Origin of the sequence: Maricaulis maris (assembly GCF_036322705.1) — a bacterium.
GTDB lineage: Bacteria > Pseudomonadota > Alphaproteobacteria > Caulobacterales > Maricaulaceae > Maricaulis > Maricaulis maris_B.
Window position 1 is genome coordinate 918,601 of the sequence record NZ_AP027270.1, and the last position, 193,900, is coordinate 1,112,500.

The following is a 193,900-nucleotide window of genomic DNA, read 5'->3' on the forward strand; positions in this document are numbered from 1 at the left end:
ACGCAGCAGGAACGCAGGGCCGCTCGGGCTCTGCACGCAGGAGGACTTAAATGGCGAAAACTTCCGCAGTCGAGCGCAATTTGAAGCGTGTGCGTCTGGTCAAGCGTTATGCGGCCAAGCGCGAACAGCTCAAGGCGATCGCACGCAACAAGGACCTGCCGGTCGAGGAGCGTTTTGCTGCTCAGCTGAAGCTGGCCGAAATGCCGCGCAACTCGGCAGTATCCCGCATCCGGAACCGGTGCGAGATCACTGGCCGTCCGCGTGCTTTCTATCGCAAATTCCGCATGTCGCGTATTGCGATGCGCGACTACGCCAGCCAGGGCATGATCCCGGGCATGGTCAAGTCGAGCTGGTAAGAGAGGAGACGAGAACATGTCTGTGAATGATCCTCTCGGCGATATGCTGACCCGTATCCGCAATGCGCTGATGCGCAGCAAGCGGTCCGTCAACACGCCGGCCTCGGCCCTGCGCCGCCGCGTGCTCGACGTTCTAAAGTCGGAAGGCTACATCCGTGACTATGCGGAAGTAGAGCATGCCTCCGGCATGAAAGAGTTCGAGATCGAACTGAAGTATTTCGAAGGTGACTCGGTCATTTCGGAGATCAAGCGTATCTCCAAGCCGGGCCGCCGCGTTTATTCCGGCGTCAAAGATCTGCCGCTTGTCCAGAATGGCCTCGGCATCGCAATCCTCTCCACGCCCAAGGGCGTGATGTCGGATTCGGTGGCTCGTGAGTCCAATGTGGGCGGCGAGATCCTCTGTCACGTCAGCTAAGGGAGCGAACCAATGTCACGTATCGGTAAACTCCCGGTCGCCATCCCCGGCGGGGTCACGGCGACGCTCACGGAGACGTCGCTGACCGTCAAGGGTCCCAAGGGCGAACTGTCCATGACCTTTGTTGAGGAAGTGAATGTCGAGCAGGGCGAAGATGGCATTGTCATCAAGCCGCGCGACGAGACCAAGAAGGCCCGCGCGATGTGGGGCATGCAACGTGCCCTGGTCGCCAACCTGGTTCAGGGGGTCACGGCCGGCTACGAGAAGGATCTCGAGCTGGTTGGCGTTGGTTATCGTGCGCAGATGCAGGGCACGTCCCTGAAGCTGTCGCTCGGCCTGTCGCATGACGTCGTCTACGACGCCCCGGAAGGCATCACCATCAGTGTCGGCAAGCCGACCGAAGTGAAGATCGTGGGCGCTGATAAGCAGCGCGTCGGCCAGACAGCCGCCGAGATCCGTCGCTTCCGTCCGCCGGAGCCTTACAAGGGCAAGGGCATCAAATATGTCGGCGAGTATATCCGCCGCAAAGAAGGCAAGAAGAAGTAGGGCGAGCGATGAAAACTCAACGCGAAAAATCGGTCCGTCGCGCCCAGCGCAACCGGATCCGTCTGCGCAAGTTCGCCAATGGCCGTCCGCGGCTGTCGGTCTACCGGTCTTCGAAGAACATCTATGCCCAGATCATCGACGATGTGTCGGGCAAGACGGTCGTCGCTGCCTCTTCCCTCGAGGAAGCCGCTCAAAAAGAGCATGGCAAGGGTTGCGACACGAAGGCTGCCGAGATCGTCGGCAAGCTGATCGCCGAGCGCGCAGTCAAGGAAGGCGTCAAGGACGTCGTCTTCGACCGTGGCGGTTACATCTTTCACGGGCGTGTCAAAGCGCTCGCAGAGGCGGCCCGCGAGGGCGGCCTGAACTTCTAAGGGAGCGGACGTATGGCTCATCAGAACGAGCAACGTGGTGACCGCGGTGACCGTGGCCGAGGCCGTGGCCGTGGCCGGGACCGCGACCAGGAACGCGATGACGAACTTGTAGACAAGCTCGTCCACATCAACCGCGTCGCCAAGACCGTGAAGGGCGGCCGGAACTTCCAGTTCGCAGCCCTCGTCGTGGTCGGTGACCAGAAAGGCCGCGTCGGCTTCGGACAGGGCAAGGCGCGCGAAGTGCCGGAAGCCATCCGCAAGGCCACCGACGAAGCCAAGAAGAACATGGTTCGCGTCCCGCTGCGCGAAGGCCGTACCCTGCACCATGACGGCAAAGGCCGTCACGGCGCCGGCAAGGTCGTCCTGCGGGCAGCGCCTCCGGGTACCGGCGTCATCGCCGGTGGGCCGATGCGCGCTGTGCTGGAAACCCTCGGGGTCCAGGACGTGGTTGCCAAGTCGGTTGGCACGTCCAACCCGTACAACATGATCCGCGCCACCATGGACGCGCTGAAGGCGCAGTCGAGCCCGCGCTCGGTTGCAGCCAAGCGTGGTCTTAAGGTTGGCGATCTGGTGAACCGCCGCGATGACGGCGCGTCCTCACCGGAAGCGATCGAAGCGTAAGGACCGGACACAATGGCCAAAAAGACCATCCGCGTACGCCAGACGGGCAGCGCCATCCGCCGCCCGCAAGATCAGCGTGCCACGCTTATCGGCCTCGGTCTCAACAAGATCGGTCGTGAGCGCGAGCTGGAAGATACACCGTCTGTCCGTGGCATGATTGCCAAGGTCAGCCATATGGTGGAAATCGTCGAGGAGTAGGTCCCTGCTGGGGAAACCGCTCCATCGAATGGAGAACGACATGCGTCTCAATGAATTGCGCGACAATGACGGTGCTACCAAGATCCGCACCCGCGTCGGCCGTGGTATCGGTTCCGGCAAGGGCAAAACGGGTGGCCGCGGCGTCAAGGGCCAGAAATCCCGTTCGGGTGTGGCTATCAAGGGCTTCGAGGGCGGCCAGATGCCGCTTCATATGCGCCTGCCGAAGCGGGGCTTCAACAAGCCGAACCGCAAGGCTTGGGCAGAAGTGAATCTCGGCCGTATCGAGAAGGCAATTGCCGAAGGCAAGATCGACGCGAAAAAGCCGATCGACGCTGAAGTCCTGATGGCTGCGGGCCTGGTCCGTCGTCAGCTGGATGGCATCCGCCTCCTTGCGAAGGGCGAGCTGAAGTCCAAAGTAGAGATCACCCTTGCCGGTGCCTCCAAGGCAGCGGTTGCCGCGGTCGAGAAGGCCGGCGGCAAGGTGACCCTCACCGCCGTGGCAAAAGACGCCGCGGAATAAGCGACTTAACGCCGACCTTTTAAGGACGTCTTCATGGCTTCAGCTGCCGAACAGCTTGCTGCGAACATGAACTTTAGCTCCTTCGCGAAAGCGAAGGAGCTGCAGCAACGCATCCTGTTCACGATCGGGATCCTGATCGTTTACCGGATTGGTACTTTCGTGCCGATTCCCGGGATCGATCCGGAGCAATACGCACGCGTCTTCGATTCGCTGGGCGGGCAGGGGCAGGGCATCCTGTCCATGTTCAACATGCTTGGCGGCGGTGCCGTCGAGCGCATGGCGATCTTCGTGCTCAACGTGATGCCGTATATTTCGGCCTCGATCATCATGCAGCTGATGTCAGCCACCATTCCCAGCCTTGAAAAGCTGAAGAAGGAAGGTGGCGAGCAGGGCCGGCAGCAGATCAACCAGTACACCCGGTATCTGACTGTTTTCCTGGCCACGGGCCAGGCCTTCGCTATCGCCATGGGCATGAATACGCCCAATAGCGACGGTGTCGCGCTGGCGCTCAATCCCGGGCCCTTCTTTATTGCCTCGACCGTGATCACGCTGGTCGGTGCCACCATGCTGCTGTTGTGGCTGGGTGAGCAGATCACCGCGCGCGGTGTTGGTAATGGTGTGTCCCTGATCATTTTCGCGGGTATCATCTCGGCTGTGCCGGGTGTGATCGGTGGCGCGCTGTCGCAAGCCTCCTCGACCGGCGACGGCACGGTCCTTCTGGTCGGCACGGCGCTGATCCTGATCGGCCTGACCCTGGTCGTCTTCATGGAGCGCTCGCAGCGCCGGCTTCTGGTCCAGTACCCCAAGCGCCAGCAGGGAAATCGCATGGTCGGAGGCGACACCTCCTTCCTGCCGCTCAAGCTGAATACCGCAGGCGTCATTCCGCCGATCTTCGCCTCGTCCCTGTTGCTGCTGCCGGCAACGGCGGCCAGCTTCCAGGCCCAGTCTGGTGCCGGATGGCTGCAGACGATGGTGGCCTATCTCGGACCGGGGGCGCCGCTCTTCATGGTGCTCTATGCCGCCATGATCGTGTTCTTCTGCTTCTTCTACACCTCGGTCGTCTTCAACCCTGAGGACACCGCCGAGAATCTGAGGAAGTATGGCGGGTTCCTGCCGGGCATTCGGCCAGGTAAACGGACCGCCGAGTATATCGACTACGTCCTCTCCCGCCTGACCCTGGTTGGAGCCCTGTACCTGGTCCTGATCTGTATGGTGCCCATGATGCTCAATCCGCAGACGGCGCTGGGCGGTACGTCCCTGCTCATCATCGTTTCGGTGACGCTGGATACGGTTTCGCAGATCCAGTCCCATTTGCTGGCGCACCAGTACGAGGGTCTGATCAAGAAATCGAAGCTGCGGGGACGCAAGCGATGAACATTATCCTGTTCGGACCGCCGGGCTGTGGCAAAGGCACCCAGTCTAAGCGTCTCGTCACCGAGCGCGGCTGGGTGCAGCTCTCCACCGGAGACATGCTGCGCGAAGCAAAGGCGGCCGGGACAGAGTTGGGTCTGCGCGTGTCTGCGATCATGGATGCCGGAAATCTGGTGTCCGACGAGATCGTGATCGAGTTGATCGAGGAATGTCTGCCGGAGGCCGAGGCCGCCGGTGGCGCCATCTTCGACGGCTTCCCGCGCACGGTTGCCCAGGCAGAGGCGCTTGATGCAGCGCTGGCCAAGCGTGGCACCCAGGTTGATGCCGTTGTCCGCCTGCTGGTGGATGACAATGAATTGGTCGCCCGTATGGAAAAGCGGGCGGCGGAAGAGGGACGGGCCGATGATAATATCGACGCGTTCAAGGTACGTTTGAAGAACTACCAGGATCAGACAGCGCCGCTCATCCCGTTCTATGCCCAATCGGGCAAGTTGCGGGAAGTCCCCGGCATGGGATCCATGGACGAGGTCGCAGCGGGAATTGCTGCGGCTCTCGAAGAGAAGTGACACACACCTGTTGCAACCCCATTGACGGGGTGGCAACGCTGACTGTAGATAGCGCCCTTCGCGAAACGGGCGAGCTGATGCGGTGACCGAAAGGTCGCCCCATGGTTCGTCCGTGTATGGCGTTCAGAATTTGGGAGATGGAAAGTGGCCCGTATAGCCGGCGTCAATATTCCGACGAATAAGCGCGTAGAGATCGCGCTTCGCTACATCCACGGCATTGGCCCGGCCAAGGCGAAGGAGATCTGCGAGCAGGTTTCCATCATGCCCGAGCGCCGCGTCAGTGAACTGACGGATGCAGAAGTCCTGCAAATCCGCGAAGTGATCGATCGTGATCACATGGTGGAAGGGGACCTGCGCCGTGAGGTGGCTGTGAACATCAAGCGTCTCATGGACCTGGGTAACTACCGTGGCCTGCGCCACCGTCGTGGCCTGCCTGTCCGTGGTCAGCGCACTCACACCAATGCGCGTACGCGCAAAGGTCCGGCCAAGCCGATTGCCGGCAAGAAGAAGTAGGGCCCTGAGCAATGGCTAAGGAAACTGGCCGCGTTAAGCGGCGCGAACGCAAGAACATCACGTCGGGTGTTGCCCACGTGAGTGCTAGCTTCAACAACACCATGGTGACCATTACGGACGCCCAGGGAAATGCAATTTCCTGGTCGTCGGCCGGTCACATGGGCTTCAAGGGTTCGCGCAAGTCGACCCCGTATGCAGCCCAGATGGCCGCTGAAGACGCTGGCAAGAAGGCGATTGAACACGGCATGAAGACCATCGAAGTGAAGGTCTCCGGTCCGGGTTCGGGGCGCGAGAGCGCGCTGCGTGCGTTGCAGTCGGTGGGTTTCACCATCACCACCATCCAGGACGTCACGCCGATCCCGCACAACGGTTGCCGTCCGCCGAAGCGCCGTCGCGTCTAGTACGCTGCGCGCATTTCGCCTGTTGAACGCGCCGGCGGCTCAAACCGTACGGCTGATGAAGGGGCAGTAAGAACGTGATCGAGAAGAACTGGCAAGAACTCATCCGCCCGATGAAGCCGGAAATCGAGCCGGGGCATGATCCCGCGCGCCAAGCCAAGATTGTCGCCGAGCCGCTGGAGCGTGGCTTCGGCATGACGCTTGGCAATGCGCTTCGTCGTGTGCTCCTGTCTTCGCTTCAGGGCGCAGCAGTGACGAATGTCCACATTGACGGCGTCGTCCACGAGTTTTCGTCGATCGACGGCGTTCGTGAAGACGTCACCGACATCGTGCTGAATATCAAGCAGATCGCCCTGCGCATGCATGGGGAAGGCCCCAAGCGTGTCGTGCTCAAGAAGTCCGGCCCTGGTATCGTCACCGCTGGTGATATCGAGGAAACCGCAGACGTCGAGATCGTCAATAAGGATCTCGCCCTGTGTACGCTGGACGAGGGTGCGGAGATCCGCATGGAGTTCACCATCAACACCGGCAAGGGCTATGTCCCGTCCGAGCGTAACCGCCCGGAAGATGCCCCGATCGGCCTGATCGGCGTTGATGCGCTGTACAGCCCGGTCAAGCGCGTGTCGTACAAGGTCGAGAACACCCGTGAGGGACAGGTTCTCGATTATGACAAGCTGACGCTTGAAGTTGAGACAGACGGAACCGTCACCCCGGAAGATTCCGTGGCTTTCGCCGCGCGTATCCTCCAGGATCAGTTCCAGATCTTCATCAACTTCGAGGAAGCTGTCGAGGCGCGTCCGGCCGAGGACGACAAGCCCGAGCTCGACTTCAACCCGGCGCTGCTGCGCAAGGTCGACGAGCTGGAGCTGTCCGTGCGTTCGGCAAACTGCCTGAAGAACGACAACATCGTCTACATCGGCGACCTGATCCAGAAGTCCGAGGCGGAAATGCTCCGTACCCCGAACTTCGGCCGCAAGTCGCTTAATGAGATCAAGGAAGTTCTCGCCCAGATGGGTCTCCATCTTGGCATGGAAGCGCCGAATTGGCCGCCGGAGAACATCGAAGATCTCGCCAAACGTTTCGAGGATCACGTCTAGGCAGCCGCCGGGAGGCGCCTGAACCGGACCTGAGGAGATAAAGTCATGCGTCACGGCATCGCACACCGCAAGCTTAACCGCACTCATTCGCACCGCAAGGCGATGCTGGCCAATATGGCCGCTTCGCTGATCGAGCACGAGCAGATCGTCACTACCTTGCCGAAAGCCAAGGAACTGGCCCCGTTCGTCGACAAGCTCATCACGCTCGCCAAGCGCGGCGATGTGCATGGTCGTCGTCAAGCCATGTCCAAGGTCCGTAATGAGGGCCAGGTCAAGAAGCTGTTCGACACGCTCGGTGGCCGCTACGCCGAACGGGACGGGGGTTATACCCGCGTTCTCAAGGCCGGCTTCCGTCACGGCGACAACGCCCCGATGGCTGTCATCGAACTCGTTGACCGCGATCCGGCCGCCAAGGGCGCCGGTGATCGGGCCCGGGTCGAAGCAGAGACGGGCATGACGGAGGAGTAATCCTCTCGTCAGTGAATAGTCATGAAAAGGCGGCTTTGCTTCGGCAGGGCCGCCTTTTTCATGCCCGCAATCCAGTCTATATGGGTCCCATGATCAAACATCTTCTCCTCGCCTGCCTCCTCGCGACTGCGCCAGCGGCCGCCCAGGAGATCGATCTCGCCGGCGCTGCCGACGACCGGATCATTCCCGAGAGCCGCATGGACATGCAGATGTCCTTTGCGCCGGTTGTCCGGGAGGTCACCCCGGCTGTGGTCAATGTGTTTTCGCGCCGCGTGGTCGAGAATCAGCACCCGTTCGCCAATGATCCTTTCTTCTCGCGCATGTTCCGCAGCCAGCCGCGGGAGCAGAACTCGCTCGGGTCCGGCGTCATCGTCGACGCATCCGGGGTCATTGTGACCAATAACCACGTCGTCGCGGGCGCCACCGAGCTGCGGGTTGTGCTGGCGGATCGCCGTGAGTTCGACGCCGTGATCCTCCTGACCGACGAGGCGACCGACCTTGCGGTACTGCGCGTGGAAACGGATGAGCCGCTGCCGGTCCTGCCGTTCGACCGGTCGGGCGATATCGAGGTCGGCGATCTGGTACTCGCCATCGGTAATCCTTTCGGCGTCGGTCAGACCGTCACCTCCGGCATTGTCTCGGCATTGGCGCGCACCGATGTCGGGCAGACCGATTTCGGCTCCTTCATCCAGACCGATGCGGCGATCAATCCGGGTAATTCCGGTGGCGCGCTGGTCGACATGGACGGCGAGCTGGTCGGCGTCAACACGATGATTTTCTCGCGCTCGGGCGGCTCGAACGGGATCGGCTTTGCCATTCCCGTCGAGATGGTCGCTCGGGTGGTCGATACAGCGATGAATGAGGGTGAGCTGATCCGGCCCTGGCTGGGCGCGCGCCTGCAGCCGGTCGACAGCGATATTGCCGACGCCTTTGGCCTCAACCGGCCGCGCGGGGCGCTGGTCAATGAGATCTACCCGCTGGCGGCTGCCGATGAGGGTGGCCTGATGCAGGGTGATATCGTCCTCTCGATTGATGGCCAGCCGGTCAATAACGAGGCCGGGGCCCGTTTCCGCCTCGCCACCCGTGCCGCCGGTGATGATGCTGTCTTCACTGTGCTGCGGGATGGCGAGGAGCTGGCGCTCAATGTCGCGGTTCAACCCGCGCCCGGCATTGCCGATCCGGATCCGTTCGCGGTCGGCGGCCGTAATCCCCTGTCCGGTGCCAACCTGGTGACCCTGTCGCCGGCCTTCAACGAGCGTGTCGGCCTCGACCCCTTCCAGGGCGGCGTCGTGGTCAGCGCGGTCGGACGCCGCTCGGTCGCCGGACGTTTCGGTTTCCGGCCCGGCGACAAGCTGGTCGAGCTGATGGGTCAGCCAGTTTATTCGCTCGACGATGTTGCCGACATCCTGACCAGCCATGATGGTGAACAGCTCTGGCCGCTCGTGGTCGAGCGCCGCGGTCAGCGCTTCGAGACGTCGGTCCGGCTGTACTGAGACCGGTCCATGAGTGTCGCAGGCCTGGCAGACGCGCCGCCATTGATGTGGCGGCTGGTCTTCTGCGAGGCCGCGAACACGCCTAGGGTCGCGCCATGACAAGCTTGTTTGAAGCCGCCGGCCTTGATGCCGAAGCCCCGCGACCACTCGCCGACCGCTTGCGACCGCAAACGCTGGCGGACGTCGTCGGGCAGGATCATCTCCTGGCCGGCAAGGGGCCGATTGCCCGCATGCGCGCCCAGGGCCGTCTGGCTTCACTGATCCTGTGGGGGCCGCCCGGCGTCGGCAAGACCACGATTGCGCGTCTGCTGGCCGAGGATAGCGGGCTCGAGTTCGAGCCGCTTTCGGCTGTGTTCTCGGGCGTTGCCGATCTCAAGAAGGCATTCGAGCGGGCCCGGGCGCGGCGCCAGCAGGGACGCGGCACACTGCTTTTCGTCGACGAGATCCACCGTTTCAACCGGGCCCAGCAGGACGGCTTCCTGCCCGTGGTGGAGGAGGGCACCGTGACCCTCGTCGGGGCGACGACCGAGAATCCATCTTTCGAGCTCAATGCCGCGCTCCTGTCGCGTTGCCAGGTCCTGGTCCTCAAACGGCTCGATGACGAGGGGCTTGAACTCCTGATGCAGCGGGCCGAGGCCGAGGTCGGCCGCGCCTTGCCGCTCGATGCCGGCGGACGCACGGCCCTGTGCTCGATGGCCGACGGCGACGGCCGCTACATGCTCAACCTGGTCGAGGAAGTCTTCACCTTCGATCCCGGGACGCAAGTCTCGGCGGATGATCTCGCTGTGCTGCTGAACAAGCGCGCCACCGCCTACGACAGGGACCGGGAGGAGCACTACAATCTCATCTCGGCTCTGCACAAGTCGATCCGCGGGTCCGATCCGGATGCCGCACTTTACTGGTTCGCCCGCATGCTCGAAGGCGGCGAGGATCCGCTCTTTCTCGCCCGGCGGCTGGTCCGGATGGCATCCGAGGATATCGGTCTCGCCGATCCCACCGGGCTGATGATCGCCAATGAGGCGGCGCGCACCTATGAGCGCCTGGGCTCACCCGAAGGCGAGCTGGCCCTGGCCCATGCCGTGGTCCATCTTGCGACCGCCGCCAAGTCCAATGCCGTCTACGTCGCCTTCAAGCGGGCCCAGAAGGCCGCGAAAGCAACCGGATCCCTGATGCCGCCAGCGCACATCCTCAACGCTCCGACCGCCCTCATGAAGGACCAGGGCTATGGCAAGGGCTATCAGTACGATCACGATGTCGCCGGCGGGGTCTCCGGGCAGGATTATTTCCCCGATGACATGCCTGACCGACCGGTCTTCTACGAGCCACGCGACAGTGGCCGTGAGGCCGCCATCGGCGAGCGCCTGGCGCGCTGGCGCAAGCTGCGTGACAGCCGTCGCTCATAAGCGCGTTCTTGCCAGACGGGACTCGATTGGAAATCCTGCGGTTTCAATAACTCTGGGGGGAGTTCACATGAAACCGGAACGCATTCACCTGATCCTTGGCCTCGTCTGGCTGATCGCCGGCATGCTGCTGGGCGAGCATATGGGCCGCTCGGGCGATCACACGCAGATGCCGACCCATGCCCACATCATGCTGCTGGGCGGTGTCCTGCCGATCCTCTGGGCCATCCTCTATCGCGTCTTCAAGCTCGGCAGTGGCCTTCTGGCCTGGGCACAGCTGGTGGTCCATCACCTCGCCGCGCTGATCATGATCCCGGCGCTCTACATGCTGTTCGGACAGATCGCCGAAGAGGCCATGCTGGGGCCGTTGCTGGGTGTCAGTGCGATTCTCGCCATCGTCTCGGTGGCGCTGATGCTGGTGCTGTGCCTGCGGGCGAAAGACTGAGCCGGCTTGCCTACGGGGCGGTGGTGTCCGGGCTGTCACACGCCTCGCCGCCGACCGCATCGACGTCGAGTGGGTCCAGTCCCAGCGCCGCCCGGCTGTCCGTGAGGGTTTCTGCGCTCTCGAGCGGCCAGAGTTCGGTCTGGCCGTCCACGCAATGCACCGCGGTCCCGTAGGGCTGCGGCCGGTTCTCCGACAGCGCCAGCGCGTCAGCGCGCTCGGCATACACAGCCCCATCATAGGTACCGCTCAGGGCAATCGGCTCGAGTGCGGCGACCAGGCGGCGTTCGCTGTCCGGATCGCGCTCGGCCATGCGCAGCAGTTCTTCGCCCAGACGGCGATTCTCTGTCCACAGGATGACAAAGCCCTCCGGATCGATCTGGTCGACCGCCCAGCGCGTGTTGCCGGCTTCGGTCTCGCGGATATCATCGGCCAGTGCGGCAAGGATCTCGCCCTGGGCGCCGTCATCAAGGTCATCGCGCGAGATCACCGGCAGGAGAAGTTCGGACAGGTAGCGCTCGCGTGCCTTGCGGGCCGCCAGCTGGGCGACGGTATCGCCATAGGCAGCCAGACGCCCCTCTATCAGGGCGACCAGGCTGGGGGCATCGGTGACGGGGGCGGGCTCGACCGTCTGGTCTTCGATTTGAGCGGCCGCGTCGTCCATCCGAAGCGGCAGGTTTGCATCCTGTGCGATCAGCAGGCTGACCAAAATCAATACGGACATCACGCGACTCCCGAGGCTGGGGTCAGTCTAACGCGCGATGCGGCGTATCCAAGGCATGCAGACAAAACAAAAGCGGCAGCCCTTGGGGGAGGCTGCCGCTTTCGTTGGGGCGGGGACGATCGGGACGGGGGACTGTGAGGCGCGTCGCCGGTCCGGATCGGATGCCGTAGGGAAAAGCCTTGGGGGGAAGACTTGTCCTAGGCGAAAGAGCCGTTGAGCGCGATCGTCATGGCACCAAACACACCGGCCACGAGCAGCACGTTGACGAGTGCCGAGAGGGAGGAGGAAATACGGTTGGTCATTGATCTTGTCCTTGTCATCTTGGCGAACCGGGCCTTCCCTGTTCGCACGTTGCTAAATAAGGACTTAGCGCCGTCACACAATCGTCATTGCACCAAGGCTCCCTTGCATAAATGCATGGCTATGGCTTTATGAAATGAATTTAAGGATTGGTTAGTGAGGCGTTAATGAACCGGGCCGGAATGCGGGAATGCTTGCCAAGCCAGTCCGGGGACCCTATCGAGCCGGAATGATCAATTATCTACTCGTTGGCGCCGGTGGGGCGCTCGGAGCCATCTCGCGCTACCAGGTTGGCCGGCTGACCTTTCGCTGGTTCGGTCCGGAACAGGTCTGGGGCACGTTCGCGGTCAATCTGGCGGGCGGCCTTCTGATGGGACTTCTGATCGGCTGGCTGGCAGCCACGGACCGGGCGGACCAGCAGTATGTCCGCCTGTTTGGCGCGGTCGGCTTCCTCGGCGGTTTCACGACCTTCTCCGCCTTCTCGCTGGAGATGGCCAACATGGTCGAGCGCAAGGCCATGCTGCATGCCTTCGGCTATGCGGCCAGCTCGGTTGTCCTTGCCCTGGCCGCCGTGTTTCTCGGATTGTGGATCATGCGGAGGGCCTTCGCATGAGCGGTGTCCAGACGATCAAGGTCGAAGCCAGCGAAGACGGCTCCCGTGTCGATCGCTGGTTCAAGCGGCGGTTCCCGCATGTCTCGGCCATCATGGTCCAGAAGCTGTGCCGCAAGGGACAGATCCGGGTCGATGGCGGCCGGGTGAAGGGCGATAGCCGGGTCCTCGAGGGCCAGGAAATCCGTATCCCGCCGCTGCCCGAGCCAGGCGAGCGCCCGCCCGCCAACCGCCTGTCCGACGCCGATATCGAGTATGTGAAGTCGCTGGTTATCTATGAGGACAATGAGCTGATCGCCTTCAACAAGCCCGCTGGCCTGGCGGTACAGGGTGGCTCGAAGACGACACGCCACCTCGATGGCTTGCTGGATGCTTTCGGCGAGGGCCTCGACCGGCCACGCCTGGTGCACCGGCTGGACAAGGACACCTCCGGTATCCTGATCGTCGGCAAGGGACCCAAGGCGACCGCGCGGCTCGCCAAGGCCTTCCAGTCTCACAAGACCCGCAAGACCTATTGGGCGATCGCCATCGGTGTTCCCAAGCCCAAGAAGGGCGAGATCAAGGGTTTCATGCGCAAGGCCGCCTCGGTCGGCGTCGACAGTGAGCGCGAGACCATGGTCGCCGCCGGTCATGGCGATGACGGTGCCGTGCATGCGCTGACCCGCTACGTGGTCATTGGCGAGGCGGGGCAGAAGGCGTCCTGGGTGGCGCTGCGTCCGGTCACCGGCCGTACCCACCAGCTGCGCGTCCATCTGGCGGCGATGGGCACCGCCATTCTCGGCGACAAGAAATACACCTGTCACCGTCCGGCACCGGAAGATCTCGGCCGTCGCCTCTGCCTGCATGCCCGCCGTCTGGAAATTCCGCGCCCGGGCGGCAAGCCGCTCGTCCTCAAGGCCGATCTGCCACCGGCGCTGAAGAAGATCTACGACACGCTCGGCTTTTCCATCAAGGAAATCGACGAGACGGATATCGAGGAGGATCTGGCCTGATCCGACGGTGTCAGCTGTCAGTCCCGGCGGCCTGTTTCGCCTTGAACGCGGCGATCTGTTCGGGTGTAGCCTCGCCCTGATATCGGGCTTTCCATTCCGCCGGCGGCATGCCGTAGATGCGTTCGCGGGCCTGGTCCCGGGTGACCTCGATGCCGCGTTCCGAGGCCGCTTCCCGCCACCAGTCGCCGAGGCAGTTGCGGCAAAAGTCCGCGAGCAACATCAGCTCGATATTCTGCACTTCCTTGTGCGCATCAAGATGGGCGACAAGGCGACGGAAGGCCGCGGCATCGAGGGCGGTCCGTTCGGTCTCGGTGATGTTCTCGGGCAGGGTCATGGCTGAGGCGCTCCGGCGTGTCTGTGACGCATAGCTAGCATGAGGCGGGACGCGCTTGCCAAGCCTGACGCAGCCGCCTATGTCGCGGCCAAGCAGATCGGAGCCTGTCGGCGTGACCACCCCACTCAAACTTGCCATCTGGGATGTCGACGGCACGATCGTCGACAGTCGCCAGGTCATCCAGAAAGCCATGGACCGCGCCTTCAAGCGGGCCGGTCTGTGTGGCATTGATTACGACCGCACCCGGACCATCGTCGGCCTGGAGCTGGGCGAGGCCGTGGCCCGATTGGCACCACCGGACTATCCGGCCGAGAAGGCGGTCCAGCTTGCAACTTTCTACAAGGAAGCCTTCGTCGAACAGCGCGCCGAGCCCGGTTTCGAGGAGCCGCTTTATGATGGCGTCCGGGACACGATCGAGCGTCTGGTGGAACAGGGCTGGCTGATGGGCGTGGCAACCGGCAAGGCTCGCCGCGGGCTCGATATCGTTTTCGACCACCATGACATGCACCGCTATTTTGATACCTTCCAGACCGTCGATGGCGGCGCCGGAAAACCCCATCCCCGCATGGTGCTCGACGCGATGCGTGAGACCGGGACGGATGCCTTCCAGGCGGTGATGATCGGCGATACCAAATTCGACATGGAAATGGGCCGCAATGCCGGCGTCCATACGCTCGGGGTCAGCTGGGGTTTCCATACGCTCGACGAGATCGCCGAGGGCGGGGCGCACAGCATCCATCACGACTTCGCCGAACTCGATGCGGCGCTGGATGACTTCGCTGTCCAGGTTGACGAACAGGCGGCCTAGGAAACCGGGCGCGGGCGCCTGATTGCGCCTTGCTCCTGCTACCCCCGGTTGGTAGCTTTGCGACAAGTCGCGAGTCGGGGGTATTTCACGCGTGGGTACCAGCTCTGTCAGTGCTGAAACCCGATCCGCAGCGACCGGAAGCGTGTCCCAGGCGGCCCGTTTCAACGCGCTCAAGGAGCAGCTCGATCAAGCCGTCCAGACCCGCCTGGCCAAGGGTTATTGGGACCCCGGCCGGGACGTCGACGTGTCGGCTCATGACGAATTCCTGGCGATTTCCTGGCGCGGCAAGGCGTCCTACTGGGCAGCCCGCGCCTGGGACCGCAAGCTCAAACAACTCGACAAGGTCAGATCGTCTCTCCCCGAGGGAGCGCGCGTCGATCGCGAGAAGCAGCTGGACGATGCGGCGAAGGATATTCGCGACCGCTTCCAGCATCGGCATGACGGCCCTTATGCGCTGGAAAGCTTCGTCTTCTTCAAAACCTCCAACATCGCTCCACCGAGCTTGGTTCACATGGCCTCACACTGCGTGGAGGCGTTCCAGCAGGCCCCGCTCCACACGCATTTCGTGATCCATCGTTTCCAGGGAGTGGTGGACAAGGGCGAGGCCCTGCGGTTTTGCGCGTTTGAAGCCGAGCGCAAGACCCACCGCGATCCCACCGACCTTTGCAAAGGCCTGATCGAGCAGATTTTTCCCAAGGAGGCCCGCGTGTACAAGGACCCACCACCGCCGGGCTGTCCGCTCTGTGTCTTCCTCGCGGCGCTCGGCATATTGCTGACCCTGATCCTGGTCGGTGTGTTCGCCTATCCCGATAGCCGAAGTGCCGCGCTGGACTGGCTGGGTATTGCCAAGACCGATGAGCTGGACGGGGTTTCCGACCGGCTCGATGCACTCGAAGCCCGCTATCAGGCGCTGGAGCTGGAAGCGCAGCGGCCCGGATTGGTCGCGTCTTCGGACCCCGATGTGACATCCGGCACGGCCCTCGATCAGCCCCGTCCCGAGAGTGGCGATAGTGCCGAGGCCCGCGCACAGATCCTCGCCGAGCTGGCCGAGCTGCGCCAGGCCCTCGCCGACGCTGGTCGGCCGGTGCCGGATCGGGACCTGCCGCTGGGCCTGCCGCCCTGCCTGCCGGTCGTTGCCACAGGATCCCCGCATGGCGGCGCGCCCGGCTATCTCTATGCGATCTCGCTGGGCCGCGCCGGGATAACGCTTTCAGAGCCGACCGGCGTGCATGCGCTCTCGGCCGAGGACCGCGCTGATCCTGATTTCCCGACGACGTTGCCGCAGGCGTCATCGCCGCTTCCGATCCCGGTCTTCGAGGCGCTGGTGGCCCCGGTCTCTGCCCGGGCTGCCGCCGCCGGCTGTGCGCATTACGTGCTGCTGAGTGAGGATGAGACCGGCGGCTGGGCAGGCTATATCGCCCAGCGAGAGGCGGTCGAGCGGCATTTCTATGTCTATCGGCCGCGCCCCTAGCGACCGAGGCCTGATGTGACCTATGAAACCAAGCCCGGGGTGAAAATCCCGACGCGCGAGAACGCCCTGCCCAAACGCTTCTACGAGGCGGTGGATGTGGTGGAGCTCGAGGCCGGCTTCGCGGTTCACCTCGATGGACGCCCGGTCAAGTCGCCGGCGCGCCGGGCCCTGACCCTGCCAACCCGGAATCTGGCCGAGCTTGTCGCTTCCGAGTGGGCGGCCCAGGGCGAGCGCATCGACGCCCCGGCCATGCCGGCCACCCGGCTGTGCTTTGTCGCGATCGATCTGATCCCGGATGCCCGCGACGCGACCATCGCCGAGGTCACCAAGTATGCAACCACAGACCTGCTCTGCTTCCGGGCTCCCGAGCCGCCTGAACTGACCATGTCCCAGGCCGCGGCCTGGGATCCGATCCTGGCCTGGGCGGAGGAGACGCTCGGCGTCCATTTTGCTCCGGCGACTGGTCTGATGCCGATCGACCAGGATCCGGTCGCGCTGCAGCGCGTGATGCACCATGCCTCCGGGCTGGACACCTGGCGGCTGACCACACTGGCCCATGTTACCGCGGTGTGCGGGTCGGCGCTGCTGGGGCTGAGCCTGATCCATGGCCGGATCGATGGCGAGCAGGCCTTTGTGCTCGCGCACATCGATGAGCACTTCCAGATCAGCCAGTGGGGCGAGGATCATGAGGCCTCCGAGCGTCTGGCCCGGCTGCGCACCGAGCTCCGGACGATGGGTGAAGTCCTGCGTGCATTGGACGCGGCGCCGGACGCTTGATGACCGGTGTGATGGGTTTATCGTGCCATAACTTGATTTTCGGGAGACTGGACCATGGCTGACACCGCTCCGACCCAGGCTGGCAAGACCGGTCCCGGTGGCCTGCTGGACTTTGACGCCTTGCGTCATGCCAATTTGCGCACCGATCCCTACAGCTATTTCGTCGCCGAGGGGGCGCTGACGTCGTCCGAAGCGGCTGAGGTCCGGCGTGATTACCCGGCGATTGACAAGCCCGGCTATCTGCCATTGTCCAAGCTGGAAGCCAGTGGCGAGTTCCAGCGGCTGATGGAAGACCTCAACTCGGCCGAGCTGGCCCGGGTCCTGTCTGACAAGTTTGGCGTCGATTTCACCGAAAAGCCGCGCATGATCACCGTGCGCAAGGTGTCCCAGCTCTCCGATGGTCCGATCCACAATGACTCGAAGTCGAAGATCCTGACCATGCTGACCTATCTCAATGCCGAGTGGGATGGCACCGGGGCGGGCTGTATCCGGGTCCTCAACGGTCCCAAGGATTTCGAGGACTTCACCGAGGAAGTGCCGCCGTTGGCCGGCTATGTCTTTGCCTTTCTGCGGTCGGACAATTCCTGGCATGGCCATCTGCCCTTCGAGGGCGAGCGCTATGTCGTGCAGACGACCTTCCTGACCTCCCAGGAGGAGCTGGACCGCAAGGAAAATCGCGGCGGGCTGCAGTATTTCCTCAAGAAGCTGAACCCTTTCCAGTAGGGTGAGACTTGCCCATAATCGGGCGATTGATCATCCGGGGGGATAAGATGCGGTTTGGACTTTTGTTGGCGGCAGGACTTTCTGCGCTTGGAGTACTGGTCTCGGCGCCGGCGTCCGGGCAGGCCTATCAGGCCGGGCTCTATGACGGCCGCGACATTGCGGGATGGGCGTATTCGGAGAACGCTGCCGGCAATGCGGGCCTGCCGACCTGGCAGGCGGTGATCAATGGTCAGCCCCAATCCATCAATTGCAATATCAGCTTCCTGCCGCTCGAAGGAACGCGGGCCGAGTGGTCCGCCTATTTCGATAGCGCGACGCCCGCCAGTTTCGCGGCAGAGGTCCGGACGGGGGGCACCGATGTCACGGCGGTCTATCTGACCGAGTCGATCCTGTGGCAAGGCCGGCCGGCGCTGCGCAACCTGATGTCGGCCCGTCAGGACGGGACGATTTTCGAATTTCTGATGCTGTCGATCAGTGGCGCGGAACAGCTGACCACGATCACCTGCACCGCCGCCCAGGGCGAGTTATTGCCCAATCTGGATCGTTTTTACCGCTTCACCAATGCCATCACGGTCTACACGCGGGCTCCGGAATAGGGCGGCGTCGACCGTCGCCCGGCGGCACTAGATCGCGTGGACGGCCGCCCACTTGTCGAGGCGCCGCATGGCCTTTCCGGGCCAGTTGGACATGCGTCCGAGCGGGAGCGCCTGTGCATAGCCGTCGATGACCTGGCCCGTCTTGACCATGGCGTGAGCGATGGAGGGGCGCTCCAAATAGCCTGAGACGACGCCGAACCCGGCATTGGACAGGCGGCGCTTGAAGTCATAATCGCCCGACCCGAGATGGATCTGGTCGACACCGCGGGCCTCCAGGTAGCGGGCGATTTCCAGATAAAGGGTCAGGCCCGGTCCGAGCTTGGAAAATTCCGGCCAGTAGACCGGGAACCAATAGTGCAGCACGCGCTCCGAGCGCATGCCGAAATGGGCCGCCGCGAGCTCGCCATTGATCTCGATGGTCGACAGCATGCCGGCCAGCTCGGGGGTGTCGGTATCGAACAGGTCCTCGATCAGCTCGCGGACCCAGCTGGCGACGAAGACATCAAGCGCGCCGGTGCGGCGATACTGCTCGCGCTTGGTTTCGATCACGGCGCGGAAGGCTTCCGGGCGACGGTCATCGATCCGGAACACGACCTCATCGCCCATCTCGGCCAGCTTGCGCTGGCGGGCGCGGATATTGCGCATCGCCTTGGCATCGTCGCGGGCGCAGTCCTCAAGAAAGCTGTCATAGCCGCCTGACAGGTCGGAGACCCAGGACATCTCCGGCGCCGCGGCTGCGCGGCGCGCGAAGCTGGCCTGATCGGCGAGGGCGCCATGATAGCTGAAGACCCCGAAACCTGATCCGGCGAGCGCCGCCTCGATGTCGAGATCGGGCGTTGCGGTGATCAGCCCGTGATGGTCGCACAGCGGGCCGCCGATCGGGCGGGCCACGCCGGTCCGGGACATCTGGAGCGGCAGAAAGCCGGCGATTGTGCCGTTTCGGTGCAGGATGGCGATGCGGGTATCGTTGCGACGACGGGCGACGGCCTCGGTGAAGGCCAGGCTGAAATAGGGCGAGGCCAGTGACGGGTTCTGCGCACGAAAGTCCTGCCAGGCTTGGCGCTCAGACGCACCAATCCCGTCGATCGTCACAATATCCGTCCGCACTGCGTCACTGCTCATGCGCCATTCCCCGAGCCGTTTATCGCCCGGTCCGTGCAAGCGGCGCGCCGCTGCGGCCCTGTGACTGGCGCACCGGCTTGATTGCGCAAGCATTCGCGGGTCTGCTATCTGGCGAATAACAAGAATCCCGACGGGGGAAGGACCTGCGATGAAAGACGTGATCGAGCAGCTTGAAGCCAAGCGGTCAGCGGCCCGGATGGGCGGCGGTGAGGCGCGCATTGCGGCGCAGCACGGCAAGGGCAAGCTCTCGGCGCGGGAACGCATCGAACTCCTGCTCGACGACGGCTCCTTCGAAGAGTGGGATATGTTCGTCGAGCATCGCTGCGTCGATTTCGGGATGGCCGACAAGAAGATCCCGGGCGATGGCGTGGTCACCGGACACGGTACGATCAATGGCCGGCTGGTCTATCTCTTCTCCAAGGATTTCACGGTGTTCGGCGGCTCGCTGTCGGAGACCCACGCCCAGAAGATCGTCAAGATCCAGAAGGCGGCGCTGCAGAATGGTGCCCCGGTGATCGGCATTTTTGATGCCGGCGGGGCCCGCATCCAGGAAGGCGTCGCCTCGCTCGGGGGTTATGCTGACATCTTCCTGCAGAACACGCTGGCCTCCGGCGTGGTGCCGCAAATCTCTATGATCATGGGGCCGTGCGCCGGCGGCGATGTCTATTCGCCGGCCATCACCGACTTCATCTTCATGGTGAAGGACACCTCCTACATGTATGTGACCGGACCGGACGTGGTGAAGACCGTGACCAACGAGACCGTCACCCATGAAGAGCTCGGCGGCGCCTCCATCCATGCCAAGAAGTCCGGCGTCGCCGATGGCGCCTTCGAGAATGACATCGAGGCGCTGGTCCAGCTGCGCCGTCTGGTCGACTTCCTGCCGCTGTCCAATCGCGAGACCCCGCCCAAGCGCCCGACCCATGACGATCCGGATCGCCAGGAGCCCAGCCTCGACACGCTGGTCCCGTCCAACCCGAACAAGCCTTACGACATCAAGGAGCTGATCGAGAAAATCGCGGACGAGGGTGATTTCTTCGAGATCGCGCCGGACTATGCCGCCAATATCGTCACTGGTTTCGGCCGTCTCGACGGTCAGCCTGTCGGCTTCGTTGCCAACCAGCCGATGTCGCTGGCCGGCGTGCTCGACAGTGATGCCAGCCGCAAGGCCGGCCGCTTCGTGCGCTTCTGCGATGCCTTCAACATCCCGATCGTGACCTTCGTCGACGTGCCCGGCTTCCTGCCCGGCACCCGTCAGGAATATGGCGGGCTGATCAAGCACGGCGCCAAGCTCCTCTTCGCCTATGCCGAAGCCACCGTGCCCAAGCTCACCGTGATCACCCGCAAGGCCTATGGCGGCGCCTATGACGTGATGAGCTCCAAGCATCTGCGCGGCGACGTCAATTATGCCTGGCCGTCAGCCGAGATCGCCGTGATGGGGGCCAAGGGCGCGGCCGAGATCATCCATCGCAAGGATGCCGATGATCCCGACAAGATGGCCGCCCACGCGAAGGAATACGAAGACCGCTTCGCCAACCCCTTCGTCGCCGCCGGCCGCGGCTATATCGACGACGTGATCATGCCCCACAACACCCGCAAACGCCTGATCTCGGCGCTACGAACGCTGAAGAACAAGAAGGCGGAGAACCCGTGGAAGAAGCACGATAATATTCCGCTTTAGGGGGGCGGTGATACGAGGGCACACCGCATCTGCAGCAAGCGAATTCTTTTCCGGCCTCTCTGGCGTTTTCGACCGCAGCGCGATGACGTCCATAATTTGCCGCTGCTCCGGTTGGTCACCAGCTTGTCACCATAATTCGCTTGCCGGGCGTTCGCCGTATCCGCTTCTTGGCTGACAAGCGATCCATGGATCAAACGGCGCCTGCGCGACGATCAAACTCAAATCATTTCTCCCGGGCGAAGACCCGGGACCAACCGAACCCGCCCTGAAGCGCTGAGCCGCCTGTTGGTCCCGGATAGCGCTGGCGCGCTTCCGGGAAAAATGAGTGGAGTGCGAGGATAGGAGGGCTGTCGGTACATGCAGCGCAGCTGCGGGTGGATGGGGGAGCCGCAGACCATCTGACCTCAATGCCCCGCCGGCACTGAACCATCTCAACGCGCCGCCCATCCCCATTTCCGACAACCCGATAGACCAGCCGGTGCCTGCGATCGATCCGTCGTGACCACCAGGCTGTCCAGCAGGTAGTTGGTCTTCTGGATGGCCTCCCGTCCCGGAAACCGCAGGCAGTGTTCCATGGTGCGAAGGGGGGATACGTTTTTGTCGGCGAGATGCTTTCCCTCTCCCTTGGGAGAGGGGCAGGGTGAGGGGTAAATCCCGGTATTTCAGGGAGAACCCCCCTCATCCGCCCCTTCGGGACACCGTCTCCCGAGGGAGACGGAAGGGCTGCGCAAACGGGATAAAGTGCTCTTTCTTCCCCGCAGGGCGGGACGGTGGCCCGAGGCGCCGCCTCGGCTCGATGGGGCCGAGCGCAGCGAGGAACACCCGCTGCCGCCTGCGGCGTCACCCCTCCGTCTCGCTGCTCATACGGCGATCCACCTCCCCATGCTGTGGGGAGGAAACGCGCAGCGCGCCGCGCCTTGCCGTCATCTTCCCGGTCACGCGGTCCCGTGTACCCCCAGCATCATCGCCTTGATGTCGCCGCCGGTCCGGACGCTGAGATAGAGCAGGTAGCCGGACAGAAAGAGGATGCCGCCGAAAAAGGCGACCAGGCCCAGGGCCAGGCCGGGCCCGGTAAAGCCGTGGCGCCAGGCGGTCCACAGGCCGGACAGGATCAGAAAGCCGAGAAAGTCGAGATTGAACTGGCCGGGCCAGGCCATCGCGGCGATGTCGCCAAAGAAGACCGGCAGGAGATTGAGGCCGTGCTGGCTGATGGTGATCGCCGTGTAGACCGTGAGGGCAATCAGGAGACCGGCCAGCAGGCCGCGAAAGGCTGTCATGGGATCACTCCGTTCCGGGTTGGCTGGTCGGGCTGCGCCGTCGCCGGCCGCCACAGCGGACCCACGGCGACCAGCAGGACGAGGATGTTGAAGAGCGCGTTGGACGCATTGCCCGAGGCGATCGAACCGGCGCTGTCGAGGGCGAACCAGGCGATGAGGCCGGTCAGCACGGTCTTGCGCACGCCGTCCGGCGCGGCGTCATGCACCCAGACAGACAGGCACCAGATCATCACGCCCCAGCCGATCAGGAAGCCGCCGGTCAGGGCCGAGAGGAAATGGGTGTCGGCGTCGGCAAGGCGCGTTGCCCCATCGAGCGGCCAGCTGAGCAGGTCGAGGGTGAAACGCGCCGGTTCGCGTGTCGCGGTCATGCTGCCGAGAAAGAAAACCGGTCCGAAGGCCCCGACCACAACGGCGGTGATCTTCAGCCAGAATTTGTGAAAGGCCTGCGTCATGGTGCTCCCCGAAGCGCTGGTCCGAAACCGGGTTGTCCCCAGTATGGCGGCGACGGGGTGCCAGGCAATTACCTCCGGGATAGGGGGAGGGGGCTTGGTCTGGCGGGTGCCCCCGTCTCAGCGAGACTGGACGGCCTTGCCCAGCATCGCCGGATAGCCGCGGGTGACGCAGGCATAGCCCTCGTAATAGCCGCGCTCGCTCAACAGGCGGTGCAGACGCGGCAGGTTGTAGGGCGGGACGGCCGCGAACATGTGGTGTTCGAGGTGGAAGTTCACATTGTTCGGCGCGACCAGGAGGCGCTCGAGCACGCTTGCCAGCGTGGTGTGGGTGTTGAGGCGCGGCTCGGTGTCATGTCGGTTCGCCGCGACGCCGTGCTCGCCGATATTCCGCAGCCGCATGATCGCCGGATAGACGAAGATCCGCGCCGCCCACCACAGCGCATAGGCCCAAACCGCGCCGACCGCCGCGAGGGCGAGGACCAGCACCAGCTGGAAGACAAGGAAGGGGCGCTTCTGGCCCCAGTCCGGCTTGCGCCAGGCCATGATGAGGTCTCGGACCGCGGTCTGGCCGGTCAGGTCGCGCACGAATTTGCGGCGCAGGCTGTCACGGGTCACCGGATAGGCCTTGACGAGACCCTGATCAGGGTCCTGGTCGGTGCCGGCATGACGGTGATGGTTGAGGTGGTAGTCACGGTAGAGATCGAGCGGCACATCAACCGCCGCGCCACCAATCCAGCGACCGACAAATTCATTGAGAGCAGGGGTGCGGAACAGCGATTTGTGGGCGCAGTCATGCAGGACGATGGAGAGGGCGAGCTGGCGTCCGGCGATCAGCAGGATGGCGGCCAGCACGGTCAGCGGATTGGTCCACACGATGGCCAGGGCGAAGGCACCAGTGAGTAGCGCGAGATCGCCGCCCAGCATCAGCGCGCCCTGCCAGTTCGTGGTCCGCGACAGCTCCCGCAACGCGTCGCGGCTGACACAATCTGACAGCTTGCGCCCTGCGCCCCCGGGGCGCTCGGTCTGCGGGATGGTGGTGCCGCTTTTGGTCGGTGTCGTCATCATGATTGCCTCGGGCGGATCACCCGCCGGTTTGCTGTGCCCGCCTTCATCGTCGCGCAAAGACCTCGCTGGGGGAAGGGGCCAGGGTGGGGGAAGGGGCTAGCTCGCCGCCTTGCCCCGACCGGCAAAGATCAGTCCGACCACGAAGGTGACCAGCAGGACGCAGCCCAGCGGGTAAAGCGAATGAGCGAGGGCATTGCCCTCGGCCATACCGGCCAGCAGGGTCAGGGTGATGACCAGGCGCCCGCCGCGGATGCGGGCCCGGCTGAGCGGTTCCCCGCGGGCATCGCAGACGCTGGTCGGCGAGGGGCAGAGCAGTGTGGTCAACAGGCCGATGGCGACCAGGCCGCCAATGATGGCCATCAGCGCAGTCGAGGACCCCGGCGTCCACAGCAGCGCTGCGAAATCGCCTTCCAGCACGATCAACTGCCAGACCGTAAAGGACAGCGCGACGAGCGCCGCGATCAGGGTCAGCGTGCGTGAGCGGTCGAGCTGGACATCAATGGCAATGGCGACCGCAGCGACGACGCCGACCAACGCATAGCCCTCCGAGAAGACTGACAGCCCGGCGAGGATCAGTACCATCACCAGGTCGAGCGGCTTGGCCGGTTGTCCGACCGTGCGGTTGACCGTGCGCGCGGCCATCAGCGCAAAGGCGAGCGTCCAGACGGAGACGGGTAGCCCCATCACCAGCGCATAGAGGATGAGCGCACCCGAGGCGAAAGCGGTGAGATTGCGATCCGGGTCAGCTTCCCGACCCAGCGCCCAGACCAGGAAGGCGATGACCATGCCGTCAAGCCCGGTCAGGATGGCGTTCACAGTGCCGCCTCCCGCCGAGAGCCAGGCATGGATGCCCAGCCCGATACCGATCAGGGGCAGGGCAATCAGGACCGCGAGATTGGTCGGGTATTTCGCTTCCAGCGGTCTGGCGATCGAGGACAGGCGGTAGACGGCTTTGCTCATTGATCGATTCCTCTTTGCACCGGACACTAAGCCGAATCGCGGATATCGCCAGCCTTGGGGAAGAGTGGATGACCGTAGCCCTGCTTGTTTCGACCGGGATGGCCGTCTGGACCGTGCTGGTTCACATGATCGGTCTCGGCACCCTGCTGGCCTTGGCGCGACTGCGGACCTCGCGCATCGACCCGCACGGATCAATCCCGCGCCAGGCGCTCTTCATCCTGCTGATCGTACTGGGCCTGTTCGTTGTGCACGCGATCGAGATCTGGAGCTTTGCCCTGCTTTATCTTGGCGTCGGCGCCTTTTCGGATCTCGAGACCGCGCTCTATTTCTCGACCTCGACCTTCACCACGCTGGGCTATGGCGATGTGGTGATTGCCAGCGAATGGCGCCTGGTCTCGGCGATGGAGGGCTTCACCGGCTTTCTGATGATTGGCTGGTCGACCGCTTTCCTGGTCTCGATTGTCGGCAAGCTGCGCGCCCTTGAAGCCGACTGGCTGGACCGTCCCCGGGCCGATGACAGGGCTGGCGACAGGGCTGGCGACTGGGCCGGGGACAAAGTCGACGGGCGGGGCGACGACTGAGGCGAGCCGCCGCGGCCGCTTGCCGCCTGCGCACAAGCCACGCTAAACCCGTGACAACCGTGCGGTATCCACCCGCACCCGGATCAAGGGGCCAGCATGTTCAAGAAGATCCTGATCGCCAATCGCGGCGAGATCGCGGTACGCGTCATCAAGACCTGCCGCCGTCTCGGCATCGCCACTGTCGCGGTCTACTCCGAGGCTGACGCCGACAGTCTTGCCGTCGAAATGGCGGACGAGGCCGTCTTCATCGGGCCGCCGGCGCCGGGCGAGAGCTATCTCGTGCTCGACAAGATCCTCGACGCGGTCAAGCAGACCGGTGCCGATGCGGTGCATCCCGGCTTCGGCTTCCTGTCGGAAAATCCGGCCCTGCCCAAGGCGCTCGAGAAGGCGGGGGTCGGCTGGATCGGCCCGAATATCCACGCCATCGACGCGATGGGCGACAAGATCCGCTCCAAGCAGCTTGCCGCCAAGGCCGGTGTCTCCACCATCCCCGGTGCCGACGGCGAGATCGCCGATGCCGATACCGCGCTCGCAGCTGCCAAGGCGATCGGCTACCCGGTCATGCTCAAGGCCTCGGCCGGTGGTGGCGGCAAGGGCATGCGGATCGCGCGCAATGATGGCGAGGTCAAGGAAGGCTTCAAGGCGGCCCGCAACGAGGCCAAGTCGTCCTTCGGCGATGACCGGATCCTGATCGAGAAATTCATCGAGGAGCCGCGTCATATCGAGATCCAGGTGATGGGCGACAAGCACGGCCACGTCATCCATCTCAATGAACGCGAATGCTCGATCCAGCGCCGCAACCAGAAAGTCCTGGAAGAGGCTCCGTCGCCCTTCCTCGACAAGAAGACCCGTGAGGCGATGGGCGCGCAGGCCGTGTCGCTGGCCGCTGCGGTCGACTATGACAGCGCCGGCACGGTCGAGTTCATCGTCGACAAGGACAAGAATTTCTACTTCCTCGAGATGAATACCCGCCTGCAGGTCGAACATCCGGTCACCGAGCTGACTACCGATGTCGACCTTGTCGAGCTGATGATCCGCTCCGCCTTCGGCGAGAAGCTGGGCATCAGCCAGCGCGATGTGCCGATCAAGGGCTGGGCGGTCGAGGCACGGCTTTACGCCGAGGATCCTTATCGTGGCTTCCTGCCTTCGATCGGTCGTCTCAAGCGCTTCCAGGAACCGGCCGAGGGCAAGCTCGGCCAGGGTACGCTGCGCATTGATGCCGGTGTTCGCGAAGGCGACGAGATCTCGCTCTTCTATGATCCGATGATCGCCAAGGTAATCGGCTACGGCAAGGATCGCGAGACCGCGATCGACACGCTCGCCGCGGCGCTGGACCGGCTCCATGTCGAAGGCCTGCAGTCCAACGCGCCCTTCCTATCGGCCGTGCTCGACGAGGCCGATTTCCGGGCCGGTCGCATTCATACCGGCTATATTGCCGAGCATTATCCCGAGGGCTTCCACGGCACGGCGCCGCGCGAGGAACAGCTGGTCGCGATGACCTGCGCTGCCGCTTTTGTGCACGAGACCTTCGTGCGCCGCGCGGCGCAGATCGAGGGCCGCATGCGCCCGGCCAGCGAGCCGGATATCCGCGAATGGGTGGTTCTGCTCGACAAGCGCCGCATCCCGGTCGAGATCGAGATGACCGGTCCCGGTCGCGCCTCACTCTGGGCCCCGTCGCTGGCCTCGGAAAGGCTCGAGATCGAAACCGCCTGGCGCGCCGGGCAGCACCTGTTCGAAGCGACCATCAATGGCGACACCATTGCCCTTGAGTTCGCGGACCGCACCGAAGGCTACCAGCTGCGCCATCGCGGTTTCTCGGCGACGGCCCTGGTCTGCACGGCCCGCGCCGCCGAGCTGCATGCCCTTCTCCCGGAGAAGGAAAAGCCGGACATGGCCAAGCTGGTCGTATCGCCGATGCCGGGCCTTGTGGTCTCGCTCGAGGTCGAGGTTGGCCAAACCGTCAAGACCGGCGAGCCGTTGGTGATCGTCGAGGCGATGAAAATGGAAAACGTGCTGCGCGCAGAGACCGACGGAACGATCAAGACCATCACGGTCGAACCCGGCGCCTCGGTTGCGGCCGATGAGCTCCTGGTGGAGTTCGAATAGCGCGAGACCGTTTGACCCTTGAAAGGGGACCCCGGATGGACTGGCAGTTTCTCCTGTTCAACCCCAACGGCCGGATCGGACCGCGGGATTACTGGATTGGTGTCGCGATCATCATCGGCGGGAATTTGCTGGCCGACGTTCTTCCCGTTCTTGGCGGGCTGCTCTGGCTGCTGCTGATCTGGGTCGGACTGTGTGTCTATGGCAAGCGCCTGCACGACGCCGGCCGCAGCGCAGCGCTGCATGCGATCCCGTGGGCCGTCAATTTCGTCATCATGGTGCTGGCCCTGATGATGCTCGGTGGCGCCATTCTGACCGCCATCATGAATGGCCGCGAGATCGGCCTTGGTCTGCTCCTGTCGGCCGGCGGCGGCCTGCTCTCGCTGGGGGCGCTGAGTGTGTTGGTGTGGGCCGGCTATACACTCTGGCTTGGCCTAGCGCTGGGCGATGCGGGTGACAATGCCTACGGACCGGGGCCCGCCCTCGACGGCGCGGCTGTGGTCCACGATCCGGATCCGCATGGCGTATCAGACGCGCCGGCGAATCCGCCGGCCGACCCGACAAATCCCGTCAACACGGATACGGCTACAGACACGGATACGGGCACGGCCCGTTAGGCCTGTTTCGTGTATGGGGCGAAATCCACATGGTGAATTCGCGGAATCCGCGTACCCTGTCAGCGCACATGACAGGGAGGGCCAACGCTATGTCGCTCAATGATTTCATTCTGCAACCCGCTGATGCCCAGCGGGTCCTGTTCGGATCCGCCGGAAAACTGGGGCCGAAGGCCTTCGCCCAGGGTCTGATCGCCATTGTTGTGGTCAATCTGCTGATCCAGTTCCTGACCCTTGTTCCGGGGCTTGGCCTGATTTTCGGGCTGATCGGGATCGTGGTCGGTCTGGCCTCGATCTACGCCTGGGTCTGTATTTATTCCAAGCGCTTCCATGATGCCGGCAAGTCCGGCTGGATGACGGTTGCCGCCATTTTCGGGGTGATTGTTGTCGCGCTCATCGTCAGCGCTGTCCTGATGCCGGTTTTCGGGGTCAGCCTGACCGCCAATGCCGGAATGATTGGCGGCACACCGGGCAGTGTGATGGCATCCAATCTCTCAAGCCTGATCGCCAATGCGGCGATCGGCTATTTCGTCTACCGGCTCTAGGCCAGCTGATGCCACAACACGCCGGACGCGGGACACGTTCGGTTCGAATCCTGCTTGAATGTGGCCGGTTCCCGGGTAGATACGGGGGCCGGCCCGTTTATGCCCGCTGTTTGTGCCTGCTTTTTGTAACCGCCGCTTGATCCAAGACCATCCCCTTGCCGACAGGAAGATTTTGATGAATCCGCTTGCCTTGCTCCTCCCGAACCACCGCGCGTCCGTCTCCGCTTTCGTGCTCGGGATTGTCATCCTGTTGGTGGTGGACGCTGTCCGGCTGTCCGTCGGGACCGGACCGGTACCGGGCCTGATTCCGCTGTTCGCGGTCTGGTTTGTCTGCTTCTCGCTGTTCGCCAACCGCCGCCGCCATGCCGGTCGCAGCATCGGTCTCGCTTTCCTGCCGGTGGTTCTGGCCATCGTGGCCAAGGGGATTGGCGCCATGGTGGGAGCGGGGATCGGCACCTATGAAGCCATGCTGACCTACGCGACCGAGCAGGGCGTGGCCGTTGATGACCAGGCCGAGATGACGGCAGCGCTGCAGGACCCTGGCTTTCAGACAGCCTTCCAGGACTGGCTGCAGGGCGATCTGGCCCGTACCCAGGCGCTGATTGACGCAACGACCTGGCCGTCCTTCATCGCCTTCTGGGTTGTCCTTGGTGTTTTCGCGATCTGGTTTTCGACCATGCACCGCAATGGCTCGGCCGCGCCTCAGTCCTGAGGCGGCCCCGCGTCCAGGACCGGTGCGTCGGCCCGGCTGACCGGTCCGAAGGCGTCGGTCCAGGCGATGTGCAGGGCGGTGTCGAAATCGTCCATGCTGACCGTGTGGCCCAGATCCGCCAGTGAGGTGACACCGTAGAGCGGGTTGGAAATCCCGCATGGCGTTATGCCGCTGAAATGGCTCAGATCCGGATCGACATTGAAGGCGATGCCGTGAAAGGACACCCAGCGTCGCAGGCGCACGCCGATGGCGGCGATCTTGTCCTCATGGCCGTTGGCGCGATTGACCCAGACCCCGACCCGCCCGTCGCGAATGCCGGCCTCGATGCCGAATTGCGCCGCGGCACCGATCAGCCAGGCCTCCAGTGACTGGATGAATTTGCGCACATCGCGACCACGCCGGGTCAGGTCGAGCATGACATACGCCACGCGCTGTCCCGGCCCGTGATAGGTGTATTCGCCGCCGCGACCGGTCTCGTAGACCGGAAAGCGGTCCGGCGCCAAAAGATCATCCGGCTTGGCGCTGGTGCCGGCCGTGTAGAGCGGCGGGTGCTCCAGCAGCCAGACCAGCTCGTCGGCCTCGCCGGCGGCAATCGCGGCTGCCCGGGCTTCCATGAAGGCGAGGGCGGGCGCGTAGGGCGTCAGACCGGGCGAAACCGCCCATTCGATGTTTTGCGATGTCATATCTTCAGGTCTTAACGCTGCGGAAACCGTATTGGCCAAACATCAGGCTCGCGGTGATGTTCCGCAAGTCCTGGAGTGCGACGTGAGTCAGATCAGTTCGGTGGAAGTGGAAATCTCTGTCCTGTTGGGCCGGTCGAAGATGCCGATCCAGCAATTCCTCCGCATGGGACGCGGGGCGGTGATCCCGCTCGATTCGGGCGAGGACGACCAGGTGTGGATCCTCGCCAACAATCATCCCATCGCCCGCGGCGACGTCGTCATACAGGGCGACCGCATTGCCGTGTCCATTACCGGACCCGCCGACGCCAACGAATTCTTCGCAGCTGCATAAAGGGTTGCATAAACCTCTTCACAAGGTGCGGGGATGTTGCTATCTCCCGCGCCTCCATGACGTGCGGTCGTGGCGGAATTGGTAGACGCGCAGCGTTGAGGTCGCTGTGGGGTAAAACCCGTGGAAGTTCGAGTCTTCTCGACCGCACCATGTCTCTCCTCAAGAGACACAATCCCCCGGAAATGATTGTCAGCCTGACACAGGGCTTAGCTGTCGTCGGCCTCGGAAGCTGGCGCGAGCACAGTGACCCTGTAGGCCGCTGACACGCAGGCAATGCTGACCAGCGAATAGGCGACCAGCAACAGGTTCACCGGCACCTCCTCCAGCGCGATACCCAGCCAGAACAGTGACGTGCCGATATCGTCAGGCAGGTCTGCAGGCGTGGTCGGAAGTTCGGCGGCAAGCCTCAGCATCAGCGCGTCGGCTCCGATCACCAGCGGAATGATCAGGGCGATCGAGGCCAGCGCGACCAGCCACAGGCTCACACTCAGTCCCAGCGAGACCGGAGCGGCGCGTCGCAAGGCGGTGCCGAACCAGTCCCGTCCGCCCAGCACGCTGGAGGGATAGATGAAGGACAAGCGGGCATACAGCGTGCTCAGCCAGATCGCCGCGACCCCGGACGCCAGCCCGGCCATCAGTCTCGGCGCCGCGCCGGTCAGCCCGGCGAGGTTTGCCAGCGCGATGCCGAGGGCGGCAAGGACGAAGACGGTCCCGACGGTGACGATCAGGCTCAGGCCAAGCGCGAGCGAGCGCACCAGGATGCGCCAGAAGCCGGTTTCCGGCATGTCAATTCCGACGGCCCGGGCGGGACGCTCCAGCATGATCCTGTGGCCGATGAAGATCAGGGCCGCGGCCATCCCCGTCTCAAGGAAACGGGTGGCGCTACCGGTCAGGGCATAAAACACGGTCATGCTGGTATAGGCGAGGGCAAAGCCGAGCCAGAGCAGGCTCAAGGCGCCGGCGCGCCGGGCCAGGGTGTCGACGGCAAGGCGCAGCACGGCGCCGCAGGTGATGCGGGGCTCGCGCGCGCCCAGCTGCGTGCTGCCCAGTATGAGGAGGACGAGCAGTGCGAGGGCACCGCCGATCGCGAGACCGATCAGAACCGGCAGGTTTTCTTCGCCTGTGATCGAGAACATGCCAGCCCCCACTTCCCCTGATAACCGTCTTAAAGCGTCGCTGATTCAGGTCAATGCGATTGAGGTTGTCCGGCGTCACGGGTAAGACTGGGGCAACAGGGTGTTCGCGTTTCCGGCCAGCGTCGCTCTTGATCACACCCCCAGGGAGGCATGGATGGGCGAAGCCGCTTTCGAAGACGACGTCCAACTCGATTCGCCCTCCCGGGCGGATACCGATGCGGGGTTCGTGACCAGTCTGCGGCAGGCGATCGCCGACGGTGATGGTGACCTGGTCCGGCGCATGGTGGCGCCGCTGCACGAGGCCGATATCGCCGACGTGCTGGAGCAGTTGTCCGCCAACCAGCAGGGCTTCCTCGCCGAACTGGCGCCCGACATCTTCACCGGTGAGGTCCTCGCCGAGCTGGAGCCGGACGCCCGCGAAGTCGTCATGGAGTATCTGGATACCGCGCATCTGGCTGCGGCGATTCAGGAACTTGATTCGGACGATGCGACGGAAGTCGTCGAGGAGATGGACGAGGAGACGCGCGCCGCCGTCCTCGCCGAGATTTCCGACAGTGAGCGCGAGGCGGTCGAGCAGAGCCTTGCCTTCGAGGACGAGACCGCCGGTCGTCTTATGCAGCGCGAATTCGTTGCGGCGCCGGAATTCTGGTCAGTCGGTCACGCGCTCGACCATATGCGCTCCACGGGCGAGGACCTGCCCGACAAGTTCCACGATCTCTTTGTCATCGACACCGGCTTTCGGCCGGTCGGCGAAATACCGGTCTGCCGTCTCTTGAGCGCACGCCGCGATGTTGCCCTGACCGATCTCATGGAGCCGCCGCGTATTCTCGTGGAACCGGAGACCGACCAGGAGGAGGTCGCCTACCTCTTCCGGAAGTATCACCTGGTCTCCGCGCCTGTGGTTGATTCGGCCGGTCGTCTGACCGGTATGCTGACGCTGGATGACATCGTCCACGTCATCCAGGACGAGAACAAGGAAGACATGCTCGCGCTCGCCGGCGTCAACGATGCCGGCCTGGCCGATACGGTCTATCGCTCGGTGCGCTCGCGGGCGCCCTGGCTGCTGGTCAATCTGGGCACCGCGATCCTCGCCTCCGGCGTGATTGCCCTGTTCGAGGGCGCGATCTCGCAGATCGTGGCGCTCGCCGTACTGATGCCGATCGTGGCCTCGATGGGCGGCAATGCCGGCACCCAGTCGCTCGCCGTTGCGGTCCGTTCGATCGCCGAGCGTGACCTGACCGCCGCCAATACCGTGCGGGTGGTCTGGCGCGAACTCGCGACCGGCATGGTCAACGGCCTTATCTTTGCCGTGGTCATGGCCTTGGTTACACTGGCCTGGTTCCAGGACTGGCGGCTCGCCGCCGTGATTGCGCTCGCCATGGTGCTGAACCTCGCCTGTGCGGGCTTGTCGGGTATCCTGATCCCGCTGGGCATGGTGCGGGCCGGGGCGGACCCGGCGGTGGCGTCGTCGGTCTTTGTGACCACGGTGACCGATGTCGTCGGATTCCTGGCTTTCCTGGGACTGGCGACACTCGTCCTGTTGTGATGATATCCGCGCCGGGGTCGCCAATCCCCGGCTAGTGAATGGTGAAGCTGTGCGTTTTTCTGTCCTGTTCCTGAGCCTGCTGGCTTTCCTGGGCTCACCGGCCGCCGGTCAGGGGGTCTGGGAGGCGGCGGCCCGTCTCGACGCGTCGCGGGCCGGCCTCGGCGTCGTCATCCATGATGGGCGTATCTATGCAGCCGGCGGTTCCGGTCTGACCGATCCGCGCGATGAATTCGAAAGCTATGACGCCGCGCTTGACCGCTGGTTCCCGGAAACCCCGCTGCCGCGCGGTCTGGAACGCTTTGGCATGACGGCGATCAATGACCGCATCTATGCCGCCGGCGGCTATGCCCGTGGCGAGGACGGTGTCGCCCCAAGTGCCGCTGTCTGGTCCTGGTCCTTCGCCGGCAATATCTGGCAGAGCGAAGCGGCCATGCCGGCGGCAAAGGCCGACCTCGCCCTGGTGGCGGTCGGCTCCTCACTCTACGCCTTTGGCGGCCTGACCGATGATGCCAGCGTGTTCGTGTTCGATCCCGAGGCACGCAGTTGGGAGACCATCGAGGCGCCGGCCGGCGTAACCCGGCGCGGCATGTCCGCGGCCGAGCTCGACGGCGTGGTCTATCTCGCCGGAGGCCGGCTGGACACAGAGACCGTGATCCGGGTCGATATCTATGATCCCGAGACGGACGCCTGGTCACGTGGGCCCGATCTGCCGGCGCCGCGGTCCGGCGCCGCCATTGCCGTCCTGGACGGGCGTATCCATCTGCTCGGCGGCCGTGGCGCCGATGCCCGCGAAACCCTGCAAACGCATCTGTCCTGGCAGCCGGGCGAAGCGGCCTGGCGCGAGGAGGCGATGTTGCCGGCCCCGCGCACCGGCGGCGGCGCGGCGGTCTTGAACCAGCAAATCTATCTGATCGGTGGCGGTTCCGGCGGCGGTTTTCTGGCCCCGTTCACGGCGCTCGACACGACGGATGTTTTTGATCCGGCGAGCGAATAGGGTCCCGGCGTCAGGCTTGCAGGGGGGAGGGCACGAACTGGCACGCCGTCCCGAAACGGAACACGCATGAAATCGCGAATGAACACTTCTCCGGCTGCCCGCGACCTGATCAAGCGGTTTGAGCCCTTCAGAGCGGACGCCCAGCAGGACGAGACGGGCCGCTGGGTCGTCGGCTATGGTCACCGAGCTGCCGCCAAGGCCGGTGTCCGTGTCACCGAGGACGAAGCGGCGTTGCTGCTCATCTATGATGTGATGCGCGCCGAGGAAGTGGTCGATGACAGCATTACCGGACCCCTGTCCCGCGGGCAGCGCGATGCCCTGACCTCCTTTGTCCACGATATCGGCGTTGACCGCTTCCGCGGCTCCGACGTGGCCCGCTACCTGTTCGAGGGCCGTGCCCGCGCCGCCGGCGAGGCGCTCGCGGCTTATGGCGACGGAATATCCGCGCGGCGCGAGGCCGAAAGCCGGCTCTTTCTCGACGCCCTTATGCCCGCCGAGCCCGGCAAGGCCCACAAGTCCGAACCGGTCGAGCTGGTCATCAAGATCGAACACCCGAGTGAGGAACGTATCCTGGAAGGCGCAGTCGCCGGTGAGGACGCGCCGTCGCCGCAAGCCTATTCCGACGATCTGCCGCCACCGCCGCCGCCGCCCGATGCCAGCCTGGCGCGTCGCCGCGAGGCGGAAGACGAGATTGCCCGCATCCTGGCTGCCGTCGAGGCCCTGCCTCCGGAAGTCCGTCAGGAGATTGGTGATGCCGGAATGGCACCGGTTGCCGATGCGGTTTCCGACATGCGCGGTGATCCGATCGAGGGGGCCTGGCAGGCCGTCGACGAGGACGTGCTGCAGCCCGAGACCCCCGCCGAAGAACCCGCCGACCCGGCCGTCGAAACCGTGGCTGCGGACGATCTTGAAGACGGTGTTGAGGCCGCTGCCGACGAGGCCGCCGCTGCCGATGCCGCTGCCGATGCCGATGCCGATCCGGACGCCGCCGCCGACCGCGTGATCGCGCGCATGGCAGAGCAGATCGAGGCCGGGCAGATCGAAGCCGATCAGGGCGAGGCCGTGGCGGAGGTGGTTGCCGTTGATCCGGCCCTGGTCGCCCCGGCGCCGCTTGAAGTCCCGGCTGAACCAACGCCGCGTACCGCTCCACCAGCGATCGGCGCCTTTGACCTGCCGGACGGCATGGGGCTCGGCTTTGTTCTTACCGGCGGCGCGCCGGCGCCGGTGGCCGAGCCGGCCCCACGCCCCGAGCTGCCCGAACACTATTCCCTTGCCCTGCCGACCGGTATGGGGCTTGGCTATGCCCTGACCCGGGTCATGGAAGGCAGTTTCCGCGTCGCACCGGAACCGGTCGAGCCGGAACAGGTCGCGGCCGATGACGTGGCCGCGCCGGAAATCGAGCCCGCGCCCCGGACCGAACCGGACGCCGAGGTGATCGAGCCGGAAGCGCAGCCCGACCCGGAGGCTCTGATCGCAGACGCCGAGGTTGAGACTGAAGCTGAAGCCGCTACCGATGCGCCCGCGGACCCGATTAATGACGGCATGCCGCCGCACCCCGCAGAAACGCCGGCCGAAGCCAGTGGCGCTGTGGGCGAGGTGGCCGGAGAGCCGGTCGTCGGCGAGCACGCGGCCGAGCATGTCGCTCTCGACGATCTCGAAGATGATCCGATGATGGCCGGTCATGACCCGATGGCCGATGAGGACGATGAATTCTCACCCCGTGACCTCGCCGCGGACGTGCACGAGATCGATGACCGCAATGTCTCGAAATCCGATGATGGACTGTGGACGTTCACGGCGGTCCTGGTCGCGGGCCTGTTCCTGGCCGGCTTTGGCAGCGTGCTCGCTGCGTCGGAGTGGGACTACATCATGGCCCAGCGCGAAATGACGCTGAACTTCGGCATGGCGCTCGCTGGATTTTTCCTCGTCATCGTTGCCGGATGGCAGCTGGCTTCGATTTGGCTGTCCAAGTTGAAACAAAAGGCCGGCAACTAGCTGTTTTGGCGCCAATCTGTTCCACGGCCCGCACGCGTCTCTCTTGACCCGGTCGCGGGCCGTGTTACATCGCGCGGCATGATACCGAACCAATATCCCTCGCTTGATTTCAACCTCGGTGACACGGCCGAAATGATCCGTGACACCGTCCGTTCCTTTGCCGCTGACGAGATCGCGCCGCGTGCCGCCGAGATCGACAAGAGCGACGTCTTCCCTGCCGACCTGTGGCAGAAGATGGGCGAGCTCGGTCTGCTGGGCATCACGGTCGGCGAAGAGGATGGCGGCACCGGGCTGGGCTATCTCGAGCATGTCATCGCGATGGAGGAAATCTCCCGCGCCTCGGCATCGGTCGGCCTGTCCTACGGCGCCCACTCCAACCTCTGCGTCAACCAGCTGCGCCGCTGGGGCAATGCCGAGCAGAAGTCGAAATACCTGCCCAAGCTGATCTCCGGCGAGCATGTCGGTTCGTTGGCCATGTCCGAGCCGGGCGCCGGGTCGGACGTCGTGTCGATGAAGCTCAAGGCCGAGCGCAAAGGCGACCATTTCGTCCTCAACGGTTCGAAAATGTGGATCACCAATGCGCCCGCCGCCAACACGCTGATCGTCTACGCCAAGACCGATACCAGTGCCGGATCGCGCGGGATTTCCGCCTTCCTGATCGAGCGCGGCATGAAAGGCTTCTCGGTTGCCCAGAAGCTCGACAAGCTCGGCATGCGCGGTTCGGAGACCGGTGAACTCGTCTTCGAGGACTGCGAAGTCCCGGTCGAGAACATGATGGGTGAGGAGGGCAAGGGCGTCGAGATCCTGATGTCCGGCCTCGACTATGAGCGCGCTGTTCTGGCCTCCGGGCCGGTCGGTATCATGCAGGCCTGCATGGACGTCGTGATGCCTTATATCCGCGAGCGCAAGCAGTTCGGCAAATCGATCGGCGAGTTCCAGCTGGTCCAGGGCAAGCTGGCCGACATGTATGTTCGCATGAATGCCACCCGCGCCTATGTCTATGCCGTGGCCCAGGCCTGCGACCGTGGCCAGACCACCCGCAAGGATGCCGCCGGCGCCATTCTCTACGCCGCCGAGGGCGCGACGCAGATGGCGCTGGATGCGATCCAGCTGCTGGGCGGCAATGGCTATATCAATGAATATCCGACAGGGCGCTTGCTGCGCGATGCCAAGCTCTACGAGATCGGGGCCGGCACGAGCGAGATCCGCCGCTGGCTGATTGGCCGCGAACTGTTCGACGAGACGAATTGATCTGCCCTCAGCCGGCATGACATACATAAGGCCCTGCCTCTGACCGAGACAGGGCCTTTTTCATGACGACAGGCAGGCAAGCTGCTAGCGTGTCAGCTAGGAGGTACGGTCCGTGAAGTCCGTCTCAGCACTAACAGTTGGCGCGATTTTGTTGCTCGGATGCTCGTCGGAGCCATCAAGCGCCCAGCCCGGCGCGATGGACCGCTTGTCGGCCTACGATACGATTGATGTCTGCCTCTATCGCGAGACGACACCAACCGGTCGCCAAACCTGTATCGGTGAATACCAGGCGGCCTGTGAGCGCTTGTCGCCGAACGGCGATACGACGGCCGGCTTGCTGCAATGTGCGGCGGAAGAATACGAAGCCTGGGATCGTTGGCTCAGTGACGCCTATCGCGATCTGCGCGAGGGCCTGCCCGAGCCGTCTGTGGCGCAACTGCGTGAGGCCCAGCGCAGCTGGATGGCGCATCGCGATCTCGACTGCGAGTTTATGGCCGGCCTTTACGCCGGTGGATCGCTGGAAAACGTCGAGCGTGCCACCTGCCAGGTCCGAAAGACCGCCGAGCGAGCAATCGAATTCATGCGCTGGGAAACGGCCTATCCAACCGACTGAGATCGCCCGTCTCTGTCAGAGGGGCGGAGGCAGGATAAGACCGCCAGCCCGCCACAGGGCGCTCGGGCCGCGATCAATTGGCAAGCTGCTGGTCGGTCCGAATGACCGGTCGTAAATCTCGGCAAGGTTTCCTGCAGCCTGTATTGCGCGAACCGCCCAATCTGACTCCAGTCCTAGCGAAGCGCCAGAAGAGTTCAAACGTTCCAATTGAGACTGCCAGGCGGCTCCGCCGGCCGTTCTCATTTCTGCTGCCGTCACGCCGAGATCCTCTGCCGTGGCCAGGACGTAGAAGGTCCAGCGAACGATGTCTGTCCAGTGGTCATCACCTTGTCGGGTCCCGATCGACAGAGGCGAATAGGCCAAGCGTCCTCCGATGAGGCGATGTTCGCCCGGTTCCGGCAGCGAGATCTGGAGTGCGCGCAAGGCGGCCTGGCCATCGGCGATCCCGACGCAGCGGCCTTCGAGATAGGCCTGGCGATATTGTTCGGCACTCCCGAGAGGCAGAGTATTGATGATCGCGTTTGAGGCGGTCGCTAGGTCGTTGATGATTACTTCCGACGGTCCGCCCGCGATGACGCACACAGTGCGATCATTGAGCATGGCCAGGTCAGTTATCCCGCTGTCGGACGGGACCATCACCATTTCCTCGTCAACGAAGAAAGGTCCGACGAACTGAACAGCTTCCGCCGTGTCACGTGTGAACGTCCATGTCGTATTGCGCAGAATGACATCGATCGTGCCGGAACGCAGGGCGGTGAAGCGATTGCCTGCGGTCACCGGGACAAACTCCGTCGCGGTCGGATCGCCGAGCGTTGCCGCTGCAATGGCGCGACAGAGGTCCGCGGTCATTCCGACCCACTCACCCGACGCATCGGCCATCGACATGCCCAGTTGCCCCGGATTTACGCCACACCGCAGATAGCCGCGCTCCTGGACGGCGGACAGCGTGTCGCGCTGGGCAGCCGCGTTGCCGGACAGGCCAGCCGCAGTCAGGATTGCGGATACGAGCGCCAAGGCGAGCAGGCGAACAGTAGAGTGCATGGCCGGGATCCTCATTCGAACGGGGCTGAAAAAATCATGCCGCCATTCTGCCAAAGGGCGCTACGCCCTCGTTCGATCGGCAACGCGCTTTCGGGGCCAAAGGAGCGCTCGTAGATCTCGCCGAGATTTCCGACAGCCTGGATGGCGCGAAGGGCCCAGTTCGCCTCAAGACCCAGCAAGGCCCCGGAGCCACCTTCGGGACTGATCATGCGTCGGATAATGGGGTGCCGGGACTCAACGGAGAGACGCTGCGCATTGGTCTGTGTGACATTGAGGAGTTCGGCGGTTGCAAGCGCGTTGAATGTCCATTGAACGATGTCGTCCCACCGGTCATCGCCGTGACGGACTGCCAGCGAAAGGGGCGACAAGGCCAGTTGTTCGTCCAGGATGCGGTGGCTGTCCGGGTCTATCTGTGCGGCGCGCAAGGCTTCCAGGCCTGCCTTGCCATCGGTCACGCCAATGCAGCGACCCGATTCATAGGCACGCGCATAGTCTTCGGTCCCGGTGACCGGGACGAACTCGATCTCAATGCCGAGCTGTGCCTGATAATTGCGCAGGACTGTTTCGGTCAAACTTCCGGTCACGGCGCAGATGGGTTGTCCGTCCAGTTCGGCGACTGTTGTGAAGCCGGTGCTAGCGCGGACGAGCAGGCTTTCTACCTCAATAAAATAGGGGCCGATAAAATCGACGCCTTGCGTGGTGTCGCGCGAAAAGGTCCAGGTTGTTGTGCGGCTGAGCACGTCGATTTCACCGGACTGCAAGGCGGTGAAGCGGGTCCGCGCTGTTACCGGCACAAACTCGATGGCGTTCGGATCGCCCAAGGTTGCCGCCGCAATGGCACGACAAAGATCAATGCCCATCCCTTCCCAGAGGCCTCGCGCATTCTGGCGGGCCATCCCTGTCTGCGACGGGTTGACGCCGCAGCGCAAAGTGCCGCGCTCATGCACCACGGCCAGCGTCTCGGACTGGATGGCTGAGGTATCCTGGGCATAGCTCGCCGCTGAAAGGCTGCAAGCCAGCGTGATGAGAATCGAGCGTCCGATATCGGTGAGGCTGAACCGGGTCATGATCTGAATCCCATGGTGAACAGTGCGGCGGCACTGGCGCGAATTTCGCTCAGGTTTTCAAGGCGCTGCCCTGCCATCCCGGTTTGGCTTTCATCCCAATAGCCGATTGCTGCCAGCGCGGCCTGGGTGTTGCCCTGATTGACATAGGTCATGACGGGCGTACGTGCGAAGCGCTGTTCGCCCATCGTATAAGCCAGAATGGTCAAAGCCTCGATCTGGAGCGGTTCCAGCGGCTGGGAGAGTTGATTGCTGACCCGGGCCCTGACATTCGCGAGGTCGGCCTGAAGCTGTTCCCGTGCAGCCTCCTCGTCCATGCGGTTGGGCGTGCCGTTCAACGGCATGACTGAGCCATATCCGATCATGCCCCGGTCCTCGTCGATCTCCACACGCTGGGTCAAAAGTGGAACGTTGGCCGCAATCACGCTTTCCGCAATATCGGTGTCCGGAGAGAGGTTGAACAGGGCGCGTTCGGCGTGGCGCCGACGATCCAAACCGCGCACGATGGTCAACTCACCATTGATGCGGGCCTGGTTCCAGGCCAGGAATTGGTCGGCCGCGCCCGCCATGTCTCCCTCATTGAGCGCACTGACAAGTGTGCTCTCGGCGACGCGATTGCGCCCTACATTGTAGGACAGAGAGAGTATGGCCGCTTGCTGATTGGGTGAGAGCTCCGCTTCAATAGCCGGTTCCAGCTCGCGCCAGTCAGTTTCGACATAGTCCTCAAGATACCTCATTGCCTGATCAGTCGTGATGTGCAGGCCCGGGCCAATGTCCGGACCGGTCGTGCCAAATCCGATCGTCCAGACGCCGACAATGTCCTGGTAGGCGTCCAGTTCAAGGCCTTCAAACATTCGAATGAAGTAGGCGGCATTTCGTAATCCGCTCGCTGCCGAGAATGCTTGGGCGACCTCGGCGCTTGGCGCGGCGACAGATTCGGCCTGCGGACGCGAGGCGGCAACAAGTTCGGCAACTGTCGCATCGGGCGCAATCTCAATGCCCTGCTCCTCCAGCGCGCGAGAAAGCCGGATCTCATGGAGACGGTCTCGCGCGGCGCCCTGCGTGACCGCAAGGAAAAGGGCTGTTTCATAAGCGCGCCGACGGAGCAGCTGCTCGTCATGGATAATGCGTCCGGCTTCTATGCGGAATGACGAGAAGGCGAGTTCGCGAGCCACGGCGTAGACATTACCATCACCAAGGCGTCGACAAATCGCCGATCTGGAAAATGTTTCAACGGATATCGAGACCGCGAAGGAGGCCAGCGCTTCCATCTGGTTTGCGTTGAGAGGTGTAGGCGAGCAATCCGCCACGGCGGAGCGCGCTCGGTTGAGGGCGGTGTCCAGCTGAACGCCAGGTTCAAGGTCTGCGTCCACGCCGGTCCGGGGGAAGGCCGCGACAATTGCGCCTGCGCCATGGCCGCGTGTGGGCAATTCAAACAAGGCTCGCTCGATGATGCGGCGTCGCATTATCGAGAGGCTGTCATGGCGTTGACCGGCCGATGCGTCCGCAAGTCGCTCGATGGCATCCGGCAAATCAGCGAACTCGCCGGTTTCCAGAGCCTGGTCAATGCCGGCGGCGTGCAGTCGATTGCTTGAGGTCGAGCTAGTCACAGACAGGATGGCGGCCTTCTGCCAGTCGTCGAGTGTCGACGCGCGTGATTGCTCAAGCACGCGACGCCAGGCCTCAAGCCGTTCGACTTCAAGCGCATTATCCGTGAGGAGAACGCGGCCTGCCCGCGACGCAGGAAATGTATCGTCGATATTCAGGACCGTGAGGGTTGCGACTGTGTCACTCACTGCACGCACGCTGCGTGTTTCTGACCCGACAAGTGAGGAAACAGAGGCGCGTGTCGCCACCCGACGCGAGTTCTCGCGTGTCAAAAGACTCCGTTCCGCTTCGTCGAGCCGAGAAAGGAGGCTGTTCGAACCGAGTGTTCCAACAAGCGGACCCGCGCTATCAATGTCTTGCCCGAAGCGAATGGACAAATGCTGACGGTCATTGGTTTCTTCGGCGACAATAACACTCGCTTGGTAGGCAACCCGGATAATGTCGGAATAGGGCGTGCGTAGCGTGTCGGCAAAGGCCTGCGCGAGCGCGGAAATGTGCGGGCCGTCACCGGTCGGGCTTGTTTCCCCCAGAATATTGCCGGCATCCGGAATCAGGCTTCCCGGAGTCGCAGCGAAGATCTGCATCTCGTTGTGGTCGAGGACCTCGTCTGCGAGCGCCATGTCCAGAACGGGGGTCGGGCCTTCGAGCAAAGGTCCGGGCAAAGTCCGATCAAGCATGATGAGTTTGATCCGGGGCTCTCTGTCGGCAGGCGGGCGAAAACTCCCGGCCAGTCGTACCAATTGGCTATCGACGGCGTCCGGGCCCCATGCTTCTGCGTCAACGGGAATGAGGAAATTCTCGCCATTGACCTGTGCCACATGCCCTGAGTGATAGAACACGGCAACGCCGCCTGCATTCATCTGGGCTTCAAATACACGCATATACTGGACGGTTTGCGCCCAGTTCAGATTGTGCAGCGCGCCGCCGCCAATAAGCGTGAAGCCCTGTCTGCGCAAGGCATCGGCCACAAGTTCCGCATCTTCTTCAGCACCCTCGAGGCGCGTGAAGTTCCTGTAGGCGGCATTTCCGATGACGAGCGCGACACGTTCTTCGACAGCGGGTGGATAGACGTCGGCCGTCTGCCCGCCGGGTTGGCAAGCCGAGAGGGCGGTCAGAATCGCCGCCAAGAAAATGAGCCGAAGCAGGCCCGTCATCTTGCACCTCAAAATCACTGTCCAGAACGCAACATCAGTTTCGAAAACGCAATTATCGTGCCAAGCCATGAGAATGACATTAGATTCCCCGTACACGGGATTGGAAACCTGTCCGCTTGAGGCGGAGCAGCGTGCATGCCCGGTGGCTGAGTGCTAGCCTGATGTTGAAATAGCCGGAGCGAAGGCAATGAAATTTTTGGCAGACCTGTTCAAACCATTGTTGACCCTTCTGGTGACAATCGTCGGGCTTGGTTTCGTTGCGTCCGTTTTGTCGCCGCAAGTGGATGCGCTCATCGAGTCCTGGGTGCCTGCCTGGGCAGCGGTCGATCCCGCCGAGCAGGTCGTGCGGGGCTGGTTGGGTCTGGACGAAGCGGCGGAACCGTCCTGGTGGCATTTCTGGGGGCGTGACTAGCCGGCCGCTTTCAGGCCCAGCGTGACCCGCATCTCGTCGTCTATGCCGGCCAGCATGCCCTGGGCAGCTTCATAACCGGCGTCGCGCACTTCCTCGAAACGGTCCCAGGACCGGATATCGACCGAGGTTTCTGGCAGGATCAGCAGATCGGCCGCCTCGCGCCCGATATCGCGGTGATCGGCGACCCCGATCGTGGCCGCCCGCATCAGGAGCGAGGCGATCGGGGGCGGTGATTTCAGGCCGTGCTTGCGGACCCACTCGATAAAGCCCGGGGGGTTTTCGAAATCGGCGGGATTGAGGCCCTGGGCCCGCGTCACATCGACGCCAACCACAGCACCACGATGAAAGGCGCGCATCTCGCGGGCCGGGAAATTGGTGAAGACGGCCCCGTCGACCAGGATCTGGCCATTGACCACCACCGGCGGCAACAGGCCGGGAATGGCGATCGAGGCGCGCAGGGCATGGCGCAGCGTGCCGGAGCGATGGACTTGCGGCCGACCACTGGCGAGGTTTGAGGACAGGCAGAAATAGGGGCGCACCATCTCCGCGATCTCGACATCGCCGAAATGTTCTTCGAGGCGCGCATCGACCTTCTCACCCTTGGCTAGGGAGACCACCGGCAGGGTCCAGTCATCAAGCGGGTTGGACTCGACAAAGGCCTTGCGAATGCGCCGTTCCAGCTCGTCATCGGACCAGTCGAGCGCGACCCCGGCCGCAATGATGGCGCCCATCGAGGCGCCGCCGACGAAATCAAACGGCACGCCCGCTTCGCGCAAGGCCCGGATGGCGCCCATATGGGCATAGGCCCGGGCGCCACCGCCCGACACAACGAGCCCCACCGAACGCCCCGACAGCGTGCGTGCGAGCCGGGCGGTGTCGGCGACATGATGATCCTGCCGCCAGTGAAAGACGCGGGCCGCGTCCGCCGCATTGGCCCAGTCCTGGGGCCGCGAGGCTGCCGTCACCCCGCCGGGGTGCAAGAGGACGACATCGAGTAGTTTCAGTCGCATGGCCGGCGAGGGGTCGTCCGGGAGAAGCGGGGTCGAGGGCCGCGCATCGGCGCGGGCGAACAGCCACATCCGGTCAGCCCGGCCCATCGCCCGGCGGGCCCAGTTCGGATTGGAGAAGCGCGCGGTCAGCAGGACCACCTCATGCTTGGCTTCCAGCGCATCGAGCTTCTGGCCGCTCCAGTCGGCACAGTTCTCGTCTGCGATGGCGCAACTGACACCCATCCCGGTCAGGGTCGCGGACAATTCCTTGGCGCGATAGTCGAGATCAATCGTCGGCGAGGTACTGATCAGGGCGAAGACCTTGGGCTCCGAGCCCGAGGCGCGCCGCGGCCCGCGCAGCCGCGTCAGCATCATGCGCGACAATTCCCGCATCAGGCCGGCATGCTTGTTGGTAAGGCGCTCGAAGCTGGCCTTGGGCAGGCGGACGAGCTCGCTGTCGCGCAGGGCGTAGACGCTGGCCGAGTGCGGGGTCTCGTCGAGCATCGACATCTCGCCGACCGGCTCGCCGGTCCGGATATAGCCGATCAGGTCCGGTCGTCCCAGCGCGCCATTGCGGAAGGCAGCCAGCGCGCCGGAGCGGACCAGATAGATGGCGTCGGCGTCATCGCCTTCGCGGAAGAGAAGTTTGCCCGCCGGCAGGCAGAACCACTCGACTTCGTGCTCGACAGCGTCGAGGACCGATTTCTCGACCCGGTTGAGAAAGGGCAGGAAGGAGAGGTTGAGAGGCATGGGAACCGCCAGCGGCTTGAATCGGCTTCCACTCTAGGGCCGCGCCGGTCGGTTATGAAGAGGGATGAGCGTGCGGTGTGATCCCGCGCCTCAGCGCGGAGGATCGGACGCCAGGCTCAGAAGCGCCGCCGCAGGACCAGATGGCCGACCGGGCGAACCGAGCGCGACTGGGTCTCGCCGACCGCGTCGCCGGCGAGGTCATCCATATCGTCCAGCAGGGTCGCCTGGGTCCCGGTGTCGGGATCGAACAGGACCAGGCGGTCTTCGCTGGTGTCGCGGAAATAGGCGCCACCTTCCATGGTGATGCTCCAGGCATCGATGGTCCGCACCGTGATGCCGGCGCCGAAATAGCGCGTCAGGGCGTCGATACTGGAGTGTTTGAGCTCTTCGGAGAGCTCGGCATGGGGAAAGGCCGCCCAGGCGGGGCCTTCCGCCTGCCGCATCCAGGCCGGGACCGAACGGTCGCCACGCTGCGTCACGGTGCCGGCCGACAGATAGAACTCATCGCCGAACGGATAGATGTCCACCTGGCCCGACAGGGCAGCAATATCGGACGTGTCGGAGCGTCCGAATTCCAGCAGAACCGGGGTGTTCGAAGTCTGCACGGTGTTAACCCGCCAGCGCATGGGCATGGCGCTGTCAGCTTCGGTGATTCCCGCGATCCAGGCCGCCGAATCATTCGGCTGCCGGGCTTCCGCCTCTGTGGCCACAATCGTAAAAAGCGTTGCAGTAACAAGACTTTGCAGGCGCATAAACACCTCCGACCCTAATCGAACCAACATTACCGCAAAGCGGCTTCAGTCCCCACAAGGGTGCGAGCGAGTCCTGAATCATGTCTTAACCGGTGTCGCGCGTCATTAAGAATTACGACCGGCGTTTCGATCCGCCAACCATACGCGCTCCGCACCTCAAAACCAAGATAATCGCGGCCCGGGCCATACGGTCCGGATGACCTGTGCTTGGGCATGACACCGACCAGCTGCTCGGTCCCGAGATAATCGAGCGAATCCACCCAGACCAGATTGGGGGCCTCGTCGACGAACTGGTCCAGCAAGGCCTTGTGCCCGGCCCCGTAGAGCACCAGCACGCGTTCGCCGGGTTCCGCAATCCGCGCGACATTGGCGAAGATTTCCAGATTGCGGCCCCACCAGCGGGTCATCTCGCGAGCGCCCGCGGGGTCGTCGATGCCGCCCATCTGGGCCAGGAGGAGGTAGAGATTGTGATACTCCTTGGTCTCGGCGGAGTTTTCCGTAATCAGGCGCTCGAGAATGCTGCGATCGAGCGAATCCATTGCGGACATATAGGTCTGAACCTCGCCGATATATTGCTCCCACTGCCCCAGCAGGCGTGTCTGGCCGGCGGCATTGGCGGCCGACATCATGGCCTCGAAATCCATGCCGCCCTGGGAATCCACCGCGTACAGGCGCTCATGCCCGAGGCGGGCAGCGAGCCGCATGCCTATCTGCTGGCGTTCATTCACGCCCAGCTCACGCTCGCCCGCGAGGAACTCCGCGTAGCGGGCGTTGAAGGCGACTTCGTGCTCCGGCATGAGCTCGACCGCGATGCGGGTGGGCGCAAAGGCTTCCAGCCGGTCCAGAACGTCTGCAATTTCGGCCTGGCGTGTCGGTGCGAGGAAGTCGTCCACCTCCGGATTGATCATGTCCTGGCCACCGCCGGTGAAGTGAAAGGTGCCCAGCACCATGACCTGCCCTTGAGGCAGCGTATCCGCGTCCTGGGCCTGGCTGGCCGGCGCGAGGCAGACGACGATGGCGAGGCTGATGGCTGTCACGATTGCGCGCATGATTTTCTCCCCTGCATGTGCATTCAGGGCATCAGGATGCGACCAGAGCGTGATCTGGATGCATGATTGTTTGCCTTCAACGCAGTCTGCGGGTTAATCAGCCAGCACGATTGCAGCTATCGGGGCCTCCATGACCAAGCTCGTTTCCGCGCTCGACACGACCGGCGCCGCGTTTCAGGAAAATGCGGCCGCGATGGATGATCTGGTCGCTGACCTGCAGGTCCGCACTGCGGCCGCTGCAGTCGGCGGATCCGAACGCTCGCGCGAGAAACACCTGTCCCGCGGCAAGCTTTTGCCGCGCGAGCGGGTCGAACGCCTGCTCGATCCCGGCTCGCCCTTCCTCGAGATCGGCGCCCTGGCGGCGAACGGCATGTATGAGGGCAATGTCCACGGCGCCGGCATGATTGCCGGTATCGGGCGTGTTTCCGGGCGAGAGGTGATGGTTGTCTGCAATGATCCGACGATCAAGGGCGGCGCCTACTACCCGATGACGGTGAAGAAGCATTTGCGGGCGCAGGAAATCGCCATGCAGAACCGGCTGCCCTGCGTCTATCTGGTTGATAGCGGTGGCGCCAACCTGCCGCACCAGGCCGAGGTCTTTCCCGACCGCGACCATTTCGGCCGTATCTTCTACAACCAGGCCAACATGTCGGCCGAGGGCATTCCCCAGATTGCCGTGGTGATGGGTTCGTGCACGGCCGGCGGCGCCTATGTGCCGGCGATGTCGGACGAGACCGTCATCGTGCGCAAGCAAGGCACCATCTTTCTCGCCGGTCCGCCGCTGGTGAAGGCGGCCACGGGCGAGGTTATTTCGGCCGAAGATCTCGGCGGTGCCGATGTCCACGCCCGCGTCTCCGGCGTGGCCGATCATTATGCTGCCAATGACGAGCACGCCCTGCACACCGCCCGCCGGATCGTGGGGACGCTGAACACGGTCAAGCGGGTCGACCTCGATCTCACCGACCCGCGCGAGCCGGCCTATGATCCCGAAGAGCTGGGCGGCGTTGTCCCGGCTGATATCCGCGCACCCTATGATGTTCGCGAAGTGATCGCGCGTCTGGTCGACGGCTCCGAGTTCGACGAATTCAAGAAACTCTATGGCGAGACCCTGGTGACCGGCTTTGCGCGCCTCTACGGCATGCCGGTCGGTATCATTGCCAATAACGGCATCCTGTTCTCGGAGAGTGCCCAGAAAGGTGCCCACTTCATCGAGCTGTGCGCCCAGCGCGGCATCCCGCTGGTCTTCCTGCAAAACATCACCGGCTTCATGGTCGGCTCGAAATACGAGGCTGGCGGCATCGCCAAGGACGGTGCCAAACTGGTCACCGCGGTCTCGACTTATCGCGGTCCGAAATTCACCGTTATCATTGGCGGCTCCTATGGCGCCGGCAATTACGGCATGTGCGGCCGCGCCTATTCCCCGCGCTTCCTCTTCATGTGGCCCAATGCCCGCATTTCGGTGATGGGCGGCGAGCAGGCGGCCGCGGTGCTGGCGACCGTCAAGCGCGACGGCATGGAAGCCCGCGGCGAGGACTGGTCGCTGGAAGAGGAAGCCGCCTTCAAGGCGCCGGTACGCGAGGCCTATGAGGCCGAAGGTAATCCTTATTTCTCGACCGCGCGGATGTGGGATGACGGGATCATCGCCCCGGCCGACACGCGCCGCGTGCTGGGCCTGTCCCTGTCCGCCGCCCTCAACGCCCCGATCGAGAAGACGAAGTTCGGCATTTTCCGGATGTAGACGACCGGCCGGCGATCCGATCGGCCGATGCCAGCGTAGATTCTCCCAGAAGGAGAACATCCATGGCCCTGGCCCGATTGTCTGCGCTCGCCCTGTCTGTCATTACCCTGGGCATGAGTGCTCCAGCCCAGGCGGCCGACGAGCCGCCACATACCGTCGTCATGCGCGATGGCGCCATCGAGATACGGGACTATGCGCCCCAGATCGCGGCCGAGGTCGAGGTTGACGGTTCCATGTCGCGAGCCGGCAATTCGGGCTTTCGCCCGCTCGCGGGCTATATCTTCGGCGGCAATACCGCGCGCGACGGTGAGGGCTCTTCGGAAATCGCCATGACAACCCCGGTGACCCAGACCCGGTCGCAGGAGATCGCCATGACGTCGCCGGTGACCCAGTCCATGCAAACGGGTGGCAGCTGGCGCGTGGCCTTTATCATGCCGACGGAATGGACCATGGAGACCCTGCCGGTCCCCAACGACCCGCGGGTTACGCTGACCGAGATTCCGGCACGACGGATGGCGGTCATTCGCTTCTCCGGTGGTCCGTCAGACGCGCGCTTTGCCGAGAAGGCCGACGAGCTCACCGCCTATCTGGCCGAGCATGGTCACGAAATGCTGGGTGCGCCCGTCTATGCCCGCTACGACCCGCCCTGGGTCCCGACCCCGTTCCGTCGCAATGAAGTGATGATCGAGATCGCTTCGGACTAAGTGCCAGGCCGGCTGTGGCTGCTGTCCGATCTCAGACCCAGCTGTCGCCGATGCGCTTGCCCGGGCTGCGCGGGATTCGCTCGGGGCGCCGGGGTGACAAATCGGTAATTCCGTTCAATGCTCTTGCCCTGTAGCGACACTGCCATCCCAGTGAAGGGGCGGCGAGGGGGTGGTATGCCGGAATTTGTGGAACAATTTCTCAGCTTTGCCCGCGAGGGGTTCGCTGAGGTCAATGCGCTGCTCGGCCTGATCATTGCGGCCGTTTCAACCCTTTTGCTGCGGCAATGGACCCGTTTGCCGTTCATGGCGGCCGGTGCCACCATCGCGCATCTGGTCATCGAGTGGATCGCGCCGGTGGTGGCCGAGGTTGGCGGGTTCAGCCTGCCGCCGCTGCTGGAGGCGCATTTCTGGCGCGAGGCGGCCGTGCTTTTTGTGGGCTATTTCGTCGTGATCGGAATTCTCTTCGCGATCAAGCGTGTGGTCACAAAAAGTTAATAAAACTCGCCTCTGAGGAGAACCCGCTTTTCAAAGTGAAAAATTAAAGAGATCGTTAACACCGTGCACCTGTCTTGGGGTAAGCTAGGGGCAGCGTTTTTTGGCGGAAGGGGACCGCATAATGGAATTTATCGATCAGATCATGGGCTATATCCAGCCCGCTATTGATTTCTTCATGCCGGGCCTGCTGGCGAATGCGGGTGACGGCACGGTCGTGAACTGGATGCCGCTGGGTATCCAGATGGGCGTTATTGCGCTTGTTTTGGCGCTTCTCATGCGTGAATTCGGGGCCATCCTGATCTTCACCGTGGTCGGCGTGATCATTCACATCATCGTCGATGTGGTGATGCCGATGGTGCGCGGCGGTGGTGCCGGCGATTTCGACATCATGGCGTTCGGTCAGCTGTTCACACAGACACCCTATCAGCTCTATCTCGGCGCGCTGGCGATCGGCTATTTCGTGGCCATCATCATCCTGTCGATTATCAAGGGCCTGGTCTTCCGCGGCGACTGACCGCGGCGAGGGACTGATACCCGTCCGGAACCGTTTGGGGCGGGGCCGGGCCGGAGGAATTGCGGGCTGCCGGGATACCGGCGGCCCGTTTTCTTTGCGCCTCTGCGACCGGCATCGGTCGGCGCTTCGCCGGTGCCGGGTTGCGACGAGAATGACCTCCCGACTTGTTGCTGCCGCCCGAGAGGACTAAGCCTAGGGGATTGAATTCATGTGTTCGCGACCCCGTGGAGACCGCCATGTCCGATGCCCCCGTCCTGCTTGATGTCAGCCCGGCCGGTGTGGCCGTGGTCACGCTCAACCGTCCCGACAAGCACAATGCCTTCAATGCCGAGGTGATCGCCCAGCTGTCCGACACGTTCGAGACCCTGCGCGCCAATGGCGATGAGGTCCGGATCGTCTTCCTGCGTGGCAATGGCGGCAGCTTTTCGGCGGGCGCCGATCTCGACTGGATGAAGGCGGCGGCGCATTACACCGAGGCCGACAATGAAGAGGATGCGATGGCGCTCGCCACCATGCTCAAGCGGCTCTACGACCTGCCGCAACTCACCGTCGCCCTGGTCCAGGGCGCGGCGATGGGCGGCGGTGCCGGCCTGCTGGCCGCCTGCGATGTCGGGATTGTCATGAAGGACGCCAAGATCCGCTTCTCCGAAGTCCGCCTCGGCCTGACCCCGGCGACCATCTCGCCCTTCGTCATCCGCGCCATCGGCCCGCGCTGGGCGCGCGCCCTGTTTGCCTCGGGTGAAGGCTTTGATGGTACCTTCGCGCACCAGATCGGTCTCGCCCAATATGTCGTCGAGAATGAGGACGAGATGGCACTGATGGAAGAACATCTCGCCAAGCTGGCTTTTTCGGCAGCGCCGGGCGCCGTCGCCGATGCCAAGAAGCTGGTCGATGATGTGACCGATCAGGAGATCAATCACGGTCTCGCCGTCCATACCGCCAAGGCGATCGCCCGCCGCCGCGCCTCGGATGAGGGCAAGGAAGGTCTCAGCGCCTTCCTGGAGCGCCGCAAGCCGAGCTGGGCGGAGTAGGGGCGTCTGACCGGGAGAGCCGATCCGCGCGCCTGGCTGCACGCCCGGCGCGCCGCGCTGCGGGCCTGGTGGGTCCGCGGGCCGTGGACACTGGCGGTTTTCGAGTTTGTCAGCTTCGGCATCAAGCAAGCCTGGGCCTGCCTGTTCGGTGGGCTGATGCTGGCCATGCTGGTCGCGACCTGGCTCTGGTATCCCGAGACCGCCCCGCTGGCGCGCTATGACGCGATCACCCTGTTTGCCATCCTGATCCAGGTCGCCCTGCTGGTCACCCGGCTGGAGACGTTGGAAGAGGCGCGGGTGATTGCCGTCTTCCATGTTGTCGGCACGGTGATGGAAATCTTCAAGACGGCGGCCGGCAGCTGGGTCTATCCCGAGGAGAGCCTGCTGCGCATTGCCGGCGTGCCGCTGTTCTCCGGCTTCATGTATGCGGCGGTCGGATCCTACATCGCGCGGGTCTGGCGCATCTTCGATTTCCGATTCGACCGCTTTCCGAATCTATGGCTGCAATTCGCTTTGGCGACAGCGGTTTATATCAATTTCTTCACGCATCATTTCGGGCCCGATATCCGGCTTTTCCTGTTCGTCGCGACCGCTTTCATCTATGGCCGCTGTGTGATCTGGTTCCGGCCCGACGAGGCCTACCGGCCGATGCCGCTGGTGGTTGGTTTCGGACTGGTCGCGCTGTTCATCTGGTTCGCCGAGAATCTGGGCACCCTGGCCCGTGCCTGGTCCTATCCGGGGCAGGAGGCGGACTGGCACATGGTGTCGCTGGCCAAGCTGGGCAGCTGGTACCTTCTGATGATCATCAGTTTCGTCCTCGTGGCCGCTGTGCAATACCGACGCAAAGACCCATCACGGGACGACACCAGACCACGGGGATGACAGGCTCATGATCAAGACCCTTCTGATCGCCAATCGCGGCGAGATTGCCCGCCGCGTGATGCGGACCGCCAAGCGGATGGGGATCCGTACCGTTGCCGTCTATTCCGAGGCGGACGCCGAAGCGCCCCATGTCCGCGAGGCCGATGAGGCGATCCTGCTCGGCCCGGCCCCGGCCTCGGAGAGCTACCTCCTGGCCGACAAGATCATCGAGGCCGCCATCGTCACCGGCGCCGATGCCATCCACCCGGGCTATGGCTTCCTGTCCGAGAGTGCGGGCTTCGCGGAAGCCTGTGCCAAGAACAACATCATCTTCGTTGGTCCGTCCCCCGAGGCGATCCGGGCCATGGGTCTCAAGGACCAGGCCAAGGCGCTGATGGAAAAGGCCGGTGTGCCGGTCACGCCGGGCTATCACGGTGAAAACCAGGAGCCGGCCCATCTCGCCGCCGAGGCCGGGCGGATCGGTTATCCGGTCCTGATCAAGGCGGTCGCCGGCGGCGGCGGCAAGGGCATGCGCAAGGTCGAGGCCGCCGAGGACTTCCTCGCCGCGCTCGATAGCTGCAAGCGCGAGAGCTCGAAAAGCTTTGGCGATGACCGCGTTCTGATCGAGAAATTCATCACCAATCCGCGCCATATCGAGGTCCAGGTCTTTGGCGACAGCCGCGGCCGCGTGATCCACCTCTATGAGCGTGACTGCTCGCTGCAGCGGCGTCACCAGAAAGTGATCGAGGAGGCCCCGGCGCCGGGCATGACGCCGAATGTCCGCCAGGCCATGTGCTCTGCCGCGATCAATGCCGCCCGGGCCGTGAATTATGTCGGCGCCGGCACGGTGGAGTTCATCGTCGACGGATCCGGCGCCCTGCGCGAGGACGGCTTCTTCTTCATGGAGATGAATACCCGCCTGCAGGTCGAACATCCAGTCACCGAAATGGTCACAGGCCTCGACCTCGTCGAGCTTCAGCTCAAGGTCGCCGCCGGGGGTTCCGTGCCGGAGCAGGACACGATCCGGCTCTCGGGTTATGCCATGGAAGCGCGCCTCTATGCCGAGGACCCGGTTGCCGGCTTCCTGCCCTCGACCGGCCCACTGGAGCGCCTCGAATTCCCTGAGACCGCCGCCGGTCGCCGGGTCGATACCGGGGTCGAGGAGGGCGGCGAGGTCTCGCTCTTCTACGATCCGATGATCGCCAAGCTGATCGCCCGCGGCGAAAGCCGCCTCGAAGCGGCGCACGCGCTCGCGGAGATGATCGACGATCTCATCGTCTATCCGGTGCGCACCAATGCCGCTTTCCTGCGTCGCACAGTGCTGCACGAGGACTTCCTCGCCGCGCGCCTGTCGACCGGCTTCATCGAGGCCAATATCGACGCGCTGGTCCCGGCCGCCGTCAATCCGGCCGATGCCGCCTTTGCCGTGCTTGGCGCGCTCGACCTGCGTCCGGTCCTGGGCGGTAGCCTCGACCCGTTCGAGGCGGCCGATGGCTGGCGTCTCAACGCCTCGCCGCGTCTCGAGCATCGTTTTGTGGTGGGCGAGGAGACGTTCACCACTGCGCTTGGCCGGGGTCCGCGCAGCCTCACCGTCACGGCGCTCGGGCAGACAGCCGAGCTGCGCGCCCTGTCGCTGGAGAATCTCGACCAGGGCTATAGCTTCACCGCCCACGTCAATGGCGAGGTGGTCAGCGCGGTCTGCGAAGCGCTCGAGGCCGGCATGCTGGTCTCCTGTCAGGGACGGTCGACCCTGTTTGCCTATGACAATCCGGAAGCCGCCGCCGATGCGCTGGAAGCCGGCGACGTGATCAAGGCGCCGATGCCGGGCAAGGTTCTGGCCGTGCACGTGAAGGCTGGCGACAGCGTGACCAAGGGTCAGGCCCTGGTCGTGCTGGAAGCCATGAAAATGGAACACGCGCTGGCCGCACCGCGCGACGGGGTGATTGGCGAGCTGACCGTCGAGACGGGCGGTCAGGTGGCTGAAGGCGATGTACTGGTCGCGCTGGAGGCGCTGGACGAGGTGGTGGCGGCCTGAGTGACACGATCCAGGGCGCCCCGTTGAGATAGCGCGCGAGCGCTTTGATCCATTGTTGGCTTGTCAGCCAGCGGGCCGTATCGGGCTCCCGGCAAGCCAGGTATGGACGGGTCCGGCCGTTGGCCGACGTCGTGACACGCTGTCATGACAAGACAGCCCCACTTATCCCCCCACACGCGAACCCGGCACATCTCTTGCTCCTTCACGGGAGACATCACGGGAGATGGATCAATGCGTGACACCTATATGGATCAGTTCAGGTCGACCTGGTCGGATGATGCGAAGCGCAAGTTTCGCCACCAGCCGGTGACCGTTCGCCATAACTATCATGAACATCACGCCTTTTCCGACGTGGCCCTGGCCGCTCTGATCGAGCGTCACCCGCGTGACATGATCGATTTCTGCACCATGGGCGATGATGCGACCGACCATGACAGCTGGCGGGCTGGTGATCCGGGCGCGCTGTCCGGGCTGGAGCTGATCGAGGCCGTTCGCAAGGGCAAGCTGTGGATCAATCTGCGACATGCCATGGACCAGGATCCCGAATATCGCCCGATCTATGACGCCATGCTGGCCGACATGAAGAAGGCCGACCCGTCCTTCCGGCCGCTGGTTGCCGAGGCCGGTATCCTGATCTCCTCGCCATCGGCCCAGGTCTTCCTGCACTCGGACGTCTCCGAGACCATGCTGTGGCACATGCGCGGCGTGAAACGCTTCCGCACCTATCCGCCCAAGCTGCCCTATCTCAACACCGATGATGTCGAGGCCGTGCTGCATCATGACAAGACCGAGGACATCCCGTTTGACCCGGCGTGGGACAAGGATGCCTTCACCGTCGACCTGCATCCCGGCATGGCCGCCAACTGGCCGCTTCATGCGCCGCACCGGATCGAGAACCAGTCGGGCGTGAATGTCTCGGTGCCGTTCGAGATCTCGACGCCGCAATCCCGGCTGCAGAATTCGGTGCTTTTCGCGAATGGCGTCCTGCGTCGCCAGTTCGGCTATGTGCCCAAGGAGACCCGGACGGATGGCCTTGGTGCCCTGATGAAGCGGGCCCTCAGCTTTGCCATCAAACTCAAGATCCGCCTGTTTGGCGAGACCGCGCGCCCGATGCCGAAGTCGGAACGCACGTTTGACATCGACCCTGATGCGCCGGACGGTTTCATCAATCGCCAGGCGGCCTGACGGCGCTGCCGGCTAGCCGGTTTGCGTCTCGCTGTGGCCTGTCGCGGGCCGCGGCGTTCGCAGCGCCGGGTAGCGCACGAACAGGTAAAGCGCGGCCGCTTCCAATGCCAGGGTGATGTAGCCTGTGGGCAAGGTGAAGTAGGCGTTGGTGAGGATGCTCACCCAGCTGACAAGGTGGACCGCTGTGGCCAGCACGAAGCAGGCCGCCGCACCCTGCGGCGCTCGAAACAACAGGATCACGGTCAGGATCAGCAACGGGATCCGGATGAAGGGCGCGACGAGCGAGACGGTCGGCGTGTTGGCGAGCAGATTCTGGCCATCGCGGCCAAAGGCATTGAATTCCGGCAGGCCGAGCCGGTGCAGCCCTATCTGACCGACGAAGAAGAGCGGCACCAGGAGAAGCAGCCCGCACAGGATAATCAGTGTGGTGCGGGCAATACGGGCCGGATCTTTTGTCGCTGAACGGGGCATCACCGCAGTAAGGCGGTCGCGCGCCGCGCTGTCCAGCGAAAGCGCCCGGCGGACGGGCTTTGACCCTGGCCCGGAGTCGCCCTAACTGCTGGGCCATGACTATTCACATCGTCAAACTCTGCGTTGGTGTTTCCTCGGTCGAGGAACTGGAAGCCTATCGCGACCGCGAAATGGCGGCGCGCCGGGCGGCCGGTGAGCCGGAGGTGGCGATGCATGTGACGCGCATGTTCCCCGCCCGCAAGGACGAGGTCGAGGCCGGTGGATCGCTCTACTGGGTGATGGGCGGCGCGATCCAGTGCCGGTCCGAGATCATTTCGCTGGAACAGGTGACCGGCGGTGACGGGATCAAGCGGTGTGCCATCCTGATGTCGCCCGAGATCATCCGTACCGCCAACGCGCCACGTCGGCCCTTCCAGGGCTGGCGCTATCTCAAGCCCGAGGATGCCCCGCGCGATATTGGTGGTGGCGGTGAGGGCGGCGACGGGCTTCCGGGCGAGCTGCGGGCGAAATTGCTGGAGCTGGGCGCCTGGTAGGATGCCGCCCTAACGGCGTGCCTGGCGCTGGCTCAGTCGCAAAATCAACAACAGGTCAACAACTTCGATCGCGATGACCAGCAACGCGATGGGGGCGTCATAGACGGGATTGGTGGTCAGTCTGATCCACAGCGCAAAGTGCAACATGATCGCGGCGCCGAGCGAGACGGCACTGATCGCGCGCCGCGTGCAGAGCAGGGCAAAGGTCAGGGCGAAGGCGCTGGTCGCGGCGAAAAACAGGACCAGATCGATGGCCTGTGTATATCGGATAACATCACGCAGGCTGACGCCGAACATCTGACTGGTCGAGTCGGTCAACAGGACGGCAAGCACGCCAATCGTCCATATCCCCATATAGGCCACTATCAGCCCGGTCAGCCCCAAGGCGATCCAGTAGGTGAGGGACGGGCGATCAAGTCTGGCCGATAGCAGGCGCATGTGGGTTCTCGCGGTCTAGTCGTCACTGGCATCCGGCAAGCGGATTTCGAACAGGGCGGGCCACAGCTTTCCGGTGACGTAGATCTGACCGGTCTCGGCATTCCAGGCGATACCGTTGGCGACCGCGTCGCGGCGGCCGTCGACTTCCGGCGGAATGATGGCGGTAAGGTCGATCATGGCGTCGACCACGCCGGTCTGTGGATCAATCCGGACGATGGAGCGGGTCTCCCAGATATTCGCCCAGATCATGCCGTCGATCCATTCCAGCTCGTTCAGCCGCCGTACCGCGCGTCCATTGAGCGTCACATTGATCGAGTGATCGAGCGTCATCGTTTCCGGATCGAGGAAGCGCAGCTCCGGCGTGCCGTCGGAAAGGATGAGGTGAGTGCCGTCATGGGTCAGGCCCCAGCCTTCGCCGGGATAGCTGAAAGTGTCGATTTGCTCGAAGGTTTCGGCATCGAAGATGAAGCCGCGCTCGGAGACCCAGCTGAGCATGAAGATCTCGTCGCCGATCCGGGTCGAGCCCTCGCCGAAGATCGGCGGCGCGATGGCGGTGCTTTGCTGGACCAGACCGGTCTCCAGATCGACCCGCCGCAGGCTCGACTGACCGACCCGTCCGGTGCTCTCGTAGAGCTCGCCGTCATGGATGAAAAGGCCCTGGGTGAAGGCGTTGGCGTCATGCGGGTAGCGGGCCACGACTTCCGGCCGGATGATCTCCGGCGCCTGAGCGCAGGCGACGAGTGGCAGACCGCCCCACAGGGCTAAGGCAAGAAGGGTGCGGGCGAACATGAGGCGGGTCTCCCCCCGGTAATGACTGGCTGCCAGCGAAGCCGGCTGCGGCGTCAGGCTGGCGGTTTGGCTGCCCGATTGTCAATCAGGCGAGTTGAACCCAACCTGACTGCTGCAAGGACACGTGCCGGCTGCGTGATCGGTCCGTCTCCGGGTTCGGCCAACGTCGCGGCGCAGCGCGCTTCGATATAGTCGACGCTGTCGAAGGTCTCGCTGGCGGCGGTGTATGCGATCTCGCGCGCCGCCTTGTGGCCGGTGCCCGCTTCCAGTGCCGCGGCAAACTCCTTGAGGATCACGTTGAGCTGCCCGGCCCGGCGGCGCTGGTCGGCATCGAGATAGGCGTTGCGCGAGGACAGGGCGAGCCCGTCGCGGTCGCGCCCGGTTTCGCCGGCCAGGATCTCGACCGGGATATCCAGGTCCTTAACCAGCTGCCGGATGACCAGCAATTGCTGGTAATCCTTCTCGCCGAAGAAGGCCATGTCGGGCCGGACCTGGTTGAAGAGCTTGGCGACCACGGTCGCCACGCCGTCGAAGAAGTGCGGGCGGGCGGCCGATTCGAGGCCGAGCGCCGGACCCTTCAGGGTGACGCCTGCGGAATATCCTTCGGGATACATGATCTCCGGGGTCGGCAGGTAGATCAGGTCGCATTTGGCATCGGTCAGCTTCTCCGCATCATCCATCAGCGTGCGCGGATAAGCGTCGAGGTCTTCGCCCGGCGCGAACTGCTTGGGATTGACGAAGATGCTGGTGACCACGCGGTCACACTGCGCCTTGGCCAGCCGGACGAGCGAGATGTGACCGTCATGCAGGGCGCCCATGGTCGGCACGAAGCCGACGCTCAGCCGGTCATCGCGCCAGCTGCGCACCCGCGTGCGCAGGGCGGAGATGGTGGTGGCATGCGGTATTTGCTGCGTGATCATGAAGGGGTCCACAAAACCGGTCGCTTGGGGATTATCATAAGCGATGATAGAGGCAAGCGATGGGAATTCGTCTATAGATAATGACATGAAACGACTGATTGTTTTTCTAGCAGCCCTGAGCGTCGCCGGATGCGCGACGCCCTCTGCGCCGCAAACCGCCGCGACCATCGAGCGCGAGGCCGCCATCGCCCCGACGCGGAACGCCCAGTTGGCCGACGCGGTATCCCGGGAGCTGGCCCATCTCGCCCGCTTCGACCCCGAGGCGGTTGACGGTGTTTCGCCGGAGCTGCGGGCGCTGGCTGATGCGATCATGGCGCTCAACGCGCCGGACGAGACGCCGACAGTGCCCGATGTCCGGCCTGCGATTGCCGCAGACCTACCGCCGCCCCCTGCGGACATGGTCGATGCGCCAAGTCTGCGGCACGCTGTCCATCTGGCTTCCTATCGCGGCGTCGAGACCGCCCGCGAGGGCTGGGGCGAACTGGTCAGCGCGCATGGCGATCTCCTCGGCAGCCTCGACGCGCGTCTCAGCGAAGTCGAAATTGCCGGGCAGGGGCGCTATCTGAGACTCAAGGCCGGACCGTTCGATACCGCCGACGAGGCCCGCACTGTCTGTCGGGCCTTGATTGCGACCGGTGAGTACTGTGCCGTGGTTGACTTCTCCGGTCGGCGCATGGCGGATATGGCCTCGGCTGCGAGCGACTAGAATCGCTATCTGTGCGCAGGGATCTGGCGTGTAGGATACGTGGCCTGGATTTGAGGCATGATGACAAGTCAGACCGGTTTTCGTTTGCCTGCACGACCGCTGGGTCGGGTCCGCGAGGGTGTCCGCGCGGCGCATATCATTGTCGTCGGCAATGAAAAGGGCGGTGCGGGAAAATCCACGGTCGCCATGCATCTCGCGGTCGCCCTCCTTCGGATGGGAAAGACCGTCGGGGCGATCGATCTGGATCTGCGCCAGCGCAGTTTTGGTCGCTATCTGTCGAACCGTCAGCGCTGGTGCGAGCGTCATGGCCTGTCGCTGCCGCGGCCGGAGGAAGTCATTCTCACGCCGAGCGCCCAGCGTGATCTCGATCTGATCGAAGCCGAGGAAACCGAGCGTTTCTCCGAGGCGCTGACCCGGCTCAAGACCAATTGCGACTTTATCATCATCGACGCGCCGGGCGCCGATACGCTGTACTCGCGGCTCGCTCATTCCAGCGCCGATACGGTGATCACGCCGGTCAATGACAGTTTTGTCGATTTCGACCTGCTCGCCGAGATTGACCCCGAGACCTATCAGGTCGGCAAGCCCAGTGTGTATTCAGAAATGCTGTGGGAGTGCCGCAAGCGCAAGGCCCAGCTGGAGAAACGCTCGATCGACTGGGTCGTGATGCGGAACCGGATTTCCATGCTCGATGCGCGCAACAAGCGCCGCGTCGGCGAGGGGCTGAAAATGCTCTCGCAGCGGATCGGCTTCCGGCTTGCGCCGGGCTTTGCCGAACGGGTCATCTATCGCGAACTCTTCCCGCTGGGACTGACCCTGCTCGACCTGACCGAAAACGGGTCGAGCGTGACCTTTACCATGAGCCATGTTGCGGCCCGTCAGGAGCTGCGTGACCTGTTGATCGTGCTCAAATTGCCCGGACTGCAGGGCGAGGCCATCCCGTTCTGATGGCTCCTATCGCGCTTGGAACCCTGGCCCTGTTGGCCCTGCTGGGAGCGGCCTGGTGGTTTTCGCGGCAGAAGACCGCCAAGGCGGCGCGGCTGGTCCGTGTCCTGCTCGGCGGCGGGGCGCTGCTGGCGGGTGCGATCATCTCGCTGCGCGGCGGGATCATTCTCGGCGGACCGATCGGACTGTTCGGTCTCGGCATGCTCGGCGAGGTCCTGCGGGGCGGTCGCCCGGGCTCTGGCCGTGACGGCCAGTCCGGGGCATCGGGACAGGGACGGTCGGGTCGCTCGGGGATGACCAGCGGAATGAGCCTTGCGGAGGCGCGCGAGATTCTCGGGGTCGACGAGAACGCTGATCGTGAAGCGATACGTGACGCGCATCGACGCCTGATGAAAAAGCTCCATCCCGATACCGGTGAGGGATCGGCAGCCCTTGCCCGTCAGGTCCAGGAGGCCCGCGACCTGCTGCTCCATCACCTCGGATCCTGATCGGAAATAACCCAAGGTTGTGTTTTCGCAATTTTTGCCCTAGCTTCGATTTGGCAAGGGAGGCAGAGGTGTCGCGAAACAGCAGGCCCGGTCATGATCTGTTCGGTCATCCGTTGCCCGGCGTTCGGCCCCTGACCGCTGACTCCGATCGCCTGTCACTGGCCTTGCGCCGCCTCAGCGAGGACGCTTTCCATCAAGGCTATGGACAGAGTGCGTGCCTGATCGAACTGGCCGCCAATTACGTCGAGATGGAGGCCTCCCGGCTCGATCAGCTCTGGCGCCGACGCTGAACAAGGCCGCCCGGCAGTGTTGCGATCTCGCCGCTCATCTCCAGCTCCATCAGCATGGCCTGAACCTCGCCGACCGGAAGCTGCGCCGCCCGGGCGAGTTCATCACCGGAGACCGGGGCGGGCGACAGCAGGGCCCGCAGCCGCTCAAGTGGCGCGAGGGACGGCGAGTCTCCGCCGTCTGCGATTGGCTCACTGTCCGGTTCGGCGGCAGCGGCGTCGAGCGCGTCCTCAAGCGCGCCATCGGGTCCGTCATCGTCGAACAGGTTGCCCGGTACTTCGGGCTCGATGTCCTGGACCTGCCAGCCCGGCGCTGCAGGTGGACGGGCTTGCGAGAGGATGGCGAGGACATCGTCGACGCTCTCGATCAGGTGGGCGCCATCGCGCAGGAGCTGGTTGGAACCGCGGGCGCGCGGGTCGAGCGGTGAGCCGGGCACCGCCATCACCTCGCGGCCCTGCTCCCCGGCATAGCGGGCGGTGATCAGCGAGCCGGACCGCAGTGCGGCTTCGACCACCAGCGTGCCAAGCGCCAGACCGGATATGAGCCGGTTTCGACGCGGGAAATCCCGCGCCGTGGGCGTTCGTCCCAGTGGCATTTCCGACAGAAGGAGGCCGGTCTCACCAATGCGTTCGTGCAGGGCGGCGTGCTCGGGTGGATAGATATGATCGATCCCGCCAGCGAGAACCGCAATCGTCCCGCTCTCGATCGCACCGGCATGGGCGGCCCCGTCTATGCCGCGGGCCAGGCCGGAGATGATGACGAGGTCTTCGCGGCCCAGCCCGTGTGCCAGCTCGCGGGCAAAGCGCAGCCCGACGGCCGAGGCGTTGCGGGCTCCGACCAGGGCGCAGCCCGGGCGCTTCAGCAGCGACAGGTCTCCGCGCACGATGATCGCCGGTGGTGGACCGGGGATGGCGGCGAGCAGGGCCGGGTAGACGGGGTCAAGGCCGGTAATAAGGCGGGCACCGGCGCGCTCGATCTGGTCGAGCTCGGCTTCGATGCGGTCCGGGCCGGGGATATCCAGTCGGCGGTGACCGGCGGCACGGGCGCGGGCCGGCAGGTCGCCGAGGGCCGTTTCGGCGTCCCCATAGCGGGCAATGGCGCGGGCAAAGCCAGTCGCGCCCAGTCCGCTTGTCCGCGCGAGGCGCAGCCACATCACCCGTTCGGTGTGGCTGGGCCCCGCCTCTGTCATGAGGCGGGCGTGTCCGGCTCGTCAGCGTCCTGATCACCATCGGTACCGGCCGCGTCCTTCTTGCCACCGATGCGCGGCTCCTCGCCCTTGAGCAGGCGGCTGATATTGGCGCGGTGGAGCCAGTAGATCAGCACGGTCAGCACGCCGGCCATCAGGGCAACGTCCGCCCGCCCCCACAGATAGGCGGCAAAAGGCGCCGCCATCGCGGCGGCCAGGGCAGCGAGAGAGGAAATCCGGAAAATGGCAGCCATGATCAGCCAGGTCGCTATAACCGCGAGGCCGACCGGCCAGAACACGACCAGCATGGTGCCGACAAAGGTCGCGACACCCTTGCCACCCTTGAAGCCGAGCCAGACCGGGAAGCAATGGCCGGCAAAGGCGAAGCCGCCGGCAACAAGGCCGGCCGTGGTACCGAAGAAATAGCCGAAGGCGGCGGCCGCGATGCCGGCCTTGCCGGCGTCAAGGATGAGGGTCAGGGCCGCGAGGTCCTTGCGGCCGGTACGCAGCACATTGGTGGCGCCGATATTGCCCGAGCCGATGGCGCGTATATCGCCCAGCCCGGCCATGCGGGTCAGCACCAGTCCGAAAGGGATGGAGCCGAAGAGATAGCCACCGGCGGCGGAGAGCGCGATCAGAAGAGCGGTCATGTCAATCTACACCTAAGAGTTGTATAATGTGTCCCCGGCGACGATGGTTTGCAAGACCCGTCCCTGGAAACGGCGTCCGGCCCAGGCCGAATTACCGCGCGCCGAGGCAAAGCCATCGGGCTGACAGACCCACGGCTTGTCGCCGTCGATGAGAATGAGATCAGCCGGCGCACCGACCCGGATCCGGCCCTGCGGCAAACCGAGAATATCGGCCGGACCGCTGGTCATCACACGCAGCGCGTCAAGCAGCGACAGTTCGCCGTCATGCACCAGGCCGAGCATCGCGCCGAGCATGGTTTCGAGGCTCAGGGTTCCGGCGATGGCCAGCGCAAAGGGTTCGCCCTTGTCATCGAACGGGGTCGGGCGATGATCCGAGACGATGGCATCGATTTCACCGGCGGCGACCGCTTCGACCAGTGCCAGCCGGTCGGCTTCGCTGCGCAGCGGGGGATCCATGCGGAAGGCACTGTCGAGCCCGCCGGCATCGACTTCGTTGAGCGTCAGGTGGGCCACCGCCACGGTCGCGGCGATCTCGAGATCGCGGCTGCGCACATGGCGCAGCGCGTCGAGACCGGCGGCGGTCGACAGGCGGTCGATCATCAGCTTTCCGCCGGACAGCTCGGCCAGCGCCGCGTCGCGCTCGATGGCGATGCGTTCGGAGACCGCCGGTTCCGCCGGGATGCCGACCCGGGCTGACCAGTCGCTTTCCAGTGCCACGGTGCCGGCCGACAGGTGGGCATCGGCCGGGCGACAGGCCAGCCAGATATCGAACTGGCTGCTGTAGGACAAAAGGCGCCGCATCAGCCGCGTATCGGCGATCGGTCGGTCGCCCTGTCCGGCATAGACGGCACCGCCGCGCACCATCAGGCCGATCTCGGCCATCTGCTCGCCGGCGAGGGCCTGGGTTGCGCCACAGGCTGACAGGACCCGGACGCTGCGCTGGCTGAGCCCGCGCGACATGCCGGCAAAGCCATCTGCCTTGTCCAGCGGGCTGCGGGAATTGGGCGCCAGCACGATGGTGCCGAAACCACCGCTCATCGCTGCGGCACACAGCGTGTCCAGCGTCTCGCCATCCGGGGTCAGGGCCGGTTCCTTGGCGCAGCGCAGGTCGATCAGGGCCGGGGCGAGGATGCAGCCCTTGGCATCGATCACCGTCTCTGCCGCCTCGAGATCGAGATCGCCGCCCATCTGGGCGATCACGCCGTCCTCGACCAGGACACCACCGGGACCGTCATGGCCGGAGGCCGGGTCGACGAGGCGGGCATTGATGATGGCGAGGCTGGTGCTCATGCCGCGGCCTCCTTGCGGATATTCGCGCCGATCAGTTCGAGGATCGCCATGCGCACCGCGACGCCGCTCTCGACCTGGTCGAGGATGACGCTAATCTCGGGATCATCGGCCAGCTTGGTGTGGATCTCGATGCCGCGATTCATCGGGCCGGGGTGCATCACCAGGACATCGGGCGAGGCCACTTCGAGACGCTCATGGGTAAGACCGAAGAGATGGAAGAACTCGCGCTCGGAGGGCACGAAACCGCCGGTCATGCGTTCGCGTTGCTGGCGCAGCGCCATGACGGCATCGCAGCCCTTCAGCGCCTCGTCGAGATCGTGGAAGACATCGCAGCCCCACTGGTCGACATCGGAGGGCAAGAGGGTCGGCGGGGCGCACAGGCGGATCTCGGCGCCGAGAATGTTCAGGAGGCCGATATTCGAGCGCGCCACGCGCGAATGCAGGATATCGCCGACAATCAGGATGCGGCGACCGCCGACCGAGCCCCAGCGCTGGGACAGGGTGAAGCTGTCGAGCAGGGCCTGGGTCGGGTGTTCATGCATGCCGTCACCGGCATTGACGACCGACAGCCCGGTGCGGTCAGCGAGGAATTGCGGTGCGCCGGTGGCCGGGTGTCGGACCACCATGATGTCCGGCTTCATTGCCGCCAGTGTCCGCGCCGTGTCCGACAGGCTTTCGCCCTTGGACGCTGACGAGCTGGCGACCGCGAAATTCACCACATCGGCCCCGAGCCGCTTGCCGGCCATCTCGAACGACCCTTGCGTCCGTGTCGAGGCTTCGAAGAAGAGGTTGAGCACGGTCAGCCCGCGCAGCACGTCGGTGCGCTTGTCCGGCGTCCGGTTGACCGCCAGGTGATGCGCCGCGCGCTCGAAGATGATCTGGATATCAACGGGGTTGAGGTCGGCCACCGAAACAAGGTGGCGGTGGGGGAAGTCGTAGGAAAATTCCGCGCGGCTCATCCCGTCTCCTGGGTCGCCAAGGGCACACAGATACGTCCTGCGGCGGTATAGGGGGAGTTGGGGGCGGGAGCAAGGGAGGGGGCCGGTGTTGCAGGAGGCGCCTTGGCGCCCACCCGGCCATGCATCACTTGTCGGGATGTCGCCGCAGGTCGTTTCGGATTTCCATGGCCTCCTTCTTCGCCGTAAATCGGCGTAGCACGGTCGCAGGGATTGATTGGCCCTTGACCTGCGCGCCGGGCTTTCGTCTCGTTCACACCATGAAGATTCACACACTGGCGCTGGGCGCCCTGATCCTCGCCGCTGAAGCGCCTGTCTCTGCGCAAGTCGACACGGAAGCCGCGAGCTGCTCTGTCGAACTTGTCGTTCTCGGCGTAGGCCAGGATGGCGGTGCGCCGCAGCTGGGCAATAGCGCCGATCCGGCCTGGGAGGACCCGTCGCTGCGGCGGCTGGCGACCTCGGTCGCGATCGTCGATCGGGAGCGCGGCGAGCGTGTCCTGTTCGAGGCGACGCCGGACATTCGCGAACAGCTCTGGCGGCTCGACCAGGTGATGCCGGTCGAGGCCCGCCCCGGACTGGACGGGGTTTTCCTGACCCATGGTCATATCGGCCATTACACCGGTCTGATGTTCTTCGGCCATGAAAGCATGGGCGCGCGTGATGTACCGGTCTATGCCATGCCCTCCATGTCGGCCTTCCTGTTTGCCAATGGGCCGTGGGACCAGCTGGTCCGCTACGACAATATCGAGCTGGAAGACCTGCGTGCCGGCGTGCCGGTCGAGTTTGGCGGGTTCCGCGTCACCGCCTTCGAGGTCCCGCACCGTCAGGAATATACCGAGGTCGTCGGCTATCACATCGCCGGACCGGACCGCTCGGCGCTCTTCCTGCCGGATATCGACAGCTGGGAAGAGTGGGACACATGGGAGGATGGCGCGGCGATGCGGATCGAGGATCTCATCGCCACGGTGGATGTCGCCTATCTCGACGCGACCTTCTTCGCCAATGGCGAGATACCCGGTCGCGATATGTCCGGCTTCCCGCATCCCTTCATCACGCATTCGATGGAGCGCTTCGCCGACCTGCCGGCCGGCGAGCGGGCCAAGATCCGCTTCATCCATTTCAACCACACCAATCTCGTGCGCTTTCCCGATGCGCCGGAGCGGGATGTGGTCGAGTCGGCCGGGTTCAACCTGGCGGATGAAGGGGAGCGGTATTGTCTGGGGGATTAGATTACCCGCTCATCGTCATGCCGGCGAAGTTCGGGTTGAGCCTGGCTTGGCGGTATGATCTGGGCCCTGACCTTCGGCCGGGATGACAATCTGCTTGTCTGCGCGGCGAAGGGCTCAGCCCAACAACCAAAGTAAGAACGGGATGGTGATGAAGACCGAGCGGGGCAGAAGCCGCGGGCGGGCCTTCATGGCGGTGAAGTTAAGTCCGGCGCCGACGGCTAGCGGTATCTGTGGGTGCTCTGACGTCTCGGGAGCACTTCTGTATCCGTTGTTGGGGCTTCGATCGGGCCGTCCGGTTTAGCCGGGCGCTGGGCTGTCGGTCCGCGCCCTTGACCGGCCGGATCTGCCGTCGCACCACTGTCCTGGTCGGAAATGCCCTGTGCGCCAGCGCCGCCTGATCCACGGCCATTACCGACAGGATCAGCGGAGCCACCGCTGTCATTATCGGTCAGGCCGGAGCCGCCTGCGCGCGCGCCGCCGCTGCGTCCATACCCGGCCCGATCCGCATAGGCCCCGCCATCGGAGTCCTAAACGCCGGTATAGGTTTGGGCTGTCGCTTCACCGCTGATCAGTGCGCCGGTGCCCACCGCCAATACGCTGCCGGTCACCCGCATCAGAAACGAGCGCCTAGAGAGTGCACCTTTGTAAGCCATGCCATTCCCCCAAAACCCGGCTCGTCGGAGCAAGCCCGGCCCTTATTCCTAGTTCGATCGGGCGAAACCGGCAAGCGGCGCCTGTCCGGACGCCTTGGGCAGGGCTGCCTAGCCCAAAAGCCACAGCCAGAACGGAATGGTCACGAAGCTGAACAGCGCGCTGGCGGTGATGTCGCCGGCGGAATAGGGCGCGTCGCCGCCCATCTCCTTGGCCAGAACATAGGCCGAGGCCGCGCCCGGTGAGGCCCCGGTCAGGAGGAGGATGGTCAGCGGGATGCCCTCAATGCCCAGCGCCGTGCCGATGCCGTAGAAAACCAGCGGCCCGATCATCAGCTTGATGAAGACCGACAGGCCCAGAAGGCGCGGACGGGCGCGCATGGCAGTGAAGTTGAGACCGGCCCCGACCGAGAGCAGGATGAGCGGCAGGGCGGCCTGCCCGATCAGGTCGACTGTGTCGGTCAGCATCACGGGCAGATGGATGCCGCCCAGATTGACAATGCCGCCGGCGGCCGAACCCAGGATCAGCGGGTTGGTCAGGATACGATAGATGATCGAGCGCCAGTGTGGGGCCGCGCCATCGCCCCACACCGCCAGGGCCGCCACGCACTCCATGTTCACCAGCGGGATCGAGGCGACCATGATCAGCGCCACCAGGATCTCGCCCTCCTCGCCGAACAGGGCGATGCCGAGGGCCAGGATCAGCAGGCCGTTCCAGCGACAGGTCGCCTGGAACAGGCTGGTATAGGTCGGGTTCGGGATTTTCAGCAGCGGCTTGATGGCCAGTGTGATCGCCGCCATTCCGAGAAAGCCCAGCACGGCCGCGCCGATGAAGCTGCCGAGCTGGATGTTCGACAGGTCGGCATGGCTGATCGACGAGAAGAGCAGGGCCGGGGACAGGCCCAGATAGGCCAGCCGCGAGATCGGCGCCCAGCTGTTTTCCGGCAGCAGGTGCGAGCGGCGCAGGAGCCAGCCGACAAAGATCACCCCGAAGACCGGGATCAGGGCCGAGATGATCAAATTCATGGGCGCAGCATCTCCAGCCGATCGAGGGCGCTTTGCAGGATGTTGGCGGCGGCGTGGGCGTCGATGATTTCCTTGCGCTTGTCCCGGCGCACACCGACCGCGATCAGCTTTTCCTCGGCCTCGAAGGTCGAGAGGCGTTCGTCCTGGAAGACGATGGGCAGATCGCGCAGCCGCATCAGATTGCGGGCCATGGCGCGGACCGACTGGACGCGCGGACCTTCCGACCCGTCCATATTGACCGGCAGGCCCATCACGATGGCGGTGGCCTGGCGCTCCTCCAGCAGCGCGAAGATGCGCTCCGCGTCGGCGGTGAATTTGGTGCGCTTGATGGTCTCCACCGGGGTCGACAGGCCGCGCGAGGCGCCGCAGGCGGCCACGCCAATGGTCTTGGTGCCCGGGTCAAGGGCAATCAGGGGCCCGTCGGGCAGGTCTTCCAGCGTCACAATCGGCATGTTTGCGGGATGCGCTTTGCACGCGCCACCGTCAAGCTTTCTTGCACCTGCGAAAACCGGTTGGTACTCAGACGACTTCGACTATCCGGAGTGATTTCCCATGTCCGTCACTGCTGATGATGTGCGGCGCATTGCGCGCCTCGCCTGTCTTGCCGAACCGACCGATCGCATCGACACGCTGGTCGGTGAACTCAACGGCATTCTGAGCTGGATTGAACAGCTCAACGAGGTCGATGTCGAAGGCGTCGACGCCATGACGACCCCGGTGAAATTCCCGCTGCCGCAGCGCGAGGACGTGGTCACCGACGGCAATTGCCGCGACAAGGTCCTCGCCAATGCGCCAAGCTCCGACGAAGGCTTCTTCGTTGTTCCCAAGTCGGTGGAGTAGGTCATGAGCGAGCTTTTCAAACTCACCCTGTCCGACATCACCGCCAAGCTGAAGGCGCGTGAGGTGTCCGCGGTCGAACTGGCGACGGAAGGCCTTGCCCTGTGCCAGGCGGCCCAGCCGAAGCTGAATGCCTTCACGGCCTTTGATGCCGACAAGACGCTGGCCATGGCCAAGGCGTCGGACGAGAAGCTTGCGCGTGGCGAGGGCGGTCTCATCGAGGGCGCACCGCTGGCGATCAAGGATCTGTTCGCGGTCGAAGGCGTCGATACGGCGGCCTCCTCGAACATCCTTAAAGGCTTCAAGCCGACTTACGAATCGAGCGTCACCGCCAAGCTCTGGGAAAATGGCGGCGTTTTCCTGTGCAAGACCTCGATGGATGAGTTCGCCATGGGCTCGTCGAACGAGACGGCGAATACCGGCCCGGTCAACAATCCCTGGAAAGGCCCGAACGGCGAAATGTTGACGCCGGGCGGCTCTTCGGGCGGGTCCGCGGCGGCGGTGGCAGCCGATCTCTGCTTTGGTGCCACCGGCACCGATACCGGCGGTTCGATCCGCCAGCCGGCCGCCTTCACCGGGACGGTCGGCGTGAAGGCCACCTATGGCCGCACCTCGCGCTGGGGCACGGTGGCTTTTGCCTCCTCGCTCGACCATCCCGGCCCCTTTGCCAAGACGGTGAAAGACTCGGCCCTGATGCTGCAGGCCATGTCCGGGCACGACCCCAAGGACTCGACCTCGCTGCCCAATGACGTGCCGGACTTTGTCGCGGCAGTCGGCGGTTCTGTGAAGGGGCTGCGCATCGGCGTGCCGAAGGAATACCGCGTTGACGGCATGCCCGGCGAGATCGACGAGGTCTGGCAAAAGGGCATTGACTGGCTCAAGGCGGCCGGTTGCGAGATCGTCGACATCTCCCTGCCGCACACGAAATACGCCCTGCCGGCTTATTACATCGTCGCGCCGGCGGAAGCGTCCTCCAACCTCGCCCGCTATGACGGCATGCGCTATGGCAATCGCGTGGAGGGGGAGAACCTCAATGCGACCTATGAGAACACGCGCGGCGCCGGTTTCGGCCATGAGGTCCAGCGCCGGATCATGATCGGCACCTATGTGCTCTCGGCCGGCTATTACGACGCTTACTACCTGCGGGCCCAGAAAGTGCGCACGCGCATCCTGCAGGATTTCGAACAGGCGTTTGAAAAAGTCGATGCCGTTCTGACCCCGTCGGCCCCGTCCGCCGCCTTTGCGCTGGGGTCCAAGTCGGACGATCCGATCGCCATGTATCTCAATGACGTCTTCACCGTGACCGCCAACCTGGCCGGCCTGCCGGCCATGTCGGTCCCGGCCGGTGTCGACAAGGACGGCCTGCCGCTGGGCCTGCAGATCATCACCCCGGCGCTGGACGAGGAAACCATGTTCAAGGTCGGCGCCGCGATCGAGGATTCGGCTGGCTTTGTCGCCAAGCCGGAGAATTGGTGGAGCTGATGACAGACCCGCAAACCCCGACGCCGAACCCGGCCCCGGACCCGGATCCCGCGCCGGAGCCGCCGAAGAAGCCCAATACCGGCTTCATGATCCTGATCGCGATCCTTTGCCTCGCCTTCGGCCTGCCGACCACCTATTCCGGCGGTGTGATGGTTGGTGCGGCTTTTGGTGCCGGGGATTTCCCGTCCATCGGCTTTATCGCCCAGCTCGGACTCGGTCTGGTTCTGACCGGTTTCGGCCTGGCGTCGGTGCTGGCCGTGGTGAAGGTGTTTACGGGGCGGCCCAATGGCTGAACCCGTCCACCCGGCCATGAAGCTGGCGCGCCCGAGCCTGCTGCTGGGTGCGCTTCTCCTGCTGGCCGGGGCGGTAGTGTTTCGTGGCGTGATCGAGCTGGAGCCGCGCAATCTGTGGACCGTGCTCCTGGTCACACCGGGGGTCGGATTTTTGTTTTTTGGCCTGACTGTCACAATGGCGGGACGGGTCCTGGTTGCGGCGATGAATACGCCGGAAGACGAGCGTCCCAAATGGGATGACGACGAGGAAGATCGAGATGAGTGATCACAGCTACATCCTGCCCGGCGCAACCGGCGACTGGGAAGTTGTCATGGGTCTGGAGATCCATGCCCAGGTGGTCTCGAATGCCAAGCTGTTCTCCGGCGCGGCGACGGCCTTCGGCGCGGCGCCCAACACCCAGGTGTCGCTGGTCGATGCGGCGATGCCGGGCATGCTGCCGGTGATCAACAGCCATGTCGTCGAGCAGGCCGTGAAGACCGGTCTCGGCCTTAATGCCCAGATCAATCTCTGGTCCCGCTTCGATCGCAAGAATTACTTCTATCCCGACCTGCCGCAGGGCTATCAGATCAGCCAGTTCCAGTTCCCGATCGTGGGCGAGGGCGAGATCGAGTGCGAGCGCGATGACGGTTCGCGTTTCACCGTCGGTATCGAGCGCCTGCACCTGGAACAGGACGCCGGCAAGTCGATCCACGATCTCGACCCCAATTCGACCTATGTTGATCTCAACCGGTCCGGCGTTGCGCTGATGGAGATCGTCTCGCGCCCGCATATCCGCTCGCCCGAGGAAGCCTCGGCCTATGTTGCCAAGCTGCGCACCATTTTGCGCTATCTGGGCACGTGTGGCGGCGACATGGAGAAGGGTCAGCTGCGCGCCGACGTCAATGTCTCGGTCTGCCGTCCCGGCCAGTACGAGAGATTCCGCGAGACCGGCGATTTCTCGCATCTGGGCACGCGCTGCGAGATCAAGAATGTCAATTCGCTGCGCTTCATCCGCCAAGCCATCGAGTACGAAGCCAAGCGCCAGATCGACATCATCGAGGAGGGCGGCACGATCGATCAGGAAACCCGCCTGTTCGACGCCAATACCGGTGTGACCCGCTCGATGCGCTCCAAGGAAGAAGCCCACGACTACCGCTACTTCCCCGATCCTGACCTGCTGCCGCTCGAGCTGCAGCAGTCTTTCGTCGATGATATCAAGGCCAGCCTGCCCGAACTTCCCGACCAGAAGCGCGTGCGTCTGGTTTCCGAGCTCGGCCTGTCGGAGTACGACGCTGCCGTCCTGTCTGCCGACAAGGACCGCGCCGACTATTTCGAGATTGTCGCCGAGGGGCATGACGCCAAGCTGGCCTCCTCCTGGGTCAATAACGAGCTCTATGGCCGCCTCAACAAGGAAGGCCTCGACATCACCGAAAGCCCGGTCTCGGCCGAACAGCTCGGTGGTCTGATCGCGCTGATCTCCGACGACACCATCTCCGGCAAGATCGCCAAGGATGTCTTCGAGATCCTGTGGACCGAGGGCGGCGATCCGGCGAAAATCGTCGAGGAAAAGGGCCTCAAACAGGTCACCGATACCGGCGCCATCGAAGCCGTTATCGACGAGCTCATCGCCGACAATCCCGACCAGGCCGCCCAGGTCAAGGACAAGCCCAAGACGATGGGCTGGTTCGTCGGTCAGGTGATGAAGGCGATGCAAGGGAAGGCCAACCCGCAAGCGGTGAACGAGATTTTGCGGAAGAAGCTGCTGGGGTAATCCCGGACACCGGGATTACCCCCTCATCCGCCCCTCCGGGGCACCTTCTCCCAGGGGAGAAGGAAAGCGTGTGAGCGTGGTCACGTGGGGCATCGGGTTTTCTGAGCTAGTCTGGATAACTCCACTTTCCCTCTCCCTCGGGAGAGGGTGGCCGCAGGCCGGGTGAGGGGAAAATCCCGGAGCTTGCCGCATACCTCTGGCTCCCATCCCTCCAACAATGCTATCCCTCTGAATTCAGGGGAGACACCATTCCATGACCACACCACAGGATGACAGCGCGCTGGGCGAGCTTTTGCCGATCGAGGTGCTTGAGGGGCATGTCCGTGATGCGTGGGAGTGGTTTTTGGCCAGCCTGCTCAATCTGGATGTGGCGATCCAGATGGGCCTCATCCTGGCGGCTTTCATCCCCGCCCTGATTTTCGGACCCCGGTTGCGCGAGGTCGTCGAAAGCCTGACCAAGGGGCGGATCAAGACCGGTCTCGCGCGGCGCCTGCTGACAGCCGCGATTTCGCTGGCGACGCCGCTGGCGCTGATCGCGGTGCTGGCGCTGACCCGGATCGTGCTGGGCGCGCTGGATCAACCCTTCGCACTGGTCGACGCGGCGATGAGCCTGATGACGGCCTGGCTGGTCATCCGCGCCGTGACCCTGATCATCCGCTCGCGCTTCTGGTCCAAGGTCGCCTTCTATGTCGCCTGGCCGGTGGCCGCGCTGGATGTGTTCGGCCTGCTCGACGATGTCGTGGTCCAGCTGCAGGCGTTGGCGATCCCGCTCGGCGAGACCGATGACGGTCAGCCGGTCGACCTGTCGCTGTTCGATATACTGCGCACGATGATCTATTTCGGGGCGTTGTTCTGGCTCGCCTCGATGGCCGGACGGACCGTCAATACCCAGCTTGAACGGACCGAGGAGATCTCGCCGGCCCTGCGCGCCCTGATCGCCAAGGTGCTGGGCGTTGCCCTGCCGGTGATCGCGCTGCTGATCGCCCTGCAGCTGACCGGCTTCAACCTCGCCACGCTGGCGATCTTCTCCGGCGCTGTGGGCATCGGCGTCGGTCTGGGCCTGCAGAAGACCGTCGCCAACTTCGCTGCCGGCTTTACCCTGCTGGCTGACAAGTCGATCAAGCCCGGCGATGCGCTTGAGGTGGATGGCCAGTTCGGCTGGGTGACCGGCATGGAGTCGCGCTATGTCTCCATGCGCACGCGTGATGGCACCGAGCATCTTATCCCGAACGAGCATTTCATCGCCAACGGGGTGATCAATTGGTCAAAGTCCGACCGTGTCGTGCGTCAGCACGCGCCGTTCGGTGTGTCCTACGACACGCTGGACCTGGAGCGTGTCCAGCGCCTTGCGATCGAGGCGGCCAAGACTGTGCCTCGGGTCGTCGCCGAAAAGGACCCGGTCTGCAATCTGATGGATTTCGGCGACAGCTCGGTCAATTTCGATCTGCGCTTCTGGATTTCCGATCCGGAGAACGGTCTCTCCAATGTCCGCAGTGAGGTCTATGTCGCGATCTGGAAGAGCTTCCACGAGCACGCGGTCGAATTCCCCTATCCGCAGATTGATCTCCATGTCCGCGATCTGCCGGCCGGCGTGAAGAAACAGATGATGGCCGACAAGCCGGCCTAGTCACGCCTCCCACCTGTACGTGTATACCCGTCATTCAACTGTGTTGGCGTTCAAAGAGGCTTTCCCGACAGGTGGTTAGGGAAGGAGCAATGCAACCTTTGGATATTTTCCCTCGCCGGAACGATGGCGCACGCAAACGGGCGACCATTGACGGGAATACACAGATCTGAGGGGTGCGAGCATGGGGCCGCACCCCTCTTTTCTGACCTAGTTCAACAAGCCGATCTCGCGCAGGCGCTGGTTTAGATAGTCATTGGCACGCATCGGCTCGGGATATTTGTCCGGATTGTCCGGCCCGCTGCAGCCCGGCAGTGTCGTGATCATGTAGTCCGGCCGATAGTGAAGGAAGAATGGCAGGGAATAGCGCGAGAAGCCGGTGCGAGCGCCGGCCGGATTGATTACGCGGTGCTGGGTCGAGGGCAGGAGGTCATTGGTCGAGCGGGCCAGCATGTCGCCCATATTGACCACCAGACAGCCTGGCGGCGGGTTCATGTCGATCCACTCGCCGCTGCGCGTCTTCACTTGCAGCCCGGGCTCCTCGGCACCGAGCAGCAGGGTGATTGTGTTGATGTCGCCATGCGCCTCGGCCCGGATAGAGCCACCCGGATCACCGGTGACCGGCGGGTAATGCAGAAGGCGCATCACCGAATTGCCGTCCTTCACCGTGTCATCGAAGAAGCTCTCCTCGAGGCCGAGATCGAGGGCGATCGCGCGCAGGACCTGTACACCCAGCTGGTCGAAGGCGTCATAGAGACCGTGCACGACGGTGCGCCAGTCGTCGATCTCGGCGGGGACCAGGTTGGGTGCCATGTCGGCTTCGTACTTGTGACCGGCCGGCAGGTCGCGGCCGACATGCCAGAATTCCTTCAGGTCGACATGCTTGGCGTCCTTGGCAATCTCCTTGCCGAAGGGCGTGTAGCCGCGCGCGCCGCCACCGCCCTCGACCAGGTATTGCATCTTGGTCGCTTCCGGCAGGGCGAAGAATTCCGCTGCCTTGTCATAGGCCGCCTTGATCAGCGCCGGGTCGAGTCCATGATCAGAGATCGCGGCAAAGCCGTATTCGCGGAAGCTGCGGCCCAGCTCGGCCGCAAAGCGCGCCTTGTCAGTCGCGGCCAGCGCCATGGAGACGGGCGGAAATCGGGAAAGCGTATCGGACGGCATGACGGGCTCCTGTCGGTCACCCGTGGGGGATAATCGCACCAGCCGCGCCTGCCAACTCCCCTTGTCTGTGGGGACCCGCAGTGTGGCGACAGGTCGCAAGCGCTTTCTCGCGCCTCAGGGGCATCGGCTTGCAAGGTTAACGGAGCCGGTCCTAACTGTTGAGCGGGAACAGGGGGGCATCATGACGGACACCGTCGATGCTGCAGAGACGAGCATACCGGGCGCCGACGCCTGGCAGCGGGTCGGCTTGACCCGGCGCGAAGCCTTGCGGCGTGAGCGCCATGACCGCCTGCGGGCTGAGACCCTGTCGCCGTGGGAGGCGCGGCTGCCGGGGATCGCCGTCTGGCTGGTCTGGCGGGCTTTCTACAAGGGACTGCAGCCGCTCTGGCTTCTCGCCTCGCTGGCGGCGGCGGGCTGGTTTGGCGTGCAGATGCTGGCCCAGACCGGCGGGCTGGCCGCGCATGTCGCGCCACAGCCGGGTGAGGCCGAACGGCTTGGTGCGCTGATCCGCGAGGCGGTGCCGGCCGGGGAAGATGCCCGCACGCTCTGGCAGGGCCGTCTCGAGGACGCCTTGCGGGGTGACGAACGACGCCGAGCCGATATTGATCGCTTCCGCAGCTGGGCGGCTCTCGGTCCGATGCTGATCGGACCGGACCGTCTGGCGCTTGAGGCGATGGCCGGCCCGGCTGGTCCGCGGGCCCTTGATGCCCGTCTGCGCGCGGGACCGGCCTGGCAGCGCCGACAGCAGCTTGATACGGCCTTTGCCGAGGAGCTGGCGCGCGGCGCCGTGCTTGATCTGGATCCGCCGGCGCTCATCTTTGCTCCCGAGATGCTGGCACGTCGGCAATCGGCCCGCCAGTTTGCGTGGGCGGTGGCGCGGACCAGCGCCGACGGTTTCTTCCAGGGCGATTATCGCGGTCAGTTTGAAATGCGCTCGGTTCCCGCGCTGGTGGTCGGCAATCCTGGCGATACCCGTCTTTATGGCGGCGTCCGCCATCTGGTGATCCAGCTCTGTGCTGATCCGGCGACCCGGATGGCGGGCTGCGACAGTGCCATCATCCCGCCGGCCCGCGCCGACCGGCTCTCGCTGGTTCTGGCCGGCATTGAGTCCGGCCTGATCGAATTGCCCGGCCGGGATCACGGTTTGAGGTCGGGCGCCGAGATCCTCACTGCGGCGCGGCGGGCCGGGCGCTTGCACCCGCAGCTGGAGGCCTGGCTCGAGGCTGAACTTGCAAGCCTCGTTTCGGTCGAGGATATCGGCCCCGCCCTCGCGCGGGCCGGCGTGCGACCGGATGTCGGCTTTGCCGCCCCGGGTCGTATGGCGTCCCGCATTGCGGACGGCATCGATGCCCGCACGGCCCCGTCGGCGGTCGCTGTGGCAAGTGCGCTCGAACGCGTCGCGCAGGTGAGGGCCAGGACATCCAGCTTTGAAGCCATTCGCCTGATGGCGCATGTTTCGGGACCCGCCGCGCTGGAGGATTTGCAGCGCTTGGCCGGTCTCTCGGGCCTGTCGACCCTGGCGGTGATGGAATTTCTGGGTGATGCCGCCTTTCAGGCTCTCGCGCCCTTGCCGCCCCGGCCGGAAGTCGAGCCGCGCGTCCGGCAGGGGTTGATCGCAGCGCTGGTATCCGCCGCCCTGGTCTTGCTGCTCACGCTGATCCGCCTCGCAACGCCGGACCGTCTGCGCCGGGCCAGCCGGACAAGTCTTACCGATGCGTGGATATCGCGTTTACTACTCGGCAGGAAACTATAACGCATTTAAAGACTTAAGGCGTATTTTTCCTGATTCGCCTTAACCTTAATGCAATCCTCTTTGCTCAGGATCACATCTGTTCGAAGGCATTCGGACTGGATGGTGGTTGCGGGTCACAGGTCAAAAAGACAGGACCCGCCAGTGTAAGAGTAAGGGGAAGTCCCATGGCGTTCACGGACGTAGAAACGGCCCAAGCGCATCAAGCGGCATTTGCTGACCCGACGGGTGAGGATCTGTGCAAGCTTGGTATTCTGTACTCAACGGGCCAGGGTGGTGAGATCGACTATGTCGAAGCCCACAAATGGTTCAATCTGGCGGCCCTGATGGGCTCGGAGCCGGCGAAATACTATCGCGCGGAAATCTCCGACCAGATGTCGACCTTCGAGGTCGCAGCAGCCCAGCGCGCTGCCCGCGAATGGCTGTCGACGCGCCACTAGGCGAAACCGACACCAGCGATGACAGCCGGCGGATGGGTGCATCTGCCGGCGGCGAAATCCGCGTGCGTTCTGAGATAATCTCGAGACCGTCTGGTGATGTGCTTCGGCCGCGCTTCCATGCCTGGCTTGCGCCGGGACGGACCGGACAAAGCGCCTTCGCCGCCGATCAGGAACAGCCGCGCGGTCTATCGCCGGACGCGAGCTGTGGGCGCTCTGTCTCGACATCTTTTGCCTTGTCATCCCGGGCGTACGGCCCGCGACGGCAGGCCTCAGACCCGGGACCTGGCGGTTTGTCAGGAGCCAGGCAGCGGTCGTTGGTCCGGCCTGCGTCGGACGTCCAGCGGATATGTGTCGTGTGTCTTCAGGGCCTCGCCCGGACAAGCCAGGTTCGATTGCCGCGCCAGCGGCAAGACGGAACCGGTGACGCCATTCGCGCCAGGCGCGTATACCTGTGGCGATGGCGATGGCGATGGCGATGCGAGGGGTGTCCCGGCCTCAGTTGTTCGTGATCGCGTCCGCGATGGCGTAGGAGAAAGCCTGGTCCAGTGGCAGGACGCCGGAGACGTATTGCTCCACGAAGACATTGATCTCGGCGACCGTGGAACGCGGCACGAAGATGATGTCATGGCGACGTATCTGGATGTCGTCGGCGCCGGGCCGACCGCGCAGGGCGTTATGCAGGTTGACTGTCCGCATCATCAGAGCGCCACCGGGTTGGCGTCGCAAGACGACCACATCGCCGCGCGCCGCCGTGTTCTGGAAGCCGCCGGCCATCATCACCGCTTCAAGTGCGCCAACCGGACCGGTCAGCTCGACCAGGCCGGGCGCATTCACTTCGCCGCCGACAATGATGTTCTGCGGACCCAGCGCCGCGCGGCGCACTTCGATGATGGGCGAGACCAGCACGTTCTGCGCGTAGGCATCGGCCAGCGTGTTCGCGATTTCATAATCGGTCTTGGCCGCGACCATGACATTGCCCAGCAGGGGCAGGGAGACGCGGCCATCCGGTCCGATCAGTGCCGTGCGTGACAATTCCGGGGCCGAGTGGACCGTGACGTCGATGGAGTCGCCGGGATAGAAGCGATAGGCGGGGTCGGTGTCCTGCCAGGCAGCAAAACGCGGCTGGCCCCAGTCCGCGGTTGCGGGCGTGGACGGCGTGCCGGCGCAGGCGCTGACAGCGAGGAGAGCGGCGGCGCAGAGGCCATATCGGATCGCACGCATGAGACATCTTTCCGGTCGGCTGTTAATGCCCATTCTTCGCGCGTCATGGATAACAAATTTTTAAGCGCAGCCGGGGTCTTATTGGGGAATGACACGCGCGTATCACGATAGCGGCCCCGCTTCCGCGGCGGCCCCGGGGTCGGCTCACTCCTCGCGAGGCGAGCTGGACCTGTTCGACGTGATCGCGCTCGCATGGTCTCAGAAGGGCTTTATCCTTCTGATTTTCGCCGTGATTTTCGCTGTTGGCGTGGCCGCGTCCCTGACCCTTCTCAAGCCGAGCTACACGGCCGAGACCCGGCTTCTGGTCCTGCTTGATGCGAATCCCACGCCCAATGCGGCCGGTGTCGGTGATGCCTTCATGCTCGACCAGGTCATGCAGTCGGAGAGCGAATTGCTCAGTTCCGACGCCGTGCGGCGCTTGGCGCTGCAGACGCTCGGTGCCGATGTCGTGCTGGGCGAGCCGGTCGCGCTGAACGCCGACGGTCTTGCGCTGCGTGAGCTGCGCACCGGCTTCCAGCTGTCGCGCGAGCCCAATTCCTCGGCCATCAATGCCAGTTTCAAATCGGCCTCGGCGGAGCGCTCCGCGCTGATCCTCAACACGATTGTCGATGCCTATCTCGCCTATCGCGAGCAGGTCCTGTTCGAGACCGGGCTCAGCGGGCTGGAAGTGCAGCGCGAGCAGGCCGACCAAGCGGTCGCCGTTGCCCGTTCTGCGCTCGATAGCTTCCTGCGAGCCAACGACCTGGCCAATTTCGAGGCCGAGCGTCAGACCGCCGAAAACCTGGTCGGAAATCTGTCCGAACGGATCAGCCAGGCTCGGGCAGAGCGCGACTCGGCCCTGGCCGGCGCCGCGGCCTTGCGGGACCGCCTGTTCCAGATTCCCGAGAGCATCGAGCTCTATGTCGAGAATGGCGTGTCGGGTGTCCTGCTTGATCGCCGCGCCGAACGGGCCAGCCTGCTGGCTCGCTATCAGCCGAGCGCACCGGCCGTCCAGGCCATCGACCGCGAGATCGCCGCCATCGAGAGCTTTGTCGCGTCCGGCGCGACCGAGGGCGAAGGGCAGCGCCGGACCGGTGCCAACCCGGTTCGTCAGGCGCTCGAGTCCGAGCTGGCGACCCGTGAGGCCAACGCCCAGGCCCAGGCCTCGCTGGCCACCGCGCTGGAAGCCCAGGCCCGCACCAATCGCAGCCTGGTCACCCGGCTTCGCCAGCTTGAGCCGGACTATACCCGTCTGGCCCAGAACATCACGGCCGCTGAAGAAGCCGCTGCGGCTGTGGCGGCGCAGGAAGCCACGGCCACGGCCCGCCGTTCGCCCAGCCTGGGCGCCGCCGATGCCGTCCGCCTCATCGATCGCGCCTCGCCGCCGATGGAAGGCTCATCGATGAAGAAGCTCGGTCTGATCGGTGCCTTTGTTGCAGCCGCCGGGATCGCGCTCTTTCTCGGTCTGCTGCGGGGCTATTGGCTGACCTATGTCCGGGCCGCGGCCTTGCCGGTCTCCCGTCCGATCACGTCTGCAGCCGTGGCGACCGCACATGGTCAGGCCCGCAGCTCTGGCGCGGCATACGCCCAGCCGGTTGCGGCCAATGATCCGTTCGACGGTCTGCCGATCCTCGCGCGTGTGTCCGATCGTTCAGTGTAAGCGCGGCGTTAACCTCGTTTCTCGCATTCTTGGCCGGACCGAATCGCGCAGGGCGCCGCAGACCCATGAATCTTACCGCTGACCTCTCCCAGCTGATCGATGAGCTCGAGCCGATTGCCCGTCCGGGCGGTCAGGGCCGTGTCCTCATGGTGATGGGGACCAGTCGCGGGGCCGGAGCCTCGACCGTGGCTCGCGAGCTGGCCCGTCTGGCCGCGCGTCGGTCGACCCGTGGCGTCTGGCTGTTTGATCTCGATTTCAACGCCAATGCCCAGGCCGAGGCCGCCCGCGTCCAGGGCCAGGCTTATGATGCCGGCTTCGGCCGTGATCCGTTCTGGTCCCTGACCACGCAGGACGGTGAGCGCGCCCGGATCATCGCGCGCCAGTCGGCCGCTCCCAATCTCTTCGTGACCGAGCTGCAGGCCCGTCCCGGTGCCGTGCGTCAGGCCGGTCTGCGTCCGGCCCCCGAATATTGGGCGGCTGTTCGCGGCGCTGTCGATCTGGCGGTCATCGATGCGCCCGGCAATTCGCGCGCCCCGCTGTCGCTGGTCGAGGATGCCGATGGTGTCATCCTCGTCGTCGATTCCCGGCTCAGCCGCGTCGACGGCATCCAGGCCCGCAGAGCCGCCATCGAGGCGCGTGGTGGGGTTGTGGCCGGGCTTATTCTCAACCGGACGCGGAGCGCTGCCCGGAGTGCAGCATGAGCCTCGCAGCCAGTCATGACCCGGCTTTCCTGTCGGCCTGGCGCCGGGCACCAGCTCTTCAATTTACCGGTGCGATCGAAGGCGGGCTGACGCTGCTCTGCCTCTTCCTGTTCTCGCAAGGCCTGATCGGGCCGCTTTTTGCCGATCCGGCCAATCCGGAAAGCTCCGTCGTCTTGCGTCTGATCTGGTTGCCGGTCTACGCGCTCACCCTGGTGCTCGCCATAACCCGGCCCGGAGCTGTGATGCGCACGCTGGCTGGCAACTGGTTGATGCTGGCGCTGGTTCTGCTGACGGCGGTCTCGGTGCTCTGGTCGGTCGCGCCCGATACCACGTTGCGGCGGGCCTTTGCTCTCATCATGACGACATTCTTCGGTTTCTGGATGGCCGCGCGCTGGTCCTGGCGCAGCCTGATCCTGCTGACCGCGACGACCTTTATCGGGCTTGCGGTCCTGTCGACACTGATGGCGCTGGCCATGCCGTCTCTGGGCGTCGACCATGAGGTTCATGCCGGTGCCTGGAAAGGCGTCTGGTGGGAGAAGAACACGTTGGGTGCGATGATGGCCTGGGGCGCCGTGGCCTGTTTCGCCGCGCTGCACATGGACCCGCGCCGGCGGTGGATCTGGATGGGCGGGGCCATCCTGTGCTGCGCCCTGGTCCTGCTTTCGACCTCCAAGACCGCGCTGCTCGCCCTGCTGCTGGGCACAGGCGGGGCGATGGGAATTGCCCTGTGCCGGCGTGGTTTCGGCTTTGCCAGCCTGATGCTGTTCCTCGGCCTGACCGGCGCTGCGGGGGGTGCACTCATCCTGCTGATCGCGCCGGTGGAATTTCTCGAACTGCTCGGACGCGACGCCACCCTGACCGGCCGGACCGATATCTGGGCCATCCTCTCGCGCCAGGCCATGGAAGTGCCTTGGACGGGCTATGGATACATGGCCTTTTGGGCCAATGAGACCGGGCCGGTATTCTGGGTCCGACAGGGCACGGACTGGCCCGTGCCGACAGCGCATAATGGCTGGATCGAGACCGCGCTGGCGGTCGGACTGCCGGGTGTGGCGATGATGGCGCTGGTCTTTGGTCGCGCCCTGGTGCGGGCAGCCGGGCGACTGTTCCACGGGCCGGAGACCTACTGGACGCTGACGTTCCTCGCCATGCTGAGTCTGGTCAGCATATCGGAATCCAACCTCTTGCAGCAGAATTCGATCGGCTGGGTATTGCTGGTCGCGACGGCTGCCAAGCTGGCTGATCGGCGGGCGCGCTAGCGTTCGCGGGGGCTCAGTCGGCCGGAGCGGCTTCGCCATAGAAGCGCGGCTCGAACGCCTCGACCCAGAACAGTTTGCCGGCGCCTTGAACGGCCCGGTCCAGCCAACTCGCGGCCGAGGCCGAGCGGGTCAGGCTGGTGATCGCAGCCATGGCACCGTAGGCCACCAGCTGGCCCAGGCCGACCGCCATCCAGAACGCAATCCCGACCCAGCGGCGTGGACGGGCATTGGCGGCCGACTGGGTCGCGCCCTGTCCAAAGGCAAAGCTGCGAGCCAGCAGGTAGCGCCAGCTGGTCCGGCGCGCGTCGACGGTCTCCACGGCATGAGCCTTGGCGGACCAGCCGAAGCGGGCGCCCTGACGGGCCAGCTCGGCAAAGAAGAGATCATCCTCACCGCCGCTGACATTCATGCGCGGATCAAACGGGGCCTCTGCCAGCGTGAAGGCGTCACGGTCGACGAGGGAATTGCCGCAGCCATAGGGCGCGTCCAGCCGCTCGTCGCGGTTCGCGCCAGGGCGCGAATACAGGCGCTGTGCCAGTCCGGCCCGCAGGCCGGTCGGGGCATCCAGGGCTTCGCCGCGCAGGGGGCCGAAGACGATGTCGGCGGGCAGGGCCTGTGCCGTTGCAAGCAGGGCTTCCAGCCAGCCAGCCGAGGCAATCTCGTCATCATCGAGGAAAGCGATATAGCGACCCGAGGCCGCCGCCCAACCGGCATTGCGCGCATTGGCGACACCGGCGCGGGGCTCGTGCACATAGACGACCTTGCAGCGCGCCACGGCCTCGGCATTGGCCACGCCCGTGCGGGCGGACCCGGCCGGGTCATTGTCGACGACAATGATTTCATCGGGCTGGCGGCTTTGCGCCATGAGGCTGCCCAGTGCCGCGCGCAGGCCTTCGGGGCGCCGGAATGTCGGCAGGATGATAGAGACGCTCATGCGGCGGTCTCCATTTGCTGCACGGCCTCGCGCATGGTCAGGACCTCGGCACCGCTCTCGGCGATCGCCGCGCAGACGCGTTCGAGCTGTGCAGGCGTGCAGCCCCACTGGGTCGGACAGTCCTGGACATCGTGGGCATAGTAGATGAGCCAGCCGGTATGGCGTGACAGGCTCTCCGCGGCGTCGATGGCGCGCTGGATTCCCGGCTCGCCGCCATCGATCGGGACCGATTTGAGCAGGTTGCGATCCGCCCCGCCGCGATTGATGTCGGCATGGACGCCGCGCAAATTGCTGAAGTGCTCGGACAGTGCCCGCTTGGTCGTTGGCGTTGCCTCGCCATAGGGAAAGGCAAAGCTGTCGAGCTCGGTCTCCAGACCCATGGCTTTCAGGGCGCGCTCATTGCGGGCGATATCAGCGAGGAATGCGGCGCTGCCGACCTGGCTGGCATCGAGATGGCTATAGGTATGACAAGCGATTTCATGGCCCGCCCGGGTAAGACGGTGCAGGTCGCCGCTATCGAACATCGCTCCATGATGGGTCACGCCGCCGGCATAGCCGGCCGAGGCGTAATACGTCCCGCGCCAGCCGTGTTGTTCCAGCAGGGCTGCTCCGATGGTCGCGGCTGATTTCGGGAAATCGTCGAAAGTGATGGTGACAATCGCGCGGTCGGACGGCAGCTGCAGCGGGTGTCGCGCGGCGAAGCGGGCCCAGCGGCGATTGAGACCGGCCAGCAGGCCGGAGGCGGGTGTGTAAGGGGCGTTCATCAGATGACCTCCGCAGTCCAGCTGGCGCGCCAGAGTTTGAGAGCGAGTGTGCGAGCCCGCAGGGGCAGGGTCTCGCTTTTGCAGATCCAGGCCCAAACACCGCGCAGGACCTGCTGACCTGGAACCGACTTCAGTGTCCGGGCCGCGCGGGCACCGGGCAGGGTGGCGAGTTCGGGATGGCGGACGAGCAGGCGTTTGAAATTGCCGGCACCGTCGCGGAATTTCTCCAGCAGGATTTCGGCTGGCTGCAGACCGTCATGGCTGGCCGGATTGTCGATATGCGCAAGCTGGAAGCGCTGTGCCGCGCTGACCGCCCAATCGACATCTTCCCAGCCCCAGCCGGTGAAACCGTCATCATAGGGGCAGGCCCGCATCACCGAGGCGCGAACCAGGATGTTGGACGAGCAGAAGGCCGTGGCACCGATGACCGCGCGGCTGGCAGCATCGTGCTGATCGCTGGCGCGTGACAGGGCGGCGTGTAGCTGCAGCTCGGGATGGTCCGGCCAGGAAGTCTCATAACCGCCGAAGACGGCGTCGGCCGTGTCGTCCTCGATGATCGCCCTGTAGCGATCAAGAAACGCGTCATCGGCCGGGATCATGTCGGCGTCGAGATAGAGCAGCCAGGCGCCACGGGCCTGGTCCGCAAGCAGGTTGCGGCCGGCCGCCCGTCCGCGATTGCGCAGGCTGGTCAGGAGGCGGACCGGTATGTCGAGCGTCTCGAGATGGGCGCAGACGGCGTCGTTCAGCGCCGGATCCGGCTCGCCGTCATCATGAAGGATAATCTCGACATCGCCGGCCCGGCGTTCCAGAGGGGCCAGTGCGTCCAGGAGCGCGCGCGGGTCGTCGCGATAAAAGGGAACCAGGACAGACAGGCTGACCGCGCCCGCTCCACTTGCCGCGCTATTGGCGTGTGCCCGCATCGTGATGTCCGTCATCGCATTCATGCTCAAGCCTCGGCCGGACGGAGGAGAAGGCGCGCATCGCGCAGCCAGGACCGGCAGCCGGCAATATCGAGGCAATAGGCTGAAATCACGTAAACAAAGCCGCCAGTACCGGCCTTGAGCGCGAGATCCAGCCAGGCCGTGCCAAGATCGGGCAGGGCAAACACGGCTGCCGCCATGATCGCGGTGGCGGCACCGGCCTTGATCCAGTCGGTCCAGGGCAGGGGCAGCACGAAATGACGGCGCCCCAGAATGGCGCAGGCGGCGAGGGCGAGGGCATAGGCGATCACGGTCGCCATGGCGGCGCCGGCAATACCGAAGATCGGGATGAGGACGAGGTTGAGGCCGAGGTTGAGCGCCGCCGACGCCGCCATGATGGTGGCCATGACACCGGTCTTTCGGGTCAGGGTGAAGGCCTCGTGGAAATAATAGGTCATCATGCCCTTCATCAGGCCGGACAGGGCGATCCAGGGCAGGATGGCGGCCGCTTGGGCACGCACCGACTCGCCGATGATCAGGGTGGTGAGCGGCGCCGAGACCAGGGCCAGGCCGGCGGCGGCGGGAAAGCAGATCATCCCCATCAGGCCGGCCGCCCGACCGGCCATGGCCTGTGCGGCGGCGGTGCCGTCCTTCTCGAAAGCCTTGATGGTCAGCGGCCAGACGGCGGCGCCGAACCAGATGAAGATGACGTCGAGCAGGCGATCGGCCAATCCGTATCCGGCGGCATACATGCCGACCGCGCCCTGGCCGATGAAGGCGGCGATCAAAAAGCGGTCACCGACCGAAAGCAGGTGCTCGAAGATCAGCGACATCGACAACGGCGCGCCGTAGCGGGCGAAGCTTGCGGCCCGGACCGGCTGGCGTCGGCCACCGGCGGCTCGCTTGAGCATCACGGGCAGGTCGAAGACCAGCATGGCCAGGGCGGCCACACCGGTGCCGACGAAGATTCCAGCGGCGCCGAGGTCGGTGGTCAGGATCACGCCGATGCCGACCAGAAAGCCGACCATGAGATAGCTCGCCTCGAGCGCTGAATAGCGGCCGACATCACCGCTGGCGCGATGCGTTTCCATACCGATCTGCAACAGGGCGCGCAGCAGCAGCGAGACAACGGCGAAGCTCAGGGCGGCCTGCAGTCGGGGTTCCACCGGCAGGATGTGCACGCCCAGCACAAGCAGGGCACCGGCGACGACGGCGATGACCAAATAGAGACCATAGGCCGTGGCGAGGTGGTCGCGCAGGCGGCCGCGCTGCTCAGCGCGTGCGTGAAAGCGCGCAACGGCCGCCTCCAGCCAGGTGAATGTCAGAATGTGGGTGAGCGAAAGTGCAGCAATGGCAATGGCATAGCGCCCATACTCGTCGGCCGGCATGATCCGCGTAAAGACCGCAACTCCGCCGAATCCGACCAGGATTTGCGCCAATTGCACAGGCAGATAGCCCAAGAGATGTCGTCCAAGCATGAAACGCTCCGCTCGCCTGAGAGGGGAAGCTTGCAAGAGCGGTGCCGCGTCGCGGGCGAGGGCAGACCCGTTCACAGCCTGCTAAGGCGTTGCGGCTAATCTGGGATTCCTGACGGGAAAAGAAGTTCGGTCCATGCAGGTCGATATCCGAAAACCAAGCGAGCTGACCGACGCCGAACGGGGTGCCTGGCGCGCCTTTCTGGCCGCGGAGCCGACACTCGCAAGCCCTTGTTTTGCGTTGGAATTCGCCGAGTGTTGCGAAGAGGCGCGCGATGATACGCGGGTCCTGGTCATGCGTCGGCAGGGCGTGATTTCCGGCTTCCTGCCGTTCCAGGCCGGCCGTCTGGGCTTCGCGCGTCCGCTCGCCGGACCGCTCAGCGATGTCCACGGGGTGATTGCGCCGAATCCCCACGAGGCCGACCCGGCGGGCTGGCTGGCGCAGGCCGGCATCGCGGTTTTCGACTTTCACAGCGCGCTCGCAGGACAGCGCGGGTTTGCCTGTGTCGGCGGGGTTCCGGACGGGTCCTGGGTGATCGATACGGCGGACGGGTTTGACGCTTGGCATGCGGCGCGCAAAGCGGTCAATCCCAAAGCCATGCGAAACATCGCGACGCGCCTCAGGCGGCTCGAAGAGGTCGAGGGCGGGTATTCCTTCGTGATGGCGGACTACCGCCCCGAGGTCTTTGCGGCGATGGTCAGGTTGAAGCGGGATCAATACCGCCGGACCGGGGTTTTCGATGTCTTCTCGGTTGGTTGGACGGGCCGTCTGTTGCAGGCGATCCTGAAACGACAGAGCGACCATTTCTCCGGGGTCTGTTCCAGCCTCTGCGTCGGCGACGAGATCGTCGCGGTCCATGTCGGCATGGCGAGCGACCGTCTCTGCCATTACTGGTTCCCGGCCTATGAGGCCGACCACAGCCGCTTGAGCCCTGGCGTGCTTTTGCTGGTGGAGATGGTGCGGACGGCGGCGGCCATGGGACATCTCGGCGTCGAGCTGGGGCCGGGCGATTATGCGTTCAAGAAAGACCTGGCGAGCAGTCAGACGGGACTTGTCAGCGGCCGCTTCACCACGAACAGTCTGCGCGGACGTCTTGTCCGGTCCTCCGAGGGCTTTGCCGAGGCCTGTTCCAAGGCTCCGGTGGGCGCAGTCGGCGTACTGCCGGCCAAAGGACTCCGCAAGCTCGGACGCCTGACCGGCTTCATGGCATTATGACCGGGATTACGCGTCGCCAGGGCCTGACCGCGGCCGCCGCCGCATTCGTCTGGCCGCCCGGCAGCCATGCCCATACGCTCCGCCAATCTCTGTGGGACAACAGCGCGGGAACCCGCCTGCGAGGAATGGTGATCGCCCAGCGTCGGGTCTATCCCACGATCGATGGCCCCGAGTTTCTGGGACCGGGCCCGGTCGGGGCCCCGGTCAGCGAGGCGTCGCTGCAGCGATTGAGCGTGCTGGGAGCCAATCTGGTTGTCCTGTCCGTCCCGGCTCCGGCCAGCGAAGCTCCGCCCTATGCCCCTGATCGCGCGATCGAACAGCATCTGCACCGTCTGGTGCGTCGCTGCGCCCGGCAGGGCCTGTTTGTCGTGATCGGATTTCGCAGCGGTCCGGGCCGCAGCGAGTTCACCTTCCATCGCGATCAGGCGGGCAGCTGGTTTCCGGCCAGTGCCATTGACGAGAGCGTCTGGCGGTCGCGCGAGGCGCAGGATGGCTGGGTCGCGATGTGGCAACGAACTGCGCAGCAATTCCGCATCTATCCCAATCTGGCCGGCTATCTCCTGATGGTCGAACCGAATGCCAATCTGGCAGCGCCGGGTGCCGATGGCGGCGATTTGGATATCTGGGAGGCTGACCGTCTGGCCGAGACGGTTGCCGGGACACCGGCAGACTGGCCGGCGCTGGCTGCGCGGCTTGCCCGGGCGGTCCGGCGTGAGGATACCGTCACGCCGATTCTTGTCAGCCCGGATGGTTATGCCGGTCTCGCCTTTGCCGGTCTGATCGATCGCGGGGCTGCGCCGGGTCAGGTGCTGGCCATTCATGACTATGCGCCGCGGGCCTATACCCATCAGCCGGCCGGCGCCGGGATCGGGTTCAATCCTGACCGGGCTGACTTCGCCCAAGCGACCGGTGGTCCCTGGATGCTGGGCGAGTTCGGCGTGTCGCGCTGGGCGCCAGGCGCTGATCGCTACCTCACCAGCCGGATCGCGGCGGCCGAGGCAGCGGGCGCAGGCTGGTCCGCCTTTCGCTGGGATAGTGGCTGGCGGGTCTATGAGGATGCGGAGAACCGCTTCAATCCGCTCTACGGCGCTGACCCGGAAGCGTCGTCACCCGATCCGGCATCATCGCTGATCGCCCCGCTCGCGCGCGCCTGGTCCGCCAATCGGCTTCGCCCGGCGCCGCTTCTGCGGCGTTAAGCCGGGTCAGCGGATATTGATCTTGTCGCCGAGCAGGGCGGGCAGGGTGCGGAGCATGATCCACAGGTCGAACCAGAAGCCGGCCTTGGCAATATAGGCCACGTCATAGGCGATCCGCTCGCGGGCGGCTTCCGGCGAATGGAGCGGCCCCCGCGAACCATTGATCTGGGCCCAGCCGGTGATGCCCGGCTTGACGCGGTGACGGTGCGCATACTCGGCAACCAGATTGGCGGTTTCGGTGCCGCCCGTGCGCATGCCGATGGCGTGCGGCCGGGGACCGACGAGAGACATGTCGCCGGTCAGCACATTCCACAATTGCGGCAATTCATCGAGGCTGGTCTTGCGCAGGAAGCCGCCAACCCCTGTGACCCGCGGATCATGCAGCTCGACCTGGCGCATGGGCTTCTCGGCGGCCGCGGGATCATGGCGCATGGTACGGAATTTCAGCACCTGGATCGGCCGGCCATTGAAGCCTTCACGGACCTGCCGGAACAGTACCGGGCCGCGACTGTCGAGGCGAACGGCGAGGGCGATCACGGCCATCACCGGCAGGCTGAACACAAACAGGCCGAAGCCCAGAACGAGGTCCTGCAATCGCTTGGCCGCCAGCTGTCCGAACGGCACTTCGCTGCCGCTCATGCGGGCCGCCTGGACACCGACGATTTCGTCGAGCGAGGTCGCTTCCGGGTCAAACCTTTCGAGGTCGAGCAGAAGGCAGACCGTGTGCGGCAGGGCGCGGAGCTTGGTGAGCAGGAGACGCACCCGCGCTTCGGCCTTCGGCGTCACGGTCAGGATGATCCGGTCGACCTCGTGCAGCAGGCTCCATTTCAGCAGGTCATCAGTCGTGCCGAGATAGGGCGCGCCGGCCAGAGCCTGCGGGCTGCGGGCTGCACGGTCGTCAAAAACGCCGACCACATTGATCGTCCCGGATCCGGCATTGGCGGTGATGAGTTTGCTGGCATTGGGTGTCGCGCCGACCAGCACGACGTTGCGGGCGAGACGCCCCGCCCGGGCCCAATGCTGGATGAAACCGGCATAGATCACGTGCAGAAGGGTGACCGCGCCAACGGCGGTGATCGAAAAGGTAGCGACGAGGTGGGCAACGCCCGGTGCCGTCACACCGGCCAGCAAGGTGATCGCGCTGCCGGTCAGGGCTGCGGCAATGAAGGCCCGCAGCATCCGCAACATGGAACTTTCACGCGGCTCGATCCGGTACAGGCCCATCACCATCAACAGGGCCGGGCACAGGGTTGCGAAGGCCAGCAGCGGCAATAGCTCCCCGGCGGCGACTTCGGTGACGGCCCCCCCGGACAGCGCATAGGCGCCAGCCACGGTCAGGGTCAGGATGGCGAAGATGTCGATGGCCTGCCAGACATGACCGAGCGCCTTGCGATCAAGGCGATTGCGCGGAGCTCGGGCATCGGCTTTCAAATGGGCACGGGTCAGGCCGGCCGCGTCCAGGCTGGACGGGCGCAAGGCATCCGAGAAGTCATTCGCCGGACCTGAGGCCTTGCGGGCCTGTTGGTCGGTCGGGCGATCTGGTGCGTTGGAATAATCCACGGCAGTCCCCATCGATTTCGAGGCCATTTGAGCAGGTCAGGCAAAAGATTTCGTTGAGAAGCGTGGTTAGTGAAGCGTTACCGGTCTGCCCGGCGCCGGCCGGAGCGTCGTGAAGAAAAGGGGTGCATTTTTGTGCGCCGCAACATATCACGGGCCGATGAGGGGGCGTGCGCTCGCCTTCTTTTGACCTGCGCAGCTGCCTGATGGACTTCCAATGCTCAAAGCTTCTCTCGCCGCCTTCACGGAACGGCTCTCCGCGACCATTGGTGACCGCGGCGAACTGCCACCGCTGAATGCGAGTCGGATCCGCATTGAAATCCTCGCCGGCCTGACTGTCGCGCTGGCGCTGGTTCCCGAAGCTGTCGCCTTCGCATTTGTTGCCGGTGTGCCACCGCTGGCCGGCCTCTACGCCGCCTTCATTGTCGGTCTGGTCACGGCCGTGCTGGGCGGTCGCCGCGGCATGATCTCCGGGGCGACGGGAGCCCTGGCGGTGGTCATGGTGCATCTCGTCGCCACGCACGGGATCGAATATCTGTTCGCCACTGTGGTGCTGATGGGCATTATCCAGATCACGGCCGGTCTGCTTCGCCTTGGCAAGTTCATCCGGATGGTCCCGCACCCGGTCATGCTGGGCTTCGTGAACGGGCTGGCAATCGTGATTTTCCTCGCCCAGATGGAGCAGTTCAAGACCGTCAATGAAGCCGGCGAGCACGTCTGGATGACCGGCTGGCCGCTGCTGCTGACGCTCGGCCTGGTCGGGCTGACCATGGTGCTGATCTGGGCTGTGCCCAAAGTCACCAAAGCGGTCCCGGCGCCGCTGGTCGCCATTGGCGTGGTCGCGGCCCTGGTCATCGGCTTCGGACTGCCGGTCCCGCGGGTCGGTGATCTGGCCTCGATCGAGGGCGGTCTGCCGACCTTCCATATTCCGATGGTCCCGCTCAGTCTCGAGACTTTCGAGATCATTCTGCCCTACGCCTTCATCCTGGCCGCGATCGGTCTGATCGAAAGCCTTTTGACGCTCAACCTGGTCGGCGAGATCACCGGCCGTCGAGGCGGTGCGTCGCAGGAATGCGTGGCCCAGGGCCTGGCCAATCTCATCACCGGCTTCTTCGGCGGCATGGGTGGCTGTGCGATGATTGGCCAGTCGATGATCAATGTGAAATCCGGCGGCCGTCTGCGCCTTGCCGGCATCGCTGCAGCACTCTTCCTGCTCGCCTTCATTCTGGTCGGGTCGTCGGTGATCGAGCAGATCCCGCTGGCGGCGCTGGTCGGTGTGATGTTCATGGTCGTGATCGGGACATTCGCCTGGCAGAGCCTGCGCATCCTGACCCGGATCCCCAAATCCGACGCCTTCGTGATCATCCTGGTGACCGGTGTCACGGTCTATTCCGACCTCGCCGTAGCGGTGATCGTGGGGGTTATCGTCTCGGCGCTTGTCTATGCCTGGAACGCGGCGTCGCGCATCCATGCCCGCGAAAGTATCGGCGAGGCGGGTGAGCATATCTACAAGCTGGAAGGCCCGCTCTTCTTCGGCTCGACGGCCAGTTTCCAGGAATTGTTCGACATCGAGAATGATCGCGACCTGGTGGTGATCGACTTCGCCGACAGCCGTGTGGTCGACCAGTCGGCCCTGCAGGCGATCGAGGACCTGGCCGTCAAGTACGACCAGGCCGACAAGCGCCTCGAACTGCGCCATCTCAGCCGCGAGTGCCACAAGCTGCTCACGCGGGCCGGTCAGCTGATGGTCGATAGCGATGACGATCCGGCCTATGAGATCGCCGTGGATTACAAGGTCCGGCTGGGCCGCATGGGTGGCGCGCACTAGCGCCCGGCCGGCTGGTCCGGCACCCGGCCCTCCCGATCCCGCACACGTGACAGCCTGACCGGTTTGTGGTCGGAGGGATTGCGTCTTAGTGTCTGCTCCAAGAATCCATTCTTGGGGGAAAACATGACCAGATTTGTTGCCATTTTGGCTGCGTCCACGATGCTGACGGCCGCGCCGGTCTTTGCCTTTCAGGGTGAGGAAAGCGGAGGCTGGGACGTCGCCAACCCGCCGCTCGAAACGCGTGCGATCGACATCAATGTCACTGAGGGCACCTGGATGTCGGTCGATGTCAGCCCGGACGGGCAGACCATCGCCTTCGACCTTCTGGGTGACATCTACACCATCCCGGTCACCGGCGGTGAGGCGACCAATATCGCCTCCGGCCTGCCCTGGGAGATCCAGCCGCGCTTCTCGCCCGATGGCAGCCAGATCGCCTTCACCTCGGATCGCGCCGGTGGCGACAATATCTGGGTGATGGATGTTGACGGTTCGAATGCCCGTCAGCTGACCGAGGAAAGCTTCCGTCTGCTCAACAATGCGACCTGGCACCCGTCCGGTCGCTATATCGCGGCGCGCAAGCATTTCACGACCTCGCGCTCGGCCGGTACCGGCGAGATCTGGCTTTATCACGTGCTGGGCGGCAATGGCGTCCAGCTGGTCGAGCGCCCGAACGAGAATTTCCAGAAGGAACTCGGCGAGCCGATCTTCTCGCCGGACGGTCGCTATCTCTATTACACGCAGAACGTGACCCCGGGTAACACCTTCATCTACGCCCAGGATTCCAACACCGACCTGTTCGACATCCGTCGCTATGACATGGAAACCGGCGAGACCGACACGGCTGTCTCCGGCGCCGGTGGCGCCGTGCGTCCGTCGCCATCGCCGGATGGCCGCTACATGGCCTTTGTGCGTCGCGACCGCATTCGCTCCGGTCTGTGGATCAAGGACCTGACCAGCGGCGAGGAACGCCGCATCGTCGAGACTGTTGACCAGGACATGCAGGAAACCTGGGGCATTACGGGCATGTATCCGAACATGGACTGGATGCCGGACAGTAACTCCATCGTGTACTGGTCCGAGGGGGGCATCCAGCGCGTCGATATCGCCTCGGGCGAGGTCACCAATATCCCGTTCAGCGTCACCGATACGCGCGATGTGATCGATCCGCCGCGCCCCTCTGTCGAGGTCGCTCCGAACGAATTCCAAACCCGCATGCCGCGCTTTGCCACGGCCTCGCCGGATGGCAGCCAGATCGTCTATGAGACGCTCGGCCAGCTCTGGGTGCGCGACGCCAATGGTGGCGAACCGCGCCGCCTGACCCGCGATGACGGCTCGCGCCGCGAGATGATGCCGACCTGGTCGGCCGATGGTCGCACCATCGCCTTTGCCACCTGGGACGACCAGGATCTCGGCTCGATCCGCACCATCTCGGCCCGTGGCGGCCGTGAGCGCGTGCTGACCAGCCAGCCCGGTCATTATCGCAGTCCGCGTTTCTCGCCGGATGGCCAGACGGTGGTCTTCGAGAAGGGCTCCGGCGGTTATCTGACGGCGCCGGAATGGTCCGAGAATGAGGGCGTCTATCGCGTTCCGGCCAATGGCGGCGAGATGGTGCGCGTCACCGACAGCGGATCGGATCCGCATTTTGGCGCGTCCAATGACCGCATCTTTGTCACCCGTGGCGGGGGCGGGGCCAGCCTGGTCTCGATGGATCTCGATGGCGATAATGAGCGCACGCATGTCACCGGTGAACTGGTGACCGGCTATCAGGTCTCACCCGATGGCACCCATGTCGCCTTCCGGCAGAATTATGACGTCTTCGTCCAGCCGCTTCTGCCCGGGCCGCAATCGGTCTCCGGTGGCCGCGGTGGCTCGGCCCTGCCGACGGTCGAGGTATCCGGCAATGGCGGGAGCTATTTCCACTGGAGCGGCTCCGGCGATGCCGTTCACTGGTCGATGGGACCGACCTTCTACACGGCGACCGTGGCGGAGTTCCGTCCGGACCCGACGGGTGAGCGCGAATACACGCCGCCGACCGAAGGCGTGAACCTGTCCATGACCGCGACGGCTGACCGCCCGACCGGCATGGTCGCTCTGACCAATGCGCGCATCATCACCATGGCCGGTGAGGATGGCGGCGTGATCGAGAACGGCACGATCGTCATTGATGGAAATCGCATTGCGGCCATCGGTGCCGATGTGGCGGTGCCAGAAGGAGCCCGGGTCGTTGACCTGGACGGCCGCACCATCACGCCGGGCTTCATCGATGCCCACGCGCACGGACCGCAGGGCACAGGCGATATCATTCCCGAGCAGAACTGGTCGGCGATCGCCCATCTCGCGCTCGGCGTGACCACGATCCATGACCCGTCGAGCCAGGCCAGCCATATCTTCACGGCCGGCGAGTATCAGCGTGCAGGCCGCTATCTCGCACCGCGCATCTATTCGACCGGCGAGATCGTCTACGGCGCCCGCGCCGCGTCGGTCTATGCCCAGATCGACAATTACGAGGACGCGACGGAGCACGTCTTCCGCCTCGCCTCGCAGGGCGCCCACTCGATCAAGAACTACAACCAGCCGCGTCGTGACCAGCGCCAGCAGGTCGTCGCCGCGGCTCATGCCGCGGGTGTCGAAGTGGTCGCCGAGGGCGGATCCAACTACCATATGGACATGGCCATGGTGGCCGACGGCAATACCTCGATCGAACACAATCTGCCGCTCTCCATGATCTATGAAGACGTGCTGCAGATGTATTCCCAGACCGAGGTCGCCTACACGCCGACCATCGTCGTGACTTATGGCGGTCTGGCGGGGGATCCCTACTGGCGTCAGGCAACCGATGTCTGGCTGCATCCGATCCTGTCGCGTCATGCCCCGCCCAGCATTCTACAGGCCGGGTCGGTTCGCCGGACCACGGCGCCGGAAGATGACTTTGTCGATGACGACAATGCCCGCACCGCCCATCTCCTGATGGAGCGCGGCGTGGATGTCTCGATCGGGGCCCATGGTCAGCAGGAAGGTCTCGCCGCCCATTGGGAAATGTGGTCCTTCGTGCGGGGTGGCTGGTCGCCGCTGGAGGCCCTGCAGGCGGCCACGGTCATGCCGGCCCGCCATCTCGGCTTCGACAATGACCTCGGCTCGCTTGAAGTCGGCAAGCTGGCGGACCTCGTGGTCATGACCGCAAACCCGCTCGATGATATCGGCAATACCGACGAGATCGAATACGTTATGCTCAATGGTCGCCTCTACGAGGCCGGAACGATGAACGAGACGGTCACCGGGGATCACCAGCGTCAGCCCTATTTCTGGGAATAGGACCGAGCGCGACGATCGCCGGACAAAAAAGAGGGCGCTCCATCGGGGCGCCCTCAGTCTTTCGGGGGGATTGTGAGTGCGGTCAGCCGGCGGTCTGCAGCAGCACCCGTCGATGGTGCGGCATGACCGGCCGGTTGGAATGGGGGTGACGTTCGGCGAACCAGTCGATCTGGGCCTGGGTCGCCGTGACGGCATGGGCGTAAACCGTCCAGGAGACGATTTCGCTGCAAGGCGGGGTCGTCAGCGAGCCGGCATAGCGAAAGGCGGCCGGGTCGGTCGGGAGGAAGTCGCGCAGGCGCAGGGCGGCGGCCACGCCCCCACTGCCGTGCGGGTCGGGATCAATGGCCCAGATGCCGGACAGGGCCGGCATCGCCGCGCCGACCTCGACCATCACGCCGACAACGGCGAGAGACCCGTCTTCCGCGGCATGCACGAAATGGACTTCCATCGGCGCATTCTGGCCCTCGATCTGGTGCTCGCTTTCGGCATGGAAGTGGAATTGCACGAGCCGGTAATGCCGACCGTCGAGATCAAGGCCGGCCTCGCCGGTCACGGTGACCTGTACCGTATGGCCATTATCGACCACCTCACCGGCAAGGGTGTCGGGCCAGTCCAGGGCCGGACCTGCGGCAAAGGCCGGGATGGCGCCGGTGATGTTGATCGGGGATTGTTGCTGTCCGGTAGCGCAGCTGGCGTCGGCACCGCCATGCTCGCCCCAGTGCGCCGGCCCCTCGTCGCCGGAATAACTCCAGTGCTGAGCCTGGGCCGTCAGCGGGGCCGCGAGCGCGAGCGCCGCGGCGAGGGTGAGGCTATGGAGGGTGCGCGACATCAAGGAAGCTCCGGCCGGTTGGCGACAGGCTTGAGACTGAACGATCCGGTCACCCTGTGCAGCGAATAAAAAAGCCCCGGGCAAACGCCCGGGGCTTCTCAAAACCTTAAGCTTTTCAGCGTCGGGCTAGTTCAGGCTGGCGCGGAAGGAGGCGCCGACAATGCGCGGCTCGTTGACGAAGCCGGTATTGTTGTTGAAGTCGATGCCGCCGACGAGGTTCTCTTCGTCGGTGATGTTGCGGGCAAACAGGGCGACTTCGTAGTTCTGGCCGCCGGACAGCTCGCCGGCATAGCCGACGCGCAGGCCACCCTCGAAATTGCCGTCCGAATAGAACTCTTCCGACTCGTAGAGGAAGAGGTTCGTGCGACCCTGATAGTACCAGTCGGTGTAGGCGAACCACTCGCCGCCATTGCCGGCCGGGATGGCGTAGCGGGCGGTGAAGGACAGGATGTAGTCCGGTGCCTGCGGGAAGGGATTGCCGTCGACTTCATGGAAGCCGTCGAGATCGGCATCCGGATCCAGCACGGTGCACTGGCTGCAGACGCCGACTTCCAGCGCATTGTCCTGCAACTCGGTCTCGTTCCACGAGAAGCCGGCCGTGATGAACAGGTTGTCGGTGACGAAAATCTCGCTGTCGATCTCGAAGCCATAGCCCACACCGCGATCGGCATTGATCAGCTGGACCAGGTTGCCGGCACCGCCAACGGCGGAAAGCTGAAGATCGTCGACTTGGTAGTAGAAGGCCGTGGCGTTGAAGCGGGCGCGGCCGTCCAACGGCTCGGACTTGTAGCCGAGTTCGAAGGAGGTCGAGGTTTCGCTGTCGGCGATCGAGGGCGGGTTGAAGAAGGCGACATCACGGGCCTGGATCGACGGGCCGCGGAAACCGCGAGCGAGGCGTGCAAATACCGCCTGGCGGTCGTCGAGGTCGTAATAGGCCGACAGGTCCCAGCTGAACTGGTCATCGGAGACCGAGACCGGGGTGACCGGGATGGAGGTGACGACACCGACCAGTTCCTTGGCATCATGCGTGAAGCGCAGACCACCCGAGAGCTGGAGGTTGTCATTCACCTGGTGGCTGAGCTGACCGAAGGCCGACCACAGGTTATTGTCGTGACGAACCGTGGTCGACGGCGGGAAGCCGCCATTCGGGCCGACCGTCGTGATGTCGAACTCGCTCTGGAAGTAGTAGGCGCCGACCTGCCAGGTCGTGGCCTGATCGTCGGATGAGGCGAGACGGAATTCCTGGGTGATCTGCTCGAGCGAGTCGATGCCGTCCTGGGTTTCCGACGGGAAGGGGATGATGCCCGGGCCGGTGACGAGGTTGCCGCCGTCGATATCGCCCAGGCTGTAGCCGTCAGCGGTTTCGTAAGCGGTGATCGAGGTCAGGGTCAGACCGCCATCAGTGTAGAGGTTCAGCGCCGCACTGGTGCCCCAGCTGTCATAGGCCTGCGGGTTGTTAAACGTGCTGTCGTAATAGACCTCGTCGCGGACGAAATTGCCGTTCAGGGCATTGCTGCCCGGGGTCAGGATGTTGGCGCGGAAGACGGCCGAGGTGCCGACGAGCGAACGGGCATGGACGTTGAGCAGGGCGTCAAAGGACTCGTTCGGCGTGAACAGCAGCTGGGCGCGGCCCGCCTGCTCCTCATAGCCACCCAGCGCATTGTTCTCGCCGGTGAAGCCATTGTCGATCCAGTCATCGCGGCGCTGGGAAAGCACCGAGAGGCGGGCGCTCAGAACGTCCTCGACCAGAGCGCCGCCAAGTGCGGCTTCCAGGTTGGTCGTGCCGTAGGAGCCGACAGCGAGGCTGACATAGCCGTCAGTGTCCTGGGTCGGGCGGACGCTGTCGAACTTGATCGTGCCGGCCGTGGTATTGCGACCGAACAGCGTGCCCTGCGGGCCGCGGGCGACCTCAACCTGGGCGACGTCGAACAGCGGAAAGGATTTCAGGATGACGTTTTCCATCACCACATTGTCCATGATCACCGAAACCGGCTGCGAGGCGGCCAGGTCGAAATCGGTATTGCCGAGGCCACGAATGTAGAAGCGCGGGGCGACGCGGCCGTTCGAGCTCTCGGCATAGACCGACGGGATACGTGCGGCGAGGGTGAGGATGTCGGCACCGCCCTCGGTCAGCGGGGCCAGGGCCTCACCCGACACGGCCGTGACGGAATTGGCGATATCCTGGAGGTTCTCTTCGCGACGGGTGGTGGTCACGATGATGGTTTCGATCGTCGAGCCGGACGGCGCTTCGCTCTGGGCAACAGCCACCGAGGGGGTGATGGCGAGTGCAGAGAGCGCGAGCGCGCTGACACCGGCGAGCTGAAGCGACTTGCGGGCAGAGGGGGCAAAGGTCATGGGGATTTCTTTCGAGCCAACCAGAACAGGCCGCGCTGGGCGGGATCAGTGTCGCCCCGGGAGGATACGCAGCCTCGATAGGACTCCCGATAGCGGATATTACCGATTTGCGACAGAGAATTGCTGCGGTGCAGCAGAGATCGCGGTCGGGGTGTGGACTCGCTGCATCACCCGGGGCATCACCCGGGGCATCACCCGAGCTCTGTCGGCGCCGTCTCGGCGCTTTCCGGTGCCCAGACCGGGTGTTTTTCCATGATGGCAGCAAAGCGCTGCGAGCCCAGATGGCCGTCGAGCCAGGCGTGAAGCGCCGGCCAGCGCTGGCCGTCAAACCAGTCCCGATCAGTATGGGCGAACTGGCGCACGAAAGGGAAGATGGCGATGTCCGCCAGCCGCACCCGGGCACCCGTCAGGGCCGCATGGGTCGACAGCCGATGATCCAGGTCGAGCAGGAATTCGCAGGCGGCCTCGCGATGCGCGACCGGATCGGCGCCGTCATAGCGGGTCGCATACTTGTAGCGATCAAGATGGGATTTGAAGCCGCTATCACACCGCTCAATCAGGTCCAGCGAGGTGTCCCGATCGTCGAGCCAGTTGTCCGGATCATTGCGGGCGAGCGCCCACAGCATGATGTCGAGGCTTTCCTCAAGGACCTGACCGTCCTGCAGGACAAGAACCGGCACGGTGCCCTTGGGCGAGGCGTCGAGCATGGCCCGGGGCTTGTCGCGCAGCAGGATCTCGCGATGCTCGACCTCGCAGCCACTGCCATGCAGGGCCAGACGCGCCCGCATCGCATAAGGGCAGCGACGAAAGGAGTAGAGAACCGGGTGCGGCTCGCTCATCCGTCGGCCTCGCGCGGCGCTCCGGGCTGACCGAGATGCCACTCACCGCGGGCCCTCGCCAGCTCCTCCTGGCGATGGCGCTCGGCATAGCGCTCGCGCTGCTCTGCAGTCCGGATCTCGACACAGTGCGGGCAGGACGCGCCGGGTACATAGTCGGGTGATCGCAGGTCCTCCGGACCCAGCGGCTCGCGGCAGGCATGACAAAGCGTGTGCGTACCGGCTTCCAGACCGTGCCTGACGGCAACGCGCCGGTCGAACACGAAGCACTCGCCCTGCCAGCGGCTCTCGGCTTCCGGCACGGTCTCGAGATATTTCAGGATGCCGCCCTTGAGGTGGAAGACCTCGTCCACGCCTTCCATGCGGGCGAAGGCGGTGGCCTTCTCGCAGCGGATCCCGCCGGTGCAATACATGGCGATTCGAGCATTCGGGCGGGTTTCACGGAACCGCCGGAACCAGTCCGGGAACTCGCGGAAGGAGACTGTTTCGGGATTGATGGCGCCCTCGAACTGGCCGATTCGGATCTCGTAATCATTGCGCGTATCGATCGTGACCACATCGGGTGCTGTGATCAGCTCATTCCAGTCCTTGGCTTCGACATAGGTGCCGACATCGCCGACAGGGTCGATGTCGGTGATGCCCATGGTGACGATTTCGCGCTTCAGCCGGACCTTCATCCGCAGGAAGGGCTGCTCGTCCGCCGGACTTTCCTTGTGCTCAAGCTCGGCCAGCCCCGGGATGGCCCGAAGCCGGGCGAGGACGGCCTGCACGCCTGCGGCCGGTCCGGCGATCGTGCCATTGATCCCCTCGCGCGCCAGCAGCAGCGTCCCGAACACCGCGTGCTGGTCGCACACAGCCTTGAGATCGGCTTGCAGGGCCGCGTCCGGGACAAGCGGTGCGAATTTGTAGAGGGCGGCAACGAGATAGCGGGACATGGGTAACCGTCAGGCAGGAGGCCGTGCACTGTATCAGGGACGGTGGGGCGCTGTCAGGTCGCGCGGCTGCAGCCTGTCATGCCGGGCCGCAGACTAGCGATCGTTTGACACCGACTGTTCGGCGACAGCCTCGTCGCTGTCATTGGCGACCTGGTCCGCGAGGCTGGCGGGCAGGCGGATCGTGAAGCATGAGCCTTCGCCCGGGGTCGAGCTGACCCCGATATCACCACCATGCAGCTCGACCGCGCGCTGGCACAGGGCAAGGCCGATCCCGGTGCCCTCATAGGCCTCGCTGCCATGCAAACGCTGGAAGACCTCGAAAATCCGGGTGAAATAGGCCTTGTCGATTCCGATCCCGTTATCGGTGACGCTGATGCGGACATAGTCGCCGGCCCGGCTCGCCTGAACGCGCACATGGGGCGCGACATCGCGGCGGTATTTGACCGCGTTGGAGACGAGGTTCTGCAGGGTGCGAACGAGCAGGAAGCGGTCGGCATGGATGGGCGTGTCGAGCGACCACTCCACACGGGCCCCGGCCTCGGCGATGACGGCGCCGAGCAGTTCCTCGATTTCAGCGATGAGGGTCTGGGTGTCGATCCGTTCGATCTTCGCGGTCTGGCGCTCGGCCTTGGTATAGGTCAGCAGGTCCTGGACCAGGCGTTGCGCCCGGTCGGCACCGCGGTTGATCCGTTCCAGCATGTCCCGCGAGCGCTCATCGAGATCGAGTTGGCGCTCGACCCGGATCGAGGAAATCCCCTTCATGGCCCTTAGCGGTGCCTGCAGATCGTGGGAGGCGTGCGAGGCAAATCGCTCAAGCTCGGCATTCTTGGCCGCAATGATTGCGTTCGACTGGCGCAGGGCTTCCGTCTTGCGGGCGACCTCGCGCCGGACTTCGTCGGCGCGCTGGGCGTCCTTGAGCGAGATGGCGCCAATCGTGATCGTGGCGAACAGGGCCGAGAACAGGGCGACCCAGGGCAGGGGGGCGGTCTGCATCAGGAAGGAGCGCCGGGGCAGCAGGGCGGCGCGGATATCGGAGAAGGGGGCCTGAGCGGTCCAACGCACCAGGAAGGGGGCGCTGTTCAGCGCCGAGGGAATATTGGCCTCTTCATTGGCGGCGGCCATTTGCAGCTCAACCGAGCTTGCGAGCACATAGGTTGGGGCGCGGTCGGCAATGGTCGCAACGACCCAGATCGGATCAATGCTTCCCACCGGACTGGCCAGCATGACCTCGAAATCCGAGACGACATAGGCCCAGGCGCCGGGCCGGGTCTCAACCCTCTGGGCGAGCGCGAAGCGGCTGTTGCGGCCATTGTCATCGACGAGGGGCAGGATGATCGGGGCATTGCCGCTGGTCTCGCGCGGCATCAGACCCCGGACCTGTTCGGCCACCTGGTTGGCGATCGTGGCATTGATCGAGACGGTCGCTGAGCCCGGCTCCACAATGCCCATGTCACGCACCACGGGGATGCGCTGCGTGAGTTCGGCGGCGCGGAAAATCTCGATGGCGGCGGCCGGATCGAGCCCGCTCTGGACAGCTTGCTGAAGCTGGCGGAGTTCGACATCGAGGGTGGCCATGGACCGGTCCAGCTCTCCGGTTCGTGCGACGGCGAAGCTGCGGAAGTCACGCTCGATGCTGCGCGTCTGCCCGACCAGGGTCGCAAAGAAGAGCAACATCGACACCATGATGCCGAAGAGAATGATGGCCACCGGCGTCCGATAGGCGTGAAGAAGCCCGGACAGGCTCTCATAGTCACTTGCATCACCGCCAATGCGGGGCTTGGGGCTCGAAGCGCGGTTGGCCAAGCGGGCGCCTTATCCTTCTCGTGTTTCGATGCGGGTGAAGCGGTCCAGCAGCACCGGCACCAGCGGCAGCATCAAGACGGCTGTGGCAATCGAGGCTGCAGCCGTCAGGAGTTTGAGCACGGCTTCGATGTAGTAGAGCGGATACCAGAGCACGACGATATTCATCACGTGATTGATGCCGCAGAACAAAATGAAAATGCCGAACATGATGAACGCCCAGCGAAAGGGCAGGGCCTTTTCGATGCGACGCAGGAAGAAGGTGATGGTGACGGGGATCGAGAAGTAGGCCAATGCGATGGCCAGGTCGGCAATGACATGCATGCCGAGGAGTTCGGGGCGCCAGAGATAACACATGCCGTGCGGCATGAAATTGTTGAGATCGAAATAGCCCATCTACGCGCTCCGCATATGCTTCGGGTGGTCAGGTTTGCATCGATTACCAGTTTAGGGTGAATCCCTTCTTCGTTTCGTGTTCGTTGAGCGAACTAATTTTATTACCCGGCCGGTCGTCAGCGGCCGCCCTGACGCAAGCGGCCTTTCCCACGGGGGTGGGAAAGGCCGTGGCAGTCATCATGGTCCAGCTTTTTGGTTTGGAGGCGTGTCGGCGATCACACCGGGGCCCGGCACTGTCAGCGCAGCGCGTTGGCGCCGGTCCGGACGTCCTCGGCGAGGGCCATCAGGGCCGCACTGTCACCGGTCAGCGTTTCCGGGCGGGTCGCGGTCGGGAAACTCACCTGGATGGCGGCGATGGCCCGTCCGATACGGAGCGCGAGATCGGCATCCCCCTCGGCGACCTGCTCAAGGTGATCGCCGGCATAGCGCCGGGCCGCGCGGCCGAACCCATAGCCGTCCAGATACGGCTCCCGGGCGTCCGGATTGGTCGCCAGAACCTCATATTGCAGGGCCGAGCGAACGATCAGGTCCGCCAGCACCCGGGCGTGGACACCGGCCGGCGAGAGGGTATTGCGTGGTGCAAAGGCCGAGGCGACATCCAGGGCTGCGAGGACGTCGGCGACATGGGTCGCAATGGCTTCGTCGCTCTCACCGCTATAGGGCGCGACCGACGCGTCCGTCATGGTATCACCGAAGAGCGGTGCACCGCGGGCCTCCAGGGCCGGTTCGAAATCAATGTAGATCTCGGAGATCGGGTGCGCGAACATCTCCGCGCCGGCGCTGCGTTCGCCGGCCTGGAAGGCATCGATCCCGGCCAGATAATGCGCCCGCATGACTTCAATCGCGGTCAGGTAGACGACCGGATTGGTCTCGGCCTCGACCGGATCAATGCCGAATTCACCGCCTGAGCCGCCGGCTTCACCACCTTCACCATCGCCTTCGGAAAAGCTCGGTGCGGCGGCCGGCGTCACGCTGGCCTCGCTATGGGTGTCCGGGCTGGCGGGTGCATCGGCCGGCTCGCTGCAGCCGGCGAGGCTGCCGAGCAGGGCCGCCGTCCCGACCGATGTCCAGATGCGTGTGCGACGCGTGATACCCATGGCGCTTCCTTTCCCGGATGGCTTTCGCCTTGATCAATGGCATAAACGCCTATCGGGCTTTCAAGCAAATGACAATTAGTCGCAGGTAGTGCCATGCTTATCCATCTGCAAAATGTCTGTTCGCCGGAGCAGGTCACCACCCTTCGCGCCCTAATCGCAAAAGGCGATTTCGACGATGGCGGCAAGACGGCGGGCCGGGTGGCGCGGTCGGTGAAGTCCAATCAGCAGCTGGAAAGCGGTGCGCGGGTCGACACCGTTCGCAGCGAAGTGCGCAAGGCGCTGATGGCGCATGCGGGCTTTGTCAGCTTCGCCCGTCCCAAGACGCTCTCGCGCATCCTCGTCTCGCGCTATGAGGCCGGCATGGCGTATGGCTCCCATATCGACGATGCGCTGATGGGTGGGCGCCGGGCCGACCTCTCTTTCACCCTCTTTTTGAGTGAACCGGACAGCTATGACGGCGGCGAGCTGGTCATGGAAGGCGCAGACGGCGAAACCGGGATCAAGCTCGCACCGGGCGATGCCGTGGTCTACGCCACCTCGGCCATCCATCGTGTGGCCACCATGACCCGTGGCGAGCGCCTCGTCGTGGTCGGCTGGGTCCGCAGTCTCGTGCGTCGCGCCGACCAGCGGGAAATCCTGTTTGACCTCGACCAGGTCGCCAATGCGCTGTTCGAGCGCGAGGGCAAGACGCGCGAGCTTGACCTGATCCTCAAGAGCCGCGCCAACCTCCTGCGACAGTGGGCCGAGGACTAGCGACTGGCGGGCTTCAGGCCCTCAATGACATCAGCCCAGTCGGGATGACGATCGGCCTGAGCCTTCAGAAAGGGGCAGAGCGGGATGATGGTGAAACCCTTGGCGCGGGCCTCTTCGACGATATTGCGGGCCAGGGCGCTGCCGATGCCCATGCCCTTGAGGCTGTCGGGAACACCCGTGTGATCGACGATGATCCGCGTCGCCGAGAGGCGGGAATAGGTCATTTCTCCCGTCTCCGCCTGGCCTTCGACCCGGGCCACATAGCGACCCTTCGAACCGGTTTCTTCCAGTGTGATCGTAATGGTCATGAAACCTCCCTGGCCTCAGGCGCCGATTGTATCGACTGCCGGCAGGCTCGCTTCCGTCGCGCGGACCGTCAGTGTCTGGCCGGTCAGGCCTTGCTGGACCAGCAGGATCCCGGTTCCGGCGAGGATCATGATGGAAAGAATGAGTCCGACAAAGCGCATATCCGCCTCCGTTGTGTCGGTCACGGATATAGAATGGATCGTTTGGCGCGATTAGCGTTAGGTTTGGAAAAAGAGTGGCGCCGGACACGATCAGATCAATGATGGGATCCGGGCTTCGCGATCAGGTCTCGGCCCGCCTCGGCAGCGTCGGCGCGCCTTGGGTCGAAAGGACAGGCGCTTGGTTCAAGACACGCGCTGCTCAACGGGACGTGATGGTTCTACTGGAAGCGCGGCGGGCGCTTTTCCATCTGTGCCATCACGGCCTCGACCTGGTGCTCACCGCCCATCAGCGCGGCCTGCTCGCGGGACTCGGCCAGCAGGACCTCGGCCGGCGTGGCGCTGCCCGCGAGGGTCAGCAATCGCTTGCTGGCCTGGATCGCGGTCGGGCTCTTGCCGGCAATCGACCCGGCCATGGCGAGTGCGTCCGCCAGCGGGTCGGCACTGACCTGGGTCGCCAGACCCAGGGCGACGGCCTCGTCACCGGTGACATCGCGGCCGGAGTAGGTCAGGGCCCGGATCTGGTCGTCGCGCATCAGTTGCGGCAGCACAACGCAGCCGCCCATGTCGGGCACCAGTCCCCAGCGAATTTCGGCAATGGCGAGGCGGGCCTCGGGTCTGACCAGGCGGATATCGGCACCCAGCGCGATCTGCAGGCCGCCACCCAGGGCACCGCCCTGGATCGCTGCGATCACCGGGACGGCAAGGTCACGCCATTGCAGGCAGGCCTGTTGCGGTTGGTTGGCGATGCCATGGGTGCGGGTTTCCAGCGGTTCCAGGACTTCGCTATCACCGGCCATGGCGGCAAAACTTGCAAAGTCGAGACCGGCACAGAACATCCGCCCGCGTCCGCTAAGCACGACAGCGCGGACATCGGAGCGCTCGGCCAGAAAGCTGCCGGCGGCGAGCAGCCCGTCAAACATCGCCGGATCGATGGCATTGAGCTTTTCCGGGCGGTCGAGCTCGACGTGCGCGACGCCGTTCTCGATCCTGAGGGCTACCCGATCGGCAAACTGTTCCACCTGTGCCATCACCGTCTCCTTCATGTTCAAGGGCAGATATCCCTGATTCCCCGCCCCGGGGGAGTTTGCGGTTTGATCGACTGCGCGTTCGACAGGCTGTCGGATTGCGCGTAGGTTGCGGAGCCACGGGAGGCAATCATGAAGATTTCGCGCAACCGTACCACCACCATCGCCCTGATTTCTGCCCTCGCCGTCGCCGCGGTCGCGGTCGGCTATTTTATCTGGAAGGACTCCCAGCGTGACACGCTGCGGATTGAGTTGGGCGACCAGTCGATCGAGCTGACGCACGAGCGTTGATCATCAGGCCGGCCTCGTGAGGCTGGCTGCGATCCAGTCGGCGACCGCGCCCGGGGCCTCCATCGGTGCCAGGTGTCCGGCGCCGGACAGCAGGTCGATACCGATCCCGCGCCGCGTCAGCGCCCGCTTGTTGACGATAGTCGAGCCATGCTCGGCCCGCAGCACGCGGACCGGTCCCGACACCTGACGCAGGGCCGCGCCGAGGTCATGACCCTGGGCCTCATAGTTCGCGGCCTCCCACATCGGGTTGCAGGCGAGCCGGATATCGTGCTCGCCGGCCTCGGTGAGGCCATCCTCGAGATAGTCCGCCAATACACCTGCCGACCAGTTGCGGAAGGTCTTGTGGCGGGCATAGCGCGCGAAGGCGCCGTCGCGGTCCTCCCAGCCATCAAAGCGCTTGCGGGCCGCCGCGGCGATCGGGATGCGGCCCCGCATCAGGCGCTGGAACGGACTGCGCGCGGTCAGATAGACCATGGGAGGCAGGACGACCGGCTCGATCAGCGCCAGTGGCACGGCCTCGCGGCGGCGGCTCGCCGCCAGCAGCGATACCACCGCGCCCATCGAGTGCCCGGCAAACGCGTCGGCCGGTCGGTCGAGGCGATCCAGCCAGGCGCTGATATCATCCGCGTAGATGTTCCAGCTGCGGTGCCGCTCGGGGTCGGCGGGCAGGTTTGAGCGGCCATGGCCGCGCAGGTCCGGGGCCAGAATGTCGTACTTCGCGGCCAGGCGTCCCAGTACGGATTTGTAGGCGCTGGCGCAGAAGCCGTTCGCGTGGATGAAGACGAGGCGCGGCTTGTCCGCTGCGGGCCAGGCCAGTCCGGCCAGCCGCCCGTCCGCCAGATCATGATGGAAGCGCAGCGGTGCCGCGGGGTCGCTTGTATCCGTCATGTCCTGGCTCCGGTCTCGTGATCATCGGGCAAAGTTAGTGCGCTCAGCGGTTCGCTTCGAGCCGGGATGGCAGACAGGGGCGCATGCCCGCCATTCGGCCGCCCGTCCGGCCTCATCCGGTCGCGCCAGACACGCGAGGCCCGCACGAAATACAGCTTCTGCGCGCGCGCGGATTTGCTACAGTGGGGCGGGCGCATCCGATGGAGGGTTCAGACGTGCTGACGCGAAACTTCAAACTGGCCGAGTTCATTCGTTCCGACAAGGCAGACGAGATGGGGGACCCGAATACGCCGGATGAGGAGCATCTGCGCGCTCTGCACGGCCTGGCTTGCGGCATGGAGCAGGTCCGCCGCATTCTCGGTGACCGTCCGATCAGCATCACCTCCGGTTACCGCAACCCGGCGGTCAACAAGGCCGTTGGCGGCGTCAGCAATTCGGCGCATGCGCTGGGCTATGCGGCCGACTTCAGCGTCAAGGGCATGACGCCGGTCGAGGTTGCTCGGGCACTCGAAGCCTCGACGCTGGCCTTTGACCAGCTGATCTATGAGGCTTCGCGCAACATCAATCATATCAGCTTCGACCCGCGCATGCGGCGCGAAGTGAAAACGCAGAAGAAGGGCGCCGGCACCCCGGTTGTCTGGGGAATTGTTGACTAGGGCGTGATCTCCGGCGCTGCGAACACGGTGATCCCGTCGCGCTCCAGCCCGGCCGTCCACAATTCGCCATTCCAGACCAGCGCCGTTGTCGTCCCGCTGATCCCCGTCTCGGTCGGGCCGAGCAGGCCATAGACGGCTTGCCCGTCGGTATCGACCGCGATGGCCATGGCGGGCGTACCGGGCAGTGGCGGCAGTCCGGCAATCTGCAGCCAGCGCCAGGCCAGTCGCTTGACGAAGGGGCGGGGGTGCAGCGCATCCAGTTCGGCCGAGCGTTGCGAGGGCAGCGAGGTCCAGATCAGGCCGGTCTCGCTGTCGAATTCGAGATTGTCGGGATAGCCGGGCAGACCGTCGATCAGCACGCTCGCCTCGCCGCTATCCGGATCGAGCTGCCAGATCCGTCCGGCCCAGGTCTCGTTGACATAGACCAGCCCGCTCTCGGGATCATGATCAACGCCATTGATGAAGCCCAGCCCGCCGGCCAGCTCGGTGACCTCACCGGGGGCGGTCACCAGCAGGATGCGCCCGGTTTGCTCACCTTCCAGGAAGGAGGCCATGTGCGCGCCATAGGGATGGCGCAGGGAGGCGTCGGTCATGATGATGCGGCCATCGGCCAGAACGGTCAGGTCGTCCGCGAAGACCAAGGGGCCGCCATCCTGCGCCGACGCCAGCCATGTCACCCAGCCGTCATCGGTCAGTGCGATCAGGCCGCGTAGCGCATCGGCGACAAAGAGCGTGCCGTCCGGAGCAAAGCTGAGACCGAGCGGGCGACCGCCGGTGTCGGCAAATTGCGACCAGTCGCCATCGCGCTCACGCACCATGATGCGGCCATCGGCGAGCGAGGTGTAGAGACGGCCGTCCGGTCCCGGCTCAAGGTCCTCGGCGCCGTGAAAACCGGGCTCTTCGGTCCGTACCGGTTGCGACACGGTCTCGAAATAGGCATCGAGCCCGGGATCGGGCGGTGAGGGGCTGAACGCCATCGCGTTGAGCGAACCCGGCCCGTAGGCCGCCAGGCCGACAAGGGCTGCCAGGACTGCAAGAATGATCAGGATGGTGCGCATTTCGTCCTCCCCAGACGTCATCTCCAGCTAAGCGGAATTCGGTCGCGCCGGAAAGCCTTGTCACGCGCGGGCCCAGTTTGGGTGCGCATTCCCTGGCGCGGCCTGTTCGGCTAGGGTCAGTCCGGGCGTCATGGGAGACGTCAGGGGAGAGACACCATGATGACCACCAGCCTGATTGCCACCGCAGTGCTCGCAACGCTTGTGGTCCAGGATCAGCAGGCCGCTCAACCGGCGCGCGTTGACTTGCAGCCCGCAGCGGTCACAAGGCTCAGCCGGCCGGACACCGACCGCGCCCGGGATAGCGGTCGCGACCAGGACGCAACCGCGGAGCAGGCCGTTATCGAACATGCCGACCAGGCAGACCGTCAGGTCGGGGGCGTGGCGGATCCGCTTGCGCCGGCGCGGCGTCCCGTCATTCCACAATTGGGTGGTGGTGATCCCGGTTGGGAGCGGCCCCAGCAGCGGGCTGCCCGCGCGCAAACCCCGCCGGCTCACGAAGAGCCGCAGGCTGATCGCACGGACGGCGATGCCCCGTCACCCCCCGATGGACGGCCGGGCGACCGGCCGCGCAGCCATGAGCGGCGTTCCGGATCGCGTCAGCCGGACTGATCGCCCTTCAATCAGGCCGCTCGATTGAGGTCACTCGATTCAGGCCGGTTTGATCCGGCCGGCCTCGATCAATTGCCGGAAATGGTCGGTGACGGTCTCGGCCAGGGGGCGATAGTGAACCCCCAGCCTGGCCTGGCTCTTGGTGTTGTCGGCGACAAAGGCGATACCGACATTGCGGCTGACCATCTTGCGGGTCAGGCCCGGATTGATCATCGGCCCAACCAGCCAGACCAGGGCCTTGGGCAATCGCCCCTTGCCGATCCGGTAGCCCGTTCCGAAACTCTCCCGCAACAGGCCGCACATCTCGATGAAGCCGGTATTGTGACCAGACAGGATATGGCGGCCTTCCGCGTCGGGCGTGAAGCCGGCCGCGATATGGGCCGCGGCGACCTCGCGCACATCGACCACGCCGATCCGGAAATCGGGAATGCCATTGGCCATTGTCCCATTGCCCATCTGGGTCATCAGCGAGTAGCTCTCGCCGCGCGTCTGCGGATCAAGACCCGGTCCGAGGATGAGCGAGGGGTTGATGGTCACAAGGTCCCAGCGTGATTGCTCGCCGGCAAGCGTCCAGGCCTCGCGCTCGGCCAGGGTCTTGGAGAGGGAGTAAGCGCCATGGCGGAGGCTGGAGGAGGTGTTCCAGACCGCTTCGGTCAGCTTGCCCTCGGGCATGCCGGCAATATCGCTGTTGTCGCCATAGATCGCGGCGCAGCTGGAGGTCAGCACCACGCGCCGGACGCCGTCGGTCGCGTTGGCAGCCGCAAGCACATTGCGCGTGCCCTCGACAGCCGGTTCGACCAGATCGCGCTGGGGGTCGGCCACATGCGAGCTGAAGGGCGAGGCGGTGTGGATGACCAGCTCGCAGCCCGCCATGGCCGGGGCAAAGGCGTCGGCATCGCGCAGGTCCGCCTTGAAGTAACGGATGTGCCCGGGTGACGCCTCGGCGAGGGTGTCGAGATGCTGCAGCTTGCCGCTATTGGACGGGTCGCGGACGGTGGCGTGGACGGTATGGCCCTTGTCCAGCAGCTGGGAAATGATCACGCCGGCCAGATAGCCGGTGCCGCCGGTGACCAGGATGGGGGCGTCCGGATTGATGACTGTCATGGCGCGTCCTCTCGCATGGGGCGTCCTCTCGGGCGGGACGTCCTTTCCGGTGCAACGGGGCTGACCGCGCCCGCCTATCCCGGAGTCTTTACCTGTACCTGTGTCGGGCGGTCCTTGCCCAGCCCGTAGAGATTGACCTCGAGGCTGGAGATGGCGTGGACCAGCGTGTTGGGCGAGATGGTCTGCTTGCCGGTCCAGGCGATGTGCGGGAAGCGTTCGAATATCTTGCGGAAGGCCGATTGCAGCTGCATCTGGGCGATCCGGTTGCCGAGGCATTTGTGCGGGCCGTGACCGAAGGCGATATGCTTGTCGACATTGTCGCGGTGCATGTCGAAGCGGTCGGGGTCCGGGAAGATGTCCGGATCGCGATTGGCTGCCGGATACCAGAGCACGACCTTTTCGTCCTTGGCGATGCGCTGACCGTTGAGCTCGGTATCCTCCATCGCCGTGCGGCGCATGTGTTGAACCGGCGAGATCATCCGCAGCGCCTCATTCGACATCGCCGGGATCAGCGAGCGGTCGGCGAGGACCATTTCACGTTGGTCCTCGAACTGGGTCATCAGGCGGATCGTGCCGGACAGCGAGTTCCGCGTCGTGTCATTGCCGGCGAAGATGATCAGCAGCCAGGAGCCGTCGAGATATTCCTGCGGCAGCGGCTTGCCGGCCATCTGGGTATTGGCGATCGCGGTCATCAGATCCTTGCGCGGATTGACCCGGCGCTCGGCCATCACGCGCTCGCCATAGGCGAACATCTCGTTGACGTAGTGGTAGAATTTGATCGGAAACCAGGGCCGCCGCGAAAGCAGGGTCCAGGGGTTCACGAAATACTGGTTGGCCAGCTCGAGATAATGCATCCATTGGATGATCTTGGGCCGGTCTTCCTCGTCGATACCGAGCATTTCGCAAAGGGTGAAGAGCGGCAGCTCCTGCGAGAACATCTTCACGAAATCGACGACCGGACCCTTGCGTTCCATCTCGTCGAGCAGGCTGTCGATCTTGATATCGATCCGCTCGCTCAGCTCCGCCACGAAGCGCGGGATGAAGAAGTCTTTCTGCTGGATGCGCATTTCCATGTGATGCGGCTGGTCCAGGTTGATGATCGAATTGAAGGCGGCCGGGATCAGCTTTTTCGGCTTCCATTCCTTCCGCGGCATCACGAACATGTTGATGCTGCCGCGTTCTGAGGAATAGACCTCCGGCGCCAGTTCCACCGTCTTGATGTCCTCATAGCGCGATACCGACCAGAAACCGGCCCGCTTGGGGTCGGAGCTCTGCCACATCACCGGCGCTTCCTCACGCATGCGGCGGAAGAAATCGTGCGGGTGACCGGCGGTCCAGTCCTGCGGGTCCCACAGGTTAAATCCGTCCAGAGACGGGTAGCGCGCGCCGAAATGCGGCTCGACCTGAGGACGGTCTTCCAGAATGACATCACTGACGAGTTGCATGCGCCCGGTACTTTCCTGCGAAAAAGCGAACAATGTTCACATTTTACGTTAGGGGGTGGCGGGCGGTCTTGGCAAGAGCCGTTTTTGTGTGCGGCAGGTCCAGAAAAACTTGGCCGAACAGGGAGGCGCCGGGGGCCGCCAATCGACGCCGGAACACAGATTGGAGTTGCACATCAGGACGGGCCGCGCTTGTCTTGATGCTTGGACGGGGAGGGGACGTTTCGATGCGTGTACAATCAGGTGCTGTAAAATCAGCTCTCAAGTCAGCGGTATTGATCGCCGCTGTGTTTGCCGTCGGGCTTGGCGCGGCCGGCTCTGCAGCCTTTTCCCAAGGCTCGACCGCGCCGTGCAATGTCATCCCGATGACGGGTGTTACCTACATCGCGCCGGCACCTGTCCGGTTTGACGGGGAAGTCGCGGCCTACATGGTCGGCTGCGCGGATGGCTCGGTTCACCATGTGGCGCTTTTGAGCACGGGAAGTCTTCGGGTCGGTGGAAGTTATGGCGGGCAAGTCTGTTGAGCCGGCTGACGGGGGAGGTTTGACATGGACAGACGTCATTTTCTGCTCGGGGGGCTGGCCGCCGCGACCGCCAGCACTGCGGCCTCTGCGGACTATCAATGCGTGCAGCAGCCCGGCGGTCTGGCCTGCAGCGCCGGCATCCCGGCGATGGATTTCTACTACGCGCAACAAGCCTGTCCGAACTGGTGCTGGGCGGCCTCGATCCAGATGTGCCTGGCGGTTCAGGGGCTGTGGGTCGACCAGCGCTATATCGTAGCACAGGCCTATCCCGATCTGTCCTGCCGTCCGGCGACCAGCTCGCAGATGAACCGGGTCGTGAACCAGACGACCTGGCCAGGCAATCGCCGCACCGCAGCACACATTGTGCGGCAATGGGATCGCGGGGTGGATGCGAACAATCCCGATAGCTGGGTCGCGCAATATCTGGCCAACCGGATCCCGGTCATCGTCGCCGGTCTGGGCCATGCCATGGTCGCGACGCGGATCGACTACAGGCTGGACCGCTACGGGCGATCGCAGGTCGACGCGGTCACCGTGCGGGACCCCTATCCCTATACGCCGCGGCGCCCCAACCGTGTCGTGCTCGATCGCAATCAGCTGGACAATATCAACTACATCATGGCCGTCACACGCCTGTACTGACGCCTGTACTGACGCCGGGCGGTGCCGGAACCGGACGCCTGCCTTGCTCTTGGACCGACCCACCATAGCTTGACTCCCGCAACCGGGACGGAGAGCACCAGGATGGCGCGGCGGACAGAGGATGATGACGGCGTTGCCGTGCCGCGCGGGCGGCTGAACCGGCTGGCCCGCCTGGCCGGTGTTGCCACCACGATCGGGGCTGACATGGTCGGTGGTCGGCTGCGGGCCGCGGCAAGCGGACGCAAAGTCGATATGCGGACCCTCGCGCTCAGCCCAGCCAACGCCTTGCGGTTGACGCGCGAACTGGCGCAGATGCGCGGCGCGGCCATGAAGGTCGGCCAGCTTTTGTCCATGGATGCCGGCGAACTCCTGCCACCTGAATTCGCCGAGGTGCTGGCTCGTCTGCGGGCCGATGCTCGGCCTATGCCGCCGCAACAACTCAAAGCCGTCCTCGACCGCGCCTGGGGGGCGGGCTGGCTGAAACGCTTCCAGAGCTTTGAGCCCCGCCCGCTGGCGGCGGCCTCGATCGGACAGGTGCACCGGGCCCGCACCCGCGATGGCCGCGACCTCGCCATCAAGGTCCAGTTTCCCGGCGTGCGCGAGAGCATCGACAGCGATGTTGACAATATCGGCTCGCTGATCCGCCTCTCGGGCATCCTGCCGGACCGGCTCGCGCTTGATCCACTGCTCGATGCCGCAAAGGCTCAGCTACGCGAGGAGGCGGATTATCTGGCTGAAGCGGATGCGCTGGCGGATTTCCGGACGGCCCTTGACGATGCCCCTGAATTCCTCATTCCGGCCCCGGCCCCGGACCTGATCCGCCCCGAAGTCCTGGCGATGGATTTCATCCCGTCCGAGCCGCTCGAAAGCCTGGTCGACGCTTCCCAGGCGGTTCGTGACGAGGTGGCCACACGTCTGTTCGCGCTGCTCTTTCGGGAGGTGTTCGCGCTGGGGCGGATTCAGTCCGACCCGAACCTCGCCAATTACCGCCATGACCCGGAGACCGGACGTCTCGTCCTGCTCGATTTCGGCGCCGTGCGGCATCTCCCGGACGTGCTAGTTGACGGCTATCGCCGCCTGCTGCGCGCAGGAATGCAGGGCGACAGCGCGGCGCTGGAAGCGGCGGCCCGGGGGATCGGCTATCTGGAAGACGCGACACCGCACGAACAGGTCGCGCTGCTGGTGCCCATGCTGGCAGCGGCGACCGAGCCCTTGCGCGTACCGGGCGCATTCGACTTTGCCGCCACGGACCTGGCCCAGCGCATGCGCGATGATGGCATGGTGCTGGGTCTCGACGCGGGCTACCGCCATCTGCCGCCGATCGATGCCCTTTACCTGCACCGCAAGTTCGGCGGCCTCTATCTGCTGGCGCGCCGCCTCCGGGCAACGGTCGACATACGCGGCCTGTTGACGCCCTACCTTTGAGGCCGCGGCGATCGGCCGTCAGTGCTGCGCCGCGCGCCGCAGTCTTGGGCTGTAAGCGATGGCAAGCCGCAACAATGCCCACAGGAGGCCGGTCACCGCGCTGGCGATCAGGACAAGGACAAGGTCGGGTTGGTAAAGGCCCAGTGTCGACAGGGTGACACCGAACAGCCGCGGGATGAGGTAGACGAAGGTCCAGGCCATGGCGGTGATCGCCAGCAGTGGAAACCACAGGCTGAACAAGCCGGCGAGCCCCGACTTTGCCCGCAGACCCGAGCGCAGCCAGACGCTTGCGATTATCCCGGCGACGAAGATGAAGGGCAGGATCACCAGCGGCACAAACAATGCCTGACGCCAGATCAGACCGCCGGCGCTTTCGTAGGCCTGGCCCAGCCCGAGGGTCGCGGTGCCGGACAACAGGTCTGCCGTTTCACCAAAGCCCATGCCGCTGCCGGCGTTGACGAGAACGACCACTGCGCGCGGCTCCGAGCGCGACAGGGCGGCGATGGTTTCAACGCCCGGAGTGACGCCGGTGTGGTAGGCTGTATCAGCGGCCTCATTGATGAACCAGCCAAACCCGTAATGGGGTGAGACCGGGCCGGCGGGACGGAGCATCAGGGCCTTGCTTTCGGCGCTGATGAGATCGTCTTGACCATTTGTCATGAAGCCGAGATAGCGGGCGACGTCGGCGGCGCTGGCGACAATCCCGCCGGCCGGCGCTCCACTGGCCGGGAGGCTGCGACCGGTGAGGGGACGTTTTGTGCCAAACCAGGGGAGGTGGCCGACGGCCACGTCATCATGGTAGCGGTCATCGGCAACAAAGCTGTCGGCCATGCCTGCCGGTTCGAGAATGTGCGTCTCGACATAGTCGGCATAGTCCTCACCACTGACCGTTTCGATCAGTGCGCCGAGGATCAGATAATTGGCGTTCGAATATTGCCAGCGGCTGCCGGCGCTGGCGGTCGGCGTGGCCAGTGCCAATTGCCGGACCCGGCCGGTGAGGGTGTTGTCAGCCTGCGCCTGACCGGTCTGGAATGCATTCCCCTGCAAGGTGGAATACCCACTGGTATGGCTCAGAAGCTGACGGATCGTGATTGGCGCACCGGCTTGTCCGGCGAAGCTTTCGAGGTAATCGACGATCGGTGCATCCAGCGCGACATCACCGGCTTCGACCAGCTGCATCACGGCCAGCGCCGTAAAGCTCTTGGAGATTGATCCCAGCAGAAAGGGCGTGTCGGGCGTCAACGTTTGGCCGCTGCCCGCCAGGCGCTCGCCGCGCGCGCCGCTTTGAAGCTCTCCATCGTCAATCATCGCCCAGGCCAGACCGGGAGCTGCCGAGGCGGGCAGGGCCTGATCGATGAAATCCTCGAGGACCCGGACCTCCCGGCCGTCCTGAGCGGACGCACCGGCGCTGGTCAAAGCGACGAGCAGGATGAGCGCCCTGCGCCACATGGAAATCCCCTTCTTCAGGCGAGTGTTTGTACGATCCATCGTCACGAGCAATCGCGGCAGACCAATATCCGCTATTTGGCAAAAACAGGCCACCGGGGCTTGTGCATTCGATTGCCGCCTTGTCGGCCAGCAGGTCCGACCCGGGCAAGCCCTTCATGGTGACCTGTGCGTCGCGTTCGCGGTGTGACGGTGGGGCAGGGAGGAGGATACGGTCGAAATCGGGCAGTTCATCTCCCTATCCAGCCTCTTCCTACCCCTCGACTGCCGGGATCGACCAGCGCCATGCGCCATGGCGATGTCGGTGCTTTCCTGCCCAGAGAATGCCCTGATTTCGACTTGTCGTTGTCGCTTACCCCGCTCACTCTGGGCGTTGAGGGATTTGGGACCGGAAGGGGATCTCATGAAACGCGTACTTTTGATCAGTGTCGCGGGCCTGGCCATGCTGGCCGCCTGCTCCACGTCGGATGAAGCCGAGTCCAATCCGCCCTATTGGTCTCCGGACTATGTACCGCCAACACCGCCGCCACCTGCGCCTCCGCCGCCGGCTATGGCCGAGATGGTCACCGTCACGGGGTCGCGGCTGCGCAGCGCCGATGTCTATGGCGCGATGGCGCCGGTCACCAACCCGCAGCAAACTGTTGACCGGGAACGTTATGAGGATGTCAATCCCAATCCGGTGTTGTCCACGGTCGACGAGCCGGTCTCGACCTTCTCGATCGATGTCGATACGGCGAGTTATTCACTTGTCCGCAACTCGCTCGAATTCGGCCAATTGCCCCCGACCGACGCCGTGCGGATCGAGGAGATGGTCAATTATTTCGACTATGATTACGCCCTGCCGTCCGGACCGGACGAGCCGTTCGCAACCCATGTGACCGTCACTCCGACACCGTGGAATGCCGATACCCAGCTCTTGCATATCGGCATCCAGGGCTATGAGATCATTCCGGACGAGCGACCGCGTGCCAATCTGGTCTTCCTGATCGATGTCTCCGGCTCGATGAATGCGCCCGACAAACTGCCGCTGGCGATCCAGGCCATGCACATGCTGGTCGACGAGCTGGAGCCCGACGATACGGTTGCCCTCGTTGTTTATGCCGGTGCTGCCGGTGCTGTGCTCGAGCCGACCGCGGCGCGCAATGCGCGTGAAATTCACCGGGCACTGGACCGGCTGAGCGCGGGTGGCTCGACCGCTGGCGGGGCCGGTCTCGCGCTGGCCTATGATCTCGCCGAACAGAATTTCGACGAGGACGCGGTCAACCGGGTGATGTTGCTCACCGACGGCGATTTCAATGTCGGGGTGACCCAGGACGAGCGGCTCGAGGACTTTGTCGCCCGCAAGCGCGAGAGCGGCATCTATCTGTCGGTGATGGGCTTTGGTCGCGGCAATTACAACGACCAGATGATGCAGACCATCGCCCAGGCCGGCAACGGCACGGCGGCCTATATCGACAGCCGCCAGGAAGCTCGGCGCATGCTGGTCGAGGAGAGTTTCTCCGCGCTCTTCCCGATCGCCAATGACGTCAAGATCCAGATCGAGTTCAACCCGGCGCGGGTCGCCGAGTATCGCCTGATCGGCTACGAAACGCGGCTTCTGGATCGGGCCGACTTCAACAATGATGCGGTGGATGCCGGCGAGGTCGGATCTGGCCATGCGGTAACGGCGATTTACGAGATCGCGGCGCCGGGCTCGGAAGGCGTGCTGATGGACCCGCTGCGCTATGGCGGCGGCGCCTCGGTCGAGCCGGACCTCGCAGGTGAGTTCGGCTTTCTGCGCCTGCGCTATAAGCGTCCCGGCGAGGATGACAGCCGGCTGATCGAGCGCCCCATCACTGCGTCCGATGCGGTTTCCGACTTTGGCGATGCGCCGCAGGAGGCCCGCTTCTCGATCGCCGTCGCTGGCTTTGCCCAGCGGCTGCGCGGCGACAGTTATCTTGCCGAGGGGTATGACTGGGACGCGATCCGGCAAACCGCGGCGGGCGCCGTGGGGGAGGACAGCTTCGGCTATCGCGCCGAATTCCTCGACCTGGTTGATCTTGCAGCCGCCGCCGATGCGGCACGCGACAAGCCCTGAGGTCATTGGCCCGGGCAACAACGAAAAGAGCCGCGTCCCGGGGGACGCGGCTCTTCTTGTTTCAGGCGCAAACCCTGTCCGGCGCTATTCGCCGAACTGGTAGTAGAAACGCACGCCGAAGGTCCGCGGCGGGGCCACATTGGCGTAGTGGCTGCGAACAACCGCACCATTGATGGTCTGGTTGGAGAGCGCCGTGCCGCGAATACCGGTCTCGATATACTCATTGCCGATATTGTTGATGAACAGCGTCGCACCCCAGTCACCGGCGTCGTAGTTGATCGAGCCATTGGCGACGACATAGCTGTCCAGCGTGGTGCTGCTGCCCCGGCCACCGGTCCGGGTCAGGATGTCGCCCGTGTAGGAGACGCCGAAATTGTAGTTCAGCTGGGCGCCGCCCTCGAGGTCCATCGTGTAGCGGGCAAAGGCCGAGGCCTGGGTCTCGGGAGAACCGGGCAGACGGTCACCGGATTCGCCGTTCTCGAAGGCCGAGCCGAAGCCCGGTGTCGTGATCGTGCGGATCAGGAAGGGCACGTCGGCTGTAAGTTCCGACTGGGTGAAGGAGTAGGTCCCGCGCACTTCGAAATTATGCGCAACCTGCCAGGAGCCTTGCAGCTCGAAGCCCTTCGATTCAGCACCGGCGGCGTTGACCGTAATCGGGATATTGGCGTTCACCGTGGCCGAGGAGACCTGCGGATCGGTCCATTCGACCAGGAAGATGGCGCCGTTCAGCGTGATCGCGCCACCGGCCCAGGTCGTTTTGGCTCCGAGCTCGTAATTGGTCGTCTGGTCCGGGCCGAACTGGCGCTCGTCGAACTGGGCGATATCGCCGGGATTGGGTCCGTATTGCTGGCCCGGTGCGAGGGCGCAGGCGCCCTGGGTCGCCAGCGGATCGAAGGCCGGGCAAGGGCCGAGGCCGTTCGAGGCGCCGATACGGTAACCTTCAGAGACCGTGAAGTAGGCCAGGATCTCGTCGCTGAGGTCATAGGCAATGTTGAACTTGTAGAGGAAACCGTCATCCGACTGCGCCAGTGCCGGATCGAAGGCGAGATCGCGGATCTCGCTCAGCGTCAGCGGGGTGTAGGTCGGAGCTTCAAAGAGCGGGAAGTCCACGGTCGAGACCGACTCCAGCTCGTACTCGTAGTAGCGACCGCCAACCGTGATCGACAGGCGATCGGTGATGTCCCAGCCCAGCTCGCCGAAAAGAGCACTCTCGGTCAGCTGCGTGTTGGAGGTCGAGAAATACTCCAGGTCGGTTGGGTTTTCGGTCAGGCCGAAGGCGAAATTATCATTCACATAGGCGGCGTAGTTCGGCGTGAACTCGCTTGAGTTGCTGACGAATTCCGCCTTGTTGTAATAGGCGCCGATGATCCAGTTAAACTGGCTCTCATAGGTCGAGACGAGGCGGAGTTCCTGGTTGAAGAACTCGTCTTCACCCTGCTCGCGGGTGAAAGCGGTGAAGTTCGGGAAGCTCTCATAGGAGTATTCCAGCGAGATCAGCAGGTCGGTCTGGTCGCGCTGACCGTCTTCCTCATAGGTACCGAAACCGGTCGCCGAGGTCAGCTCGGCAAAGCCAAGGTCGGCGGTCAGCTCAATCGCGAGAAGCTGGTTGTCGCGCTCGATCGGCTCCAGCACGCGCAGCGCTGACTCGTAGGCACCCGCCTGGATCGGCGAACGGCGCGAGGAGATCTGGCGCCCTTCGATGTCCTGGAACTGGAAGTAATAGGTGGCGGTCGCGTCGAGCCAGTCGGTCGGTGCCCAGCGTGCGGCGAGGCGCCCCGACACGGCTTCTTCGCCATCGGCATCATTGACTGGCGCCAGGTTGGCGGCGACGTCAGCCGGGTCATTGAAATCCGGGTTCGGGTTTGAGACACCCGGCGTGCGGACCCGGTAGGAATAATCCGTGAAGCCACTGTCATGCAGGACATCAACCGAGCCGCGCACCGCGAACGTGTCGGAGACCGCGTGGTTGAAGGTGAAGCCGATATCGGCAGAGGGGGAGCCGGCTTCCTGGTACTGGTAGAAGGAGGAGCGGATCTGCAGCATGTTGCTGTCGAAGTCCGGACGGTTCGGCAGGTAGCGGATCGCGCCGCCCAGCGTTCCGGCACCGTAGAGCGTGCCTTGCGGCCCGAGCAGGACTTCGACGCGCTCAAGATCGTTCAGCTTGAGGTCAATGAAGAGCGGGATTTCGCCGAGATAGGTCGCGACCGTGCCGCCGCCATCATTATTGCCGTCACCGGAATTGATCGGGTCGGCGTTGAGGCCACGGACAATGATCGGGTTGCCCTGACGGCCACCGCGATCAACAATGTTGATACCCGGAACATAGGCAAGGGCGTCAGCAAGATCTTCAAAGCCTTGTTCTTCGATCTGGGCGCCGCCGATGGCCGCAATATTGAGTGGCACGTCCTGGACAGTCTCGGAGCGGCGCGTTGCCGTGACAACGATGACGTCTTGGGAAGTTGTGCCTGTCTCTTGTGCTTGTGCGCTACCAATTGTCGCCATGCCGGCCAGCGGCAGGGCAAGCACACTGATCGAACAAGCAAGGCGCGAGCGAAGTGTTGCTTTGGATTTTGCGGCCATGATTGGGTTCTCCGAAGGAAATTGTGCGTTAATCATGGTCTTGTGCGTCCAACGAAAGCAATTGCCAGTGCCTGAATTCCTGTCACATTCTTGTGTTATTTTGAGACCTGTTGCGTGCAGGACACGCTGCATCTGCGAAGGGGTTTCGCATATGCAGCAAATTGCCGGATGGAGTTTGCCGATGGGCCACCTGTCATGAGTTTGCCCCGGCCGGCCGAGTCGCAACTGGCCGCAGCGGCGGAAGCGTTGAGCGCGCGGAACTACCGTGATGCCCATGCGCTGTGCCTGTCAGTCTTGCAGGCGCATGGACCTCATCCCGAGGCCTTTTTTCTGCTGGGCCTGCTGACGGTTGATCACGACAATCATGCCAAAGCGGTGGAGATTTTCGACCGGGCCATCGCTGTGGACAACCAGGATCCGCGGCTTCATGCACACCGCGCGAAGTCCCTGTTGGCCTTGCACCGGCGCGACGCGGCCGGAGCGGCGGCTGCGCGCGCCGCCGAACTCGGCCCGCGCGACGCCCTGACGTTCGACACGATCGGGGTGGTCTTCACCCGTCTGGGTCAGCACAGCTCCGCCATCAACCTGTTCGAGGCCGCCGTGAACCAGGACGAGTGCCGTCCGGATTATCATTATAATCTGGCCGCCTCACGTCAGTTCGCCGGAGAGTTCGAGGCTGCCGAGACCGCCTATGGCCGCGTGCTTGAGCTGGACCCCGGTCATGTGAAGGCCTTGTCGGCGATCGTCGGTTTGCGAAAGCAGCTCGCGGGTGACAATCGGCTGGAGGCGCTGATTGCGGCGTTCGGGACCCGGGGGGGCACCGACGAGGAGGCGCAGCTGCATCTCGGGCATGCGATCGCGAAAACGCTCGAGGACCTCGGTCGCCATGACGAGGCCCTTGCCTGGCTCGGGAAGGCGAAGGCCGGCGTCAGTCAGCGCCGTGGCTATGACCCTGAAAACGACCAGGCTCTCTTCGCGGCCGCCGCGGCTTCGGTCGGGGAGGCCGGCATGGCCCCGGAGCCGGGCTGGGACAGCGAGCGACCAATTTTCATCGTCGGTCTGCCGCGGACCGGAACCACGCTGGTGGACCGCATTCTCGGTGCCCACAGCGCCATCCGTCCGGTCGGGGAGCTTTCCAACTTCGCCCTGATCGGCAAGCAGATGGCCGGTACGGCCGGACCCTTCGTGATGGACGCGGCGACGCTTGAAGCGGCCGGTGCCGTCGATGCCGCGACCTGGGGCAAGGCCTATGAGGAGAGCGTCGCCTCACTGGCCGGTGACGCGCCGCGCTTCACCGACAAGATGCCGCTCAACCTCATCTGGGCGGGACATATCCACCGGGCCTTGCCGGAAGCCCGCATCATCTGCCTGCGTCGGCACCCGATTGATGCCTGCCTCAGCAATTACCGCCAGCTCTTCGCGACCAGTTTTTCCTATTACAACTACGCCTACACGCTGGAAGACTGCGCCCGCTACTACCTGAATTTCGACCGGCTCCGCGCCCATTGGGCCGCCACCCTGCCGCCCGAGCGCTATACCGAAATCGCCTATGAGGACGTGGTCGCCGATCTCGACAGCGAAGCGCGTCGCCTGATCGCCCATTGCGGGTTGGACTGGGAGCCGGCCTGCCTCGATTTTCACACCCAGTCCGGCAGCGTGGCCACGGCCAGCTCGGTCCAGGTCCGTCAGCCGCTCTATTCCAGCTCGGTCGGTCGATGGAAACGGCACGCCGAAGCTCTCGCGCCGATGCGGGCCATTCTTGAGGCGGGCGGGGTGGTCGATGGCAATGGAACATGGCTGCGTGGCGTCTGAACCGGCTACTGGCCAGTCCCGTGAAGCTGTGTAGGATCGCGCTTTCCCGACCGGCGCGGGCGTGGCGGAATCGGTAGACGCAGCAGACTTAAAATTCCCTTCTCACAAGTACCTAGGTAGACACAATTTGCCCCTGATCCTCTAGCCGGGAAGGTGGTTTTCTTTCCAAAGCAAGTTGTTAGGTCGCGACTAAATTTGGAACGATCTCCATTTGTGACGTGACGCGGTGACGCAGGAAGGCATTGTCTCGGAACAATCTGGGAACGGTTGTGCGGCATTCGCAGCAGCACCGTAGGCGCTTGGCACTGATCGCCAGGACTCCTTCTGACACCCCCATGTGACCAAGATCACATCCTGAGACCAGCCAAATGGCTATCTCATGAAAATTCAAAAGGTTGAACGGCTACGAGCTTGCCTAGGGCGGGCGCTTGGTGTCTTCTCAACCTAGAGCATATGGGGCGGATATATGAGTGACACGTCATCGAACGTGCAGGGCTTGGCGAATTTCGCCTGGTCTATCGCGGAACTCCTGCGGGGGGATTTCAAGCAGTCCGAATACGGCAAGGTGGTGCTGCCCTTCGTGGTGATGCGCCGTCTGGACGCGATCCTGGAGCCGACCAAGGGTAATGTCCTTTCGGCGGCTGCAAGCCTGCCTGAAGACATTGATGACGAGACCAAGCGGATGATCCTGCTCGGAGCCGTGGGCAGCGATATCAAGGTCTACAACACCTCGCGCTTCACCTTCGCCAAGCTCAAGCAACAGGACCCCGGCCAGCTTCACGCCAATCTGATCGACTATCTCCAGGGCTTCCCGTCCGATGTGCAGGACGTCTTCCTGGAGAAATTCCTCTTCACCGATCAGCTCAAGCGTCTGAAGGATGCCGAACTGCTCTGGAAGGTGTTCGAGCGTTTCACCGAGATCGACCTTCACCCGTCCAAGGTCTCCAACCTGGAGATGGGTTATCTCTTCGAGGAGTTGATCCGCCGCTTCTCGGAAATCTCCAACGAGACGGCGGGTGAACACTTCACCCCGCGCGAAGTAATCCGCCTCATCGTCGACCTCCTGGTCGAACCGGACAAGGACAAGCTCTCAGGCCTGGGTGTCATCCGTCAGGTCTATGACCCGGCTTGCGGCACGGGCGGCATGCTGGCCCTCACCGAGGAAGCCTTGAAGGAAACCAACGCGGACATGCGCGTGGAACTCTTCGGGCAGGAACTCAATGGCGAGTCCTTCGCCATCTGCCGGTCGGACATGCTGGTCACCGGCCATGACCCGGACCAGATCGCCTATGGCAATACACTCACCCAGGACGCCCATCCCTCCCGCAAATTCCACTACATGATCTCCAACCCGCCCTATGGGGTGGACTGGAAGAAGTACAAGGAACCCATCGAGGCTGAAGCCAAGGATATGGGCCATGATGGCCGCTTCGGTGCTGGTACGCCGCGTGTGTCCGATGGTCAGCTGCTTTTCCTGCAGCACATGATCTCCAAGATGCGCCAGGACGAGGCCGGCTCGCGGATCGGGATCGTCATGAATGGCTCGCCGCTCTTCACGGGTGGAGCGGGCTCTGGCGAGAGTGAAATCCGGCGATGGATGCTGGAGAAGGACTGGGTCGAGGCGATCATCGCCTTGCCCACAGACCTCTTCTACAACACCGGTATCCAGACCTATGTCTGGCTCCTCTCCAACCGCAAGTCGTTGGAACGCCGGGGCAAGGTCCAGTTGATTGACGCCTCGGGCGAAGCCTTCTGGAAATCCATGCGTAAATCGCTGGGGTCCAAGCGCCGCGAGATCCCTGATGAAGCCCGCGCCGAGATCGTGCGCAATTACACCCTCTATGAGGCGGCAGACGAGAAGATCTCCAAGGTCTTCCCGCGTGAGGCCTTCGGCTATCGGGAAATCCGGGTGGAGCGTCCTCTCCAGCTGGCGTTCGAGGTGACGGACGAGAAGGTCGAAGCACTCAAGACCGAGAAGGCGATACAGAAGCTCAAGGATGACGAGGTAGAAGGCCTGCTGGCCGCTGTGGGAAGTCTGCCCAGAGACCATCGTTGGATGTCGCGGGATAGCTTCGAGGCAGACTTGCAGAAGGTCCTCAAGGCCTCTGGCGTGAAGATCGGAGTGCCGGTGCGGAAAGCCATCCTCTCGCTGTTTGGGGAACGCGATGAGGCGGCTGAAGTCTGCCGCGACAAGAACGGCCAGCCGGAACCGGACAGCGATCTCAGGGACACCGAACTCGTCCCTCTGGACGAAACCTGGGAAGCCTATGTCGAGCGAGAGGTGAAACCTTTCGTGCGGGATGCCTGGGTGGACGAAAGCCATACCGATGCCAGCGACGGCGAAGTGGGCCGGGTCGGCTATGAGATCAACTTCAACCGGTATTTCTACGAATATGTCCCGCCGAGACCGCTGGAAGAGATCGATGCGGAATTGAAGGCACTGGAGGCAGAGATCGCCGGGCTGTTGAAGGAGGTCGCGGCGTGAGGCTACGGCATCTCCTACAAGTCGCACCATCACCAACAGAAGTGCGCCACCTCCCTGACGATCTAGAGGTAACCTTCGCGCCTATGGAAGCGTTGAGTGACGGGCTAGGAGGCCTCGATGCGTCGCGCTCCAGGCCGCTCTCGGAAGTCGCTAAGGGAAGCTACAATTACTTCGCGGACGGCGACGTGCTTCTGGCGAAGGTCACGCCATGCTTCGAGAATGGAAAGAAGGCCGTGGCAACAGGCTTGGCCAACGGGATCGGCTTCGCCACTTCGGAGGTACATGTACTCCGACCTGACCCGGAGCGCATTGACCGAAGCTATCTCAGATATCTCCTTAGCAGTGAGCCGTTCCGAGCCGCCGGGATGCGAAGCATGACGGGAGCCGGAGGACTAAGGCGTGTGTCGGAAGCTGCCATCAAGGATTTTGTTCTCCCGACAGCAGACCTCGATACCCAGAAGGCCATCGCGGACGTCCTCGACAAGGAAACCGCCCGGATCGACCAGCTGATCGAGAAGAAGCAGCGCCTGGTGGAGCTGTTGGGGGAGCGGGAGGCAAGAGCCATCAATGACCTACTGCTAGGTCGGTTCGTGAACCAGGGACAAACGGTGCCTTCCGGTTGCAAATTCTTAGGGAAACTTCCGCTGTCCTGGAAGGCAGTGCGCCTTCGGGCGCTGGTATCTCATCTTGGTAACGGCTTTGTCGGACCGACACGTGATATCCTCGTCGATCCCGATCATTCTGACCGTGTCCCATATCTTCAGTCGACCCATATCAAGTGGCAGCAAATCGACTTCGAGCGCAAGCCCTACTTCGTTACGAAATCTTGGCTCGGAAGTAAGCCGAAAGCTCGCGTGGAGAAAGATGACCTCCTGATCGTTCAAACAGGTGACTGTGGGGCCACGTCGATAGTTGACGATCAGTTCGCTGGCTCTGGCTGCCACGCGCTAGTAGTTGCACGACCAATCAAGAGGGCGGTTGAGCCGCGACTGCTCCTTCGTTTCCTTGCTTCGCAGATTGGACGGGCGAAGCTGAAAGCAATTGAAACTGGAGCCCTTCATCCGCATCTCGAGGTCGGGTTCTTGCGCGATGTGTTGGTGCCGTTGCCACCGCGAGATCACCAAGCTGCTCTTGTAGAGCGTATTGACAAAGAGATTGACGCAAGCCGGTCAGTTAGTGAGGTGACGACAATCTCCATCGACCGCCTCAAGGAATACCGCTCGGCCCTCATCACAGCCGCCGTCACAGGCCAGATCGACGTGACCCGCTGGGGCCAGACCGGCGAAGGCGACAAGCGCCTCGATCAGATCCAGGAGGAGATGGCGGGATGAGTGGTGTTGGAGAGAATTATACCTCAGTCCACATCCCGCCGGACGATAGAGGACTCGGCGGGTTGCAAGTCGTGCATGCGGGGCTACCGGTCGAGATGATCATGACCCCGCGCCCATTTTTTTTCTGCCGACTGGATCAGACTTGCCGGGAAGTAAAGGAGCGCAATGCGGCGCGCTACAGCTTCCTGCCGGTGATGAATGGCGAGCGGGTCCTGGGCCTGCTGGACGCCCGCCCTTTCTTCGACGCTGCGGCTCCTGACGCCACGGTGGAGGAGCATTACCACTCACTGAGCGAAGAGATGCTTATCGGTGCCGACGCCAGTATTTGGCAGTTTCTCCGGACAGCCGACCAGGTGGAGACGCGTCTGGTGGTGAAGGGACATTCTGTTGCCGGTCTTGTCACTCTTTCCGATCTGCACAAGCTGCCGGTGCGGACGGCATTGTTTGCCGCGCTGACCAATCTCGAAGTCTGCATGACCACCTTGATCGGGGAGAGTTTGGGCTACGATGCGGCCAATTGGCTGCAGCATCTGGCACTGAACCGTCGTGACGTACTTGCTAGACATGAGAAGAGCGCGCGCGCGAACGACGAGTTCATCAACAGCCTTCTACTGACCCAATTCTGCGACAAGCGGGAGATCATCGCCAAGGCGGGCTTGGTTGATTTGCCGCCTGACCGGTTGCGTCAAGACCTCAAAGAAGCTGAGCGGCTCAGAAACTTTGTCGCTCACAGCAATGACTTCGCCCAGGACGACCTGAGAGCGCAAGAAGTCTGCAGGACGGCGCGGTCGATTGAAAGGTTGATCGTCTCAATGCAGCGCGCAATCGCCGCAGGGCGGGATAACGGCGGCCATCGACTTGATGAGGCCCAGAAGGAGATGGCTAGATGAAAAATGCTCAATTACCTGGTCATATCAGTCTTAACACCCTGCTTGGCCGTCTCAAGGAGGGCAGGTACGCGGTCCCGGACTTTCAGCGCGATTTCGAGTGGGACCCATGGGATGTTAGCGCTTTGATGCGGTCCATCTTCAAGGACTACTACATCGGCAGCCTGCTGCTTTGGAAAGGCAAGAAGAGCAACTTCGAAGCGCTCTCGTGCGAGCCTCTTCGTGGCGTCGCGCCGACGGGCGCTGAAGAGTACATCGTTCTCGATGGCCAGCAGCGCTTGACGGCCATGAATTACGCTTTTCATGGTCCTGACGATCCGACGATCTTGAAGCGCAAGAAACCAGCGGCCTACTTCATCCGGATCAATGAATTCATGGCGGGGCAGCATGAGCGGGCGTTCAGCTATGACTTCCTCTCACAGCGTTTCCGGAAGTTTCTCGCTGATGAAGAGGCTCAGTTTGAAGCGCACATTTTTCCTCTGTCAGTGATCGGGCAAGGTGGCCGCAAGCTCTATCGCTGGTTCGGGAGGTATGAGGACTATTGGAAAGCCAAAGCTGAATTCGCGCGAGATGCGAACGATTTGGAAGAAGCGAGCAGAGCAGAGCAATTCGCGCGAGATGCAAGGGAGTTCGAGGAGTTTGTCGGCGAGCTGATTGATGAGTACCAGGTTTCTTTCGTCGAGCTTGATCAGGAGCTGGAGATTGGCAAGGTCTGCGACATCTTCACCCAGATCAACAGCAAGGGTGTGCAGCTCGACGTCTTCGACCTGATTAACGCGCTGCTGGTTCCCAAGGGACTAAAGCTGAAGCACCTATGGCGAGAAGTAGCAGATCGCCTAGCGTTCATCGAAAGCGGCAAGATGAACGTCTACATCCTCCAGGTGATGTCGATCTTGCGGCAGGAATACTGCTCTCCTGCGTATCTCTATTATCTGATCCCAGGCAGCGAAAAGCCAATCCGCGAAGCGGACGGAACCCGGCGGAGAGAGGTGCTGATCCCAAGCGCTGAAGAGTTTCAATCTCGGTGGGATGTCGCTGTTGGAGCGATTGAACGGGCGATAAAGACCATTCGGCACCCGCAGGAATATGGGGCGATTTCCCCGAAATACTTGCCCTACGTATCGATCCTGCCTGCCTTCTCGGCCCTTCTGGAGGCCGCCAAGAGACTGCCTGCGGAGCGCCAGCTATCCGCACAGAGGAAGGTTCGCCACTGGTACTGGGCCTCGGTTTTTACCGCCCGGTACTCCGGCTCGGTGGAGTCGACAAGCGCACGAGATTTCCGCGAGGTCTGCGCCTGGCTTGAAAACGACAATCTGGAGCCCGGCCTCATTGCGGAGTTCAAATCACGCTTCAAGCAGCTTGACCTTCGAAACGAGCAGAAGCGTGGTTCGTCTATCTATAACGGCATTTTCAACCTCTTCATCATCAGCGGCGCACGGGATTGGGTGTCGGGCGCGGTCACGGACCACGAGGATCTGGACGACCACCACATCGTCCCGGCGTCTTGGGGCGCCAAGAACCTTGGGGACAAGACGATCCATTCCATCCTGAACCGCAGCCCTTTGAGTTCCAGCACAAATCGGGCCGTGATCAGCGACAAGCTCCCCAATCAGTATCTTCCGGAATGGATAGAACGAAATGGAGAAAAGGAAGTTCGCGCAACGCTTGAGACTCATCTCATCTCGCCGGCCGCGTTCGACATTCTCTTGCGAGCCCCTTTCACGCCTGCTGACTATGAAGAGTTCATCACCGAACGTCAGAAGACAATTCGCGATGCGGTCGAGAACCTGTTGATCAAGCAAAGGCTCGACCTGCCATCCAACCTCCGCGAGCTAGACGAGAAAATCGAAAGCGTGGAGCTGGGCATGCGGGATCTTATCGCCGCAAGCCTCGAAGGAACAGTCGAGAACCTGCCCTCGCACGTCAGGCAGAAGGCCGGCGAGCGCATCAGCCGTGCCGCACGGAAAGACCCCGCTTTCGATGCCGATCGCTATGAGACTATCGACGGTTTGCTAGAGTTCTTCGATCTCAGGGAACTGCAAGACACCATGACTTCGAAGGCATGCTGGCCGGCGTTTCAGGGGGCCTTTCTGAACAAGGACGCTTTGGTCACGAAGTTCGGGCAGCTGGCAGAGTTGAGAAACTGCATCGCTCACAGTCGAAGCGTCGACACGATTACACAACGAGAGGGCGAAGCCGCCATCGAGTGGTTTGAGAGAGTGTTGGGGCGTCGAAACAGCGCACTAAAGCGGGGGTGAACAGATGGGCAGTGGTGGCAAAGACGATTTCACCGAAGACGAGGTGACTTTGACAGCTCGGCTGGGTGAGGAGTGGTCAGCCGGGACCGGAGAGGCAGTCCTGCCGGAACCTCCGGAAGCGGTGGCGATGGGAGAGACTTCGCAAGAAGCCAGCGTGCTGCCTCGAAACACCTGCTCTGCCCCCAGGAAACTGGATCGTTTCAGTTTAGAGTTTCCGGTAGTCTGGAACCTGGCTGGGCGGAGACAGAAGGATGCGAGCATCGAAGTTCACGGACGCGCAGAAGGCGTTCATTATCAAGCAGGGTGAAGCTGGAATTCCGGTTGCCGAGATTTGCCGCAAGGCGGGGATCAGCCAGGCAACTTTCTTTAACTGGAAGAAGCGGTATGGCGGTCTGATGCCGTCCGAGATGCGGCGTCTCAAAGAGCTGGAAGATGAGAATTCCCGCCTGAAACGGATTGTCGCTGATCTATCTCTCGACAAGGAGATGCTACAGGACGTTCTCAAACGAAAGCTGTAAGGCCTGATCGCAAGCGGGAGCTTGTCAAAGAGGCGGTTCGAGAATGGGGCGTGTCGATCCGGAGGGCTTGCGGTAATCTGCTGCTCGACACGTCCACCTTCCACTACCGTTCTCGGCGACCCGATCAGGCCGCGTTGAAAGAGCGCATCAAGGACATCTGCGAGACACGCGTGCGGTATGGATATCGGCGCGTCCACGTCATGTTGAGGCGGGAGGGCTGGTTCGTGAACCAGAAGAAAGTTCGACGTATATACAATGAGATGGGCCTTCAACTTCGTAACAAGCATCCGAAGCGGAAGGTCAGAGCCAAGCTGATCCGCGACCGCAAGGAGGCGGTGTCGCCTTTGGAAGTCTGGGCGATGGACTTCGTGCATGATCAGCTCGCAACCGGGCGTAAGTTCCGGATCCTGACCGTCGTCGATACATGGTCAAGATACGTGCCCGCCATCGACGCCCGCTACAGCTATCGCGGTGAGGACGTCGTTCAGACCATGGAGCGGGTCTGCGCCCAGACGGGTTATCCAAAGATGATCCGAGTGGACCAGGGATCGGAATTTATCTCCCGTGATCTCGACCTGTGGGCCTACGCAAACAATGTCACGCTGGACTTCTCCAGACCGGGCAAGCCAACGGATAATGCGTTCATCGAGGCGTTCAACGGCCGTCTACGTGCCGAGTGCCTGTCGGCAAACTGGTTCATGAGCTTGCCCGATGCCCGTGAAAAGCTGGAGTGTTGGCGTAGAGACTACAATACGGTAAGACCGCATAGTGCTATCGGGAACAAACCCCCGGTCGCGCTGATCAATCACGCTGGCGTCACCAGTCCGCCAGCGTGAAAAGCCCGGAAAACTCTAACCGGGCATGATCCAGACTTGGGTCTCAGAGCACGGACGGTTACGACTCTACTAACGAACGGCCCGGATCAGGGGGCTGGGTCAGAAGCTCAGCACACTCCGCTGGTCATCACGCGGTTCGGGCGGCGTTCAAGTGTCCTCCTGTCCTACGAGCTTTATGCCGCACTCACCGCTGGACGGATCGTCGGGAGGTTGGACGAGGCCGACAGCAGAATGGTCGAAGCTGTCCTTGAGGCAGAAATGGATGCCCGGCACAGCCATCTCGACCGCCTGATGTCGGAGCGGTGAGGCGAGGCGCTTCTGCGCCCCAGATTGGGTCCTGGATGCTTGACCAAAAAGCCAACTGTTCCTGGTGAAGCTACTGGCCGGTTCGTGCCGTAGTCTGGGGTGCCTTCGGGGTGATCGCGCAGGATAGATGCGCGACAGTCCTCAGGTCAACAGTACCGCCCTGTCGCCTTGGGTAGAATGGGCCGACTGTATGGTTATCCATTGTCGCCAACGTGAGCGTACCATCGAACACCTGTTCTCAACGTAGACCGAAACGCGAAGCCCTATCGAGGCCCCACACCTCGCCGGCCGGACCGGCAAACCCACAAGCACCGATCCAGATCTCCTGAGCGACTTATCGGCTCGCCAAGCCCCGACCCAGAAATCCAAACGACTAAGCTAGGCGAACAGACGCTCCTCGCCAACCACCGGAATTGGGCGCTGGGTCACTCCACTTCAAGGCGTTATAAGTGTTGCGCCGACTTAACGTTTATGGCAAAAAGTCCCTTTGCAACCCCTGAGGGAACTATTGATGCGAGCCTTATCTCAGAGTGAAATGAAAGCTGTATCTGGCGGGATCGAGACCATCACCGTGGTGGGTCACAGGCCTGACAACAACCCGGCCACTGTGGACGTATTCTTTGCACATGGATATGCAGAAGACGGTGCGTCAGATTGGGTCCAAGAATACCAAGAGCTGGGCGAAATGTCCACAACATTACATGGCTGGGTCGATGTCAACGATGTAATGCTCGAATTGGACCTCCAAGACGACCCCAACTATGAAGCCCACACAATCGTGCAATGGAATGGGTTTCCCTCAAATGTTACAATATATATTGCCACAGACGGCTCCGGGTTTTACGCTCCAACCAATTCCGCGGGATTGTACGAGTACTATGGCCTGCCAGCCATGTCATGAATATGTACAGCCGAAGCCCATTCGCTTAAGGCGAATGGGCTTCGGCTCAATTAAGGGCTCAGGAGAAAGCTCAATGCTGTTATCGCCACTTCTCTTTCTGGTTTCGCAATTATTTTTTCAGCCCGCAGGTGCGCAATCTATTATATTAGAGCAAGATGCCACAACATCTGAAATTACGCGCACTGCCCCCCCAAGCTCCTTCAATAGCTGCCAGTACAATCGGGCTTCCTTGTCGCCTGATGGCGCATTTGTGTTTTTCGACCATCCGTTGATGCGAAATCGATACTCGCCATGGCTGGGCGAGCCTCACAGCGTTGCTATCCTGGAGGGGGACCGCGCCCAAAACCCTGCGCTGCTGAGTGTAGAGTGCGCGCGTGAGCAGGGAGCCTCCAGAAACGGACTTGAAAGCTGCGCTGCCCCGGTCGAGGCGGGCCCCTCATCGCCTTACAGTCGACCTGCGTGGGGGCTTGATGGGCAAAGCGTCGCTTGGGTCAGCGCTCTAGGGCGGCATGCGATCGACGGAGATCGCTCATTGGTGATCGCGCGCTTCAATGCAGAGTTGGGCTCAACTATCGCGCAATGGATCGAGCACCCCTTAAACACTGACGCATATACAATTCTTCCTAGTCATTTTCAATCCTATGATGAGCTCGCGGAGCACCCTATTATAGCAATAGACGGACACAATGAGTTCTTGTTTTTGGACGAGAATTTGGAAGTGTCACCGTCCCTCTCGTTCCAACATAACTCGCTCCTAATCAATACGTCATCTGGAGATACTTCGACGCCTATCTCTATGATGAGATACAGTAATTTTGCTAGAATCTCTGGCGACGGTGAAAGCATAAGCGTGTTTACAGATAAGCTTGATTCACCAACATTCCATTTGTTGGATCGCTCTAGTGGAGCCGTTGAGAGAAAAGTTGAAATCACAAACCGCTCCGTTGTCCGGCCCGCAATCTCCTCGGATGGGCTTGATTTGTTAGCGACCTTTTCTGAGCGTGAGGTTTGGGCGCAAGTAAACAGCCCCGTTCAATTGGCTTCTATGTTCGATGACATAAATAGTTTTCTGAACGAACGCCCATTTTATGATCTATACGACGTATCTATAGATGCTTCTGGAACGAGAGCTGTTGCATCATTCCAGTCCCATTTGGGCGGCCGGAACTTCATCTTGTTTCAGGCGGATGGGGAATTGTTAAATTTGGGACAAAACTGTGCTGGTGAGCAGAGTCGTGGACCTGGTTTTTTTGAAACGACCGACCTAAGCACCTCAACGCCCTATGGGGATATTCAATTGCGACGATATCGCTATCACTCTTTCGAGAATAGTGACGCTTCGCAACCAGCTGTCGATCAAGAGCCTCGGAAGGCGGTGATCTGGTTTCACCCGAGTCCAATTGAAAATTCATCGTTCTCTCTTCCACGAATATATCCGTACGGTATTGCTGCGAATGTTGACGTTTTTTCCGTAGACTACTTTGGAGCGTCGGGGCGCGGACAACGCTTTGAAAATGCTCCATCTGAAGGGGACGTTTGGGCGTGGGCGGCCGAGATGTGTGAATCTGTAGTGGAAATGGTCCGGCAGCATTCTGGGCAGCAGTACGAGACGATCGGAGTTTACGGACAACGGACCGGAGGAATTCTTGCACTAACATCACTTTACGAAAGCGCCTGTTCAGCCGATTTCGCGATCGTGGACGATCTCAATATGTCCAATAGTCGAAGTGCGTATCGGCCAGCATCGTACGAAGTGCCGCAGGAATTCGAAGAGTCATTCTGGAACATGTACTTCGCAGAATTTGCTCGAGAGGCCGAACAACGGAGCGTTCGAACGAATATTCCAGCCTTGCTCGTTGTGGACACCGAATCTGAGTGGGTGGATGTCGTGCCATCTCTACCAGTGCTTGAGCGGATAGCAGCCGAATCAGATCTAGTGCGTTTTCGGTTCCATGGGCCACGAGCGCAGTTTTGGGACGAGTATAATTCTCTCTTGGAAATGCAAACTCAAGAGCGAGTTCTTGAGTTTCTTCGAAGACAGTAATTATGACAGCTTTATTGGAAGATTCGGTGTATCCGAACTTTTATGATTTATTTTTACTGATACGCCTTAAAGAGCTCGATTTTGAACGAGAACTGGGGTGCGGGGGGCGAAGTTCGGTTGCTTACGCGCAACAACTTGCATTATGTCTATGAATCATAAGCACTCCCAAGCTCGCGCTTGTGTTGAGCCAGAGAACTTGTTTCGCCAAAAAGCGTTGGCTCAGTTTAATCAGCGTGCTTCCGGCGAACCGATCGCCCAACTGCCTGTGGCTTGGACATGGTTAGCGTCTTTGATTGTGCTAGCGCTCGTCGCCGCCTCACTTTTCCTTGTCCTGAATGAATATGCTCGCAAGGAGAGGGCCGTAGGCTGGCTCCGCTATGCCTCAGGGGAGCTCGCCCTGTTCGCACCCATGAGCGGAGTAGTGGAAGAGCTTTATGTGGGAGAAGGCGACCCTGTTCACGGAGGTGACGCGCTATACGTCATCCGCGCGGCGGATACTTCGATGGACGGCGCTGAACTCACCGAGGAGTATGCTCTCTCCATCACTCAGGAGATCGAACTCATTGGCGCACGGGAGCAGAGCATGCGGTCCGCACTCGCCGCCCGGATGGAGGAATCGGAAGCCCAGATCGCGACATTGACCGCACAGCTCGCCGCCGTCGATGACCAAATCGGCGTCGCGCGCGTCCGGCGCGTCGTCCTCGATGGACAATACCGGGCCGGCATCGAACTGGCGGAGCGAGGTATCCTGGCCGAACGGATGCTGGAGGATAGGCACGTGCTTGCCCTTAACCAGCAGGAGACGGAGAGCGCGCTCCTGGCCCGGCGGGCTGAGCTCGCGGGAGCGCTGGATGTACAACGCAACCGGGCGCGGCAGATCCCGTTGGACGCGGAAGAGCAGATACTCACCCTCAGTCAGGCCCGGACACAATTGGAACGGATGCTGCTGGAAGCTCGACTCCGTGAGGGCGTACTTGTCTCTGCCCCCGCCGGCGGACGTATCGCGGCGAAGCAGGTGTCCGCCGGCGGCTCGGTCCGCGTCGGCGAACGCGCGCTGACGATCGTTTCTTCCGATAGTGTGCTCCAGGCCGAGCTTTATCTCCCCTCCCGTGCCATGGCCCGGATCAGACCGGGACAGGAGGTACGAATTTACTATTCAGCGTTTCCCCATCGCCGCTACGGAGTAGCCACCGGCCGGATCGAAAGCGTGTCGACCACCGTTTTCCGACCCGAGGAAATTCCGACCCCGCTGCAATTGGAGGAGGCCGCCTACCGCGCCGTCGTCACGCTCGACGCGCAGGCTATCGAGGCTTTCGGCGAACGATTCGAACTCCGTTCGGGCATGACGCTCAATGCGGAGGTGATCCTAGAACGACAGTCGCTCTTCGAGTGGTTGCTGGAACCTTTATCAAGTTCCGCTTAAGGGCCTGGCCACGATGAACGAACGCCTCAATCTCTTCGGCATGCGCAACCTGCCGCTTATCCGGCAGTCGGAAGCGGCGGAATGCGGTCTGGCCTGCATCGCAATGATCGCTTGGTACCACGGCCTCAAGACCGATCTGGGTGAGTTGCGGCGAAAATACTCGATATCCCTGCGCGGTGCCGAGCTAGTTGGCCTGCTCGACATCGCCAAGCGGATCGACCTGGGCGGCCGCGGAATTCGCTGCGAGCCCGAAGAATTGAGCCAGATGCGATTGCCGTGCATGTTGCATTTAAATTTCAACCATTTTGTCGTCCTTAAATCGGTACACCGAGGGAAATTCGTCATCCACGATCCAGCGCTAGGCGAGCGAGCGCTGACGACGGCGGAAATGGACCGCGCTTTCACCGGCGTTGCGGTGGAATTCACTCCCACCGAGGCTTTCCAACCCAAGGCCCAGCCGAAACAGCTCTCATTCTTCGATCTAGTGCGACTGGACAGGTCTTTTCTTTCCCCTTTCAGCCTTGGCCTCCTGTTGGCGCTGGTGGCTGAGTGCATGCTACTCGCATCACCCTTCTTCCTTCAGATCCTAATCGACGAAGTCTTGGTCAAGGGCGATTATGCGCTGGTCTGGACACTCGCAATTGGCTTCAGCGGGCTCTTGGTCTTCCAGGCGGTCAGCCAGCTCCTTCGCCAGCTCACGCTCCAATTTCTAGGGCAGATTGTATCTTTCGATATCGCTGCGCGCCTATTCAGTCGCATGATGCGGCTGACCGCGAACTTTTTTACAACGCGTCAACTAGGAGATGTCCAGCACCGGGTCATGTCGCTGGAAGCAATCCGCGGTTTTCTGACATCGGGCGCTGTGGCGATGATCACCGACATGTTCTTCGTGATCGTCATAGGCGTGGTCATGACGATCTACAGCCGCGCACTCTTCCTCGTGGTCCTTGGCGTATTGGTGCTCTATGTGCTCTGGCGAGTCTCGATCTTCCGGAACATGAAAAGGGCGGCGGGAGATCTGCTCGTTGCCGAGGCGGCGGAGCAAACGCATCTGCTGGAGTCACTGCGCTCGATCCAGACCATCAAGACCAGCGGGCTAGAATCGAATCGCGAAGCGAACTGGCGCAACAAAATGGTTCGCCGCGCCAATGCCCACATCCGTACTGGAAACCTCTCAATCATTGAGCAGAACGTCACGACACTGATCCTCGATGGCGGTCGGCTCGCGATTCTGGTCTTCGCGGCGCTACGCGTAATGGACGGAGCATTTTCCATTGGAATGCTCACCGCATTTGCGGCCTATCTGGGCATGCTGTCAGGCCGGATGCGAACGCTGGTCGACTCGTTGATCCAGTTCAAGCTGCTGCAGGTCCCCTTGCAGCGCATCGCCGACATCGCTTTCGCCCAGACCGAAGGCCAGGGCGAGGATGGTGGACGGGCCGTGGCGATGCGAGGCGACGTCTCCTTGCGACGCGTCATCTTCCGCTATGGCAGTAGCGAAACCACAGTCCTCAACGGAGCATCGTTCGACGTCAGAGCCGGAGAATTCGTCGCAATCATCGGACCGTCCGGAGCGGGCAAATCCACACTCTTGAGAATCCTGTCGGGCCTTGAGACGGCCGCTGCGGGACAAGTACTCTTTGATGGCCGACCGATGACTTCTTGGGGAAACCAAACCTTGCGCAGTCAGGTCGGAGTAGTGCTCCAGGAGGACACCTTGCTCCAGGGTTCGCTGGCCGAGAACATCGCCGGCTTCGATACCGAGATCGATATGGAGCGTGTGCGCGAAGTCGCCGGGATCGCTTCCATCGCGGCCGATATTGAGGCAATGCCGATGGGGTACGAAACACTGGTCGGAGACATGGGATCGACCCTCTCCGGCGGGCAGAAGCAACGCGTCGTCCTCGCCCGGGCGATCTACAAGCGACCACGAGTGCTCTTGCTCGACGAGGCCACTAGCCATCTAGATATGAAGAACGAAACCGCCATCCTAGATGCGGTGGAAAGTCTCAATATGACACGGATCGTCGTTGCTCACCGCAAGGAAACCATCGAAAAAGCGAACCGGGTCTACCGGATGACCGGTGGACTGCTCATGGAGGAGAAGAAGCTGGCCGAAATACGCTGCGAACTACGCGCGAGGCGAGATGCGGCCGGTCCGGATCCAGCAGCATGAGGGCGGTGATCACGATGCGTAATTTGCTGCTCGCCGGAACAACGCGCGGATCTGTTACTCCCGACACGCATGAGGCGCGCCGCCGTCAGGCCGACGCATTCACACAATCAGGCGACCATGATCGCGCAATGGCGCTTTGGGAGGATGTCCATTCGCAGACCTGCTCTCCCGAGGACGGCCTGAACGCCGCCGTTGCGGCCTTTCGCTGCGACAAATGGGAAACAGCCTGGCCGCTTTATGAAAACCGCTACCTACGCAATCCGGAAGGAAACTTGCCAGCGATCACCTGCGCTGACACCGGAGCCAAGATCCCGCACTGGACAGGAGGACCGCCGCCAAGAAGGCTTCTGATCATCGCCGAACAGGGCCTCGGTGACACATTTCATTTCCTGCGTTATGTCCGCCGTCTTATTGAGGAGGAGGTAACGGTCACGCTCGCTGAGTGGCCCCACCTGCATCCTTTGCTCAAGTCCGTCCATCCTCAGCTCAGGCTCACGCCACGCAACAAAGCAGTTACCGCGGAAGCCGGCGATGCTTTCGTGCGTCTCATGAGCCTACCTCTTAGAATGGGAATTGCAGCGCCGTATTTCGACAGTCCGTATCTTGCCGCCCGTTCCAGCTTGGCGAGGCGGCTTTCGAAGGTCATCGACCCGGCGCGTTGCAATATCGGTCTTGTCTGGCAAGGCAATCCCGATCACAAACAAGATCTTAGACGCTCGATCCGTCTTGACGACTTCGCCTTGCTTGCGGAACGCGAGGACTGTTGTCTGATTAGTCTTCAACACGGGCACGGTCAGGGGCAGATCCAGGATGTCCCCTTTGCCGACCGCCTCGTCTTGCCCGCCGGGCTAGATTCCGGAAAGGCCAGCTTCCTCGGGACAGCAGCACTCATTTCCCAGCTCGACGCGATTGTAACGGTCGACACGGCGACAGCCCATCTGGCCGGGGCTATGGGCAGAAAGGTCCTCCTCTTGCTGCATGCCCCCGACCCAGACTGGCGTTGGGGGGCGAGCCGGAACAACACACCCTGGTACCCCAACACTCAGCTGTTCCGACAGTCGCAACAAGGCGACTGGAGCGAGCCGATCACTCGCGTGGCGGCCGCCATTGCGTCTTTGTAGCAATGCGAAAAGCGGCAAGAGGGTCGGGACATTCAGCGATGGGTGCTGTCAGACAAAAACGGATCGGTCTCGAAGGACCGGGTTTGACCCTGTATCAGGCCACGAGCTGACGCCATTCGGCCACGGCTTGGGTACTGTTTTCCTTGAATTCTTCGCGGCGGTAGAAATGGCGTTCGAGATTGAAGTGATTGTGAACTGGGGACTGGACGGCGGCGAACTTTTGAAGACTTCGCATCGACCTGAACCGGTTCATGATCTTCTCTCGTCGCCGCAATGGCTGGTGTGAGTTTTCGGCCCGGTTGTTGAGCCACCTCCCGGTTTCCTGCCGGCTGGCAATTCCGAGTTCACGAAGCGCCGCTCTGTAGGACGGAAGCTTATCGGTCACGACCCGGTCCGGCGCCCCATATCGCTTCATCGTAACCGTCCGGCCAACCCGCCCTACCAGGGGCGACGCACCTGTCTTACGCTCAGTTTCGCTGAGCGTAAGACCAGGGCATGAGGTCTTCAAGGCGAGTGATCTTGGTGTCGGCGATGTTGGCGAGGACATCGGTGAGCCAGGATTGCGGATCGACATCGTTGAGCTTGGCGGTCTCGATGAGGGTGTAGGCGATCGCCGCGGACTTGCCGCGATAGCGGGGAAGCCTTTCTTCTCGAAATGATGGGTGAGCGCGCCTGGGAGGTCTCGTGCCAGCTGACCCAGGGCGATGGCGACAGTGTCGCCACCCGTGAGCGCGGCCGCGGCCTGCTCGACAATGGCCGGTTCTCGGTCGGTGATGTGGTCAGCGGGCTGTGCACCTATTCGGTGCCCGATCGCGGTGAGCTCCGCCTCACGCTCAATGTCGAGCACACCCAGCTGGACTGCCCCTTCACGGTGACCGAAGCCGGCTTCTGCCGCGCCTATCTGCAACCGGGCGACAGCGGCAGCTTCAACATCCAGCGCCGCACGACGCCGGTCTCGACCGGTTCGTAAGCGCTGAACCAGCCTGAAGCCTGTACGAAGCACACAGGTTGAAAGACGCTCGGCTGCCCCCCGCAGCCGGGCGTTTCTGTGTCGCCGACCGGCAACCCAAACGAAAACGGACCGCCCGGGCGGCCCGTTGTGTCGTGATGTCTCTTGAAGGAGATGGTGCCCAGGAGAAGAGCGCGGCGGAATTTTCACATTCTTCAATGCGCTGCAATTTCATAGCGTTATGTTTGCCGCATTCGATTGGTACATGGCGCGTTGTTAATCTCCATGTACCAAATCGTGGTGCGCCGCTGGGGTCAAGGCCGTGTGTGTCCTTCGTCCGCTTCAGCCGATCCCGGCCATCATTCTTGACCTCTTCCGCTCATGGCGGCACTAATGGGTTGTAGTTTTCCTCTTGGGGCCTATGCGGCACGTTCTGACATTCCTGCTGATTGCCATGCTGGCTTGGCTCGGACCTGTGTCCGGGGCGGAGGCGCATACGCATGAGGAGAGGGCGGAGCATCTTCATACGGATGTGGAGGAGGATCATCATCACGAGAATGTCCACCATCATCGGGGCGCGGATCGCGAGATTGATCTGACCAAGATGCGCAAGGGGGCGGATGTCGATGCGGGCGAAACCTCGGATGTGACATTGCATGCCCATGTCCATATGGATGGTGCGCCGATGGCTGCGTCGATTAGGATGCAAGCTGCAGAAACGGTGAGGCCGGTGCGGTCCCTGAGCCATGTCGTGCCGGAGCCTGATCCTGGATTGGGCGGGCTGAGACGGCCTCCCAAATCGACCCTGTAACGACCTGAACCGGCAGTCGGCTTGACCGGCTGCGCGTTGCTTCTCGTATACAGGACACATTTCCATGCGAACCTCATCATGTTTGCTCGCGCTGGCCGCGATGCAAATCCTCGTGGCACCCGCCAGTGCGGTGGCCCAGAGGGCTCAGCCATCAATGCTGAGCCTGGACGAAGCGTTGGCGCGAGCCCTCGCCGAAGCTCCCGAACTCACAGCTGCCGATGCCCGTATCGATGCCAGTATCCAGCGCATTGACAGTGCGGCCCGGCGGCCCAATCCGACCCTGGATTTCACCTCCGATGGCGTGCTGGGAACAGGCGAGCGCAACCTCTTCAACGAGGCGGAAGCCGCTGTCGGTATCATGCAGCCCTGGGAGCGCGGGGGTGATCGCGAAGCCCGCTCCACCTTGGCCGAACGGGAACGCGACCTTCGGGTCGTGCGAGCCGAGATCGCCCGGCGGGATCTGATACAACAAGTCGAGCTGGCCTATCTCGAAACTCAGGCAGAGCGCATGCGCCATGCCATCACCGAAGATCGCATCGCCTCACTGGAAGCGCTGGCCGCCATCGTCGACCGTCGCGTGCAGGCCGCACGGGACCCACGCATGGCCCGTGACCGGATCGAGGCCCGTCTGGCCGAAGCCCGGATCGACGCCGGACTGGCCCAGCGCCGTGTTGCGACCAGTGCCACCATCCTGGCCTCCTATTGGGGCGGCCTGCCGGACTTCACGGTGGACGCCCAGAGCTTCGTGTCACCGGGGGATCTGGGTTCCAGCCCGGCGAACCCGGACACGCCCGAAATCGCCCTCCTGCGAGCCCAGAGAGCCCGAAGTGATGCGGAGATCGGTCTGGAAACGGCCCGCGCCGTGCCGGACGCCAATGTCGGCCTTGAGCTGCGTCACTTCCAGTCCTCCAATGATGTGGCGCTTGGGGTGCGGTTCTCCATCCCGCTGCAAGTGTGGAATGCCAATCGGGCCAATATTGCATCGGCCCGATCCGAAGCAGCCGCGATTGATGCCGACTTGGTAGCCCGCGAGCGTATGGTCCAGCGCCAGGTCCAAGCCCTGATCCTGCGCCGTCAGGCGGCGGCCGGAGAACTGGCGGCCCTGGAGGAGGCGGTGATCCCACCACTGCAGGCAGCCCTGGAACAGGCCCAGACCGGCTTTGCCCGTGGCAGTTTCTCCTTCCTGGAAATCTATGATGTCCAGCAGGCCCTGATCGATGCGCGGCTGCGCTCGGTCGATGCCCTGTTTGCCATCCACCAGTCCGACATCCAGCTGCGACGCCTGACCGGCGGCAGCCCGAACATGCCACAGAGCATGGGAGACGAGTAATGACCATCCGAAACATTTTCACGACCGCCCTGTGCGGCTCCACGGCGCTCGCGCTGATCGCCTGCTCTCCCAGCGCCCCGGAAGCCTCCGGCGGAGGCGGCCATGGTGAATCCGTAGCAGAAGAGTATGAGCGTGGCCCGCATCGCGGTCGCATGCTGCGCCAGGGCGACTTCGCTTTGGAACTCACCATTTTCGAGGACGGGGTCGATCCCGAATTCCGCCTCTTCCCCTATCTCAACGGCCAGCCGGTTGATCCCACCCGCGTCAGTGCGACCATCGAACTGACGCGCTTGGGTGGGCAGATCGACCGCTTTGAGTTCACCCCCCAGGAAGACTTCCTGCGCGGTGATGGTGTGGTGACCGAACCCCACTCCTTCGATGTGGCGGTCACAGCTTCCATGCCGGGTGTGAACGGGCGCTGGCAATATGAGTCGTATGAGGGCCGCACCACGATCGCTTCGGAACAAGCCGAAGCGGGCGGCATTGCCGTAGCCGTCACCGGTCCGGCGACACTGGACGAGATGGTCGAGGTCTATGGCGAGATCGAACTGATGCCGGAAGGTCGCGCCGAGCTGCGCGGCTGGCTGCCGGGGCGTGTCGTCGCCCTCAATGCCAGCATCGGGGACCGCGTCGAGGTCGGTCAGACCCTGGCCCGCATCACGGCCACGGAAAGCCTGCAGACCTATTCCGTCACCTCACCGATCAGCGGTGTCGTGGTGGAACGCGGGGCGACGCTGAATGGTCCGACCGGCAGCGAACCGCTCTTCGTGGTCGCTGACCCCAGCCAGCTGCATGCAGAACTCTTCATCTATCCCGGCGACCTCGGCGCTGTCGCGACCGGTCAGCCGGTTCATGTAAGCAGCTTCGACGGCGGACGCAGCGTGGAGAGCGAGATCGAATTCCTCTCTCCGATGATCGATCCGGCGAGCCAGCGGGCCATCGCCCATGTGGAAATCCCCAATGAGGATGGCCAATGGCGCCCCGGCGAACGCATCCGCGCCCGCATCGAGGTGGGTGAGTTCGATGTGCCGCTCGCCGTCCGCACGGACGCCCTGCAGCGCTTCCGCGACTTCACGGTCGTCTATGCCCAGTTCGGTGACACCTATGAGGTCCGCATGCTGGACCTCGGCCGCCAGACGCCGCAATGGACGGAAATCCTGGGCGGCATCGACCCAGGTGTGACCTATGTCAGCGAGGCCGCCTTCCTGATCACGGCGGATGTCATGAAGTCCGGCGCGAGCCACGATCACTAGGAGCGGATCATGCTGAAATCCATTATATACCAGTCGATCCGCTATCGCTGGCTGGTCCTGTTCCTTGTGCTCGCCCTTGGGGCCCTCGGGGTGTGGAACTTCCAGCGACTGCCCATTGACGCCACACCGGACATCACCAATGTCCAGGTACAGATCAATTCGGAGGCGGAGGGCTTCTCGCCGCTGGAAGCAGAACAGAGGATTACCTTCCCCATCGAGACCGCCATCTCCGGCATTCCGGGGCTGGACTATACCCGCTCGGTTTCCCGCTATGGCCTGTCCCAGGTCACGGTCGTATTCCAGGACGGAACCGACATCTACTTCGCACGGCAATTGGTGAATGAGCGGCTGCAGGCCGTCCGTGATCAGCTGCCCGAGGGGGTGATCCCCGAAATGGGCCCCATCGCCACGGGCCTGGGTGAGATCTTCATGTACACGCTGGAGATCGAACCGGGCGCGACACGCGATGACGGGTTGGACTGGACTGCCGAAGACCTGCGCACCCTGCAGGACTGGGTCATCCGTCCGCAGCTCCTGCGCACGCCTGGCGTGGTTGAGGTGAACACGATTGGCGGCTATGTCCGCCAGTATCATGTCACCCCGCACCCGGATCAGCTGGCCGCCTACGGTCTAACGCTGGACGATGTGGTCGAGGCCCTGTCCCGCAACAACACCAATACCGGCGCGGGGTATGTCGAGCACAATGGCGAACAGCTGCTGATCCGCTCGACCGGTCAGGCGGGTTCCATCGCTGATCTGGAAGCTGCCGTCATCACCAATCGCAATGGCCAGCCCATCCTGATCCGGGATGTGGCCGATGTGATCCTGGGAGAGGAGCTTCGCACCGGGGCCGCCACCGAGAATGGCCGTGAAGTCGTTCTGGGTACGGTCTTCATGCTGATGGGCGAGAACAGCCGCCAGGTGGCACATGATGTGGCCATCCGTTTAGAAGAGGCCGCCGAAGCCCTGCCTGCGGGTATAAGGGCCGACGCGATCTACAACCGAACCGAACTGGTCGACCGCACCATCGAGACCGTGGAGAAGAACCTCGTTGAAGGCGCATTGCTAGTCATCGTCGTGCTCTTCCTTCTGCTCGGCAATGTCCGCGCGGCGATCCTGACGGCGCTGGTCATCCCGCTCTCCATGCTGATGACCATCACCGGCATGGTGGAGAACCGGGTCTCCGGCAATCTGATGAGTCTGGGGGCGCTGGACTTCGGTCTTATCGTCGACGGGGCGGTGATCATCATCGAAAACTGCCTGAGGCGGCTCGGTTTGCGGCAACATGAATATGGCCGCCTTCTGACCCGCGAGGAGCGTTTCAAGGAGACAGCCGAGGCTGCCGCCGAAGTGATCCGTCCCTCGCTCTTCGGTGTGCTGATCATCACCCTGGTCTATGTCCCGATCTTCGCCCTAACCGGCGTAGAAGGGAAAATGTTCCACCCGATGGCCTTTACTGTGGTCTTCGCCCTCACCTCGGCGATGATCCTCTCCCTGACCTTCGTCCCGGCTGCGGTCGCGATGATCGTCACAGGCAAAGTGCAGGAAAAGCCGAACATCTTGATGCGCGGCGCGGCGAAGCTCTATGCCCCGGTTCTGGGCATGGCGCTGAAACTGCGCTGGGTGGTCCTGGCCGGGGCGGTGGCCCTAGTGGTCGTGGCCGGGATGGCCGCCTCCCGCATGGGCTCGGAGTTCATTCCGCAGCTTGAGGAAGGCGATATCGCCCTGCACGCGCTGCGCATTCCCGGCACCAGTCTCAGTCAGGCGCTGGAGATGCAGACCCATCTGGAGGAACAGCTGCGGAGCTTCCCGCAGATCGAGCGGATCGTGTCCAAGATCGGCACCGCCGATGTGGCCACCGACCCGATGCCACCCAGCGTGGCGGACACTTTCATCCTCCTGCATCCGCGTGAGGACTGGCCCGATCCGCGCCTGCCCCGTGAAGAGCTGGTCGCCCAGCTAAACGAGGCCGTCCAGCAGGTGCCGGGCAATCGCTATGAATTCACCCAGCCCATCGAGATGCGGTTCAATGAACTCCTCTCCGGTGTGCGGGCGGATGTCGCGGTGAAGGTGTTCGGCGATGATCTCGACGAACTGCTGGCCATCGGTCAGCGGATCGAAGGTCTGATGGGACAGGTCGAAGGAGCCCGGGACATTTCCCTGGAACAGGCCACCGGTCTTCCCATGATGCAGATCGAGCCCCGCCGTGAGGCGCTGGCCCGATACGGCCTGTCCGTGGATGACGTGCAGTCCGTGATCCGAACCTCCCTGGCCGGGACGCGGGCCGGACAAATCTTCGAAGGCGACCGGCGGTTCGATGTCATCGTGCGTTTGCCGGAGGATTTGCGGAGCAATGTTGCGCTTCTGGAGCGGCTCAACGTGCCGCTTTCGGCAAGGGAAGATGGCCACGTTGAGACCATCCCGCTGCGCGAACTGGCCGATATCTCGCTAGTCATCGGTCCCAACCAGATCAGTCGCGAAAACGGTAAGCGGCGCATCGTCGTCACCGCCAATGTTCGTGGCCGCGATCTGGGGTCCTTCGTGACAGAGGTTCAGGACCTGGTCCGCAATGAGGCCGAAGTGCCTGCAGGCTATTGGGTGGAGTATGGCGGCACATTCGAGCAGCTGATCTCCGCCGCCAACCGGCTCAGCCTCGTCGTGCCGGTGGCTCTGGCCATGATCTTCCTCCTTCTGCTGGCCCTGTTCCGCTCGGTGGCGGATGCCGCCGTGGTCTTCTCCGGTGTGCCGCTGGCGCTGACCGGCGGGGTCGCGGCGCTGCTCCTGCGGGACTTGCCCCTGTCGATCTCGGCCGGGGTGGGCTTCATTGCCCTGTCCGGGGTCGCGGTGCTCAACGGTGTCGTAATGGTTAGCTTCATCCGCAGCCTGATGGATGAAGGCAAACCGCTTGAGGAGGCGATCCGGGAAGGGGCGCTAACCCGCCTGCGCCCGGTCCTGATGACGGCGCTGGTGGCCAGTCTCGGCTTTGTGCCGATGGCGCTCAATGTCGGTGCCGGTGCAGAGGTCCAGCGGCCTCTGGCAACGGTCGTCATTGGTGGCATTGCCTCGTCGACCTTGCTGACCCTGCTGGTTCTTCCGGCCCTCTTGCGCATTGTCCGGAGCTTCCTGGGCGGCAAGGCGGCCCGGGCGGACGACGCAACCCGCGAGGAACTCGCCTGATCCCCTCATGATCCGGTCCGGGCGTCCTGTCCGGGCCGGGTCATCGGCCCGACTTCACTTCGGAGTATCACATGTTTTCATTCCCGCCCAATTCGGGCTCAAACCGGTCGCTATGGGCGGTCTTCGCAGCGCTCTCTGCGTGTCTCCTGGTGGGCGGCGATGCGCTGGCCCACGGGGTCACGGAAGGCGACAAGGGCTATATCCAGGAGATCACGGGCATCAATCTGATCCCCTTCCTCTATCTGGGCGCTAAGCACATGGTGACGGGGTATGACCACCTCCTCTTCCTGTTCGGCGTGGTCTTCTTCCTCTACCGGCTCAAGCATGTCGGCATCTATGTCAGCCTGTTCGCCATCGGCCATTCCACCACCATGCTGGCTGGTGTCTTCTTCAATATCGGGCTTAACGCCTATCTGATCGACGCCATTATCGGCCTGTCCGTTGTCTACAAAGCGATGGACAATCTGGGAGCCTTCCAGCGCTGGTTCGGCGTGCAGCCTTCCACCAAGGCCGCCACGCTGGTCTTCGGCCTGTTCCACGGTTTCGGCCTGTCGACCAAGCTGATCGACTATGACATCGCGCCGGACGGGCTCCTGCCCAACCTCCTGGCCTTCAATGTCGGGGTTGAGGTCGGCCAGCTTCTGGCCCTGGCGGCGATCCTGATCGCGATGGGCTTCTGGCGGCGCACGGCGAGCTTTGCCCGTCATGCCTTCCTCGCCAACGCCATTCTCATGTGCGCCGGCTTCATCCTGATGGGCTATCAGCTCACCGGCTACTTCGTCGCGTAGACACAGATTTTCGGAGATTTCCCATGTTCAATTCCCAACTCCCGTCCCGCGACGATCTTCCGTCCAGCGAGAGCCTTTTGAAGTCCGCCCTGGTGGCGCTGGTAGCCGCCATCGTCATTCTGGTGACCATCGTCCTGCCCGCCGAATACGGCATCGACCCGACCCGGATCGGCCGTGTCCTTGGGCTCACCCAGATGGGCGAGATCAAGATGCAGCTCGCCGAGGAGGCGACTGCTGATCGCGAAACCACAACTGCGCAGGCCGGATCTGCGGCACCGCAGGAAGCCGCTGTCTCGTCTGCTGCCGTCATCCCACAGGACACACCTGCTGAAACAGCTGTGCCGGAGGAAGCCACACCGGTGACCGAGGCTCCGGTCGAGCCTGCGGCCCCGGAATGGCGCGACACGATCTCCATCACCCTCCAGCCGGGTGAGGCCACGGAGGTCAAGCTGACCATGCGGCAAGGAGGGACCGCCATCTATGAATGGACGACGGACCAGGCCGGACTGAATTCCGACCTGCACGGGGACAACCCGCAGGACGCCTTCATCTCCTACCGCCAGGGGCGAAACGAGTCTGGCGACAGCGGCGAGTTCGCGGCCGAGTTCGACGGGCATCATGGCTGGTTCTGGCGCAATCGGGCCGATGTCGCCGTGACGGTCACGCTGCGCACGCGCGGGGCCTACAGCGAATTCAACCGGTTATTCTAATGGATGGCGGCCCGGTAACCTAGTCGGGGCGTTAATCCGGTGCATGGAGAGCGGCATGATCCGTATCGGCGAGGCCTTTCAGGGCCGCGATAATCGTTTCACACCGATCCGGATCCTCTTGGCGAGCCTGGTCATCCTCGAACATCTTTTCGTCGTGGCGATGGGAACTGGCAGCCAGTCCCTTGTCAGTCTGCAGGGCTGGTCTCCCGGTTATCTGGCCGTGAATTGCTTCTTCATCCTATCCGGCTTTCTCATTGCCGGGAGCCTGGATCGGCGGCGGAACCTGTTTCGCTTCGTGCTGGCGCGAGCCTTGCGCCTCTGGCCTGCCCTCATCGTTCTTTCGCTTGCGGCCGTCCTGATCCTCGGCCCGGTCGCAACCGGCCTGTCTCCTGCGGCTTACTGGCAGTCCGCGCAGACATGGCTCTTCATCCCCAACATTGTCTTTTTCGCTGACACCTCTGGTGGCCCGGCGGGTGTCTTTATCGGCAATCCGGCACCGGGTGAATTCTCGGCCTCGCTGTGGACGTTGCGCTATGAAGTCCTGGCCTATGCGGCTGCAGCACTGCTGTTCTTCACGCGGGCGCTGTGGAGGCCGCTCGCGATCAGCCTGCTGTGGCTCGGGATGTCAGCCTTGGTTGTTTATTTGGCCCTCCGGCACCCGGAAGCACCGGCCGTCTTCATCGAGGGCAGTCGGCTGGCAGCTGCCTTCCTGTTGGGTGTGGTGGCGTACACTCTGCGTGACCGCATTCCGCTGACCCCGATCCCCCTTGCCGTAGCCTTGCCGCTGGCCTGGTTCCTGGGCGACCATCCCGCCGCACAGATCGTCTGGAACCTCGCCCTAGCAACGCTGGTCCTCTGGGTCGGGCTGTCCCGGCTCGACCGAGTGCCGACCGGTTCCAGCCTGCCAGACTGGCCCTACGGCCTCTACATCTGGCACTACCCCTTGTTCCAGCTGGTCTGGCATTGGGGCTGGGCAACATCGCTGCTTCACCTCGCCATGATAGGCATTCCGATCACGGCGGCTGCTGCGGCGCTGTCCTGGCATTTTGTGGAGAAACCTGCACTGGGGTTGTCGGGGCGGCTATTCAGATCAAGCCACGGCTGAAGGACCCGGCAGCCCGGTCTTCACCATCTCGCGAACGGAGCGCATAATGCTTTGGCTGGTCATCAAATCCCTCATCTCCGGTGTCCTGGTTGGCATCGTTTCGGAAGCGGCCAAGCGCAGCGCGGCCATGGGCGCGTTGGTCGCCTCCCTGCCCATCGTCTCCGTCCTGGGCATGGTCTGGCTCTGGCAGGAGACGAAGGACACCAACCGGCTCGCCGACCACGCCGAAGCCACCTTCTGGTTCGTCCTGCCGTCCCTGCCCATGTTCCTGCTGATCCCCGCGCTGCTTCGGCGCGGCATCGGCTTTTGGCCATCCCTGATACTGGGCTGTGTAGTAACCGTGGGGCTGTATCTCGCCATGACCTGGCTGGGTCCGCGACTAGGGTTGCGGCCGCCGTCTTGACGATCAACCAACCCGACCAGCCGGACCGCACTAAAACAGATGGGGGCGGATGCGTGCGAAATATTGCCCGCCCCGCAAAGCACCGCTTGACCTTGCCCTAGTGACGCCGCCTCAAGAGCGCCCCAGCGAGCGTCACACACATACTTATTGACCTTTGACGCTCGATGCGTCATTAGCTCAAGAGTTATGTGACGCTTGCGAGGGTGCGATGATAGTTGGGTATGCGAGAACTTCGACCGTTGATCAGGAAGCCGGTCTAGAGGCTCAGGAGCGCGATTTGCGTGCCGCTGGGGCAGAGAGACTCTTTACCGAGAAAGTCTCGTCAGTGGCCACGAGAGACGCCCTGAGGGACGCTCTAGATTTTATTCGGGAGGGCGACACGCTGGTGGTCACCAAGCTGGACCGGTTGGCCCGATCTATCCGCGATCTCATGACGGTGATCGACGCTGTGAAGTCCAAGGGAGCGACCCTACGCATCCTTGCGATGAACCTTGATACAGGCACGGCAACCAGCAACTTGATGATAGGCGTGCTGGGGTCCGTTGCCGAGTTCGAACGCGAGATCATGTTGGAACGGCAACGCGAGGGGATCGCGAAGGCAAAGGCCGAAGGAAAGTACAAGGGACGAGCCCCGACTGCCCGAAGAAAGGCCCCGGAGGTGCACCGGTTACTGTCTGACGGATTGACCGAGGCAGCCGTCGCTGAACAGCTCGGGATTAGCCGTTCGAGTGTCCAGAGGATCAAGCGCAAATCCGCGTAGAACTCCTAAGCCCCCTACATATGGACAACGGGCCTGGGGGGGCGAGGGATGTACTGTAGGTGTAGCCCTAAGGATCCTTGAGGGGCATCGTTAGGTGGGGGGATACCCACCCCATCCCCCTACCCACTGTATGTGTTAGATGTGTCCCTCAGGTGCCCAAGGCTTGCCCTTAGGAGGGGGGAACACCTCACCCCCCTCCCAACAATGCGTCCTAGGTAGAGCCGTATGAACCGCCCCGGGTTTCCTGGAGGCTCCAACCTGTGAGAAGGAGGAGCCATCATGGAACGACATACGACACGATATCCGGCGGAGGTTCGCGAGCGGGCTGTCCGGCTGGTTCTGGATCATCAGAGCGATCATGCTTCGCAATGGGAAGCGATTGGCTCGGTGGCGGCGAAGATCGGATGCACGGCGGAGACGCTGCGCCGTTGGGTCCGGCAGGCTGAACGCGACAGCGGGGCTCGGCCCGGGGTGACGAGCGAGGATCGCGACAAGATCCGCGCGCTCGAGCGGGAGAACCGCGAGCTGCGTCAGGCCAACGAGATATTGCGCAAGGCCAGCGCTTATTTTGCCCAGGCGGAGCTCGACCGCCGGTTCAGGCCATGATCGCCTTCATCGACGATCATCGCGAGGTGCACGGCGTCGAGCCGATCTGCAAGGTATTGCCGATCGCCCCGTCCACCTATCGCGAGCACGTCGCCCGGCGGCGCGATCCGGACAGACGCCCGGCACGGGCCAGGCGCGACGCGGCCTTGAAAGTGGAGGTCCGGCGCGTGTTCGAGGAGAACTTCGCGGTGTACGGCGTGCGCAAGGTCTGGCGTCAGCTGCGGCGCGAAGGCTTCGACGTGGCGCGCTGCACGGTGGAGCGGCTGATGCGTGAGATGGGGTTGGCTGGCGCCATCCGCGGCAAGCCGGTAAAGACCACCAGGAGTGACAAGAGCGCGCCGTGCCCGCTTGACCGGGTGAACCGCCAGTTCCAGCCATCCGCGCCGAACCGGCTATGGGTATCGGACTTCACCTATGTCGCCACCTGGACCGGCTTTGTCTACGTGGCGTTTGTCATCGACGCCTACGCCCGGCGTATCGTGGGCTGGCGCGTCAGCCGCTCGGCCCATGCCGCCTTCGTTCTGGACGCCCTTGAGCAGGCGTTGCATCAGCGCCGCCCGATGTCCGGCGGCGGGCTCGTCCATCATTCCGATCGCGGCAGCCAGTACGTTTCGATCAAGTACACCGAACGGCTCGCCGAGGCTGGCGTCGAGCCTTCCGTGGGCAGCGTGGGCGACAGCTACGACAACGCCTTGGCCGAGACGATCAACGGGCTCTACAAGGCCGAGGTTATCCACCGAAGGGGCCCGTGGCGTTCGCTGGAAGCGGTCGAATACGCCACCCTGGAATGGGTCCACTGGTTCAATAACCGCCGCATACTCGAGCCGATCGGCAACATCCCGCCGGCCGAGGCCGAAGAGCGCTACTACGAAAACCTGGATCAAACCGGCATAGCCGCGTAACACTCAAACCAAACAGCCTCCGGGAAATCCGGGGCGGTTCAGTACGGCTCACCATGGTCACTGAAGGTGATGTCCGTATCTTACCTCGACCTGAGCGATACCGCCCGTCACATCGCGGTAAGCATCGATCATCGCTTGCTTCACCTGGGCCGTCTTGGAGATGGGAGCCAAGACCGCATCATGAATTGGAAGCGCTGTGATCCCCTGATCGATCAAACGAAGCAGTGCCTGGGTCATAGGTAACCGTCCGGCCAACCCGCCCTACCAGGGGCGACGCACCTGTCTTACGCTCAGTTTCGCTGAGCGTAAGACCAGGGCATGAGGTCTTCAAGGCGAGTGATCTTGGTGTCGGCGATGTTGGCGAGGACATCGGTGAGCCAGGATTGCGGATCGACATCGTTGAGCTTGGCTGTCTCGATGAGGGTATAGGCGATCGCCGCGGACTTACCGCCGCTGGGCGAGCCGACGAAGAGGTAGTTCTTTCGCCCGACCGCCAGGGGTCGGATGGCGCGCTCCGCGGTATTATTATCGAGCTCGGTGACGCCGTGGTGGAGCCAGGGTTCCAGCTTTTTCATCCGCGTGAGACCATAGCGGATCGCTGCGGCAAGAGGCGTCTTGCCGGATATCCGGGTGAGCTGGGTCTGCAGCCAGGCGTCGAGGTCCTCGAACACGGGTCTTGATCGGGCCTGGCGTACCGCGGCGCGTTCGTCCGGCGGTTTGCCGCGGATCGCCTTTTCGATCGCATAAAGCCGGGCAATGCGTTCAACCGCCTCCTGGGCGATGGCCGAGCCGGACACCGTTTGCACATCCACGAACTTACGCCGGATATGGGCCATGCAGGCCACCTCGGTGATCTGGCCGGTGTCGTAGAGCCGGTTGAACCCGGCATAGCCATCGGCATGCATGAACCCGCGATAGCCGGCCAGATGATCGGCAGGATGTTCGCCCTTGCGATCTGTTGAGAAGCGATAATGGGCCGCGGGCGGGCACTGCCCGACCAGCCGTGCTCATCACGGACATACGCCCACATGCGGGCGGTGGCGGTGCGCCCCTTGCCCGGAGCGAGCATCTTCATGGGGGTATCATCGGCGAAGATGGCCTGGCCCTGGCGGACATGGCGCCCGATGGCTTCGGCCAGCGGTTCCAGCAGCCGCGCGGACTGTCCCACCCATCCGGCCAGGGTGGAGCGTTCCAGCTCGATGCCTTCGCGGGCATAGATCTGGCTCTGGCGGTAAAGCGGCAGGTGATCGCCATACTTGGAGATGAGGACATGCGCCAGGAGCCCCGGTCCGGGACGGCCCTTCTCGATGGGGCGTGAAGGCAGTGGGGCCTGGTGCATGCGCTCGCAGCACGTGCACGCCATGCGCGGGCGTTTGATGCGGTTCACAACAAAGCGCCCCGGTACGTATTCCAGTTCTTCGGTTATATCCTCGCCCAGCGGCTTGAGCCCGCCGCCGCAGGATAGACAGGCCTCGCCGGGCGAGAGGATCTCGTCATGACGCGGCAGGTGATCGGGCAAGGACTTGCGGCTGGGCTTGGCCGGTTCGTGCGCCTGCGCTGACCCGGTCTCGACTTCGGTCCCAACCGCTGGTGCCTCAGCGGCCTCGGCGATCTCCTCGTCCTCCAGCCGCATCTCAAGCTGATCGAGGCGTTCCGAGCGGGAACCGAACTGGTGGCGGCGCAGTCCGGCCAGTTGATGCTTGAGCTTCTCGATGAGAAGATCGCGATTATAGAGCTCGCGCTCGAGCATACCGACCGCGCCCTTGAGGGCGTCGATGTCATCGGGAAGCTGGCTTGGCGCGGTGATCATGGGCTCAACATCTATCTGAGCCGCAGCGTGATGTGAATCGAAAATCGGCAATTTAGTACAATAAATACAATGATATGCGTCTATACTTTATAGACACTTCAACCCGCCACCAAGGGCCTCCAGGTGTGCTGCGGCATGCGCCAGTCGATGCCCTCCAGCAACATCGCTAGCTGCGCCCGGCCGAGCGCCACCTTGCCGTCGGCCGCAGACGGCCAGACAAACCGCCCCCGCTCCAGCCGCTTGGAGAAGAGGCACGCCCCCTGGCCATCCCACCAGATGATCTTCACCAGATCACCGCGCCGGCCCCGGAAGATGAAGATCTGACCGGAATGAGGATCTTCGCTGAGCTTACTCTCGGCCAGTGCGGCCAGCCCGTTAAACCCCTTGCGCATATCCGTCACCCCGCCAGCCAGCCAGACCCGCGTCTCGGCAGGAACCGGGATCATGCTGCTGCTCCGATCGCCCGGATCACCCGCGTCAGCGCGGCTTCTTCGACATGGCTCTCAACGCGTAGCCGCGTACCGCACACCAGCGCGATCTCGATCGGGCTGGGCGATGCAGGTGGATCAGTGGCCGGCAAAGTCGCATCAGTGCGAGACCCCATGGCGATGGGCGCAAAGGCTTCGGTCCCGATCTCAACCGGCAGGAAGACCGGCTCGGCTTCAGGCAAGGCGCCCTCGGCCAGGCTCGGGTTAAAGCGCGGATCGCGGCGCCAGGTACTGATCAGGTTGGCGTTCATGTCGTGACGCCGCGCCACACCAGCGATCGACATGCCGACTTCGAAACTCTCCGCCACGATCGCCCGCTTCTCTTCCAGGCTCCAATACCGGCGCCCCGTAACTCCCGCCATGTCCCTCTCCGATAATGCCCACGATGAACGCTAGTGGGCACTACCACCCGACCGCGAGCCCATAGACTCGCGATACCGGAAATCTAGACAAGGGCGGGTTCACCGAACGCTTACGAACCTCCTGCAATTCACACCTGCGTTTCATCCTCTGCTCTTCATCGCTAGGGAGCTTGGCGATCTCAGCCAGGCCGACGATATCGGGGTCGATGCGGTCTCGACGGAGGAGCTTCAAGAGCTGCTCACGTCCTCCCATGGTGTACATCAGAGGCTTGTCCGGATGGGGCGAGCAGGTCTTCATCACGATCCACTGAAGCCCATCGGCTTTCAGGACATGGTTGGAGTTGATGTGGGCGAGATGTTGGTAGGCTTGGGTCATTTCTCTTGGTTTCAGGCATAGAGAAACGCCCCGAGAGGTGTTTCTCAGGGCGTCTCAAGGGGTGAACTGGTTGGGTTACTTGAAGGAGATGATCGGTACTTGGCCGAGGCGTCTCTGGAAGGCCTCTTTCAATCGTCTCTCTGCCTCTTCCGCCTTGCTTGTTGGAACGATCAGGCAGTCGTGGAGTGGCAAGGCTGAGAGTTCAGCTCCATGGCGAACCAGGCAATCGACTAGAATGTCGCTCTCCATCCTCATCACTTGGTGGCCGAAGCTTCTGTGGAGGTAGTGCGCCACCGGGGCGTGGAGATCCTCTAGGGCTTCCAATGCCTCCTGAGGAGAGCAACACACGAGGTCTCCGTGCTTTTTCTCTGCCCAGGCGGGATATCTCCGGTCGCGGTTGAGAGCGGCCTGGAAGAGCGGCTTGAACGCTTCTTTGGGTGGTTTCTCTGCGCCTGGCACAAGTGTGTCGAACTGAGGAGGAACGTAGGGGCTTTCAAGGTTCGGAAGAGGGAGACCTTCAAGAGCATATAGGATGGTGAGGGAGCAGGCCTTGATGTCCACCTCTTCGATGGGTTCTCCATCGATCAGCAGGTACTCTTGGCGCTCGTTGATCCCACTCTCCTTTCCACTCTTGAGATCATACCAGAAGGGATGGGCGTGAAGGCCCCATAGGCGTCCTCCGCAAGCAAAGGAGCCCTCTGAAAACACGCGACGCAATGGCCGTGCGCTAAGATCAACATGCGGCCCTCCGGGTACCATAAAGAGGTCGAGCTTTTCCAGATAGGCGTTGATGACCTTCACCTCCTCACGCATGCGAAGTGTGTCCTCGGTCTCTGGATAATCAACGAGGGTCCCCTTCGGACGCCCCCACCAGACGCTGTCCGTCTTCTTCGAGCGCTTCAGCGCGATCAGCTCAGGCTGGTCATTGGAGACCGCCAGATCATGCTTTGTGATCTCTGCTGCCTCTATCAAGGCAAGAAGCTTCGGGCCGGCAGACAAGCTGGATCGTTCGTTCACGGCCTCCCTACGGGGATGGAAGACAATCCAAGGCCCTGACTCGGGGAGTGAGAGCATCTCGATCAGTTTTTTCGTGATCTTGCCCAAGGCTGGAGGCCTGTATCGGGAGGCGCCTCCAAGGTCATGGTCGCCAAGGCCGATATGGACACGAGCCATCTTGCCCATGGTGAGAACACGGTGGGTGAGGTCCGAGATCAGCGCCTCGGTGCATAGCTCTAGCTTCTGGGTATTGGCTTGGCTTCTCGCTCTTCCGAGGGGGGCGAGTTGTTGCTCCTGGCAGAGGAAAACGTCGATGGCTTGGGAAACGATATTGTCCAGGGCTTGGGACGCAGATCTGCGCGCAGGGTTGAACGCTCGGTCCTCATGACGAGGAACGAGGTCTTGGTTGGTGTTGTCGGTCATTGAATAGAAGAACTTGCCCGCAACTCGATCAGTTGCAGGTCTTCATGAGGCTGTGGGTGGCCTCAAGCGATGTGTTTAGGCGGAGTGTGGATAGGGTTATTGAGGGAGGTGATGGTGGTGGTGATCATCACCCTAGGCTCAGCCTAGAGAGGTCTCTGGGACGCATATCTAGAGATATCTTAGGGAGGACCCTGGTTTGGTATCTATAGGGGCAACCTACTTCAGGCCGATGGGGACGGAAGAGCAGCGTACCGCTCCGCCACATGCCTTGTTGACCGAGGCAGGGTTAGATCGGCCTTCGGCGTCTACTCCAGCCCTTTCCCTCTATAACGCGGGGTTTTGAGAGACGCTCGTCGGAGGCTTCCCTTTCCTAGTGCAAGTTCTGAGGTCCCTGCACCGCCATTCCCCCCTAATACGATGGGTTTTGCGAGGTTGCCTCCTTGGCCGAGCGTTTGATCCTCTGGACGCTCGACCGGCTGATCCCAAGCTCCTCGGCCACCGTCGCCTCCGTCTTCCCCTCACCGAGCAAGGCGAGGACCTGATCAGTCTTCCTTCGCGCGGTCGGCGCACGCCCCTTGTACTTCCCCGCAGCCTTGGCCTTGGCAATCCCCTCACGCTGCCTCTCCAGCATGATCTCGCGTTCGAACTCAGCGACTGATCCGAGGATGCCCAGCATCAACTTCCCCGTGGCCGAGGAAGTGTCCAGGTCCATCGAGAGAATACGAAGCTCAGCACCCTTTTCCCGGATGGTGTCGACGATCTCCATCAGGTCCCGGATCGAGCGGGCAAGACGGTCGAGCTTCGTCACCATCAAGACGTCCCCGTCCCTGATGTAGCTCAGAGCCTCATCAAGGGTGTAACGGCTGCCTATGGAGGACACCTGCTCACTGAACACCTTCTCTGCCCCAGCGGCGAGCAATTCACGCTTCTGTGCGTCCAGACCGGCTTCCTGATCAGCGGTCGAGGTTCGGGCATATCCAATCAGCATCATCACACTCCAGCATCAATAGGATCTGAACCCTATGAGGCATGAAGGCGTCAAAAGTCAAGATGTATGTGTGTGATGCTTTCTGGAGCAAGGCAGCGGGAGCTTCACTAGGGCTTGCTTCAAAGGTGCGACTTGTTGAAATATCTCGAGCATTCAGGTCTTTTGAGTCTAGGGGGCAACATGATCGCATCGCATCGGATTTGGATTGGGGCGATCCTCGCAAGTCTGGCGATACTGGTATTGATAGGTATGGCCGTGCCAGCAAAAGAGCCTGCCTGCAGAGATGGTTGGGGGTCACCCTCGATTGGGTTGTCGGGTGCCTGCTCACATCATGGCGGAGTCGACCGCTCTTGGGGAATGCGATCGTGGCTTTATCTCATATCTCTTAGCTCGATCTGGGGAGGTGCGTTTTGGCTGTCTCAGTGGAAATCTAGTGAATGGCGGAGAGCTGAGGAATTTGAAGCAGATATACGCGAGGCTGCCAGACAACGGTCTAGTGTCGGTGCGAAGAGGCGCGCTCGAAAGCGAAGGTAATTCGGCTACCTGTATAAGGTTTGGATCGATCACCGCGCAGGCTGAACGGAGATTCCAGAGTTAGTTCAGAAGCGGTTGGCGACAAGCGAGGCCGCCTCGCTCGAGATGAGTTGGAGCGATACTGCATGTCTGCAGAAGAAGTCGCAGAAGCACAAGATGTGAGCGAGACCCTCTACGCCTTGGTTCGCTCGCGCTGGAGGGGGCCGGGGGGAGCATCGTAACTGCCGTGTAGATTCGGGGCTCTCAGATTTTCTGAGCATTTTTGCAAGTCGCTGCCATGAGCCGGGTTGCTCCTTGCCTCCAAGATAGGCGCTAAGACAACGGTGAGGACCTCATCTGGGGCGTGGGGGTTGCGTTCCGAATTTTGAAATCATATAGGTATCTAGGTAGATACCTATATGTTGGGTCGGTTTATGGAGAGAAGCGTGAATCGTACTGCGGCCCTACTTCGTTTGTCCCGGATGGTGGACGAGTTTCGTCACTTGGAGCAAGACTTTCCAGCGTCTTATGCTGCTGTCTTGCTTTGCGTTGCTCGTCACGAAGACGATCCTGATGGGCCGCCAATCCAACAACAAGTAGCTGATGAACTTGGTCTATCCAAGGGGACTGTCTCAATGAACCGCCCCGGATTTCCCGGAGGCTGTTTGGTTTGAGTGTTACGCGGCTATGCCGGTTTGATCCAGGTTTTCGTAGTAGCGCTCTTCGGCCTCGGCCGGCGGGATGTTGCCGATCGGCTCGAGTATGCGGCGGTTATTGAACCAGTGGACCCATTCCAGGGTGGCGTATTCGACCGCTTCCAGCGAACGCCACGGGCCCCTTCGGTGGATAACCTCGGCCTTGTAGAGCCCGTTGATCGTCTCGGCCAAGGCGTTGTCGTAGCTGTCGCCCACGCTGCCCACGGAAGGCTCGACGCCAGCCTCGGCGAGCCGTTCGGTGTACTTGATCGAAACGTACTGGCTGCCGCGATCGGAATGATGGACGAGCCCGCCGCCGGACATCGGGCGGCGCTGATGCAACGCCTGCTCAAGGGCGTCCAGAACGAAGGCGGCATGGGCCGAGCGGCTGACGCGCCAGCCCACGATACGCCGGGCGTAGGCGTCGATGACAAACGCCACGTAGACAAAGCCGGTCCAGGTGGCGACATAGGTGAAGTCCGATACCCATAGCCGGTTCGGCGCGGATGGCTGGAACTGGCGGTTCACCCGGTCAAGCGGGCACGGCGCGCTCTTGTCACTCCTGGTGGTCTTTACCGGCTTGCCGCGGATGGCGCCAGCCAACCCCATCTCACGCATCAGCCGCTCCACCGTGCAGCGCGCCACGTCGAAGCCTTCGCGCCGCAGCTGACGCCAGACCTTGCGCACGCCGTACACCGCGAAGTTCTCCTCGAACACGCGCCGGACCTCCACTTTCAAGGCCGCGTCGCGCCTGGCCCGTGCCGGGCGTCTGTCCGGATCGCGCCGCCGGGCGACGTGCTCGCGATAGGTGGACGGGGCGATCGGCAATACCTTGCAGATCGGCTCGACGCCGTGCACCTCGCGATGATCGTCGATGAAGGCGATCATGGCCTGAACCGGCGGTCGAGCTCCGCCTGGGCAAAATAAGCGCTGGCCTTGCGCAATATCTCGTTGGCCTGACGCAGCTCGCGGTTCTCCCGCTCGAGCGCGCGGATCTTGTCGCGATCCTCGCTCGTCACCCCGGGCCGAGCCCCGCTGTCGCGTTCAGCCTGCCGGACCCAACGGCGCAGCGTCTCCGCCGTGCATCCGATCTTCGCCGCCACCGAGCCAATCGCTTCCCATTGCGAAGCATGATCGCTCTGATGATCCAGAACCAGCCGGACAGCCCGCTCGCGAACCTCCGCCGGATATCGTGTCGTATGTCGTTCCATGATGGCTCCTCCTTCTCACAGGTTGGAGCCTCCAGGAAACCCGGGGCGGTTCACAAGGATAGTGATGAGCCTCGGTGACCGGCGTAAAGCGAACCGACCCGCTAGCGCAGAGCGACCTTCAAAGGCCAGGGCGGCGTTCGGATTGATCGAAAGAAAACCTGACGCCCTAGACCTTAGGATCATGAGATTGGTTCTCACGCCGAGGGGCCGAGGAGTGGTCAATCGGCTTATCCAAGCCATCAGCCCCGAAGCATGAAGGAATACAATGGCAATACGTGAACGAGGAACGGGCTTCCAAATCGACGTGCAAGTGAAGGGCGCACGCTACCGCGAGCATCACTCTGGTCCTCGGGAGGAAGCTGAAGCCCGCGAGGCGCGGATCAAGGCCGACATGAAGGCGGGGAAAGACCCGTCCTTGGACGCCCCCAAGCATGTCTCAGGTCCGCGCTCCAGGCTGACCCTTCAGAAGGCCTTGGAGGAGTGCTGTAAGCGGTACTGGTCGCACGACAAGAAGGTTCACATCATGATCGCCAAGCTCTACGAGCGGTTCAGTCGTGACGTGCTTTTGGAGAGCATCACCACCGAAATGGTGGACGACTATATCCAGGACCTTGAGGATGAAGGGTTCACCCTCTCGACCATCAAGAAGCGGTGCCACCCTCTGTCGGTCGCGTTTAACCACTACCACAAGAGAGGGAACATCAAGGTGAAGCCTGCCTTCCTCTATCCGAAGGGTAAGGACAACCGCCGTAAGCGCATGCTGACGGACGAGGAACGTGACGAGATCATCTACTTCTTCGAGGACGAGTACGACAAGAGGGCTAGGTCTGACGGCATGTCTGGATGGGACTGGCGAGACTTCTTCGTGTTCTTCATGGATACAGGCATCCGCCCGTCCGAGATCAGGCTCTTGTCAACTCGGCAGCTCGTCAATGGGAAGATCATGGTCGAGGAGACCAAGAACGATAACCCGCGTCGTATCCCGCTCACTGATCGCGCCCTGGCGGCGTTCAAGCGGCAAGCCTACAGGAACGAGGGAGAGAATCCCTTCCACTGGGCTACTGAGGGACGCATTGCGCACGCCTGGAGGTGCCTGAGGGAGTTCAAAGGGATCACCGCCCAAGACGATCCTGAGTTCGTCCCGTACATCCTGCGCCACGACTGCGCGACCCGTCTCTACGCTCTCACCAAGGACCTTCTGGTGGTTCAACGCTGGATGGGGCACAAGCGGATCGAGACGACGCTGATCTACGCGAAACTCAATGACGAGCAGATGGACAATGCTCGGGACCTGATGAATGGTCCGGTTGGCCAAGCCAAGCTGCAGTTGGTGAAATAGCGTGTGACGCGGTTTGGTCCTATTGTGACGCGAGGCGTGACGTAACGTCACAAATCGTGACGCGGACGTGGTGGAAGTGGTATACACATCAGACTTAAAATCTGACGCCTTTCAAAGGCTTGCGGGTTCAAGTCCCGCCGTCCGCACCAGTCTCAAGGGGACTTAAAATCTGTCGGCCGCAAGGTCATGCCGGTTCAAGTCCGGCCGCCCGCACCATTTTTTATCTCGCGGCGATCCGCTTCGCGGATGCCGCCGATAGGGCGGGCTGACGGCCCGGCGCGCGGTCGCGCTTGCGGACCCTATGGGTCCGGTGTGAGGCCTGTTTCACGACCTTTCGCTGGGCTGGGCCCGTCGCCGCCTTGCCATCATCCACAGCCGGTGGACGGTCAGGTAGACGCCAGCGAGGCCGAAGAGGAGGGCGATGATGGAGGTGATCTTGATCCACCAGGAATTGAAGTTCTCCCGGGTCGACCAGTCCATGATGTGGACGCCCCAGAAGAAGTCATAGACTCGCCAGGCTGTGGTCCGGACCGCGCGCAGCTCGCCGGTCTGGCTGTTGATATAGAAGGTCGTGGCCGGTGTGGTCTCGCCCGGCGCGAACTCGATCTGCCAGGCGGGCACCGAAAGACCGGCCTCGCGGGGCGGGCTTTGCAGCCAGGTCGTGGAGCGTATCTCTCCGAGGCCGCGCTGGCGGTTGCGGGCAATGTCGAGGGCCAGGGTTTCGGCGATCGGTGACAGGGTCTCGCCGCTGATCGCATCGATCATGACGGGGCCGCCGATGGTTTCTAGACGCCAGACCGGATTATCGGCCAGAAGGCCGGTCCGGGCCGACAGGACGCCGGTCGGCTGAGCGTCAACGATGTCGGCCAAGGGCAGGGCGGTGTCTGCCCAGTCGATGGCCGCGCCGGGTTCCGGCGTCCGCAGGTGCTCGCCGCGAATGGTCTCGATCGGAATGATCACCATCACCAGGCCGGAAATCAGCCACAGCATGACCTGAACTCCGAAAGCGGCGCCGAGCCACAGGTGGATCTGGCTCATCAAGCGAAAGGTTTTCATGCGGCGCGGCTCCTGCGGCCCAGGCTTTGTGGTCGTTCTCGTCCCGCCTCTCGTGCCTGCCATTGCACAACCGAGCAACCCCGTTTGCCGCCCAGGATATCATTGTGTCGAACCAGGGCGTTCGCTGTCGACCATGGCGGCTCGCCGCGCTAGCTGTGAACTCTCATAAGGTTGTTCATCGGGATTGAGTCCTTGAGACTGGTTGTTGCGACACAATCAGCAGGAGGATCGCCCCCGATGAACAGCCATAGAAATGCCAGAACCACACCGTTTTCGCGAGCCCTGATTGTCGAACGCCGACTGTCGGGCGAGAGTGTTGAGGTGATTGCCGCCTCTTTGGGCATCTCCGTCCGCACCGTCTACAAGTGGATTTCGCGTCACCGCGAGGGCGGGTGCGCGGCGCTTGAAGATGGCGCAAGCGCGCCCGCCCGGCCTGCCGGGGCTTACGATAACTGGTGGGTTGAGGCGGCCGCGCAGCTGCGCCGGGATTACCGCATGACGGCGTCCGAGATCGCCGAGCGGCTGCGGCTGGCGCGCTCGACCGTGGCCCGTTGGCTCAAGCGGCTCGGCCTGGGCCGGCTGGGCGCGTTGACACCGCGTGCGCCGGTAATCCGCTATCAGCGCGAAAGGCCTGGCGAGCTCATCCATCTGGACATCAAGAAGCTGGGACGCTTCGAAAACCGGGTCATCGCGTCACCGGACAGCGCAAGGGCAACCGCAATCGCGGTGCCGGCTGGGAGTGTGTCCACGTCGCCATCGATGACGCGACCCGGCTGGCCTATGTCGAGGTCCTGCCCGACGAGAAACGCGCCACCACGACCGGCTTCATGGTCCGGGCGCTGCGCTGGTTCAAGGCGCGCGGCATCATCGTCGAACGCATCATGACAGACAATGGCAGCCCCTACGTCTCGCGCCTGTTCGCAAAGGTGCTGGGCTGGCTCAAGATCCGCCACATCCGTACCCGGCCTTACACCCCGCGCACCAACGGCAAGGCCGAGCGCTTTATCCAGACCCTGCTCAGAGAATGGGCTTATGCCATCCCTTACCGCTCATCGGACAGCCGAAATCTCGATCTCCAGCGCTATCTCGACTGGTACAACACCGCCAGACCGCACTATGCTCTCGCCAAGCAATCGCCAGCCAATAGGCTCAACGACCTGCTGAACAACGTCTTGAGAAACGACAGCTAGCTTGCCGCCATGTCGCTCCACACCATCGTCCACGCTCACCTGCTTGCCGCTGCCGAGCCGGACTTCCCGGCTCTTCATGCAGCGCTGGTGCGACTGGGGCCGCTCGAGCTGCCCCGGCGCAGCAGCTTGTCATTTCCGGTCCATCTGTGCCGCGCCATTTCCGGTCAGCAGATCTCGGTGAAGGCGGCCCAAAGCATCTGGGGACGCGTCGAGGCCAGCGCGGGCGAGGCGCCTTTGCTCGACCATTTTCATGCGGGCAATGCCGCGGTTTTGCGGGCCTGCGGCCTGTCCGGTGCCAAGACCCGCACTATCATCACCATCGCGCAAACCCATCGTGAAGTCGGGCTCGATGCCGAGCGGTTGCAAGCCCTGTCGATTGCCGACCGTACCGCGCGCCTGACCGAGATCTGGGGCGTGGGTCAATGGACGGCCGACATGATGAATATCTTCTATTTCGGCGAGCCGGATATCTGGCCGGATGGTGATGTAGCCGCTCGCAAGACGCTGGAACGCCTGACCTCGAAGCGTCGCAAGACGGTGAGAACGGCATCGCGCTTCAAGCCGTGGCGGTCGTGGCTGGCTTATTACATGTGGGCCCATGCCGATGCGCCGCCCGACGGAGTGTCGACCTAGCAGGTCGGTGGCGAGGCGGTCGGCATCGCACTGCGACTGCCACCAAACCGCCTTATCTTGGCCCGGATCGGATGGGCATATACCTCCCATGACACGACGTATCCTGATTGATGCCGGCTTGTTCGCCGGCGGCTTGGCGCTGGGCTGGATGCTGACCGACAGCGTTCTGGTCGGCGTCCTTTTCGCGCTCGTCTTCTCGGGTGCCGGTGAGGGCGTGCAGGCTGCGGCCTGCGATGACGAATAGGCCGCTTCACCGCGCGCTCGACATCCCATACCGCTCTCTCTAACCTCCCTTGTGAACCCTGTTCAATCGCGGGTCGCCAACAGAAGCGATCGCGAGCCTGGTCGATCAATAAGGGGAGTATCCCATGGCCGAACCCGACATTCTCAAGGGAAAGCTGCGCCTGCCGGTCATCGGCGCGCCGCTCTTCATTATCTCCAATCCGGACCTGGTCATTGCCCAGTGCAAGGCGGGCATTGTCGGCTCGTTTCCGTCACTGAATGCGCGTCCGATCAGCCAGCTCGACGAGTGGCTGGACCAGATCACCTCCGAGCTGGAGAGCTATAACAGGGCCAATCCGGACAATCCGGCGGCGCCGTTCGCGGTCAACCAGATCGTCCACCGTTCCAACAACCGTCTCGAGGAAGACCTAGCCCTGTGCGAAAAGTACAAGGTGCCGGTCATCATCACCTCGCTGGGCGCACGTGAGGAGCTCAATACGGCGGTGACAGGCTGGGGCGGCATCACGCTGCACGACGTCATCAACCAGAAATTTGCCCACAAGGCGATCGAGAAGGGCGCGACCGGCCTGATCTGCGTGTCCGCCGGGGCCGGCGGTCATGCCGGCGCCCTGTCGCCGTTCGGCTTCATCGCCGAGACGCGGGCCTGGTTCGACGGTCCGATCCTGTGCTCTGGCGCCATTTCCACTGGCGGCGGCGTGCTGGCCGCCCAGGCGATGGGCGCTGACTATGCCTATATCGGCTCGGCCTTCATCGCGACCGCCGAAGCGCGGGCCGAGGAAGCCTACAAGCAGGGCATTGTCGAGGGCTCGGCCGAGGACATCGTCTACACCAACCTGTTCACCGGTGTTCACGGCAACTATCTGAAGAAGTCGATCATCGATGCCGGCCTCAACCCCGATGATCTTCCGGAAAGCGATCCGTCGGCAATGAATTTCGGCTCTGGCGGCGGCTCCAAGGCCAAGGCCTGGAAAGACATTTGGGGTTCGGGCCAGGGTATCGGTTCGGTCAAGTCCGTGCGTCCGGCGGCAGACTTTATCGATCAGCTGAAGGCCGAGTACGATGCGGCCAAGGCCCGCCTGATAGGCTGATAACCGGCCTTGTCGGACCAGAGGAAAAGCCCTCGCCGTCCAGCGGGGGCTTTTTCATGTCGCGCGGTTTGTTTGTCGTCAGGCGCGGCTTGCCTGATGCTGGCTCTGCTCGAGCGTTGCGGCGATCTGTGACGGACGGGAGAACAGGTAGTCCGGCGTCTGGGCGCTCAGGATCTCCGGTGTGGCAAAGCCCCAGTCGACAGCCCCTGCCGCGCAGCCGACTTCGCGCGCGGCATCGATGTCACGGATTTCATCGCCGACGCACAGGGTCCGCTCGGGGGTGGTTCCTGCGCGCTTGATCACCTTGCGGAAGACCGAAGCTTTGCCGAAAAGAGCCGCACCGCAAGCGAATTGTCCGAAATGGCCGACCAGCGGCTCGCCGAGCACGGCCTTGACGGCCGTCTCGCCATTCGAGGACACCACGGCCAGCTCGGCACCCTGCCCGGCCAGCTCCGCGATCAGGTCGCGAATGCCGTCAAAGAGGTGGATCTTGTCGACATTCTCGGCAGCACGGGCCCGCACATCCGAGGCGATAAACGGGATTTTCCAGGCCGGAATGGCCAGCTCGTCCATGATCTGTTTCGGGGTCAGGCCGCGAAGGGCTTCAGCCCGTGCTTCGCAAATCGGCGGCAGGTTGTGCTTGTCGATGACATCCCCGAGTGCCCCACGAAACCAGGTCAGGCTGTCGGCCAGCGTGCCATCGAAATCGAAGATGACCAGATCATAGCGGTTTGCCACGGACACATTCCCTTGTCGCTGCGGTCTCCCCACCGCCTCAGGTGTCACACGCTCAACGATTCGTGTGACACTTGCACGCTGTACCCGCGACACCGGGAAAAGCAAAGGGCGGGCACCTCGCGATGCCCGCCCGTTTCGTGTTCGATCCTGCTCGTGCGATCAGGCGTTGAGCCAGTCCGGCTTGACGCAGGGCAGGCCGAGATCATCGGCGACCAGCTGATGGCAGACTTCACCGTCAGCCGTGGTCAGGCCCTCACGCAGGTGCGGGTTCTCATTAAGGGCGCGCTTGGTGCCCTTGTTCGCGATTTCCAGGCCGAGCGGCAGGGTTGCATTGTTGAGGGCCAGCGTGGAGGTGCGGGCATAGGCGCCCGGCATATTGGCGACGCAGTAGTGAACCACACCGTCGATGATGTAGGTCGGGTCGTCATGCGTGGTCGCCCTGGAGGTCTCGAAACAGCCCCCTTGGTCGATGGCGATATCGACGAGGACGGCGCCGTCCTTCATCTCTTTCAGCATCGCGCGGGTCACCAGCTTCGGCGCGGCTGCGCCCGGGATCAATACGGCGCCGATCACGACATCGGCTTCACGCACGGCGTCCTGCAGTGCGGCCTGGGTCGAATAGGCGGTCTTCACCGCGCCGGAGAATTGCTCGTCCAGCTCGGCCAAGCGGCGGTTGGAGCGATCAAATACCGTGACATCGGCGCGGGCACCGATCGCCATCTCGGCCGCGTGGGTGCCGGCGACACCGCCACCGATGATGACAACCTTGGCCGGCAGAACGCCGGGAACGCCGCCCAGCATCGTGCCGCGGCCGCCCTGGGCCTTCATCAGGCAATGGGCAGCCACCGAGACCGACATCCGTCCCGCGACCTGGCTCATCGGCGTGAGCAGGGGCAGACGCCCATCACGGTCGGTAACCGTCTCATAGGCGATCGACAGGCAGCCCGCCTTGCGCAGCCCTTCGGCCTGGACCGGGTCTGCGGCGAGGTGGAGATAGGTATAGAGTGTGTGGTGCGGCTTCAGCATCGCCGTCTCGGACGGCTGCGGTTCCTTCACCTTGACGATCATCTCGGCCGACTCAAACACGGCCGCCGCGTCGGGCAGGATCGAGGCTCCGGCGGCGATATAGTCGTCATTGGTGAAACCGATGCCGTCGCCGGCCGCGGTTTCGACAAAGACCTCGTGGCCGTGGCGCACGAATTCCGCGACACTGTTCGGTGTCAGACCGACCCGGTATTCGCGAACTTTGATTTCCTTGGGCACCCCGATACGCATGATCATCCCTTGTGGGTTGGGCAGCGCGGCGCTTCCTTCGATAATCTGCGAAGAAAGGCGGTCTGCGTGATTGAATTTGACAACTCAGGCCTGATGTTGTGAATTATCGTGCGGCTTTTCATGTTCGTGCCGTGATATATACCAAGCCTTTGCGATAATCCAGAATGATCTGCGGAATTACCCATCTTGTCCGGGAGAGTGTGTCTTGCGTCTTGATAGTGTTGATATCGCCATCCTCGAGCGGCTGCAGGAGCAGGGGCGCCTGACCAATGCCGAGCTGGCCGAGCGCGTTGGCCTGTCGGCTTCCGCCTGCCACCGCCGGGTCAAGGCCCTTGAGGGGGCTGGGATCATTGATCGCTATGTCGCCATCCTGTCCGAGCAGGCCCTCGGCCGCGGCATCACGGTCTATGTCCAGGTGACGCTGGACAATCAGAAGCGCGACACGCTGGTCGCCTTCGAAAAGGCGGTCGAGCACGTTCCCGAAGTGATGGAATGTTACCTGATGAGTGGCGATGCGGACTATCTTGTCCGCGTGCTGGTGCGTGATGCCAACGACTATGAGCGCGTGCACCGGGAAGTGCTGTCGGGGCTGCCGGGCGTGACCCGGCTTGTCTCCAGCTTTTCCATCCGTCGGGTGTTCTCACGCACCGCGATGCCGGTGCCGGATGAGGTGAAGGTTGTCTGAGCGGCTTGCCTGTTGGCAATGCGGGGACTAAATCCGCGCCATGACTGATGATCGCTACAATGTGCTCGGCCAGCTGGGGACGATGACCCCGCTGCCGGATGATCCCGAAGCCGCCCAGTTGGAGCGTGTCGCCAATCCCTGCGACGCGCCCTACATGACGCGCTTCGTGTGCCCGGAATTCACCTCGCTCTGCCCGGTGACCGGCGCGCCCGATTTCGCCCATCTCGTGATCGACTATGTTCCCCGCGACTGGATCGTCGAGAGCAAGTCGCTCAAGCTGTATCTCGGCAGCTTCCGCAATCATGGCGCCTTCCACGAGGCCTGCACGACCGGGATCGGTCAGCGCCTCGTGAAGGAGCTGGACCCGGTCTGGCTGCGCATTGGTGGCTACTGGTATCCGCGCGGTGGCATCCCGATCGATGTCTTCTTTGCCACCGGGGAACCGCCCAAAGGGGTCTGGATCCCAGACCAGGACGTTCCCGGCTATCGCGGCCGGGGCTGACACCGTCGATCGGTTTGCGGTCCATCGGACAGAAAAAAGGGCGCTGCCGAATGGCAGCGCCCTTTTCTTTAGCGGCAGCAGGGCCGGGATCAGAAGTCGGCCTGGATCCGGAACTGGACTGTGTCGCTGGTCTCCGTGAAGGTCGCAGCGTCCATCTCGGCCATCACATAGTTCGCCATGACCCGCAGATAGTCGTCCAGATACCAGTTGGCGCCGAAGGTGGTGGCACGGATCTCGCCCAGATTGGCATCGCCAAGGTCGGTGATGTCATACCGCGCAGCAATTTCGAACGCGCCGTGGCCGCCGCTGAAAATCCCGCTCTCCGGGCGCAGGCGATTGAACACGCCGCCGGATTCCTTGTAGGGGCGGGTTTCGCCCGTCAGGATCCAGCCGGCCTGTGCGAACCCGCTGTTGAAGCTCGGATCGCTGGCCGGACCATCCAGTGTCAGTTGGGCGAACTCGCCATGAACATGGAAGGGGCCGTGGATGGCAGCCAGCTCGAGGCCCAGGAAGTCTGAACTGTCGGCGGCGCCGAGAGCCGCGCCGGTACGGTAGTCGATGGCTGTGAAACGGTTGGCCAGATGGGCTTGCGGATAGACCCGCAGTCGGGTGCCACCATCATAGTCCATGCCCCGCCAGGATGCCCCGACATGCCAGCGTGTCCCGTCCTGCACGTTCGACCAGGTGACGCGGGCTGCGGTCGCGCTTGATCCGTCGGATTCCCGGAACGCAAAATTGTCGTCCATCCGGCCGCCGAACACGCCGACGCTTGCGGTGAAGCCGTTGCCCGACCAGTTGTAAGCGACCCCGATGCGGCGATCGAGACCAAACAGGTCCGTCGCGATCCCGCGCTCCATGAAGGTGGTGTAGCGCGAGGAGGTTTCCTCCTCGAGCGAGTTCATGGTCTTGAAGTGGCCAATCCGCACTGTGCCCCGGGGCAGGGTGATGGCAGCGAGGATGTCATTGGGCTTGGCATCGCCGCTGGCGAAGTCGTACTCCGCCACGAACTTAACCGGGCCATGCTCGATCTCGAAACCGAGCCGCGCCGTCCGGAATTCGGTGCTGTCGGTCGGGTCGCCGCTAAACGGGCTGGTCCAGTCGACATCGGCCTGGTCAATGAACAGGCGACCGCGCAGCTTGAACGAGCTCTCTCCGTCGGCGCTGTCCCAGCGCGGCGCTGGCGAGAGCGAGAACCCGCCCTCCTGTGCCAGTGCGGGGGCTGAGGCGAGGCAGGCGAACGCGGCTGCGCCCATCAGTGTGATTCTTGTCATGGTTTTCGTCCTGATTGGGGCCGGTCAAGCAGCGCGGATCTGTTGCAGGAAGCTCGCGAGAGCGTCCTTGAGGCGTTCGGCATCGCCAGAAACACCTTGGGCGGCCGACAGCATTTCTCCGGCGCCGGCATCGGTATCGCGGACATTGACGGAAAGGGCCGTAATGCTCTCGGTTACCTGCGAGGTGCCGGCAGCGGCTTGGGAGACACTGCCGGCGATTTCCCGCGCCGCGGCATCTTGCTGCTCGATCGCCGAGGCGATGGCAGTCGTGCTGGCCGACACGCGATCGATGGTCGAAGCCATCGAGCCGATCGCGGCAATCGCGTGATCACCACTCTTCTGGATGGCATCGATCTGGTCCGCGATCTCAAGCGTGGCCTTGGCGGTCTGATCGGCGAGGGCCTTGACCTCGGAGGCGACGACAGCGAAGCCCTTGCCGGCATCACCGGCGCGCGAGGCCTCGATTGTCGCATTGAGCGCCAACAGGTTGGTCTGTTCGGCGATTGACTGGATCAGGGTGACGACATCACCAATCTTGATGGCGGCTTCGCCGAGACCGGAGACGGTCGTCCGTGTGACGTCGGCTTCCTGGACTGCGTCGCTGGTCAGCGTTCGGGATTCCGTCACCTGGCGATTGATCTCCCGGATAGAGCTGGTCAGCTCCTCGGCGGCAGAGGCGACCGCCTGAGTGTTCGCTGATGTTTCCTCTGCAGCGCTGGCGACGATGGATGACCGTTCTTCTGATTGCCGGGCAGCGTCGCGCAAGCGATCAGCGACCTGGATCATGGCCGCGGACGCGGACGAGACATCCTTGGCAATGCTGCCGACGCTGGCGTCGAATTCATCGGCCATCTCGTTCATGATGCGGCGCTTTTCTTCAGCGGCGCGCTCGTCCGCAAGCGCCTGTTCGGCCCGCATCTGGTCGATCTCGATCTGGTTTTTCTGGAAGACGAGAACGGCGCCGGCCATCAAACCGATCTCGCCACCTTGCGAGGTCGCCGGTATCGTGCCGTCGGTCCGGCCTTTTGCGAGTGCCCCCATGGCGTCCGTCAGGGCCTTGATCGGAGAGGCGATGGAGCGTCCGACCATCCAGCACAAAACCCCGGCGATCGCGGCGATGGCGATCACCATCCCGAGTGTGAGCATGCGGATCCGGTCGCGTTCTTCGGCCAGGGCCTGGGCTGCCGCCCGGCCTTCGCTCTGTGCGCGGTCGAGAATGAGCGTGAAGTCGGGGTCCATTTCAGCGAAGATGGCCGACAGCTCGCCGACGGTTTCGCTGATCGCCAGCTGACCTTCCGCCCATGCGTGGAAATCACGTGAGTAGGCTGCCATCAACGCTGTGATCGCGGTGATGTCGGCTGCGGGGTAATCACGCTGGGCAAGCAGGTCCGCAAACTCGCCCTGGCGTGTCTCGAAAGAGGTGATGTAGCGGGCGCTGCTGCGGAGCATGAAATCCTTTTCGTGACGCCGCATCATCAGCATCAACACTGTCAGCTCGGCATCGTTGAAGTCGGCGAGTCGCTCCTCAACGTCATGAACCGAGGCTCGCAGGGCACCTTGCAGCCCTTCCTCATGGGTCAGGCCCAGCGACGTCTGGTCGGCAACCACCTGTCCAAACACCGAGCGGTGCCGCGGGAGCTGGCTTTCCAGTCGGCTGATCGCCGCCTCGATATCGGCAGGTGTGTCGAGTCGGCGCAGGGCTTCGAGATGGGCGGCGACCTGGTCAGCGGCCTGCTCGTAAAGACCGAGATAGCGGGCCTGGTTGCGAAGCAGGAAGTCCTTTTCGCGTCGGCGCATCTGCAGCGCACTGATTTCCATTTCCAGTGACAGGCGTTCGATCTCGGTGAAATTGCTTTGGCGTGCGAGGGCTCGGGTCGTCGCCGTGTCGCTGTACCAGAGCGTTGCCGCGAGCGAGATCAGGGTGAAGGCAATCAGCCCGCCCAGGATTCCAACACGTGCAAAAATGGGAAGTGTGCTTAGTCCTCGCATAATATGTCCTCTGGTGGACGGCCCGGGGGCCATCCACGTCTTTCTCAACCGATATCGAAGCTGGCCCCGCTAAAGCGCACGCGGAGCGTTCATGACAGTTTTTTGTAATTCGCGAGGATTCGGGGGCTGTTAGGGATATTTGCGTCCAGCATTTCGGGTGTAACCGAATCCTGTGGTTGATCCCGCGCATGCCTCGGACCCGCCGCCGGTCAAATGGGGCGTCGATACGGATCGAGATCGGTTGCATACAGAAACCCTGCCGATCATGCGGATCGGATTACAGAGTCTTGATGGGCCGCCAGAGAGGGGGCGGACGCTGGCCGCGTACCGGTGTGCTGCCGCGCCGTCCGGCTAGGCGTCCCAGCGGTCGATATGCGCCGCGGGGCGGGCGCGTTCGACGGGCTCTTCGGTGACCGAGCCGATGTAGATGAAGCCGGCGATACGCTCTCCCGAGCGCAGGCCGAGCGCATCCTTGACCTGGGGGTCATAGGCGTACCACTCGGTCAGCCACTGGGCGCCGAATCCCATCGCCGATGCGGCGATCAGCATGTTCTGGCAGACAGCTCCGGCCGAGAGGATCTGCTCCCATTCGGGGACCTTGTGCTTCTCCAGAACGTTTGAAATCACGGCAATGACCAGTGGTGCCCGGTTCAGCCGGTTCGTCTCGAACGCAATCTGGGCCTCGCCGGCGTCCGGCGTCGCTGCCGCGAACACCTTGCCCAGGATCTGGCCGAAATCGGACCGGGCCTCCCCCTCGAACAGCATGAATCGCCACGGCGTCAGCTTGCCATGATCGGGGACGCGCGCCGCAATGCCGAGCAGACGCTCGACCTGGTCCGGCGAGGGCCCGGGTTCGGCCATGGTAATCGCGGTTGCCGAGCGACGACGGGTCAAAAGCGCAAGCGTTTCCGGACTGCGATGGCATGGCGCAAGACGCTCGCCGGGAGCCGGAAACGGAGGAAGAGCTGTATCATTCATTATGATGACTGACCTGATGGCTGCGAGACTAGCTTTGACCTTGACGGTCCGTGGTCGGTATACCTGTTGTCGGGGACCGGACTCAAAGTGAGTGGGTGTGGGGTAAGTTGCAAGCATGAACGCTGAAATCGCCTTTGAAGATGATACGCCGGCCGACCGTCGCCGCCGCAAGGTGCGTGAAGCCATCATTGATGCGGCGGAGGCAATCTTCACGTCGGATGGCGAGGAAGGTATCTCCATGCGCCGCCTGGCCGAGGCGATCGATTACTCGCCGGCGGCGATTTACAAGTATTTCGCGTCCAAGGACGATCTCTTCACGGCGATCCGGGAGATGTTCTTCGAGCGTCTGCTCGCGCGCATCCATGCGGCGATGGAAGAAGGCGGCGAGACCGCCAAGCTCTGCTCGCGCTGCATGCGGGCCTATATCGAGACCGGTACCGAGGAGCCCAATCATTACATGATGGCGTTTTCGCCGTCGGTGACCGGCAAGCCGCATATCCACGACGAAAAAGAAGTCGCTTTCGAGGCCGAGGAAAAACTGGTCCAGATGATCCAGGCCGGCCAGCTCGAAGGCTCGTTCCGCGAAGTCGATCCACGTGTCGCGTCCAAGAGTGTCTGGGCCAGCCTGCATGGACTGACCATGCTGATTGTCTCTCTGGATGACTTTCCAAACGGGATGCCGGGGTCGGAACATGTGTCCCTGGATGCAGTGATCGATCTGCACACCGACATGATCATGCGCGGGCTTACAAAGGACGTGTCATAAATATTTTTTGAAAATGTGAACGGCGTTCACTTCTCAAACGGCATTTATCGCCCTATATCCTCGTCCATGACAGGGCGAGGGTGTTCACATGTCTCTTTACAAACGGCCTTTGGGTGCCGGAATGGCAGTCGGCCTTGCGGCCTTCCTGGTCGCCATCCTGGTGTTCGGGGTGACGGCCTTGCGGGCCGAAGCCAACTTCGTCGCCAGCGCACCGCCGCCAATCAGCGTTTCAGCGATAACCGCGACCTATGACCCGGACGCCCGGATTGCCGAGTTCTTTCCCGGTCTGATCACCGCGCGCCGGCAAAGTGCGCTCGGTTTTGAGCGGGCAGGGCGCATTGATGAGGTTCTTGTGGATGTGGGGGCCCGTGTCGTCGAAGGTGACGTTCTGGCCCGGCTTGATGTGCGCGCTCTGGAGGCGCAGATCGCCGCGGCGGATGCCCAGACCGCCGAGGCCGCCGCCCAGACAGCCCTGGCGCGGGATACGGAGACCCGCCAGGCACAATTGCTGGAGCGCGGCCACATCTCGCAACAACGTTTCGACGAGGTTCGAACCTCGACCCGGGCCGCCCTCGCGCGTCAAAACGCGGCCGCCGCTGCTGCGGATGCCTTGCGGATCCAGCTCGATCTTTCCGTCGTCACGGCCCCCTTCGACGGTGTGGTCACAGCGCGGCGAGGGGATGAAGGCGCGATCGCGTCACCGGGGCAACCCCTGCTCGATCTGGTTGAACTGGACTCACTCGAGGTCCGTGTCGGTCTTCCGCAATCTGTTGCCGCCCGCTATCGAGCCGGGGACGCCGTGCGTTTTGCTGTCGATAGCCAGGTAGCGCCCGTGGAGGGCCATTTTCGGGCCTCCTCCGCGGTCGTGGACCGGCAGACCCGGACGGTGACGGCTGTCTTCGACCTCGAGCCGGGCCAACCGGTCGCCGCCGGTCAGATCGTCCGCCTGGCGGTGGAAACGCCGATCGGAGCCGATGGGTTCTGGGTGCCGACAGCCGCCCTTGCCGAGGGGCGCCGTGGCCTGTGGTCGGTCTATGTCCTCGCGCCCGATGAGGATGGGGCCTACCGGCTGGAACCGCGCGTCGTCGAAACTGTCCGGATCGAAGTTGAGCGCATCTATGTGCGCGGTGCCGTCGAAGACGGTGAATTGCTGCTGGCCTCCGGTCTTCAGCGGATAACGCCGGGACAGCATGTCGTGCCGGCGGGCGAGGCGGGGCGGGGCCAATGAGCACGCTCTTCTATCGCTACTCACGCCTGACGGCGCTGGCCGTCATCCTTCTGGTCGCCGCGGGTTTCGGGGCGCTCCTGTCGCTGGGTCGCCAGGAGGATCCATCCCTGACCGAACGGTTCGGTCTTGTGGTCACAGCTTTCCCGGGCGCCTCTGCGGAGCGGGTGGAAGCACTGGTCACCGAGCCGCTGGAAAACGCCATCCACGAACTGGCCGAGATCAACCAGACCAGTTCCAATTCGCGGTCGGGTGTGTCGGTGATCCAGTTGCAGATCCGCGAGGACCTCAACGAAACCCAGGTCGACCAGGCCTGGACCCAGATCCGGGAACAGGTTGAAAGCGTCCGCCCGCGCCTGCCGCAGGGCGTGATCGCGCCGGATGTGCGGCGTCAGTATCTCGGCGCGGCAACCATGATTGTTTCGCTGACCTGGGGTGATAGCGGCGAGGAAAACCTCGCCATTCTCTCACGGCTGGCGACTGACCTTGAATCCCAGCTACGCAATATGAGCGGTACGGAGGAGACCGCGGTTTACGGCGAGGTCGAGGAGGAGATCCGGATCCTGGCCGATCCGGATACGCTCGCGGCGCTCGGTCTGACCATGGCGGACCTGGCAAGGCTCACGGCGAGTGCGGACTCGAAGTCGCCGGCAGGAGAGCTGCGCGCGGGAGGCGTTGATCTCAATGTCGAGATCGCCGGCGAGTTTGACGGGCTGGACCGGATCCGGGCGATCGCGCTGGGGGAGGGGCCTGATGGCGAATTCATTCGTGTCGGCGATGTCGCCGACGTCGAGAAAGGCGCACGTTCGCCGGTCGAAGCCCTGGCGACGACCCATGGTCAGCGTGCGGTCTTTGTCGCGGCCTACCTGCAGCCCGAATTGCGCGTGGATACCTGGTCGGCTTCGGCCGATGCGGTCGTCGCCGCGTTTGCGGCGTCGGTTCCCGGGGTAGAGGTCGAGACCATCTTCCGGCAGGCCGACTATGTCGACAGCCGCCTGAGCGGACTGGCGCGCGATCTGGGCTACTCGGCGCTGATCGTGTTCGCGGTTCTTTTCCTGATGATGGGCTGGCGCGCCGCGTTGATCGTCGGCTCGGCCTTGCCGCTGACTGTTCTGGCCGTGTTGATCCTGACGCGTCTCTATGGCGAGCCCCTGCACCAGATGTCAGTGACCGGGCTTGTTGTTGCGCTCGGTCTGTTGATCGACAACGCCATCGTGGTCGTAGACGAATACCGCTTGATGCGGGCCCGCGGCGCGGCGCCGGTCGATGCACTCGACAAGGCCCTGCGGCACCTCTTTGCGCCGCTGCTGGCGTCGACACTGACAACCGTCTTCGCGTTCGCGCCGATCGCCCTGATGCCGGGCGCCGCGGGCGAGTTTATCTCGATGATTGGGATTTCGGTGATCTTTGCGGTTGTTTCCTCCTTCATCCTGGCGATGACCGTGGTCGGTGCGTTCGCAGCCTGGTTCGATGATCCGTCGATCACCGATGGTCCCCGCCGCTTCTGGCGTCAGGGTATCGGTGCCGGACCGTTGGCCGGTTTCTATCCTGCCGTGCTTGACGCGATCACCCGCAGGCCATGGACGGGACTTGTCGGCGGGATCGTGCTGCCGATTGCCGGCTTCGCGGCCGCGTCGACCTTGCCGATGCAATTCTTTCCGCCAACCGAACGCGACATGTTCCAGCTCTCGCTGGAATTGCCGTCTTCGACCTCGATTGCGGAAACCCGACGGCAGACGGAGCGGGCCTCGGCGTTGATCGAGTCCTATGAGGGTGTTGATCGTGTCTCCTGGGTCATCGGCGAAAGCGCGCCGCGTACGTATTACAACGTGGTCGGCAATACGAGCGGCGTCTCGAGTTATGCCGCCGGCTTTGTCCGGACGGTGTCGCCCGAGGCAACCGCCCGTATCCTGCCGGACCTGCAACGCCGCGTGATGTCGGAATTTCCCGACGCCCGCCTGCTGACCCTGCCCTTCGAGCAGGGACCGCCCATCCCGGCCCCGATCGAGCTGGTCCTCGTCGGGCCGGAGCTGTCCGAGCTCAACCGGCTGGGCAATGAAATCCGCGCCGTCCTGGCGCAGACCCCGACGATCACGCACACGCTCGCCCTGCTGGAAATGGGGGAGCCTGTGGCCCGGATCATGGCCGATGAAGCCTCTGCGGAACTCGCCGGAATTCGTCTCGATGACCTCGCCAACCGGTTGCGTGGCGAATTGGACGGCGTTGTGGGCGGAAGCGTGCTGGAAGGCGTTGAGGAATTGCCGGTTCGGGTCATTGCCCGTGACTCCCGGCGGTCCAGCCTTTCATCCGTTTCCGCCTCTCCTCTTGCGGCTCCGGGTCGGGACATCCTGTCCTCGCCGATGGCGGCGCTGGGGGAGGTGGTCCTGGCGCCTCAAGTCGCGCGGATCCCGCATGAGGACGGTCGCCGCGTCAACACGATCTATGGCTATCTCGATCCCTACACGCTTCCGGCGCCGGCGCTGGAGCATTTCTTTGGTGCACTCGATGCAGCCGGCATCATCCTGCCGCCGGGCTATGAACTGCAGGTGGCCGGTGAGGCGGCCGAGCGCGGCAGTGCGATGGCCGGTCTGTTCGGGACCGCCGTGCCGCTGCTGGTCCTGATGATCGGGTCGGTCGTGCTTGCCTTCAATTCCTTCCGCTATGCCGGGGTCATCTTCATCGTCGCCTTCCTGTCGGTCGGTCTGGCAATGTTCGGCGTCTGGGCCTTCGGGACACCGCTTGGCTTCAACGCCATTGTCGGCTCGATGGGGTTGATGGGGCTGTCGATCAATGGTGCGATCGTGGTCTTGTCGGCGCTGCGGGCCAATCCGGCTGCCGTTGCGCTGGAGGCGGGTGCGGTCCAGGCCACCGTCATGGACGCGACCCGGCATATCATCTCGACCACGCTGACCACGATCGGTGGTTTCATCCCGCTCATCCTGTCGGGTGACAGTTTCTGGCTGCCCTTTGCGGCGGCGATGGTAGGCGGCGTCGCGGGCTCGGCCCTGCTGGCCCTGATCTTCGCGCCTGCCGCTTTCACGCTGATGGCGCGCCTCGCGGCAAGGAAGCGACGTCTGGCCGGGATGCTGCAACAGGGCGGTGAGGGACGATCGTCGGCAGGCTTGTCCGGTCGCCCCCAACACGCCTAGCCCTGAGACGGGCGGCAGCAGGAAAAGGTGCCCCATGAGCAAGATGCGTGGCCCGTGGCAAGTGCACGCCACCAAGGAAGTCTACCGCAATCCCTGGGTCAGCCTGACCGAGCATGCGGTCACGCGCCCGGATGGTGAGCCCGGTCTTTACGGCGTGGTCGGCTTCGCCAATCTGGCCCTCGCCATCCTGCCGGTCTTGCCAGATGGCCATATCGTCCTCGTCGGACAGCACCGGTTTCCGCAGGACCGCTATAGCTGGGAAATCCCGGAGGGCGGTGGCCCGCTCGGCGAGGACCCGCTCGAAGGCGCGGCCCGTGAGCTGCGCGAGGAGACCGGCTATCGGGCGGAGCATTGGCGGGAGATCCTGCGGATGGACCTTTCCAACTCGGTCACGGATGAGTGTGCGGTCGGATTTCTTGCCACCGGCCTGACGCCCGGCGAGGCCGAGCCCGACGGAACAGAAGCGCTGCGCATTCGTCACATACATTTTCGTGATGCGCTGGCCGAGGTGAAATCGGGCAGGATCCGGGACGCCTTGACAGTGGCGATGCTGCTGCAAGCGTACTACATGGCTCGTGAGGGTGAGCTGGAGGATGATCTGGCCGCCGCGATGCTGGACCAAGGGACGAGGAGAGCGTGATGCCGCTGAGCGAAGTTGAAACCGCCGTCGACGCGCGCACCGGCGTCGAGTCCATCTGGGCCCGTCTGCGCGTTGAAGCCGCCTCAGCAGCGGCTGAGGAGCCGATCCTCGCGAGCTTTCTGAACGCAGCCATCCTGCGGCACAACACCTTCTCGGACGCGCTGGCCTATCGGATCGCCGCCAAGCTGGCCGATGCCCAGCTGGATGCGATGCTGGCGCGGGATGTGGCCGAGGAGGCGATTGCCGGCGATCCCGATATCGTCGAGCAGGCCGCCGCCGACATGATCGCCATTGATGAGCGGGACCCGGCCTGTCTGAGCCTTCTTCAGCCTTTTCTCTACTTCAAGGGCTATAACGCCCTGCAGGCCCACCGTGTCGGGCACTGGCTCTGGCATCAGGGGCGCCAGACGCTGGCTTTCCATCTTCAGAGCCGGGTCGGTGAGCGCTTCGGCCTGGATATCCACCCTGCGGCCCGCATCGGCCGGGGCGTGATGCTGGACCATGCGACCTCGGTCGTGATCGGCGAGACGGCTGTGGTCGGTGACAACTGCTCGATCCTGCATGAAGTCACGCTGGGCGGAACCGGGGCTGCCCACAAGGACCGTCACCCCAAGATCGGCAAGGGTGTCCTGATCGGTGCCGGTGCCCGTGTCCTTGGCAATATTACGGTCGGTGACGGGGCGCGTATTGCGGCTGGCTCGGTGGTGCTGGAGCCCGTTCCGGCCGGCTGTACGGTGGCGGGTGTGCCGGCGAAGGTCGTCGGCAGTTGCGGCAAGGATCCGGCCCGGAGCATGGACCAGAGCCTGCCGCAAAGCTCGGGTTGAGCCCGGTCTCGCTGCGATTGCGTACACAGTGACGGACAGCATCATACTGGACGCGCCCCCCTGTCATGGGCTTAGTTGGCGCCGATTTCGAATCCCCTCGACCGGAGAAACTCCCTTGAACAAGAACATGACCAATCTGGAAGCCGCGAAGCTCCAGATGTTCCTGCAGGCCAAGCTCAACCCGGAGATGGTGGTGCAGTGTCGCAATCGTCCCGACGAGTGTGCCGAAATTCACATTGCCGACGAATGTCTCGGCGTCGTGTCCAAGATCATTGATGAGGGTGAAACCTCCTACTCGTTCGAGATCACGATCCTGGATATCGATCTGGAAGATCTTTGAGCGAAGCGACGCCCCTTGTCCTTGATGTCCGCAACGTCGCCAAGACGTATGCCGGTGGTATCGAGGCCGTGCGGGGTGTCTCGCTCAGCGTGAACCGGGGAAAGCTGCTGGCGCTCGCCGGCGCCTCCGGGTGCGGAAAGACCAGTCTTCTGAAAATGATCAACCGCCTGGAGGAGACTTCGGGCGGTTCGATTGTTTTTGGTGGTCAGGATATTGCCGCGCTCGATCCGGTCGCCCTGCGACGCCGGATCGGCTGGGTGATGCAGGGGGACGGTCTGTTTCCCCACCTCTCCGTGCGCCAGAATGTCGGCCTTATCCCGCGCCTGTCCGGACAGGACGGTGCCCGCATCGAGCTGCGGGTGCGGGAGATGCTCGACCTCGTCCGGCTTGACCCGCGTGAGTTTGGCGATCGCATGCCCGCTGAGCTGTCCGGCGGTCAGCGTCAGCGTGTCGGCTTTGCCCGGGCTCTGGCCGGCGAACCGGAACTTGTCCTCATGGACGAGCCCTTCAGTGCGCTCGACCCGATCACGCGTGATGGTCTGCAGCAGGACTTCAAAAGCCTGCAAGCGGATCTGGGCTTTGCCGCTGTCATGGTGACCCACGACATGGCTGAAGCCTTGATCATGGCCGACGAGGTCGCGGTCATGCGGGCGGGTCAGATTGTGCAGCAGGGGACACCCCATACGCTGATGACAGCGCCCGCGGACGACTATGTTTCCGGCCTGCTGGAGACCCCGCGGCGGCAGATGCAGGCGATTGCGGAGCTGGCGCGATGAACGTCAATCTCGCTGAACGCTGGGCCGAGCTGCCCGACTTGCTGGCCGGTCACGTCCTGCTGTCGCTCTCGGCGATCCTGGTCGGGCTGGCGATCAGCCTGCCACTGGGCATCCATGCGGCAGGGCGCCCGCGCCTGGCAGGGGGCGTGCTCAATGCGGCCAGCGTCGTGCAAACCATTCCCGGCCTGGCCTTGCTGGCACTGATGGTTCCGCTTCTGGGCGGCACGATCGGGTATGCACCCGCCTTTCTGGCGCTGATGCTCTATTCCATCCTGCCGATCCTGCGCAACACGATCGTCGGTCTTCAAGGTGTCGATCCGGTCGTTCGCGAGGCGGCGCGCGGGATCGGCATGACACTCCGTGAAAGCCTGTGGCAGGTCGAGCTGCCGCTGGCCTTGCCGGTGATCGTGGCCGGCCTGCGCACGGCGGTGGTCTGGGTCGTCGGGGCCGCAACACTGGCGACACCGGTCGGGGCATCGAGCCTTGGCAATTATATCTTTGCGGGTCTGCAGACCCGTAACTGGCTCTCTGTCCTGTTCGGCTGCTTGTTCGCGACCGGTCTCGCCATCGTCCTCGACCAGATGATCCGGCTTCTCGAAGTCGCCGCCCGGGACCGTCGGCGCGGACTGGCGACCGGTGTCGGCGTCGCGCTGGCCAGCCTGCTGGTCGTCACGGTGGCCCCGCGTTTCATCGATTTCGATCCCGGGCGTGGCGCCAATACGGGTCCGGCGCAGGGGGCTGTCGCCAACAGCCTTGCCGATCAGCGCGTCGTAATCGGGGCCAAGGCCTTCACTGAACAGTATATTCTCGGCGCTCTGCTCGAGACGCGACTGGAAGAGGCTGGCGCCCGGGTCGACCGGCGTGACAATCTCGGCTCGACAATCGCCTTCGATGCCCTGCGGACCAATGAGATCGACGTCTATATCGACTATAGTGGCACCATCTGGGCGACCGTGATGAACCGGCCGGAGCCGATCAACCGCTACGCCATGCTGGCCGAGATGACTGGCTGGCTCTACGCCGAGCATGACATTCTCGCCCTTGGCGGTCTGGGTTTCGAGAACGCCTACGGTTTCGCCATGGCCCGCGAACGGGCCGCCGCGCTGGGGGTTGAGAGCCTGGCTGACCTGTCGCGGGTTGCAGACGGATTGACCGTCGGCGGCGATGCTGAGGTCTTTTCCCGTCCCGAATGGGTGATGACGCGGGATACCTATGATCTTGGTGCGATGCAGACCCGGGCGATGGACGCCGCCTTCATGTACGGCGCCGTGCGTGACGAGCAGGTCGACATGATCTCGGCCTATACGACGGATGGCCGGATCGCAGCCTTTGATCTCCTGGTGCTGGCTGATCCGCAATCGGTGCTGCCGCCTTATGATGCGGTCATCCTGCTGTCCCCGGAGGCCGCGGCCAATCCGGCCCTGGTGGGGACCTTGTCGGATCTGGTCGGGGCGATCGATGATACAGCCATGCGCGAAGCCAACCGACTGGTTGACCTTGATCGGCAAACGCCGGATCAGGCCGCCGCCTGGCTCGACCATCTCCTTCGCGATCTCGATGGGGACGGCCCATGAGCGGATTTGTCGGCTCCGGCCGCTTGCAGGACGGTGAGTGGCTGATGCGAGCCTGCATGCTGCTCAATCGCGAGCTGCCCGGTAGTGCCGAGCGCTACACAGAGCTCAGCCACCTCAACCGGATCTGGGCGACCCAGTCGGCGGAATTCGAGCGTCTGCTCGAGCTGATCGACCCGGAAGGCGAGATTGATCCCACCATCTTTCCGGTGCTGGCCTTCTTCGACCCGTCGGAGAACTGGCCCCTCGACATCATTCTCGCTGCGATTGCTGCGCTACTGGTCTGGGTCTTCCTGCCGGACTGGTATGGCGTGGCCGAATATGTCGCTTATCTCGCCATCGCAGGCTTTGTCGCGGTCCAGTATTTGCGGGCCCGACGCCTGCGGGAGCGGGCACGCGCGGAAATGATCCGGCTCGGTCTGGATCCCGAAAAGCGCCACCCCCTGACCCTCCGCATCCTCGTTCGGTATCGCAAGAAGCCGATCACCTTGCACTGAATCCTGGCCGCTTCGCCGGAGGAGTCATTCGAATAAGCTGTACAGGCTGATTAAGCAGCGTAGGGTCGAATAATGGGCCCTGATCTGAAGCGCCACCTCAAGCACTACAAGTTACACGATCCCACACCCGGCGCCGATCAGGGCGGCCGCCGGTTTCCCCCGCTGTTCAACAGCGATGTCGTCTATCGCGTCCTGCTTGTTCTGTCCTCGGTTCAGATGGCCTATGTGGTCTACTGGGTCGGGATGGAAACGCTCGGCCGGGCCGGGGTGTGGCCGACGCAGCTGGTCTGGTTCGACCTTGCCGAATTCCTGCGGACAGAAGCGCTGGTCAATCGGATCAGCTTTGTAGCCTTCACGCTTTCCTACTCCGTGGCCTTCATCCTGATCCTGATGCGACGCAGCTGGGCAATGGCGGCATTGGTTGTGGCATTCATCATCGCCCGGATCGACTGGATCACGGTGTCGTCGAATGTCGCTTTCAACAACGGGGTGGTTGGCTGGTTTGAAATCGGTCTGCAGGCGACGCTCATTTTTCTGTGCTGGCAGCTGATCGGTCTCCGCAAATTCCGATAGTCGCTCAGCGGAGACTCGACGACAACCGGTCCGATAACAACCGGCCCGACGACAAACGGCGCGGGGCCAGCCAGCCCCGCGCCGCTTCAGTCAGCGTGGATTGTTGTGTCTTTTTGATCAGTCGTCTGGTTCAGAGAACCGTCAGCATGGTTGCGACGAGCGGGTGCCGGACGATGTCTTCGGCGGCCAGTCGGCAGACCGCGATATCTTCCAAGTCTTCCATCTTGTCGGCAATCTGGCCGAGTCCCGACATGTCCGGCAGCAGGTCTGTCTGCGCCGGGTCACCGGTCACCACCATGGTCGAGTTCCAGCCCAGTCGGGTCAGTAGCATCTTGAGCTGGCCGTAGGTGCAGTTCTGGGCTTCGTCGACCACGACGAAGGCATTGTTCAGCGTGCGGCCCCGCATATAGCCGATAGGTGCGATCTCGATCAGCCCTTCGGCCATCATCGCCTTGAGCTTTTTCGGGCTCAGCCGGTCGGCGAGGGCGTCATAGAGTGGTCGCAGGTAGGGGGCGAGTTTCTCTTCCATGGCGCCGGGGAGAAAGCCGATGGATTCGCCGGCCTCAACCGCCGGGCGGGACAGCACGATCCGGCTGACCGACCCGGATTCAAGCGCTTCGACGCCCTTGGCGACGGCGAGGAAGGTCTTGCCCGTCCCGGCCGGTCCAAGAGCCAGGACCAGATTATGCTCGTCGATCGACGTCATCAGATTGGCCTGCCCCTCGGAGCGGGGTTTGACCGTCTTGATGAAGCGCTGGTCCCGCATGGGATCCCTGGCGTCCGGCGCCCAGTTGGTGCCGGGAAAGAGAGCGCGAACCTTGGTCTCTTCGGATTGATAATGTGCCGTGTTGAACTCGGCACGCTGGCGACGCTTGACGATACGCTTACCCATGGCTGAAACCTCCACACATGAAAAACCCCTCGGCCGGAAGGCGAGGGGCGAAGACACTCTGCAACGAAGACGATTCGAAGGACTTGAAGGGACACGAACCGGATGAACCGGACGGTTCTGGCGGGCTGGGTCGCAGACTGGTCATACCGTCTACCCGGTGCCTCCCTTGGAGTTGCCGATACGATGCAAGGCCGGATGGGCAGGTCTCGAATCGCGGTTACAGTGTCAGTGTACCCTGATGAAGAAGTTCTGAACGAGCGTGTCGCGAATATTTCACGCAATTAAATCTGGAGACGATGATGGCGATCTATGCATTGGGCGATTCGGTACCCCAGCTGCCGGCAGCGGATGAATTCTGGGTTGCCGACAGCGCCCAGGTCATGGGCCGTGTCATTCTCGAACGGGGTGCCAGTGTCTGGTATGGCGCAATCCTGCGCGGCGATAATGATCCGATCACCATCGGTGAGAACTCCAATGTCCAGGACGGCGCGGTCCTGCATACCGATGAGGGTATCGCCCTGACGGTTGGCAGGGGCGTCACCATTGGTCATCAGGCCATGCTGCATGGTTGCACGGTCGGTGATGGCTGCCTGATCGGCATCGGCTCCACGATTCTCAACGGCGCGAAGATCGGCCGGAATTGCGTGATCGGGGCGCACGCGCTGATCACGGAAGGCAAGGAAATCCCGGACAACTCGCTGGTCGTCGGCTCGCCGGGACGGGTCATGAAAACACTCGGGCCGGAGATGGCCGAACTCCTGGCAGCTTCGGCTGATCACTATGTCGCCAACTGGAAGCGCCACAAACGCGATTTGCGACGGATCGACTAGCAAAACGATAAACGGGTCCCCGGTTCGCCGGTCGGCCAGGGGGGCGGCACCTGCATCCGATGAAGCGGCGGCGCGCATCCTACCGGCAAGGCAAATGACCGGGAGGATCCATGACGTATCGTTTCATCACATCAGCGGCTTTGGCGGCCGGACTTCTGTCGGCGCCCGCGCTGGCTCAGACAGACCTGCATTATGATGATCTGCGCCGTTTCGGCGCCGCTCTGGTCGAAATCGAGGCGGGAGCGGACGCGGAAATGGCGATCGCAGCTTATCTGGATGCGGCCTCACCCGGGCTGGCCGGATATGCCGCGCGCTATCAGACCGAGGCCAGCAGCATTGCCGAGCAGTATGCGCGTCGGCCTGTCTATTATGGCGGCCTGCCGGAGCTTGAAGCCTATCTGACCGGGCGTCAGGGTGAAATCGATGCAGCGCTGGCGCGCCTGGCCGAGCTGGCCCCGCTTGGTCAGCCGGTGGACAGCTATTTCTTTGTCGCGGACCAGACCGCGGGCGGCACAGCGGTCATGATGCAGACCGAGACCGGTTCGCGCCCTGTCGTTGCGATTGCCGTCGACATGATCGCCATGGCTCCCGACACGGACATGACCGAATTTCCCACCGGCACCGGCGGGCGTGCCCGTGCGGCCGACCTGCCGCAGGTGGTCGTGCATGAGAATGCGCATGTCCTGCAGATGTTCGCCCAGGGCGGGATCGAGAATTTCCGTTCCATCTACAGCGCCGAGGGAGGCAGCATGATGGCCGTCGCGGTTCGCGAGGGCTGTGCAGAATACGTGACCTACCTGGCATCAGGCTGGCGCCTCGGTGACCGTCACCTCTATGGCGAGGCCAATGAAGCGCAGCTGTGGCAAGCGTTCAGCGCGATCGCGGACGCGCCGCCCTTCTCGGTCCCCGGCTGGTTTGGCGGGACCCATGCCGATCACCCCGACTACCCGCCGCAGATCGGATACTGGGTCGGGTTCAAGGTCTGTGAGTACCACCATCTCAATGCGACCGATCCGGCTGCGGCCATCGCCGACATGTTCACCCTCTACGCTCCGGAGGATGTGGCGTCGCTGGCACGGGCCTATGGCGCATCGCTGGCGCTTGAATAGACGATATCGGAACCAGATAGAAAAATGCCCATCGGCCGAGCTGGCGGATGGGCATTTGTTTGTGCGTCACTGACAGGAGGCGCTAGTGAGCGCGGCTCCAGAGTTCGCGGATGTTCTGGTCGGCATCGCGGCCCAGATTGAACCAGGCGGCACGGTCATGCGAGGCATCGATGACCAGCAGCTTGTCATCGCGTCCCAGAATGTGACTGAGCTCATTGCGCAGGACTGCAGAAGTGGTCGGGCCGCGCAGCAGCCAGACATGGGCGGTAATTGATTCAAGATCACCATAGGCCCTGAGCGCACGCTGGAACTCGGCCCCGTTCTCGGACTGGATCTCGGCGATCACAACGAAATTCGCCGGCCGGGCGCCGGGGGTGACGCGTTTTTCCGGCTCAGGCGAAGACTTTGATTCGCCGAGCCATTCGCGGAAGTCCTCGATGTCCGAAGCCTGCCGCCACAGGCCATCACGCTCCGGGCAGACCTGGGAATGCGCAGCGATACGCCCTTCACCCACGAAGGCCCGCATTTGCTGAGGGGTATAGGGGCCGTAGACGCGGCCTTCGACTTTCACAAACCAGGTCATAGCGATTCCGTCATCGCGAGGCATTTCAGGTCTCTTTTGCACTTTGTTGCATACGACTTACCACCCGGATACGGCAAGAATCGGGCCGTATCGAGGGAGAGGCCCGGAAAGGCAGGAAAAATATCGATCGGTGACTCGTTTATGCTGCTTTGGGGCTGCCCGTTGCAGCCTCGGGCGGATCGAACACGACCGCGAACCCGTTGTCCAGAATGCGGGCCACACGTCCTGACATCTCACCCACACGCAGGGTCTCACCGACGCGCGGTCGTTCGAGGCATTCGAAGGCCGCGCCCGTAACAGAGACATCGACCACATTGGCCTGGATGACGACACCGTCTGCAAGCAGGATCCGGGCGCGACCGCGTCCGGGCTTTCTCGGCGCGGTCCGGTCCTCGTCCAGTCCCAGCCGGTCCTTGTTGAACCGCCAGGTGATCGCGTCTGCTAGCTTGTCACGCTTGCGCATCGGGGCGTTGAACCGGACCGAGATTTCGCCGCCTTCCTGGCGCACAACCTGACCTTCGATGCGCCCGAGCGAGGTGATCATCAGCACGATGCGGGTGTCAGGAGAGATGCGCAGGCGGGCCACGATGCGGGCCCCGCCGGGCGAAATGTCGATCAGGCGGCAGGCATGCTCGCCGTCTGCTTCGGACCAGAATCGGCCATGAAGCTGGAGCGGTACGCGAGCGTGTCGGCGGCGCTCCTGGGCACCGCGGGCGGCAATCTTGATCTTGCGTCGGTCGAGCCGGCCGGGTTCGTCATGCATCGCGATGACCTCCTGAGAGGCTGCATCCTAGCGGCAAGGCGTTAAAAAGGTTTTGCCATTACTGATCGTTTGCGACCTTCTGGACTCGCGGTCCGGGGTCGACAGCGAGACCGGGGAAGATGTGGCCTGGCAGGGCTGGCGGGTGAATTTCACGCAGGCTGGTCCGGACCACGGGGCGGCCCTTGAACGCCTCGGTGCTGTCGAGCGGCTGAAACAGGCCGAGGGTCCGGTCGATCGTGCCGGAGGGACCGCGCAGCGGCAGGAAGGAAATCTCGACCGGCAGCTGGTGCATGTCGAGGCTGGACGCGCGGGCGATCAGCGAGGCCGGTGCGGCGCCGGTGATCGAGGCTTCCAGAACGGCCCGGACGTGGGTCCGGTCATGGCCGCGCCACAGCGACAGGAAGTTCTGGTCGCGGAATTCGCGCTGATAGAGATCACACAGATGCGTCCCGGCGAGTCGGAAGATGTGGTGTTGCGGATCGGCACGCCACAGGATGAAGACGAAACCGAGAAGACGCGCAATATCCTGCGGTTCGATATCGGTACGGTGCGGTGCCGCGCCGCCCTGGCGTCGGGTCTGCCAATAGGCATGCAGGGCTTTCGATTGCGCATGGCGCATGGACGTCTCCACAGGTCGGGTCTTGGAAGATAGCGGTACGGTCGCCATCGCTCAGGCCTGTCCCGCTTCAAGAACGGGGCCATACACCTAAGGCGGGAATGCTGTGCGCTGGCATTCATCGACAGGGCGAAACCGGGGTCTGCGACCGGTTCGTCGATCTGGCTCCCGGGCGGGTGGTCGATCTGGCCCTGTGTTTGCAAGGACGAGGGCAATACGTAAGGAGCACGACCATGCGCGTTTCAGCCCGGCACGCCTTTTTGATCCCAGCGACCGCTGCGTTCGCTTTGCTGACCCTGCCTGCCACGGCGGGCGCAGTGGCAACGACAACGGCCCTGGGCTGTTGTGACACGCCGCCGCCGCCCCCGCCGTCCTGCTGCACGCATGGCGGTGGCCACACGGTCAATGTTCCCAACATCAATATCCATGGCGGCAATATCAATGTCGGCGTGAATGTCTCGACGCGGGTCAATGTGAACACCACCGTCAATGTCAACGCATCGGCCAATGCCAATGCCGGCGCCAGCGCGCGGGCCGGGGCGGGCGCGGTAACCTTCATCGGCGGTGGCTCCTACACGCCGATGACGACTGCACCGGCCGCGACCGCGATCACCGGCCTCAACGTGGTCGGCGTCGAACAGGAAGCCGAATACGAGTATTATGAGGAAGAGCGCACCCGCTGGGTCGAGGAATGGCGTGTCGTGCGCGCCGTCTGCGTCGACGACAACGGCACCCCGCATCCAGCCTCGCGCGTCGATGCCGAGGATCGCGTCTCTGCCACCTTCGACGGTGAGGTCTTCCGCTGCGTCGCCGGCACCGCCATGCAAGCCACGATCGGCTGGGTCCATGACGGCGTCTATGACTGGGACGACGCGCCGACCATCATGTGCCGCAAGGGCGAGGCCCTGCGTCATACGCCCGGCGGCGACCTGCGCTGCGAGACCCAGATCCCGCGCCGCAACTGCAATGAACGCTCGCTCCTGCGCATGCACGGTCCGGGCGTGAAGCTGATCTTCATGCGGCGCGAGGAGCGCTACACCGAGCGCATGCAGCGCGAGGTCTCGCGCGAAAGCAACCAGACGGTCTCCATGACCCTGATGCTGGACGGAGGCGTCGGCGGCTACCGCTGATCCGGTCCAACCAAGATATCATCCACAAACTGCCCCGGCCTGGTTCAGGCCGGGGCTTTTTTGTGCCGATGGGGTCAAGCCTGTACCCGTTCAGCACCGAGATCGCCACGACGCATGGCGCCTGGCGGTTTGGGCAGAGGAGGGAGCGGGATGCCGGCCGGAGCCGATAAAGCGCTGGATTGATAAGGGTAGCTTCGACAAGCATCCCGCACGCGGAGATTTCCCGGACGCTCTCGCCCCCGTTTCCAACGCGACAGGTAGATGGGGTCGGTCGTTTAGTGCCCCGCGACCATGTCGCACGCCCTGCCGGAGTATCGGGATGTCACCCCCGTACGCGGACAGGCTCCGCACGCTTCCGGGCACAAGTGACTGAGCTCGCGCCTCCCGTCCCGAAAACCGAGAGCATTATTGCGTGGGGTCGAGGGGGTGCGGATAAGTTTTGTGATTTTTCCGTGTGCCCGCACTTTCCCGCTCCCTGGGGAGAGGGTCAGGGTGAGGGGTAAATCGCGGTATTTCCCGGAGAATCCCCCTCATCCGCCCCTCCGGGGCACCTTCTCCCAAGGGAGAAGGAAGGGCGCTGGAGCGGGGGACAAACTGCCACTTTTCGCCCCCACGAGGCGGGAGGAAAAATGCCATTTCTCCCGGCCGGAACCCCGCGCAAGCGGGGTGGAGCGCCGGGACCTACTCACCTGTCCGCCAACGATGAGGTTCCTGTTGGTCCCGGATGGCGCTGCGCGCCTCCGGGAAAAATGCGTGTGGATGTTGGGAGCAGTGACTGTTGCGGTGACGAGGACGGGGCTGAGCGCAGCGCGGAAGCGCTCCACGAAAAGCCGGATGCGGCCTTTTGGCTGACACGTGATGTATGCCGGAAACCGCGCATGGCGCCTGTTCCGGCGGGGCAGCGTGGCGAGCCGAGCGTGACGCGCGTGGCGATGATTTGCCAGGTCTTGCTCGAACGCGGCGAGCCGCAGTTCAAGCCAGGTCTCCGCCGTTCAGGCCCCGACCCTTAGAGCGGAAAGTCGCGCTCCGGATCGATCCCTGCTGTTTCCATGAATTTGCGCACGGCGCGGACTTCGTCTTTGGGCAGGCTGTGATGGGCGTGGTGGAAGCTGGCGGTGTGGCCGTTCAGGGTGACCGAGAATTTGGCGCCGTTGCGTTCATGAATCTCGGCCCCGAGGTCGGAGAGCAGACCTTCCAGGTCAGCGGCCGCCAGGTTGGCCGGTTCGGGATGGGCGAACAGGGTGTGCAGGGTCTTGCGATGCTTGTGGTTCATGACGGTCTCCTCCGTATCACCTTGCAGCTTACGCCCGCGTGTGCGTGGTCATCATGCGACCAAAGCGCACGCGGCGTCCGGTCCCGGGGCCGACCGGGAAAGCCGCATGTCCGCACAGAAAAAAAGCCCCGGTCGCACAACACGCGACCGGGGCCAGGGTTTCCCAAGGCTATGGGATCTCGTCAGTTCCCCGTGGGTGTCACGGTCTGATAGGTTGCCGAGTTGCCGATCGCGGTCGCCGCGCCGGACAAAACACCGCCGGTATTCATCCGTCCGGTCACGATCGAGCTGATCGCGGCATTATTGGTCTGGTTGGTATTGCCCCAGGCCGTGACCGGGCATTCCGAGCAGACATAGGTGGTGGCGGCATTGCCGAAGGCGGTGGCCGATACGAGGGCCGATCCACCGGCATCGCCGTCCAGATTCGCCCGCGCCGTGACAGCGCCATTATTGGTCTGGGTGAGGCCCATGAAGGCATCGGCGCCAATATTGGACAGGATCGCCGAATTGCCGACCCCTTCGGCTGACACGGTCAGCACGTCGGCGTCGAAATTGCCGACCAGGATTTCCGACTCGGCCGTGACCGCGCCCTCATTGTCCTGCTCGCCCTGGATATGGGCATAGCCGTATTCATTCTGCATCCACACCGAATTGCCATTGGCCGAGGACACGACCGTCTGGTTGATCGCCGTGCCGCCGGCATCGCTGCGCGAGCGGGCGGTGACAGCACCGCGATTGTCCTGGTCGACATCAACGACCTGGGACGGGCTGCCATGATAGCCTTCCAGCTGGGCCGAATTGCCATTGGCTGCGCCGAGCACCGTGGCCGCATAACCCAGCCCGCCATCGGGCGCGAGCACATAGCCGTCCGCCGAGACATCGGCGCCACTGTCCTGGCGCAGGGCCAGATTGGTGTCGCTGCCATAGGTCGTGCCCTGGAAGGCGTTGGCCGAGGCCGTCGCCGAGGTGACCGAGGAGATCGCATAGCTGCCGACTTCCAGGCGCGCGGTCGCATTGACGCTCGAACCGTCGAGCGCGGTCTGGTTGATCGCGGAATCCATGCCATTGTCATTGATCACGCTGGCCGAATTGCCCATCGCCGACGAGGTCGTGATGGCAGCGCCGTCGACAATCGTGGCACGCGTTTCCGCACGGGCGTCAACCGAACCCGAGAAGGTCTGGTCGGACTGGATGTCGTGACGCTCCACAACGTCCACGGTCAGCGCATTGGCGGCGCCGATGGCAGACATGGAGGCCGCGTCGGCCTGGTCCGTCTCACCGGTCGTCACGACCGAGATCGCGGCGTCCAGATTGACCTGGCCGTTGAGAATCTCAGTCGTATCGTCCGCGAAGATAGGTGCGCACGTTAGCGTCGCGACGCTCATGCCCGCGATCAACATTGCTGCGCGCTTGGACATTGGAGGTCTCCCGTTGGCCATAAGGTGTGGCAGCGTTGACGCCGCCGGTGGTGTTGGTGTGGGTGCTGCCGCCGATCGGGTCGGCATAGATGCAGGCAGCGGCCGGATCGACGCCGTACATTTGCGCCGAGATTTCCAGGACAGCGCGTTCGATCACCGAACGCACGGCCAGCTGGACCGGCTCGAGCGAGCGTCCGCCACCGGAGATGTCGATCACCGCATCATCCCAGAAGGCGAAGACGCCGGCGGAGATTTCGCGACCGATGATCTGCTTCTGGTAGGAGATGACGTCGACCGTCTCCATCGTGCGCGTGTCATTCAGGCGCAGATCGAGGCCGATATTCATCACCCACATGCGGCGATTGAAGACGCCGGTCGGGTCACTGTCGATACGATCCCCGCCGAGCACGTCAATGCCGGAGGAGCGGATATTGTAATTGAGCTCGGTAATGCCGCCGACCAGGTGATAGTCGGAACCGGGCAGGGAGGCCGCGCGGATCTGGCGCTGGCTGCCATTATCGCCGATCAGCGAGTTGTTGGCGTAGCGCAGTTCCAGTTCGGACACCGATGTATCGAAACGCTCCACAAGGCGGACACCCGCCTTGGCAAAGGCCGAGATCGCCATCAGCGAGGCACCCTGGGTGACAGCGGCGCCGCCTTCCAGTGAGGCGCGTCCCGTATAGTCGGCCAGGCGGCCAACCGCGATGCGCGGCGATTGCAGGTTATTCTCGCGGGCGTAATTCGCGAGACAGACCAGCGCCTCGGAATAGGGCGTCGGATTGGCGGTCACCGGTGCGCCACCGATCGGTGTCGCATAATTCCCGTCAGACCCGCCGGTCCCGGCGGTCGAGGCGCAGCCCGTCAGCGCCAGGGCGCCGGCGAGGGTCGCCAGTAGAAGCTTAGTCTTGGCCATTGTCCGTACTCACATTGCCTTGGGCCTGCGAATTGGCGTTGATGTCGCCATTATTGGTCTGGGTGGAATTCACGATGACCGTGTTCCACTGGCCGCTCACACTGACGTTGAGCTGGTTGCCGATGGCGGTGGCATTGGCGCCAACCCCGCCGCCAAACAGGCCGGTCTGGGTGGAAACCCCGACGCCGGTCTGGATGATTCCGTCAATGATCACGCGATTGCCGGCGCTTGAGCGCGCGGCGGCACCGGCGCTGGCCGTGGCTCCCGACCAGGGCTGGCTCGCCTGGGCGGTCGATCCACCATAAGGCTGCTCCCACCCGGCCGTGGTTTCGGCGCGCTGTGCCTGGGCCGCGGCGGAGATCGCTGCGAGGGCAAGGGCGGCACCGAGGACGGTGGGGAGGCTGCGCGTTTTCATTGTCTCATGTCCTTGTTGACGTGATGTCTGGGGTTCGGGTTGCAACGCGCATGCCAAAGGGTGTGTCAGCCCAAATACGTTCCCCTGCAGGGGGAATCGTGTCGCCCTTGGCGTGTGAATGCCTGATTGGGCCAGGTCTGTGTGGGAGTGGATCAGATGAGTGTGCCGCAGCGGGACGATCAGGACGGGCCGTGGAATCCGGGTCCGCCCCCGGGTCCGCCTCATGGTCCGCCGTCCGGGCCACCCCCGTCACCGCCAAGGGCGCCGGTCTTCAATGCCATGCCGCCGGCGGTGGTCCTGATTGCCCTTGGCATTGTCGGCGTCTCGGTGCTCGGCCAGCTCCTGCCGGGTTTCCAGCGCTGGATCTTCAATGCCGGTGTCTTCATCGCCGCCGAGCGCGGAACCGCCCTGCCGGACCAGCCGCTCGGACCGTTCGCGCCCTATCTGCTGCACGTCTTCATCCATGCCAGCCTGCTTCACATCGCCATGAACCTGGCCATTCTGATCGCGACCGGGCGCGCGGTCGGCGAACAGCTTGGCTCCGGGCTGAAGGGCTCACTCGGCTTCGTGCTGCTGTTCTTTGCTTGTGCGATCACCGGCTCGGGCCTCGAAATGCTGATGCACCAGGGTCCGCCAACGCCCATGGTCGGCGCCTCGACAGCGGTCTCCGGTCTGATCGCGGCAGCGGGCTGGGTGCGGGGCGGCTGGCGCGGCATGGCGCAGCTCGCTCTGCCGTGGATCGGGATCAACCTGATTTTCGGCCTGCTCGGCGACATGATGCCGATCCCGATTGCCTGGGTCGGACATATCGGCGGCACGGTCGGCGGCATCATCCTGACCCCGTTCGTCCTCGCCGTCTTCTCCGAGCGCGCGCCCTGATCACCAGAGCCGGTCGATACGCCGCTCGCCGTCGATCTCGAAGCCCTTGATCATCAGCCGGCCGGAGCCGGTCAGCGACAGGATGACCCGCACGGGCGCCGCGAATTCCCCGTCGATGCCGCCGCGCAGCCGCGCCTGCAAGGCCAGCGCCTCGTCGCGGTCGGCATAATAGCGCTCGATGTTGAAACGCGTGACCAGCGCCTCGTCGACCCAGCTCACCCGGCCTTCGGCGACCAGCCCGGAACCGGGATGGGCGCGATGAACGGCGACTGGCCGGGCCAGTCCGTCGGCACCAATCTCCAGCGTCACGAAAACGCGCTGATAGGGCTCGAATGTGTCGTCGCCCTCGACGCTGGCCAAATCGATCCGGCTCAGCGGCGTACGGATTTCGGCATAATGGCCGAGGAAGATGTCGCGCGGGTCATAGCCCTCGACCGACATCTCGATCTCGGTGCCCGTGGCGCGCGCGGTTTCATGGCTGACCAGCATGAAGACGAGAAACCCCGTCATGGCGGCCGCGATCAGGCCCAGTTTCAGGCGGGCGGTCATGAGCGTGCTCCTGTGTCTGGCGTGTCGGGTTCCGGTTTGCTGCCGGGCGCGGTCGGCCCGCGCCGCTTGCGGACTTGCCAGAGCGCAAAGCTGGCCGCGAAAAGGATCAGCC

At 63.4% G+C, this 193,900-nt stretch carries 188 protein-coding genes, 2 tRNA genes, 4 pseudogenes and 2 other annotated features (2 of these 196 running past the window's edge); of the genes and pseudogenes, 120 read left to right on the forward strand and 74 right to left on the reverse strand.

What is annotated here, in order from left to right:
• The 17 genes from rplE to AAA969_RS04220 form a co-directional block, all read left to right on the forward strand.
• Position 1, forward strand: partial view of a 50S ribosomal protein L5 gene (rplE, locus tag AAA969_RS04140; RefSeq protein ID WP_338243925.1) — a 1-nt sliver only. Its footprint begins 560 nt before the window's first position; just 1 of its 561 coding nucleotides falls inside the window; the start codon falls outside the window, past its left edge; the stop codon is cut by the window's left edge — 1 of its three bases falls inside, at position 1.
• Positions 2 to 50: 49 nt separating this feature from the next.
• Positions 51 to 356, forward strand: a complete 306-nt coding sequence (gene rpsN, locus AAA969_RS04145; RefSeq protein WP_338243927.1) for a 30S ribosomal protein S14 — start codon at positions 51 to 53, stop codon at positions 354 to 356.
• Positions 357 to 372: 16 nt separating this feature from the next.
• Positions 373 to 771, forward strand: coding sequence for a 30S ribosomal protein S8 (rpsH, locus tag AAA969_RS04150; protein ID WP_338243929.1), 399 nt, complete (start codon positions 373 to 375; stop codon positions 769 to 771).
• Between the two features lie 12 nt (positions 772 to 783).
• The gene (rplF, locus tag AAA969_RS04155; RefSeq protein ID WP_338243931.1) at positions 784 to 1,317 is read left to right on the forward strand and encodes a 50S ribosomal protein L6; all 534 of its coding nucleotides are present in this window, start codon (positions 784 to 786) and stop codon (positions 1,315 to 1,317) included.
• 8 nt (positions 1,318 to 1,325) lie between these two features.
• Positions 1,326 to 1,688, forward strand: a complete 363-nt coding sequence (rplR, locus tag AAA969_RS04160; protein ID WP_338243933.1) for a 50S ribosomal protein L18 — start codon at positions 1,326 to 1,328, stop codon at positions 1,686 to 1,688.
• 12 nt (positions 1,689 to 1,700) lie between these two features.
• A complete protein-coding gene (gene rpsE / locus AAA969_RS04165; protein ID WP_338243935.1) occupies positions 1,701 to 2,309 on the forward strand; it encodes a 30S ribosomal protein S5 in 609 nt (202 codons plus the stop codon).
• 12 nt (positions 2,310 to 2,321) lie between these two features.
• The gene (gene rpmD / locus AAA969_RS04170) at positions 2,322 to 2,507 is read left to right on the forward strand and encodes a 50S ribosomal protein L30 (RefSeq protein WP_338243937.1); all 186 of its coding nucleotides are present in this window, start codon (positions 2,322 to 2,324) and stop codon (positions 2,505 to 2,507) included.
• 40 nt (positions 2,508 to 2,547) lie between these two features.
• Positions 2,548 to 3,027: a 50S ribosomal protein L15 gene (rplO, locus tag AAA969_RS04175; RefSeq protein ID WP_338243939.1), complete on the forward strand. Its 480-nt coding sequence runs from the start codon at positions 2,548 to 2,550 to the stop codon at positions 3,025 to 3,027.
• Positions 3,028 to 3,060: 33 nt separating this feature from the next.
• Positions 3,061 to 4,401, forward strand: a complete 1,341-nt coding sequence (gene secY / locus AAA969_RS04180; protein ID WP_425324989.1) for a preprotein translocase subunit SecY — start codon at positions 3,061 to 3,063, stop codon at positions 4,399 to 4,401.
• Entirely contained in the window at positions 4,398 to 4,964 is a 567-nt protein-coding gene (locus AAA969_RS04185; protein WP_338243941.1) for an adenylate kinase, read from the forward strand. The genes secY and AAA969_RS04185 overlap by 4 nt, the downstream gene beginning before the upstream one ends.
• A 144-nt stretch (positions 4,965 to 5,108) precedes the next feature.
• Positions 5,109 to 5,477, forward strand: coding sequence for a 30S ribosomal protein S13 (gene rpsM / locus AAA969_RS04190; protein WP_338243944.1), 369 nt, complete (start codon positions 5,109 to 5,111; stop codon positions 5,475 to 5,477).
• Positions 5,478 to 5,488: 11 nt separating this feature from the next.
• Positions 5,489 to 5,878, forward strand: coding sequence for a 30S ribosomal protein S11 (gene rpsK / locus AAA969_RS04195; RefSeq protein ID WP_297733290.1), 390 nt, complete (start codon positions 5,489 to 5,491; stop codon positions 5,876 to 5,878).
• A 74-nt stretch (positions 5,879 to 5,952) separates the two neighbouring features.
• Entirely contained in the window at positions 5,953 to 6,972 is a 1,020-nt protein-coding gene (locus AAA969_RS04200; protein ID WP_011643709.1) for a DNA-directed RNA polymerase subunit alpha, read from the forward strand.
• A 45-nt stretch (positions 6,973 to 7,017) separates the two neighbouring features.
• Positions 7,018 to 7,440 (forward strand): 50S ribosomal protein L17, encoded by a 423-nt coding sequence (gene rplQ, locus AAA969_RS04205; RefSeq protein ID WP_338243949.1) that lies wholly within the window; start codon positions 7,018 to 7,020, stop codon positions 7,438 to 7,440.
• 89 nt (positions 7,441 to 7,529) lie between these two features.
• Positions 7,530 to 8,933 carry a Do family serine endopeptidase gene (locus tag AAA969_RS04210; RefSeq protein ID WP_338243951.1) on the forward strand — a complete coding sequence of 468 codons (1,404 nt, stop codon included), beginning with the start codon at positions 7,530 to 7,532 and terminating at the stop codon, positions 8,931 to 8,933.
• A gap of 95 nt (positions 8,934 to 9,028) precedes the next feature.
• Complete coding sequence (locus tag AAA969_RS04215) at positions 9,029 to 10,336, forward strand: replication-associated recombination protein A (RefSeq protein ID WP_338243953.1); 1,308 nt, start codon at positions 9,029 to 9,031, stop codon at positions 10,334 to 10,336.
• 67 nt (positions 10,337 to 10,403) lie between these two features.
• Positions 10,404 to 10,778 carry a hypothetical protein gene (locus tag AAA969_RS04220; protein ID WP_338243955.1) on the forward strand — a complete coding sequence of 125 codons (375 nt, stop codon included), beginning with the start codon at positions 10,404 to 10,406 and terminating at the stop codon, positions 10,776 to 10,778.
• Positions 10,779 to 10,788: 10 nt separating this feature from the next.
• Here the strand turns inward: AAA969_RS04220 and AAA969_RS04225 are convergent, their stop codons facing one another.
• A complete protein-coding gene (locus AAA969_RS04225) occupies positions 10,789 to 11,499 on the reverse strand; it encodes a hypothetical protein (protein ID WP_338243957.1) in 711 nt (236 codons plus the stop codon).
• Between the two features lie 529 nt (positions 11,500 to 12,028).
• Between AAA969_RS04225 and crcB the strand changes: the two genes are divergently transcribed.
• Both crcB and AAA969_RS04235 read left to right on the forward strand, forming a co-directional pair.
• Positions 12,029 to 12,412 (forward strand): fluoride efflux transporter CrcB, encoded by a 384-nt coding sequence (gene crcB / locus AAA969_RS04230; RefSeq protein WP_338243959.1) that lies wholly within the window; start codon positions 12,029 to 12,031, stop codon positions 12,410 to 12,412.
• Positions 12,409 to 13,401, forward strand: coding sequence for an RluA family pseudouridine synthase (locus tag AAA969_RS04235; RefSeq protein ID WP_338243961.1), 993 nt, complete (start codon positions 12,409 to 12,411; stop codon positions 13,399 to 13,401). The genes crcB and AAA969_RS04235 overlap by 4 nt, the downstream gene beginning before the upstream one ends.
• Before the next feature lie 10 nt (positions 13,402 to 13,411).
• Here AAA969_RS04235 and AAA969_RS04240 read toward each other — a convergent pair whose 3' ends face one another.
• Positions 13,412 to 13,735 (reverse strand): DUF1244 domain-containing protein, encoded by a 324-nt coding sequence (locus AAA969_RS04240; RefSeq protein WP_338243963.1) that lies wholly within the window; start codon positions 13,733 to 13,735, stop codon positions 13,412 to 13,414.
• 112 nt (positions 13,736 to 13,847) lie between these two features.
• Between AAA969_RS04240 and AAA969_RS04245 the strand changes: the two genes are divergently transcribed.
• From AAA969_RS04245 to AAA969_RS04265, 5 genes are all read left to right on the forward strand, one after another.
• Positions 13,848 to 14,543: an HAD-IA family hydrolase gene (locus tag AAA969_RS04245; protein WP_338243965.1), complete on the forward strand. Its 696-nt coding sequence runs from the start codon at positions 13,848 to 13,850 to the stop codon at positions 14,541 to 14,543.
• 91 nt (positions 14,544 to 14,634) lie between these two features.
• Entirely contained in the window at positions 14,635 to 16,014 is a 1,380-nt protein-coding gene (locus tag AAA969_RS04250) for a hypothetical protein (protein ID WP_338243967.1), read from the forward strand.
• Positions 16,015 to 16,029: 15 nt separating this feature from the next.
• A complete protein-coding gene (locus AAA969_RS04255) occupies positions 16,030 to 16,791 on the forward strand; it encodes an ATP12 family chaperone protein (RefSeq protein ID WP_338243969.1) in 762 nt (253 codons plus the stop codon).
• A 54-nt stretch (positions 16,792 to 16,845) separates the two neighbouring features.
• Positions 16,846 to 17,514 carry a 2OG-Fe(II) oxygenase family protein gene (locus AAA969_RS04260; protein WP_338243971.1) on the forward strand — a complete coding sequence of 223 codons (669 nt, stop codon included), beginning with the start codon at positions 16,846 to 16,848 and terminating at the stop codon, positions 17,512 to 17,514.
• 47 nt (positions 17,515 to 17,561) lie between these two features.
• The gene (locus AAA969_RS04265; protein ID WP_338243973.1) at positions 17,562 to 18,110 is read left to right on the forward strand and encodes a hypothetical protein; all 549 of its coding nucleotides are present in this window, start codon (positions 17,562 to 17,564) and stop codon (positions 18,108 to 18,110) included.
• A gap of 27 nt (positions 18,111 to 18,137) precedes the next feature.
• Here the strand turns inward: AAA969_RS04265 and AAA969_RS04270 are convergent, their stop codons facing one another.
• Positions 18,138 to 19,232 carry a GNAT family N-acetyltransferase gene (locus AAA969_RS04270; RefSeq protein WP_338243975.1) on the reverse strand — a complete coding sequence of 365 codons (1,095 nt, stop codon included), beginning with the start codon at positions 19,230 to 19,232 and terminating at the stop codon, positions 18,138 to 18,140.
• A gap of 148 nt (positions 19,233 to 19,380) precedes the next feature.
• On the opposite strand from AAA969_RS04270, the gene AAA969_RS04275 reads away from it, so the two are divergent.
• A complete protein-coding gene (locus AAA969_RS04275) occupies positions 19,381 to 20,913 on the forward strand; it encodes an acyl-CoA carboxylase subunit beta (RefSeq protein WP_338243977.1) in 1,533 nt (510 codons plus the stop codon).
• A 935-nt stretch (positions 20,914 to 21,848) separates the two neighbouring features.
• On the opposite strand, the gene AAA969_RS04280 is transcribed toward AAA969_RS04275, so the two are convergent.
• The 4 genes from AAA969_RS04280 to AAA969_RS04295 all read right to left on the reverse strand — a co-directional run bounded on the left by AAA969_RS04280 (position 21,849) and on the right by AAA969_RS04295 (position 24,667).
• Positions 21,849 to 22,190, reverse strand: a complete 342-nt coding sequence (locus AAA969_RS04280; RefSeq protein WP_338243979.1) for a hypothetical protein — start codon at positions 22,188 to 22,190, stop codon at positions 21,849 to 21,851.
• The gene (locus AAA969_RS04285; RefSeq protein WP_338243981.1) at positions 22,187 to 22,642 is read right to left on the reverse strand and encodes a hypothetical protein; all 456 of its coding nucleotides are present in this window, start codon (positions 22,640 to 22,642) and stop codon (positions 22,187 to 22,189) included. The genes AAA969_RS04280 and AAA969_RS04285 overlap by 4 nt, the downstream gene beginning before the upstream one ends.
• Positions 22,643 to 22,759: 117 nt before the next feature.
• On the reverse strand, positions 22,760 to 23,707 hold the full coding sequence (locus AAA969_RS04290; protein ID WP_338243983.1) for a fatty acid desaturase family protein: 948 nt from the start codon (positions 23,705 to 23,707) through the stop codon (positions 22,760 to 22,762).
• A 96-nt stretch (positions 23,708 to 23,803) separates the two neighbouring features.
• The gene (locus AAA969_RS04295; protein WP_338243986.1) at positions 23,804 to 24,667 is read right to left on the reverse strand and encodes a hypothetical protein; all 864 of its coding nucleotides are present in this window, start codon (positions 24,665 to 24,667) and stop codon (positions 23,804 to 23,806) included.
• A gap of 68 nt (positions 24,668 to 24,735) precedes the next feature.
• Here AAA969_RS04295 and AAA969_RS04300 point away from each other — a divergent pair, with 68 nt between their 5' ends.
• The 5 genes from AAA969_RS04300 to AAA969_RS04320 all read left to right on the forward strand — a co-directional run bounded on the left by AAA969_RS04300 (position 24,736) and on the right by AAA969_RS04320 (position 29,222).
• Entirely contained in the window at positions 24,736 to 25,248 is a 513-nt protein-coding gene (locus tag AAA969_RS04300) for a potassium channel family protein (RefSeq protein ID WP_338243988.1), read from the forward strand.
• A 96-nt stretch (positions 25,249 to 25,344) separates the two neighbouring features.
• On the forward strand, positions 25,345 to 27,354 hold the full coding sequence (locus AAA969_RS04305; protein ID WP_338243990.1) for an acetyl-CoA carboxylase biotin carboxylase subunit: 2,010 nt from the start codon (positions 25,345 to 25,347) through the stop codon (positions 27,352 to 27,354).
• Positions 27,355 to 27,389: 35 nt separating this feature from the next.
• Complete coding sequence (locus AAA969_RS04310; RefSeq protein WP_338243992.1) at positions 27,390 to 27,968, forward strand: DUF805 domain-containing protein; 579 nt, start codon at positions 27,390 to 27,392, stop codon at positions 27,966 to 27,968.
• An 89-nt stretch (positions 27,969 to 28,057) separates the two neighbouring features.
• Entirely contained in the window at positions 28,058 to 28,510 is a 453-nt protein-coding gene (locus tag AAA969_RS04315) for a DUF805 domain-containing protein (RefSeq protein ID WP_338243994.1), read from the forward strand.
• Between the two features lie 175 nt (positions 28,511 to 28,685).
• Positions 28,686 to 29,222: a hypothetical protein gene (locus AAA969_RS04320; RefSeq protein WP_338243996.1), complete on the forward strand. Its 537-nt coding sequence runs from the start codon at positions 28,686 to 28,688 to the stop codon at positions 29,220 to 29,222.
• Here AAA969_RS04320 and lipB read toward each other — a convergent pair.
• Entirely contained in the window at positions 29,213 to 29,905 is a 693-nt protein-coding gene (gene lipB / locus AAA969_RS04325; protein WP_338243998.1) for a lipoyl(octanoyl) transferase LipB, read from the reverse strand. The genes AAA969_RS04320 and lipB overlap by 10 nt on opposite strands.
• Positions 29,906 to 29,987: 82 nt before the next feature.
• Between lipB and AAA969_RS04330 the strand changes: the two genes are divergently transcribed.
• Complete coding sequence (locus AAA969_RS04330; RefSeq protein ID WP_041637474.1) at positions 29,988 to 30,236, forward strand: FliM/FliN family flagellar motor switch protein; 249 nt, start codon at positions 29,988 to 29,990, stop codon at positions 30,234 to 30,236.
• A 63-nt stretch (positions 30,237 to 30,299) separates the two neighbouring features.
• Positions 30,300 to 30,386 (forward strand) — tRNA-Leu (locus AAA969_RS04335).
• A gap of 56 nt (positions 30,387 to 30,442) precedes the next feature.
• Here the strand turns inward: AAA969_RS04335 and AAA969_RS04340 are convergent.
• On the reverse strand, positions 30,443 to 31,372 hold the full coding sequence (locus AAA969_RS04340; protein ID WP_338244002.1) for a hypothetical protein: 930 nt from the start codon (positions 31,370 to 31,372) through the stop codon (positions 30,443 to 30,445).
• Positions 31,373 to 31,526: 154 nt separating this feature from the next.
• Here AAA969_RS04340 and mgtE point away from each other — a divergent pair, with 154 nt between their 5' ends.
• The 5 genes from mgtE (at position 31,527) to AAA969_RS04365 (ending at position 37,771) form a co-directional block, all read left to right on the forward strand.
• Positions 31,527 to 32,918: a magnesium transporter gene (gene mgtE, locus AAA969_RS04345; protein WP_338244004.1), complete on the forward strand. Its 1,392-nt coding sequence runs from the start codon at positions 31,527 to 31,529 to the stop codon at positions 32,916 to 32,918.
• A gap of 49 nt (positions 32,919 to 32,967) precedes the next feature.
• Entirely contained in the window at positions 32,968 to 33,912 is a 945-nt protein-coding gene (locus AAA969_RS04350) for a Kelch repeat-containing protein (protein WP_338244007.1), read from the forward strand.
• A 78-nt stretch (positions 33,913 to 33,990) separates the two neighbouring features.
• Positions 33,991 to 35,907 carry a lysozyme gene (locus AAA969_RS04355; protein ID WP_338244010.1) on the forward strand — a complete coding sequence of 639 codons (1,917 nt, stop codon included), beginning with the start codon at positions 33,991 to 33,993 and terminating at the stop codon, positions 35,905 to 35,907.
• 78 nt (positions 35,908 to 35,985) lie between these two features.
• Positions 35,986 to 37,158 carry an isovaleryl-CoA dehydrogenase gene (locus AAA969_RS04360; RefSeq protein ID WP_338244012.1) on the forward strand — a complete coding sequence of 391 codons (1,173 nt, stop codon included), beginning with the start codon at positions 35,986 to 35,988 and terminating at the stop codon, positions 37,156 to 37,158.
• Between the two features lie 112 nt (positions 37,159 to 37,270).
• Positions 37,271 to 37,771, forward strand: coding sequence for a lysozyme inhibitor LprI family protein (locus tag AAA969_RS04365; protein WP_338244014.1), 501 nt, complete (start codon positions 37,271 to 37,273; stop codon positions 37,769 to 37,771).
• Positions 37,772 to 37,786: 15 nt separating this feature from the next.
• Here the strand turns inward: AAA969_RS04365 and AAA969_RS04370 are convergent, their stop codons facing one another.
• From AAA969_RS04370 to AAA969_RS04380, 3 genes are read right to left on the reverse strand one after another with little or no spacing between them, the layout of a single operon-like run.
• Positions 37,787 to 38,812, reverse strand: a complete 1,026-nt coding sequence (locus AAA969_RS04370) for a transporter substrate-binding domain-containing protein (protein ID WP_338244016.1) — start codon at positions 38,810 to 38,812, stop codon at positions 37,787 to 37,789.
• A gap of 11 nt (positions 38,813 to 38,823) precedes the next feature.
• A complete protein-coding gene (locus tag AAA969_RS04375) occupies positions 38,824 to 39,879 on the reverse strand; it encodes an amino acid ABC transporter substrate-binding protein (RefSeq protein ID WP_338244018.1) in 1,056 nt (351 codons plus the stop codon).
• Positions 39,876 to 42,638, reverse strand: coding sequence for a glycoside hydrolase family protein (locus AAA969_RS04380; protein WP_338244020.1), 2,763 nt, complete (start codon positions 42,636 to 42,638; stop codon positions 39,876 to 39,878). The genes AAA969_RS04375 and AAA969_RS04380 overlap by 4 nt, the downstream gene beginning before the upstream one ends.
• Before the next feature lie 187 nt (positions 42,639 to 42,825).
• Between AAA969_RS04380 and AAA969_RS04385 the strand changes: the two genes are divergently transcribed.
• Complete coding sequence (locus AAA969_RS04385; protein ID WP_338244022.1) at positions 42,826 to 43,050, forward strand: hypothetical protein; 225 nt, start codon at positions 42,826 to 42,828, stop codon at positions 43,048 to 43,050.
• On the opposite strand, the gene AAA969_RS04390 is transcribed toward AAA969_RS04385, so the two are convergent.
• From AAA969_RS04390 to AAA969_RS04400, 3 genes are all read right to left on the reverse strand, one after another.
• Positions 43,047 to 44,789, reverse strand: a complete 1,743-nt coding sequence (locus AAA969_RS04390; protein WP_338244024.1) for a patatin-like phospholipase family protein — start codon at positions 44,787 to 44,789, stop codon at positions 43,047 to 43,049. The two genes, AAA969_RS04385 and AAA969_RS04390, sit on opposite strands and share 4 nt — an antisense overlap.
• A 116-nt stretch (positions 44,790 to 44,905) precedes the next feature.
• Positions 44,906 to 45,394, reverse strand: a complete 489-nt coding sequence (locus AAA969_RS04395) for a hypothetical protein (RefSeq protein ID WP_338244026.1) — start codon at positions 45,392 to 45,394, stop codon at positions 44,906 to 44,908.
• 176 nt (positions 45,395 to 45,570) lie between these two features.
• On the reverse strand, positions 45,571 to 46,590 hold the full coding sequence (locus AAA969_RS04400; protein ID WP_338244027.1) for a DUF5694 domain-containing protein: 1,020 nt from the start codon (positions 46,588 to 46,590) through the stop codon (positions 45,571 to 45,573).
• 130 nt (positions 46,591 to 46,720) lie between these two features.
• On the opposite strand from AAA969_RS04400, the gene AAA969_RS04405 reads away from it, so the two are divergent.
• The 8 genes from AAA969_RS04405 to AAA969_RS04440 all read left to right on the forward strand — a co-directional run bounded on the left by AAA969_RS04405 (position 46,721) and on the right by AAA969_RS04440 (position 55,153).
• Positions 46,721 to 48,328, forward strand: a complete 1,608-nt coding sequence (locus AAA969_RS04405) for a carboxyl transferase domain-containing protein (RefSeq protein ID WP_338244029.1) — start codon at positions 46,721 to 46,723, stop codon at positions 48,326 to 48,328.
• 62 nt (positions 48,329 to 48,390) lie between these two features.
• On the forward strand, positions 48,391 to 49,032 hold the full coding sequence (locus tag AAA969_RS04410; RefSeq protein WP_338244031.1) for an SOUL family heme-binding protein: 642 nt from the start codon (positions 48,391 to 48,393) through the stop codon (positions 49,030 to 49,032).
• A 174-nt stretch (positions 49,033 to 49,206) separates the two neighbouring features.
• A complete protein-coding gene (locus AAA969_RS04415) occupies positions 49,207 to 49,527 on the forward strand; it encodes a hypothetical protein (RefSeq protein ID WP_338244033.1) in 321 nt (106 codons plus the stop codon).
• A 121-nt stretch (positions 49,528 to 49,648) separates the two neighbouring features.
• Entirely contained in the window at positions 49,649 to 50,041 is a 393-nt protein-coding gene (locus AAA969_RS04420; RefSeq protein WP_338244035.1) for a hypothetical protein, read from the forward strand.
• 236 nt (positions 50,042 to 50,277) lie between these two features.
• Positions 50,278 to 51,072, forward strand: coding sequence for an enoyl-CoA hydratase-related protein (locus tag AAA969_RS04425; protein WP_338244037.1), 795 nt, complete (start codon positions 50,278 to 50,280; stop codon positions 51,070 to 51,072).
• A 36-nt stretch (positions 51,073 to 51,108) separates the two neighbouring features.
• Positions 51,109 to 51,954 carry a DUF817 domain-containing protein gene (locus AAA969_RS04430; RefSeq protein WP_425325031.1) on the forward strand — a complete coding sequence of 282 codons (846 nt, stop codon included), beginning with the start codon at positions 51,109 to 51,111 and terminating at the stop codon, positions 51,952 to 51,954.
• Between the two features lie 7 nt (positions 51,955 to 51,961).
• On the forward strand, positions 51,962 to 53,968 hold the full coding sequence (locus AAA969_RS04435) for an acetyl/propionyl/methylcrotonyl-CoA carboxylase subunit alpha (protein WP_338244039.1): 2,007 nt from the start codon (positions 51,962 to 51,964) through the stop codon (positions 53,966 to 53,968).
• A 231-nt stretch (positions 53,969 to 54,199) separates the two neighbouring features.
• Entirely contained in the window at positions 54,200 to 55,153 is a 954-nt protein-coding gene (locus AAA969_RS04440; RefSeq protein ID WP_338244041.1) for a hypothetical protein, read from the forward strand.
• Between the two features lie 12 nt (positions 55,154 to 55,165).
• On the opposite strand, the gene AAA969_RS04445 is transcribed toward AAA969_RS04440, so the two are convergent.
• Positions 55,166 to 55,624, reverse strand: coding sequence for a hypothetical protein (locus tag AAA969_RS04445; RefSeq protein WP_338244043.1), 459 nt, complete (start codon positions 55,622 to 55,624; stop codon positions 55,166 to 55,168).
• Between the two features lie 95 nt (positions 55,625 to 55,719).
• Here AAA969_RS04445 and AAA969_RS04450 point away from each other — a divergent pair, with 95 nt between their 5' ends.
• The gene (locus AAA969_RS04450) at positions 55,720 to 56,157 is read left to right on the forward strand and encodes a DUF1489 family protein (RefSeq protein ID WP_338244045.1); all 438 of its coding nucleotides are present in this window, start codon (positions 55,720 to 55,722) and stop codon (positions 56,155 to 56,157) included.
• Positions 56,158 to 56,166: 9 nt separating this feature from the next.
• Here the strand turns inward: AAA969_RS04450 and AAA969_RS04455 are convergent, their stop codons facing one another.
• Genes AAA969_RS04455 through panC form a run of 3 tightly spaced genes read right to left on the reverse strand, consistent with a single transcriptional unit; the run spans position 56,167 to position 58,304 of the window.
• Positions 56,167 to 56,595, reverse strand: coding sequence for a hypothetical protein (locus AAA969_RS04455; protein ID WP_338244047.1), 429 nt, complete (start codon positions 56,593 to 56,595; stop codon positions 56,167 to 56,169).
• A 15-nt stretch (positions 56,596 to 56,610) separates the two neighbouring features.
• Positions 56,611 to 57,384 carry a glutaminyl-peptide cyclotransferase gene (locus AAA969_RS04460; protein ID WP_338244049.1) on the reverse strand — a complete coding sequence of 258 codons (774 nt, stop codon included), beginning with the start codon at positions 57,382 to 57,384 and terminating at the stop codon, positions 56,611 to 56,613.
• 53 nt (positions 57,385 to 57,437) lie between these two features.
• Positions 57,438 to 58,304 carry a pantoate--beta-alanine ligase gene (gene panC / locus AAA969_RS04465; protein ID WP_338244052.1) on the reverse strand — a complete coding sequence of 289 codons (867 nt, stop codon included), beginning with the start codon at positions 58,302 to 58,304 and terminating at the stop codon, positions 57,438 to 57,440.
• A gap of 85 nt (positions 58,305 to 58,389) precedes the next feature.
• Between panC and AAA969_RS04470 the strand changes: the two genes are divergently transcribed.
• The 4 genes from AAA969_RS04470 (at position 58,390) to AAA969_RS04485 (ending at position 60,733) form a co-directional block, all read left to right on the forward strand.
• Positions 58,390 to 59,010, forward strand: a complete 621-nt coding sequence (locus AAA969_RS04470) for an SPOR domain-containing protein (RefSeq protein ID WP_338244054.1) — start codon at positions 58,390 to 58,392, stop codon at positions 59,008 to 59,010.
• A 60-nt stretch (positions 59,011 to 59,070) separates the two neighbouring features.
• Positions 59,071 to 59,958: a division plane positioning ATPase MipZ gene (locus AAA969_RS04475; RefSeq protein WP_425325032.1), complete on the forward strand. Its 888-nt coding sequence runs from the start codon at positions 59,071 to 59,073 to the stop codon at positions 59,956 to 59,958.
• On the forward strand, positions 59,958 to 60,443 hold the full coding sequence (locus AAA969_RS04480) for a DnaJ domain-containing protein (RefSeq protein WP_338244058.1): 486 nt from the start codon (positions 59,958 to 59,960) through the stop codon (positions 60,441 to 60,443). The genes AAA969_RS04475 and AAA969_RS04480 overlap by 1 nt, the downstream gene beginning before the upstream one ends.
• A 68-nt stretch (positions 60,444 to 60,511) precedes the next feature.
• Complete coding sequence (locus tag AAA969_RS04485; protein ID WP_338244060.1) at positions 60,512 to 60,733, forward strand: hypothetical protein; 222 nt, start codon at positions 60,512 to 60,514, stop codon at positions 60,731 to 60,733.
• On the opposite strand, the gene dprA is transcribed toward AAA969_RS04485, so the two are convergent.
• Genes dprA through AAA969_RS04505 form a run of 4 tightly spaced genes read right to left on the reverse strand, consistent with a single transcriptional unit; the run spans position 60,712 to position 64,816 of the window.
• On the reverse strand, positions 60,712 to 61,920 hold the full coding sequence (dprA, locus tag AAA969_RS04490) for a DNA-processing protein DprA (protein WP_338244062.1): 1,209 nt from the start codon (positions 61,918 to 61,920) through the stop codon (positions 60,712 to 60,714). The two genes, AAA969_RS04485 and dprA, sit on opposite strands and share 22 nt — an antisense overlap.
• Positions 61,917 to 62,567: a glycerol-3-phosphate 1-O-acyltransferase PlsY gene (plsY, locus tag AAA969_RS04495; protein ID WP_338244064.1), complete on the reverse strand. Its 651-nt coding sequence runs from the start codon at positions 62,565 to 62,567 to the stop codon at positions 61,917 to 61,919. The genes dprA and plsY overlap by 4 nt, the downstream gene beginning before the upstream one ends.
• 12 nt (positions 62,568 to 62,579) lie before the next feature.
• Positions 62,580 to 63,857 carry a dihydroorotase gene (locus tag AAA969_RS04500; RefSeq protein ID WP_338244066.1) on the reverse strand — a complete coding sequence of 426 codons (1,278 nt, stop codon included), beginning with the start codon at positions 63,855 to 63,857 and terminating at the stop codon, positions 62,580 to 62,582.
• Positions 63,854 to 64,816, reverse strand: a complete 963-nt coding sequence (locus AAA969_RS04505; RefSeq protein ID WP_338244069.1) for an aspartate carbamoyltransferase catalytic subunit — start codon at positions 64,814 to 64,816, stop codon at positions 63,854 to 63,856. Before AAA969_RS04505 ends, AAA969_RS04500 begins: the two co-directional genes overlap by 4 nt.
• A 257-nt stretch (positions 64,817 to 65,073) precedes the next feature.
• On the opposite strand from AAA969_RS04505, the gene AAA969_RS04510 reads away from it, so the two are divergent.
• Positions 65,074 to 66,042, forward strand: a complete 969-nt coding sequence (locus AAA969_RS04510; RefSeq protein WP_338244071.1) for an MBL fold metallo-hydrolase — start codon at positions 65,074 to 65,076, stop codon at positions 66,040 to 66,042.
• Positions 66,043 to 66,803: 761 nt separating this feature from the next.
• Here the strand turns inward: AAA969_RS04510 and AAA969_RS04515 are convergent.
• Together AAA969_RS04515 and ruvX are read right to left on the reverse strand one after the other, a co-directional pair.
• A complete protein-coding gene (locus AAA969_RS04515; protein ID WP_338244073.1) occupies positions 66,804 to 67,718 on the reverse strand; it encodes an AEC family transporter in 915 nt (304 codons plus the stop codon).
• Positions 67,715 to 68,170: a Holliday junction resolvase RuvX gene (gene ruvX, locus AAA969_RS04520; protein ID WP_338244075.1), complete on the reverse strand. Its 456-nt coding sequence runs from the start codon at positions 68,168 to 68,170 to the stop codon at positions 67,715 to 67,717. The genes AAA969_RS04515 and ruvX overlap by 4 nt, the downstream gene beginning before the upstream one ends.
• A gap of 100 nt (positions 68,171 to 68,270) precedes the next feature.
• On the opposite strand from ruvX, the gene gatC reads away from it, so the two are divergent.
• The 6 genes from gatC (at position 68,271) to AAA969_RS04550 (ending at position 73,708) form a co-directional block, all read left to right on the forward strand.
• Positions 68,271 to 68,558, forward strand: a complete 288-nt coding sequence (gene gatC / locus AAA969_RS04525; protein WP_338244078.1) for an Asp-tRNA(Asn)/Glu-tRNA(Gln) amidotransferase subunit GatC — start codon at positions 68,271 to 68,273, stop codon at positions 68,556 to 68,558.
• 3 nt (positions 68,559 to 68,561) lie between these two features.
• A complete protein-coding gene (gene gatA, locus AAA969_RS04530) occupies positions 68,562 to 70,037 on the forward strand; it encodes an Asp-tRNA(Asn)/Glu-tRNA(Gln) amidotransferase subunit GatA (protein WP_338244080.1) in 1,476 nt (491 codons plus the stop codon).
• A complete protein-coding gene (locus AAA969_RS04535; RefSeq protein ID WP_338244081.1) occupies positions 70,037 to 70,330 on the forward strand; it encodes a hypothetical protein in 294 nt (97 codons plus the stop codon). Before gatA ends, AAA969_RS04535 begins: the two co-directional genes overlap by 1 nt.
• On the forward strand, positions 70,323 to 70,595 hold the full coding sequence (locus tag AAA969_RS04540; protein ID WP_047158501.1) for a hypothetical protein: 273 nt from the start codon (positions 70,323 to 70,325) through the stop codon (positions 70,593 to 70,595). Before AAA969_RS04535 ends, AAA969_RS04540 begins: the two co-directional genes overlap by 8 nt.
• The gene (gene gatB / locus AAA969_RS04545; RefSeq protein ID WP_338244083.1) at positions 70,588 to 72,081 is read left to right on the forward strand and encodes an Asp-tRNA(Asn)/Glu-tRNA(Gln) amidotransferase subunit GatB; all 1,494 of its coding nucleotides are present in this window, start codon (positions 70,588 to 70,590) and stop codon (positions 72,079 to 72,081) included. The genes AAA969_RS04540 and gatB overlap by 8 nt, the downstream gene beginning before the upstream one ends.
• Before the next feature lie 253 nt (positions 72,082 to 72,334).
• The gene (locus tag AAA969_RS04550; protein ID WP_338244085.1) at positions 72,335 to 73,708 is read left to right on the forward strand and encodes a mechanosensitive ion channel family protein; all 1,374 of its coding nucleotides are present in this window, start codon (positions 72,335 to 72,337) and stop codon (positions 73,706 to 73,708) included.
• Between the two features lie 207 nt (positions 73,709 to 73,915).
• Here the strand turns inward: AAA969_RS04550 and AAA969_RS04555 are convergent, their stop codons facing one another.
• Positions 73,916 to 74,869: an isopenicillin N synthase family dioxygenase gene (locus AAA969_RS04555; RefSeq protein WP_338244087.1), complete on the reverse strand. Its 954-nt coding sequence runs from the start codon at positions 74,867 to 74,869 to the stop codon at positions 73,916 to 73,918.
• 181 nt (positions 74,870 to 75,050) lie between these two features.
• On the opposite strand from AAA969_RS04555, the gene AAA969_RS04560 reads away from it, so the two are divergent.
• Both AAA969_RS04560 and AAA969_RS04565 read left to right on the forward strand, forming a co-directional pair.
• Positions 75,051 to 76,622 (forward strand): hypothetical protein, encoded by a 1,572-nt coding sequence (locus AAA969_RS04560; protein WP_338244089.1) that lies wholly within the window; start codon positions 75,051 to 75,053, stop codon positions 76,620 to 76,622.
• Positions 76,623 to 76,786: 164 nt separating this feature from the next.
• Entirely contained in the window at positions 76,787 to 77,059 is a 273-nt protein-coding gene (locus tag AAA969_RS04565) for a hypothetical protein (RefSeq protein ID WP_291844320.1), read from the forward strand.
• Positions 77,060 to 77,554: 495 nt separating this feature from the next.
• Here AAA969_RS04565 and AAA969_RS04570 read toward each other — a convergent pair whose 3' ends face one another.
• Positions 77,555 to 78,280: a polysaccharide biosynthesis/export family protein gene (locus AAA969_RS04570; protein WP_338244093.1), complete on the reverse strand. Its 726-nt coding sequence runs from the start codon at positions 78,278 to 78,280 to the stop codon at positions 77,555 to 77,557.
• An 88-nt stretch (positions 78,281 to 78,368) separates the two neighbouring features.
• Between AAA969_RS04570 and AAA969_RS04575 the strand changes: the two genes are divergently transcribed.
• The 3 genes from AAA969_RS04575 (at position 78,369) to AAA969_RS04585 (ending at position 81,879) form a co-directional block, all read left to right on the forward strand.
• Entirely contained in the window at positions 78,369 to 79,919 is a 1,551-nt protein-coding gene (locus tag AAA969_RS04575) for a GumC family protein (RefSeq protein ID WP_338244094.1), read from the forward strand.
• A 65-nt stretch (positions 79,920 to 79,984) separates the two neighbouring features.
• Positions 79,985 to 80,620 carry a hypothetical protein gene (locus AAA969_RS04580; RefSeq protein WP_338244096.1) on the forward strand — a complete coding sequence of 212 codons (636 nt, stop codon included), beginning with the start codon at positions 79,985 to 79,987 and terminating at the stop codon, positions 80,618 to 80,620.
• Entirely contained in the window at positions 80,617 to 81,879 is a 1,263-nt protein-coding gene (locus AAA969_RS04585) for an O-antigen ligase family protein (RefSeq protein WP_338244098.1), read from the forward strand. Before AAA969_RS04580 ends, AAA969_RS04585 begins: the two co-directional genes overlap by 4 nt.
• 13 nt (positions 81,880 to 81,892) lie before the next feature.
• Here the strand turns inward: AAA969_RS04585 and AAA969_RS04590 are convergent, their stop codons facing one another.
• Genes AAA969_RS04590 through AAA969_RS04605 form a run of 4 tightly spaced genes read right to left on the reverse strand, consistent with a single transcriptional unit; the run spans position 81,893 to position 85,975 of the window.
• Positions 81,893 to 82,813 (reverse strand): glycosyltransferase family 2 protein, encoded by a 921-nt coding sequence (locus tag AAA969_RS04590; protein WP_338244100.1) that lies wholly within the window; start codon positions 82,811 to 82,813, stop codon positions 81,893 to 81,895.
• Positions 82,810 to 83,577, reverse strand: coding sequence for a polysaccharide deacetylase family protein (locus tag AAA969_RS04595; protein ID WP_338244102.1), 768 nt, complete (start codon positions 83,575 to 83,577; stop codon positions 82,810 to 82,812). Before AAA969_RS04595 ends, AAA969_RS04590 begins: the two co-directional genes overlap by 4 nt.
• The gene (locus AAA969_RS04600; protein WP_338244104.1) at positions 83,577 to 84,521 is read right to left on the reverse strand and encodes a glycosyltransferase family 2 protein; all 945 of its coding nucleotides are present in this window, start codon (positions 84,519 to 84,521) and stop codon (positions 83,577 to 83,579) included. The genes AAA969_RS04595 and AAA969_RS04600 overlap by 1 nt, the downstream gene beginning before the upstream one ends.
• Before the next feature lie 2 nt (positions 84,522 to 84,523).
• Positions 84,524 to 85,975: an oligosaccharide flippase family protein gene (locus AAA969_RS04605; protein WP_338244106.1), complete on the reverse strand. Its 1,452-nt coding sequence runs from the start codon at positions 85,973 to 85,975 to the stop codon at positions 84,524 to 84,526.
• A 133-nt stretch (positions 85,976 to 86,108) separates the two neighbouring features.
• On the opposite strand from AAA969_RS04605, the gene AAA969_RS04610 reads away from it, so the two are divergent.
• Together AAA969_RS04610 and AAA969_RS04615 are read left to right on the forward strand one after the other, a co-directional pair.
• Positions 86,109 to 87,188 (forward strand): GNAT family N-acetyltransferase, encoded by a 1,080-nt coding sequence (locus AAA969_RS04610; protein ID WP_338244108.1) that lies wholly within the window; start codon positions 86,109 to 86,111, stop codon positions 87,186 to 87,188.
• The gene (locus tag AAA969_RS04615) at positions 87,185 to 88,384 is read left to right on the forward strand and encodes a cellulase family glycosylhydrolase (protein ID WP_338244110.1); all 1,200 of its coding nucleotides are present in this window, start codon (positions 87,185 to 87,187) and stop codon (positions 88,382 to 88,384) included. Before AAA969_RS04610 ends, AAA969_RS04615 begins: the two co-directional genes overlap by 4 nt.
• Positions 88,385 to 88,390: 6 nt before the next feature.
• Here AAA969_RS04615 and AAA969_RS04620 read toward each other — a convergent pair whose 3' ends face one another.
• Positions 88,391 to 89,944 (reverse strand): exopolysaccharide biosynthesis polyprenyl glycosylphosphotransferase, encoded by a 1,554-nt coding sequence (locus AAA969_RS04620; RefSeq protein WP_338244112.1) that lies wholly within the window; start codon positions 89,942 to 89,944, stop codon positions 88,391 to 88,393.
• A gap of 214 nt (positions 89,945 to 90,158) precedes the next feature.
• Here AAA969_RS04620 and AAA969_RS04625 point away from each other — a divergent pair, with 214 nt between their 5' ends.
• Both AAA969_RS04625 and AAA969_RS04630 read left to right on the forward strand, forming a co-directional pair.
• Positions 90,159 to 91,769: a SulP family inorganic anion transporter gene (locus AAA969_RS04625; protein ID WP_338244114.1), complete on the forward strand. Its 1,611-nt coding sequence runs from the start codon at positions 90,159 to 90,161 to the stop codon at positions 91,767 to 91,769.
• 123 nt (positions 91,770 to 91,892) lie between these two features.
• On the forward strand, positions 91,893 to 95,081 hold the full coding sequence (locus AAA969_RS04630; protein ID WP_338244115.1) for an amidohydrolase family protein: 3,189 nt from the start codon (positions 91,893 to 91,895) through the stop codon (positions 95,079 to 95,081).
• A gap of 82 nt (positions 95,082 to 95,163) precedes the next feature.
• Here the strand turns inward: AAA969_RS04630 and AAA969_RS04635 are convergent, their stop codons facing one another.
• The 7 genes from AAA969_RS04635 to AAA969_RS04665 form a co-directional block, all read right to left on the reverse strand.
• On the reverse strand, positions 95,164 to 95,910 hold the full coding sequence (locus AAA969_RS04635; protein WP_338244116.1) for a carbonic anhydrase: 747 nt from the start codon (positions 95,908 to 95,910) through the stop codon (positions 95,164 to 95,166).
• A 126-nt stretch (positions 95,911 to 96,036) separates the two neighbouring features.
• The gene (locus AAA969_RS04640) at positions 96,037 to 98,265 is read right to left on the reverse strand and encodes a TonB-dependent receptor (protein ID WP_338244117.1); all 2,229 of its coding nucleotides are present in this window, start codon (positions 98,263 to 98,265) and stop codon (positions 96,037 to 96,039) included.
• A gap of 191 nt (positions 98,266 to 98,456) precedes the next feature.
• Positions 98,457 to 99,104, reverse strand: coding sequence for a glutathione S-transferase (locus AAA969_RS04645; protein ID WP_338244120.1), 648 nt, complete (start codon positions 99,102 to 99,104; stop codon positions 98,457 to 98,459).
• On the reverse strand, positions 99,101 to 100,036 hold the full coding sequence (locus AAA969_RS04650; protein WP_338244122.1) for a rhodanese-related sulfurtransferase: 936 nt from the start codon (positions 100,034 to 100,036) through the stop codon (positions 99,101 to 99,103). Before AAA969_RS04650 ends, AAA969_RS04645 begins: the two co-directional genes overlap by 4 nt.
• 93 nt (positions 100,037 to 100,129) lie before the next feature.
• On the reverse strand, positions 100,130 to 101,839 hold the full coding sequence (locus tag AAA969_RS04655; protein ID WP_338244124.1) for a sensor histidine kinase: 1,710 nt from the start codon (positions 101,837 to 101,839) through the stop codon (positions 100,130 to 100,132).
• 9 nt (positions 101,840 to 101,848) lie between these two features.
• Complete coding sequence (locus AAA969_RS04660; protein ID WP_338244126.1) at positions 101,849 to 102,232, reverse strand: hypothetical protein; 384 nt, start codon at positions 102,230 to 102,232, stop codon at positions 101,849 to 101,851.
• A gap of 236 nt (positions 102,233 to 102,468) precedes the next feature.
• Complete coding sequence (locus tag AAA969_RS04665; protein WP_338244128.1) at positions 102,469 to 103,329, reverse strand: hypothetical protein; 861 nt, start codon at positions 103,327 to 103,329, stop codon at positions 102,469 to 102,471.
• 93 nt (positions 103,330 to 103,422) lie between these two features.
• Between AAA969_RS04665 and AAA969_RS04670 the strand changes: the two genes are divergently transcribed.
• Positions 103,423 to 104,082 (forward strand): Fe2+-dependent dioxygenase, encoded by a 660-nt coding sequence (locus tag AAA969_RS04670; RefSeq protein ID WP_338244130.1) that lies wholly within the window; start codon positions 103,423 to 103,425, stop codon positions 104,080 to 104,082.
• Here AAA969_RS04670 and AAA969_RS04675 read toward each other — a convergent pair.
• From AAA969_RS04675 to AAA969_RS04685, 3 genes are all read right to left on the reverse strand, one after another.
• Entirely contained in the window at positions 104,079 to 104,390 is a 312-nt protein-coding gene (locus AAA969_RS04675; protein WP_338244132.1) for a GNAT family N-acetyltransferase, read from the reverse strand. The two genes, AAA969_RS04670 and AAA969_RS04675, sit on opposite strands and share 4 nt — an antisense overlap.
• A 15-nt stretch (positions 104,391 to 104,405) precedes the next feature.
• Complete coding sequence (locus AAA969_RS04680) at positions 104,406 to 104,549, reverse strand: hypothetical protein (RefSeq protein ID WP_338244135.1); 144 nt, start codon at positions 104,547 to 104,549, stop codon at positions 104,406 to 104,408.
• A gap of 218 nt (positions 104,550 to 104,767) precedes the next feature.
• Positions 104,768 to 105,577, reverse strand: a complete 810-nt coding sequence (locus AAA969_RS04685; protein WP_338244137.1) for a crotonase/enoyl-CoA hydratase family protein — start codon at positions 105,575 to 105,577, stop codon at positions 104,768 to 104,770.
• 129 nt (positions 105,578 to 105,706) lie between these two features.
• Here AAA969_RS04685 and AAA969_RS04690 point away from each other — a divergent pair, with 129 nt between their 5' ends.
• Positions 105,707 to 105,865, forward strand: a complete 159-nt coding sequence (locus tag AAA969_RS04690; protein ID WP_338244139.1) for a hypothetical protein — start codon at positions 105,707 to 105,709, stop codon at positions 105,863 to 105,865.
• 3 nt (positions 105,866 to 105,868) lie between these two features.
• On the opposite strand, the gene AAA969_RS04695 is transcribed toward AAA969_RS04690, so the two are convergent.
• The gene (locus AAA969_RS04695; RefSeq protein WP_338244141.1) at positions 105,869 to 106,753 is read right to left on the reverse strand and encodes an alpha/beta fold hydrolase; all 885 of its coding nucleotides are present in this window, start codon (positions 106,751 to 106,753) and stop codon (positions 105,869 to 105,871) included.
• A 215-nt stretch (positions 106,754 to 106,968) separates the two neighbouring features.
• Here AAA969_RS04695 and AAA969_RS04700 point away from each other — a divergent pair, with 215 nt between their 5' ends.
• Positions 106,969 to 107,409, forward strand: coding sequence for a D-Ala-D-Ala carboxypeptidase family metallohydrolase (locus tag AAA969_RS04700; RefSeq protein ID WP_338244142.1), 441 nt, complete (start codon positions 106,969 to 106,971; stop codon positions 107,407 to 107,409).
• On the opposite strand, the gene AAA969_RS04705 is transcribed toward AAA969_RS04700, so the two are convergent.
• A complete protein-coding gene (locus tag AAA969_RS04705) occupies positions 107,406 to 108,467 on the reverse strand; it encodes an SMP-30/gluconolactonase/LRE family protein (protein WP_338244144.1) in 1,062 nt (353 codons plus the stop codon). The genes AAA969_RS04700 and AAA969_RS04705 overlap by 4 nt on opposite strands.
• A 156-nt stretch (positions 108,468 to 108,623) precedes the next feature.
• Between AAA969_RS04705 and AAA969_RS04710 the strand changes: the two genes are divergently transcribed.
• The gene (locus AAA969_RS04710; RefSeq protein ID WP_338244146.1) at positions 108,624 to 109,076 is read left to right on the forward strand and encodes a hypothetical protein; all 453 of its coding nucleotides are present in this window, start codon (positions 108,624 to 108,626) and stop codon (positions 109,074 to 109,076) included.
• A gap of 39 nt (positions 109,077 to 109,115) precedes the next feature.
• Here the strand turns inward: AAA969_RS04710 and AAA969_RS04715 are convergent, their stop codons facing one another.
• Both AAA969_RS04715 and AAA969_RS04720 read right to left on the reverse strand, forming a co-directional pair.
• Positions 109,116 to 110,180, reverse strand: a complete 1,065-nt coding sequence (locus tag AAA969_RS04715) for an NAD-dependent epimerase/dehydratase family protein (protein WP_338244148.1) — start codon at positions 110,178 to 110,180, stop codon at positions 109,116 to 109,118.
• A gap of 74 nt (positions 110,181 to 110,254) precedes the next feature.
• Positions 110,255 to 111,625, reverse strand: coding sequence for a cytochrome P450 (locus AAA969_RS04720; RefSeq protein WP_338244150.1), 1,371 nt, complete (start codon positions 111,623 to 111,625; stop codon positions 110,255 to 110,257).
• A gap of 224 nt (positions 111,626 to 111,849) precedes the next feature.
• On the opposite strand from AAA969_RS04720, the gene AAA969_RS04725 reads away from it, so the two are divergent.
• From AAA969_RS04725 to AAA969_RS04735, 3 genes are all read left to right on the forward strand, one after another.
• Positions 111,850 to 112,146: a hypothetical protein gene (locus AAA969_RS04725; protein ID WP_338244153.1), complete on the forward strand. Its 297-nt coding sequence runs from the start codon at positions 111,850 to 111,852 to the stop codon at positions 112,144 to 112,146.
• 24 nt (positions 112,147 to 112,170) lie between these two features.
• Entirely contained in the window at positions 112,171 to 112,788 is a 618-nt protein-coding gene (locus AAA969_RS04730; RefSeq protein WP_338244155.1) for a C39 family peptidase, read from the forward strand.
• Between the two features lie 102 nt (positions 112,789 to 112,890).
• On the forward strand, positions 112,891 to 114,213 hold the full coding sequence (locus AAA969_RS04735; protein ID WP_338244157.1) for an ABC1 kinase family protein: 1,323 nt from the start codon (positions 112,891 to 112,893) through the stop codon (positions 114,211 to 114,213).
• 18 nt (positions 114,214 to 114,231) lie between these two features.
• On the opposite strand, the gene AAA969_RS04740 is transcribed toward AAA969_RS04735, so the two are convergent.
• Positions 114,232 to 115,662, reverse strand: a complete 1,431-nt coding sequence (locus tag AAA969_RS04740) for a serine hydrolase domain-containing protein (RefSeq protein WP_338244159.1) — start codon at positions 115,660 to 115,662, stop codon at positions 114,232 to 114,234.
• 400 nt (positions 115,663 to 116,062) lie between these two features.
• On the opposite strand from AAA969_RS04740, the gene AAA969_RS04745 reads away from it, so the two are divergent.
• Positions 116,063 to 117,736 (forward strand): vWA domain-containing protein, encoded by a 1,674-nt coding sequence (locus tag AAA969_RS04745; protein ID WP_338244161.1) that lies wholly within the window; start codon positions 116,063 to 116,065, stop codon positions 117,734 to 117,736.
• Between the two features lie 84 nt (positions 117,737 to 117,820).
• On the opposite strand, the gene AAA969_RS04750 is transcribed toward AAA969_RS04745, so the two are convergent.
• Positions 117,821 to 120,316 carry a TonB-dependent receptor gene (locus tag AAA969_RS04750; protein ID WP_338244163.1) on the reverse strand — a complete coding sequence of 832 codons (2,496 nt, stop codon included), beginning with the start codon at positions 120,314 to 120,316 and terminating at the stop codon, positions 117,821 to 117,823.
• A 195-nt stretch (positions 120,317 to 120,511) separates the two neighbouring features.
• On the opposite strand from AAA969_RS04750, the gene AAA969_RS04755 reads away from it, so the two are divergent.
• The 11 genes from AAA969_RS04755 (at position 120,512) to AAA969_RS04805 (ending at position 138,414) form a co-directional block, all read left to right on the forward strand.
• The gene (locus AAA969_RS04755; protein ID WP_338244165.1) at positions 120,512 to 122,128 is read left to right on the forward strand and encodes a tetratricopeptide repeat-containing sulfotransferase family protein; all 1,617 of its coding nucleotides are present in this window, start codon (positions 120,512 to 120,514) and stop codon (positions 122,126 to 122,128) included.
• A 466-nt stretch (positions 122,129 to 122,594) separates the two neighbouring features.
• Positions 122,595 to 124,613 (forward strand): type I restriction-modification system subunit M, encoded by a 2,019-nt coding sequence (locus AAA969_RS04760; RefSeq protein WP_338244168.1) that lies wholly within the window; start codon positions 122,595 to 122,597, stop codon positions 124,611 to 124,613.
• Between the two features lie 401 nt (positions 124,614 to 125,014).
• Positions 125,015 to 125,944, forward strand: coding sequence for a restriction endonuclease subunit S (locus AAA969_RS04765; RefSeq protein WP_338244170.1), 930 nt, complete (start codon positions 125,015 to 125,017; stop codon positions 125,942 to 125,944).
• A complete protein-coding gene (locus AAA969_RS04770) occupies positions 125,941 to 126,834 on the forward strand; it encodes a hypothetical protein (RefSeq protein ID WP_338244172.1) in 894 nt (297 codons plus the stop codon). Before AAA969_RS04765 ends, AAA969_RS04770 begins: the two co-directional genes overlap by 4 nt.
• Entirely contained in the window at positions 126,831 to 129,089 is a 2,259-nt protein-coding gene (locus AAA969_RS04775) for a GmrSD restriction endonuclease domain-containing protein (RefSeq protein ID WP_338244173.1), read from the forward strand. The genes AAA969_RS04770 and AAA969_RS04775 overlap by 4 nt, the downstream gene beginning before the upstream one ends.
• A 251-nt stretch (positions 129,090 to 129,340) precedes the next feature.
• Positions 129,341 to 130,443, forward strand: a protein-coding gene (locus AAA969_RS04780) for an IS3 family transposase (RefSeq protein ID WP_338244175.1) whose coding sequence is annotated in 2 segments (ribosomal slippage) — positions 129,341 to 129,602 and positions 129,602 to 130,443 — 1,104 coding nt in all. Because the reading frame shifts where the segments join, the coding sequence is not laid out codon by codon here.
• An 841-nt stretch (positions 130,444 to 131,284) separates the two neighbouring features.
• Positions 131,285 to 131,650, forward strand: coding sequence for a hypothetical protein (locus AAA969_RS04785; RefSeq protein ID WP_338244177.1), 366 nt, complete (start codon positions 131,285 to 131,287; stop codon positions 131,648 to 131,650).
• A 73-nt stretch (positions 131,651 to 131,723) separates the two neighbouring features.
• The gene (locus tag AAA969_RS04790; RefSeq protein ID WP_338244179.1) at positions 131,724 to 133,694 is read left to right on the forward strand and encodes a hypothetical protein; all 1,971 of its coding nucleotides are present in this window, start codon (positions 131,724 to 131,726) and stop codon (positions 133,692 to 133,694) included.
• Positions 133,695 to 133,890: 196 nt separating this feature from the next.
• Positions 133,891 to 135,117 carry an HlyD family efflux transporter periplasmic adaptor subunit gene (locus tag AAA969_RS04795; RefSeq protein ID WP_338244181.1) on the forward strand — a complete coding sequence of 409 codons (1,227 nt, stop codon included), beginning with the start codon at positions 133,891 to 133,893 and terminating at the stop codon, positions 135,115 to 135,117.
• A 13-nt stretch (positions 135,118 to 135,130) separates the two neighbouring features.
• On the forward strand, positions 135,131 to 137,293 hold the full coding sequence (locus tag AAA969_RS04800) for a peptidase domain-containing ABC transporter (protein WP_338244183.1): 2,163 nt from the start codon (positions 135,131 to 135,133) through the stop codon (positions 137,291 to 137,293).
• A gap of 14 nt (positions 137,294 to 137,307) precedes the next feature.
• Positions 137,308 to 138,414 carry a glycosyltransferase family 9 protein gene (locus AAA969_RS04805; RefSeq protein ID WP_338244185.1) on the forward strand — a complete coding sequence of 369 codons (1,107 nt, stop codon included), beginning with the start codon at positions 137,308 to 137,310 and terminating at the stop codon, positions 138,412 to 138,414.
• Positions 138,415 to 138,508: 94 nt separating this feature from the next.
• Here the strand turns inward: AAA969_RS04805 and AAA969_RS04810 are convergent.
• Together AAA969_RS04810 and AAA969_RS04815 are read right to left on the reverse strand one after the other, a co-directional pair.
• Positions 138,509 to 138,832, reverse strand: a pseudogene (locus AAA969_RS04810) (DDE-type integrase/transposase/recombinase); the annotation flags it as partial.
• A 49-nt stretch (positions 138,833 to 138,881) separates the two neighbouring features.
• Positions 138,882 to 139,040, reverse strand: a pseudogene (locus AAA969_RS04815) (transposase domain-containing protein); the annotation flags it as partial.
• A 29-nt stretch (positions 139,041 to 139,069) separates the two neighbouring features.
• Between AAA969_RS04815 and AAA969_RS04820 the strand changes: the two are divergent.
• The 11 genes from AAA969_RS04820 to AAA969_RS04870 all read left to right on the forward strand — a co-directional run bounded on the left by AAA969_RS04820 (position 139,070) and on the right by AAA969_RS04870 (position 151,208).
• Complete coding sequence (locus tag AAA969_RS04820) at positions 139,070 to 139,384, forward strand: hypothetical protein (protein ID WP_338244189.1); 315 nt, start codon at positions 139,070 to 139,072, stop codon at positions 139,382 to 139,384.
• Positions 139,385 to 139,784: 400 nt separating this feature from the next.
• Positions 139,785 to 140,174 (forward strand): hypothetical protein, encoded by a 390-nt coding sequence (locus tag AAA969_RS04825; protein WP_338244191.1) that lies wholly within the window; start codon positions 139,785 to 139,787, stop codon positions 140,172 to 140,174.
• Positions 140,175 to 140,238: 64 nt separating this feature from the next.
• Complete coding sequence (locus AAA969_RS04830) at positions 140,239 to 141,504, forward strand: TolC family protein (protein WP_338244193.1); 1,266 nt, start codon at positions 140,239 to 140,241, stop codon at positions 141,502 to 141,504.
• Positions 141,504 to 142,757: an efflux RND transporter periplasmic adaptor subunit gene (locus AAA969_RS04835; protein ID WP_338244195.1), complete on the forward strand. Its 1,254-nt coding sequence runs from the start codon at positions 141,504 to 141,506 to the stop codon at positions 142,755 to 142,757. The genes AAA969_RS04830 and AAA969_RS04835 overlap by 1 nt, the downstream gene beginning before the upstream one ends.
• A 9-nt stretch (positions 142,758 to 142,766) precedes the next feature.
• Positions 142,767 to 145,934 (forward strand): efflux RND transporter permease subunit, encoded by a 3,168-nt coding sequence (locus AAA969_RS04840; protein WP_338244197.1) that lies wholly within the window; start codon positions 142,767 to 142,769, stop codon positions 145,932 to 145,934.
• A 71-nt stretch (positions 145,935 to 146,005) separates the two neighbouring features.
• Positions 146,006 to 146,722 carry a HupE/UreJ family protein gene (locus AAA969_RS04845; protein WP_338244199.1) on the forward strand — a complete coding sequence of 239 codons (717 nt, stop codon included), beginning with the start codon at positions 146,006 to 146,008 and terminating at the stop codon, positions 146,720 to 146,722.
• A gap of 23 nt (positions 146,723 to 146,745) precedes the next feature.
• Positions 146,746 to 147,432, forward strand: coding sequence for a transmembrane anchor protein (locus AAA969_RS04850; protein ID WP_338244201.1), 687 nt, complete (start codon positions 146,746 to 146,748; stop codon positions 147,430 to 147,432).
• Between the two features lie 55 nt (positions 147,433 to 147,487).
• Positions 147,488 to 148,537, forward strand: a complete 1,050-nt coding sequence (locus tag AAA969_RS04855) for an acyltransferase (RefSeq protein WP_338244203.1) — start codon at positions 147,488 to 147,490, stop codon at positions 148,535 to 148,537.
• A gap of 46 nt (positions 148,538 to 148,583) precedes the next feature.
• Positions 148,584 to 148,940, forward strand: a complete 357-nt coding sequence (locus AAA969_RS04860) for a DUF3147 family protein (protein ID WP_338244205.1) — start codon at positions 148,584 to 148,586, stop codon at positions 148,938 to 148,940.
• A 208-nt stretch (positions 148,941 to 149,148) separates the two neighbouring features.
• Positions 149,149 to 149,700, forward strand: coding sequence for a recombinase family protein (locus AAA969_RS04865; RefSeq protein ID WP_338244208.1), 552 nt, complete (start codon positions 149,149 to 149,151; stop codon positions 149,698 to 149,700).
• A gap of 279 nt (positions 149,701 to 149,979) precedes the next feature.
• Positions 149,980 to 151,208 (forward strand): IS3 family transposase gene (locus AAA969_RS04870; protein WP_338244211.1). Its coding sequence is split into 2 segments (ribosomal slippage): positions 149,980 to 150,268 and positions 150,268 to 151,208, totalling 1,230 coding nucleotides; the frame shifts between segments, so codons are not numbered across the junction.
• Positions 150,261 to 150,377 (forward strand) — a sequence feature (AL1L pseudoknot). Its footprint overlaps the gene before it by 117 nt.
• Before the next feature lie 57 nt (positions 151,209 to 151,265).
• Here AAA969_RS04870 and AAA969_RS04875 read toward each other — a convergent pair.
• Complete coding sequence (locus tag AAA969_RS04875; protein WP_338244213.1) at positions 151,266 to 151,445, reverse strand: hypothetical protein; 180 nt, start codon at positions 151,443 to 151,445, stop codon at positions 151,266 to 151,268.
• A 53-nt stretch (positions 151,446 to 151,498) separates the two neighbouring features.
• A pseudogene (tnpC, locus tag AAA969_RS04880) lies at positions 151,499 to 152,958 on the reverse strand (IS66 family transposase).
• Between tnpC and AAA969_RS04885 the strand changes: the two are divergent.
• Positions 152,881 to 153,054: a hypothetical protein gene (locus AAA969_RS04885; RefSeq protein ID WP_338247265.1), complete on the forward strand. Its 174-nt coding sequence runs from the start codon at positions 152,881 to 152,883 to the stop codon at positions 153,052 to 153,054. The pseudogene tnpC and the gene AAA969_RS04885 sit on opposite strands and share 78 nt — an antisense overlap.
• 62 nt (positions 153,055 to 153,116) lie before the next feature.
• Here AAA969_RS04885 and tnpB read toward each other — a convergent pair whose 3' ends face one another.
• The 6 genes from tnpB to AAA969_RS04915 form a co-directional block, all read right to left on the reverse strand.
• Positions 153,117 to 153,464: an IS66 family insertion sequence element accessory protein TnpB gene (gene tnpB / locus AAA969_RS04890; RefSeq protein ID WP_338244216.1), complete on the reverse strand. Its 348-nt coding sequence runs from the start codon at positions 153,462 to 153,464 to the stop codon at positions 153,117 to 153,119.
• A complete protein-coding gene (gene tnpA, locus AAA969_RS04895) occupies positions 153,461 to 153,868 on the reverse strand; it encodes an IS66-like element accessory protein TnpA (protein WP_338244217.1) in 408 nt (135 codons plus the stop codon). Before tnpA ends, tnpB begins: the two co-directional genes overlap by 4 nt.
• Before the next feature lie 40 nt (positions 153,869 to 153,908).
• Positions 153,909 to 154,244, reverse strand: coding sequence for a hypothetical protein (locus AAA969_RS04900; RefSeq protein ID WP_338244220.1), 336 nt, complete (start codon positions 154,242 to 154,244; stop codon positions 153,909 to 153,911).
• A gap of 75 nt (positions 154,245 to 154,319) precedes the next feature.
• Positions 154,320 to 155,663 carry a hypothetical protein gene (locus AAA969_RS04905; protein ID WP_338244222.1) on the reverse strand — a complete coding sequence of 448 codons (1,344 nt, stop codon included), beginning with the start codon at positions 155,661 to 155,663 and terminating at the stop codon, positions 154,320 to 154,322.
• 409 nt (positions 155,664 to 156,072) lie between these two features.
• Positions 156,073 to 156,651, reverse strand: a complete 579-nt coding sequence (locus AAA969_RS04910) for a recombinase family protein (RefSeq protein WP_425325033.1) — start codon at positions 156,649 to 156,651, stop codon at positions 156,073 to 156,075.
• A gap of 1,190 nt (positions 156,652 to 157,841) precedes the next feature.
• Positions 157,842 to 159,070, reverse strand: a protein-coding gene (locus AAA969_RS04915; RefSeq protein ID WP_338244211.1) for an IS3 family transposase whose coding sequence is annotated in 2 segments (ribosomal slippage) — positions 157,842 to 158,782 and positions 158,782 to 159,070 — 1,230 coding nt in all. Because the reading frame shifts where the segments join, the coding sequence is not laid out codon by codon here.
• Positions 158,673 to 158,789, reverse strand: a sequence feature (AL1L pseudoknot). (Overlaps the previous gene by 117 nt.)
• Before the next feature lie 265 nt (positions 159,071 to 159,335).
• Between AAA969_RS04915 and AAA969_RS04920 the strand changes: the two genes are divergently transcribed.
• Positions 159,336 to 160,409, forward strand: coding sequence for a tyrosine-type recombinase/integrase (locus AAA969_RS04920; protein ID WP_338244226.1), 1,074 nt, complete (start codon positions 159,336 to 159,338; stop codon positions 160,407 to 160,409).
• Between the two features lie 61 nt (positions 160,410 to 160,470).
• A tRNA-Leu gene (locus tag AAA969_RS04925) sits at positions 160,471 to 160,558 on the forward strand.
• A 175-nt stretch (positions 160,559 to 160,733) separates the two neighbouring features.
• Here AAA969_RS04925 and AAA969_RS04930 read toward each other — a convergent pair.
• On the reverse strand, positions 160,734 to 161,465 hold the full coding sequence (locus AAA969_RS04930; protein ID WP_338244229.1) for a PepSY domain-containing protein: 732 nt from the start codon (positions 161,463 to 161,465) through the stop codon (positions 160,734 to 160,736).
• A 237-nt stretch (positions 161,466 to 161,702) separates the two neighbouring features.
• On the opposite strand from AAA969_RS04930, the pseudogene AAA969_RS04935 reads away from it, so the two are divergent.
• The 4 genes and pseudogenes from AAA969_RS04935 (at position 161,703) to AAA969_RS04950 (ending at position 164,619) form a co-directional block, all read left to right on the forward strand.
• A pseudogene (locus AAA969_RS04935) lies at positions 161,703 to 162,655 on the forward strand (IS481 family transposase).
• Positions 162,656 to 162,664: 9 nt separating this feature from the next.
• Entirely contained in the window at positions 162,665 to 163,288 is a 624-nt protein-coding gene (locus AAA969_RS04940; protein WP_338244231.1) for a DNA-3-methyladenine glycosylase family protein, read from the forward strand.
• A gap of 88 nt (positions 163,289 to 163,376) precedes the next feature.
• A complete protein-coding gene (locus AAA969_RS04945; protein ID WP_338244233.1) occupies positions 163,377 to 163,532 on the forward strand; it encodes a hypothetical protein in 156 nt (51 codons plus the stop codon).
• 124 nt (positions 163,533 to 163,656) lie between these two features.
• On the forward strand, positions 163,657 to 164,619 hold the full coding sequence (locus tag AAA969_RS04950) for an NAD(P)H-dependent flavin oxidoreductase (protein WP_338244235.1): 963 nt from the start codon (positions 163,657 to 163,659) through the stop codon (positions 164,617 to 164,619).
• A 78-nt stretch (positions 164,620 to 164,697) separates the two neighbouring features.
• Here the strand turns inward: AAA969_RS04950 and AAA969_RS04955 are convergent, their stop codons facing one another.
• The gene (locus AAA969_RS04955; RefSeq protein ID WP_338244237.1) at positions 164,698 to 165,357 is read right to left on the reverse strand and encodes an HAD hydrolase-like protein; all 660 of its coding nucleotides are present in this window, start codon (positions 165,355 to 165,357) and stop codon (positions 164,698 to 164,700) included.
• Positions 165,358 to 165,516: 159 nt separating this feature from the next.
• Positions 165,517 to 166,632, reverse strand: coding sequence for an alanine dehydrogenase (gene ald / locus AAA969_RS04960; RefSeq protein WP_338244238.1), 1,116 nt, complete (start codon positions 166,630 to 166,632; stop codon positions 165,517 to 165,519).
• A gap of 205 nt (positions 166,633 to 166,837) precedes the next feature.
• On the opposite strand from ald, the gene AAA969_RS04965 reads away from it, so the two are divergent.
• Both AAA969_RS04965 and queF read left to right on the forward strand, forming a co-directional pair.
• Positions 166,838 to 167,317 carry an Lrp/AsnC family transcriptional regulator gene (locus AAA969_RS04965; RefSeq protein WP_338244240.1) on the forward strand — a complete coding sequence of 160 codons (480 nt, stop codon included), beginning with the start codon at positions 166,838 to 166,840 and terminating at the stop codon, positions 167,315 to 167,317.
• A 40-nt stretch (positions 167,318 to 167,357) separates the two neighbouring features.
• Entirely contained in the window at positions 167,358 to 167,819 is a 462-nt protein-coding gene (gene queF / locus AAA969_RS04970; RefSeq protein WP_338244242.1) for a preQ(1) synthase, read from the forward strand.
• 89 nt (positions 167,820 to 167,908) lie between these two features.
• On the opposite strand, the gene AAA969_RS04975 is transcribed toward queF, so the two are convergent.
• From AAA969_RS04975 to AAA969_RS04985, 3 genes are all read right to left on the reverse strand, one after another.
• Positions 167,909 to 169,090: an OprO/OprP family phosphate-selective porin gene (locus AAA969_RS04975; protein ID WP_338244244.1), complete on the reverse strand. Its 1,182-nt coding sequence runs from the start codon at positions 169,088 to 169,090 to the stop codon at positions 167,909 to 167,911.
• A gap of 24 nt (positions 169,091 to 169,114) precedes the next feature.
• Positions 169,115 to 171,079, reverse strand: coding sequence for a methyl-accepting chemotaxis protein (locus tag AAA969_RS04980; RefSeq protein WP_338244246.1), 1,965 nt, complete (start codon positions 171,077 to 171,079; stop codon positions 169,115 to 169,117).
• A gap of 351 nt (positions 171,080 to 171,430) precedes the next feature.
• Positions 171,431 to 171,940 carry a nitroreductase gene (locus tag AAA969_RS04985; RefSeq protein WP_338244248.1) on the reverse strand — a complete coding sequence of 170 codons (510 nt, stop codon included), beginning with the start codon at positions 171,938 to 171,940 and terminating at the stop codon, positions 171,431 to 171,433.
• 232 nt (positions 171,941 to 172,172) lie between these two features.
• Between AAA969_RS04985 and AAA969_RS04990 the strand changes: the two genes are divergently transcribed.
• The 10 genes from AAA969_RS04990 to AAA969_RS05035 all read left to right on the forward strand — a co-directional run bounded on the left by AAA969_RS04990 (position 172,173) and on the right by AAA969_RS05035 (position 182,418).
• A complete protein-coding gene (locus AAA969_RS04990; RefSeq protein ID WP_338244250.1) occupies positions 172,173 to 172,823 on the forward strand; it encodes a TetR/AcrR family transcriptional regulator in 651 nt (216 codons plus the stop codon).
• An 88-nt stretch (positions 172,824 to 172,911) separates the two neighbouring features.
• The gene (locus tag AAA969_RS04995; protein WP_338244252.1) at positions 172,912 to 174,051 is read left to right on the forward strand and encodes an efflux RND transporter periplasmic adaptor subunit; all 1,140 of its coding nucleotides are present in this window, start codon (positions 172,912 to 172,914) and stop codon (positions 174,049 to 174,051) included.
• Positions 174,048 to 177,197 (forward strand): efflux RND transporter permease subunit, encoded by a 3,150-nt coding sequence (locus AAA969_RS05000; protein WP_338244254.1) that lies wholly within the window; start codon positions 174,048 to 174,050, stop codon positions 177,195 to 177,197. Before AAA969_RS04995 ends, AAA969_RS05000 begins: the two co-directional genes overlap by 4 nt.
• A gap of 34 nt (positions 177,198 to 177,231) precedes the next feature.
• Positions 177,232 to 177,837: an NUDIX domain-containing protein gene (locus AAA969_RS05005; RefSeq protein ID WP_338244256.1), complete on the forward strand. Its 606-nt coding sequence runs from the start codon at positions 177,232 to 177,234 to the stop codon at positions 177,835 to 177,837.
• Positions 177,837 to 178,661: a serine O-acetyltransferase gene (gene cysE / locus AAA969_RS05010; RefSeq protein ID WP_338244258.1), complete on the forward strand. Its 825-nt coding sequence runs from the start codon at positions 177,837 to 177,839 to the stop codon at positions 178,659 to 178,661. Before AAA969_RS05005 ends, cysE begins: the two co-directional genes overlap by 1 nt.
• A 115-nt stretch (positions 178,662 to 178,776) precedes the next feature.
• On the forward strand, positions 178,777 to 179,001 hold the full coding sequence (locus AAA969_RS05015; protein WP_338244260.1) for a DUF3126 family protein: 225 nt from the start codon (positions 178,777 to 178,779) through the stop codon (positions 178,999 to 179,001).
• Complete coding sequence (locus AAA969_RS05020; protein ID WP_338244263.1) at positions 178,998 to 179,777, forward strand: ATP-binding cassette domain-containing protein; 780 nt, start codon at positions 178,998 to 179,000, stop codon at positions 179,775 to 179,777. The genes AAA969_RS05015 and AAA969_RS05020 overlap by 4 nt, the downstream gene beginning before the upstream one ends.
• Positions 179,774 to 181,351, forward strand: coding sequence for an ABC transporter permease/substrate-binding protein (locus AAA969_RS05025; protein WP_338244264.1), 1,578 nt, complete (start codon positions 179,774 to 179,776; stop codon positions 181,349 to 181,351). Before AAA969_RS05020 ends, AAA969_RS05025 begins: the two co-directional genes overlap by 4 nt.
• Positions 181,348 to 181,845, forward strand: a complete 498-nt coding sequence (locus tag AAA969_RS05030; RefSeq protein ID WP_338244266.1) for a hypothetical protein — start codon at positions 181,348 to 181,350, stop codon at positions 181,843 to 181,845. The genes AAA969_RS05025 and AAA969_RS05030 overlap by 4 nt, the downstream gene beginning before the upstream one ends.
• A gap of 72 nt (positions 181,846 to 181,917) precedes the next feature.
• Positions 181,918 to 182,418 (forward strand): hypothetical protein, encoded by a 501-nt coding sequence (locus AAA969_RS05035; protein WP_338244268.1) that lies wholly within the window; start codon positions 181,918 to 181,920, stop codon positions 182,416 to 182,418.
• A gap of 130 nt (positions 182,419 to 182,548) precedes the next feature.
• On the opposite strand, the gene AAA969_RS05040 is transcribed toward AAA969_RS05035, so the two are convergent.
• Positions 182,549 to 183,310 (reverse strand): PhoH family protein, encoded by a 762-nt coding sequence (locus AAA969_RS05040; RefSeq protein WP_338244270.1) that lies wholly within the window; start codon positions 183,308 to 183,310, stop codon positions 182,549 to 182,551.
• A gap of 299 nt (positions 183,311 to 183,609) precedes the next feature.
• Here AAA969_RS05040 and AAA969_RS05045 point away from each other — a divergent pair, with 299 nt between their 5' ends.
• Together AAA969_RS05045 and AAA969_RS05050 are read left to right on the forward strand one after the other, a co-directional pair.
• Entirely contained in the window at positions 183,610 to 184,140 is a 531-nt protein-coding gene (locus tag AAA969_RS05045) for a gamma carbonic anhydrase family protein (RefSeq protein ID WP_425325034.1), read from the forward strand.
• Between the two features lie 110 nt (positions 184,141 to 184,250).
• Positions 184,251 to 185,249, forward strand: coding sequence for a hypothetical protein (locus tag AAA969_RS05050; RefSeq protein ID WP_338244274.1), 999 nt, complete (start codon positions 184,251 to 184,253; stop codon positions 185,247 to 185,249).
• Positions 185,250 to 185,331: 82 nt separating this feature from the next.
• Here the strand turns inward: AAA969_RS05050 and AAA969_RS05055 are convergent, their stop codons facing one another.
• The 3 genes from AAA969_RS05055 to AAA969_RS05065 form a co-directional block, all read right to left on the reverse strand.
• The gene (locus AAA969_RS05055; protein WP_338244276.1) at positions 185,332 to 185,856 is read right to left on the reverse strand and encodes a DUF4339 domain-containing protein; all 525 of its coding nucleotides are present in this window, start codon (positions 185,854 to 185,856) and stop codon (positions 185,332 to 185,334) included.
• Positions 185,857 to 185,971: 115 nt separating this feature from the next.
• On the reverse strand, positions 185,972 to 186,595 hold the full coding sequence (locus tag AAA969_RS05060) for a PilZ domain-containing protein (RefSeq protein WP_338244278.1): 624 nt from the start codon (positions 186,593 to 186,595) through the stop codon (positions 185,972 to 185,974).
• A gap of 58 nt (positions 186,596 to 186,653) precedes the next feature.
• Entirely contained in the window at positions 186,654 to 187,214 is a 561-nt protein-coding gene (locus tag AAA969_RS05065) for a PAS domain-containing protein (RefSeq protein ID WP_338244280.1), read from the reverse strand.
• 230 nt (positions 187,215 to 187,444) lie between these two features.
• Here AAA969_RS05065 and AAA969_RS05070 point away from each other — a divergent pair, with 230 nt between their 5' ends.
• Complete coding sequence (locus AAA969_RS05070) at positions 187,445 to 188,341, forward strand: hypothetical protein (protein ID WP_338244282.1); 897 nt, start codon at positions 187,445 to 187,447, stop codon at positions 188,339 to 188,341.
• 1,006 nt (positions 188,342 to 189,347) lie between these two features.
• Here the strand turns inward: AAA969_RS05070 and AAA969_RS05075 are convergent.
• From AAA969_RS05075 to hfaA, 4 genes are all read right to left on the reverse strand, one after another.
• Positions 189,348 to 189,614: a hypothetical protein gene (locus AAA969_RS05075; RefSeq protein ID WP_338244285.1), complete on the reverse strand. Its 267-nt coding sequence runs from the start codon at positions 189,612 to 189,614 to the stop codon at positions 189,348 to 189,350.
• Between the two features lie 182 nt (positions 189,615 to 189,796).
• Positions 189,797 to 191,032, reverse strand: a complete 1,236-nt coding sequence (gene hfaD, locus AAA969_RS05080) for a holdfast anchor protein HfaD (protein ID WP_338244288.1) — start codon at positions 191,030 to 191,032, stop codon at positions 189,797 to 189,799.
• Positions 190,947 to 191,945 carry a holdfast anchoring protein HfaB gene (gene hfaB, locus AAA969_RS05085; protein WP_338244290.1) on the reverse strand — a complete coding sequence of 333 codons (999 nt, stop codon included), beginning with the start codon at positions 191,943 to 191,945 and terminating at the stop codon, positions 190,947 to 190,949. Before hfaB ends, hfaD begins: the two co-directional genes overlap by 86 nt.
• Complete coding sequence (hfaA, locus tag AAA969_RS05090; RefSeq protein ID WP_338244292.1) at positions 191,932 to 192,360, reverse strand: holdfast anchoring protein HfaA; 429 nt, start codon at positions 192,358 to 192,360, stop codon at positions 191,932 to 191,934. The genes hfaB and hfaA overlap by 14 nt, the downstream gene beginning before the upstream one ends.
• Before the next feature lie 156 nt (positions 192,361 to 192,516).
• Between hfaA and AAA969_RS05095 the strand changes: the two genes are divergently transcribed.
• Positions 192,517 to 193,239 (forward strand): rhomboid family intramembrane serine protease, encoded by a 723-nt coding sequence (locus tag AAA969_RS05095; protein WP_338244293.1) that lies wholly within the window; start codon positions 192,517 to 192,519, stop codon positions 193,237 to 193,239.
• Here the strand turns inward: AAA969_RS05095 and AAA969_RS05100 are convergent, their stop codons facing one another.
• Positions 193,240 to 193,788 (reverse strand): GDYXXLXY domain-containing protein, encoded by a 549-nt coding sequence (locus tag AAA969_RS05100; protein ID WP_338244296.1) that lies wholly within the window; start codon positions 193,786 to 193,788, stop codon positions 193,240 to 193,242.
• On the reverse strand, positions 193,785 to 193,900 hold the 3' end of the coding sequence (locus tag AAA969_RS05105; RefSeq protein ID WP_338244298.1) for a DUF2157 domain-containing protein. Its footprint extends 1,237 nt past the window's final position; the window shows 116 of its 1,353 coding nt (coding positions 1,238-1,353); its start codon lies off the right edge, out of view; its stop codon occupies positions 193,785 to 193,787. The genes AAA969_RS05100 and AAA969_RS05105 overlap by 4 nt, the downstream gene beginning before the upstream one ends.

Coding starts and splice junctions, on each gene's coding strand:
- rpsN (WP_338243927.1), top strand. CDS start 51: ATGGCGAAAACTTCCGCAGTCGAGCGCAATTTGAAGCGTGTGCGTCTG.
- rpsH (WP_338243929.1), top strand. CDS start 373: ATGTCTGTGAATGATCCTCTCGGCGATATGCTGACCCGTATCCGCAAT.
- rplF (WP_338243931.1), top strand. CDS start 784: ATGTCACGTATCGGTAAACTCCCGGTCGCCATCCCCGGCGGGGTCACG.
- rplR (WP_338243933.1), top strand. CDS start 1,326: ATGAAAACTCAACGCGAAAAATCGGTCCGTCGCGCCCAGCGCAACCGG.
- rpsE (WP_338243935.1), top strand. CDS start 1,701: ATGGCTCATCAGAACGAGCAACGTGGTGACCGCGGTGACCGTGGCCGA.
- rpmD (WP_338243937.1), top strand. CDS start 2,322: ATGGCCAAAAAGACCATCCGCGTACGCCAGACGGGCAGCGCCATCCGC.
- rplO (WP_338243939.1), top strand. CDS start 2,548: ATGCGTCTCAATGAATTGCGCGACAATGACGGTGCTACCAAGATCCGC.
- secY (WP_425324989.1), top strand. CDS start 3,061: ATGGCTTCAGCTGCCGAACAGCTTGCTGCGAACATGAACTTTAGCTCC.
- AAA969_RS04185 (WP_338243941.1), top strand. CDS start 4,398: ATGAACATTATCCTGTTCGGACCGCCGGGCTGTGGCAAAGGCACCCAG.
- rpsK (WP_297733290.1), top strand. CDS start 5,489: ATGGCTAAGGAAACTGGCCGCGTTAAGCGGCGCGAACGCAAGAACATC.
- rplQ (WP_338243949.1), top strand. CDS start 7,018: ATGCGTCACGGCATCGCACACCGCAAGCTTAACCGCACTCATTCGCAC.
- AAA969_RS04210 (WP_338243951.1), top strand. CDS start 7,530: ATGATCAAACATCTTCTCCTCGCCTGCCTCCTCGCGACTGCGCCAGCG.
- AAA969_RS04215 (WP_338243953.1), top strand. CDS start 9,029: ATGACAAGCTTGTTTGAAGCCGCCGGCCTTGATGCCGAAGCCCCGCGA.
- AAA969_RS04220 (WP_338243955.1), top strand. CDS start 10,404: ATGAAACCGGAACGCATTCACCTGATCCTTGGCCTCGTCTGGCTGATC.
- AAA969_RS04225 (WP_338243957.1), bottom strand. CDS start 11,499: ATGTCCGTATTGATTTTGGTCAGCCTGCTGATCGCACAGGATGCAAAC.
- crcB (WP_338243959.1), top strand. CDS start 12,029: ATGATCAATTATCTACTCGTTGGCGCCGGTGGGGCGCTCGGAGCCATC.
- AAA969_RS04235 (WP_338243961.1), top strand. CDS start 12,409: ATGAGCGGTGTCCAGACGATCAAGGTCGAAGCCAGCGAAGACGGCTCC.
- AAA969_RS04240 (WP_338243963.1), bottom strand. CDS start 13,735: ATGACCCTGCCCGAGAACATCACCGAGACCGAACGGACCGCCCTCGAT.
- AAA969_RS04260 (WP_338243971.1), top strand. CDS start 16,846: ATGGCTGACACCGCTCCGACCCAGGCTGGCAAGACCGGTCCCGGTGGC.
- AAA969_RS04265 (WP_338243973.1), top strand. CDS start 17,562: ATGCGGTTTGGACTTTTGTTGGCGGCAGGACTTTCTGCGCTTGGAGTA.
- AAA969_RS04270 (WP_338243975.1), bottom strand. CDS start 19,232: ATGAGCAGTGACGCAGTGCGGACGGATATTGTGACGATCGACGGGATT.
- AAA969_RS04275 (WP_338243977.1), top strand. CDS start 19,381: ATGAAAGACGTGATCGAGCAGCTTGAAGCCAAGCGGTCAGCGGCCCGG.
- AAA969_RS04280 (WP_338243979.1), bottom strand. CDS start 22,190: ATGACAGCCTTTCGCGGCCTGCTGGCCGGTCTCCTGATTGCCCTCACG.
- AAA969_RS04285 (WP_338243981.1), bottom strand. CDS start 22,642: ATGACGCAGGCCTTTCACAAATTCTGGCTGAAGATCACCGCCGTTGTG.
- AAA969_RS04290 (WP_338243983.1), bottom strand. CDS start 23,707: ATGATGACGACACCGACCAAAAGCGGCACCACCATCCCGCAGACCGAG.
- AAA969_RS04295 (WP_338243986.1), bottom strand. CDS start 24,667: ATGAGCAAAGCCGTCTACCGCCTGTCCTCGATCGCCAGACCGCTGGAA.
- AAA969_RS04300 (WP_338243988.1), top strand. CDS start 24,736: ATGACCGTAGCCCTGCTTGTTTCGACCGGGATGGCCGTCTGGACCGTG.
- AAA969_RS04305 (WP_338243990.1), top strand. CDS start 25,345: ATGTTCAAGAAGATCCTGATCGCCAATCGCGGCGAGATCGCGGTACGC.
- AAA969_RS04310 (WP_338243992.1), top strand. CDS start 27,390: ATGGACTGGCAGTTTCTCCTGTTCAACCCCAACGGCCGGATCGGACCG.
- AAA969_RS04315 (WP_338243994.1), top strand. CDS start 28,058: ATGTCGCTCAATGATTTCATTCTGCAACCCGCTGATGCCCAGCGGGTC.
- AAA969_RS04320 (WP_338243996.1), top strand. CDS start 28,686: ATGAATCCGCTTGCCTTGCTCCTCCCGAACCACCGCGCGTCCGTCTCC.
- lipB (WP_338243998.1), bottom strand. CDS start 29,905: ATGACATCGCAAAACATCGAATGGGCGGTTTCGCCCGGTCTGACGCCC.
- AAA969_RS04340 (WP_338244002.1), bottom strand. CDS start 31,372: ATGTTCTCGATCACAGGCGAAGAAAACCTGCCGGTTCTGATCGGTCTC.
- mgtE (WP_338244004.1), top strand. CDS start 31,527: ATGGGCGAAGCCGCTTTCGAAGACGACGTCCAACTCGATTCGCCCTCC.
- AAA969_RS04355 (WP_338244010.1), top strand. CDS start 33,991: ATGAACACTTCTCCGGCTGCCCGCGACCTGATCAAGCGGTTTGAGCCC.
- AAA969_RS04360 (WP_338244012.1), top strand. CDS start 35,986: ATGATACCGAACCAATATCCCTCGCTTGATTTCAACCTCGGTGACACG.
- AAA969_RS04370 (WP_338244016.1), bottom strand. CDS start 38,812: ATGCACTCTACTGTTCGCCTGCTCGCCTTGGCGCTCGTATCCGCAATC.
- AAA969_RS04375 (WP_338244018.1), bottom strand. CDS start 39,879: ATGACCCGGTTCAGCCTCACCGATATCGGACGCTCGATTCTCATCACG.
- AAA969_RS04380 (WP_338244020.1), bottom strand. CDS start 42,638: ATGACGGGCCTGCTTCGGCTCATTTTCTTGGCGGCGATTCTGACCGCC.
- AAA969_RS04385 (WP_338244022.1), top strand. CDS start 42,826: ATGAAATTTTTGGCAGACCTGTTCAAACCATTGTTGACCCTTCTGGTG.
- AAA969_RS04390 (WP_338244024.1), bottom strand. CDS start 44,789: ATGCCTCTCAACCTCTCCTTCCTGCCCTTTCTCAACCGGGTCGAGAAA.
- AAA969_RS04400 (WP_338244027.1), bottom strand. CDS start 46,590: ATGCGCGCAATCGTGACAGCCATCAGCCTCGCCATCGTCGTCTGCCTC.
- AAA969_RS04405 (WP_338244029.1), top strand. CDS start 46,721: ATGACCAAGCTCGTTTCCGCGCTCGACACGACCGGCGCCGCGTTTCAG.
- AAA969_RS04410 (WP_338244031.1), top strand. CDS start 48,391: ATGGCCCTGGCCCGATTGTCTGCGCTCGCCCTGTCTGTCATTACCCTG.
- AAA969_RS04415 (WP_338244033.1), top strand. CDS start 49,207: ATGCCGGAATTTGTGGAACAATTTCTCAGCTTTGCCCGCGAGGGGTTC.
- AAA969_RS04420 (WP_338244035.1), top strand. CDS start 49,649: ATGGAATTTATCGATCAGATCATGGGCTATATCCAGCCCGCTATTGAT.
- AAA969_RS04425 (WP_338244037.1), top strand. CDS start 50,278: ATGTCCGATGCCCCCGTCCTGCTTGATGTCAGCCCGGCCGGTGTGGCC.
- AAA969_RS04435 (WP_338244039.1), top strand. CDS start 51,962: ATGATCAAGACCCTTCTGATCGCCAATCGCGGCGAGATTGCCCGCCGC.
- AAA969_RS04440 (WP_338244041.1), top strand. CDS start 54,200: ATGCGTGACACCTATATGGATCAGTTCAGGTCGACCTGGTCGGATGAT.
- AAA969_RS04445 (WP_338244043.1), bottom strand. CDS start 55,624: ATGCCCCGTTCAGCGACAAAAGATCCGGCCCGTATTGCCCGCACCACA.
- AAA969_RS04450 (WP_338244045.1), top strand. CDS start 55,720: ATGACTATTCACATCGTCAAACTCTGCGTTGGTGTTTCCTCGGTCGAG.
- AAA969_RS04455 (WP_338244047.1), bottom strand. CDS start 56,595: ATGCGCCTGCTATCGGCCAGACTTGATCGCCCGTCCCTCACCTACTGG.
- AAA969_RS04460 (WP_338244049.1), bottom strand. CDS start 57,384: ATGTTCGCCCGCACCCTTCTTGCCTTAGCCCTGTGGGGCGGTCTGCCA.
- panC (WP_338244052.1), bottom strand. CDS start 58,304: ATGATCACGCAGCAAATACCGCATGCCACCACCATCTCCGCCCTGCGC.
- AAA969_RS04470 (WP_338244054.1), top strand. CDS start 58,390: ATGAAACGACTGATTGTTTTTCTAGCAGCCCTGAGCGTCGCCGGATGC.
- AAA969_RS04475 (WP_425325032.1), top strand. CDS start 59,071: ATGACAAGTCAGACCGGTTTTCGTTTGCCTGCACGACCGCTGGGTCGG.
- AAA969_RS04480 (WP_338244058.1), top strand. CDS start 59,958: ATGGCTCCTATCGCGCTTGGAACCCTGGCCCTGTTGGCCCTGCTGGGA.
- dprA (WP_338244062.1), bottom strand. CDS start 61,920: ATGACAGAGGCGGGGCCCAGCCACACCGAACGGGTGATGTGGCTGCGC.
- plsY (WP_338244064.1), bottom strand. CDS start 62,567: ATGACCGCTCTTCTGATCGCGCTCTCCGCCGCCGGTGGCTATCTCTTC.
- AAA969_RS04500 (WP_338244066.1), bottom strand. CDS start 63,857: ATGAGCACCAGCCTCGCCATCATCAATGCCCGCCTCGTCGACCCGGCC.
- AAA969_RS04505 (WP_338244069.1), bottom strand. CDS start 64,816: ATGAGCCGCGCGGAATTTTCCTACGACTTCCCCCACCGCCACCTTGTT.
- AAA969_RS04510 (WP_338244071.1), top strand. CDS start 65,074: ATGAAGATTCACACACTGGCGCTGGGCGCCCTGATCCTCGCCGCTGAA.
- AAA969_RS04515 (WP_338244073.1), bottom strand. CDS start 67,718: ATGAATTTGATCATCTCGGCCCTGATCCCGGTCTTCGGGGTGATCTTT.
- ruvX (WP_338244075.1), bottom strand. CDS start 68,170: ATGCCGATTGTGACGCTGGAAGACCTGCCCGACGGGCCCCTGATTGCC.
- gatC (WP_338244078.1), top strand. CDS start 68,271: ATGTCCGTCACTGCTGATGATGTGCGGCGCATTGCGCGCCTCGCCTGT.
- gatA (WP_338244080.1), top strand. CDS start 68,562: ATGAGCGAGCTTTTCAAACTCACCCTGTCCGACATCACCGCCAAGCTG.
- AAA969_RS04535 (WP_338244081.1), top strand. CDS start 70,037: ATGACAGACCCGCAAACCCCGACGCCGAACCCGGCCCCGGACCCGGAT.
- AAA969_RS04540 (WP_047158501.1), top strand. CDS start 70,323: ATGGCTGAACCCGTCCACCCGGCCATGAAGCTGGCGCGCCCGAGCCTG.
- gatB (WP_338244083.1), top strand. CDS start 70,588: ATGAGTGATCACAGCTACATCCTGCCCGGCGCAACCGGCGACTGGGAA.
- AAA969_RS04550 (WP_338244085.1), top strand. CDS start 72,335: ATGACCACACCACAGGATGACAGCGCGCTGGGCGAGCTTTTGCCGATC.
- AAA969_RS04555 (WP_338244087.1), bottom strand. CDS start 74,869: ATGCCGTCCGATACGCTTTCCCGATTTCCGCCCGTCTCCATGGCGCTG.
- AAA969_RS04560 (WP_338244089.1), top strand. CDS start 75,051: ATGACGGACACCGTCGATGCTGCAGAGACGAGCATACCGGGCGCCGAC.
- AAA969_RS04565 (WP_291844320.1), top strand. CDS start 76,787: ATGGCGTTCACGGACGTAGAAACGGCCCAAGCGCATCAAGCGGCATTT.
- AAA969_RS04570 (WP_338244093.1), bottom strand. CDS start 78,280: ATGCGTGCGATCCGATATGGCCTCTGCGCCGCCGCTCTCCTCGCTGTC.
- AAA969_RS04575 (WP_338244094.1), top strand. CDS start 78,369: ATGACACGCGCGTATCACGATAGCGGCCCCGCTTCCGCGGCGGCCCCG.
- AAA969_RS04580 (WP_338244096.1), top strand. CDS start 79,985: ATGAATCTTACCGCTGACCTCTCCCAGCTGATCGATGAGCTCGAGCCG.
- AAA969_RS04585 (WP_338244098.1), top strand. CDS start 80,617: ATGAGCCTCGCAGCCAGTCATGACCCGGCTTTCCTGTCGGCCTGGCGC.
- AAA969_RS04590 (WP_338244100.1), bottom strand. CDS start 82,813: ATGAGCGTCTCTATCATCCTGCCGACATTCCGGCGCCCCGAAGGCCTG.
- AAA969_RS04595 (WP_338244102.1), bottom strand. CDS start 83,577: ATGAACGCCCCTTACACACCCGCCTCCGGCCTGCTGGCCGGTCTCAAT.
- AAA969_RS04600 (WP_338244104.1), bottom strand. CDS start 84,521: ATGAATGCGATGACGGACATCACGATGCGGGCACACGCCAATAGCGCG.
- AAA969_RS04605 (WP_338244106.1), bottom strand. CDS start 85,975: ATGCTTGGACGACATCTCTTGGGCTATCTGCCTGTGCAATTGGCGCAA.
- AAA969_RS04610 (WP_338244108.1), top strand. CDS start 86,109: ATGCAGGTCGATATCCGAAAACCAAGCGAGCTGACCGACGCCGAACGG.
- AAA969_RS04615 (WP_338244110.1), top strand. CDS start 87,185: ATGACCGGGATTACGCGTCGCCAGGGCCTGACCGCGGCCGCCGCCGCA.
- AAA969_RS04625 (WP_338244114.1), top strand. CDS start 90,159: ATGCTCAAAGCTTCTCTCGCCGCCTTCACGGAACGGCTCTCCGCGACC.
- AAA969_RS04630 (WP_338244115.1), top strand. CDS start 91,893: ATGACCAGATTTGTTGCCATTTTGGCTGCGTCCACGATGCTGACGGCC.
- AAA969_RS04635 (WP_338244116.1), bottom strand. CDS start 95,910: ATGTCGCGCACCCTCCATAGCCTCACCCTCGCCGCGGCGCTCGCGCTC.
- AAA969_RS04640 (WP_338244117.1), bottom strand. CDS start 98,265: ATGACCTTTGCCCCCTCTGCCCGCAAGTCGCTTCAGCTCGCCGGTGTC.
- AAA969_RS04645 (WP_338244120.1), bottom strand. CDS start 99,104: ATGAGCGAGCCGCACCCGGTTCTCTACTCCTTTCGTCGCTGCCCTTAT.
- AAA969_RS04650 (WP_338244122.1), bottom strand. CDS start 100,036: ATGTCCCGCTATCTCGTTGCCGCCCTCTACAAATTCGCACCGCTTGTC.
- AAA969_RS04660 (WP_338244126.1), bottom strand. CDS start 102,232: ATGGGCTATTTCGATCTCAACAATTTCATGCCGCACGGCATGTGTTAT.
- AAA969_RS04665 (WP_338244128.1), bottom strand. CDS start 103,329: ATGGGTATCACGCGTCGCACACGCATCTGGACATCGGTCGGGACGGCG.
- AAA969_RS04670 (WP_338244130.1), top strand. CDS start 103,423: ATGCTTATCCATCTGCAAAATGTCTGTTCGCCGGAGCAGGTCACCACC.
- AAA969_RS04675 (WP_338244132.1), bottom strand. CDS start 104,390: ATGACCATTACGATCACACTGGAAGAAACCGGTTCGAAGGGTCGCTAT.
- AAA969_RS04680 (WP_338244135.1), bottom strand. CDS start 104,549: ATGCGCTTTGTCGGACTCATTCTTTCCATCATGATCCTCGCCGGAACC.
- AAA969_RS04685 (WP_338244137.1), bottom strand. CDS start 105,577: ATGGCACAGGTGGAACAGTTTGCCGATCGGGTAGCCCTCAGGATCGAG.
- AAA969_RS04690 (WP_338244139.1), top strand. CDS start 105,707: ATGAAGATTTCGCGCAACCGTACCACCACCATCGCCCTGATTTCTGCC.
- AAA969_RS04695 (WP_338244141.1), bottom strand. CDS start 106,753: ATGACGGATACAAGCGACCCCGCGGCACCGCTGCGCTTCCATCATGAT.
- AAA969_RS04705 (WP_338244144.1), bottom strand. CDS start 108,467: ATGCGCACCATCCTGATCATTCTTGCAGTCCTGGCAGCCCTTGTCGGC.
- AAA969_RS04710 (WP_338244146.1), top strand. CDS start 108,624: ATGATGACCACCAGCCTGATTGCCACCGCAGTGCTCGCAACGCTTGTG.
- AAA969_RS04715 (WP_338244148.1), bottom strand. CDS start 110,180: ATGACAGTCATCAATCCGGACGCCCCCATCCTGGTCACCGGCGGCACC.
- AAA969_RS04720 (WP_338244150.1), bottom strand. CDS start 111,625: ATGCAACTCGTCAGTGATGTCATTCTGGAAGACCGTCCTCAGGTCGAG.
- AAA969_RS04725 (WP_338244153.1), top strand. CDS start 111,850: ATGCGTGTACAATCAGGTGCTGTAAAATCAGCTCTCAAGTCAGCGGTA.
- AAA969_RS04730 (WP_338244155.1), top strand. CDS start 112,171: ATGGACAGACGTCATTTTCTGCTCGGGGGGCTGGCCGCCGCGACCGCC.
- AAA969_RS04735 (WP_338244157.1), top strand. CDS start 112,891: ATGGCGCGGCGGACAGAGGATGATGACGGCGTTGCCGTGCCGCGCGGG.
- AAA969_RS04740 (WP_338244159.1), bottom strand. CDS start 115,662: ATGTGGCGCAGGGCGCTCATCCTGCTCGTCGCTTTGACCAGCGCCGGT.
- AAA969_RS04745 (WP_338244161.1), top strand. CDS start 116,063: ATGAAACGCGTACTTTTGATCAGTGTCGCGGGCCTGGCCATGCTGGCC.
- AAA969_RS04750 (WP_338244163.1), bottom strand. CDS start 120,316: ATGGCCGCAAAATCCAAAGCAACACTTCGCTCGCGCCTTGCTTGTTCG.
- AAA969_RS04755 (WP_338244165.1), top strand. CDS start 120,512: ATGAGTTTGCCCCGGCCGGCCGAGTCGCAACTGGCCGCAGCGGCGGAA.
- AAA969_RS04760 (WP_338244168.1), top strand. CDS start 122,595: ATGAGTGACACGTCATCGAACGTGCAGGGCTTGGCGAATTTCGCCTGG.
- AAA969_RS04770 (WP_338244172.1), top strand. CDS start 125,941: ATGAGTGGTGTTGGAGAGAATTATACCTCAGTCCACATCCCGCCGGAC.
- AAA969_RS04775 (WP_338244173.1), top strand. CDS start 126,831: ATGAAAAATGCTCAATTACCTGGTCATATCAGTCTTAACACCCTGCTT.
- AAA969_RS04785 (WP_338244177.1), top strand. CDS start 131,285: ATGAAAGCTGTATCTGGCGGGATCGAGACCATCACCGTGGTGGGTCAC.
- AAA969_RS04790 (WP_338244179.1), top strand. CDS start 131,724: ATGCTGTTATCGCCACTTCTCTTTCTGGTTTCGCAATTATTTTTTCAG.
- AAA969_RS04800 (WP_338244183.1), top strand. CDS start 135,131: ATGAACGAACGCCTCAATCTCTTCGGCATGCGCAACCTGCCGCTTATC.
- AAA969_RS04805 (WP_338244185.1), top strand. CDS start 137,308: ATGCGTAATTTGCTGCTCGCCGGAACAACGCGCGGATCTGTTACTCCC.
- AAA969_RS04820 (WP_338244189.1), top strand. CDS start 139,070: ATGATGGGTGAGCGCGCCTGGGAGGTCTCGTGCCAGCTGACCCAGGGC.
- AAA969_RS04825 (WP_338244191.1), top strand. CDS start 139,785: ATGCGGCACGTTCTGACATTCCTGCTGATTGCCATGCTGGCTTGGCTC.
- AAA969_RS04830 (WP_338244193.1), top strand. CDS start 140,239: ATGCGAACCTCATCATGTTTGCTCGCGCTGGCCGCGATGCAAATCCTC.
- AAA969_RS04835 (WP_338244195.1), top strand. CDS start 141,504: ATGACCATCCGAAACATTTTCACGACCGCCCTGTGCGGCTCCACGGCG.
- AAA969_RS04840 (WP_338244197.1), top strand. CDS start 142,767: ATGCTGAAATCCATTATATACCAGTCGATCCGCTATCGCTGGCTGGTC.
- AAA969_RS04845 (WP_338244199.1), top strand. CDS start 146,006: ATGTTTTCATTCCCGCCCAATTCGGGCTCAAACCGGTCGCTATGGGCG.
- AAA969_RS04850 (WP_338244201.1), top strand. CDS start 146,746: ATGTTCAATTCCCAACTCCCGTCCCGCGACGATCTTCCGTCCAGCGAG.
- AAA969_RS04855 (WP_338244203.1), top strand. CDS start 147,488: ATGATCCGTATCGGCGAGGCCTTTCAGGGCCGCGATAATCGTTTCACA.
- AAA969_RS04860 (WP_338244205.1), top strand. CDS start 148,584: ATGCTTTGGCTGGTCATCAAATCCCTCATCTCCGGTGTCCTGGTTGGC.
- AAA969_RS04865 (WP_338244208.1), top strand. CDS start 149,149: ATGATAGTTGGGTATGCGAGAACTTCGACCGTTGATCAGGAAGCCGGT.
- AAA969_RS04875 (WP_338244213.1), bottom strand. CDS start 151,445: ATGACCCAGGCACTGCTTCGTTTGATCGATCAGGGGATCACAGCGCTT.
- tnpB (WP_338244216.1), bottom strand. CDS start 153,464: ATGATCCCGGTTCCTGCCGAGACGCGGGTCTGGCTGGCTGGCGGGGTG.
- tnpA (WP_338244217.1), bottom strand. CDS start 153,868: ATGGCGGGAGTTACGGGGCGCCGGTATTGGAGCCTGGAAGAGAAGCGG.
- AAA969_RS04900 (WP_338244220.1), bottom strand. CDS start 154,244: ATGACCCAAGCCTACCAACATCTCGCCCACATCAACTCCAACCATGTC.
- AAA969_RS04905 (WP_338244222.1), bottom strand. CDS start 155,663: ATGACCGACAACACCAACCAAGACCTCGTTCCTCGTCATGAGGACCGA.
- AAA969_RS04910 (WP_425325033.1), bottom strand. CDS start 156,651: ATGCTGATTGGATATGCCCGAACCTCGACCGCTGATCAGGAAGCCGGT.
- AAA969_RS04920 (WP_338244226.1), top strand. CDS start 159,336: ATGGCAATACGTGAACGAGGAACGGGCTTCCAAATCGACGTGCAAGTG.
- AAA969_RS04930 (WP_338244229.1), bottom strand. CDS start 161,465: ATGAAAACCTTTCGCTTGATGAGCCAGATCCACCTGTGGCTCGGCGCC.
- AAA969_RS04940 (WP_338244231.1), top strand. CDS start 162,665: ATGTCGCTCCACACCATCGTCCACGCTCACCTGCTTGCCGCTGCCGAG.
- AAA969_RS04945 (WP_338244233.1), top strand. CDS start 163,377: ATGACACGACGTATCCTGATTGATGCCGGCTTGTTCGCCGGCGGCTTG.
- AAA969_RS04950 (WP_338244235.1), top strand. CDS start 163,657: ATGGCCGAACCCGACATTCTCAAGGGAAAGCTGCGCCTGCCGGTCATC.
- ald (WP_338244238.1), bottom strand. CDS start 166,632: ATGCGTATCGGGGTGCCCAAGGAAATCAAAGTTCGCGAATACCGGGTC.
- queF (WP_338244242.1), top strand. CDS start 167,358: ATGACTGATGATCGCTACAATGTGCTCGGCCAGCTGGGGACGATGACC.
- AAA969_RS04975 (WP_338244244.1), bottom strand. CDS start 169,090: ATGACAAGAATCACACTGATGGGCGCAGCCGCGTTCGCCTGCCTCGCC.
- AAA969_RS04980 (WP_338244246.1), bottom strand. CDS start 171,079: ATGCGAGGACTAAGCACACTTCCCATTTTTGCACGTGTTGGAATCCTG.
- AAA969_RS04985 (WP_338244248.1), bottom strand. CDS start 171,940: ATGGCCGAACCCGGGCCCTCGCCGGACCAGGTCGAGCGTCTGCTCGGC.
- AAA969_RS04990 (WP_338244250.1), top strand. CDS start 172,173: ATGAACGCTGAAATCGCCTTTGAAGATGATACGCCGGCCGACCGTCGC.
- AAA969_RS04995 (WP_338244252.1), top strand. CDS start 172,912: ATGTCTCTTTACAAACGGCCTTTGGGTGCCGGAATGGCAGTCGGCCTT.
- AAA969_RS05000 (WP_338244254.1), top strand. CDS start 174,048: ATGAGCACGCTCTTCTATCGCTACTCACGCCTGACGGCGCTGGCCGTC.
- AAA969_RS05005 (WP_338244256.1), top strand. CDS start 177,232: ATGAGCAAGATGCGTGGCCCGTGGCAAGTGCACGCCACCAAGGAAGTC.
- cysE (WP_338244258.1), top strand. CDS start 177,837: ATGCCGCTGAGCGAAGTTGAAACCGCCGTCGACGCGCGCACCGGCGTC.
- AAA969_RS05025 (WP_338244264.1), top strand. CDS start 179,774: ATGAACGTCAATCTCGCTGAACGCTGGGCCGAGCTGCCCGACTTGCTG.
- AAA969_RS05030 (WP_338244266.1), top strand. CDS start 181,348: ATGAGCGGATTTGTCGGCTCCGGCCGCTTGCAGGACGGTGAGTGGCTG.
- AAA969_RS05035 (WP_338244268.1), top strand. CDS start 181,918: ATGGGCCCTGATCTGAAGCGCCACCTCAAGCACTACAAGTTACACGAT.
- AAA969_RS05040 (WP_338244270.1), bottom strand. CDS start 183,310: ATGGGTAAGCGTATCGTCAAGCGTCGCCAGCGTGCCGAGTTCAACACG.
- AAA969_RS05045 (WP_425325034.1), top strand. CDS start 183,610: ATGGCGATCTATGCATTGGGCGATTCGGTACCCCAGCTGCCGGCAGCG.
- AAA969_RS05050 (WP_338244274.1), top strand. CDS start 184,251: ATGACGTATCGTTTCATCACATCAGCGGCTTTGGCGGCCGGACTTCTG.
- AAA969_RS05055 (WP_338244276.1), bottom strand. CDS start 185,856: ATGCCTCGCGATGACGGAATCGCTATGACCTGGTTTGTGAAAGTCGAA.
- AAA969_RS05060 (WP_338244278.1), bottom strand. CDS start 186,595: ATGCATGACGAACCCGGCCGGCTCGACCGACGCAAGATCAAGATTGCC.
- AAA969_RS05065 (WP_338244280.1), bottom strand. CDS start 187,214: ATGCGCCATGCGCAATCGAAAGCCCTGCATGCCTATTGGCAGACCCGA.
- AAA969_RS05070 (WP_338244282.1), top strand. CDS start 187,445: ATGCGCGTTTCAGCCCGGCACGCCTTTTTGATCCCAGCGACCGCTGCG.
- AAA969_RS05075 (WP_338244285.1), bottom strand. CDS start 189,614: ATGAACCACAAGCATCGCAAGACCCTGCACACCCTGTTCGCCCATCCC.
- hfaD (WP_338244288.1), bottom strand. CDS start 191,032: ATGTCCAAGCGCGCAGCAATGTTGATCGCGGGCATGAGCGTCGCGACG.
- hfaB (WP_338244290.1), bottom strand. CDS start 191,945: ATGGCCAAGACTAAGCTTCTACTGGCGACCCTCGCCGGCGCCCTGGCG.
- hfaA (WP_338244292.1), bottom strand. CDS start 192,360: ATGAAAACGCGCAGCCTCCCCACCGTCCTCGGTGCCGCCCTTGCCCTC.
- AAA969_RS05095 (WP_338244293.1), top strand. CDS start 192,517: ATGAGTGTGCCGCAGCGGGACGATCAGGACGGGCCGTGGAATCCGGGT.
- AAA969_RS05100 (WP_338244296.1), bottom strand. CDS start 193,788: ATGACCGCCCGCCTGAAACTGGGCCTGATCGCGGCCGCCATGACGGGG.